Origin of the sequence: Mycobacterium sp. SMC-4 (assembly GCF_050205565.1) — a bacterium.
Taxonomy (GTDB): Bacteria; Actinomycetota; Actinomycetes; order Mycobacteriales; family Mycobacteriaceae; genus Mycobacterium.
This window is the reverse complement of sequence record NZ_JBNMQU010000001.1, coordinates 743,302-973,987: the sequence shown is the minus strand read 5'-3', so window position 1 is coordinate 973,987 and position 230,686 is coordinate 743,302. Positions and strand designations below refer to the sequence as shown.

At 68.8% G+C, this 230,686-nt stretch carries 201 protein-coding genes, 1 tRNA gene and 1 pseudogene (2 of these 203 running past the window's edge); 101 read left to right on the top strand and 102 right to left on the bottom strand.

Features of this window, described 5'->3' with window-relative positions:
* A protein-coding gene (locus ACQI46_RS04660) for a class I SAM-dependent methyltransferase (protein WP_427092742.1) crosses the window boundary here: on the bottom strand, positions 1-60 show its 5' portion. Its footprint begins 708 nt before the window's first position; 60 of the gene's 768 nt are visible here — the first part of the coding sequence; it begins with the start codon at positions 58-60; its stop codon lies beyond the left edge, outside the window.
* A gap of 36 nt (positions 61-96) precedes the next feature.
* On the opposite strand from ACQI46_RS04660, the gene ACQI46_RS04655 reads away from it, so the two are divergent.
* From ACQI46_RS04655 to ACQI46_RS04640, 4 genes are read left to right on the top strand one after another with little or no spacing between them, the layout of a single operon-like run.
* Positions 97-1,272 (top strand): glycosyltransferase family 4 protein, encoded by a 1,176-nt coding sequence (locus ACQI46_RS04655; RefSeq protein WP_427092741.1) that lies wholly within the window; start codon positions 97-99, stop codon positions 1,270-1,272.
* Positions 1,273-1,321: 49 nt separating this feature from the next.
* Positions 1,322-1,540: a hypothetical protein gene (locus ACQI46_RS04650; RefSeq protein WP_427092740.1), complete on the top strand. Its 219-nt coding sequence runs from the start codon at positions 1,322-1,324 to the stop codon at positions 1,538-1,540.
* Positions 1,541-1,542: 2 nt separating this feature from the next.
* Positions 1,543-2,403, top strand: a complete 861-nt coding sequence (locus tag ACQI46_RS04645) for an oxygenase MpaB family protein (RefSeq protein WP_427092739.1) — start codon at positions 1,543-1,545, stop codon at positions 2,401-2,403.
* A gap of 10 nt (positions 2,404-2,413) precedes the next feature.
* Positions 2,414-2,674 carry a hypothetical protein gene (locus ACQI46_RS04640; RefSeq protein ID WP_427092738.1) on the top strand — a complete coding sequence of 87 codons (261 nt, stop codon included), beginning with the start codon at positions 2,414-2,416 and terminating at the stop codon, positions 2,672-2,674.
* Here the strand turns inward: ACQI46_RS04640 and ACQI46_RS04635 are convergent.
* Positions 2,585-4,405: a hypothetical protein gene (locus ACQI46_RS04635; protein WP_427092812.1), complete on the bottom strand. Its 1,821-nt coding sequence runs from the start codon at positions 4,403-4,405 to the stop codon at positions 2,585-2,587. The genes ACQI46_RS04640 and ACQI46_RS04635 overlap by 90 nt on opposite strands.
* A gap of 14 nt (positions 4,406-4,419) precedes the next feature.
* Positions 4,420-5,625 (bottom strand): DUF3068 domain-containing protein, encoded by a 1,206-nt coding sequence (locus ACQI46_RS04630; RefSeq protein WP_427092737.1) that lies wholly within the window; start codon positions 5,623-5,625, stop codon positions 4,420-4,422.
* Between the two features lie 181 nt (positions 5,626-5,806).
* Here ACQI46_RS04630 and ACQI46_RS04625 point away from each other — a divergent pair, with 181 nt between their 5' ends.
* Positions 5,807-6,979: an acyltransferase family protein gene (locus tag ACQI46_RS04625; protein WP_427092736.1), complete on the top strand. Its 1,173-nt coding sequence runs from the start codon at positions 5,807-5,809 to the stop codon at positions 6,977-6,979.
* On the opposite strand, the gene ACQI46_RS04620 is transcribed toward ACQI46_RS04625, so the two are convergent.
* The 3 genes from ACQI46_RS04620 to ACQI46_RS04610 are packed head-to-tail and all read right to left on the bottom strand — an operon-like array spanning position 6,862 to position 11,860.
* Positions 6,862-11,139 (bottom strand): alpha-(1->3)-arabinofuranosyltransferase domain-containing protein, encoded by a 4,278-nt coding sequence (locus ACQI46_RS04620; protein WP_427092811.1) that lies wholly within the window; start codon positions 11,137-11,139, stop codon positions 6,862-6,864. The genes ACQI46_RS04625 and ACQI46_RS04620 overlap by 118 nt on opposite strands.
* Before the next feature lie 4 nt (positions 11,140-11,143).
* On the bottom strand, positions 11,144-11,317 hold the full coding sequence (locus ACQI46_RS04615; RefSeq protein ID WP_370486902.1) for a DUF2613 domain-containing protein: 174 nt from the start codon (positions 11,315-11,317) through the stop codon (positions 11,144-11,146).
* 45 nt (positions 11,318-11,362) lie between these two features.
* The gene (locus ACQI46_RS04610) at positions 11,363-11,860 is read right to left on the bottom strand and encodes a universal stress protein (RefSeq protein WP_427092810.1); all 498 of its coding nucleotides are present in this window, start codon (positions 11,858-11,860) and stop codon (positions 11,363-11,365) included.
* Between the two features lie 102 nt (positions 11,861-11,962).
* On the opposite strand from ACQI46_RS04610, the gene ACQI46_RS04605 reads away from it, so the two are divergent.
* A complete protein-coding gene (locus tag ACQI46_RS04605) occupies positions 11,963-13,162 on the top strand; it encodes a glycoside hydrolase family 3 N-terminal domain-containing protein (RefSeq protein ID WP_427092735.1) in 1,200 nt (399 codons plus the stop codon).
* A 62-nt stretch (positions 13,163-13,224) separates the two neighbouring features.
* Entirely contained in the window at positions 13,225-13,836 is a 612-nt protein-coding gene (locus ACQI46_RS04600) for a TetR/AcrR family transcriptional regulator (protein WP_427092734.1), read from the top strand.
* A gap of 476 nt (positions 13,837-14,312) precedes the next feature.
* On the opposite strand, the gene ACQI46_RS04595 is transcribed toward ACQI46_RS04600, so the two are convergent.
* Together ACQI46_RS04595 and ACQI46_RS04590 are read right to left on the bottom strand one after the other, a co-directional pair.
* The gene (locus ACQI46_RS04595; RefSeq protein ID WP_427092733.1) at positions 14,313-15,164 is read right to left on the bottom strand and encodes a MaoC/PaaZ C-terminal domain-containing protein; all 852 of its coding nucleotides are present in this window, start codon (positions 15,162-15,164) and stop codon (positions 14,313-14,315) included.
* Entirely contained in the window at positions 15,161-16,513 is a 1,353-nt protein-coding gene (locus ACQI46_RS04590) for a 3-oxoacyl-ACP reductase (protein ID WP_427092732.1), read from the bottom strand. The genes ACQI46_RS04595 and ACQI46_RS04590 overlap by 4 nt, the downstream gene beginning before the upstream one ends.
* A gap of 157 nt (positions 16,514-16,670) precedes the next feature.
* Here ACQI46_RS04590 and ACQI46_RS04585 point away from each other — a divergent pair, with 157 nt between their 5' ends.
* Together ACQI46_RS04585 and ACQI46_RS04580 are read left to right on the top strand one after the other, a co-directional pair.
* Positions 16,671-17,972, top strand: a complete 1,302-nt coding sequence (locus ACQI46_RS04585) for an acetyl-CoA C-acetyltransferase (RefSeq protein WP_427092731.1) — start codon at positions 16,671-16,673, stop codon at positions 17,970-17,972.
* Positions 17,973-18,072: 100 nt separating this feature from the next.
* Positions 18,073-18,999 carry a TIGR03564 family F420-dependent LLM class oxidoreductase gene (locus tag ACQI46_RS04580; protein ID WP_427092730.1) on the top strand — a complete coding sequence of 309 codons (927 nt, stop codon included), beginning with the start codon at positions 18,073-18,075 and terminating at the stop codon, positions 18,997-18,999.
* Between the two features lie 180 nt (positions 19,000-19,179).
* Here the strand turns inward: ACQI46_RS04580 and ACQI46_RS04575 are convergent, their stop codons facing one another.
* The 3 genes from ACQI46_RS04575 to ACQI46_RS04565 all read right to left on the bottom strand — a co-directional run bounded on the left by ACQI46_RS04575 (position 19,180) and on the right by ACQI46_RS04565 (position 33,042).
* Positions 19,180-21,015 carry an acyl-CoA dehydrogenase gene (locus tag ACQI46_RS04575; protein ID WP_427092729.1) on the bottom strand — a complete coding sequence of 612 codons (1,836 nt, stop codon included), beginning with the start codon at positions 21,013-21,015 and terminating at the stop codon, positions 19,180-19,182.
* Positions 21,016-21,301: 286 nt separating this feature from the next.
* Positions 21,302-22,093 carry an SDR family oxidoreductase gene (locus ACQI46_RS04570; RefSeq protein ID WP_427092728.1) on the bottom strand — a complete coding sequence of 264 codons (792 nt, stop codon included), beginning with the start codon at positions 22,091-22,093 and terminating at the stop codon, positions 21,302-21,304.
* Positions 22,094-22,101: 8 nt separating this feature from the next.
* Positions 22,102-33,042: an SDR family NAD(P)-dependent oxidoreductase gene (locus ACQI46_RS04565; protein ID WP_427092727.1), complete on the bottom strand. Its 10,941-nt coding sequence runs from the start codon at positions 33,040-33,042 to the stop codon at positions 22,102-22,104.
* A 227-nt stretch (positions 33,043-33,269) separates the two neighbouring features.
* On the opposite strand from ACQI46_RS04565, the gene ACQI46_RS04560 reads away from it, so the two are divergent.
* The 5 genes from ACQI46_RS04560 (at position 33,270) to pe (ending at position 41,502) form a co-directional block, all read left to right on the top strand.
* On the top strand, positions 33,270-34,691 hold the full coding sequence (locus tag ACQI46_RS04560) for a condensation domain-containing protein (protein ID WP_427092726.1): 1,422 nt from the start codon (positions 33,270-33,272) through the stop codon (positions 34,689-34,691).
* A gap of 15 nt (positions 34,692-34,706) precedes the next feature.
* A complete protein-coding gene (locus ACQI46_RS04555) occupies positions 34,707-37,709 on the top strand; it encodes an RND family transporter (RefSeq protein ID WP_427092725.1) in 3,003 nt (1,000 codons plus the stop codon).
* A 31-nt stretch (positions 37,710-37,740) separates the two neighbouring features.
* Positions 37,741-39,456, top strand: a complete 1,716-nt coding sequence (locus ACQI46_RS04550; RefSeq protein WP_427092724.1) for an AMP-binding protein — start codon at positions 37,741-37,743, stop codon at positions 39,454-39,456.
* Between the two features lie 78 nt (positions 39,457-39,534).
* Positions 39,535-40,296 (top strand): MerR family transcriptional regulator, encoded by a 762-nt coding sequence (locus tag ACQI46_RS04545; protein WP_427092723.1) that lies wholly within the window; start codon positions 39,535-39,537, stop codon positions 40,294-40,296.
* 75 nt (positions 40,297-40,371) lie between these two features.
* Positions 40,372-41,502 carry an acyltransferase PE gene (gene pe / locus ACQI46_RS04540; RefSeq protein ID WP_427092722.1) on the top strand — a complete coding sequence of 377 codons (1,131 nt, stop codon included), beginning with the start codon at positions 40,372-40,374 and terminating at the stop codon, positions 41,500-41,502.
* Positions 41,503-41,505: 3 nt separating this feature from the next.
* On the opposite strand, the gene ACQI46_RS04535 is transcribed toward pe, so the two are convergent.
* Complete coding sequence (locus tag ACQI46_RS04535; protein ID WP_427092721.1) at positions 41,506-42,153, bottom strand: GAP family protein; 648 nt, start codon at positions 42,151-42,153, stop codon at positions 41,506-41,508.
* Between the two features lie 47 nt (positions 42,154-42,200).
* On the opposite strand from ACQI46_RS04535, the gene ACQI46_RS04530 reads away from it, so the two are divergent.
* Positions 42,201-42,704, top strand: a complete 504-nt coding sequence (locus ACQI46_RS04530) for a flavin reductase family protein (RefSeq protein WP_427092720.1) — start codon at positions 42,201-42,203, stop codon at positions 42,702-42,704.
* Between the two features lie 6 nt (positions 42,705-42,710).
* Here ACQI46_RS04530 and ACQI46_RS04525 read toward each other — a convergent pair whose 3' ends face one another.
* The 5 genes from ACQI46_RS04525 to ACQI46_RS04505 form a co-directional block, all read right to left on the bottom strand.
* On the bottom strand, positions 42,711-42,872 hold the full coding sequence (locus ACQI46_RS04525) for a hypothetical protein (RefSeq protein WP_427092719.1): 162 nt from the start codon (positions 42,870-42,872) through the stop codon (positions 42,711-42,713).
* A gap of 113 nt (positions 42,873-42,985) precedes the next feature.
* Positions 42,986-43,741 (bottom strand): succinate dehydrogenase/fumarate reductase iron-sulfur subunit, encoded by a 756-nt coding sequence (locus ACQI46_RS04520; protein ID WP_427092718.1) that lies wholly within the window; start codon positions 43,739-43,741, stop codon positions 42,986-42,988.
* A 3-nt stretch (positions 43,742-43,744) separates the two neighbouring features.
* A complete protein-coding gene (locus ACQI46_RS04515) occupies positions 43,745-45,661 on the bottom strand; it encodes a fumarate reductase/succinate dehydrogenase flavoprotein subunit (RefSeq protein WP_427092717.1) in 1,917 nt (638 codons plus the stop codon).
* 71 nt (positions 45,662-45,732) lie between these two features.
* Positions 45,733-46,551, bottom strand: a complete 819-nt coding sequence (locus tag ACQI46_RS04510; protein ID WP_427092716.1) for a hypothetical protein — start codon at positions 46,549-46,551, stop codon at positions 45,733-45,735.
* Between the two features lie 65 nt (positions 46,552-46,616).
* A complete protein-coding gene (locus tag ACQI46_RS04505; protein WP_427092715.1) occupies positions 46,617-46,913 on the bottom strand; it encodes a hypothetical protein in 297 nt (98 codons plus the stop codon).
* Positions 46,914-47,020: 107 nt separating this feature from the next.
* Here ACQI46_RS04505 and ACQI46_RS04500 point away from each other — a divergent pair, with 107 nt between their 5' ends.
* Positions 47,021-47,779 carry an isocitrate lyase/PEP mutase family protein gene (locus tag ACQI46_RS04500; RefSeq protein ID WP_427092714.1) on the top strand — a complete coding sequence of 253 codons (759 nt, stop codon included), beginning with the start codon at positions 47,021-47,023 and terminating at the stop codon, positions 47,777-47,779.
* A gap of 10 nt (positions 47,780-47,789) precedes the next feature.
* On the opposite strand, the gene ACQI46_RS04495 is transcribed toward ACQI46_RS04500, so the two are convergent.
* Together ACQI46_RS04495 and ACQI46_RS04490 are read right to left on the bottom strand one after the other, a co-directional pair.
* On the bottom strand, positions 47,790-48,221 hold the full coding sequence (locus ACQI46_RS04495) for a hypothetical protein (protein ID WP_427092713.1): 432 nt from the start codon (positions 48,219-48,221) through the stop codon (positions 47,790-47,792).
* A 127-nt stretch (positions 48,222-48,348) separates the two neighbouring features.
* The gene (locus ACQI46_RS04490; protein WP_427092815.1) at positions 48,349-48,501 is read right to left on the bottom strand and encodes a hypothetical protein; all 153 of its coding nucleotides are present in this window, start codon (positions 48,499-48,501) and stop codon (positions 48,349-48,351) included.
* Positions 48,502-48,694: 193 nt separating this feature from the next.
* Between ACQI46_RS04490 and ACQI46_RS04485 the strand changes: the two genes are divergently transcribed.
* Positions 48,695-50,113, top strand: coding sequence for a DHA2 family efflux MFS transporter permease subunit (locus ACQI46_RS04485; protein WP_427092712.1), 1,419 nt, complete (start codon positions 48,695-48,697; stop codon positions 50,111-50,113).
* 71 nt (positions 50,114-50,184) lie between these two features.
* Here the strand turns inward: ACQI46_RS04485 and ACQI46_RS04480 are convergent, their stop codons facing one another.
* Positions 50,185-50,616, bottom strand: a complete 432-nt coding sequence (locus tag ACQI46_RS04480) for an Hsp20/alpha crystallin family protein (RefSeq protein WP_427092711.1) — start codon at positions 50,614-50,616, stop codon at positions 50,185-50,187.
* 342 nt (positions 50,617-50,958) lie between these two features.
* Between ACQI46_RS04480 and nirB the strand changes: the two genes are divergently transcribed.
* The 3 genes from nirB (at position 50,959) to fdxA (ending at position 54,344) form a co-directional block, all read left to right on the top strand.
* Positions 50,959-53,520 carry a nitrite reductase large subunit NirB gene (gene nirB / locus ACQI46_RS04475; protein WP_427092710.1) on the top strand — a complete coding sequence of 854 codons (2,562 nt, stop codon included), beginning with the start codon at positions 50,959-50,961 and terminating at the stop codon, positions 53,518-53,520.
* Entirely contained in the window at positions 53,517-53,864 is a 348-nt protein-coding gene (gene nirD, locus ACQI46_RS04470) for a nitrite reductase small subunit NirD (RefSeq protein WP_427092709.1), read from the top strand. The genes nirB and nirD overlap by 4 nt, the downstream gene beginning before the upstream one ends.
* 126 nt (positions 53,865-53,990) lie before the next feature.
* Positions 53,991-54,344 carry a ferredoxin gene (gene fdxA / locus ACQI46_RS04465; RefSeq protein WP_427092708.1) on the top strand — a complete coding sequence of 118 codons (354 nt, stop codon included), beginning with the start codon at positions 53,991-53,993 and terminating at the stop codon, positions 54,342-54,344.
* Here fdxA and ACQI46_RS04460 read toward each other — a convergent pair.
* The 12 genes from ACQI46_RS04460 to ACQI46_RS04405 all read right to left on the bottom strand — a co-directional run bounded on the left by ACQI46_RS04460 (position 54,324) and on the right by ACQI46_RS04405 (position 63,350).
* On the bottom strand, positions 54,324-55,019 hold the full coding sequence (locus ACQI46_RS04460) for a sirohydrochlorin chelatase (RefSeq protein WP_427092707.1): 696 nt from the start codon (positions 55,017-55,019) through the stop codon (positions 54,324-54,326). The genes fdxA and ACQI46_RS04460 overlap by 21 nt on opposite strands.
* On the bottom strand, positions 55,016-56,158 hold the full coding sequence (locus tag ACQI46_RS04455) for a uroporphyrinogen-III synthase (RefSeq protein WP_427092706.1): 1,143 nt from the start codon (positions 56,156-56,158) through the stop codon (positions 55,016-55,018). Before ACQI46_RS04455 ends, ACQI46_RS04460 begins: the two co-directional genes overlap by 4 nt.
* Positions 56,159-56,275: 117 nt before the next feature.
* On the bottom strand, positions 56,276-56,818 hold the full coding sequence (locus ACQI46_RS04450) for a GNAT family N-acetyltransferase (RefSeq protein ID WP_427092705.1): 543 nt from the start codon (positions 56,816-56,818) through the stop codon (positions 56,276-56,278).
* Positions 56,819-56,844: 26 nt separating this feature from the next.
* Positions 56,845-57,747, bottom strand: coding sequence for a biotin-dependent carboxyltransferase family protein (locus ACQI46_RS04445; RefSeq protein WP_427092704.1), 903 nt, complete (start codon positions 57,745-57,747; stop codon positions 56,845-56,847).
* On the bottom strand, positions 57,744-58,397 hold the full coding sequence (locus tag ACQI46_RS04440; RefSeq protein ID WP_427092703.1) for a 5-oxoprolinase subunit B family protein: 654 nt from the start codon (positions 58,395-58,397) through the stop codon (positions 57,744-57,746). Before ACQI46_RS04440 ends, ACQI46_RS04445 begins: the two co-directional genes overlap by 4 nt.
* Positions 58,398-58,455: 58 nt before the next feature.
* On the bottom strand, positions 58,456-59,142 hold the full coding sequence (locus tag ACQI46_RS04435; protein WP_427092702.1) for a queuosine precursor transporter: 687 nt from the start codon (positions 59,140-59,142) through the stop codon (positions 58,456-58,458).
* A gap of 12 nt (positions 59,143-59,154) precedes the next feature.
* Positions 59,155-60,279, bottom strand: coding sequence for a YeiH family protein (locus ACQI46_RS04430; protein ID WP_427092701.1), 1,125 nt, complete (start codon positions 60,277-60,279; stop codon positions 59,155-59,157).
* Entirely contained in the window at positions 60,276-60,401 is a 126-nt protein-coding gene (locus ACQI46_RS04425; RefSeq protein WP_427092700.1) for a hypothetical protein, read from the bottom strand. Before ACQI46_RS04425 ends, ACQI46_RS04430 begins: the two co-directional genes overlap by 4 nt.
* A 75-nt stretch (positions 60,402-60,476) precedes the next feature.
* Positions 60,477-61,040 (bottom strand): hypothetical protein, encoded by a 564-nt coding sequence (locus tag ACQI46_RS04420; RefSeq protein WP_427092699.1) that lies wholly within the window; start codon positions 61,038-61,040, stop codon positions 60,477-60,479.
* Positions 61,040-61,684 carry a TetR family transcriptional regulator gene (locus ACQI46_RS04415; RefSeq protein WP_427092698.1) on the bottom strand — a complete coding sequence of 215 codons (645 nt, stop codon included), beginning with the start codon at positions 61,682-61,684 and terminating at the stop codon, positions 61,040-61,042. The genes ACQI46_RS04420 and ACQI46_RS04415 overlap by 1 nt, the downstream gene beginning before the upstream one ends.
* A 73-nt stretch (positions 61,685-61,757) precedes the next feature.
* Positions 61,758-62,366: a LysE/ArgO family amino acid transporter gene (locus tag ACQI46_RS04410; protein ID WP_427092697.1), complete on the bottom strand. Its 609-nt coding sequence runs from the start codon at positions 62,364-62,366 to the stop codon at positions 61,758-61,760.
* A gap of 54 nt (positions 62,367-62,420) precedes the next feature.
* Positions 62,421-63,350, bottom strand: coding sequence for an NAD(P)/FAD-dependent oxidoreductase (locus tag ACQI46_RS04405; protein WP_427092696.1), 930 nt, complete (start codon positions 63,348-63,350; stop codon positions 62,421-62,423).
* 83 nt (positions 63,351-63,433) lie between these two features.
* On the opposite strand from ACQI46_RS04405, the gene ACQI46_RS04400 reads away from it, so the two are divergent.
* Positions 63,434-64,237, top strand: coding sequence for an alpha/beta fold hydrolase (locus ACQI46_RS04400; protein WP_427092695.1), 804 nt, complete (start codon positions 63,434-63,436; stop codon positions 64,235-64,237).
* The gene (locus ACQI46_RS04395) at positions 64,234-65,382 is read left to right on the top strand and encodes a SpoIIE family protein phosphatase (RefSeq protein WP_427092694.1); all 1,149 of its coding nucleotides are present in this window, start codon (positions 64,234-64,236) and stop codon (positions 65,380-65,382) included. The genes ACQI46_RS04400 and ACQI46_RS04395 overlap by 4 nt, the downstream gene beginning before the upstream one ends.
* Here the strand turns inward: ACQI46_RS04395 and ACQI46_RS04390 are convergent.
* The 4 genes from ACQI46_RS04390 to ACQI46_RS04375 all read right to left on the bottom strand — a co-directional run bounded on the left by ACQI46_RS04390 (position 65,285) and on the right by ACQI46_RS04375 (position 68,833).
* Positions 65,285-66,523 carry a flavin-containing monooxygenase gene (locus ACQI46_RS04390; protein ID WP_427092693.1) on the bottom strand — a complete coding sequence of 413 codons (1,239 nt, stop codon included), beginning with the start codon at positions 66,521-66,523 and terminating at the stop codon, positions 65,285-65,287. The genes ACQI46_RS04395 and ACQI46_RS04390 overlap by 98 nt on opposite strands.
* Positions 66,520-67,596, bottom strand: coding sequence for an NAD-dependent epimerase/dehydratase family protein (locus ACQI46_RS04385; protein ID WP_427092692.1), 1,077 nt, complete (start codon positions 67,594-67,596; stop codon positions 66,520-66,522). Before ACQI46_RS04385 ends, ACQI46_RS04390 begins: the two co-directional genes overlap by 4 nt.
* Before the next feature lie 7 nt (positions 67,597-67,603).
* Positions 67,604-67,786 carry a hypothetical protein gene (locus ACQI46_RS04380; protein ID WP_427092691.1) on the bottom strand — a complete coding sequence of 61 codons (183 nt, stop codon included), beginning with the start codon at positions 67,784-67,786 and terminating at the stop codon, positions 67,604-67,606.
* A 66-nt stretch (positions 67,787-67,852) separates the two neighbouring features.
* Complete coding sequence (locus tag ACQI46_RS04375) at positions 67,853-68,833, bottom strand: YihY/virulence factor BrkB family protein (RefSeq protein WP_427092690.1); 981 nt, start codon at positions 68,831-68,833, stop codon at positions 67,853-67,855.
* Positions 68,834-68,979: 146 nt separating this feature from the next.
* Here ACQI46_RS04375 and ACQI46_RS04370 point away from each other — a divergent pair, with 146 nt between their 5' ends.
* On the top strand, positions 68,980-71,184 hold the full coding sequence (locus ACQI46_RS04370) for an MMPL family transporter (protein ID WP_427092689.1): 2,205 nt from the start codon (positions 68,980-68,982) through the stop codon (positions 71,182-71,184).
* Positions 71,185-71,187: 3 nt separating this feature from the next.
* Here ACQI46_RS04370 and ACQI46_RS04365 read toward each other — a convergent pair whose 3' ends face one another.
* From ACQI46_RS04365 to ACQI46_RS04355, 3 genes are read right to left on the bottom strand one after another with little or no spacing between them, the layout of a single operon-like run.
* Positions 71,188-72,432: a YihY/virulence factor BrkB family protein gene (locus ACQI46_RS04365; protein ID WP_427092688.1), complete on the bottom strand. Its 1,245-nt coding sequence runs from the start codon at positions 72,430-72,432 to the stop codon at positions 71,188-71,190.
* Positions 72,433-72,478: 46 nt separating this feature from the next.
* The gene (locus ACQI46_RS04360) at positions 72,479-73,210 is read right to left on the bottom strand and encodes a ZIP family metal transporter (protein ID WP_427092687.1); all 732 of its coding nucleotides are present in this window, start codon (positions 73,208-73,210) and stop codon (positions 72,479-72,481) included.
* Between the two features lie 39 nt (positions 73,211-73,249).
* Entirely contained in the window at positions 73,250-74,335 is a 1,086-nt protein-coding gene (locus ACQI46_RS04355; RefSeq protein ID WP_427092686.1) for a spore photoproduct lyase family protein, read from the bottom strand.
* 99 nt (positions 74,336-74,434) lie between these two features.
* Between ACQI46_RS04355 and ACQI46_RS04350 the strand changes: the two genes are divergently transcribed.
* Both ACQI46_RS04350 and ACQI46_RS04345 read left to right on the top strand, forming a co-directional pair.
* Positions 74,435-74,860 (top strand): phage holin family protein, encoded by a 426-nt coding sequence (locus ACQI46_RS04350; RefSeq protein ID WP_427092685.1) that lies wholly within the window; start codon positions 74,435-74,437, stop codon positions 74,858-74,860.
* A complete protein-coding gene (locus tag ACQI46_RS04345; protein ID WP_427092684.1) occupies positions 74,847-75,137 on the top strand; it encodes a DUF3618 domain-containing protein in 291 nt (96 codons plus the stop codon). The genes ACQI46_RS04350 and ACQI46_RS04345 overlap by 14 nt, the downstream gene beginning before the upstream one ends.
* 91 nt (positions 75,138-75,228) lie before the next feature.
* Here the strand turns inward: ACQI46_RS04345 and ACQI46_RS04340 are convergent, their stop codons facing one another.
* Both ACQI46_RS04340 and ACQI46_RS04335 read right to left on the bottom strand, forming a co-directional pair.
* Entirely contained in the window at positions 75,229-75,363 is a 135-nt protein-coding gene (locus tag ACQI46_RS04340; protein ID WP_427092683.1) for a hypothetical protein, read from the bottom strand.
* Positions 75,364-75,423: 60 nt separating this feature from the next.
* Positions 75,424-77,937 (bottom strand): DEAD/DEAH box helicase, encoded by a 2,514-nt coding sequence (locus ACQI46_RS04335; protein WP_427092682.1) that lies wholly within the window; start codon positions 77,935-77,937, stop codon positions 75,424-75,426.
* Between the two features lie 92 nt (positions 77,938-78,029).
* Between ACQI46_RS04335 and ACQI46_RS04330 the strand changes: the two genes are divergently transcribed.
* Positions 78,030-79,046, top strand: coding sequence for an NAD-dependent epimerase/dehydratase family protein (locus tag ACQI46_RS04330; protein WP_427092809.1), 1,017 nt, complete (start codon positions 78,030-78,032; stop codon positions 79,044-79,046).
* On the opposite strand, the gene ACQI46_RS04325 is transcribed toward ACQI46_RS04330, so the two are convergent.
* The 3 genes from ACQI46_RS04325 to ACQI46_RS04315 form a co-directional block, all read right to left on the bottom strand.
* Complete coding sequence (locus ACQI46_RS04325) at positions 79,002-79,589, bottom strand: helix-turn-helix domain-containing protein (RefSeq protein ID WP_427092681.1); 588 nt, start codon at positions 79,587-79,589, stop codon at positions 79,002-79,004. The genes ACQI46_RS04330 and ACQI46_RS04325 overlap by 45 nt on opposite strands.
* 18 nt (positions 79,590-79,607) lie before the next feature.
* Positions 79,608-80,447 (bottom strand): SDR family oxidoreductase, encoded by an 840-nt coding sequence (locus ACQI46_RS04320; protein WP_427092680.1) that lies wholly within the window; start codon positions 80,445-80,447, stop codon positions 79,608-79,610.
* Between the two features lie 81 nt (positions 80,448-80,528).
* Positions 80,529-80,804 (bottom strand): hypothetical protein, encoded by a 276-nt coding sequence (locus tag ACQI46_RS04315; RefSeq protein WP_427092679.1) that lies wholly within the window; start codon positions 80,802-80,804, stop codon positions 80,529-80,531.
* A 184-nt stretch (positions 80,805-80,988) separates the two neighbouring features.
* Between ACQI46_RS04315 and ACQI46_RS04310 the strand changes: the two genes are divergently transcribed.
* The 3 genes from ACQI46_RS04310 to ACQI46_RS04300 are packed head-to-tail and all read left to right on the top strand — an operon-like array spanning position 80,989 to position 83,846.
* Positions 80,989-81,948 carry a helix-turn-helix domain-containing protein gene (locus ACQI46_RS04310; RefSeq protein ID WP_427092678.1) on the top strand — a complete coding sequence of 320 codons (960 nt, stop codon included), beginning with the start codon at positions 80,989-80,991 and terminating at the stop codon, positions 81,946-81,948.
* A gap of 28 nt (positions 81,949-81,976) precedes the next feature.
* The gene (locus ACQI46_RS04305) at positions 81,977-82,780 is read left to right on the top strand and encodes a DUF5718 family protein (RefSeq protein WP_427092677.1); all 804 of its coding nucleotides are present in this window, start codon (positions 81,977-81,979) and stop codon (positions 82,778-82,780) included.
* Positions 82,781-82,823: 43 nt separating this feature from the next.
* A complete protein-coding gene (locus ACQI46_RS04300) occupies positions 82,824-83,846 on the top strand; it encodes an NAD-dependent epimerase/dehydratase family protein (protein ID WP_427092676.1) in 1,023 nt (340 codons plus the stop codon).
* Positions 83,847-83,924: 78 nt separating this feature from the next.
* Here ACQI46_RS04300 and ACQI46_RS04295 read toward each other — a convergent pair whose 3' ends face one another.
* Entirely contained in the window at positions 83,925-84,578 is a 654-nt protein-coding gene (locus ACQI46_RS04295) for a TetR/AcrR family transcriptional regulator (protein ID WP_427092675.1), read from the bottom strand.
* A 345-nt stretch (positions 84,579-84,923) separates the two neighbouring features.
* Here ACQI46_RS04295 and ACQI46_RS04290 point away from each other — a divergent pair, with 345 nt between their 5' ends.
* Positions 84,924-86,432 carry an alpha/beta hydrolase gene (locus tag ACQI46_RS04290; RefSeq protein WP_427092674.1) on the top strand — a complete coding sequence of 503 codons (1,509 nt, stop codon included), beginning with the start codon at positions 84,924-84,926 and terminating at the stop codon, positions 86,430-86,432.
* On the opposite strand, the gene ACQI46_RS04285 is transcribed toward ACQI46_RS04290, so the two are convergent.
* Entirely contained in the window at positions 86,360-87,250 is an 891-nt protein-coding gene (locus ACQI46_RS04285) for a LysR substrate-binding domain-containing protein (protein ID WP_427092673.1), read from the bottom strand. The genes ACQI46_RS04290 and ACQI46_RS04285 overlap by 73 nt on opposite strands.
* 73 nt (positions 87,251-87,323) lie before the next feature.
* Here ACQI46_RS04285 and pcaD point away from each other — a divergent pair, with 73 nt between their 5' ends.
* From pcaD to ACQI46_RS04270, 3 genes are read left to right on the top strand one after another with little or no spacing between them, the layout of a single operon-like run.
* Complete coding sequence (gene pcaD / locus ACQI46_RS04280) at positions 87,324-88,106, top strand: 3-oxoadipate enol-lactonase (protein WP_427092672.1); 783 nt, start codon at positions 87,324-87,326, stop codon at positions 88,104-88,106.
* Positions 88,103-88,906 (top strand): CoA transferase subunit A, encoded by an 804-nt coding sequence (locus tag ACQI46_RS04275; RefSeq protein WP_427092671.1) that lies wholly within the window; start codon positions 88,103-88,105, stop codon positions 88,904-88,906. Before pcaD ends, ACQI46_RS04275 begins: the two co-directional genes overlap by 4 nt.
* A complete protein-coding gene (locus ACQI46_RS04270; RefSeq protein WP_427092670.1) occupies positions 88,903-89,589 on the top strand; it encodes a 3-oxoacid CoA-transferase subunit B in 687 nt (228 codons plus the stop codon). The genes ACQI46_RS04275 and ACQI46_RS04270 overlap by 4 nt, the downstream gene beginning before the upstream one ends.
* On the opposite strand, the gene ACQI46_RS04265 is transcribed toward ACQI46_RS04270, so the two are convergent.
* The 4 genes from ACQI46_RS04265 to benA all read right to left on the bottom strand — a co-directional run bounded on the left by ACQI46_RS04265 (position 89,535) and on the right by benA (position 96,715).
* On the bottom strand, positions 89,535-92,174 hold the full coding sequence (locus tag ACQI46_RS04265; protein WP_427092669.1) for a LuxR C-terminal-related transcriptional regulator: 2,640 nt from the start codon (positions 92,172-92,174) through the stop codon (positions 89,535-89,537). The genes ACQI46_RS04270 and ACQI46_RS04265 overlap by 55 nt on opposite strands.
* A gap of 79 nt (positions 92,175-92,253) precedes the next feature.
* A complete protein-coding gene (gene benC / locus ACQI46_RS04260; RefSeq protein WP_427092668.1) occupies positions 92,254-94,803 on the bottom strand; it encodes a benzoate 1,2-dioxygenase electron transfer component BenC in 2,550 nt (849 codons plus the stop codon).
* An 11-nt stretch (positions 94,804-94,814) separates the two neighbouring features.
* Positions 94,815-95,345, bottom strand: a complete 531-nt coding sequence (benB, locus tag ACQI46_RS04255; RefSeq protein ID WP_427092667.1) for a benzoate 1,2-dioxygenase small subunit — start codon at positions 95,343-95,345, stop codon at positions 94,815-94,817.
* A 2-nt stretch (positions 95,346-95,347) separates the two neighbouring features.
* Positions 95,348-96,715: a benzoate 1,2-dioxygenase large subunit gene (gene benA, locus ACQI46_RS04250; RefSeq protein WP_427092666.1), complete on the bottom strand. Its 1,368-nt coding sequence runs from the start codon at positions 96,713-96,715 to the stop codon at positions 95,348-95,350.
* 214 nt (positions 96,716-96,929) lie between these two features.
* Here benA and ACQI46_RS04245 point away from each other — a divergent pair, with 214 nt between their 5' ends.
* The 5 genes from ACQI46_RS04245 to ACQI46_RS04225 all read left to right on the top strand — a co-directional run bounded on the left by ACQI46_RS04245 (position 96,930) and on the right by ACQI46_RS04225 (position 101,523).
* Positions 96,930-97,844: a LysR family transcriptional regulator gene (locus tag ACQI46_RS04245; RefSeq protein ID WP_427092665.1), complete on the top strand. Its 915-nt coding sequence runs from the start codon at positions 96,930-96,932 to the stop codon at positions 97,842-97,844.
* Positions 97,844-98,947 carry a mandelate racemase/muconate lactonizing enzyme family protein gene (locus tag ACQI46_RS04240; protein ID WP_427092664.1) on the top strand — a complete coding sequence of 368 codons (1,104 nt, stop codon included), beginning with the start codon at positions 97,844-97,846 and terminating at the stop codon, positions 98,945-98,947. Before ACQI46_RS04245 ends, ACQI46_RS04240 begins: the two co-directional genes overlap by 1 nt.
* 62 nt (positions 98,948-99,009) lie before the next feature.
* Positions 99,010-99,876 carry a catechol 1,2-dioxygenase gene (catA, locus tag ACQI46_RS04235; RefSeq protein ID WP_427092663.1) on the top strand — a complete coding sequence of 289 codons (867 nt, stop codon included), beginning with the start codon at positions 99,010-99,012 and terminating at the stop codon, positions 99,874-99,876.
* Between the two features lie 5 nt (positions 99,877-99,881).
* Positions 99,882-100,169: a muconolactone Delta-isomerase gene (gene catC, locus ACQI46_RS04230; protein ID WP_427092662.1), complete on the top strand. Its 288-nt coding sequence runs from the start codon at positions 99,882-99,884 to the stop codon at positions 100,167-100,169.
* A gap of 10 nt (positions 100,170-100,179) precedes the next feature.
* Positions 100,180-101,523, top strand: coding sequence for an MFS transporter (locus ACQI46_RS04225; protein ID WP_427092661.1), 1,344 nt, complete (start codon positions 100,180-100,182; stop codon positions 101,521-101,523).
* Positions 101,524-101,637: 114 nt separating this feature from the next.
* Here the strand turns inward: ACQI46_RS04225 and ACQI46_RS04220 are convergent, their stop codons facing one another.
* Positions 101,638-102,513, bottom strand: a complete 876-nt coding sequence (locus ACQI46_RS04220; protein WP_427092660.1) for a diguanylate cyclase — start codon at positions 102,511-102,513, stop codon at positions 101,638-101,640.
* 123 nt (positions 102,514-102,636) lie between these two features.
* Here ACQI46_RS04220 and ACQI46_RS04215 point away from each other — a divergent pair, with 123 nt between their 5' ends.
* Positions 102,637-103,161, top strand: coding sequence for a bifunctional adenosylcobinamide kinase/adenosylcobinamide-phosphate guanylyltransferase (locus tag ACQI46_RS04215; RefSeq protein WP_427092659.1), 525 nt, complete (start codon positions 102,637-102,639; stop codon positions 103,159-103,161).
* Between the two features lie 83 nt (positions 103,162-103,244).
* On the opposite strand, the pseudogene bluB reads toward ACQI46_RS04215, so the two are convergent.
* From bluB to ACQI46_RS04170, 9 genes and pseudogenes are all read right to left on the bottom strand, one after another.
* A pseudogene (gene bluB, locus ACQI46_RS04210) lies at positions 103,245-103,864 on the bottom strand (5,6-dimethylbenzimidazole synthase).
* Between the two features lie 34 nt (positions 103,865-103,898).
* Complete coding sequence (locus tag ACQI46_RS04205) at positions 103,899-104,669, bottom strand: cobalt-precorrin-4/precorrin-4 C(11)-methyltransferase (RefSeq protein ID WP_427092658.1); 771 nt, start codon at positions 104,667-104,669, stop codon at positions 103,899-103,901.
* Between the two features lie 33 nt (positions 104,670-104,702).
* Positions 104,703-105,944 carry an amidohydrolase family protein gene (locus ACQI46_RS04200; protein ID WP_427092657.1) on the bottom strand — a complete coding sequence of 414 codons (1,242 nt, stop codon included), beginning with the start codon at positions 105,942-105,944 and terminating at the stop codon, positions 104,703-104,705.
* A gap of 73 nt (positions 105,945-106,017) precedes the next feature.
* Positions 106,018-107,430 (bottom strand): NCS2 family permease, encoded by a 1,413-nt coding sequence (locus ACQI46_RS04195; RefSeq protein ID WP_427092656.1) that lies wholly within the window; start codon positions 107,428-107,430, stop codon positions 106,018-106,020.
* A gap of 8 nt (positions 107,431-107,438) precedes the next feature.
* Positions 107,439-107,678, bottom strand: coding sequence for a hypothetical protein (locus tag ACQI46_RS04190; RefSeq protein ID WP_427092655.1), 240 nt, complete (start codon positions 107,676-107,678; stop codon positions 107,439-107,441).
* Between the two features lie 10 nt (positions 107,679-107,688).
* On the bottom strand, positions 107,689-108,933 hold the full coding sequence (locus tag ACQI46_RS04185) for an acyl-CoA dehydrogenase family protein (RefSeq protein ID WP_427092654.1): 1,245 nt from the start codon (positions 108,931-108,933) through the stop codon (positions 107,689-107,691).
* Complete coding sequence (locus tag ACQI46_RS04180; protein WP_427092653.1) at positions 108,926-110,113, bottom strand: acyl-CoA dehydrogenase family protein; 1,188 nt, start codon at positions 110,111-110,113, stop codon at positions 108,926-108,928. The genes ACQI46_RS04185 and ACQI46_RS04180 overlap by 8 nt, the downstream gene beginning before the upstream one ends.
* A 159-nt stretch (positions 110,114-110,272) precedes the next feature.
* Positions 110,273-110,683, bottom strand: coding sequence for an STAS domain-containing protein (locus ACQI46_RS04175; RefSeq protein WP_427092652.1), 411 nt, complete (start codon positions 110,681-110,683; stop codon positions 110,273-110,275).
* 148 nt (positions 110,684-110,831) lie between these two features.
* Positions 110,832-112,070, bottom strand: a complete 1,239-nt coding sequence (locus tag ACQI46_RS04170) for a DNA polymerase domain-containing protein (RefSeq protein ID WP_427092651.1) — start codon at positions 112,068-112,070, stop codon at positions 110,832-110,834.
* A gap of 79 nt (positions 112,071-112,149) precedes the next feature.
* On the opposite strand from ACQI46_RS04170, the gene fadD2 reads away from it, so the two are divergent.
* Complete coding sequence (gene fadD2, locus ACQI46_RS04165; protein WP_427092650.1) at positions 112,150-113,841, top strand: long-chain-fatty-acid--CoA ligase FadD2; 1,692 nt, start codon at positions 112,150-112,152, stop codon at positions 113,839-113,841.
* 9 nt (positions 113,842-113,850) lie between these two features.
* Here the strand turns inward: fadD2 and ACQI46_RS04160 are convergent, their stop codons facing one another.
* Positions 113,851-114,180: a hypothetical protein gene (locus tag ACQI46_RS04160; protein WP_427092649.1), complete on the bottom strand. Its 330-nt coding sequence runs from the start codon at positions 114,178-114,180 to the stop codon at positions 113,851-113,853.
* Between the two features lie 157 nt (positions 114,181-114,337).
* Here ACQI46_RS04160 and ACQI46_RS04155 point away from each other — a divergent pair, with 157 nt between their 5' ends.
* From ACQI46_RS04155 to ACQI46_RS04115, 9 genes are all read left to right on the top strand, one after another.
* Entirely contained in the window at positions 114,338-115,525 is a 1,188-nt protein-coding gene (locus ACQI46_RS04155; RefSeq protein WP_427092648.1) for a thiolase family protein, read from the top strand.
* 40 nt (positions 115,526-115,565) lie between these two features.
* Entirely contained in the window at positions 115,566-116,015 is a 450-nt protein-coding gene (locus ACQI46_RS04150; protein ID WP_427092647.1) for a pyridoxamine 5'-phosphate oxidase family protein, read from the top strand.
* Between the two features lie 458 nt (positions 116,016-116,473).
* Positions 116,474-117,628, top strand: a complete 1,155-nt coding sequence (locus tag ACQI46_RS04145; protein ID WP_427092646.1) for an acyl-CoA dehydrogenase family protein — start codon at positions 116,474-116,476, stop codon at positions 117,626-117,628.
* Between the two features lie 8 nt (positions 117,629-117,636).
* Positions 117,637-118,668, top strand: coding sequence for an acyl-CoA dehydrogenase family protein (locus ACQI46_RS04140; protein WP_427092645.1), 1,032 nt, complete (start codon positions 117,637-117,639; stop codon positions 118,666-118,668).
* A gap of 38 nt (positions 118,669-118,706) precedes the next feature.
* Positions 118,707-119,492: an enoyl-CoA hydratase-related protein gene (locus ACQI46_RS04135; protein ID WP_427092644.1), complete on the top strand. Its 786-nt coding sequence runs from the start codon at positions 118,707-118,709 to the stop codon at positions 119,490-119,492.
* Positions 119,492-120,613: a CaiB/BaiF CoA transferase family protein gene (locus tag ACQI46_RS04130; protein ID WP_427092643.1), complete on the top strand. Its 1,122-nt coding sequence runs from the start codon at positions 119,492-119,494 to the stop codon at positions 120,611-120,613. The genes ACQI46_RS04135 and ACQI46_RS04130 overlap by 1 nt, the downstream gene beginning before the upstream one ends.
* A 57-nt stretch (positions 120,614-120,670) precedes the next feature.
* Positions 120,671-121,165 carry a flavin reductase family protein gene (locus tag ACQI46_RS04125; RefSeq protein WP_427092642.1) on the top strand — a complete coding sequence of 165 codons (495 nt, stop codon included), beginning with the start codon at positions 120,671-120,673 and terminating at the stop codon, positions 121,163-121,165.
* 512 nt (positions 121,166-121,677) lie between these two features.
* Positions 121,678-122,115, top strand: coding sequence for a hypothetical protein (locus tag ACQI46_RS04120; RefSeq protein WP_427092641.1), 438 nt, complete (start codon positions 121,678-121,680; stop codon positions 122,113-122,115).
* A gap of 143 nt (positions 122,116-122,258) precedes the next feature.
* Positions 122,259-122,888 (top strand): MspA family porin, encoded by a 630-nt coding sequence (locus ACQI46_RS04115; protein WP_427092808.1) that lies wholly within the window; start codon positions 122,259-122,261, stop codon positions 122,886-122,888.
* A gap of 4 nt (positions 122,889-122,892) precedes the next feature.
* On the opposite strand, the gene ACQI46_RS04110 is transcribed toward ACQI46_RS04115, so the two are convergent.
* The 3 genes from ACQI46_RS04110 to ACQI46_RS04100 are packed head-to-tail and all read right to left on the bottom strand — an operon-like array spanning position 122,893 to position 127,201.
* On the bottom strand, positions 122,893-125,085 hold the full coding sequence (locus ACQI46_RS04110; RefSeq protein WP_427092640.1) for an acyl-CoA dehydrogenase: 2,193 nt from the start codon (positions 125,083-125,085) through the stop codon (positions 122,893-122,895).
* Positions 125,086-125,144: 59 nt separating this feature from the next.
* On the bottom strand, positions 125,145-126,110 hold the full coding sequence (locus ACQI46_RS04105; protein WP_427092639.1) for an NAD(P)-dependent oxidoreductase: 966 nt from the start codon (positions 126,108-126,110) through the stop codon (positions 125,145-125,147).
* A complete protein-coding gene (locus ACQI46_RS04100) occupies positions 126,089-127,201 on the bottom strand; it encodes an alpha/beta hydrolase (protein ID WP_427092638.1) in 1,113 nt (370 codons plus the stop codon). Before ACQI46_RS04100 ends, ACQI46_RS04105 begins: the two co-directional genes overlap by 22 nt.
* 94 nt (positions 127,202-127,295) lie before the next feature.
* Here ACQI46_RS04100 and ACQI46_RS04095 point away from each other — a divergent pair, with 94 nt between their 5' ends.
* Positions 127,296-127,871, top strand: a complete 576-nt coding sequence (locus tag ACQI46_RS04095) for a VOC family protein (protein ID WP_427092637.1) — start codon at positions 127,296-127,298, stop codon at positions 127,869-127,871.
* Here ACQI46_RS04095 and ACQI46_RS04090 read toward each other — a convergent pair.
* Positions 127,868-128,494, bottom strand: a complete 627-nt coding sequence (locus ACQI46_RS04090) for a TetR/AcrR family transcriptional regulator (RefSeq protein ID WP_427092636.1) — start codon at positions 128,492-128,494, stop codon at positions 127,868-127,870. The two genes, ACQI46_RS04095 and ACQI46_RS04090, sit on opposite strands and share 4 nt — an antisense overlap.
* A 177-nt stretch (positions 128,495-128,671) precedes the next feature.
* Here ACQI46_RS04090 and ACQI46_RS04085 point away from each other — a divergent pair, with 177 nt between their 5' ends.
* The 14 genes from ACQI46_RS04085 (at position 128,672) to eccE (ending at position 147,868) form a co-directional block, all read left to right on the top strand.
* Positions 128,672-129,526 carry an oxygenase MpaB family protein gene (locus tag ACQI46_RS04085; RefSeq protein WP_427092635.1) on the top strand — a complete coding sequence of 285 codons (855 nt, stop codon included), beginning with the start codon at positions 128,672-128,674 and terminating at the stop codon, positions 129,524-129,526.
* Positions 129,527-129,581: 55 nt separating this feature from the next.
* A complete protein-coding gene (locus ACQI46_RS04080) occupies positions 129,582-132,359 on the top strand; it encodes a LuxR C-terminal-related transcriptional regulator (protein WP_427092807.1) in 2,778 nt (925 codons plus the stop codon).
* Positions 132,360-132,371: 12 nt separating this feature from the next.
* Positions 132,372-133,253 carry a DUF5995 family protein gene (locus tag ACQI46_RS04075; protein WP_427092634.1) on the top strand — a complete coding sequence of 294 codons (882 nt, stop codon included), beginning with the start codon at positions 132,372-132,374 and terminating at the stop codon, positions 133,251-133,253.
* Between the two features lie 151 nt (positions 133,254-133,404).
* Positions 133,405-135,249: a type VII secretion AAA-ATPase EccA gene (eccA, locus tag ACQI46_RS04070; protein ID WP_427092633.1), complete on the top strand. Its 1,845-nt coding sequence runs from the start codon at positions 133,405-133,407 to the stop codon at positions 135,247-135,249.
* Complete coding sequence (eccB, locus tag ACQI46_RS04065; RefSeq protein ID WP_427092632.1) at positions 135,246-136,781, top strand: type VII secretion protein EccB; 1,536 nt, start codon at positions 135,246-135,248, stop codon at positions 136,779-136,781. The genes eccA and eccB overlap by 4 nt, the downstream gene beginning before the upstream one ends.
* The gene (eccCa, locus tag ACQI46_RS04060) at positions 136,778-140,746 is read left to right on the top strand and encodes a type VII secretion protein EccCa (protein ID WP_427092631.1); all 3,969 of its coding nucleotides are present in this window, start codon (positions 136,778-136,780) and stop codon (positions 140,744-140,746) included. Before eccB ends, eccCa begins: the two co-directional genes overlap by 4 nt.
* A gap of 34 nt (positions 140,747-140,780) precedes the next feature.
* On the top strand, positions 140,781-141,089 hold the full coding sequence (locus ACQI46_RS04055; protein WP_427092630.1) for a PE family protein: 309 nt from the start codon (positions 140,781-140,783) through the stop codon (positions 141,087-141,089).
* Positions 141,089-142,642: a PPE family protein gene (locus tag ACQI46_RS04050; RefSeq protein ID WP_427092629.1), complete on the top strand. Its 1,554-nt coding sequence runs from the start codon at positions 141,089-141,091 to the stop codon at positions 142,640-142,642. Before ACQI46_RS04055 ends, ACQI46_RS04050 begins: the two co-directional genes overlap by 1 nt.
* Positions 142,639-142,938, top strand: a complete 300-nt coding sequence (locus ACQI46_RS04045) for a type VII secretion protein EsxS (RefSeq protein WP_427092628.1) — start codon at positions 142,639-142,641, stop codon at positions 142,936-142,938. The genes ACQI46_RS04050 and ACQI46_RS04045 overlap by 4 nt, the downstream gene beginning before the upstream one ends.
* 29 nt (positions 142,939-142,967) lie before the next feature.
* On the top strand, positions 142,968-143,255 hold the full coding sequence (locus tag ACQI46_RS04040; RefSeq protein WP_427092627.1) for a WXG100 family type VII secretion target: 288 nt from the start codon (positions 142,968-142,970) through the stop codon (positions 143,253-143,255).
* A 9-nt stretch (positions 143,256-143,264) separates the two neighbouring features.
* Positions 143,265-144,146, top strand: coding sequence for an ESX secretion-associated protein EspG (locus ACQI46_RS04035; RefSeq protein ID WP_427092626.1), 882 nt, complete (start codon positions 143,265-143,267; stop codon positions 144,144-144,146).
* Positions 144,128-145,570, top strand: a complete 1,443-nt coding sequence (gene eccD, locus ACQI46_RS04030; RefSeq protein WP_427092625.1) for a type VII secretion integral membrane protein EccD — start codon at positions 144,128-144,130, stop codon at positions 145,568-145,570. Before ACQI46_RS04035 ends, eccD begins: the two co-directional genes overlap by 19 nt.
* The gene (gene mycP, locus ACQI46_RS04025) at positions 145,560-146,957 is read left to right on the top strand and encodes a type VII secretion-associated serine protease mycosin (protein WP_427092624.1); all 1,398 of its coding nucleotides are present in this window, start codon (positions 145,560-145,562) and stop codon (positions 146,955-146,957) included. Before eccD ends, mycP begins: the two co-directional genes overlap by 11 nt.
* A complete protein-coding gene (gene eccE / locus ACQI46_RS04020) occupies positions 146,954-147,868 on the top strand; it encodes a type VII secretion protein EccE (RefSeq protein ID WP_427092623.1) in 915 nt (304 codons plus the stop codon). Before mycP ends, eccE begins: the two co-directional genes overlap by 4 nt.
* Here the strand turns inward: eccE and ACQI46_RS04015 are convergent.
* The 4 genes from ACQI46_RS04015 to ACQI46_RS04000 form a co-directional block, all read right to left on the bottom strand.
* Positions 147,855-149,054, bottom strand: a complete 1,200-nt coding sequence (locus tag ACQI46_RS04015) for an alpha/beta hydrolase family protein (protein WP_427092622.1) — start codon at positions 149,052-149,054, stop codon at positions 147,855-147,857. The two genes, eccE and ACQI46_RS04015, sit on opposite strands and share 14 nt — an antisense overlap.
* Positions 149,051-149,986 carry an amidohydrolase family protein gene (locus tag ACQI46_RS04010; RefSeq protein WP_427092621.1) on the bottom strand — a complete coding sequence of 312 codons (936 nt, stop codon included), beginning with the start codon at positions 149,984-149,986 and terminating at the stop codon, positions 149,051-149,053. The genes ACQI46_RS04015 and ACQI46_RS04010 overlap by 4 nt, the downstream gene beginning before the upstream one ends.
* A gap of 48 nt (positions 149,987-150,034) precedes the next feature.
* Entirely contained in the window at positions 150,035-150,838 is an 804-nt protein-coding gene (stf0, locus tag ACQI46_RS04005) for a trehalose 2-sulfotransferase (protein WP_427092620.1), read from the bottom strand.
* Positions 150,839-150,903: 65 nt separating this feature from the next.
* Complete coding sequence (locus tag ACQI46_RS04000; RefSeq protein WP_427092619.1) at positions 150,904-152,283, bottom strand: sulfatase family protein; 1,380 nt, start codon at positions 152,281-152,283, stop codon at positions 150,904-150,906.
* Between the two features lie 574 nt (positions 152,284-152,857).
* On the opposite strand from ACQI46_RS04000, the gene ACQI46_RS03995 reads away from it, so the two are divergent.
* Positions 152,858-154,123 carry a PE-PPE domain-containing protein gene (locus ACQI46_RS03995; RefSeq protein WP_427092618.1) on the top strand — a complete coding sequence of 422 codons (1,266 nt, stop codon included), beginning with the start codon at positions 152,858-152,860 and terminating at the stop codon, positions 154,121-154,123.
* Positions 154,124-154,207: 84 nt separating this feature from the next.
* Here the strand turns inward: ACQI46_RS03995 and ACQI46_RS03990 are convergent, their stop codons facing one another.
* On the bottom strand, positions 154,208-154,690 hold the full coding sequence (locus ACQI46_RS03990; protein WP_427092617.1) for a hypothetical protein: 483 nt from the start codon (positions 154,688-154,690) through the stop codon (positions 154,208-154,210).
* A gap of 32 nt (positions 154,691-154,722) precedes the next feature.
* Between ACQI46_RS03990 and ACQI46_RS03985 the strand changes: the two genes are divergently transcribed.
* Positions 154,723-155,394: a phosphatase PAP2 family protein gene (locus ACQI46_RS03985; protein ID WP_427092616.1), complete on the top strand. Its 672-nt coding sequence runs from the start codon at positions 154,723-154,725 to the stop codon at positions 155,392-155,394.
* Here ACQI46_RS03985 and ACQI46_RS03980 read toward each other — a convergent pair.
* Positions 155,348-156,841, bottom strand: coding sequence for a bifunctional phosphatase PAP2/diacylglycerol kinase family protein (locus ACQI46_RS03980; RefSeq protein WP_427092615.1), 1,494 nt, complete (start codon positions 156,839-156,841; stop codon positions 155,348-155,350). The genes ACQI46_RS03985 and ACQI46_RS03980 overlap by 47 nt on opposite strands.
* An 87-nt stretch (positions 156,842-156,928) precedes the next feature.
* On the opposite strand from ACQI46_RS03980, the gene ACQI46_RS03975 reads away from it, so the two are divergent.
* Positions 156,929-157,600, top strand: a complete 672-nt coding sequence (locus tag ACQI46_RS03975; protein ID WP_427092614.1) for a L,D-transpeptidase family protein — start codon at positions 156,929-156,931, stop codon at positions 157,598-157,600.
* A 4-nt stretch (positions 157,601-157,604) separates the two neighbouring features.
* Here ACQI46_RS03975 and ACQI46_RS03970 read toward each other — a convergent pair whose 3' ends face one another.
* A complete protein-coding gene (locus tag ACQI46_RS03970; protein WP_427092613.1) occupies positions 157,605-158,063 on the bottom strand; it encodes a nuclear transport factor 2 family protein in 459 nt (152 codons plus the stop codon).
* A 57-nt stretch (positions 158,064-158,120) separates the two neighbouring features.
* On the opposite strand from ACQI46_RS03970, the gene ACQI46_RS03965 reads away from it, so the two are divergent.
* Positions 158,121-159,956, top strand: a complete 1,836-nt coding sequence (locus tag ACQI46_RS03965; RefSeq protein ID WP_427092612.1) for an Hsp70 family protein — start codon at positions 158,121-158,123, stop codon at positions 159,954-159,956.
* A 221-nt stretch (positions 159,957-160,177) separates the two neighbouring features.
* On the opposite strand, the gene ACQI46_RS03960 is transcribed toward ACQI46_RS03965, so the two are convergent.
* From ACQI46_RS03960 to ACQI46_RS03940, 5 genes are all read right to left on the bottom strand, one after another.
* The gene (locus ACQI46_RS03960; protein WP_427092611.1) at positions 160,178-160,963 is read right to left on the bottom strand and encodes an SDR family NAD(P)-dependent oxidoreductase; all 786 of its coding nucleotides are present in this window, start codon (positions 160,961-160,963) and stop codon (positions 160,178-160,180) included.
* A 10-nt stretch (positions 160,964-160,973) separates the two neighbouring features.
* The gene (locus ACQI46_RS03955; protein ID WP_427092610.1) at positions 160,974-162,206 is read right to left on the bottom strand and encodes an FAD-dependent oxidoreductase; all 1,233 of its coding nucleotides are present in this window, start codon (positions 162,204-162,206) and stop codon (positions 160,974-160,976) included.
* Positions 162,207-162,286: 80 nt separating this feature from the next.
* Entirely contained in the window at positions 162,287-163,150 is an 864-nt protein-coding gene (locus tag ACQI46_RS03950; protein ID WP_427092806.1) for a glycoside hydrolase family 16 protein, read from the bottom strand.
* A 140-nt stretch (positions 163,151-163,290) separates the two neighbouring features.
* Positions 163,291-164,640 carry a hypothetical protein gene (locus tag ACQI46_RS03945; RefSeq protein WP_427092609.1) on the bottom strand — a complete coding sequence of 450 codons (1,350 nt, stop codon included), beginning with the start codon at positions 164,638-164,640 and terminating at the stop codon, positions 163,291-163,293.
* A 584-nt stretch (positions 164,641-165,224) separates the two neighbouring features.
* Positions 165,225-165,298, bottom strand: a tRNA-Gly gene (locus tag ACQI46_RS03940).
* Positions 165,299-165,597: 299 nt separating this feature from the next.
* Here ACQI46_RS03940 and ACQI46_RS03935 point away from each other — a divergent pair.
* The 10 genes from ACQI46_RS03935 to rfbA all read left to right on the top strand — a co-directional run bounded on the left by ACQI46_RS03935 (position 165,598) and on the right by rfbA (position 173,654).
* On the top strand, positions 165,598-165,918 hold the full coding sequence (locus ACQI46_RS03935; protein WP_427092608.1) for a hypothetical protein: 321 nt from the start codon (positions 165,598-165,600) through the stop codon (positions 165,916-165,918).
* Between the two features lie 54 nt (positions 165,919-165,972).
* Positions 165,973-166,431, top strand: coding sequence for a cupin domain-containing protein (locus ACQI46_RS03930; protein ID WP_427092607.1), 459 nt, complete (start codon positions 165,973-165,975; stop codon positions 166,429-166,431).
* Positions 166,432-166,459: 28 nt separating this feature from the next.
* Positions 166,460-167,032, top strand: a complete 573-nt coding sequence (gene dcd / locus ACQI46_RS03925) for a dCTP deaminase (protein WP_427092606.1) — start codon at positions 166,460-166,462, stop codon at positions 167,030-167,032.
* 186 nt (positions 167,033-167,218) lie between these two features.
* Positions 167,219-168,586, top strand: coding sequence for a DUF7159 family protein (locus tag ACQI46_RS03920; RefSeq protein ID WP_427092605.1), 1,368 nt, complete (start codon positions 167,219-167,221; stop codon positions 168,584-168,586).
* A gap of 76 nt (positions 168,587-168,662) precedes the next feature.
* Positions 168,663-169,985, top strand: a complete 1,323-nt coding sequence (locus tag ACQI46_RS03915; protein WP_427092604.1) for a UDP-glucose dehydrogenase family protein — start codon at positions 168,663-168,665, stop codon at positions 169,983-169,985.
* Between the two features lie 9 nt (positions 169,986-169,994).
* Entirely contained in the window at positions 169,995-170,318 is a 324-nt protein-coding gene (locus tag ACQI46_RS03910) for a DUF1330 domain-containing protein (RefSeq protein WP_427092603.1), read from the top strand.
* Positions 170,318-171,652, top strand: a complete 1,335-nt coding sequence (locus ACQI46_RS03905; protein ID WP_427092602.1) for a cytochrome P450 — start codon at positions 170,318-170,320, stop codon at positions 171,650-171,652. Before ACQI46_RS03910 ends, ACQI46_RS03905 begins: the two co-directional genes overlap by 1 nt.
* A 1-nt stretch (position 171,653) precedes the next feature.
* Positions 171,654-172,400, top strand: a complete 747-nt coding sequence (locus ACQI46_RS03900; protein WP_427092601.1) for a maleylpyruvate isomerase family mycothiol-dependent enzyme — start codon at positions 171,654-171,656, stop codon at positions 172,398-172,400.
* Between the two features lie 22 nt (positions 172,401-172,422).
* Positions 172,423-172,791 carry a nuclear transport factor 2 family protein gene (locus tag ACQI46_RS03895; protein ID WP_427092600.1) on the top strand — a complete coding sequence of 123 codons (369 nt, stop codon included), beginning with the start codon at positions 172,423-172,425 and terminating at the stop codon, positions 172,789-172,791.
* Positions 172,791-173,654, top strand: a complete 864-nt coding sequence (rfbA, locus tag ACQI46_RS03890; protein WP_427092599.1) for a glucose-1-phosphate thymidylyltransferase RfbA — start codon at positions 172,791-172,793, stop codon at positions 173,652-173,654. The genes ACQI46_RS03895 and rfbA overlap by 1 nt, the downstream gene beginning before the upstream one ends.
* Here rfbA and ACQI46_RS03885 read toward each other — a convergent pair whose 3' ends face one another.
* The 8 genes from ACQI46_RS03885 to ACQI46_RS03850 form a co-directional block, all read right to left on the bottom strand.
* Positions 173,655-175,754 carry a xanthine dehydrogenase family protein molybdopterin-binding subunit gene (locus ACQI46_RS03885; protein WP_427092598.1) on the bottom strand — a complete coding sequence of 700 codons (2,100 nt, stop codon included), beginning with the start codon at positions 175,752-175,754 and terminating at the stop codon, positions 173,655-173,657. It lies immediately after the preceding gene.
* Positions 175,751-176,743, bottom strand: coding sequence for an FAD binding domain-containing protein (locus ACQI46_RS03880; protein WP_427092597.1), 993 nt, complete (start codon positions 176,741-176,743; stop codon positions 175,751-175,753). The genes ACQI46_RS03885 and ACQI46_RS03880 overlap by 4 nt, the downstream gene beginning before the upstream one ends.
* Positions 176,740-177,261 carry a 2Fe-2S iron-sulfur cluster-binding protein gene (locus ACQI46_RS03875; protein WP_427092596.1) on the bottom strand — a complete coding sequence of 174 codons (522 nt, stop codon included), beginning with the start codon at positions 177,259-177,261 and terminating at the stop codon, positions 176,740-176,742. The genes ACQI46_RS03880 and ACQI46_RS03875 overlap by 4 nt, the downstream gene beginning before the upstream one ends.
* A 40-nt stretch (positions 177,262-177,301) precedes the next feature.
* Positions 177,302-178,519 carry a YibE/F family protein gene (locus tag ACQI46_RS03870; RefSeq protein WP_427092595.1) on the bottom strand — a complete coding sequence of 406 codons (1,218 nt, stop codon included), beginning with the start codon at positions 178,517-178,519 and terminating at the stop codon, positions 177,302-177,304.
* A 4-nt stretch (positions 178,520-178,523) separates the two neighbouring features.
* Complete coding sequence (locus tag ACQI46_RS03865; RefSeq protein ID WP_427092594.1) at positions 178,524-179,801, bottom strand: pyridoxal phosphate-dependent aminotransferase; 1,278 nt, start codon at positions 179,799-179,801, stop codon at positions 178,524-178,526.
* Between the two features lie 97 nt (positions 179,802-179,898).
* A complete protein-coding gene (locus tag ACQI46_RS03860) occupies positions 179,899-183,141 on the bottom strand; it encodes a (Fe-S)-binding protein (RefSeq protein ID WP_427092593.1) in 3,243 nt (1,080 codons plus the stop codon).
* Positions 183,142-183,266: 125 nt separating this feature from the next.
* A complete protein-coding gene (gene iniR / locus ACQI46_RS03855; RefSeq protein ID WP_427092592.1) occupies positions 183,267-185,726 on the bottom strand; it encodes an isoniazid response ATPase/transcriptional regulator IniR in 2,460 nt (819 codons plus the stop codon).
* Positions 185,727-185,736: 10 nt separating this feature from the next.
* Positions 185,737-187,566, bottom strand: a complete 1,830-nt coding sequence (locus ACQI46_RS03850; protein WP_427092591.1) for an Hsp70 family protein — start codon at positions 187,564-187,566, stop codon at positions 185,737-185,739.
* A gap of 212 nt (positions 187,567-187,778) precedes the next feature.
* Here ACQI46_RS03850 and ACQI46_RS03845 point away from each other — a divergent pair, with 212 nt between their 5' ends.
* From ACQI46_RS03845 to ACQI46_RS03825, 5 genes are all read left to right on the top strand, one after another.
* On the top strand, positions 187,779-188,303 hold the full coding sequence (locus tag ACQI46_RS03845) for an Rv0340 family IniB-related protein (RefSeq protein ID WP_427092590.1): 525 nt from the start codon (positions 187,779-187,781) through the stop codon (positions 188,301-188,303).
* Positions 188,304-188,536: 233 nt separating this feature from the next.
* Positions 188,537-189,583, top strand: coding sequence for an IniB N-terminal domain-containing protein (locus tag ACQI46_RS03840; RefSeq protein WP_427092589.1), 1,047 nt, complete (start codon positions 188,537-188,539; stop codon positions 189,581-189,583).
* Positions 189,584-189,676: 93 nt separating this feature from the next.
* The gene (locus ACQI46_RS03835) at positions 189,677-191,515 is read left to right on the top strand and encodes a dynamin family protein (RefSeq protein WP_427092588.1); all 1,839 of its coding nucleotides are present in this window, start codon (positions 189,677-189,679) and stop codon (positions 191,513-191,515) included.
* Positions 191,516-191,539: 24 nt separating this feature from the next.
* A complete protein-coding gene (locus ACQI46_RS03830) occupies positions 191,540-193,042 on the top strand; it encodes a dynamin family protein (RefSeq protein WP_427092805.1) in 1,503 nt (500 codons plus the stop codon).
* A 53-nt stretch (positions 193,043-193,095) separates the two neighbouring features.
* Entirely contained in the window at positions 193,096-194,895 is a 1,800-nt protein-coding gene (locus ACQI46_RS03825; protein WP_427092587.1) for an Hsp70 family protein, read from the top strand.
* Here the strand turns inward: ACQI46_RS03825 and ACQI46_RS03820 are convergent, their stop codons facing one another.
* The 5 genes from ACQI46_RS03820 to ACQI46_RS03800 all read right to left on the bottom strand — a co-directional run bounded on the left by ACQI46_RS03820 (position 194,896) and on the right by ACQI46_RS03800 (position 198,111).
* Complete coding sequence (locus ACQI46_RS03820; RefSeq protein WP_427092586.1) at positions 194,896-195,405, bottom strand: hypothetical protein; 510 nt, start codon at positions 195,403-195,405, stop codon at positions 194,896-194,898.
* 25 nt (positions 195,406-195,430) lie between these two features.
* A complete protein-coding gene (locus ACQI46_RS03815; RefSeq protein WP_427092585.1) occupies positions 195,431-195,889 on the bottom strand; it encodes a hypothetical protein in 459 nt (152 codons plus the stop codon).
* 39 nt (positions 195,890-195,928) lie between these two features.
* Positions 195,929-196,864, bottom strand: a complete 936-nt coding sequence (locus tag ACQI46_RS03810; RefSeq protein ID WP_427092584.1) for an LLM class F420-dependent oxidoreductase — start codon at positions 196,862-196,864, stop codon at positions 195,929-195,931.
* Positions 196,865-196,882: 18 nt separating this feature from the next.
* The gene (locus ACQI46_RS03805) at positions 196,883-197,506 is read right to left on the bottom strand and encodes a TIGR03085 family metal-binding protein (RefSeq protein ID WP_427092583.1); all 624 of its coding nucleotides are present in this window, start codon (positions 197,504-197,506) and stop codon (positions 196,883-196,885) included.
* Positions 197,507-197,568: 62 nt separating this feature from the next.
* Positions 197,569-198,111, bottom strand: coding sequence for a hypothetical protein (locus ACQI46_RS03800; protein WP_427092582.1), 543 nt, complete (start codon positions 198,109-198,111; stop codon positions 197,569-197,571).
* 313 nt (positions 198,112-198,424) lie between these two features.
* Here ACQI46_RS03800 and dnaK point away from each other — a divergent pair, with 313 nt between their 5' ends.
* The 4 genes from dnaK to ACQI46_RS03780 are packed head-to-tail and all read left to right on the top strand — an operon-like array spanning position 198,425 to position 202,500.
* Positions 198,425-200,284 (top strand): molecular chaperone DnaK, encoded by a 1,860-nt coding sequence (gene dnaK, locus ACQI46_RS03795; RefSeq protein ID WP_427092581.1) that lies wholly within the window; start codon positions 198,425-198,427, stop codon positions 200,282-200,284.
* Complete coding sequence (grpE, locus tag ACQI46_RS03790) at positions 200,281-200,904, top strand: nucleotide exchange factor GrpE (protein WP_427092580.1); 624 nt, start codon at positions 200,281-200,283, stop codon at positions 200,902-200,904. The genes dnaK and grpE overlap by 4 nt, the downstream gene beginning before the upstream one ends.
* A gap of 40 nt (positions 200,905-200,944) precedes the next feature.
* Positions 200,945-202,123: a molecular chaperone DnaJ gene (dnaJ, locus tag ACQI46_RS03785; protein ID WP_427092579.1), complete on the top strand. Its 1,179-nt coding sequence runs from the start codon at positions 200,945-200,947 to the stop codon at positions 202,121-202,123.
* Complete coding sequence (locus tag ACQI46_RS03780; RefSeq protein ID WP_427092578.1) at positions 202,123-202,500, top strand: heat shock protein transcriptional repressor HspR; 378 nt, start codon at positions 202,123-202,125, stop codon at positions 202,498-202,500. The genes dnaJ and ACQI46_RS03780 overlap by 1 nt, the downstream gene beginning before the upstream one ends.
* Before the next feature lie 86 nt (positions 202,501-202,586).
* On the opposite strand, the gene ACQI46_RS03775 is transcribed toward ACQI46_RS03780, so the two are convergent.
* From ACQI46_RS03775 to ACQI46_RS03765, 3 genes are read right to left on the bottom strand one after another with little or no spacing between them, the layout of a single operon-like run.
* Positions 202,587-203,489: an aldose 1-epimerase gene (locus ACQI46_RS03775; RefSeq protein ID WP_427092577.1), complete on the bottom strand. Its 903-nt coding sequence runs from the start codon at positions 203,487-203,489 to the stop codon at positions 202,587-202,589.
* 28 nt (positions 203,490-203,517) lie between these two features.
* Positions 203,518-204,684, bottom strand: coding sequence for an FAD-binding oxidoreductase (locus tag ACQI46_RS03770; protein ID WP_427092576.1), 1,167 nt, complete (start codon positions 204,682-204,684; stop codon positions 203,518-203,520).
* A gap of 14 nt (positions 204,685-204,698) precedes the next feature.
* Positions 204,699-205,700, bottom strand: coding sequence for an ABC transporter permease (locus tag ACQI46_RS03765; protein ID WP_427092575.1), 1,002 nt, complete (start codon positions 205,698-205,700; stop codon positions 204,699-204,701).
* A 98-nt stretch (positions 205,701-205,798) separates the two neighbouring features.
* Between ACQI46_RS03765 and ACQI46_RS03760 the strand changes: the two genes are divergently transcribed.
* On the top strand, positions 205,799-206,437 hold the full coding sequence (locus tag ACQI46_RS03760; RefSeq protein WP_427092574.1) for a TetR family transcriptional regulator: 639 nt from the start codon (positions 205,799-205,801) through the stop codon (positions 206,435-206,437).
* Here the strand turns inward: ACQI46_RS03760 and ACQI46_RS03755 are convergent.
* The 6 genes from ACQI46_RS03755 to ACQI46_RS03730 all read right to left on the bottom strand — a co-directional run bounded on the left by ACQI46_RS03755 (position 206,432) and on the right by ACQI46_RS03730 (position 212,434).
* Positions 206,432-207,103, bottom strand: a complete 672-nt coding sequence (locus ACQI46_RS03755; RefSeq protein ID WP_427092573.1) for a GAP family protein — start codon at positions 207,101-207,103, stop codon at positions 206,432-206,434. The two genes, ACQI46_RS03760 and ACQI46_RS03755, sit on opposite strands and share 6 nt — an antisense overlap.
* A 31-nt stretch (positions 207,104-207,134) precedes the next feature.
* On the bottom strand, positions 207,135-208,418 hold the full coding sequence (locus ACQI46_RS03750) for an LLM class flavin-dependent oxidoreductase (protein ID WP_427092804.1): 1,284 nt from the start codon (positions 208,416-208,418) through the stop codon (positions 207,135-207,137).
* 49 nt (positions 208,419-208,467) lie between these two features.
* Positions 208,468-209,787, bottom strand: coding sequence for an LLM class flavin-dependent oxidoreductase (locus ACQI46_RS03745; RefSeq protein ID WP_427092803.1), 1,320 nt, complete (start codon positions 209,785-209,787; stop codon positions 208,468-208,470).
* A gap of 5 nt (positions 209,788-209,792) precedes the next feature.
* Positions 209,793-210,119, bottom strand: a complete 327-nt coding sequence (locus ACQI46_RS03740; RefSeq protein WP_427092572.1) for a hypothetical protein — start codon at positions 210,117-210,119, stop codon at positions 209,793-209,795.
* A complete protein-coding gene (locus tag ACQI46_RS03735) occupies positions 210,116-211,624 on the bottom strand; it encodes a sodium:solute symporter family protein (RefSeq protein ID WP_427092571.1) in 1,509 nt (502 codons plus the stop codon). The genes ACQI46_RS03740 and ACQI46_RS03735 overlap by 4 nt, the downstream gene beginning before the upstream one ends.
* 186 nt (positions 211,625-211,810) lie before the next feature.
* A complete protein-coding gene (locus ACQI46_RS03730; protein WP_427092802.1) occupies positions 211,811-212,434 on the bottom strand; it encodes a hypothetical protein in 624 nt (207 codons plus the stop codon).
* Between the two features lie 199 nt (positions 212,435-212,633).
* On the opposite strand from ACQI46_RS03730, the gene clpB reads away from it, so the two are divergent.
* The 5 genes from clpB to ACQI46_RS03705 all read left to right on the top strand — a co-directional run bounded on the left by clpB (position 212,634) and on the right by ACQI46_RS03705 (position 218,526).
* Positions 212,634-215,180, top strand: a complete 2,547-nt coding sequence (clpB, locus tag ACQI46_RS03725) for an ATP-dependent chaperone ClpB (protein ID WP_427092570.1) — start codon at positions 212,634-212,636, stop codon at positions 215,178-215,180.
* Positions 215,181-215,373: 193 nt separating this feature from the next.
* Positions 215,374-216,195, top strand: a complete 822-nt coding sequence (gene ttfA, locus ACQI46_RS03720) for a trehalose monomycolate transport factor TtfA (RefSeq protein ID WP_427092569.1) — start codon at positions 215,374-215,376, stop codon at positions 216,193-216,195.
* Between the two features lie 14 nt (positions 216,196-216,209).
* Positions 216,210-216,986 carry an SDR family NAD(P)-dependent oxidoreductase gene (locus tag ACQI46_RS03715; protein WP_427092568.1) on the top strand — a complete coding sequence of 259 codons (777 nt, stop codon included), beginning with the start codon at positions 216,210-216,212 and terminating at the stop codon, positions 216,984-216,986.
* Between the two features lie 36 nt (positions 216,987-217,022).
* Positions 217,023-217,889 carry a hypothetical protein gene (locus ACQI46_RS03710; RefSeq protein WP_427092801.1) on the top strand — a complete coding sequence of 289 codons (867 nt, stop codon included), beginning with the start codon at positions 217,023-217,025 and terminating at the stop codon, positions 217,887-217,889.
* Positions 217,876-218,526 (top strand): TrmH family RNA methyltransferase, encoded by a 651-nt coding sequence (locus ACQI46_RS03705; RefSeq protein ID WP_427092567.1) that lies wholly within the window; start codon positions 217,876-217,878, stop codon positions 218,524-218,526. The genes ACQI46_RS03710 and ACQI46_RS03705 overlap by 14 nt, the downstream gene beginning before the upstream one ends.
* Here ACQI46_RS03705 and ACQI46_RS03700 read toward each other — a convergent pair.
* Positions 218,410-219,999: an MFS transporter gene (locus ACQI46_RS03700; RefSeq protein ID WP_427092566.1), complete on the bottom strand. Its 1,590-nt coding sequence runs from the start codon at positions 219,997-219,999 to the stop codon at positions 218,410-218,412. The genes ACQI46_RS03705 and ACQI46_RS03700 overlap by 117 nt on opposite strands.
* Positions 219,996-220,538: a TetR/AcrR family transcriptional regulator gene (locus tag ACQI46_RS03695; protein WP_427092565.1), complete on the bottom strand. Its 543-nt coding sequence runs from the start codon at positions 220,536-220,538 to the stop codon at positions 219,996-219,998. Before ACQI46_RS03695 ends, ACQI46_RS03700 begins: the two co-directional genes overlap by 4 nt.
* A gap of 91 nt (positions 220,539-220,629) precedes the next feature.
* On the opposite strand from ACQI46_RS03695, the gene ACQI46_RS03690 reads away from it, so the two are divergent.
* Together ACQI46_RS03690 and nhaA are read left to right on the top strand one after the other, a co-directional pair.
* The gene (locus ACQI46_RS03690; protein WP_427092564.1) at positions 220,630-221,769 is read left to right on the top strand and encodes a glycoside hydrolase family 76 protein; all 1,140 of its coding nucleotides are present in this window, start codon (positions 220,630-220,632) and stop codon (positions 221,767-221,769) included.
* Entirely contained in the window at positions 221,762-223,609 is a 1,848-nt protein-coding gene (gene nhaA / locus ACQI46_RS03685) for a Na+/H+ antiporter NhaA (protein WP_427092563.1), read from the top strand. Before ACQI46_RS03690 ends, nhaA begins: the two co-directional genes overlap by 8 nt.
* On the opposite strand, the gene ACQI46_RS03680 is transcribed toward nhaA, so the two are convergent.
* Positions 223,606-224,271 (bottom strand): DedA family protein, encoded by a 666-nt coding sequence (locus ACQI46_RS03680; protein WP_427092800.1) that lies wholly within the window; start codon positions 224,269-224,271, stop codon positions 223,606-223,608. The genes nhaA and ACQI46_RS03680 overlap by 4 nt on opposite strands.
* 57 nt (positions 224,272-224,328) lie before the next feature.
* Between ACQI46_RS03680 and ACQI46_RS03675 the strand changes: the two genes are divergently transcribed.
* The 6 genes from ACQI46_RS03675 to ACQI46_RS03650 all read left to right on the top strand — a co-directional run.
* Positions 224,329-225,342, top strand: a complete 1,014-nt coding sequence (locus tag ACQI46_RS03675) for an alcohol dehydrogenase catalytic domain-containing protein (RefSeq protein WP_427092562.1) — start codon at positions 224,329-224,331, stop codon at positions 225,340-225,342.
* Between the two features lie 28 nt (positions 225,343-225,370).
* Complete coding sequence (gene fbaA, locus ACQI46_RS03670) at positions 225,371-226,408, top strand: class II fructose-bisphosphate aldolase (protein ID WP_427092561.1); 1,038 nt, start codon at positions 225,371-225,373, stop codon at positions 226,406-226,408.
* Between the two features lie 43 nt (positions 226,409-226,451).
* Positions 226,452-227,435: a LacI family DNA-binding transcriptional regulator gene (locus ACQI46_RS03665; RefSeq protein WP_427092560.1), complete on the top strand. Its 984-nt coding sequence runs from the start codon at positions 226,452-226,454 to the stop codon at positions 227,433-227,435.
* A 174-nt stretch (positions 227,436-227,609) separates the two neighbouring features.
* On the top strand, positions 227,610-228,839 hold the full coding sequence (locus ACQI46_RS03660; protein WP_427092559.1) for a DUF1116 domain-containing protein: 1,230 nt from the start codon (positions 227,610-227,612) through the stop codon (positions 228,837-228,839).
* Positions 228,840-228,940: 101 nt separating this feature from the next.
* Entirely contained in the window at positions 228,941-230,506 is a 1,566-nt protein-coding gene (locus tag ACQI46_RS03655) for a purine-cytosine permease family protein (protein WP_427092558.1), read from the top strand.
* A 71-nt stretch (positions 230,507-230,577) separates the two neighbouring features.
* Positions 230,578-230,686 carry the beginning of a glutamine synthetase family protein gene (locus ACQI46_RS03650; RefSeq protein WP_427092557.1) on the top strand. It continues 1,262 nt past the right edge of the window, so only the first 109 of its 1,371 coding nucleotides appear in the window; the start codon lies at positions 230,578-230,580; its stop codon lies beyond the right edge, outside the window.

Sequence of the window (230,686 nt, the reverse complement as noted above, 5' to 3'; positions counted from 1 at the left end):
CAGCAACCGCGCCGACCGCGCCAGCGTCGCCCGCCGGGCGAACAGATCGGTAGCGAGCACCCGGCCACCTTACGCAGCGGTTTAGGCTGAACACCGATGTCTGACCGCTCCCGCCCGCCTGCGCGCGTCGAGTCCGTGCTGCTGCTGTGCTGGCGAGACACCGGCCACCCGCAGGGCGGCGGCAGCGAGACCTACCTGCAGCGCATCGGCGCGCACCTGGCGGCGACAGGCGTGCGGGTGACGCTGCGGACCGCCCGCTACCGCGGTGCCGCGCGCCGGGAAACGATCGACGGCGTGCACGTGCAGCGCCGCGGCGGCCCGTACACGGTGTACGTGTGGGCCGGCCTGGCGATGGCCGCCGCCAAGGTGGGGCTGGGGCCGATGCGCCGCGTGCGGCCCGACATCGTCGTCGACACGCAGAACGGGCTGCCGTTCCTGTCCCGGCTGGTCCACGGCCGGCGCACGGTGGTGCTGGTCCACCACTGCCACCGGGAGCAGTGGCCGGTCGCCGGGCGCGTGATGAGCCGCATCGGCTGGTTCGTGGAATCGCGTCTGTCGCCGCGACTGCACCGCCACAACCAGTACGTCACCGTCTCGCTGCCCTCGGCGCGCGACCTGGAGCTGCTGGGGGTCACCCCGGACCGCATCGCCATCGTGCGCAACGGCGTCGACGCGGCCCCGACGCACACCGTCACGATCCCGCGCTCGCAGACACCGCGGGCGGTGGTGTTGTCCCGGTTGGTGCCCCACAAGCAGATCGAAGACGCGCTCGACGCCGTGGCGCAGCTGCGCACCAGGATTCCCGATCTGCACCTCGACGTCCTCGGTGACGGCTGGTGGGCGCAACGGCTGGTCGACCATGCGGCGTCCCTGGGCATCACCGACGCGGTGACGTTCCACGGGCACGTCGACGACGCGACCAAACACGCTGTGCTGCAACGTAGTTGGGCGCACATCCTGCCCTCCCGCAAGGAGGGGTGGGGTCTGGCCGTCGTGGAGGCGGCCCAGCACGCGGTGCCGACCATCGGGTACCGCTCGTCGGGCGGGCTGACCGATTCGATCGTCGACGGCGTCACCGGACTTCTCGTCGACGACCTCGCCGGCCTGGTCGACGGGCTCGAACGCCTGCTGACCGACCGGGTGCTGCGCGAGCAGTTGGGCACCAAGGCGCAGGTGCGCAGCGACGAGTTCTCCTGGACCCAGAGCGCCGAGGCGATGCGCGCGGTGCTGGACAGCGTGGCCGCCGGACAAAGCGTCAGCGGCATCGTCTGAGCCTGCGATTTCCAGTACACGGCCGCGAATCGTCATTAACATAGCGGCCATGCAGGATGCGCTGCGTCAACTGCTCGGCTACCGCATGACGCTGGCCGAGTGGCTCGGCACCGCCGCGCTGCTGGGAGCGCCGTACTTCGTGATCGGCGTGGTGTGGGCGGTGTACCAGGCCGACGTCCTCGCCACCTTCGACGGGCTGCAGAGGCCCGTCGCGATCGTCGGCTCCGTGCTGTTCTGGCCCATCCTGATCGTCGCTCAGCTGTGCTAGCCGTGACGAAGACACGCATTCACATCAACCGCCGCACCGCGCGGTGGGATCCCGACGAAACCGTCACCGTCGCCGACGCGATGGACTTCTGGTCGTTCGCCGCGGGCGCGGCCAACGTGATCATGCAGCTGTCGGTGCCCGGCGTCGGTCACGGCGTCGTCGAGAGCAAGGTGGACTCCGGCCACCTGATGAAGCACCCGTGGAAGCGGGCGCGCACCACCTTCCAGTACCTGGCTGTGGCGGTGCTCGGCACCGACGACGACCGCGCCGCGTTCCGGGACGCCGTCAACGAGGCGCACCGGCACGTCAAGTCCGACGCGTCGAGTCCGGTGCGCTACAACGCATTTGACCGCGACCTGCAGATGTGGGTGGCCGCGTGTCTGTTCGTCGGACTCGAGGACACCTACCAACTCCTGCGCGGTGCGATGACCCCGGAGCAGGCCGAGCAGTTCTATCGCTCGGCCTGGCCGCTGGGCACCACCTTGCAGGTCAGCGAGGATCAGTGGCCGCCGACGCGCGCCGACTTCGGCCGGTACTGGGACGAGGCGTGCGAGCGTATCGCCGTCGACGACGTCGTCCGCGGCTTCCTGGCCGACCTGGTGAACCTCAAGATGATCAATCCCGTTCTGGCGCTGCCTTTCCGGCCGTTGTTGAAGTTTCTGACGGTGGGGTTTCTGGCGCCGGTGTTCCGCGATGCGCTCGGGGTGAGGTGGGGCCGGTCGCGGCAGTGGTTGTTCGAGCGGCTGTTCCTGTTCGTCGCGTTCGCCAACCGGTTCCTGCCCGGCTTCATCCGGCAGGGCGGTACCTACGTGCTACTGGCCGACGTGCGCAGACGCGTCCGCAGGCAACGGCGGCTGGTGTGAGAGGACCACGATGACCGGACTGCGCGTGGCGACCCGGCGGCTGCTGAGCCGGCGGCTCAGCATCGCCGACGTCATCGAGATCGGGCTGTGGGCCGCCATCCCGTATCTGATCATCGGGCTGCTGTGGGCGTTCTTCGGTGTCGAAGACGTCCGGCATCTCGAGGGACTGCTGCAGACGCGGCTACCCGCCGGGGCCAATATCGCGGCGTACCTGCTGGTCACCGGGCTGTGGCCGGTGTATGTGATGGTCCCGACGGTGTGCGCGGCGTGACGCGAGCATCACGATCAGTCCTGCGACCAGCTGCGCCAGCCACACGCCGTGCGCGGCGATCATGACGGCCCGGTCCGGGGCCGATCCCGCCGTGTTCGTCGGCGGTGACGGCTGGGCGCGGCCGCCGACGTCGTACAAGGTCAGATCGGCGTCGCGGTAGGCCACCGGCAGGTCCAGTTCCGGGGCTGCGTCCACGTCCGAGCCCGCACCTGAGGACTCGATGATCACCCACCCCACGCCGGCGGCCGCGAGTTCGTCGCGGCCCGCGCCGGAGACCAGCAGCTGCTGGATCTCGCGCGCACGCGTGCCTTCGCCGGAGACCGTCTGCCCGGCGATCGACAGGTCGCCGGTGGTGAGCACCTCGGCGCGTACCCAGCGCGGCAGCGGGTCCAGCACCGGCGCCGGCCCCGCCCAGTCGAATCGGCGCATGCTGTCCACCGGCAACACCGCCACCGGCGCCGGCGCGGCGTTGATCAGCTCGGCGACGGCGGTCCACCCGGGCGGATACTGCACCGGGCTCACCCGTCCGCCGACGCCCCACGCCAGGTCCGGCTGTGTCGCGACCAACGCGGCGCAGCACACCGCCGACGCGGCGACCGCCGGGATGCGGCGCCGCAGCACCAGGACCGTCGCGGCGCCGGCCAGCGCGTAGATCGGCATCGCCAGCGCCACCCACTTCTGCCCGTCGCGGATCACGCCGAGTCCCGGGACCGCGCGGATGACGCCGTCGGCGAACTCCAGCCCCGGGCCGGTGGCCAGCAGCGCCGGCACCACGATCGCCGCGACGCCGACGACCAGCAGCGGAATGCCGATGCGCCGACGCACGAGCAGCGGCAGTCCGATCGCGACCACGGTCAGCAGCACCGCGGTCGCGACAACGGCGAACAGTGTGGTGCGTGAGGCCGGGACGGCCTCGGCGTTCCAGATCCCGCCCAGCCCGGCCAGGCTGCCGAAGGTGCCCAGGCCGGGTTCGGCCCGGGCGGCGAACGCGTCGACGCCGGTGTCGGTGGTCGCGCCCGCCCAGTCAGGTGCCACCACGGACGCGACCAGCCACGGCACCGCAGCGGTAACCGCCGCGGCGGCGCTGACCGCGACGCACCAGAGCCTCGAACGGCCCTCACCGGGACCCAACGCGCAGGCCAGCGCCACCGTCGCGGCGAGCATCAACCCGCTGGGGGTCAGCCCGGCCAGCGCGACCCAGAACAACAGCGCCCCCACCGCGCCGAAATTGCATTCCACGCGTGTCTTTGGCGATTTGACGCGCGTGGAATGCAATTTCGGCGGGGGAAGGGTCGGGGAACCGCGCAGCGACAGCACGGCCACCGCCACCCACGGCAGGCAGCCGTAACCGACCAGCAGGCTCCAGTGGCCCTGCAGCAGCCGCTCGCCGACATACGGATTCCAGATCGCCACCGTGGCCGCCACACATCGGCCCGCGATCCCCGCGTCGGGCAGCAGCAGCGCCACCAGGCGCGCCGCACCCCAGCCGGCCGCCCACAGGCCTGCGACCAGCAGCAGCTTGACCACGATCCCGCCGTCGAGCACGGTCGAGGCCAGCGCGACCGCGAAATCCTGCGGCAGCGCGCGCGGCGCCGCCTGCGACAGCCCCAGCGCCGCATCGGACAGATACGACCGCGGCGTCGACACCGCATCGCGCAGCAGCAGATATCCGGGGGCCGCCAGCGGGGCGGTCACCGCCAGGGTCAGCGCCAGCGCATACGCCGGCACCACCACCGACCGGGCGATCAGACCGGTCGGTCCGGGGGCAGGTCGGACGGTCGCTGCGCGGGCAGCTTCTCGGTCTTGGCCTCGGCGCCCGGCACGGGCTCACCCTCGTCGCCGCGACCGCCGAAGAAACGGTTGCCGGTGTCGTCGAGACCCGGATCCAGCAGCATCGACTCCGCGCGCAGGCTGAACGAGCCCAGCAGCGCGCCGCCGATCAACGCCACCAGGCCCAGCGCGGTGAACGTGATGGGCAGGATGCGGCCCCACAGCGCCACGCGGTCGCGCTCGTCGGACGCGGCGGCCACCTGAGCCTCGACCGTCTCCTCGTCGGAGGTGACGGTGTAGTCGACGAACGTCACCTCGGGCTCGAGCGCCTCACGCGCGTAGTAGTGGTAGCCGCGGTCGGTCTGCTTGACGATGGTGCCCGACACCGGGTCGACCCAGAACGTGCGCTGCGCGGCGTAGTACCGCGTCATCGTGATCATCTCTTCGGGGTCGCCTTCCAGGCCCCACAGCGCGGCACGGGCGCTGACCTGGGCGTCGGCGTCATCGTCGTACAGCGACGCGTACTTGACCGGCTCGACCAGCTTGCCGTCGGAGTCGAAGCCCACGTTCTGGGTGAACTTGTAGGCCGTCAACCCGTTGACGTCCTCTTCGCCGGAGTAGTTGGCGTCGAATGTCTTCTGCGCGATCGGGTCGAAGAACGGATAGGTCTTCTTCTCGGTGTCGAACGGGAAGCGGTAGGTGAGTCCCTCGTGCGGGAGCGCGATGTTCGTCGGCGGGTTCTCGTCTTCCAGGGCGCGCGGCTTCTGCACGGCGCCGCCCGGATTGCTCTCACTGGAGACCGCCTCGGCGGTGCTGCGGTCCAGGGTGACGGTGTCGACCATCGCCAGCAGCAGACCGTTGTCCTGCTGCTGGTCGGTCCGGCGCAACGAGCTGCCGACCTGCAGGGTCACCACGTCGGCGTTGGCCGGAGCCTCGACGCTGACCTGACGCTGCAGAACCAGCGGCACGTCCTCGTCGACGACGAACCGCTCGCCCATGAGCGAAGCCGGGTCGAACGCCGTGCCGGTGCCTTCACTGACCAGCGTGGTGTCGATGTCGAGCGGAATCTTGGAGATCTGGCCCTTGGTATAGGTGCTCAACAGCAGCGCCGCGATGAGCAGGGCGGCGCCGAGGCCCATGATCGCGCACGCGGCGATCCTCAGCGCAACTGCGCGGTTCAATACCGTGTCTCCCTTCGCGCCCGCCATGGGGTCGGGTGATGAATCAGGTGCCTGCGTATGGAAGCAAACCCGTTCGACCCTAACAGCACGAATCCAGGTCGGCGCCGACTACGAGCCGTTGGCCGGCGCAGTGGTATTACCCATTTCCGGGGTCGACGCCCGCGCGGGCACACTGTGAGCCATGACCGCATCCGGCGCCGACGCCGTCGGCGGGACCCGCAGCTTCCTGCCCGCTGTCGAGGGCATGCGCGCGTGCGCGGCCATCGGCGTCGTCGTCACCCACGTCGCGTTCCAGACCGGCTACAGCAGCGGCGTGCTCGGCCGGGTGCTGGGCCGCTTCGATCTGGCGGTCGCGGTGTTCTTCGCGCTGTCGGGATTCCTGCTGTGGCGGGGCCACGCCGCGGCCGCGCGCGGTCTGCGGGAACGGCCGCGGACCGGCCATTACCTGCGGTCGCGGATCGTGCGGATCATGCCCGGTTACCTGGTGGCGGTCGTGGTGATCCTGAACCTGATGCCCGACACCGACGCGGACGCCACGGTGTGGCTGGCCAACCTCACGCTGACGCAGATCTATGTGCCACTGACGCTGACCAACGGGTTGACCCAGATGTGGAGCCTGTCGGTGGAGATGAGCTTCTACCTGGCGCTGCCGCTGCTGGCGCTGTTCGCGCGCCGGATCCCGGTGCCCGCCCGGATCCCGGTGATCATCGCCGTCGCGGTGGCCAGCCTGTTCTGGGTGCGGATCCCGTTCGACGGCGGCGAAGGCCACAACCTCTGGAACTGGCCCCCGGCGTTCTTCTCGTGGTTCGCCGCGGGCATGGTGCTGGCCGAGCTGACCGTCACCCCGGTGGGCTGGGCACACCGGCTGGCCCGCCGGCGGGTCCTGATGGCGGTGCTGGCGGTGACGGCGTTCGGGATCGCGGCGTCGCCGCTGGCCGGGCTGGAGGGCCTGCATCCCGGATCGATCAGTCAGGTCACGTTGAAGACGGCGATGGGCGCGGTGGTGGCGGGCGCGCTGCTGGCTCCGCTGGTGCTGGACCGGCCGGACACCCCGCACCGAATCCTGGGCAGCACCACGATGGTCACGTTGGGCCGCTGGTCCTACGGGCTGTTCGTGTGGCATCTGGCTGCGCTGGCCATGGTCTTCCCGATGATCGGGGCGTTCCCGTTCAACGGGCACTTCACGGTCGTGCTGGTGCTGACGCTGGTGTTCGGGTTCGCGATCGCGGCGGTCAGTTACGGGTTGATCGAGTCGCCCTGCCGCAACGCGTTGCGCCGCTGGGAACTGCGCCACCAACCGACGCCGCTGGACAGCTCGGTCGACGACTCCGTGGCCACCACCGTGCCCCGCTGACGTTGCGGGATCGCCGACGCGGCGACGGCGAGCACCGACACCAACGCCAGGAACTGCACCCCGGCCGAGTGCCCGACATATCCGTCGACGGACCGCCACGGATTCTGGCTCAGGATCGTGCCGGACAGGATCAGTCCGCCGGCGGCCGCGGTGACGGTCACTGCGTCGCGCAGCGCTTCGCGTCGCCGTAGCAGGTGACCTACGCCGAGGACGGCCAGTGCGGTCACCGCGCCGACGGGCCCGGAGATCACCGCGCCGACCGCGGTCACCGCCGCGGCCACCGCCGCCGGTGCGGGCCGCCACACTGTGCCCGGCTCGCCCGGCGTGAGGCGGCGCCTGCTCGGGATGAGCGCCAGCGCAGCCAGGATCGGCAGCAGCGCCAGGCCGGTGATCAGGCCGACCCGATAGCTGGTGTTGGACGTGAAGGTCATCGTCACGGTGGTGTCCGGGCCGGCGGGCAGCACCCAGCCCTGCTGCCAACCGTTGACGGTGATCGGCCGCAGCGCGGAGCCGTCGGCGGCGCGGGCCACCCAGCCAGGGTTGATGCTCTCGGGCACCACCAACAGGCGCTCGGTGTCGGATGCGCCGATGCGGACTTCGCGGTGGTGGTTGTCCCACTGCGCGGCGTCCACGGAACTCATTGTGGCCGTGGTGATTTGGCTGGCTTCCGGGGTCACCAGCCGGACTCCGTCGACGACGAAGGTGGGGCCGGGACTGATCAGCAACTCTTGTTCGCCGGCGGGCAGGGTGATCGGCTCGCTGCGGCACGGCTGCGCGGCGATGGGCCGGTTGTCGAGCAGTTCGGCGACGGTGGCGCTCACCGAGGTCTGCACGAACTGTCCGGCGACACCGATCACCGGACCGCGGCCACACGGGATCGTGACGCGGCGCAGCCGATTCGCCGACGCGTCGGCGGCATCCAGTGCGGCACCGCGCGGATCGAGTGCGACGATCTCAGCGAGCCCGGGTGGTTTCAGTTGGTCGAATCCCAGTGCGGTGCGGTCGATCACGTCGTCCCAGTCCAACAGAGACAGCGTGACGGTGTCGGTGACCCGTGGCTTGAGGCGCAGGGTCTCGGTGCCCGCGGTCAGGCGGCGCACCTGCGGTCCGTCGCCGAGGTCGATGGCGATCATCCGCGGATGTGCCGGCAGCGCCGATTCGCTGGGTGTCACCCGCAGCGCCGCGACGGTGCGGGGCCCGGGCAGGCGCACCGTCAGCGTCGGTGGGGTGCGCGGCTGCACCACCTGCTGCGGTGCCGTCCACGCGGTACCGAGATCGCCGTCGGTGGCGGCATAAGCGGAGCCGAGCACGTCGACCAAATCGGAATCACCTGCGGCGCGGGTGGTTTCGGGTTGTGCGATCAGGTCGGCGAGATTGGGGCCCTGGCGGGCCCGCACCCAGACAGTCGGGGTGACGGTCGTCGATTCGGGCACCGTCAGCGTGCGGCTGAGGTTGACAGGTTCCTCAGAGGCCAGTGCCATCGCCGCCGAGCAGCGGGTGCCGGTCGGGCTGTCCGCGCAGCCGGACCGTCCCAGCAGCCCGGTACCCAGATCCCACTGCGCCACCGTGCTTTCCGGGCGGGGTGCGGGCACGTCCACGGTGTGCCGCAGGCTGACCGGGTGGGCGAACCCGTTGGCGTCGTACTGCGTGACGTGGAGGTCGGTGATGCCGAACTGGACGCCGGGGGAACCGTCGTCGGTGGCGACGGCGGTGATGCGGACCCACGGAGATTCGCCGTAGGGCAGCGCGACGGTGACCGGCTGGCCGGCTTCCTCGAACCGCACGGTGCTGGTGCCGTTGACCGTCGACACCTCCATGCGGCGCACCTGCGCGCCGACCGCCGTCGCGCTGGGCGTCAGAGTCAGGGTGGCGTTGGTCAGCGGGCGGTCGAAGTCGATGTGCAGCCACTGGCCGACAGCGGCCTGCAGCGAGTTCGACACCCAGCTGGTGGCCGCGTCGCCGTCGATGGCAGCGGGCGCCGCCGACGACGGGGACACGTTGGGCAGCGCGGTGGAGTCGCCGGCCGAGCTGGACACGGTGATCCGTCCGCCGGTCCACCGGCCCTCGACGAGTTCAGCGCCGTCGGCGGGATAGTCGGGCACCCGGTTGTAGGTGTTGCGCGGGTCGCCGGGCGCGCGGACCGCCGACGAGTGGTCGTCGACGCGGCCGTAGTCCGTCTCGCGGGCCACCGGGGTGTCGGTCACCGTGGTCAGCGGCGCCGGCAGACCCGCCCGCAGCGCGTCCTGGGTGAGCAGCGCCGGACCCAGCGGTGGCGCGCCATCGAGCCGGCGGCGTTCGTCGAGGCGCAGCAGCGACTCGGGGGCACCGTCGATCCGAGGTAACGCATCGGCGTCGACGACGTACGGCGCCATCGCCGCGTCCGCGCCGTCCACGCGGTAGATCTCCACGGCCGGATACCGCGGCCGCAGCCCGCTGTCGGCGACGAAGCCCTCCAACGTGCCCGGCCCGATCGGGGCGCCGAACTCGGCGACCTTCGTCAGCCCCGGGGAACCGTCGACGGTGCGGTGCACCAGGATCGGCCGCGCCGAGCGCGACGCGTCGGGATCCAGGTCGTTGCGCACCACCACATGGGAGATGCCCTGCCGGATCAGGGTGTCGGCCAGCCCGTCGGAGGGCCGGCCCGCGGCGAACAGGCGCTGCACCGAGTCCAGCGCGCGGATGGTCTCCGGCGGGGTCAACGGAATCGAGTCGCGCACCCCCCATGCGGAATCGCCGAGCACCTGCAGCGGTTCGTCGTGCGAATTGCCCCATGTCTGTGTGGCGAACGGTGCGCCCGGCGCCACCAGCACCCTGCCACCGTCGTTGTGCTCGTCGAGCCACGCCGCCGTGTCGTGCCAGTACTGCGGGATCGCGTCGAACGCCCCGGGCGGGGTCAGGCGCCCGGTCCACGCCAGCGACGTCGCGGCGACCAGCGCCGACATCACGACGAGCGCGACCGCGACCCGCTTGTCCTCCTCCGGGTGGGCGAACGCCTTACGCCACACCGGCCGGGGCGCACTGCCCGGCAGCGGTATGCGGCTCAGCAGATGCGCCAGGCCGAGCACCAGCGGCAGCCGCAGCAGCGGCTCGAGTTTGTGCAGGTTGCGCAACGGGGTGCCGTCGGCGTCGAGGAAGGCCTGCACCTGCAGCGCCACCGGCGAGCCCAACCCGCCGGAGTAACCGGCCGCCAGCAGTACGACACCGACCAGCAGCATCGTGACCAACCGGCCTTTGGCCGGCATGGTCCGCATCGCCAGCCCGGCCAGCCCGGCCGCGGCGACCAACGTCGTCGCCAGCACGGCCACCGTTCCCGTCACCAGCGGCGCCCCGGCGGTGGCGCTCGGCGCGACGTACGGGGTCCAGGCGCCCGTGCCGCGCAGCATCTCGGTCAGCGACATCCACCGGGTCGTCACCCCCGACGACTCGATGAAGTCCAGGAACGGTGGACTGATCCGGCCGAGATGCAGCAGCGCCACCACCCACCACGCGGTCGCCAGCACGACGCACGGCAACCACCAGGCCACGAAACGGCGCCACACCCGGTCGGGGCGGTGACAGCACAGCCACACCACCGCGCACAGGCATGCCGTCAACGTCGCGACCGCGTTGACCGCACCCATCAACGCGACGGCCACCGCCGAGCGGGCCGCCAACTGCCGGATCCTGGGATCGCCCTGCAGGACGAGCACGATCGGCAACAGCACCCACGGCGCGAGCATCATCGGCAACGTCTCCGACGAGATCGCGCCCAGCGTGGTCAGCACCCGCGGAGACAACGCATACGCCAGCGCGGCGATCATCCGCGACGTGCGGCTGCCGATGCCGAGCGCCTCGGCCAGCCGCAGCACCCCCCAGAAGCCGACCACCAACAGCAGCGCCCACCACAGTCGCTGCGTCACCCAGCCCGGGACGCCGAGGATGTCGCCGGCCAGGAAGAACGTGCCGTGCGGGAAGAGGTAGCCGTAGGCCTGGTTCTGCGCCTGCCCGAACGGCAACTCGCTGTTCCAGAGCGTGAACGCACGCGTGAGGAAGCGCAGCGGATTGGCTGTCAGATCCAGTTTGGTGTCGGGTGAGATCTGTCCGGGTGACTGGGCGAAAGTCAGGATCAGAGCCGCCGCAGCGACCACCCACAGCCAGCGCCGCGAAAGCGGCTCGGAGATAGAGCTAGCTTCGGTCGCCGTATTCCACCCTGTTGAGTACCGACGACGCCGGATCGCCCGCCTGCAGCGGAGGCCTGGTGTCCTGCTGCACCATCAGCGTCACCCCGAAGACAGCAGCCGCGCCCAGCAGCAGGCCGACGACGAGGCTGGCGGCGGCGGGCACGAGAAACCGATCCATGGGCCACAAACTAGCACGACGGCCCGGGGTGACCCCGGCCTCGCATCACGGCGCCGGCGGCACGATCAGCACTGGTCGGTGGCCCCGACGCAGCACGTGATCGGCCACGCTGGACTGGATCAGCGAGCGGAAACCCGTGGTCGCGCGGGTCCCGGTGACGATCAGGTCGGCGTCCACCTCGTCGGCGACGTCGATGATCGCCTGCCACACCGTGTAGGTCTGGGCCACGCACAGCGGCTCGACCGGTAGGCCGGCCGCTGTCGCCAACTCGTGGCCCTGCTCGTTGATCCGCTGGGCCTCGGCCAGTGCGATGTCGATCTCGTCGGCGGGCACCGGATCCGGGGGTCCGTCGAGGTCGTAGGACGCCACCGCCTCGGAGCCGCGATCCAGGGGCGACCACACGGTCAGCAGGATGGCACGGTCGGCGGAGAGGAAACGGCCGGCGTAATGCACGGCCCGGCGCGCGGTGGGCGACCCGTCGAAGGCGATGACGATGACGGTCTTCTTCTGTCCGGCGTCCCTGTCGTTGTTCGCCGACGGCATCGTCGCGCCCCCTTCGCTCTCGGTGTTGGGTCCACAATATTGGGCGGCGCGCACCTCGGAGGGCATAGATCGCAGCATCGGTTGCCGCTATGGTCGCAGACGATGGTTGTGCCACCGACGTCGGTCACGATGCCGAAATCCCTGATAGGCGCTCTGAGCGCGGTCGCCCTACTGGCGGGTTGCTCCTCGGGCGTCGATGTCTCGCCCCCGCCGGAGCCGTCTTCGCGGGTGGTCAAGGCCGCCACGGCGGTGCCGCAGGCCCCGCCGCCGATGCCCGCCGCGCCGGTGTGCGGCGACCCGGCCACCGCGGTCGCGGCGATGTCGACGCGGGACAAGCTCGCGCAGCTGCTGATGGTCGGCGTGACCGGGGCCGCCGACGCCCGCGCTGTCGTCGACACCCATCGCGTCGGCGGCGTCATGGTCGGCAGCTGGACCGACCTGTCGATGCTGTCGAACGGCTCGCTGGCCGACATCGCCGCAACCGCCGCGCCTCTCCCGCTGGCCGTCAGCGTCGACGAGGAAGGTGGCCGCGTCTCGCGGCTGTCGTCGATCATCGGCACCCAACCCGCGCCGCGCGTGCTCGCGCAGACCCGCTCGGCCGACGAGGTGTATCAGATCGCCCTGGACCGCGGCCGCAAGATGCGCGGGCTCGGCATCACCGTGGACTTCGCCCCGGTCGTCGACGTCACCGACGCATCGGCCAGTTCGGTGATCGGCGACCGAGCGTTCGGTTCGGACCCCACCACGGTCACCGAGTTCGCCGGCGCCTACGCGCGCGGCCTGCGCGAAGCCGGGGTACTGCCCGTCCTCAAACACTTCCCGGGCCACGGCAGCGCATCCGGCGATTCTCATACGACCGGGGTGACCACCCCGCCGCTCGACCAGCTCAAGGCCGTCGACCTGGTGCCGTACCAATCGCTGACCACCCAGGCGCCGGTCGGCGTCATGGTCGGGCACATGACGGTGCCCGGCCTGACCGGCAGCGAACCGGCCAGCCTGAGCCCCCAGGCCTACGGTCTGCTGCGTTCGGGCGACTACGGCGGCCCCCCGTTCAACGGCCCGATATTCACCGACGACCTGTCGGGCATGCGCGCGATCTCCGACCGGTTCGGTGTGGCCGACGCGGTGCTGCGCAGCCTGCAGGCCGGCGCCGACGTGGCGCTGTGGCTGACCACCGCCGAGGTGCCCGCGGTGCTCGAGCGGCTGGAAAGCGCCGTGGAGTCCGGCGAGCTTTCGATGTCCTACGTCGACGGCGCGGTGATGCGGATCGCGGCCATGAAGGGGCGGTCTCCGAGCTGCTGATTACCCTGTGTGGGGTAGACCGGTCGCCCGCACAGTCGGGACCGCGCAGGGAAGGCACGATCATGGCGGGTGGAACCAAGCGCTTGCCGCGTGCTGTCCGCGAACAGCAGATGCTCGACGCCGCCGTGGAGATCTTCTCGGTCAACGGCTTCCACGAGACGTCCATGGACGCGATCGCGGCCGAAGCGCAGATCAGCAAGCCGATGCTGTACCTCTACTACGGCTCCAAAGAGGAGTTGTTCGGCGCGTGCCTGGACCGTGAGCTGGGCCGGTTCGTCGAGGAGGTCCGCAGCAAGATCGACTTCGACGACCCGCCCAAGGAGCTGTTGCGCAGCGCGGTGCTGGCGTTCCTGAAATACATCGACGAGCACCGGGCGTCCTGGATGGTGCTCTACACGCAGGCGACCAGCTCGCAACGCTTCTCCCACACCGTGCGCGAAGGCCGCGAACGCATCATCGAACTGGTCGGCCGGCTGCTGCGTTCCGGCACGCGCCACCCCGGCCCGGACACCGATTTCGACATGATGGCCGTCGCACTGGTGGGTGCCGGCGAGGCCATCGCCGCGCGCGTCAGCACCGGCGATGCCGACGCCGACGAGGCCGCCGAACTGATGATCAACCTGTTCTGGCGGGGCCTCAAAGGAGCGCCGAGCGAGTCGGGGCCGGTGGCTTAGCGCCGGCTGGCGTGTACCTCCGCGAGAGTGCCCGCACCTCCGCGAAAGTGCCCGCAAGGTAGTGGTGCCGGTCTGTCAGCGACGCTGAGTGCACTTTCGCGTGCCGACTGCAGCGGGGCGCACTCTCGAGGCCGGTGGCTTAGCGCCGGTTGGCTCGCACCTGGCGTGAAAGTGGCGCGAAAGTGCCCGCGCCTCCGCGAAAGTGCCCGCACGGTAGCGGTGCCGGTCTGTCAGCGACGCTGAGTGCACTTTCGCGTGCCGACTGCAGCGGGGCGCACTCTCGGGGCCGGTGGCGTAGCGCCGGTTGGCTCGCACCTGGCGTAAAAGTGGCGTGAAAGTGCCCGCACCTCCGCGAAAGTGCCCGCACGGTAGTGGTGCCGGTCTGTCAGCGACGCTGAGTGCACTTTCGCGCGCCGACCACAGCGGGGCGCACTCTCGCGCGCCGACTACAGCGAGGCGCACTCTCGCGCGCCGAACTAGAGCGGGCTGACGGTGCCCGTCAGGTGCGGGTGTCCCTTGGTCAGGTGCCGCAGCGTCAGCTCCCAACCGTCGCCGCGGCGGTCGACGTACAGGCCGGCGCGCGCGGGCAGGATCACCGGCTTGGCGAACCGCACCGAGTACTTGACCGCATCCGGCAGCTGACCTTCGACGTTGCCGAGTACCGCTGCGGCGCTGAACATTCCGTGCGCGATGACCGTCGGGAACCCGAACAGCTTGGCCGCCAACGCATTCGTATGGATGGGATTGTGGTCCCCGCCCACCGACGCGTACCGGCGGATCTGCCCCGGCGTGACGTGCAGGACCGCGTTGGGCGGGCCCAGCTTCGGCTGCTTCTGCGGCGGCGGCTTGGGCTCGTCGGACAAGCTGGTGCGCTGCTGATGCAGGAACGTGGCGACCTGCTGCCACGCCAGATCATTGCCGACCTTCACGTCGGTCAGAACGTCCACCAGCAGGCCCCGCCGATGCTCGCGCAGGTTCTCCGCGCGCACCGTCGCCGAGACGACGTCGGACACCGCGATCGGGCGGTGCGCGGTGATGTGGTTCTCCAGATGCACCGAACCCATTGCCGCGAACGGGAAGTCGAAGCTCGTGATGAGGGCCATCAGCGTCGGGAAGGTCAGCGCGAACGGATACGTCACCGGCACCGTGTCGCCGAACCGCAGCCCGGTCACATGGCAGTACTCGGCCACCGTCGCCGGGTCGATGCGCAACTCGTCGACGGTCAGGCTGCGGTTGGGCAGTGTGTCGCTGCGCGGGACGAACGGCAGTGCGCCCGCAGCCGCCAGGGCCAGGTTCCGCAGCGCGGAGGGTTGATCGCTGCTGCTCATGCGCCCAACCAGGCCTGTCCACACACCCGAATCGTGTTGCCGGTCACCGCGTTCGACGCCGGGCTGGCGAAGTACGCGATGGTCTCGGCGACGTCGACCGGCTGACCGCCCTGGAACAGCGAGTTCAGACGGCGGCCGACCTCACGGGTGGCCAGCGGAATGGCGTCGGTCATCTTGGTCTCGATGAACCCGGGCGCCACCGCGTTGATGGTGATGTTCTTCTCCGCGAACTGCGGTGCCAGCGCATCGGTCAGGCCGATCATGCCGGCCTTCGTCGCGGCGTAGTTGGTCTGGCCGCGATTGCCGGCGATACCCGCCATCGAGGACAGCCCGATGATGCGGCCGTTGTCGGCCAGCGTGCCGTTGCCCACCAAGCCCTCGGAAAGCCGTAGTGGCGCAAGCAGATTCACCGCCAGCACCGAGTCCCAACGACCTTCGTCCATGTTGGCCAGCAGCTTGTCTCGCGTGATGCCGGCGTTGTTGACCAGGATGTCGAGCCGTCCCCCGTAGTGCTCTTTGACGTGCGCGGTGATCAGATCCACGGCGTCGTCGGCAGTGACATCGAGCGCCAGCGCGGTGCCACCCACCTTCTGGGCCACTTCGTCGAGCGCGTCCTTGGCGCCCTCGATGTCCACCGCGATCACCTTGGCGCCGTCGCGGGCGAACACCTCGGCGATCGTCGCGCCGATACCGCGCGCCGCGCCGGTGACCAACGCGACCTTGCCGTCGAGCGGTTTGTCCCAGTCCGCCGGCGGGGCGGAGTCGGCCGCGCCGACGCGGTAGACCTGCCCGTCCACGTACGCCGACTTGGCCGACAGGATGAACCGCAGCGTGGACTCCAGTCCGGTGGCGGCGGGTTTGGCGTCGGGATGCAGATAGACCAGCGAGACGGTCGACCCGTTGCGCAGCTCTTTGCCCAGCGAGCGGGTGAACCCTTCCAATGCGCGCTGGGTGGTGCGCTCGTGCACGGCGTCGATCTCGTCGGGGGTGGTTCCGATCACGACGACGCGCGCTGAGCGGCCGAGGTTGCGCAGCACGGGGGTGAAGAACTCGTAGAGCGCCTTGAGTCCGGCCGGCTCGGTGATGCCGGTGGCGTCGAACACCAGTCCGGCGAACCGGTCGGCCCACCGGCCGCCGAGGTTGTTGGAGACGACCTCGTAGTCCTCGGCCAGCGCCGCCCGCAACGGTTCGACGACGCGGCCCTCCCCGCCGATCAACACCGACCCCTCGAGCGGCGACTGGCCGGGCTGGTAGCGGCGCAGCGGCTCGGGCTGCGGGACACCGAGTTGCTTGGCCAGGAATGAGCCCGGCCCGGAGTTGACGACCTGCGAGAGGAGATCGGAAGCCACGACGCTGCCTTTCTGATGACCTGGGTGAGATCCGGGTAGTCCTAGTGCGACGGTGACGGGTTACCCAGCACTGTCGCATCCCTCACGAACTTACTCCAGAGTAAGAACGGTGGGTAGTATGACTCTCAACACCCCTTGAGCAAGCCGGGAGGCAGACGTGGCCGACAGCAACTCCACCCGCCGGGTAGCCATCCTCGGAGGAAACCGAATCCCGTTCGCGCGTTCCGACGGCGCGTATGCGAACGCGTCCAACCAGGACATGTTCACCGCGGTCCTCGACGGGCTGGCCGAGCGGTTCAACCTGCAGGGCGAGAAGCTCGACGCGGTGATCGGCGGCGCGGTGCTCAAGCACAGCCGCGACTTCAACCTGATGCGCGAGTGCGTGCTGGGCAGCTCCCTGTCGTCGTACACGCCGGCGTTCGATCTGCAGCAGGCGTGCGGTACCGGTCTGCAGGCCGCGATCTCCGCAGCCGACGGCATCGCCCACGGGAGATATGAAGTGGCGGCGGCAGGAGGTGTTGATACCGCCTCGGACGCACCCATCGCGATCGGCAACGACCTGCGCCGCGTGTTGCTCGGGCTGCGCCGCGCCAAGTCCAACGTCGAGCGCCTCAAGCTCGTCGGCAAACTGCCCGCATCGTTGGGTATCGAGATTCCGGTCAACAGCGAACCCCGCACCGGCATGTCGATGGGCGAGCACGCGGCGGTCACCGCCAAGGAGATGGGCATCAAGCGCATCGACCAGGACGAGCTGGCCGCGGCCAGCCACCGCAACATGGCCGCCGCCTACGACCGCGGGTTCTTCGACGATCTGGTGACGCCGTTCCTCGGCGTCTACCGCGACAACAACCTGCGACCGGACTCGTCGCCGGAAAAGCTGGCCAAGCTCAAGCCGGTGTTCGGCGTGCGCAACGGTGACGCGACGATGACCGCCGGGAACTCGACGCCGCTGACCGACGGCGCGTCGGTGGCGCTGCTGTCGTCGGAGGAGTGGGCCGCCGAGCACTCGATCCCGGTGCTGGCCTACTTCGTCGACAGCCAGACCGCCGCGGTCGACTACGTCAACGGTCGCGACGGCCTGCTGATGGCGCCGACGTACGCGGTGCCGCGGATGCTGGCCCGCAACGGTCTGAAACTGCAGGACTTCGACTTCTACGAGATCCACGAGGCGTTCGCCTCGGTGGTGCTGGCGACCTTGGCGGCCTGGGAGTCCGAGGAGTACTGCAAGGAACGCCTCGGGCTGGACGCCGCGCTCGGCTCCATCGACCGGGCCAAACTCAACGTCAACGGCTCGTCACTGGCGGCCGGGCACCCGTTCGCCGCGACCGGCGGACGCATCGTTGCCCAGATGGCCAAGCAGCTGGCGGAGAAGAAGGCAGAGACCGGCCAGCCTGTCCGCGGCCTGATCTCCGTCTGCGCTGCGGGCGGCCAGGGCGTGACGGCGATTCTCGAAGCCTGACCGTGTAACGCCTGCGGGTAGCCCTTCGATACATGGGATAGCTCCGTGTTGCCGTCTGACCCCCCGACCCGACGGCAACACGGGGCACTACTTTTGGGACATGCAGATCAGCATGTTCGGACAGCTCAGCGGTTTCGATTCGCCCGTTGACGCCACCGTCGACTACCTGGCACAACTGCGTGACGAGGGGTTTCGGCGAGTCTGGTTGAGCCAGCTGCCCTACGAGCCCGACCTGCTGACCGTCCTGGCCGTGGCGCTGCGTGAAGTCGACGGCATCGAGGCCGCCAGCGGTGTGGTGCCCATCCAGAACCAGCATCCGATGCTGATGGCGCAGCGCGCGCTCACGCTCAGCCTGATTTCGGGTGGCCGGTTCACCCTCGGACTGGGTATGACGCACGCGGCGGTCACCGAGGGCATGTGGGGCATCCCGTGGGACAAGCCGGTGCGCCGGCTGGGTGAGTTCCTGGACGGGCTGCTGCCGCTGCTGGCCGGGCAGCCCGCCGACGCGACCGGCGAGACGGTCACCACCCGCGGCGCGCTGATGATCCCCGGCGCCGCCGCCCCGGACGTCTACATCGCCGCGCTCGGCCCGCAGCTGCTGCGGCTGGCGGGTCGGCGCACGGCCGGCACCTGCACGTGGATGACCGGTCCGGCCACCCTGCGCGACCACGTCAACCCGACCTTGCGGCAAGCCGCCGCCGACGCCGGCCGCCCGGCCGGATCGGTGCGCGTCGTCGCGGCGCTGCCCGTGGCGGTCACCGACGACGTCGACGGCGCGCGTCGGCTGGCCGCCCAGCAGTTCGCCGTCTACGGGACGTTGCCGTCCTACCGCGCGATGCTGGACCGGGAGGGCTTCGCCGGTCCCGAGGACGCCGCGATCATCGGCGACGAGGACACCGTGGCCGCGCGGCTCGACGAGCTGGCCGCCGCGGGGGTCGACGAGTTCGTCGGGGCCACGTTCGACAGCTCGCCCGAGGGCCGGGCCCGCACGCGTGCGCTGCTGCGGGCCGCCGAGTCCGCGGGATAGCCGTTCAACACCGTCTCCGCTCGTCACACGCGCCTCAGATATCCACGTTTTTCAGAGGCCTTCTCGCACTTTCTCTGAATTTCGCGGATATGTGAGGCCCATGGGACTCGCCGGACCCACCGCCGAACGCAAGACGCCCCCGGGAAGAGTCCGGGGGCGTCTCGGGTCCGAAGCGGCTGTCTAGAACGCCGCCTCGTCCAGCTCCATGACCTCGTTGTCGAGGTTCTCCAGGATGGACCGCGTGCTGGTGAGCAGCGGCAGGAAGTTCTTCGCGAAGAACGACGCCACCGCGACCTTGCCTTCGTAGAAGGCGCGGTCTTCACCGTCTGCCCCGCCGTCGAGCTTGTCGATCGCGACGGCCGCCTGCTGCTGCAGCAGCCAGCCGATGACCAGATCGCCGACGCTCATCAGGAAGCGCACGGAGCCCAGGCCGACCTTGTAGATCTCGGCCGGGTTCTCCTGCGCCGCAACCAGATAACCGGTCAGCGTGGCCGCCATCGCCTGCACGTCGGCCAGTGCGGTGGCCAGCAGGGCCCGCTCGGCCTTGAGGCGCCCGTTGCCGGACTCGTTCTTGACGAACTGCTCGATCTGGCCGGCGACGTGCCCCAGCGCCACACCCTTGTCGCGGACGATCTTGCGGAAGAAGAAGTCCTGCGCCTGGATGGCGGTGGTGCCCTCGTACAGCGAGTCGATCTTGGCGTCGCGGATGTACTGCTCGATCGGGTAGTCCTGCAGGAAGCCGGAACCGCCGAAGGTCTGCAGCGATTCGGTCAGCTTGGCGTACGCCTGCTCTGAACCCACACCCTTGACGATCGGCAGCAGCAGGTCGTTGACCTTGACGGCCAGTTCGGGCTCGATGCCGTACAGCGTCTTGGCGACCTCGGCGTCCTGATGCGTCGCGGTGAACAGGTACAGGGCGCGCAGACCCTCGGCGTAGGCCTTCTGCGTCATCAGCGAGCGACGGACGTCCGGGTGGTGCGTGATGGTCACGCGCGGCGCGGTCTTGTCGGTCATCTGGGTCAGGTCGGCACCCTGCACGCGCGACTTGGCGTACTCCAGCGCGTTCAGGTAGCCGGTGGACAGCGTCGCGATGGCCTTGGTGCCCACCATCATTCGGGCCTGCTCGATGACGTCGAACATCTGCGCGATGCCCTCGTGCACCTCGCCGACCAGCCAGCCGACGGCCGGTGTCCCGTGCTGGCCCAGCGACAGTTCACACGTGGCGGAGACCTTCAGGCCCATCTTGTGCTCGACGTTGGTGACGAACACACCGTTGCGCTCGCCCGGCTCGCCGGTCTCGGGATCGAAGTGGAACTTCGGCACGAAGAACAGCGACAGACCCTTGGTGCCCGGGCCGGCGCCCTCGGGACGGGCCAGCACCAGGTGCATGATGTTCTCGAACAGGTCATCGGAGTCGGCCGAGGTGATGAACCGCTTCACGCCGTCGATGTGCCAGGTGCCGTCGGGCTGCTGCACCGCCTTGGTGCGACCGGCGCCGACGTCCGAGCCGGCGTCCGGCTCGGTGAGCACCATGGTCGAGCCCCAACCGCGATCGGCGGCGAGCTTGGCCCACTTCTTCTGTTCCTCGGTGCCGAGCTGGTAGAAGATGTCGGCGAATCCGGCGCCCATCGCGTACATGTACACCGCGGGGTTGGCGCCGAGGATGTGTTCCTGCAGGGCCCAGGACAGCGCGCGCGGCATCGGGGTGCCGCCGAGTTCCTCGCTGACCGACAGCTTGTCCCAGCCGCCTTCGACGACGGCGCGCACGGACTTCTTGAACCCCTCGGGCAGGGTCACGGTGTGGGTCTTGGGGTCGAAGACCGGGGGATTGCGGTCGCCCTCTTCGAAGGAGGCGGCCACCGGGCCTTCGGCGAGACGCGCGATCTCGCCCAGCATCTCGCCGGCAGTCTCGACGTCGAGGTCTGCGTAGCTGCCCTGACCGAGCGCCTTGTCGACACCCAAGACCTCGAACAGGTTGAATACCTGGTCACGAACGTTGCTCTTGTAATGGCTCACGGGTTACTCCTCGTCGAGAACTGCCCTATGGTTGGGTACTTCACTTAAGTTACCCACCAGTAACTGGGGCTTAACTATACCGCTCGGTAACCTCAACGCAAGACGCGCGCGGGTAATTCCGTACCGGATCCCAACCGAGCGGTTGGCCGATCGCCCTTCTTGGGCGGAAAAACGCGCCGGGACCTGCGTGAAGGGCTGCCTGTGATGATGGTCACGTTTATGTGATGCGCGCGGCGCGGGCGGCACGATCGAGCAGATCCGCGGATCTGCCAGACGACCGACAGAGTTAGCTGCCGGCCAACCGCTTGTTGACCAGCCGGGTCAGCCAGGCCGGCGAGAACCGGGCCCCGAGGGCCAGCGCCTTGGCCTGCACGCCGACCGGGAAGTGCACCTGGGACACCAGCCGGCGCGTCCAGGGGGCATCGACCGCGGCGAGGATGTCGGTGGCGATGTCCTGGGCGGTCAGCCTGATGCCCAGTGACTGGGTGGTTCCCGTGCTGACGCCCTTGGTCATCGCGGTGTTCACGTACAGCGGCCACATGTCGATCACCCGGATGCCGTAGCGACCCCACTCGAGGTCCAGTGCCTCGGTGAGCGCCCGCACGAAGAACTTGGTGGCGCTGTAATTGGCCAGCTCGGCCTGCCCGTAGATCGCCGACGCCGACGCCAGGTTCACCACCACCGCGCCCGGAGTGTCCTTCAGATACGGGAACGCGGCGTGCAATCCGTGGACCACGCCCTTGACGTTGACCTCGATCTCCCGCTGGTGAACTTCCAGCGGAATCTCCTCGAACCGTCCGGCGTTGAGCAGGCCCGCGTTGTTGATCAACACGTCGAGCCGGCCCCCGGCGGCGTCGACGAACTCGCCCAGTCGCCGAGCCATTTCGTCGGCGTCGGTGACGTTGAGGTGCCCGACCACAGGCGTGCCACCCAGTGCAGTGACATCGGCGGCCAGGACACGCAGTCCGTCCTCGTCGATGTCGTACCCGCCGACGATGTAACCGCGGCGCGCGAACAACAGTGCGGTCGCACGCCCGATGCCGGTGGCGGCTCCGGTGATGAACACCGATTTGGTCATGCCGCAGGCTACCCGGAGGCGGCGGCTTCCTCGGCGGGCCGGCTGTCCGGACTCGGTTCGGCGTCGGGCAGCTGGCCGACGAGGTACTCGGCGAGCCCGCCGATCGTCGGGTAGTCGAACACCGCCGTGGCGTTGATCGTGAACGCACCGCCGAACTGGCTGTGCAACCGGTTGCGCAGTTCGATCGCCATCAGGGAGTCCGTGCCCAGATCCAGGAACCGGCTGCTCGCTGCGGGCGGTTGGGCCAGCCGCAGGAACGTCTGCACCTCGCGCTGCAGGAATTCGGTGACGAACCCTGCCCGCTGCGCCACCGGAATCTCCTGCAGTTGGCGCAGCAGCTCGCTGTCGCCGGTCACCTCGCCCTCGGGCCGCGGCAGCACCAGGTCGAGGATCGGCGGCCGCGAACTACCCAGCACCTTCGCGGCGCGCTGCCAGTTGGCCTTGATCACGGTGGCCTGCCCGGTGCCGTTGGCGACGGCCTCGGCCAGGGCGCCCAGCGCGGCGGACGGCTCCAACGGAATCAGGCCTTGGGCACCGATATTGGCCGTGGCGGCTTCCGACGACGCCATGCCGCCCTGTGCCCACGGACCGAAGTTGATCCCGGTGGCGGGCAGCCCGTGGGCTCGGCGCCGAGCCACCAGCCCGTCGAGGAACGCGTTGGCCGTGGCGTAGTTCGCCTGTCCGGGCGAACCGAACAGGCTCGACACCGACGAGGACACCAGGAAGAAGTCCAGGTCGTCGTCCCGGGTCAGACGGTCCAGGTGCGCCGCGCCGAACGCCTTGGGCGCCAACGTGGTCCGGAACCGTTCGACGCTCTGCTGGGACAGCAGCGCGTCGTCGAGCACCCCGGCCAGGTGGGCGACGCCGGCCAGCGGCGGCAGGGTGGCACGGATGTGCTCGAGCAGCTCGGCGACCTCCGACTCGACGCCGACATCGGCGGTGCACACATGGATGCGGCACTTGTGGCGCTCGATGATCTCGTCGATCACCGAGCGGGCGTCGGCGTCGGGTTCGCGCCGACTGGTCAGCACGATGTCGCCGGCGCCGCGCTGAGCCAGATAAGCCGCGGTGTGCAGGCCGATCGACCCGAGGCCGCCGGTGATCAGATAGGTGCGATCAGCGCGCGGGGCCAGCGGTTCGGGCACCTGACACACGATCTTGCCGATGTGTCGGGCCTGCTGCATGCGCCGGAACGCGGCCCGGGCCTCCGTCAGCGGGTAGATCTCCGCGGGCAGCGGCGTCCACTCACCCTTGCCGAGACCGTTCGACACCTCGGTCAGCAGCGTGCGGATCCGCTCGGGGTCCTGGAAGCTCACTGTGTCGAGGGCGACGATCTCGTAGGCGATGTCCGGGCGCGCCTCCGCCATCTGCTCGACCGACCAGATGTCGCGTTTGGCGATCTCGGCGAACCGGCCGTTCTGTGCGGTCGCCCGCACCGTCGCTTCGATGAAGCCCTCGCTGGTCAGGCTGTTGAGGACCACGTCGACACCGGCGCCGTCGGTGTCGGCCAAGATCTGGTCGGCGAAATCCGTGCTGCGGGAGTCGTACACATACTGGACACCCATCGCGCGCAGCGTGGACCGCTTGAAGGTGCTCGCGGTGGCGAAGACGACGGCGCCGTGCTGTTGGGCCATCTGGATGGCGGCCAGCCCGACGCCGCCGCTGGCGGCATGGATGAGCACGCGGTCACCCGGTCGCAGCTGCGCCCAGTCGAAGGCCAGCCGCACGGTGAGCGCCGCAGCGGGAATGGTCGCCGCCTCCACCGCGGTGATCCCATCGGGAATCGGGGCCAGCAGCTGTGCCGGCACGTTGAACCGGCTGGCGAACGCACCCTGCATGAACCCATACACCCGCTGACCGACCTCGAGCGCGATTCCATCCCGTCGCTCCGCTCGCCCCGAACCAACACCGTCGCCGACCTGCGTGACCACACCGGCGAAGTCGCCGCCGATCGGCCCGGGGTCGCCGGGGTAGAGGCCCAGAACGTTGAGCACGTCGCGGAAGTTCAGGCCCGCAGCCTCGACGCGGACCTGCACGTACCCCTCGGCGGGGGCCGGCACGTCGGTCTCCACCAACCGCAGGTTGTCGATCGCGCCGCGCTCGGTGGGCGCCAGCACGTAATCGGTGGCCCGAGGCACCGTCAGGTGTCCGCTGCGGGCCCACGGAAGCAGCCGGGAGGCCAGCAACTTTCCTTGTCGCACAGCGATTTCAGGCTCGTCGGCCGGCGTCGTGAGGAGGCCGGTGAGCACGCGCACCGCTTCGGGTGATCCGTCGGTGTCGACCAGTCGGCAGCGCAGCGCCGGTTCCTCGTTGATCGTGGTGCGGCCCAGCCCCCACAGCGCTGCCTGTACCGGGTCGACGGTCTCGCCCGATTCGGTGGCGACAGCGCGTTCGGTGACGATCCACAGGCCGCCCGGCAGTTTGACCTGGCCGCCCTGCACGGCATGCACAGCGCTGAGCAGTTCGGCGACCTCGGACTCCAGCCGCGCGGCGGCTTCGGTGTCGGTCTCCTCGAGGCGGCTCGCGGCGGCGCGCCACACCACACCGGAGAACGGCACACCGCGTTCGTGCGCGTCGATCAGCTTCTGCCCCAACGGCTCAACGTCGGCGCCACGGTCGTGCGTCAGGCATCCGCGGACACCGGCGGCCAGTTCGTCGAAGCCGGCGATCAGCCACGTGCCGTTGGTGTCCTCCGTCGGCTCCGGCGCCGGGAGCTCATGCCAGCCCAGTGTGTAGAGCAGCCGGGTGGCGTCGCCGCCCAGACCGCGCAGCAGCGCCTCGCGCGGCGCACGCTTGACGGTGAACTCGCGGATCCCGCCGAGGTGCTGGCCGTCCCGGTCCAGGAAGTCCAGGTCGAACGCCTGCGTCTCGCTGTCGAGCGCGCTGGCGTGCCACTTCGCTCGGCAGTAGAACCGGCGCGGCATCTTCTCGCGCAGCAGCACTTTCCCGTATCGCAGCGGCAGGAACAGGTCACTGACCCCTTGTTCGGCGGCCAGCAGTGCCGGGAACGCCGGGAAGGCCACCCCGGTGCACAGATCCATGAGCACCGGGTGCATGGGCTCACTGCCGAGGTGTTCGGCGAGTTCCTCGCCGACCAGCAGGTCGCCGACGGCCTCACCGTCACCGAGCCACACCGACTTCAGCGATCCCGACCACGTCGGCCCCCATGACAGTTCCATGTCGGCGAACGTCTCGAACAGATCCTGCGGGCGCAGCCGGTTGAGCCGCTCGACGGCTTCGTCCACCGGTTCGGTGTCCTCGGCGGGCCGCTCCTCGTCGACTCCGCTGACGACGGTGCCTTCGGCGTTGAGCGACCATTCGGCGTCCCGCACCCCGTAGGGGCGGCTGTGTACCTGGAACTTCTGCGCACCGTCTGCGAGCGCGTGCAGGGTCAGCTGCACCTCCCGAGAAGCCTTCTCGGGCAGGATGATCGGCTCGTAGAAGAAGACGTCCCTGGCGTGGGCCGGGGTGCCGACCGCGGCCAGGGCCATGGCGGCGTACGTCGCTCCCGGAACCACCACGGTGCCGTAGATGACGTGGTCGGACAGCCAGGGCTGCGATTTCACCGACAGGCGGCTGGTGTACACGCAGTCACCGGACGCCAGATCCTTGGCGCTGCCCAGGATTCCGGACACCGTGGGCCCGTCGACGGTGATCGACGAGGACTTGGGCCAGAACCGGCGCCGCTGGAACGGATAGGTCGGCAACTCCAGACGACGTCCCGGCGTGGAGTGCAGGGCGGCGAAGTCGGGGCGATGCCCACCGACGTAGGCCGAGGCGAGCGCGTCGGCGATCTGGCGACGGTCGGCCACCCCCTTGCGCAGCGACGCGATGGCGCGGGGTGCGGCCAGGTGCTCGGGCCACACCTGCACCGCGGCGCCGGTGAGCACCGGCTGCGGACCGATCTCCATCAACATCGAGCAGCCGAGCGCCGCGACGGTACGCACGCTTTCTGCGAATTGCACCGGCTGGCGGGAGTGCCGTCGCCAGTACTGCGCATCGAGGGGATGCTGCGCGGTGAGCACGGCGCCGGTGCGGTTGCACACCAGCGGCAGCGTCGGCGCGGCGAATTCGATTCCGGCGGCGTAGGACTCGAAGTCGTCGAGTACCGGGTCCAGCAGTTCGGAGTGGAAGGCGTGGCTGGTGTGCAGCCAGGTGCAGCGGATGCCCTCCTCCTCGAATGTCGCGACGATCTGTTCGAGATCCTCGCCGGGCCCGGAGAGCACGGTGTTGGGGCCGTTGTAGGCGCCGACGGAAACCCGCGGGAATCCCGCCGCGACATGTTCGACCTGCTTGGCGTCGCTGAACACCGCCACCATCCGGCCGCCCTCGGGCAGGCTGCCGAACATCCGCCCGCGCTCGGCCATCAGCCGGGCGCCGTCCTCGAGGCTGAACACGCCTGCCACACACGCCGCGGCGTACTGGCCGACGCTGTGGCCCAGCACCACGTCGGGTTCGATGCCCCAGGACTGCCACAGTCGAGCCAGACCCATCTCGACGGCGAACAGCGCCGGCTGCGCGAACGAGGTGTGCCGCAGCAGTTCGGCGTCGGCGCGGTCGGTGGCGAAGAGCACGTCGAGCAGTGGGCGGGTGACGATGTCGGCCACCGCCTCCGCGCAGCGGGTCACGGTTTCGGCGAAAACCGGTTCACTGTCGAACAACTCACGGGCCATGCCGGGATACTGGCTGCCCTGACCGGTGAACAGCCAGGCCGTCGTGGGGTGATGGGTGTGCTCACCGCGGACCACCCCGGGGCGCAGCCGGTTCTCGGCCAGGTCGTTCAGCCCGTGCCGGGCGGCGTCGACCGACTCCACCACCAGCGCGGCACGGTGCTCGAAATGCGTGCGGCCGGTTCCGGCGGTGCGGCACAGGTCGGCCAGGTCGACATCGGGTTGGGTGTCCAGCCAGTTCTGGTAACGCTGCGCCAGGGTGGTCAGCGCCTCGGGCGAGCGCGCCGAGAGCGGCAGCACGTGCACGGGCCGCTGCTCGACGGCGTCCGGGGCCTCGGGCGCGGGCTGCCGGGGTGCTTCCTCGACCAGCACATGGGCGTTGGTTCCGGTGAACCCGAAGGAGCTGACGCCGGCGCGACGCGGCCGGCCGTTGGTCTGCCACGGCAACGGCTTGTCGACCACCTGCACCGGCAGCGAATCCCACGGGATGTGTGGGGACGGCGTGTCGAAGTGCAGGCTCTGCGGCAGCATCTCGTGCTGCAGCGACAGCACCACCTTGATCAATCCCGCGGCGCCGGAGGCTGATTCGAGGTGACCGATGTTCGTCTTGACCGAGCCCATCAGCAACGGCCGATCCCGGTCGGCGCCGTAGGCCGCCGCGGCGGCCTGCACCTCGATCGGATCGCCGAGCGGGGTGCCGGTGCCGTGGGCTTCGAGGTAGTCGACGTCGGCTCCGCGCACCCCGGCACGAGCCAGCGCCGTGCCGATGAGGCGTTGCTGCGCACCGCCGTTGGGCACGGTCAGACCGCTGGAGGCGCCGTCCTGGTTGATGGCTGTTCCAGGGATGACCGCGCAGATCCGGTCACCGTCGCGCTGGGCGTCGCTGAGCCGCTTGAGGACGAGGATGCCGCAGCCCTCGCTGCGCACGTAGCCGTCGGCCGACGCGTCGAAGGTCTTGCACCGTCCGACCGGGGACAGCATCCGGGCCCGCGACGCCGCGACCACGGTGACCGGGCTGAGCAGTACGTTCACCCCGCCGGCCAGCGCCATGTCGCAGTCACCGTTGTGCAGCGCCAGGCAGGCCTGGTGCACGGCCACCAGTGCTGAACTGCACGCCGTGTCGACGGCGACCGCCGGACCCTCGAGGCCGAGCGCGAACGACACCCGGCCGGAGATCGCGTTGAGCGCGTTGCCGGTGATGAAGTGCGGTTCGATCTTGTCGATCGACTCGGCCGACAGCAGGTGGGCGTACTCGTTGGCGGCCACACCGACGAAGACCCCGGTCCGGCTGCCCCGCAACGACTGGGGCGAGTAGCCCGCGCGCTCCAGCCCCTCCCACACGGTCTCGAGCATCAGCCGCTGCTGCGGCTCGATCCACACCGCTTCGCGCGGTGAGATGCCGAAGAACTCGGGGTCGAAACCGTCGATGCCGTCGAGGAATCCGCCGAAGCGGGTGTAGGTCTTGCCGGGGCTGTCGGGGTCGGGGTCGTAGAACTCGTCGATGTCGAACCGATCCTCGGGCACCTCCCGGATGGCGTCGACGCCACCGGCCAGCACCTCCCAGAACGCTTCCGGATTCGGGGCACCGGGGAATCGGCACGACACCGCGACCACCGCGATCGGCTCGTCGGTGCGGGCGGTGACGGTGACCTGCGCCGGCTTGGCGGAGGCGGGGTCGTCGAAGCCGAGTACGTCGGCGAGCAGGTAGTCCGCGACATCCGACAGCCGCGGATGGTCCATGGCCAGGGTGGCCGGAATGTCCTTGCCGACACCCTGTTCGATGCGCCGCCGCAACTCGACCGCCATCAGCGAATCCATGCCGATGTCGAAGAAGCCGGCGTCCTCGCGGATCTCGGCCGCATCCACCCGCGTCACCTCGGCGACAGCGCCGCGCAGATAGTCGATCAGCAGTTTGCGGCGCTGCTGTACCGGTGCGGTGCGGAGCCTATCGACCAGCGGCGTCGTCCCGGTGGGGGTGGCGGTCGGGACGGCGGCGACGGGCAGTTCGCGTTCCAGCGCGGACAGGAAGCCGCGCCGGCCCGCCTGCTGATAGAGCGGAAGGAAGCGCGCCCAGTCGATTCGGGCCACCACCGATTGCGGCGCGGCGGCGGCGACGGCGTCGGTCAGTCCGGCCAGTGCGTCGGCGGCGCCGAGCGTGCGCACGCCCCGCTGTTCGAGCCGCGCACGGGCTTCCGCGTCGGCCATGCCGGCCGACCACGGCCCGAAGTTGACGGCCGTGGCGGGGACGCCCTGGGAGCGCAGCTGCCAGGTCAGGCCGTCGAGGAACGCGTTCGCCGCACCGTAGGCCGTCTGCCCGAATCCGCCCCACACCGAGGCGATCGACGACGTGCTGAGGAAGAAGTCGAGGGACAGTTCGCGCGTCGCCTCGACGAGATTCCAGGCACCCCAGACCTTTCCGGCGAAGACGCGGTCGAGTTCTGCGTCGTCGACCTCGGTGAGCGGCGTCGTGCCGATCTCTCCGGCGGCGTGCACGATACCGGCGAGCGGTGGCAGGTCGGCGCCCACGGCTGTCAGCAGCCGTGCGACGTCGTGCGGGTCGGCGACATCGGCGCAGTGCACCCGGATGTCGCAGCCGGACCGGGCGGCCAGGGCGTCGATCTGCTCCTGCGCGGTCCCGCCGGGCGCGCGGCGGCTGGTCAGTACCAGGTGCCCGGCGCCCTGCTCGGCCAGGTGTGCCGCGGTCGCGAGACCGATCGCCCCCAGCCCACCGGTCACCAGATACGTGGCGTCCTGGCGCAGCGGCAGCGGCGTCGCGCTGGGGGGCCCGGTCCGGCGCACCAATCGGGGCACGTAGGCGTCGGACCCACGCAACGCGACCTGGTCTTCGCGCAGATCTGATTCGTGGTGCAGGGAAACGAGAGTCGCGACCGCAGACCATTCGTCGGGAGTCCCCGCACCCAGGTCGACCAATCCGCCCCACAGGTGCGGAAGTTCCAGTGCGGCGGCCCGCCCGAAACCCCAGAGGGTGCTGTGGTGCGGCGCGACGGTGTCGGAGTCGACGACGCGCTGGGCGCCGCGGGTGACCAGCCAGACCGGAGCGCGCAGCTCGGCGCTCGCCGCAGCGCGGAACAACCGACGCGTGCCACCGAGAATCCGGTGCTGCATCCGCAGCAAGGTGCGCGCCGAGGTCGTCGGGTCGGGCTCCAGTGCGGCGAGGTGCACGATGCGCAACTGCGGATCCTGGTGCGCGGCTGCGCGCAGCGCCTCGGTCAGCTGCGCTTCGTCGTCCGCGGTCACCGGGAGCCCGACCACCTGGTACCGGTCTCCGCGGGCCGACAACACGTCCACCATCGGCTGGATGGCGGCGCTGTCGTCACCGACGAGGATCCAGGAGGCGGCATCCGCGGACCCGAGAGTGGTTTTCTCCCAGGCGATCTCGTATCGGTCCTCGGCGATTGACTGGGTCCCGCGCTGCCGATTGTGCTGGGCGGCGAGCTTGTTCAGCACGTCGCGGGTGTGCGGGTCGGTGTCGTCGAGCAGTGCTGCGAGCTCGTCGATGCGGCCGTCCTCGAGGAGCCCGACCGCCTGGGTGCGTGCGGCGGCGTGCTGTGCGCGGCCGGGTTCGTCGCGGTTGTCCTTGTACCAGTACTGGCGGTGTTCGAACGGGTATGTGGGCAGATCGAGTTTGCGTGCCTGCGGTCGGCGCAACGCCTCGAATCGGGGAAGATGCCCGGACACGTAGGCGTCGGCGAGCGCTTCGGTGATCTGCCGGTGGTCGGCAGTGGTGCGGCGCAGGGAGGCGACGACGCGCGGCGCGGTCGCCGGGTCGGGCCACGCGCTCAACGCCGCCGCGGTGAGCACCGGTCGCGGTCCGATCTCCAGCAGCAGTCTGCAGTTCAGGTCGGCCAGGGTCTGGACGCTCTTGGCGAATTGGACGGGCTGGCGGGCATGCCGCCGCCAGTAGGCGCCGTCGATCTGCACGCTGCGGCCCAGCGCGGTGCCGGTCCGGTTGTCGATCAGGATCCGTTGCGGCGCTTGGAATGTGAACTCATTCGCATACGCCTCGAAATCGTCGAGGATCGGGTCCAGCAGCGCGGAGTGGAACGCGTGGCTGGTGTCGAGCCAGTCGCACCGCACACCATCGGCGACCAGCCGCGCCACCGCCTGCTCCAAATCTGTTGCCGGGCCGGACAGCACGGTGTTCGCACCGTTGTAGGCGGCCACCGACAGCGTCGGGAACTCGTCGGTCAGGCGTTCGACCCGCTCGGCGGCGGTGAATGCCGCCGCCATGCGCCCGCCCTCGGGCAGGCTGCCGAACAGTCTCCCGCGTTCGGCGATCAGCCGCGCCCCGTCGGCGATGCTCATGACTCCGGCCACGCAGGCCGCCGAGTACTGGCCGACGCTGTGTCCGAGCACCACGTCGGGCTCGAAGCCCCAGGACTGCCACAGCCGCGCCAGACCCATCTCGATGGCGAACAGTGCCGGTTGCGCGTACGACGTTTGCCGCAACACCGCGTCCGCCTCGGGGTCTTCGGCACTGTCGACCGCGAAAACCACATCCAACAACGGCTTCTCGAGCACCTCGACGACAGCGTCCGCGCAGCGGCGCACGGTGTCGGCGAACACCGGTTCGGTGTCGAACAATTCACGCGCCATGCCCGGGTACTGGCTGCCCTGGCCGGTGAACAACCACGCCGTCTTGGGTGGTTCGTGGCATTCGCCGCGCACCAGCCCCGGCGCCGGACGGTCATCGGCGAGCGCGCCGAGCAGATCGAGCGCGGACTCCGTCGAGTTCGCCACCAGCGCCGCACGGTGCTCCAGATGTGCGCGCCCGGCGCCGGCGGTGAAACACACGTCATCGAGCGTCGCGTCCGGGTGCGCGTGCCACCAGGAGCGATACCGGTCGGCCAGCGCCACGAGCGCGGCGGGTGTGCGCGCCGACAACGGAAGAACACGGAACATCCGGTCGTCGGAAGGCTCAGACGCCGGCGTCTCCGCGACTTCCGGTGCCTCCTCGAGGATCACGTGCGCGTTGGTTCCGGCGAACCCGAACGAACTGACCCCGGCAATACGGGGACGACCGCCGCGCTCCCACGGGACGGTCTCGCGGAGCACCTCGATCGGCAGCCGGTGCCACGGAATGTGCGGCGACGGGTTCTCGAAGTTCAGGTGCTTGGGCAGCGTCTGATGTTCCAGTGCCAGGATCACCTTGATCACCCCGGCGATACCGGCTGCCGCCTCGAGATGGCCGATGTTCGTCTTGGCCGACCCGACCAGCAGCGGCTGGTCGGCAGCACGCCCCACGCCGAGCACCTCGCCTGCGGCCTGCGCCTCGATCGGGTCGCCCAGCGACGTCCCGGTGCCGTGCGCCTCCAGATACCCCACATCGGCGGGATCGAGCCCGGCGCGCTTCAGCGCGGCGGCGATCACCTGTTGCTGCGCAACACCATTGGGCACCGTCAGCCCGCCGGACGCCCCATCCTGATTGATGGCGCTGCCGCGGATCACCGCGCGGATCCGGTCGCCGTCGGCCAACGCGTCCTCGAGCCGCTTGATCACGATGACGCCGCAACCCTCGCCGCGGACGTAGCCGTCGGCAGCCGCGTCGAAGGTCTTGCACCGACCGTCGGGCGCCAGCATGTGCGCGTTGGAGAACGTGATCATCGTGGCCGGGGTGAGCAGCACGTTCGCGCCGCCGGCGAGTGCGAGGTCGCACTCGCCGAGCTGCAGCGCCTGGCACGCCTGATGGATGGCCACCAGCGAAGAACTGCACGCGGTGTCGACCGCGACCGCCGGGCCCTGCAGGCCGAGCCGATAGCTGATCCGGCCCGCCGCGGCCGCGTTGGACGTCCCGATGGCCATGTAGGCCTCGATTTCGGGATAGGTGAGCTCGTCGGAGGCCATGCCCAGGTAGTCGTGGGTGGCCAGACCGACGAACACGCCGGTGTTGCTGTTGGCCAGGGCCGTGGGCGCGGTGCCGGAATGCTCCACCGCGCGCCACGCCGTCTCCAACAACAGCCGGTGCTGCGGATCCATCAACCGGACCTCGCGCGTCGACATCCCGAAGAACGGCGCATCGAAGCCCGTCGGGTCGTCGACGAACCCCGCCCGGCGGGTCACCACCTTGCCCGGTGTCCCGGGTTCGGGATCGAAGAACTCGTCGGCGTCCCACCGGTCTCGCGGAACCTCGGAGATGGCGTCGCGACCTTCGCGCAGCAATTCCCAGAACGCGTCGGCATCGGGGGCGCCCGGGAAGCGGGCGGCGTAACCGATCACCGCGAAACGCGGCATCTCGCTCGGATGGTCGGCGGAGCCCATGCCGTTGTCCTCCCTGTGCAGCGGCGGTGAGACTGGGAATTCGTGCGACATCGACGGCCCCGATGATCAGCTTCCCGGGGGACACTATGGCATGCCCGACGACGCCCCGGGGGCTGTACCGAAGGGATTTGCCGGAGGCACGGCAACGACGGGCCGCGCCAGAGTATGTTGATGCCGGCAACGGCTGACGCCGGCTCTGTCGGCAGTCATGCGGGGAGGACGAAGTATTGCGCATCGGCAAGATCACGATTGGCGCGCTTGAGGAATGGCAGTTGGAGGCCGGGACGGTCACGTCCTGGCATCCGACACCCGAATCGGCAGATCGGGCGCTGCGCGCACCGGTCAGCGCGGTACCGGTCAGCTACATGCAGGGTCAGCATCTGCGGAACTACTGCGAACGCACCGACGCGGGCCTGACGTTCTCCCGGCAGATCATCGCCAGCTGCGAGGTGCCCGGGCACTGCGACATCACGGCCATGGACCACGCCGTGAACACTTATTTGCGCAGGCATGACACTTTCCGCAGCTGGTTCGAGCGCACCGCGGACGGCGATTTCGTCCGCCACGCGATCGAGGACCCGGCCGACATCGAGTTCGTGCCGGTCGACCACGGTCGGCTCAGCGTCGAGGAGATCCGCGCCCACGTGGTCGGCATCCCCAGCCCTCTGGAGTGGGGCTGCTTCACCTTCGGGATCATCCAGAACGAGGGCCGATTCACGTTCTTCGCCGCCATGGACCATGTGCACGGTGACGCGACCCTGATCGGCACCACGATGCTGGAAGCCAACGGCATGTATTCGGCCTACAGCGGCGGCGGTGAGGCGTTCACCCTTCCCGATGCGGGCAGCTTCGACGACTTCTGCGTCCGCGAACACGCGCACACCGCCCAGTTGACGGCCGATTCGCCCGAGGTGGCAGCCTGGATCGATTTCGCGGACAACAACGACGGGGGCTTCCCTGAATTTCCGCTGCCGCTGGGTAATTCACGCGAGGCGACCACCAGCACGATGTCCTCGGCGACACTGCTCGATCCGGCGCAGACCGAACGCTTCGAGGCGGCCTGCGCAGCGGCCGGTTCACGCTTCGTCGGTGGGCTGTTCGCCTGCCTGGCGCAGCTGGAGCACGAGCTGACCGGTGCGCTGACGTATTACGGCCTGACACCGCGGGATTCGCGCAGCGCCGGAGACAACTTCATGACGCAGGGGTGGTTCACCGGGCTGGTCCCGATCACGGTGCCGATCGGTGCGGCTTCGTTCGCCGAAGCCGCGGGCGCGGCGCAGGCGTCCTTCGACGGCAATCTGGCGATGGCGAAGGTGCCCTACTACCGCGTGCTCGAACTCGTGCCGTCGCTGAAATGGCCGCAGCCCAACTTCCCGGTGTCGAACTTCTTCCACGGTGGTGCGGCGCCGCTCAACGCGATCCTGGCCGCCGCCGACATGGGCCTGGCCGACAACATCGGGATCTTCCCGGACGGCCGGTACTCCTATCAGCTGACCATCTACATTTTCCGCTACGGCGAAGGCACGGTCATGGCGATCATGCACCCGGACAATCCGGTCGCCGCGAAGTCAGTGGCCCGGTACATGACGGCGATGGGGGACGTGTGCGCCCGGGTCGCCGACACTGGGCACTGGGGACGCGTCGCCTAGCGTGAAGCAGTTTGCATGCGCCGGATAGCCGATGTCGTGGTGCGGTGGCCGTGGGCGGTGATCGGGGTCTGGATCGCCCTGGCCGTTGCGTTGCCGCTGTCGTTCCCGTCCCTGGGCCAGCTCGCCGAGAAGAACCCGCTGGTCATCCTGCCCGCCGACGCGCCATCGAGCGTCAGCGCCCGCAAGATGGCCGACGCCTTCGAGGAGTCGGCGTCGGACAACCTTGCCGTCGTCGCGTTCATCAACGAGAACGGTCTGCGCCCGGACGACGAGCGGGTCTACCGCAAGGTCGTCGACGCGCTGCACGACAACGTCACCGACGTGGTGTCGGTGCAGGACTTCGTCGCCACCCCGCAGCTGCGGCAGTTCCTCACCAGCGAGGACAAGACGACGTGGGTGCTGCCCATCAGCCTCGAAGGTGAGCTCGGCACGCCGCGGGCGTTCGACGCGTTCAACCGCACCTCCGACGTCATCAGCCACCACGTCCCGCGCGACGGCCCGCTCGAGGTCTACGTCACCGGGCCCGCGGCCACCGTCGCCGACCTGACCGTCGCCGGTGAACAGGACCGGTTGCCGATCGAGATCGCGATCGCCGTGCTGGTGCTCGGGGTGTTGCTGCTGGTGTACCGCAGCCTGGTCACGATGCTGCTCCCGTTGATCACCATCGGGTCGTCGTTGCTGATCGCCCAGGGTGTGGTGGCCGCCTACTCACACCTGACCGGTGCGGGAGTGTCGAACCAGTCCATCGTGTTCCTGAGCGCGATCATGGCCGGCGCCGGCACCGACTACGCGGTGTTCATGATCAGCCGCTACCACGACTATCTGCGCTCGGGCGCCGAGTTCGACCGAGCCGTCCGCTCGGCGATGATGTCGATCGGGAAGGTCATCACCGCGTCGGCGGCCACCGTCGGCATCACGTTCCTGGTGATGAACTTCGCCGAGATGGGTGTGTTCCGGACCATCGGCGTCTCGGCGGCGATCGGCATCGGCGTCGCATATCTGGCCGGCATGACGCTGCTGCCCGCGATCCTGGTGCTCGCCGGGCCCCGCGGCTGGATCCAGCCGCGCCGCGAGCTGACCGCCACGTTCTGGCGACGGTCGGGTATCCGCATCGTGCGTCGGCCGGTGCCGCACCTGGTGGCCAGCGTGCTCGTGCTGGTCCTGCTGGCCGGTTTCGCCGTCGTCGCCCAGTTCAACTACGACGACCGCAAGACCGTCGCCGCGTCGGCGCCCAGCTCGGTCGGTTACGCCGCGCTGGAACGGCATTTCCCGATCAGCCAGTCCATTCCGCAGTACATCCTCGTGCAGTCCGAACGCGACCTGCGCACCCCGCAGGCGCTGGCCGATCTGGAGCAGATGGCGTCGCGCATCGCGCAGCTACCCGACGTGTCGCTGGTCAGCGGCGTCACCCGGCCGCTCGGGGAGGTCCCGCCGGAATTTCGGGCCACGTTCCAGGCCGGCATCGTCGGGGACCGGCTGGCGGCCGGGTCCGCCCAGATCGGGGAGCGCCGCGGCGATCTGAACACCCTGGCCGACGGAGCCAACACCCTGGCCGACGCGCTCGTCCGCGTGCGTACGCAGATCAACGAGGTCGCCCCGAGTCTGCAGACGCTGCTGACGGCGGTGACCTCGGTGCGCACCGAATACGGCGGCGACCGGCTGGTGCGCGACGTGGAGACCGCGGCGAAGCTGGTGCAGAGCGTCAACGAACTCGGTCTCTCGATGGGCATCAACTTCGCCGCGGTGCGCGACATGTTCGGCTGGATCGGTCCGGTGTTGATGGCGCTCAACGGCAACGCGGTCTGCGACGCGAACCCGTCGTGCGTTAACACGCGCATGCAGTTCCAGAAGGTGATGGAGGCGCGCGACGACGGCCGGTTGGAGCGCATCAACACCCTGGCCGGCGATCTCGAGGGCCTCGACGACCGGCAGTCGCTGAACCAGACCGTCAAGACGCTCAACGCGGCGTTGACCGACATCGTCAAAGCCGTCGACGACCTGGGCCTGGATTCCCCGGCTGGCGCACAGGCAGGTTTGCGCGATGTCCGGCAGAACGCCGATCGCCTGGCCACCGGCAGCCAGCAGGTGGCCGGCGGCGTGGGCGAGCTGGTCGAGCAGATCAAGGTGATGGCGGCCGGGCTGGACCAGGCGTCGGCGTTCCTGCTCACCATGCGCAAGGACGCCGCTGGGTCGACGATGGCCGGCTTCAACATCCCGGCCGAGGTGCTGGGCGCGGTGGAGTTCCAGAAGGCCGCCGAGGCTTTCATCTCACCCGACGGCCACTCGGTGCGCTACCTGGTCCAGACGAAGCTGAACCCGTTCAGCCCGGAGGCCATGGACCAGGTCAACGCGATCAGCGACATCGCGCGCGGCGCCCAACCCAACACCACGCTGGCCGACGCCGAGATCTCGATGGGCGGTTTCCCCGCCGCGCTGCGCGACACCCGCGACTACTACGAGCGCGACATCCGGTTCATCATCGTCGTCACCTTGATCGTGGTCCTGCTGACGCTGATGGTGCTGCTGCGGTCGGTCATCGCGCCGCTGTACCTGGTGGGGTCGGTGGTGTTGTCGTACTTCGCGGCCATCGGTATCGGGGTGCTGGTGTTCCAGCTGATACTGGACCAGCAATTGCATTGGAGCGTCCCGCCGTTGGCCTTCGTGGTGCTGGTCGCGGTCGGCGCCGACTACAACATGCTGTTCGTGTCGCGGATGCGCGACGAGTCCCCGCACAGCGTGCGCTACGGCGTCATCCGGACGCTGGGCTCCACCGGCGGAGTGATCACCGCGGCCGGTCTGATCTTCGCCGCGTCGATGGCCGGCCTGCTGTTCGCCAGCATCGGCATCGTCGTGCAGGGCGGATTCGTCATCGGTGTGGGAATCTTGCTGGACACCTTCGTCGTCCGCACGATCACCGTGCCGGCGATCGCGACGCTGGTGGGCAAGGCCAACTGGTGGCCGTCGCGTCCGCCGCCGCGCAGTCCGGCTCCGCGGGAGCCGGCCGAGGTCGCGCAGTGACACGACGGACACGATGGGATCAGGAGTAGGGATGGGGCAGTCGTCGATCCTGTCGATGCTGCACGGCCGCGCCAGCATGCGGCCTGACGACGTCGCGTTCACGTTCACCCACTACGACCGTGACCCCGATGGGTTCCGCGAGAGTGTGACGTGGGCGCAATTGTCCGGTCGCACACTGAATTTGGCCGGCGAGATCGCGCGGCACGGCTCAGTCGGCGACCGTGCCGTGATCCTGGCTCCGCAGGGGCTGGAGTACATCGTGGCGTTCCTGGCCGCCATGCAGGCCGGGCTGGTGGCGGTGCCACTTCCGTTGCCGCACCGCGGTTCCAGCCACGACCGCGTCACCGCGGTGCTCGCCGACACCACACCCACGGTGGTGCTGACGACCACAGCGGTCGCCGGGGACGTCGGCGACTACGTGGCGCAAGCACCGCTGCCGTTGTCACCCAGGGTCGTCGAGGTCGACGCGCTCGATCTCGACGGCCAGGCCGCCGCAGCGTTGCCTACCGAGCTCCCGAGTATCGCTTACCTGCAATACAGTTCGGGGTCCACGCGCACGCCGACCGGAGTGATGCTGTCGCACCGCAATCTGACGGTGAACTTCGATCAGCTGATGAGCAGCTTCTTCGCCGACGCGCCGCTGCCGGCCGACGCCACACTGGTGTCGTGGCTGCCGTTCTATCACGACATGGGCCTGGTGCTCGGGGTCTGCGCACCCATTCTCTGCGGCCGCCGCGCCGAACTGATGAGCCCGGTCGCGTTCCTGGAGAAGCCGTCACGGTGGGTGCGTGCGCTGGCCGAACATCCGCACGCGTGGTCGTCGGCGCCGAACTTCGCGTTCGACCTGGCCGCCCGCAAGACCCGCGACGCTGATCTCGCAGGGCTGGACCTCGGGGGCGTGGTCGGCATCATCAGCGGCGCCGAACGCGTGGAGCCCGCCACCCTGCACCGCTTCGTGGACCGGTTCGCGCACTTCGACTTTCGCGACCACATGATGCGGCCCGCCTACGGACTGGCCGAGGCAACCGTGTTCGTGGCGACCGGCACCTGGAACGAGTCCTCTCCGGCCGCGTTCTTCGACACCGCCGAACTCGGCGCCGGCCGCGTCCGGCCGTGTCCCGAGGGCACCGGTACCGCGCTGGTGAAATACCGGATCCCGCAGTCACCGTCGGTGCGCATCGTCGACAGCGAGACACGCCGTGAGTGCGCACCGGATGTCGTCGGGGAGATCTGGGTGCACGGGGAGAACGTCTCGCAGGGGTACTGGGGCAAGCCCGCCGACGAGCAGAGTTGTTTCGGGGCAACGCTTCTCGATCCGTCGCCCGGCACGCCCACCGGGCCGTGGCTGCGCACCGGTGACCTCGGTTTCGTCTCGGCCGGCCAGCTGTTCATCGTCGGCCGGATCAAGGATCTCCTCATCATCCGAGGCCGCAACTACTATCCCGACGACATCGAGACGACGGTCGGGGAAGTCACCCGCGGCCGCGTCGCAGCGATCTCGGTGCCGGTGCGGGGCACCGAAACACTGGTCACCGTCATCGAGGTCAAGAACTCGATGGACGCCGACGCGGCGGCGCGGGTCACCGGCGAAGTGACCGCGGCCATCGCGACGGCGCACGGACTGAACGTCGAGGACGTCGTGCTCGTCGAGGCAGGTGCGCTGCCGACGACCACCAGCGGCAAGATCCGCCGCGCGGCATGCGTCGAGCAGTACCGCAACGGGGAATTCGCGCGCGTGGGTGGATGAAGGACCTCGGCCGGCCGGGGGCTTGACCCTCACGTGGCGTGAGGCACCAACCTGGTCGACCTGAGGCAGGAGGTGCAGATGGACGAACTCACCGTGGGTGAAGTCGCGCAGCGATTCGGCATCACGGTCCGGACGCTGCACCACTACGACGAAATCGGGCTGTTGCGCCCGAGCCGGCGGGCCGCTTCGGGCTACCGGGTGTACACGGCGGCGGACCTCACGCGCTTGTCCCACATCATCGTCTACCGCCGGCTCGACCTGCCTCTCGACGAGATCGCGAGCCTGCTGGACGACGGTGACGAGGTCAGCCATCTGCGTCGGCAGCGACAACGCGTGACGTCTCGACTCGACAACATGAAACGCCTCCTCGAGGCGATCGACCAAGCATTGGAGAAGGCGATGAGCAAGACCCCGATGACCGACGATGACATGCGCGAACTCTTCGGTGACGGCTTCGACGACTACCAAGCCGAGGCCGAGCAGAAATGGGGAGAGACCGAGGAGTGGAAGGAGTCGCAGCGCAGAGCCAAGTCCTACAGCAAGGAGGACTGGGTGCAGATCAAAGCCGAGGGCGAAGCGGTCGAGAAGGCGTTGGCCGATGCGTTCCGGTCGGGGTTGCCGCCCGACTCGGAGGAGGCGATGAACGCCGCCGAGCAACATCGGCTCCACGTGAATCGCTGGTTCTACGACTGCCCGCCGGCGTTCCACCGCAACCTGGCCGACATGTACGTCAGCGACCCCAGATACGTCGCCACCTACGACGAATCATTCGGGCTGCCAGGCCTTGCGGCCTACTGCCGCGACGCGATGCACGCGAACGCGGACCGGACGTCGCCGTAGTCGCCGGCAACATGGGCCGACCGGGGTAGAGTCCGAAACGGTGCTGTCGAGCGGGTGGGGGAGTCCGAGGTACACATGAGACGACTACTGGCCTTCGGCACCGCGCTGACCACTCTGGGCGCCGCAGGCTGGCTGGGCTACGGCACCGCCGCCGCACAGGATCCGCCGCCTCCACCGCCGCCCGCGAACACCGACGGGCCGCCGATCGGCACTCCGGGCCGAGGCTATGCGCTCGGCGGGGCACACGTCCTCGGCATCCCGTACGACGAATACATCATGCGTACGGGTGCGGACTGGTTCCCTGGACTGGAGCGCCAGATCGTCGACTATCCCGCCGGTCAGGTCCAGGGACACACCCTGGAACGCCTGTTTCCGGGCATCGGCGCTTTCGGGGACCGCTTCATGCCGGGGCTCGGGCTTGACGGACCCAGCGTCGGAGAGTCCGTCGACATCGGCGCACCCGACACCATCAAAGCGATCCGGGAAGGCGGGCGCGGCACCGCGATCGGTCTCTCCGAAGGCGCGATGGTGCTCAACGACGTGCAGGCCCGCCTGGCTTACGACCCGGCCGCGCCGCCGCCGAGCGAGCTGAGTTTCGCGATGTACGGCGATCCGGTCGCGCGGCACGCGTTCGGCGAGAGCTTCCTGACGCAGAACTTCCCGGTCGGCAGCGTGGTGCCGTCGCTGGACTACCGGATCCCGCCGCCGGTGGAAAGCCAGTACGACACCCACCAGTTCATCTCGGCCTACGACAGCATCGCCGACTGGCCGGACCGGCCGGACAACTGGATCTCGGTGGCCAACGCGATCGTCGGCCTGGCCACCGGGCACACCGCGGTCGCGTTCACCCGGCCCGAAATGGTGCCGCCGCAGAACATCCGCACCACCGTGAACTCGCGCGGCGCGAAGACGACCACCTACATGATCCCCGAAGAGCATCTCCCGCTGGTGCTGCCGTTCAAGTATCTCGGCGTACCCAAAGAGACGCTGATCGAGCTCGACCGGGTGCTCAAGCCCTACGTCGATGCCGGCTACTCACGCCACGACGACCCGCTGACCGCGCCGATCACCGTCGACCCGGTCAACGGCTACGACCCCGCCGAGGTCACCGCACCGGCCACCCAGGCCGCGTTCGGCGGCGACGCGGATCCATTGTCGCAGTTGCTGTCCGGCCTGCAGTACGTGCTGAACAACCCGCCCACGTAGGCGTCACAGCCCGCTCACCCCGACGCCGAGCAGCATGGCGCCGACCGCGGCCAGCAGCACGGCCACCCCGCGCCGGCCCTGAGCCCGCAACCACGCGTACAGCGCCGCCAGTGTGGCGCGGGTGCGGTCGGGCGCGACCAAGTAACACAGCAACGGGATCTCGATGAGTGCGAACGCGACGGCGTTGAACAGCAGCAGCGCACCGAGCTGGACGACGGTCGCGGCGCCGGACGCGACGATGAGCGCCAACGCCGCCAGATAGTCGACGGACGGCAGCGCGATGCCCAGCCCGGCGAGCCCGGCGGTCCACAGCGAACGTCCCTCGAGCAGCCGACGGCCGTGGGTCACCAGCCGGCCCGGCGGCCCGTCACCTCCGCCCAGGACACCCGCGGCCACGAGAGCGGCATTGACCAGGATCACGATCCCCACCACGATCTGCACCCGCGGCAGGGTGAAATGCGCGGAGCCCAACGCGGGACGCAGCACGAACAGCGCCACCACCCCGACAACCGTGCCCATCAGGAAGCCGCCGGCGAGCAGCACCAGCAGCTGCAGCGCGGGGCGGGGACGGTTGATCATCACGACCGTCATCCCGATCCGGAACGGCTCCAGGCTGACCGCCACCGCCATCGCCAGCAGCGGAATCCACATGAAGGGCGACGTTACCGTCGCTCCCGGGCGCGTGGGATGATGCGTCGATGAGCGGCGCACAGAACCCCTCACCGAGCCACTTGGACCCGTCGACGCTGCGCGAAGCGTTCGGGCACTTTCCGTCCGGCGTCATCGCCATCGCCGCCGAGGTCGACGGCGTCCGTGTCGGCCTGGCCGCGAGCACGTTCGTGCCGGTGTCCCTGGACCCGCCACTGGTCGCCTTCTGTGTGCAGAACTCGTCGACCACCTGGCCCAAGCTCAAAGACCTGCCGTTCCTCGGCATCAGCGTGCTCGGTGAGGCCCACGACGCGGCCGCGCGCACGCTGGCCGCCAAGACCGGCGATCGCTTCGCCGGGCTGGAGACCACGTCCTCGGAACGCGGCGCGGTGTTCATCCGCGGCACCAGCGTCTGGCTGGAGAGCAGCATCGATCAGCTGGTGCCCGCCGGGGATCACACCATCGTGGTGCTGCGGGTCAACGACCTGACCGTCCATCCGGACGTGTCACCGATCGTCTTCCACCGCAGCACATTTCGCCGGCTCGGCGCCTGAGGCGTCTCAGGGCCGCGCGGCGAGCTCCTCGCGGTAATGCGTGACGCGCCGGTCCAGTTCGGCGGCGTCGGCGGTGCGGCCCTGCTTGCGGGCCAGCTCGGCACGGGTGCTCAGTTCGCGGATCGCGGTACGAATATCGTTGATGCTCTGAATCGCACGAACAGACATGGCGCTTACTTTCTTCAAGGGTGGCTGCGGGCGCAGTGTGCCCGCGGTGATTGCGGCTGTCCCCGCAGCCTACCCCCGATGGCAAGTCCTCAGGTGTGCATCGGCGCGATGGTCTAGCGGCGGCGAAACAGCTTGTTGCCCAACCACACGACCGGGTCGTACTTGCGGTCGGCGACCCGCTCTTTCATCGGGATCAACGCGTTGTCGGTGATCTTGATGTGCTCGGGGCAGACCTCGGTGCAGCACTTGGTGATGTTGCAGTAGCCCAACCCGTGCACTTCCTGCGCGTCCTCGGCACGACGCGAGTGCACATCGAGCGGATGCATGTCCAGCTCGGCCTGCCGCATCAGGTACCGCGGACCGGCGAAGGCCTTCTTGTTCTCCTCGTGGTCACGGTTGACGTGGCACACGTTCTGACACAGGAAGCACTCGATGCACTTGCGGAACTCCTGTGACCGGTTCACGTCTTCCTGCGCCATCCGGTACTCGCCGGGCTGAAGATCCTTCGGCGGCGTGAACGACGGGATTTCCCGGGCCTTTTCATAGTTGAAGTTCACGTCGCAAACCAGATCCCGCATCACCGGGAACGTACGCAGCGGCGTCACAGTGACCACTTCGTCCTCGCCGAACGTCGACATCCGGGTCATGCACGCCAGCCGCGGGCGGCCGTTGATCTCGACCGAGCAGGACCCGCACTTGCCGGCCTTGCAGTTCCACCGCACTGCCAGATCACCGGTCTGGGTCTGTTGGAGCCGGTGGATGATGTCGAGGACGACCTCGCCCTCGTTGACCTCGACCTTGTAGTCCTTCAGCTCGCCGCCCTCGGCGTTGCCCCGCCACACCCGCATCTTCGCTTCATAGGCACCCATGGTTCAGCCCTTCCGTTGCGGGTGTTCGAGGAGTTCATCGTCGGTGTAGTACTTCTCGAGTTCGGACAGCTCGAAGCAGCCCAGCAGGTCGGGGCGCATCGGCGGCTGCGGCTGCTTCTCGACGTGGACGTCGGGCACCACCGGATCGTCGCCGGAGCTGCTGACCACCAACAGGGTGTTGCGCCACTGGGCGTCCATGTTCGGGTAGTCGTCGCGGGTGTGCCCGCCGCGGCTCTCGGTGCGGGTGATCGCCGATTTCGCCACCGACTCGCTGACCAGCAGCATGTTGCGCAGGTCGAGCGCCAGATGCCAGCCGGGGTTGAACTTACGGTCGCCCTCGACCTTGACGCGCTTGTAGCGCTCCCGCAGCTCGGTCAGCTTGTCGAGCGCCTCCTGCATCTCGTCGGCCTTGCGGATGATGCCCACCAGGTTGTTCATGGTGTCCTGCATGTCCAGCTGCAGCGTGTACGGATTCTCCGGCGAGCCGTCCTCGGGACCGTCGAACACCGCCAGCGCCATGTCGGTCGCCGCGGTGACGGCGTCCTCGGAGACCTTCGGTCGCTCCGACAGCGCGCGCACGTAGTCCGAGGCGCCCAGGCCGGCGCGGCGGCCGAAGACGAGCAGATCCGACAGCGAGTTGCCGCCCAGGCGGTTGCTGCCGTGCATCCCGCCGGCGCATTCGCCGGCGGCGAACAGGCCGGGTGTCCTTGCTGCTCCGGTGTCGGGTTCGACCTCGATCCCGCCCATCACGTAGTGACAGGTGGGCCCGACCTCCATCTCGTCGGTGGTGATGTCGACCTCGGCCAATTCGATGAACTGGTGGTACATCGACGGCAGCCGGCGCTTGATCTCCTCGGCCGACATGCGCGACGCGATGTCGAGGTACACGCCGCCGTGCGGGGTGCCGCGGCCTTCCTTGACCTCGGTGTTGATCGCGCGCGCGACCTCGTCGCGGGGCAGCAGGTCAGGGGTGCGGCGGGCCGAGTCGTTGTCCTTGAGCCACTGGTCGGCTTCTTCCTCGGTCTCGGCGTACTGGCCTTTGAACACGTCCGGGATGTAGTCGAACATGAAGCGCTTGCCCTCGGAGTTCTTCAGCACCCCGCCGTCGCCGCGCACACCCTCGGTGACCAGGATCCCCTTCACCGACAGCGGCCACACCATGCCGGTCGGGTGGAACTGGATGAACTCCATGTTGATCAGCGTCGAGCCGGCGCGCAGCGCCAGGGCGTGCCCGTCGCCGGTGTACTCCCACGAGTTCGACGACACCTTGTAGGACTTACCGATGCCGCCGGTGGCCAGCACCACCGCGGGCGCCTCGAACAGCACGAAGTCGCCGGTCTCGCGGTAGTAGCCGAACGCGCCCGCCACCCGGCCGTCGTCCAGGATCAGCTCGGTGATCGAGCACTCGTGGAAGACCTTGATGCGGGCCTCGTAGTCGCCGAGCTCGTGCTTGTCCTCCTGCTGCAGCGAGACGATCTTCTGCTGCAGGGTGCGGATGATCTCCAGACCGGTGCGGTCGCCGACGTGGGCCAGGCGCGGGTAGGTGTGGCCGCCGAAGTTGCGCTGGCTGATGCGGCCGTCTTTGGTGCGGTCGAACAGTGCGCCGTAGGTCTCCAGCTCCCACACCCGGTCCGGGGCTTCCTGCGCGTGCAACTCGGCCATCCGCCAGTTGTTCAGGAACTTGCCACCGCGCATGGTGTCACCGAAGTGCACCTGCCAGGAGTCCTTGGTGTTGACGTTGCGCATCGCGGCCGCGCAGCCGCCCTCGGCCATCACGGTGTGCGCCTTGCCGAACAACGACTTGGTCACCACGGCGACCTTCAGGCCGCGTTCGCGCGCCTCGATCACCGCTCGTAAGCCTGCGCCGCCGGCACCGATCACGACCACGTCGTAGGAGTGCCGTTCGACCTCGTCAGCCATATGTCCTCGCTTGTTCGATCATCGCTCGTGGGTGGAACTGGGATTTGAAATCGCTTGTCGGAAAGGCTGATTCAGCCGATGAACCGCAGGTCGGAGATGGTGCCGCTGGCGACCAGCATGATGTAGAAGTCCGTCAGCATCAGTGTGGCCAGCGTGATCCACGCGAATTCCATGTGCCGGGTGTTGATCTTCGACACCTGCGTCCAAATCCAGTACCGGACCGGGTGTTTCGAGAAGTGCTTGAGACGGCCGCCGGTGACGTGACGGCACGAGTGACACGACAGCGTGTACGTCCACAGCAACACGATGTTGATCATCAGGATCACGTTGCCCAGACCGAAGCCGAAGCCGGTGGGCGAGCGGAACGCCAGAATCGCGTCGTAGGTGTTGATCAACGAGATCAGCACCGCGATGTAGAAGAAGTAGCGGTGGAAGTTCTGCATGATCAGCGGGAAACGGGTCTCGCCGGTGTATTTGGCGTGCGGCTCGGCCACTGCGCAGGCGGTCGGGGACTGCCACACCGACCGGTAGTAGGCCTTGCGGTAGTAGTAGCAGGTGAGCCGGAACAACAGCAGGAACGGCAGGGAGAACGCGGCGTAGGGCAGCCACCACACGTCGGGCAGGTACTGGCCGAAGTGGCTGGACTCGGGGATGCAGCCGACGCTGACGCACGGTGAGTAGAACGGCGTCAGGTAGTGGTAGTCGGCCACCCAGTACGCGTCCTGCCAGAACGCGCGGACGGTGGCGTAGATGACGAACGCCGCGAGTCCGAGGTTGGTCAGTAAGGGCGCTTGCCACCAGCGATCGGTGCGCAGAGTGCGCTGTGAGATCTGGGCACGGCCGGGGGAGAAGACGCCGGTCGCCTTGCGGTCGGCGGTGGGTGCGCTCACGTTTCCCTCTCGATGAACTTATAGGCCACGAACTCGTGGTGCCCGGAAGCCGGGCACCACCCGGCTCAGCGCGTCCCGCCGAGGCCTTCGTCGTCGACACCGCGCCAGAACTCGGTGTCGTACTGCGTGTCCGGGATCGGAATCCGCTCGGCGATATGACGATGTCCGCTGACGCCGCGGGCGAGCTCGAGCTCTTCGGCGTCGATGTCGAGCCGGTCGATGTCGTTGAGGATCCGTTCGGCGTCGTTGACGATGCGACGGGTGGCTGGGCTGTTCCCGTATCGCGAGGCAAGCGACGTCACGCATCGCCGGAGGCTTCCGATGAGATCGTGAAGCTCGGCGAGTTCGGTGGTGCTGGACAAGTGACCTCCTTGGGCTGAAGGGTGTCATGGATCACATTACGCATCCGATGCTAGCCACATCACCCACTAGATGGGTGAGACAAATCACTTTGACGAGCGGAGAAGAGATGGCCGACGAGGCGCTTGCACGGCGAGCCGAGCAGTTGCTGCAACTACATCAGCCCGGGAATCCGGTGGTTCTGCCGACGGTGTGGGACGCGTGGTCGGCGACGCTGGCTGTCGACGCCGGCTTCGCCGCGCTGACGGTGGGCAGCCACCCGGTGGCCGACTCGATCGGCAAACCGGACAACGAGGGAATGACGTTCGCCGATCTCACCACTCGCGTCGCGCAGATCACCGCAGCGGTCGACGTGCCGGTCTCGGTGGATATCGAGTCCGGCTACGGCGAAGCCCCGACCCGGCTGATCGAGGGACTGCTGGAGGTGGGCGCGGTCGGGCTCAACATCGAGGACACGGTGCACAGCGAAGGCGGTCGCCTGCGGTCGGTCGGTGAGCACGCCGAGCTCGTCGGCGCGCTGCGTGCCGCGGCGGACGCTGCCGGTGTACACGTGGTGGTCAACGCGCGCACAGATCTGTTCCTGCGCAAGGACGGCGACGACGGTGACCGGGTCGAGCGGGCGATCGCGCGGCTGCGGCAGGCTGCCGAGGCCGGCGCGGACGTGCTGTACCCGGTGGGGCGTCACGATCCGGACACGTTGCGGCGGCTGACGTCTGAGCTGCCGCTGCCGGTCAACGCCATCGGGGTGCCGCAGTCCGACGATCCCGCGTCGTTCGGCCCGCTGGGGGTGGCGCGGATCAGCTTCGGGCCGTTCTGGCAGGCCGCGCTGGCTGAGCGTGCGAGGGAGATTCTGGCGCGCTGGCGTTAGCGGTCGTCGGTCAGAAGAATTGACCGACGATGAAACCGCTGAACAGCACCGCGAAACCGCCGATCTCGCCGATGATCAAGGCCGCCATCGCGATCCGCAGCGTGGTGTCGACGTGCTCGAACTGGTTGGTGGTGTCGCGTCGGGCACCGTGCAGGACGTAGGTGGCGACGGCGATCACGAAGAATGCGACCACGACTGCGGCCGCGGTCAGGTTCACCCAGGTGGGCCACACGCTCAGCTCGACGAACACCGCCAACAGCAGAGTGGCAAAGGAGTACAGCAGCGCTGCGCGGTGCGCGATGTCGACATAGGGGTGCGCCAGATGCGTGGGGCTGGTTGCCATCTGCTGGTACTTCCAGATGCCCAGCACCAGGGCCCACAGGAAGATTGCCCCCGCCGCCAAGACGGTGAGAGCGGTGTCGAGCTGCAGTGGTACGTCCATGTTCCGCACACCCTAACCGGCTGTAGGTGGTGTCAAGGCCGTGGGTATGCGTGGGTCGGCATCCGGGATGGTCCGGGGCGGGGCGAACCGGGAACGGGTGCAGTCGATCGAAAATCCGTGGTGCGACTCAGCGCGCCGAGCTGCCGAATTCGTATCGCTGCGCCATGACGATCAGCTCATCGCGGACCGTCGAATCGGGCAGTGCGTTTATCCGGCGATAGAGACGGCGCCGATTGCTGGCACGCTTCCGATCCCGGCGGAATTGCGCGAAGGACATCACGGTTCACTCCTCTGGGTCCCCGGATCGCGGGAACCACTCAAGCTCTGCGGTTGACGACAGCGGGGATCGCCCGCCGTGTGTACCAACGCCGCAGCCCAGGGGGTGTTCCGCCGAAGGCGGGAATATCCGTGTGACGCTGCCTACAGGTGGGACGCGCCTATTCTGTTAGCTCTACGAACAAACAGGGAGATCCATGACCACCGAGGCGACGGAGCCCTCGACGCGCGAGCGCCTGCCATCCAGCGCCAACGTCATCATCGCCATACTCGTCGGGTCGGCGTTCGTCATGATCCTCAACGAGACGATCATGAGCGTCGCGCTGCCCGCCTTGATCGTCGATCTGGACATCACGGCCGGCACGGCTCAGTGGCTGACCAGTGGGTTCCTCCTGACCATGGCCGTCGTGATCCCGATGTGCGGGTCGCTGCTGCAGCGGTTCCCAGTGCGAGGCGTCTATCTCACGTCGATGGCGTTGTTCTGCGCGGGCACTTTCATATCGGCGGTGGCTCCGGGCTTCGCGGTCCTGTTGGCCGGCCGGATCGTGCAGGCGTGCGGCACCGCGGTCATGGTTCCGCTGTTGATGACGACGGTGTTGACCCTGATCCCGCCCGAGCGGCGCGGCCAGACGATGGGAACGATCTCGATCGTCATCGCGGTGGCTCCGGCGATCGGCCCGACGCTTTCCGGCTTCATCCTTGGCGCACTGAGCTGGCGGTGGATGTTCTGGATCGTGCTGCCGATCGCGGCGCTCGCGCTGGCGGCCGGCGCCGCACGGCTGCGGGTGGTCGAGGAACGGCAGCGGCCGACGCCGATCGATCCCGTGTCCATCCCGCTTTCCGCCGTCGGCTTCGCCGGTCTGGTGTTCGGTCTCTCGCTCATCGGTGAATCCGGGAACGGACATCAGGGTGTGCCCGCCTGGGTGCCGATCGTCGTCGGCGCAACGGCGTTGGTGATCTTCGGGATTCGGCAGGTGCGGCTGCAGCGGCGCGACCGGGCGTTTCTGGATCTGCGCCCCTTTGCCTACCAACGCTTCTCACTATCGCTGGCGCTGGTGATCCTCGGATTCATGGCGCTGTTCGGCGCGATCATCATGCTGCCGCTCTACGTCCAGGATGTGTTGGGAGGAAGTGCGTTGGCCGCAGGCCTGGTGAGCCTGCCCGGCGGCATCCTGATGGGAGCGGCCGGCCCACTGGTCGGGCGCATCTACGACCGGCTGGGCGCGCGGCTGCTCGTCATCCCGGGCTCGCTCATGCTCTGCGCGTCGCTGTGGGGATACACGACGCTGTCGGCGACGTCGTCGATGTGGGTGATCATCGGCTTGCAGACGGTCATGATGGTGGGCCTGTCGATGATGTTCACCCCGCTGATGACCGACGCGTTGGGGGTGCTGCCCGAATCGCTCTACACGCACGGCAGCGCGATCTTGACGACGCTGCAACAGGTCGCCGGTGCCGCCGGCACGGCGTTGTTCATCACCGTCATGACCAAAGCGTCGCTGTCGGGCGGAGCGCCCGACCTACCCGGTGTGCGTGCTGCTTTCACCGTCGCCGCGGTGCTCGGCGTGATCGTCGTCATCGTGGGGTTCTTCACGGGACGCCGGCCGGCAGGTTAGACCGATCACACAGTGCCAATCGACCGGTGGGAACGTCGATTCCCACCGGTCGGTAGCCGCTCAGGACGTGCTTACTTGGCTTCGATCGCTATCCGCTGCGCCTGCGCGTTGCGGTGCGCGCCGGCCACTCGGACGGTCAGCACCCCGGCGTCGTAGGTCGCCGATACCGCGTCACCGGTGACGTGGGCCGGCAGCGCGAAGGATCGCCGGAAGGATCCATAACGGACCTCGCTGACGCGTCGCCCGTCTTTTTCTTCCGATCGTTCGTCGCGGCGCTCGCCGCGGATCACCAGGCGGCCGTTGTCGACCTCGACGGTGACGTCCTTCTCGACGTCGACGCCGGGCAGGTCCGCGCGGATGACCGCGTCCTCACCGTCGGCGGTCACCTCGACGGCCGGTGTGATCCCGGCGCTCCACTCGTGCGCGGTCGCGGGTCCGAAGAAGTCCCGGACCCATCGGTCGGCGGTCCAGGCCGGCCGGTTCCACAGGGCAACGTTGCTCATGTCCACTCCTCTTGAGATCGTGACCGGTGCCGTCACCGGTACATCTGACCGATAGAACTTGAGTCAACCACGCTCATGTTCCCGGAGCTGGGTTCGCTGTCGGCGAACGCTCGGAGCGGGACGGCAGAGCGTGCTCGCCGGTCGCTCGCCGAGTGTGCGGTGGCGGCGGCGATCGGGCCGGTTTCCCGCCCTGAGCGCACGCTCGATGGGACGGGTCGCCCTGAATGCACGGTCGCTGTCGGCGAACGCTCACAGACCGGCGCCGGCAAACGTGAGCAGACCGTGATGGGCGCTTCACACGAGGCGACACAGCGGCAATATCGGCTTCCTAACGTGGCCGCCATGGCGTCAACATCGAAAGTCGTGGTCATCGGCCACGGCATGGTCGGACACCGGTTTGTCGAGGCACTGCGCTCCCGCGACACCGAAGGCAAGTGGCGCGTCACCGTTCTGGCGGAAGAACTGGACGCCGCCTACGACCGCGTCGGACTCACCGGCTACACCGAACACTGGGAAAGGCCCCGACTGGCACTGCCCGGCAACGACTACCTCGGCGATGAGCTGGTCGACGTCCGGCTGGGCAGTCGCGTCACTGCCATCGACCGCGCGAACAAGACCGTCACCACCGCCGACGGCGCCACCTTCGACTACGACGCGCTCGTGTTGGCCACCGGTTCGTTCGCGTTCGTCCCGCCGGTGCCGGGCCGCGACCTGCCGTCGTGCCACGTCTACCGCACCCTCGACGATCTCGACGCCATCTACGCCGACGCGCAGCGCACCCTCGCAGGAAACCGCGCGCCGGTCGGCGTCGTGATCGGCGGTGGCCTGCTCGGTCTGGAAGCCGCAAACGCGCTGCGCGGCTTCGGCTTGCAGGCGCACGTGGTGGAGCGGTCATCGCGGCTGATGTCCCAGCAGCTCGACGAAGCCGGTGGCGCGCTGCTGTGCCGGATGATCAGCGACCTCGGGATCACCGTGCACACCGACGTCGGCACCGAGTCGATCGCACCGGCCCAACGCAACCGGCCGCTGCGCCGCTCCGCCGACGACGACTCCGTGCGGGTGATGCTGAGTGACGGCACGTTCGTCGACGCCGGCGTGGTGGTGTTCGCCGCCGGCGTGCGCCCGCGTGACGAGCTGGGCCGCGAGGCCGGCCTGGAGATCGCCGAGCGTGGTGGAGTGCTGACCGACCTATCCTGCGCCACGAGTGATCCCGACATCTACGCCATCGGTGAGGTGGCCGCGATCGAGGGCCGCTGCTACGGGCTGGTGGGTCCCGGTTACACCAGCGCGGAGGTCGTGGCCGATCGGCTGCTCGGCGGGGCCGCCGAGTTTCCCGAGGCCGACATGTCCACCAAGCTCAAACTTCTCGGCGTCGACGTCGCGAGCTTCGGCGACGCGATGGGCACCACACCGGACTGCCTGTCGGTCGTCGTCAACGACGCGGTCAACCAGACGTACGCCAAACTGGTGCTCTCCGACGATGCGAAAACCCTGCTGGGCGGCATCCTGGTCGGCGACGCGTCGGCGTACGGCATCCTGCGCCCGATGGTCGGCGAACCGCTGCCGGGTGACCCGCTGGGGCTCATCTCGCCGTCCGGAACCGAAGGCGGGGCAACAGGTCTGGGCGTCGGCGCGCTGCCGGACGCCGCGCAGATCTGCTCGTGCAACAACGTCACCAAAGGTGATCTGACCGCAGCCATCGGGTCGGGCTGCTGCGACGTCGCCGACCTGAAGAAGTGCACGTTGGCCGGCACCTCGTGCGGCTCCTGCGTGCCGCTGCTCAAGCAGATCCTCGAAGCCGAAGGTGTCGAGCAGTCCAAGGCGCTGTGCGAGCACTTCTCCCATTCGCGCGCCGAGCTGTTCGAGATCGTCACCGCCACCGACATCCGCACCTTCTCCGGACTGATCGAGCGTTTCGGCACCGGAAAAGGTTGCGACATCTGCAAACCCGTGGTCGCCTCGATCCTGGCATCGACCAGCTCCGACCACATCCTCGACGGTGAGCAGGCGTCGCTGCAGGACTCCAACGACCACTTCCTGGCCAACATCCAGCGCAACGGCAGCTACTCGGTCGTCCCGCGGGTCCCCGGCGGCGACATCACCCCGGAACACCTGATCCTGATCGGCGAAATCGCCCGCGACTTCGGGCTGTACACGAAGATCACCGGCGGGCAGCGCATCGACATGTTCGGCGCCCGCGTCGAGCAACTACCCGAGATCTGGCGGCGCCTGGTCGAGGGCGGCATGGAATCCGGTCAGGCCTATGGTAAGTCGCTGCGCACCGTCAAGAGTTGCGTCGGCAGCGACTGGTGCCGCTACGGCCAACAGGATTCGGTGCAGATGGCGATCAACCTGGAGCTGCGCTACCGGGGCCTGCGGGCGCCGCACAAGATCAAGATGGGGGTGTCCGGGTGCGCCCGCGAGTGCGCCGAGGCGCGTGGCAAGGACGTCGGCGTCATCGCCACCGAAACCGGCTGGAACCTCTACGTCGGCGGCAACGGCGGGATGACCCCGAAGCACGCCCAGCTGCTCGCCGGCGACCTCGACGACGAGACGCTGATCCGCTACATCGACCGGTTCCTGATGTTCTACATCCGCACCGCGGATCGCTTGCAGCGCACCGCGCCATGGGTCGAGCAGGTCGGACTGGATCACCTGCGCGAGGTCGTGTGCGAGGACTCGCTGGGGCTGGCCGCGGAGTTCGAGGCAGCCGTCGAGCGTCACGTCGAGGGCTACGCCTGTGAATGGAAGGGCGTGCTGGAGGACCCCGACAAGCTCGCGCGGTTCGTGTCCTTCGTCAACGCCCCTGACGTGCCGGACCCGACCATCGAATTCGTCGAACAGCACGGGCGCAAGGTCCCGGCCCCCGTTTCCATCGGCATGCCGAAGGTGGTGCAGAGATGACAGTTCTCAACGACGTGACGGTGTGGACCACCGCCTGCCGTTACGACTTCCTGATTCCCAACCGCGGCGTGGCCGTGCTGCTCCCCGACGGCGCACAGGCCGCACTGTTCCGCCTCGACGACGGCAGCGTCCACGCCGTCGGCAACATCGACCCCTTCTGCGGAGCCGCGGTGATGTCGCGCGGCATCGTGGGGGACCGGGGCGGACGCGTGACGGTGCAAACGCCGATCAAGAAGCAGGCGTTCGCGCTCGACGACGGCAGCTGCCTCGACGATCCCGATCACTCACTGCCCGTCTTCGCGACCCGGGTCACCGCCGACGGCGACGTCCAGATCGGCTCCTGACCCGCCGAAATTGCATTCCACGCGCGTCAACTGGCGATATCGTCGCGCAGGATGCAATCTCGGCGTGATCGAAGAAGGGACTTTCGGCCCCTGCCGATCGCGCGTCGGCTTCCTAACCTCGAAGCCATGACGTACGTGATCGGCAGCGCGTGTGTGGACATCGTGGACAAGTCCTGCGTGCAGGAGTGCCCGGCGGACTGCATCTACGAAGGCGATCGGGCGATGTACATCAACCCGAACGAGTGCGTCGACTGCGGCGCCTGCCGCATCGCGTGCCGCGTGGACGCCATCTACTACGAATCCGACCTACCCGATGAGGAAGCCGCGTTCTTGGGGGACAACGCCGCGTTCTTCACGATGGTCCTGCCTGGCCGCGACGCCCCACTCGGTGACCCGGGCGGTGCGGCCAGGCTGGGCCGGGTCGGCGCGGACACCCCGTTGGTGGCCGCATTGCCGGCCTCAACGACTCCGCACCCCTGACCGGTCCGCCACTCGGGCGCGCAGGAACCGGCTGACGATCAACCGCGTCACGCCGGGGTGCGTGCCCAGCGGGTCGGTCACCAGATCGGCACCGCTGGCACGTAACCGGTCCTGGAACAAGCCCTCCGAGAGCAGGTAGGACGCGACGACGACGCGCCTACCGGACCGTCGCGCCGCGGCCACCGCGTCGGCGACGCGCGGCTCGCCGGTGGCCGCGAACGCCAACTCCACACGCGACCCGGTCATCGCGGATAACCAGGTCGCGGTGGTGTGCAGATCGCGCATCGCTGCCGGGTCGGATGTCCCGGCGGCCGCCAGGATCACGAAATCTTCGGGGTGCCAACCGGATTCGATGAGCCGATCGAGCAGTGCCCGCACCAGCTGTGGATCGGGGCCCAGTGCTGGGGTGACGGTGACGTCGGGGTGGTCGCTGTCCCGGACGTGGCCCGGAATGTCGACGCTGACGTGGTAGCCGCGCGCCAGGAACGCCGGCACCAGCACGGCCGGCTCGGCGTGCTGGGCGCCGAGCACCTCGGCCGGCGTCGGCCCCAGCACGTCGACGAACGCGACATGCACAGCGCGGTCCAGGTGCGCGGACACCTCGGCGGCGATGTCGGCGATCAGCGACACCCCGCGCTGCTTGCGGGTGCCGTGCGCGACCAGGACACAGCTCACGACGCACACGCCTCGTCGACGGGCAGCCGGTAGCCGCGTTTGACCACGGTGGCCACCATCTTCTTGTCGCCCAACGCATTCCGCAGCCGCAGCACGGCGGTCTCGACGGCGTGGGTGTCGGTGCCGGTGCCGGGCAGGGCGCGCAACAGATCGACGCGCGAAACCACCGCGCCGGGCCGGTGCGCCAGCGCCCGCATGGTGGCCATCGCGGCGGGCGACATCGGCCGTACCGCCCCGTCCACCAGCACGCAGGTGCCACGGATCTCGAGCAGATGCCCGGCCACCCGGATGGTCCGTGACTGCAGCAGGGGCAGCTCGTCGGTGATGTGACGGGCCAACGCGCCCAGGCGCATTCGCTCCGGCGATGAGGTCGGCACCCCGAGCCGCACCAGCGGACGCGCAGTGACCGGACCCACGCACATCGCGTGCACGCTGGTGCGCAGCGCCGACAGCACCGGCGTCTCGAGCCCCATCTCGGTGGCCCGCAGCAACACCGACGCGACTGCCGGCGCGGAGGTGAAGCTCACCGCATCGAATCGCTCCTCGGCGATACCGGCGACCAGCTGGTCGAACTCGCCGTTGCGGGGTGCGGGATGCCAGCGGTACACCCGGATGGGGACGACTTGCGCCCCGGCGGCGCGCAATTCGTCGAGGAACTCGGGAAACGGATCCCACTCGGCGGTCGCGCCGTGCAGCTGCACCGCGATCCGCGTCCCGGCGATGCCGCCCTCCAACAGGTAGTGCAGCACCTCGCGCGAGGACTCCGATTCCGGGGACCATTCCTCGGGCAGACCGGCCGCCCGCAGCGCACCGGTGGCCTTCGGGCCGCGCGAGACGATGCGCGCCCGAGCCAGCGCCGCGGTCAACTCATTGGCCATGCCCCACCCGTCGGCGGCGGCCATCCATCCGCGCAGTCCGATGCCGGTCGTGGCGATGACGATGTCCGGCGGGTCGGCGATCAGCGCGTGGGTGTGCTGGCGCAGTTCGTCGTCATCGGGCAGCGGCACCATCTCGATCGCCGCGGCGCTGGTCACGGTCGCGCCGCGACGGCGCAGCAGCGCTGCCAACTCGTCGGCCCGCCGCGCCGACGTCACCGCGACTCGAAATCCGGTGAGCGGCGCCCACTCCGGCTCACTCATGCCCACCTGTTTATGCAGCGCGTGTTTCGGCCTGATTAACCAGCGATTGCCCGACCGTATCGTCGCCGCTCAGGCAGTGAATTTCCGCTCACTGACACACGTCGGGATCTGTGAGGCTCACCAGACGTCGCCGTTGCGCCAGTCGCACGCCACCGGTCCGGCGGGATCGAGCACCACCCCGTCGGGCAGCGCGCAGGGCAGCACGTACAGCGCGCCGTCGTCGTCCGGGGTACGGACCGGACCGTCCGGGCCGAGCACCGAGGTGGGTCCGGTCCACGGCGTCCACCCGCGCCCCTGGTAGACGGGCTTGCCCAGCTCGGTCGTGCTGAGCGCGCCCAGGTGGTAGGCACCGCGCAGCACCTGCTCGACGCCGTCCATCAGCACGGTAGCCAGGCCCTGGCCGCGGTGGTCCTCGCGGACAGCGAGTCCTTCCACGTAGCCGCACCGCAATGCGACGTCACCGACGTAGAGGCGGCGCTGCACGACGGCGGCGTGGCCGATCAGTGCGCCGTGGCGGAAGATGAGCGCGTGCATGCCCCCCAGCGCGTGCTCCCAGTCCGACTCCAGGAACTCGCCGCCGAACGCCTCGACGACCATCTGTCGGGCACCGTCGAAGGTCTCGGCGTCCAGATCGGACGTATGGACCAGGCGTGCACGCACACCTCAAGGTTCTACCAGCGCGGTCCTCAGCGGTCCACAGCGTCGAACGGCTGCCGGGGCCGGGACCAGTGCAGCCGGATCGTCTGGCCGGGCCGGGCCTGCGCGATCTTGTCGACGTCGTCGTCGGTGACCACTCCGATGACCGGGTAGCCGCCGGTGACAGGATGGTCGGGCCCGAGGATCACCGGAAATCCGTTGGGCGGGACCTGGATCGCGCCGCGCGTGACGCCCTCGCTGGGCAGCTGGCGGTCCGCCCACCGATACTCCAGCGGCATCCCGACCAGGCGCACACCGACGCGGTCGCTGCGGTCGGTGACCTGCCAGTTGGTGCGCACCAGGATGTCCGGGTCGGCGAACCAGTCATCGCGTGGTCCGGGCACCACGTCGACCTCCAGGACGTCGTCGGAGATCGCGGCGACCGGCGCCTGATCGATCTCGGGGAAGTCGTCGCTGGGTGTCCCGACCGGCAGCACGTCGCCGCGGCGCAGCGGAGCCGGCCCGATCGCCGACAGCACGTCGTAACTGCGGGACCCGAGAACCGGTGCGACGTCGAAGCCGCCCCGCACCGCCAGGTAGGACCGCAGACCGGTGCGCGGCGTACCCAGCGAGATCACCTGACCGTCGTGCGCATGGTGAATGCTGTTGGTGCCGAACGGTTTTCCGTCCACGGACGGGTCGGTGTCGGCGCCGGTGACCGCGATCGCGACCCCTTCCCTGCCTGCGCCGTGCACCCGCGCGGCGAAACCGCCGAGGGTCACTTCGACGGTGGCGCGGTCGTCGGGGTTGGCGACCAGCCGGTTGGCCAGTGCGTGCGAGCGTCGGTCGGCCGCGCCGGAGCGCGTGACCCCGAGGTGCGACAGCCCCGGCCGGCCGAGGTCCTCGACGAGCGCCAACGGACCGGTCCGCAGAACCTCCAGCGTGACCGTCATGAGACTCCTGTCGCGTCCGTTGCCCGGAACTGCACCCACAACCCCGGTGTCAACAGAGCGGGCTGCTCGCGCTCGACGTCCCACAGCACGGCGGTGGTGTGGCCGATCAGTTGCCAGCCACCGGGCGATTCGCGCGGATACACACCGCTGAACTGCCCGGCCAGCCCGACGGCGCCGACGGGCACCTTGGTGCGAGGTTCGGCCTTGCGGGGCACGACCAGACGGTCGTCGCCGCCGACCAGGTAGGCGAACCCGGGCGCGAAGCCGCTGAAGCCGACGCGCCAGGGCCGCGCGGTGTGGGCGGCGACGACCTCGTCGCGCGTCAGGCCGGTCAGTTCGGCGACGTCGTCGAGATCTTCTCCGTCGTAACAGACGTCGATGACGACGTCGGCGTTTCCGTCGGGCGGTGCGGCCGCCGCCTCGACCGCGCCGCGGCCCGGGGTCACGCGGGCCAGCCGCTGCCGCGTCGGCGCCACATCCTGGGGCCCGTCGAGCTTGACGAGAATGGTCTGGGCCGCCGGCACGATGTCGATCACCCCGGGCAGCTGGGCCGCGCGGAGTGTTTCGTGGAAGGCCAACACCTCTGCGATATCGGAGAATTCGAGGAGCAGCCCGTGATCGCCGTAGTCGCGGATGGCGGTGGGTCGCATTTTCTTACGTTACCCAGGGACTGCGCCGGGAATGCATCCTGCGTGCGGAAGCCCGGAATCAGGCGGCGCCGGAGTAGCTGGGCTCGCGGCGCTTGATGACGGCGATCACCCGGTAGGTCAGCGGCAGCACCACGATCTCGATGGCGGTCTTGTACAGCCAGCCCAGCGCTGCGTAGGTGACGAAGTCCTCGATGCTGGTGATTCCGATCGCACCCGCGGCGATGGCACAGAACACCAGCGTGTCACCGAGCTGACCGACGAAGGTCGACCCGATCAGGCGCGCCCACAGATGCTTCTCCTTGGTGCGTTGCTTGATCCGCACCACCGTCCACGCGTTGAGGGTCTGGCCGACCAGGAACCCGGCCAGTCCGGCCACGATCAGCTGCGTATAGGCGCCGACGACGTTCTCGAAGTGCTCCTGGTTGACGTAGAAGTCCGCGGCGGGCAGGTACACGGTGACCCAGAAGGCCAGGGCAGCAAGGGCGTTCATGGCGAAGCCGGTGAGGATGGCGCGCCGAGCGGCCCGGAACCCGTAGACCTCGCTGAGCACGTCGCCGATCACGTAGGTCAGCGGGAACACCAGGAACCCGCCGTCGGTGATGATCGGACCGAACGCCACGCCCTTGGTCGCCGTGACGTTGGAGATGATCACCAGCGCGGTGAACACCGCGACCAGCACCGGGTAGTAGGCCGACCCGACGCGCGCGAACGCGATGCGGTCGTCGGTGGCGGTCGTGTCGGTCACGCGCCCATTAGATCAGGACGCGGCGCTGACCTCGAAGTTGCCGAACAGCAGCAGCGCCAGGCCCAGGGCGACGACGATGTTGACCACCGTGGCCGAGGCGAACACCGCGATCGGGCGCCACCCGGCTTCCCGCAGTCCTTTCAGCGAGAACTCCAGGCCGATCGCGACGAACGCGAAGATCAGGAACCAGGTGCGCAGGTCGTTGACCGTCGTGATGGCCGCCTTGTCCCCGCCCCACTGCAGGAACAGCGTCCCGATGACCGACGCGGCGATGAACCCGAGCACGAACTTGGGGAAGCGCTCCCAGAACTGCCCCACCGTGGGCCGCGCGGCCGCGTTGCGTTCCACCTTCAGAGCGAAGTAGGCGGTCAGGGCGATCGCCACGATGCCGATCAGCGCGTTCTGGGTGGTCTTGACGATCGTGGCGATCTGCAGCGCGTCCTCGCCGGCGATCGCGCCCGACGCGGCGACCGCCGCCGTGGTGTCGATGTTGCCGCCGATCCAGGCGCCGGCCACCGCGTCGGAGAGACCGAACACCCCGGCCAGCCACGGCAGCAGGAAGATCGACGGCAACGCGAACACGATCACCAGCGATGCGGCGTAGGCGAGTTGTTCGCGTCGGGCCTGCACCGCGCCGGCGGCCGCGATGGCCGCGCTGACCCCGCAGATCGACACGGCCGAGGCCAGTAGCGCCCGCAGCTTGTCCTCGATGCCGAACCGGCCGCCCAGCCACCAGGTGAATCCGAACACGATGGTGATCAGCAGCAGCGCCTGCACGATCGCCGGCCCGGCCGCGGTCACCAGCACCTTGAGGTTGATCGACGCGCCGAGCAGCACCAGGCCGGTCTTGATGAAGAACTCTGTCCGGAATCCGCCGGACAGCGCGTCGCGCAGCGCGAGCTTGGACAGCACCAGGTTGCCGAGCAACCCCAGCGCGATGGCGTAGACGGGGAATTCGATGGACTTGGCGACGCGCGCGAACCCGGTGCCGTCGGCCCATCGGGGCACCTGGGTTTCCAGGTACCGGGTCAACGCGCCCAGCAGGAGCACGACGACGACACCGGCGACGGCGTAGCCGATGCCTTTCGAGCCCCCGGACCGCGCCGGTGCGTCCGTGTCGGCGGTCTGCTCGGTCACGGGATCACGCCCCCGGGGATGGCGCCGACGAGCACCAGCGCGAGCAGGGTGAGTCCGACGACGACGGCCAGCCAGTCTTCGTTCAGGCGGCGCGGCGGCGTGACGTCTTGCTGATCAGCCATGGGACGCGACCGTACGGCCGGTCGCCTGCGTCGTCACCGATTGCGATCATCGAGAACGCAAACCGGCCGCGGCGACTACGGAATGGGAGCGGGCACCATCCCGGCGGGCGGCCAGATCGGCGGCGGAGCGGAGGCCGGGGCGGGCGGTGCGCCCGGCGGCGGGACGGGCACTGCGCCGGGCGGCAGGACGGGCGCGGCACCCGGCGGCGGGACGGGCGCAGCGCCTGGCGGCGGAGAACCGTAGGGGGTGGGCGGCACCCAGGTCGCCGGGTCCATGGTGCCGGGGCCCATGGATTGGAAGAACTCCGCGGAGTTGCGCATGTTCCACAGTTCCCGCAGGAAGTCGAGCTGACCGGTGTTCCCGAAATTCCCGTTGGGCACCGGCGGGATGTACGGCGCCCCGACCGGGGGCGGCGCGGGCGGCGGCACCTCACCGGGGGCCATCGCGGTGTAGGCGAACACCGGGGGCGCCTCGGGTGCGGGCGCGCCGGGCGCGGGCGGCAGGACAGGATCGACCGGTGGAGCCGGCTGCGCGCCGGCCTGAGCGGCGACGACGAGCGCGGCGCCGACCGCGACAGCGCCGGCCGCGGCGAACTGGGCGACGCGGACGGACGCCGGGATGCGAGGCGAAGTGGCCATCAGGCGAGGCTAGTGGTTTCCGGGTCGGCGCGCCGAGTTTCGTCGTCTTGACCGCAGGGCAGCGGCAGGCCGGCGTCGAGGAAATCCAGGCCTTCGAACAGCGTGACCGGTTCCATCGGGGTGTTGTGCAGCGCCGACATCAGCACTCCGGTCATGGCGCCGGCCGTGATCCGCAGGCGGGGGTCGGTCGCCGGCAAATCCAGCCGGCGGGCGAGCGCGTCGGTGATCAGTTCGATGACGTGGATGTATTCGTTGTAGAGCGCGCCGGCCGCCTCGGGCAACGTGTACAGCAGCCGCTGGCGGCCCATTTCCTCGATCCACTCGCGGCCGGCGATTCCGCTGAACACCTGCTCGAGGGCGTGGCGGTAGGCCGCGATCGGCGGGAGGTGGGCGGGGGCGTCGACGAACACGTCGATGATCGGATCCATCATGTGGTCCGGGATCAGCAGGGCGGCCTTGTTGGGGAAGTAACGGAAGAACGTCCGCGGAGACACGTCGGCCGCCTCGGCGATCTGTTCGACCGTGGTGTTCGGATAGCCGTTGCGTTCGAAGAGCCGGAAGGCCGCCGAGCGGACGGCTTCGCGCGTGCGCCGCTTCTTGCGCTCCCGCAGTCCCATTCCGTCGGGAACCGGTGCATCGGCCATGGCCAGTGATTCTTCCCCAGGAAGCCTGCCGACAACGCACTTATTGACGACGTCGACATTCCTTTTGCGTCGGTCAGTGCAGAATCAGCAAACCGGCCAGCGTCAACATCGTCACCGCGATGACGACGTCGAGCACGCGCCAGGTGGTCGGGGTGGCGAACAGGCCGCGCAGCTTGGTGGCGCCGAACCCCAGCCCGGAGAACCACACCGTGCTCGCGGCGGCGGCCCCGCCGCCGAACAGCCAGCGCTGTGCGCCGTGGTCGTTGGCCAGCGCTCCCAGCAGGATGACAGTGTCCAGGTAGACGTGTGGATTCAGCAACGTCAACGCCAGGCAGGTGGCGAGCACCCCGGTCAGCCGGGCAGGCGCGCTCTCGGCGGGAGTCAGAGTTCCCGGTCGCAGTGCACGCCGCGCGGCGACGACGGCGTAGACGGTCAGGAACGCGGCTCCGCCGTATTCGGCGACCGTGATGACACCCGGGTGAGTGGCGATCAGAGCGCCGAAGCCGGCGATCCCGGCAAAGATCAGCAACACGTCCGTCAGCGCGCAGATCGTGACGACCGCCACCACGTGCTCACCGCGGAGTCCCTGCCTGAGCACGAAGGCGTTCTGCGCACCGATCGCGGCGATCAACGCGATGGCGGTGGCGAACCCAGTGGCCACGGCGAGCAGTTCGGTCGGCACGCGTTCAGGTAAGCAGGTCGGCGCACCGAACAGAAACGAATATCGACCCCGGGCTTACGGCGGGTAGGGCAGCCCGAACTCGTCGGCCAGCAGGCTCTGCACGATGATCATCGCGGCCTGTGCACCGCCGGCCGCCGCCCCGGCGACGTACGGCTGTTCGGTGCACACGTCCCCGGCGGCGAACACCGTCGCGGTGCTGGTGCGGTGCAACGGGTCCACGCCGATCGTGTTGACCGACAACGGACCGGGCGTGCATGCCGCGCCGAGTTCGGTGGCCAGCTGCGACCGCTGCTCCAACGGAGCTTCGACCAGCAGCGCATCGCGGGCGAGGCGTTGCCCGTCGGTGAACACGATCTCGGCGAGTTTGCCATCGCAGCCGACCAGTTCTGCGACGCGGCGCTCGTCGACCGTGACTCCGGCATTGGCCATCAGCCGCTGCTGGTCACCGTCGAGACCGGCTGGCCCGTCGGTCAACAACACGACGTCGTCGGACCAACCGCGCAGCATCAGCGCGGCGTGCACTCCCTCCTCGCCGGCGGACATCGCGGCCAGTCGTGAATCGCGCACCTCCCAGCCGTGGCAGAACGGGCACTGGAACACCGAGGTGCCCCACAGTTCATCCAGGCCCGGCAGGTCGGGTGGGCAGTACTTCATCCCGGTCGCCAGCAGGATCCGGCGGCCGTACACCGTCTGCCCGTCGTCGAGTTCGAGCGCGTACCCGCCGTCGACGACTTCGCCGCGCACGGCGAGGTTCTGGCGAAACTCGACGCTGGGATAGGCGGCGAGCTCCCGTCGGCCCGCTTCGTACAGCTCGGCCGGCGACGTTCCGTCGTGGCCGAGCAGACCACCGATCCCGGCCGCGGCCCGGTTGCTCTGTTGCCCGGCGTCGAGCACCAGGGTGCGCCGTCGGGCCCGCCCCAGGACCAGGGCGCCACTGAGTCCGGCGGCACCTCCGCCGACGACGATGCACTCCCAGTCAGTCATCGCCCTTGCATTTCCCGTCTCGGATGCTCCAAACCCTCGCACTGTCCCCCCGAGCTTTCGAATCGGCCTGTATAAGGAAAGAGGTGGACGTGCGCGCACGCAACAACGTGCAGATTCTCGGCGCCACAGGCGGGCCTACTCTGCTGCTGGCGCACGGATTCGGCTGTGATCAGACACTGTGGCGGCGGGTCACCGGCCCCCTTTCGGACCGCTACCGGCTGGTCCTGTTCGACCACGTCGGCTCCGGCGGTGCGGACCCTCGCTCCTGGGACGCGGCGCGGTACGCCCGGCTCGACGCCTACGCCGAGGACATCCTCGATCTCGTCGACGGGCTGGAGCTGACCGACGTCGTCTTCGTCGGCCATTCGGTCGCCGGGGTGATGGGTGTGCTGGCTGCCAACCGTCGCCCCGACGCGTTCTCCAAGCTGGTGCTGGTCGCACCGTCGCCGTGCTACCTCGACGACGGGGAGTACCGGGGCGGGTTCAGCCGGGAGGAGATCGACGAGCTGCTGGAGTCCCTCGACACCAACTACCTGGGCTGGGCGCGGGCGATGGCGCCCACCGTCATGGGCGCTCCGGAGCAGCCGGAGCTCTCCGCCGAACTCGCCGAGAGTTTCTGCCGTACCGACCCGGCATGCGCGAAAGTCTTTGCGCGCGCGACCTTTCTGTCGGACAACCGTGCCGACCTGGCCACGGTGCGCGTGCCGACGCTCGTCGTCGAGTGCGCCGACGATGCAATCGCGCCGGCCGGGGTCGGCGCATTCGTCGCCGACCAGATCCCGGGTAGCGTTCTGCACACGCTCGACACCAGCGGGCACTGCCCGCATGTCAGCGAGCCCGAGGCGACGGTCGATCTGATCGTCGCGTTCGTCGACGGGTCACCGTGACCGGCGCCTACCCGCCCGGGCACGCCGAGGAGTTCTTCGACCGGGCGCCGTGCGGGCTGCTGAGTGCGACATCGGACCGCCGTATCGTCGCGGTCAACCGCACCCTGGCCGAGTGGTTGCGGTGCCGCCCCGAGGACCTGCTGGGCCGGTCGTTCACCGAATTGTTCAGCGCCGGCGGGCGCATCCACTACGAGACCCACTTCGCACCGCTACTGAAGATCAACGGGCGCGTCTCAGAGTTCGCCGTCGACCTGGTCGCGACGGACCGGTCCCGGTTCGCGGTGTTGATCAGCGCCAACCTGGATCTCACCGCCGGCTCCGCCCCGCTGATCCGGATGGCTCTGCACGATGCCCGCGGTCGGCACTCCTACGAGCGTGAACTGCTGGCCGAGCGGCGCCGCGCCGAAGAGCTGGCCGCGACCCTGCAACGGTCCCTGCTGCCGCCGTCGGTGTCGGCTCCGGCCGGGGTCGAGGCCGTTGCGCACTACCACGCCGCGTCCGACGACGTGACCGGCGACTTCTACGACGTCTACCCGCTGGCCGCGGACCTGTACGGCTTCTTCCTCGGCGACGTCGTCGGCAAAGGCGCGTCGGCGGCCATGCTGACGTCGCTGACGCGGTACACCCTGCGGGCGGCCGCGGTCGTCGACGACGACCCCGCGCTGGTGCTGCACACGTTGAACACGGTGCTGCTGCAGCAAGCCATCGACGAAGGGCTCGTGCTCACGACGGTGATCGTGGGGACGCTGCGGCTGACCGACAACGGGGTGGAGGTGCGGTTGGCCAGCGGCGGGCATCCCCCGGCGCTGCTGCTGCGGGTAGACGGGGAGGTCGTCGAGGTCGACACCCGGGGCGGGCAGGCCGTCGGCATCACCGCGGCGGCATCGTTCGTCGAAGCGCAGCTGGTGCTGCGGCCCGGCGACACCCTGTTGCTCTACACCGACGGGTTGACCGAGGCGCGCACCGGAGCGGGGACGGCCCGATTCGACGACGACGGCGGTCTGCTGCGTTTCGTCGCCGACCACGCTCCGTCGTCGGCCGACGACATCATCGCCGCGTTGGTGCGGTTGCTCGCCGATCTGGGGTCCCTCGTCGACGACGACGTGGCGTTGCTTGCGTTCGGGGTTCCGGCGCCGGCGCCGTGATCGAGGTCAGGTACGCGGCCATCTCCCGGGCCACCGGCCCGGCCTGGTGCCGCAATGCGCGCAGGGGTCCGATCAGCGGCTCGGCATAGCCCAGAAACCACAGACCCGCCGCGGCGCTGCGTGTTCCGTTGCTGACCGGCAGGCCGTGGCCGGTCAGCACACCGAGGTGGCCGACCACCGGTTCGAGTCCCCGTTGATAGCCGGTTGCGGCGATGACGACGTCGGGACGTACCTCGCTGCCGTCGGCGAGCAGGACGCGGGGGCCGTCGAAGCCGGTCACCGCCGCGACGATCTCGACGCGTCCGGTCTTGACCCGAGGTACCAGGCGGTCGCCGATGGTGGGAATGCGGTGCTCGCGCAGCAGCGCGCTGTAGAGGCCTCGGCCGGGGCGCGGCAGGCCGTACCCGCTCAGGTCGCCGAACCACAATCGCTGCATCAGGTCCGCCGCGCGGTCGAGGACCGGGACCGGCAGTCGGCGGAACACCGGGCTCAGCGCGTCGACGGGCAGGCCGGCGGCCGAGCGTGGCACCAGATGTGGCGGTGTGCGCACCGACATCGCGACGCGGCGCGCGACGCCGTCGCTGAGTTGCAGCGCGATCTCGGTGGCCGAGTTGCCCGACCCCACCACCAGCACGTCGCAGCCGGTGAACGCTTCGGCGTTTCGGTACTCCGCCGAGTGCAGCAGATCCCCGGTGAACCCGTCGCTGCCGTCCCACGGCGGCACCCAGGGAGTGTGGTAGTTACCTGTGGCAACCAATACCGCTGACGCGTAACAGGTTTCGGCGTCAGTCTCGAGGCGCCACCGCGCTCCGTCGCGCTCCAGGCGGGTGACGTTCACACCGAGTCGCAGCCGCAACCGCTGACGCCGGACGTAGTCGTCGAAGTACGCGATCATCTCGTCGCGGCCCGGCCATCGACCGTGCCGCACCGGGATCGGCTGTCCCGGCAGGTGCGACCAGAAACCACACGTGTTCAGCCGGAACCCGTCGTATCGGGTGCGCCAGGCCGACGCGGGGGCGTCGGCACGGTCCAGGATCAGCGCGTCGATGCCGTGCTGCCCGAGTTGACGGGCCACCGCCAGACCGGTCGGCCCGGCGCCGATGATCACGACGTCTTCGCCGGCCGCGGCGCTGTCCGTCACGGCAGGTGACGCGTGGTCAGCAGACCGTCGGTGAGGTCGCGGCGCAGCTGTTCGAGCAGGGAGCGACGGCGCAGCGGAGGGCTGTCGGTGTGCGCCTGCTGCGCGACACCGGTCAGCACATCGGACAGCGCTGCCACCGATGACCAGCTGGGATGCCAATCCAGTTCGGCGCGGGCACGCGCACAGTTCAGCAGCGGCACCGTGAACGCCATGTCGAGCCAGCCCCGGTCGATGGGCTGCAGACGGGTCCGCCAGCTGAGGTCCACCAGCGTGCCCAGTACACCGGACGGCACGTGAATCGCCTTGGCGTGCATCAGCTTCGCGACGTCGGCGCGGGTGATCGGCGGGTCGGCAGCGAGGTTGAACGCGCCGGTGGCCTTGCGTTCGATGGCGCTGGCGTAGGCGGCGGCGACGTCGTCGGCGTGGACCAGCGGGATGCACAGGTCGCGGTCCAGCGGCAGCACCGGCAGCAGTGGCACCGCGAGCATCGGCACGTAGCCGGGCAGCGCGTAGCGCATGAGTCCGCTGGCCGCGGCGCGTTGCACGATGAAGCCGGGTCGCATCCGGGTGATCGGCACACCGCTGTCGGCGTGCGCACTCTCGTAGTTGTCCAGAAGCGCCTCGGCGGCGGATTTGTGGCGGCTGTAGGGCGACGACGGGATACCCGAGGTGGGCCAGGACTCGTCGACGGGCGTGCAGTAGCTGCCGGCGGCGTAGGCGCCCACCGACGACATGTGCAGCAGATGACCGACCGAGGTGGCGTGCGCGGCCTCCAGGACCGCCGCGGTGCCGCCCACCCCGATCCGCTCCAGGTAGGCGATGTTGCGGGTCGGCTGGAAACCCCAGGCCAGGTGGACCACGGCGTCGGCGCCGTCGAACACCGGCCGGAGTTGGTCGGCGGCGTTGTCGGCGGCCAGGTCGATGCTGCGCCAGTGCACGTGCTCGTACACGCCGGTCGGCGGAGGCGGACGGCGCACCACGCCCACGACGTCGTGGACGCCGCGCTGCCGGGTCAGCCGGCGCAGCAGGGCGGTGCCGACATTGCCGGACGCGCCGGTGACGACGATGCGCATGGGTGGGTCACCCCACGACGGAGGCTGGGCTGTGCGCGAGGTCGCGTCGTCGTGCCAGCAGCACCCCGGCGCCGACCGCGCCGGCCGCGGTCAGCACGGTGGGCCAGAACAACATCTGGGCCAGCGCGACGCGACGCTGGATCTTCAGCCCCTTGCGGGTCAGGGAACGAGCTCGACCTGTGACGCTCACGGAAGTGGGCTCCTTTCAACGGAATACACCGGCGGTACCCGGGTTCTCCGGCCAGCAAACGCGACCTCAACGGGGACCGGTGTCGGGGTCGTCGTCGGAGTCGTCGAAACTCACGTCCACCTGCTGGAAGCTCTTGGCGCGCTGGGCTTCTGCCTGCCCGGCATAGGCCTTGCGGTCGGCGTCGGTGAGCTCGACGTTGTCGGTGAACGGCGTCAACAGCGCGCGCGGATGCAGCCGGTCGACGCGAACCACGTTGATCTCGGCGCACACCATCAGCGCCGTCGACACCAGGTACAGGAAGGCCAGCATGCCGAGCACGATCGCGAACACACTGTTGGTGACGCTGGCCGACGCGACCACCCGGGCCACGTACGCCGCGCCGAACCACTGCAGCATCTGCCAGACCACCGCGGCCAGCACCGCGCCGGGCAGCACCTGCGCCACCGTCAGCGAACGCACCGTGGTGACCCGGAACGCGACGATGCACACCACCGTGTTCAGGGTGATCGACGCGGCGACCACCGCGGCGGTGCCCAGCACCCCGAGCCCGGACCAGTTGCGGCCCAACGCCGTGAGCATCGTCGTCCCGATCAGCGACGAGCCCAGCGCCATCAGCAGCAGCAGGCTGTGCAGGCGGGCGCGCAGCGGGTCGCGGCGCACGAACCGCGGAACCGACCACACGCTGTCCATCGCGTTCTGCAACGCCTGCCCGACCCCCAGCCCGCCGTACAGTGCGCCGACGATGCCGATGACCACCGCGGTGGTGCCGCCGCTGAGCGCCTCGGGCTGGTTGAGCTGGTCGCCGAGCAACGGGAACTGGCTCAGAGCCGAGTCGAGGATGCTGGCCCGCCACTCGGGCCGGTTCCACAACACCACGCCCAGCAGCGTGGTCAGCAGAAGCAGCAGCGGGAACAGCGACACGAACGCGTAGTAGGTGATCAGCGCGGCGAGGTAATTGGCCTGGTCGTCGACGTACTTGTAGATCACCGCGATGACGAACCCGGCCGCGCGACTGCGCTGCTGCAGCCGGTCCAGCCACTTCAGCATCGCGACCTCCACCCACACGGCCCAGCGCCGCTGCGCTGGGATACCCGCTGTCCAGCGCCGTCACGCCGACCGGCGGCCTGAGGTTTCGACGGTCTCCGCGGGGTGAATCAGCCCGGCAACTCGTGTTCCGAAAGGCTGGTGCGGCGATGTCGGCAGTGCTCTACAGGATCGGGCGGTTCGCGTTCGGTCACCGACTGCTCACGCTCGCGGTGTGGGTGCTGGTGCTGTTCGCCGCCGGGGCCTCGACGCTGCTGGCCAAGCCGTACCAGATGGACTTCTCCCTGCCGGGCACCGAGACCGAGCGCGCGGCCGCGATGCTGGAGGAGCACTTCCCCGGCCAGGGCGACGCCGACCAGATGGCCGCGGCCAAGGTGGTGGTGCAGGCGCCCCCGGGGGAACGGCTGGACAGCCCGGCGTCCACCGCGGCGATGGACGCGCTGGTCGCGCAGCTGCGCGAGCTCGACCACCTCGCGGCGCCGCAGGCCGTCGTCAACCCGGTCACCGCGCCGCCGATGGCGGCCCAGGTCAATCCCGACCGCACGATCGCGTACCTCGACGTGCCGTTCGACCAGGCGTTCACCGACATCGGCGCCGAGACGGTGGACGCGTTCAGCCAGGCACTGCAGGTCGGCCGGGACGGCGGACTGACCGTGGAGGCCACCGGCACACTGTTCAACGGTCAGCCGCCGCAGCAGGGTCTCAGCGAGGCCATGGGTTTCGGTGTCGCGCTGATCGTGATGATCATCGCGTTCGCTTCGGTGGTCGCCGCGACGGTGCCGATCATCACCGCGATCGTCGGGGTGGGCACGTCGGTCGCACTGATCACGGGTGCGACCGCGTTCGTCAACATGGACACCTCCGCGCTGCTGATCGCGTCGATGATCGGCATCGCGGTGTCGATCGACTACTCGTTGTTCATCATGTCGCGCTACCGAAGCGCGCTCGATGACACCGACGACCGCGCCCACGCCGTCGGCATGGCGGTCGGCACCGCCGGGTCGTCGGTGGTGTTCGCGGGGCTGACCGTGGTGATCGCGCTGGTCGCGCTGCGGGTGGTCAACATTCCGTTCCTGTCGGTGATGGGCTACACCGCCGCGGTCACCGTCGTGATCGCCGTGCTGGTGGCGACGACGCTGCTGCCCGCGCTGCTGGGCTGGTTCGGCGGCCGGGTGTTCGCCGTGCGGGTGCCGGGTCTGCATCCCACCGCCGGGGACAACGACACGTCCCGCGGGGCCCGGTGGGCGAAGCTGGTCGTCGCTCACCCGGTCGCGATTCTCGTCGGCGCGGTCGTCGCGCTCGGGGTGGTCGCGCTGCCGGTCACCAAGCTCGAACTCGGGATGGACTTCACGCCGGCCGATCAGAAGCGTGCCGTCGAGCTGATCGGTGAGGGCTTCGGCGAAGGCGTGCTGGGTCCGCTGGTGGTGGTCGTCGACGCCGCCGACGCCTCCGATCCGGCCGCGGCGTACCGCGAGCTGGCCGGCGCCATCGGAGAGCAGGACGACGTCGCGCTCGTCACTCCGCCCCAACCCAACGCCGACGGCTCCGGTGCGCTGATCACGGTGATCCCGCAGAGCGGCCCGACCAGTGTGGCGACGCAGGACCTGGTGCACCAGATCCGGGACCTGGAGGCCGGGTTCACCGAGCGCACGGGCATCGAGTTCGGGGTCACCGGCCAGACCGCGGTGTTGGCCGACCTGTCCGAAGCCCTGCTGAAGTCGCTGTTGCCGTACCTGGCGGTGATCGTGGGCCTGGCCTACCTGGTGCTGATGGTGGTGTTCCGCTCGCTGCTGGTGCCGCTGACCGCGACGCTCGGCTTCCTGCTCTCGATCGGCGCGACCTTCGGCGCCACCGTCGCGGTGTTCCAGCTGGGGTGGTTCGGCATCGTCGACGATCCGGGACCGATCATCAGCTTCCTGCCGGTGTTCCTGATCGGCATCGTGTTCGGCTTGGCGATGGATTACCAGGTGTTCCTGGTGACTCGCATGCGCGAGGCGTACATCCACGGCCCGCAGACCCGGGAGGGTGCGCTGGACGCGGTCCGGGTGGGGTTCCGGCACGGCGCCCGAGTGGTGACCGCGGCCGCGGTGATCATGATCTCGGTGTTCGCGGCGTTCATGCTGTCACCGGAAACCGTGGCCAAGTCGGTCGGCTTTGCGATGGCCGCGGCGGTGCTGTTCGACGCGTTCCTGGTCCGGATGACGGCGATCCCGGCGTTGATGGCGCTGCTCGGTGAGCGGGCGTGGTACCTGCCGAACTGGCTGGACCGCATCCTGCCCGACGTCGACATCGAGGGTCGGCAGATCGAGCAGGTCGCCCACAGCGACTCCGAAACGGTCGGCGCCAGGCGGTGACGGTCAGCCGCGGCGCCCGCGGGACCGCCGCAGCAGCCGGCCGCGCGCGCGGTCCTTGCGGCCCTGTTCTTTGACCTTGTCGATCGCGGTGGTGTCGCGCAGCGGCAGCTGGAGCGTCTCCTCGGCCGGTATGCCGGCCTGCAACTGGCGTCCCCGCTCGAGTTCGGCATCGATCTCCGCGCCGAACAGCAACGCCAGGTTGGTGATCCAGATCCACAGCAGGAACACGATGACACCGGCCAACGCGCCGAACGTGCGGTCGTAGCTGCCGAAGTTCGCGACGTAGAAGCCGAACCCCAGCGACGCGACCACCCACGTCACGATCGCCACGGCCGCCCCGACACTGATCCACCGGAACTTGGGTTGCTTCACGTTGGGGCTGACCCGGTAGAGCATCGCGACACCGAGCACGACCAGGATCAGCACCACCGGCCACCGCGCGATGTTCCACACGGTCAGCCCCGTCGAGCCCAGGCCGATGTAGCCGCCGATCGCCTCGGCCACCGGTCCGCTGACCGCGAGCAGGAACGCGACGGCTGCGACGATGACCAGCCCGGCGAAGGTGATCAGGAGCTGCTGCACACGCAGCTTGACCGCGGGCCGGCCCTCCTCGACCTCGTAGATGCGGTTCATCGCACGGCCGAACGCGCCGACGAACCCGGAAGCTGACCACAGGGCGCCCAGAATGCCGATGATCAACGTCAGCCCGGCTGCGGGCTGGTTGACGATCTGCTCGATCGGCTGGCGCAGGGTGTCGACGGCCGCGCCGGGACTGACGTCGTCGACGATCTGCAGGATCGCGTCCACGGTGCGCTGATCCTGACCGACCACACCGAGCAGCGAGATCACCACGACGAGCGCGGGAAACAGCGACAACACCGTGTAGTACGTCAGCGCAGCCGCCAGATCCATGCACTGGTCGCGGCTGAACTCGCCGACGGTCCGGCGCAGCACGAAGACGGTCGAGGGGCGGGTCAGGTCGGTCGGGGACTGCGGCTTGACCGGGTCGTCCGGCGGCGGCACGGAATCGTTCTTGTCATTCGGATCAGCCGGCTCGTCAGGCTCGATGCGCCCGTCGTCACGGGCCGGCGACGTCGGCGACGTCGGAGGCAACTGTGCTGGTGCGCTGCGGGAGCGGTTGGATTTCGTCAGCGCGCCGGTGGCGAGCCCGGCCAGGAAAGCGCCGATCAGGGCGCCGGGCCGGCGACGTCGGGGCGGGGGGAGCGCGGAAGCCGTCTGGTACTGCATGTCGCGTTGATGCCCCGCGGCACGCGCGGCGAAACCGTCGGGCCGCTCAGCCGGCGAGCACGAAGGACAGGAAGAAGCCGGCGGCAGTGGCGAACGCGTTGAGCGGGCGCCCGTGCTCGAACGCCTCCGGCATCAACGTGTCGGCCAGCGAGGCCAAGACTGCTCCGCCGGCGAAGGACAACGCCAACGCGAGCACCGGATCGCTCATGTCGGCGGCGACCGTCCGGCCGACCACGACCGCCACCGCCAGCAACGCCGCGCAAACGGTCCAGGTCAACATCACGGTGGCGGGCTTGGTGCCCGACTCGCGCATGGACACCGCCCCGACCAGGGACTCGGGCATGTTGGAGAAGAAGATCGCGACGAGCAGCGACAGCGACGCCCCGCCGACCAGAGATACGCCGAGGGCCATGTTCTCCGGTACGCCGTCGAGGGTCACGGCTGCGAGCAGGGCCAGCCCGACTCCGCCCCGGGACCCGGCGGAGGTCACCTCCCGCTCGTCCGGACTGGCCGAGCCGGCGACGTAGCGGTCCAGCAGGCTGTCGGTGATGACGAACGTCGCCGCGCCGGCGATCAGGCCCAGGCCCGAGCGCAGCGCCCCGCCCATGTGATAGGCGTCCTCGAAGAGCTCGAACGCCAACGCCGAGATCAGCGCGCCGCTGGCGAAGGCCAGCAGGATTCCGGTGAGCCACCGAGGTGGACTCCACCGCGCGCCGATGGCGCTGCCGATCAACAACGAACTCGAGGCCGCGGCGCCGAACAGAACAGCAGTCAGCACCCCACTTCGATGCCCGCTGGCAAAGGCGACGAAACTCCTTCAGAACGCGTATCGGATGCGGCAGTCCGGGAGGGTCTCGGCGATGAGGTCGCTGAGCTGCGCCACCCAGCGGCCTTTCCACGACGTCTTGTAGCGGACGTTCCACTGGCCGCTCTGGCTGCGCTTGACCTGCTGCAGATCCGGCCGCCACAGCAACTGTTCGCCGGTCGGGTGCCAGCCGAGGTTGACCTCGTGCAGTGCCTCGTTGTGGGTCAGGAAGATGATCTCGGCCGCCAGCTGACGCCTGGTGCGCGCGGTGGTGCCGTCGGCGATCTGCTGCAGGAGCTCGGCCCAGTCGGCCAGCCAGGTCTCGTGCACCACGACCGGGCTGAAGTTCAGGTGCACCTCGTAGCCGGCCTCGACGAAGTCGTCGAGCGCGGCGATGCGGTCGCTGATCTTCGAGGTACGGACGTCGACGACGCGGGACGTCGGTTCGGGCATCAGGCTGAAGCGCACGCGGGTGCCGCCGCGCGGCTCGTAGTCGAGCAGCGCCGGGTTGACGAGCTTGGTCGCGAAGCTGGCTTTGGCATTGGGCAGGCGGGCGAACAGCGCGACGAGGTCGGCGACGTTGTCACTGACCATCGCGTCGGCCGAGCAGTCGCTGTTCTCCCCGATGTCATAGACCCACGCGGTCGGGTCGCACTGGTTCGGTTCGGGTTTGACGCCTTGGCGCGCGGCGTGGCGTTCCAGGTATCCGGTGATGCGTTCGATGTTCGCGAAGACGGTGATGGGGTTCGCGTAGCCCTTGCGCCGTGGCACGTAGCAGTACGAGCACGCCATCGCGCAGCCGTTGGCCGTCGACGGCGCGATCCAGTCGCTGGAGCGTTCGTTGCGGCGCGCGGACAGGCTCTTCTTCTCGCCGAGCACCAGCACCTCGCGCTTGATCCGCACCCAGTCCTCGACGTTGCCGGCATTGCCGTACAGCCCCGGAATCGCCTGGTGGGACGGCACTTCGATCCGCTCGGCGTCGGGGAACCGCGCGAGCACCTGAGCGCCGCGGCCGAACCGGTCGATGCCCGGCTCGTGGTAGATCCGCTTGATGTCGAGGAGCCGGTCGGCCAGAGCGGTCGGGGTCCGGCGGGTCATGGGGAGTCAACGAGTGGCTCCGTTGGTCGGTTCCGTGGTTTGTCCCAGACCACAACGGGCATCCGACGCGGGTAGACCTGCCGATCAGGAGGCAACGACATGGCGAATGACATGGCGAATCCGACGGCCGACCACAGGGCCGAACCCAGTGTCGGGGAGTTGATGACCCAGCTGTCCGCACAGACGTCGCGCCTGGTCCGCGACGAGATGAAGTTGGCGCAGAAAGAACTGCAGCAGTCGATCAAGCACGCGGGCGTCGGCGCCGGACTCATCGGCGCGGCCGGATTGCTGGCGGTGTTGGGCCTGGCCACGCTGATCGCGGCGGCGGTCGCGGCGTTGTCGCTGGTGCTGCCGGTGTGGGCGGCCGCGGTGATCGTCGCCGCCGTGCTGTTCGTCGCGGCGGGCATCGCCGCGCTGGTGAGCAAGAAGCAGGTGGAGCAGGTGCCGCCGCCGGCCGCCGAGTCCGTGGAGTCCGTCAAGCGTGACGTCACCGAGATCAAGGAGGCCCGCCATGGCCGACGCTGACCAGCGGCCCGAGCCGGGCCCGGACGCGGGCGTCGACGAGATCCAGGCCGACATCGAGCGCACCCGCGAGGAGCTCTCCGACACCGTGAGCGCGCTGTCGGACAAGCTCGACGTCAAAGGCCGCGCCCAGCAGAAGGTCTCCGACACCAAAGAGGCCGTCGCGCAACGGGGCCACGACGCGGTGGTCACCGCCAAGGCCAAACCCGCCATCCCGGTGGGCGCGGTCGTCGCGGCGGTGGCTGCGATCGCCGTGGTGATCTGGCTGCGCCGCCGCTGACCCCAATTCCCGCCGAACTTGCATTCCACGCGCGTCAACCTGCGGTTTGACGCGCGTGGAATGCAATTTCGGCGGTGGTCTGCGGGCGCGATCAGTCCTCGGGTTCGGTGAGTTCCGGGGCCAGCTCGCGGGTGGCCATGCCGCCGTCGCGGCCGTGATCCTCCGGCCCGGGACGGCCGCCCTGCGGCTCTTCGGTCTTCGCGTCGTCGTCTTTCTTGTCGGCCATCGCCACTCCTTCGGTCCCGACCTGGTGGGGTCGTGGCTGGATACCCCGAGCGGGCCCGCGTCAGTCCATCCGGCCGGCGTCGACCATCCGGACCACCGCGACCCCCGCCTCATCGGAGGCCGCGAGGTCGACCTCCACCTCGAAGCCCCAGTCGTGGTCACCGGCCGGGTCGTCCAGGATCTGGCGCACCCGCCACACGTGGTCGCCGCGGTCGAAGATCAGCAGCGCGGGCCCGCGGGCGTCCGGGCCGGTCCCGACGTCGGCATGCTCGGCGAAGTACTCCGCACCCACGTCGTGCCAGCGCTGGGCCGACCAGCCCGCGTCGCCGTCCAGCTCGCCGAGCTCCTCCCACCGCTGCCGGGCGAACAACTCGACCCGGCGGAACAGCGCATTGCGGACCATCGCGGTGAACGCGCGCTCGTTGCCGGTCAGCGGTCGCGGCCGGGTCGGCACGGTGACCGCCGCGACCTCCGGTTGCGGACTGGTCAGCTGTTCCCACTCGTCGAGCAGGCTGGAGTCCACCTGGCGCACCAGTTCGCCGAGCCACTCGACGATGTCGGCCAACTCCTCGGTGCGGGCGGCGGCAGGCACTCCTGAGCGCAACGCCTTGACCGCATCCGACAGATAGCGCAGCACCGCCCCCTCGGAGCGGGTCAACCCGTACAGGCTCACGTACTCCTGGAAAGTGCTTGCCCTCTCCCACATCTCACGCACCACCGACTTCGGTGCCGGGTGCGTGTCACCGGCCCACGGGTTGCTGCGGCGGTACACGTCGAAGGCCTGCTCGAGCAGCTCGGCCAACGGCTGCGGATAGGTGATGTCGTCGAGCAATGCGATGCGTTCGTCGTACTCGATGCCCTCGGCCTTCATCTCGGCCACCGCCTCCCCGCGCGCCTTCTTCAGCTGCGCGGCCAGGATCTGACGCGGGTCCTCCAGCGTCGACTCGATCACCGACACCACGTCGAGCGCATAGCTCTCCGACGAGGGATCCAGCAGCTCGATCGCGGCCAACGCGAACGTCGAAAGGGGTTGGTACAGAGCGAAATCCGGCGGAAGGTCGACGGTCAGCCGATAGGCCCGGCCCGTCGGCCCGTCGACGCGTTCCATCACCCCGGCCTGCAGGAGCGAACGGGCGATGCCCACCGCCTCGCGGATGAGCGCCAATTGGCGCTTGCGGGGTTCATGGTTGTCGGTCAGCAAGCGGCGCATCGCGATGCAGGGGTCACCGTTTGCTTCGTCAGCCCTGGCCACCACATCCAGGATCATCGCCGTCGACACCCGCATTCTGCTGTTCAGCGGCTCCGGCGTGGCGTCCACCAGTTTGGTCATGGTGGCCTCACCCCACGGCACCATGCCTTCGGGGGCCTTGCGCCGCACCAGTTTCCGGCGCTTCTTCGGGTCGTCGGCGACTTTGGCGAACTGCTTGAGGTTCTCCACCTCGTGGTCGGGCGCTTGCACGACCACGGTGCCCGCGGTGTCGAAACCGGCCCGACCCGCTCGGCCGGCGATCTGATGGAACTCGCGTGCGTTGAGCAGCCGCATCCGGGTGCCGTCGTACTTCGACAGGGCCGAGAACACCACGGTGCGGATCGGCACGTTGATGCCGACCCCGAGGGTGTCGGTGCCGCAGATGACCTTGAGCAGACCGGCCTGCGCGAGCTGCTCGACCAGGCGCCGATATTTGGGCAGCATGCCGGCATGGTGCACGCCGATGCCGTGACGGACCAACCGCGACAACGTGTTTCCGAACGCCGACGAGAACCGGAAGTCGCCGATCGTGTCGCGGATCGCGGCCTTGTCCTCCTTGCTGCTGACGTTGACGCTCATCAGCGCCTGCGCGCGTTCCAGTGCAGCGGCCTGGGTGAAGTGCACGACGTAGATCGGAGCCTGCCCGGTGTCGAGCAGATCGCCGATGGTCTCGTGCATCGGGGTGGTGGCGTAGGAGTAGAACAGCGGGACCGGCCGCACCGCGTTGGCCACCAGCGTCGTGGGACGGCCGGTACGCCGGGTCAGGTCCGCGCGCAGTGTCGTGACGTCGCCGAGAGTGGCTGACATCAAAAGGAACTGGGCGCGCGGCAGTTCGAGCAGCGGGACCTGCCATGCCCACCCCCGGTCCGGGTCGCCGTAGAAGTGGAACTCGTCCATCACGACCGTCGCCTCGGCGGTGGTGTCTTCGGCCCCGCGCAGCGCGATGTTGGCCAGCACCTCGGCGGTGCAGGTGATCACGGGGGCGTCGGCGTTGACCGCCGCATCGCCGGTCAGCATCCCGACGTTGTCTGCGCCGAACACGGCGCACAGCGCGAAGAACTTCTCGCTCACCAGCGCCTTGATCGGGGCGGTGTAGTAGCTTCGCCGACCCGCGGCCAGCGCGGCGTAGATGGCGCCGGTGGCGACCAGGGACTTGCCGGAGCCGGTCGGCGTCGCCAGCACCACATGCGAGCCGCTGAGCAGTTCGATCAGCGCTTCTTCCTGCGCCGGATACAGCGTGGTGCCCTGTGCGGCAGCCCAGTCGCTGTAGGTGGCGAACAGTGCGTCCGGGTCGTCGGCCAGGCCGGTCGGCACGCTCAGGTCCACCCGACCCACTAAACCACCGACCGGTCGGCGACTTGTTCCGATGCCAATGGCATCGTAATGTGGGCGCCTCGGAACAGAAGGAGGCGACGGTCGTGCGCATCGCGGTCACCGGCGGCACCGGCTATCTGGGCGCGCATACCGTGCGGGCACTGCTCGAAGCCGGCCATGACGTCAAGTTGTTGGCCCTGCCCCACGAAACGGACAGCCGCGTGGTCACCGAGCTGGGCGCGCTGGGTCGTGTCGACGTCCTCGTCGGCGACGTGCGCGGCGAAGCGACCGTGACAGAGTTGCTGCGCGACGTCGACGCGGTCTTGCACGCGGCCGGCGTCGTCGGCACCAGTGAGCGCCAGGCCGCCCTGATGTGGCAGATCAACGCCCACGCCACCGAAGCGATCCTGACCCGCGCCGTCGAGGCGGGCCTGGACCCCGTGGTCTCGGTCAGCAGCTACAGCGCGCTGTTCCCGCCGCCGGACGGCGTGATCTCCGCCGACAGCCCGACCGCGCCCGGGCGCAGCGCGTACGCCAAGACCAAGGGCTACGCCGACCGTGTGGCCCGCCGCCTGCAGGATGCCGGTGCGCCGGTGGTGGTGACCTACCCGTCCAGCGTCGTCGGGCCGCCGTTCCACACCGTCGTCGGCGTCACCGAACGCGGCTGGGCGCCGATCCTGCGCGCCGGCGTGGCACCGAGCGTGCGCGGCGGCATGCAGATGGTCGACGTGCGCGACGTCGCCGACGTGCACGCCCGGCTGATGCAGCCGGGCCGCGGCCCGCACCGCTACGTCTGCGGCGGCCACCTGCTGACGTTCGACGAGATGATCGACGCGCTCGAGCGCGGTCTGGGACGGCGGGTGCGACGGGTGCGGATCGCACCGGGCGCCCTGCGCACCTTCGGCCGGTTCGCCGACGCCGCCGGCCGCTTCCTGCCGCTGACCGACGGCCTGAGCTACGAGGCGGCGTGGTTGCTCACCTCGGCGACCCCGACCGACGACAAGATCACCACCACCGACCTCGGCATCACCTGGCGGGATCCGCGCGACACCATCGTCGAGTCGGTCCGTTTTCAGCTAGCTCACGGCAGTGGTGAGCAGCTGGGTGATCTTCGCGCGTAACTGCTCGGCCTCTCCGGTTTCGTCGGCGATGGTCGCCGAGAACAGTGCCGCGCCCGCCGCCATCGTCAGCAGCGCCCGCGCCTCGAGCGCGGCACGTCGACGCTGTGCGTCGGTCGTCGCCTCGACATGGGTGACGTAGAGATCCACGGCGGGACCGCTGAAGGTGGCCCACAGCGCTGTGCGCAACTCGCTGCTCTCGGCCAGGGCCAGCATCAGCCCGGGCACCGCGGCACGCACGTCCGGCCGGTCGAACAGTTCGTGGCTGCCGCGGACCACCCACTCGATCCAGCCGCGCACGTCGGTACCCGAGAACGGGCCCATGTCCGGGGATTCGCCGAGGATCGCATGTAACACCAACTCCGCCTTCGACTTCCATCGGCGGCTGAGGCTGGCCCGGCCCACACCGGCGCGGGTGGCGACCAACCGCAGACTCAGCTCGTCCCACCCGACCTCCAGCAGCAACTCGCGGGTGAGCGTCAACACCCGCTCGTCGATCGACGAATCGCGCGGCCGACCGGGGGAGCGCCGGCCGGCGGAGGTCATGTGCGGGCTCCCACCGGTCTAGGGGCGCAGGAAGCGGCGCAGGTAGCCCACCAGCTGCCGGGCCGGGACCGGCCGCGGCCAGTCGTCGGGGCGGAAATACGCATCGGTGCCGCCGTCGACGAAAACAAGGCTGCCGCACAGGAATTCGGCGGCATCGGAGAGCATGAAGCACACCCACTCGGCCAGCTGGTCGGCATCTCCGAAGCCTCCGACGGGAACCGGGAAGCGGCGGACGGCCTTGCTCTGCTGAGGATCGGCCAGTTGCTGTTCCAGGAGCGGCGTCAGGATGGCGCCCGGTGCCAGCGCGTTGAGCCGGATGCCCGCGCCCGCCCAGTCGGATCGGACGGCGTGACGTCGCACCCATCGTGTGAGCGCGATCTTCGACGCCGCGTACATCATCGCCGGGCGTGCGGGTCCGTAGAGGCGCACCGCCCGTTCGGCTCGTGCGACGTCACCGGCGAGGAGCGCGCGCACCGCACGCGCCGGTACCAGCGGGGTGGTGGACGTCGAGTTGCTGGAGATCACCACGACCTTGGCGTTGCCCGCGGCGGCCAGGGCCGGTTGCCACCGCTGCAGCAGCTCCACGGATCCGAGGTAGTTGACCGCTCCGATCCGCCCGACGTTCGGGCCGGGGTTCGGTCCGATTCCGGCGGCCAGCACGGCACCGTCGAGGCGACCTTCAGCCGCGGTGAGCACCCGCAGCGATGCCTCGCGTCGTCCGCTGTCGGTGGACAGGTCGGCAACGACGTCGGCCTCTTTGATGTCGACGCTGATCACGCGGTGGCCGGCGGCCCGTAGCCGTTCCGCCGTCGCCGCGCCCATGCCCGATGCCGCGCCGGTGACGGCGTAGGTGCCCATGGAACGTACCTCCCGGAGTCGTGTGCGCACGCAGCAGCGGCGCTCGCCTCAGCCTAGTTCCGACGCCAGTGGCACCGGAAGTCAGTCGGCGTCGGCCTCGGCAGCGAGGTCGTCGGTGTCGACGAACTCCAGCCCGCCGTCGTCGAGGGCGACCGCCCAGCGGCGGCTGGGATCGACGATGCGCGTCTCGCCGACTTCGACCGGGTACCCCGCGTCGGCCCCGAAGTCCTCGACGATCACGCCCCGTTTCTCGTCCGGGGTGTCTGGTCGCACGCGAACCCGCTGGTCGATCGAGAATTCGGCGCTCAGCCCACTGTCGGGGTCGGCTGCGTCGCCTCCGTCGGTGTTGTCGTCCACACCATAGGTATACAAGACCGCTCGGTGAACTTTGCTGTTGTCCGCGCCCGAAAAGCCGACTTCTGTGCTGTCGCGTCCTCATATACCGCGCGTCAAAATTAGCCGAGCAAACTCCCCAGCAGGCATAATCGACGGCGAAGATCAAGAGTGTCCGTGCCGCGGCCGGAATTTCAGGAGGGTGGTCATGGCCGAAACCGTCCTCGTCGACGCCGATGACGTCGGAGCGGCCGAAGCGGCGCTGAGCACCTTCTACTCGTCGATGCGCCTGATGAAGGCACCCGAGAACGCGCCGTCGCGCACCCGGGTCTTCCGCCGCCAGATCGGTCCCTTGACGATCGACGACGCCGAGTTCACTTTCCGGTTGGCCGCCGACATGGACCCGATCGACGCGGTGATGATCTGCCGGGTGCGTTCCGGGGTGCTCGGCGGGCACCTGCCCGGCCACGACCTCGAATTGCACGGCGCCGGTTCGGTGATCGCCTTCGGCGGCCGGGCCGGGCAACGCATCGCCGGCCACATCGACCGGGCGCGCTACGACGTCGTCATGATCGACCGTGCGCTGCTGTCGGAGGTGTCGGCCCAGGGAACCGAATGCGACGGCGAACCGGTCGCGTTGCTGTCGATGTCACCCGTATCGGCAGAGGCCAACCGGCATCTGGCCGACACGTTGTCCCACGTGCGGATCGGTGTCGGCTCCAATCCGTACGCACTCGAGCAACCACTGGTCACCGGCCCGCTGGCGCGCTATGTCGCCGGCTGCGTGCTGGCCGCGTTCCCGAACACCGCCACCGCCACCGACGACCAGGACATCCGCGACACCGGTCAGGAGTTGCTGGAGCGGGCCATCGCATTCGTCGACGATCATCCCGACACCGACGTCTCCGTGGCCGACATCGCCGCCGCCGCGCGCGTCGCACCGTCGGCCGTGCATGCCATGTTCACCAAGCACCTCAACTGCACGCCGATGGACTACGTGCGCCGGGTCCGGCTGTATCACGCGCACCGCGACCTGGAGCGCAGCGATCCGGGGAAAACCACGGTCGCCGAGGTCGCGGCACGGTGGGGCTTTGGCGTGCTCGAGGCTTTCGAGGTGTCCTACCGCGGCCGGTACGGCGTCGACCCGATTCACACCCTGATCGCCTGACTTCCGCGCTCGACTACCCTGGCTGACTGTGATCGAAATCGCCCTCAGCGAGATGACCGACTGGTTCGGGTTCGGTGTCGCCGGCAACTTCGCCGGGCACCTCGAGCAGGCCGGGGAGGCCGCCGATTTCGTCAACGTGACCAGTCAGGGGGAAGCGCCGAAGGGCATCTTTCCGTGGTACGCCCCGGGCTCGGACACGTTCCTCGGCGAGTTCCCGCTGTCCAACGATGCGATCGTGCTCCCACCCGCGGAGGATTCCGGTCCGCTGAACCTGCAGATCGAGCCCGAGGTCGGACTGGCCTGCGAGGTGGTGTGGGACGGCGACACCGTCGTGACGCTCAAGCCGTTCGCGCTCGGCGCGTTCAACGACTGCTCGATCCGGCGCCCGGGTGCCCCCAAGATCAGTCACAAGAAGAACTGGGGACCGTCCTCGAAGGGTGTGTCGGCGGAATTCTTCGACGTCAGCGATCTGACCCCGGACGGGCCGACCGCGACCATGCGGTTGGTGTGCCACCTGCTCAGTGACGGCGAGGAGCATGAGTACGGCGTCGACAGCCCGCTCATCGGCTACTCGTACTACGGCGAGGTGCTGCTCGACTGGATCGTCGAGCGGTTGGCCAACCAGAAGGGCTCACCGGACACCCCGCTCGAAGATGTCGGCGCGTTGATGGTGGCCGCCGGCCATCCCCGCAACGTGCTCATCGGGATCGGCGCCACCCGCTACACCGAGGTGGGTGCGTCCACCTTCCTCAAGCCCGGCGACCGGGCCGTGGTGCGCGTCTACGACACCGCCTCGGAGTCCGCGGCCGAACTCAACCAGCTGGTCCGCTGAACCGTCGGCATTACCGTAGCAATCTCCGTTACCATCCCTCGACATGGCAGGCGATGAGGACGTGACGGTCTCGGGGCAGCGCGCACTGGTGCTGGGCGCCAGCGGCAACGTCGGGGCGTGCGTCACGCGCCATCTGGCCGCCGGCGGCGCCGACGTCCGCGTCCTGCTGCGGAAGACCAGTTCCACCAAGGGAATCGACGACATCGATGTCGAACGCTGCTACGGAGACCCGTTCGACCCCGCGACGGTCGCCGCGGCGATGGCCGACCGCGACGTCGTCTACTACTGCATCGTCGACACCCGCGCCGAACTGCGCGATCCCGCCCCGCTGTTCGCCACCAACGTCGAGGGCCTGCGGACCGTGCTCGAGGCCGCCGTCAAGGCCGACCTGCACCGCTTCGTCTTCCTCAGCACCATCGGCACGATCGCCGTCGGCGAGAACGGCGAGACGGTCGACGAGGACACCGCTTTCAATTGGGCAGACCGGGCCGGCAACTACATCGCGTCGCGGCGCGCCGCCGAGGATCTGGCGTTGTCGTACGCCACCGACCGCCGTGTGCCGGTCGTCGTGTGCAACGTCTCCAACCCCTACGGCCCGCCGGATTGGCAGCCGCGCCAGGGTGTGTTCGTGCAGATGGCCGCGCTGGGCAAGCTGCCGTTCTATGTCCGCGGGGTGGGTTCGGAGGTCGTCGGTATCGACGACGCGGCCGACGCGATGCTGCGGGCGGCGGTGCGTGGGCGGGTGGGCGAGCGCTACATCATCTCCGAGCGGTTCATGACCCATCGCGAGCTGCTCACCACTGCCGCGGAGGCCGTGGGGGCCCGGGCGCCGCGGTTCGGCGTCCCGATGGCGGTGGTGCGCGGTGTGGCTTGGGTGTCCGAGATCGCGGGATCGATTCTGCGCAAAGACATCCCGATGAGCCGCCAGAGCGCCTTCCTGCTGGAGTTCACCTCGCCGGCCAGCCACGCCAAGGCCACCCACGAACTGGGGTGGCGGCCCGCTCCGACCGAGCACTCGATCGCCCGCGCGGCGGAGAACTACGTGCAGCGCGCCCGAGCCACCTGACCTCATCCCCGCCGAAACCGCAATCCGCGCGCGTCTCTGGCGAATTCAGCACGGCGAACGCGATGTCGGCGGAGTCAGCTAGGGGAACACCGGGCGCGGCTGCGGTGGGTCGGCGAGAATGGCCGGTAGGACGAAGGTCTGCAGATAACGCCGGGCCGTTTCCGGCGCATCACTGCCCGGGATGATGCCCAACAGCATCGTCAGTGCCGTGGTGATCAGGAACTGCCCCACATCGCGCGGACGTAATCCGGGGCGCAGCTGCGCCGCGGCCGCGTCGTCGTGCAGGACCGAGACGAGCTGCTGTACCAACTCGGGCAGGGCCGGATCGCCGGCCACCAGATGTGCGACGGTGCCCTCCTCGCTGTACTCCGACAGTGTCTGCAGCAGCGGGTCATGAATGAGTTCGGTGGCAACGATGACCAGGCTTTCGACCAGCATGTCGGCGAACGCGGCGTGGTCCGGTAGCCGGGCGAGTATCTCGGCCTGGGCGCGGCGGGTCCTGCGGTGCACCGAAGCTTCCAGCAGGTGCCGGCGGGTGGGGAAGTGTCGGTAGACCGCGGCGCGCGAGTACCCGGCTTCGCGGGCGATCACCTCCATCGTGGAAGCCGCGTAGCCACGCTGCAGTATCGAACGCTCCGCAGCGTCCATCAGCGCCGTCCGGGCCTGCTCTGCAGTGTTCCCACCGCCCGGCGGACGCCCGCGGCGTCGAGCGGCCGGTTGGCGTGCGGGCATCGCGCTCCTCTGTCGCGGGTTCGGAGGCCCAAGTATGCCGCAGCGGAACCTTGTGCTCGATGCCGGCGACCGCTATAAAGAGACATCCAATCCTAAATGTCTATTTTAGGTGTCGGCGCGGAGGGGATTCTCATGGCGCGTGGCGTGGCGGTTCTCGTCGGGGCGGGCGTTCTCGCTGCGTCGCTGTCGGGCTTGACGGTCGGGTTGGCTCCCTGTGCCGCAGCGGATTCCGAAGGGGCTTCGAGTGTGTCGGCCGACCGTGGTCAGCCGCGCGCCCGCGCCGAGAACCGCGCTGCGCAGCGCGAACAACGGCGGACCGCTCGCACCGAACGGGAGCAACCCTGAGTGCGCGCGGCGGAGACGGACGACGATCCGCCCGCCGGTGAACTCGTCACCGACCTCGCTGAGGCACTTCCCGAGGCCCGCCGCTCGGTGGCCGTGTCGGTCGAACCGGAGAAGACCGAAAAACCTGACCGGACCGCCGAAAAGCCCGCTGCGGCAACGGACGACGAACCAGCCGAACCGACCGCCGAATCATCCGCCATCGACGTGCCCGCCGGCGCAGCAACGGCTCGGACGACCACGGCCACCGACCGAGCGCCGCGGCGCGCCCGCGCGGAGGCGGCAGCCGAAACCACGACCGCGGTGGCCGCACTGCGGATGACACCGCAGTCCGAGCCGCGCAAACCGGCCACGCTGCTCAACGTCGTCGGCTCCATCGTGCTCAACCTGGTTGGGGGACTGGTCCGGCTGATCGACGGTCCGCCCATGTTGCCCGCCAACAGCACTGTGACGGTACGGACATCGTCGCTGAATCTGCCGATCGGTAAGGGCCGCACCGTCCAGGCGGACTGGTACTTCCCCGACACGGTCGACGACACCACGCGACTGGTCTACCTGCAACACGGGTTCCTGGCCAGCTCGCCGATGTACAGCTACACCGCGGCCGATCTCGCCGAGCGCACCAACAGCATCGTGGTCGCACCCTCGCTGTCGTCGAACTTCTTCGCCCCCGACGCCGCGTGGGTGGGCGGGTCGACCATGCATCGGGCGATGGCCGAACTGTTTGTCGGCGACCGCGCCGCGCTGACCGAAAGTGCCAGCACAGCAGCGGGTTACGACATCACCCTGCCGACCAAGTTCGTCATGGTCGGACACTCCGCGGGCGGCACGATGGTCACCAGCACGGCGGGCTTCATGGTCGACAACGGCGCAATCGACGACCTGGCCGGCATCGTGATGCTCGACGGCGTGGAACCGGCCAATTCCCGCCTGGTGTCCGAGGCACTGGCCAAACTCAGCGGCGATGCGCATGGGCCGCTCTACCTGATCTCATCGCAGCGTTACTTCTGGAGCCGCGGCGGCGACATGGCCGACAAGATGTCGCTGGCTCGGCCGCACGAGTTCACCGGCGTCGGGCTCGAGGGCGGGATGCACATCGACTACATGACCGGCGGCAACCTCCTGCTCCAGATCGCACAGTACGTTGTCGGCGGCTTCAGTCAGCCGCGAAATGTGCACGCCGCCGGCATGATCACCGCCGGTTGGGTCAACGACATGTTCGCCGGGACCACCGAGCACGGCGTCTATGGCGATGCCCACCAGCAGATCCCGGTGCAGACGCCCGCGGGCACCGCCATGGCCGTGGTCCTCCCGCTCGGTAACCCACCGCGTCCGGTCTGGCCGGTGTGGCTCGATGCGGTGCTGACCGCCGTGCTGGACTTCGTGGGCAACCACCTCGCGGTGTACGAACCGCTGCGGGGGTACGACGTGGAAGTCGGTTACCCCCTGGCCACCTCGGCGAGCAGCGCGAGCACCCGCGGCAGCGACGGGAGTGCGTTGGCCGTCGCGTGAGCGGCCAGCAGGTCCACGGTCAGCGACGCCGGGGACAAGGGCACATACCGCACACCGAGGATCTCCAATTCCGCGGTCGGCGCGGGCACGATCGCGACACCGAGGCCGGCGGCGACCAGGGTGACCAGCGTCGAGGTCTCCGCCACCTCGTGCCGGACCGTCGGCGCGAAACCGGCCTCACTGCACAAGCCGGCCACCACCGTGCTCATGGTCGAGCGTCCGTGACCGGCGTGCACGACGAACGGCTCGTCACGGAGGTCCTGGACGCGGACGTGACGACGACGGCCGAGCCGGTGACCGGCCGGGACCGCGACCAGCAGTCGGTCACGACGCACCGTGACCGTCGCGATGCCGGGCTGGTCGACCGGCGGACGCAGCAGCGCCAAGTCGATGTCGCCGGCCGCCAGCGCGGAAAGCTGTGCAGGGGCGAGCATCTCGCCGCGGACATTGACCTCGATACCAGGGAGCGCCTCACCCAGTGCCCGCACCAGCCGCGGCAGCAGCGAGTAGGTGGCTGATCCGACGCAGCCGATGGTCAGTTGCCCTTCCACACCGTCGGAGATCCGGCGGGCCTCCCGACCGGCCGCCTCCACGTCGTCGAGGATCTTGACCGCTCGCCGCAGATACGCCTGCCCGGCGCCGGTCAGCTCGACCGTGCGTGTGGTCCGGATCAGCAGCTGGGCGCCGAGTTCGCGTTCGAGCTGGCGGATCTGCTGCGACAGCGGAGGCTGGGCGATGTGCAGACGGTCCGCGGCGCGCCCGAAGTGCAGCTCCTCGGCGACGGCGCGGAAGTAGCGCAGGTGACGAAGCTCCGGCATTGAAACTCCAAACATCTCAATACATTGAAAATAAGTACTTCACGATATCGGATACCGTCTCTAACCTTGAGTCATGTCTGACAAGTCCACCGCGATCCCGGTCCACGCGATCGACAGCGGCCGCCGGGACGGCCCGGTGGTGGTGCTGTCGAACTCGCTCGGGTCCACTCACCGGATGTGGGACGCGCAGGTTGCGGCCCTCGAGGAGCGGTTCCGGGTGATCCGCTACGACACTCGCGGACACGGCAACTCACCGGTTCCCGACGGTCCGTACACGATCGACGACCTGGCCGACGACCTGTTGGCTCTGCTGGATCGCTTCGAGGTGCCACGTGCGCACCTCATCGGGCTCTCGCTGGGAGGCATGACCGCGATGCAGCTTGCCGCCCGCGAACCGGCCCGCGTCGACCGGATGGCGTTGCTGTGCACCGCGACCCAGTTGCCTCCGGCCAGTGCGTGGCGACAGCGCGCCGCGACGGTGCGCACCGAGGGGACGGCCGCCGTGGCCGAATCGGTGGTGGCGCGCTGGTTCACCACCGCGTACCTGCAGCAGCACCCGGACGACAAGAGCCGCTACGAGCAGATGGTGGCCGCCACGCCCGCGGAAGGTTACGCCGCGTGCTGCGAGGCCATCGCCGAGCTCGACCTGCGCGAGGCGCTGCCGAACGTGAAAGCACCGACGCTCGCGATCGCCGGTGCCGACGACCCGGCCACGCCCGTGGCGAAGCTCGCCGAGATCGTCGACCTGATCCCCGATTCCCGGCTCCGCGTGATCGACCACGCCGCGCATCTGGCCAACGCCGAGCAACCCGTGCAGATCACCGAAGCCCTCATCACCCACCTGGAGCACTCATGACCTGCAACAAAGTGATCGACTCCGCGGCCGACGCGGTCGCCGACATCCCCTCGGGAGCGAGCCTCGCCGTCGGCGGGTTCGGTCTCGCCGGTATCCCGTGGTTCCTCATCGAAGCGCTGCTGGACCAGGGTGCCGACGATCTGACCATCGTCAGCAACAACTGCGGCGTCGACGGCGCCGGTCTGGGTCTACTGCTGGAGGCGCGGCGCATCACCCGCGTCGTCGCGTCCTACGTCGGCGACAACAAGGAGTTCGCCCGCCAGTACCTGGCCGGCGAACTGCACGTCGAACTGACCCCGCAGGGCACCCTGGCCGAACGGCTGCGCGCCGGCGGCAGCGGTATCGGCGCGTTCTTCACCCCGACCGGGGTCGGCACTCTGGTGGCCGAAGGCGGGCTGCCGTGGCGCTACCACTCCGACGGCACGGTCGCGGTCGCCTCACCGGCCAAGGAGGTCCGCACCTTCGGTGGCCGCGAGATGCTGCTCGAGGAGTCCATCGTCACCGACTTCGCCCTGGTCCGCGCCGCGGTGGCCGACCGCGCCGGCAACTGCGTCTTCCACGCCGCGGCCCGCAACTTCAACCCGCCGGCCGCGATGGCCGGCCGGATCACCGTGGTCGAGGCGGAGCGCGTGGTCGACGTCGGTGAGCTTCATCCCGACGAGGTGCACCTGCCGGGCGTCTTCGTCCAGCGGGTCGTCGAGCTGACACCTGAGCAGGCCGCCCGCAAGGGCATCGAGAAACGAACCACGCGGCCGCGAGTGCCGCACCGCGACGAGGCGATGCAGGAGGCGTTGACATGAGCTGGAGTCGACAGGAGATGGCCGCCCGCGCTGCGCTGGAGCTTCGCGCCGGCGACTACGTCAACCTCGGCATCGGGTTGCCGACGCTGATCCCGGACTTCCTTCCCGAGGGCTCGGGGGTGACGCTGCACGCCGAGAACGGCATCCTCGGCGTGGGACCGTTCCCGTACGACGACGAGGTCGACCCCGACCTGATCAATGCCGGCAAGCAGACGGTGTCGGTGGTGGCGGGGGCGTCGTACTTCGATTCGGCGACCAGCTTCGCGATGATCCGCGGCTGCCACATCGACGTCGCAGTTCTGGGCGGGATGCAGGTGGCGGTCAACGGAGACCTGGCCAACTGGATGGTCCCGGGCTCGATGGTCAAGGGAATGGGCGGTGCCATGGACCTCGTCAACGGGGCGCGCCGGGTGATCGTGTTGATGGACCATGTCGCCAAAGACGGCTCCCCGAAACTGGTTTCGCGGTGCGACCTGCCGTTGACCGGTAAGGGGGCGGTGAGCCGCGTCATCACCGACCTGGCGGTGCTCGACGTCGCCGGCACCGACTTCGCGGTCGTCGAACTCGCGCCGGGCGTGAACTACGACGACGTCGTCGCCGCCACCGGCGCGCCCGTCAGGGATCTCCGTCAGCGGCGCAGCGCGGCCAATTCCGATCGGGAGCGCACGCCGAGCTTGGCGTAGATCCGGGTCAGGTGGTACTGCACGGTCTTCTGCGACACGTACAGCTCGGCGGCCACCTCGCGGTTCGAAAGCCCTTGCGCCACCAGAGCGCTCACCGCCTCCTCCTGGGGGGTGAGCTCGGCGTCGTCGCTGCTCTCGCGTTGGGGGTTGAGGCCGCCGGCTTTGAGTTCGCGGTCGCAGCGCGCCACGTAGGTGGCCGCCCCCAGCGACAGATACAGTTCCCGCGCGACGCTGATCACCGCGTCGGCGGCGCGGCGCTTACCCGCCCGGCGCAGCGTCTGCCCGTAGGCGAAGTTGATGCGGGCGGTGTCGTAGCGCAGCGGCAGCCCGTCCAGTTTGTCCAACGCTTCGTCGAATGCCCTTCGCGCAGCGTTGATGTCGCCTTGCGCACCGAGGAGCCGGCCGCGCGCGTAGGCAAGACGCGCTGCCGCACTGCGGTGCCCACGCGCCTTCGCGCGCTGCTCGTGGGGTCGGAGGAACTTGTCGGCACCCTCGAGATCGCCGTCGAGCACCATCGCGTTGGCCAGCAGATCCGGCCACGGCCAGTAACCCGGCTCCTGCAGCGACGTGCCCGACGCCAGCGCCTGCAGCGGCGCCACAATCCGACGGACCGCGGGGTAATCAGCTTGCGCCTCGGCGATCTGGCCGCGCAGCAGCAGTGTCGGCACCCGCATCATCAAGTACTCACCGGGCGCCGAGGATGCCACGCGCAGCGCGGCTTCGGCGCCCGGCCAGTCGCCACGCAGCGCCGCGATCTGACCCGCGGTCCACTCGAGGAGCGGTGTGACCAAGACGATTCCGCTCTCCTCGGCCAGCCTGCGGCCGTGCGTGACGCTGACCAAGGCGTCGTCCCAGTCGCCGGCGACGAACTGGACCCGCGCCAGCCACGCGAAGGACCACAACGTGATCCGCGTCGAGCCACCCAGTGCCGCCGCGGCGACCGCACTCTCCAGGCTGGCGCGCGCGCCGTCGATGTCGTCGCGCACCAGCTGCACCCAGCCGCGACCCATCACCACCCGCTGGGCCTGCGCACCGTGCCGCACCCGTGCCGACAGATCGTCGTACGCCTCTGCCGCTTGTCGGGGATGCCCGGCGGCCAGCAGCCCGAGGCCCCGGATCGCGGCCGCCTCGATCGCGGCGGGGGAGTCCTCGTCCGCCAGGCCCAACGCGCGATCGGCCCAGTGCACCAGTTGTTCTCCCTCGCCACGGACCAGGGTGTGCAGCACGTGCCGCTGGGCGATGAACGCGGCGTCGGCCGGGTTGCGGTCGGTGTTGACGATGTCCCATGCCCGGGCCAGTCGCATCTCGGCTTCAGTGGCGCGGCCGCGCAGGATGGCCAGGTAGGCCAGGACCGCGTTGCGCAACGGGGTTTCCCGCAGGCTTTCGATGGCGGGCACATATGCGGCCGCGCCCAGGCAGTCACCGGCAGCCACCAGCGCGTCGACCGACCGGGTCAGGCGTGCGTCCCGGGCCAACGGGTCGGCGGTCAGTCGGCTCGCGTCGCGGAACAGCGTGGCGGCCCGAGCCCAGGCGCCATCGGCGCCGGATGCCCGCGCCAGCGCGTCGACCGCGTCGGCCAGCGACTCGTCGGGGACCGGGGTGGCCGCGACGTGGTGTCGCAGTCTCTGCGTCGGGTCGGCCACGACCTCGGCGGCGCGCCGGTGCATGGCGGCCACACCGTGTGGCCCGGTGACATCGAGCACCGCCGCGACCGTCAGGCTGTCGCGCAGCCGCGGCGTCGCGGTGTCGCCGGATGCGAGCAGTCCCGCACGCATCGCCGACTCCAGCGCCGCCAGCGGGTCGTCCAGTCCCGCCAGCGCAGCGGCCTCGGCCAGGGTGGCCTCCGCGCCGAGCACTCCGAGGGCCACACACAGTGCCCTCCCGTTCGGTCCGGCACGGTCGAGCGCGTCGGCGACCTGCCGGGTGACGCTGCGCGGAGCGGGCAGCTGGCCGTCATGTCGGCTCCAGACGTCCGGCGCGGCCTCATCGAGCAGTGCCAGGATGTGCCCGGGGTGACCGCCGGTGTGGTCGGTGAGCCGCTCGGCCATCGTGGGATGCAGGACGCGGCCGCGGGCGGAAGCCAACTCGACGACGTCGCTGCGCTGTAGGCCCTTCAGTCGCAGCGGTGCCCCCACGAGATCAGCCAGCGTTGCCGGGATTTCGCCGGAAACGCTGACGATGACAAGTGCCGGGATCCGACGATGGTGGCGCACCAGCGTCGAAAATGCTTGCAGGGATACAGGATCGGCCAGCTCTGCGTCCTCGACCACGAGCAACGTCGGCTGGTCGGCATCGAGCACCTGGGCCAGTTCCGCGGCGGCGGCCACCGGATCCGCTGCGGCGGCCCGCTGCAGCAGTTGTGATACCACCCCGCCGGCCAAGATGGTCTCCCACGCCGTGGCCGTCGCCCATCGCACGTTGTCGATCCGTGCGGCGAACTGACGCAACAGGCTTGTCTTGCCGAGGCCGGGGGCGCCCGTGAGCGCGACGACGTCGACTCCGTTGTGGCGGATCGTCACGAACCGGCGGGTGAGTTCGTCGATCTCGCGCACGCGACCCACGAACGGGACCGGCGCCGGGCTCACGCACCCATGGTACGAGGGCGGGCAATCTAGCCACGTCGCCGGAGGCGGCGAATTTAACCACGTCGCCACAGGCGACAATTCAACCTAAGTCGCCGCCGGCGACCGGCAGGACCGTCCCGGTGATGAACGACGCCTCGTCGGACGCCAGGAAACAGATCGCGGCGGCCTGCTCGTCCAGCGTGGCGTAGCGCTTGAACAACGACGACGCCAGCGTCTGGTCGATGTGCGCGTCGAACCACGCCTGCTCGGTCTCGGTGGCCGGCGTGGGCGTGCCGCGCGAGATGCGTCGCGGCGGCGCAGCCGTCCCTCCGGGAGCGGTGGCGACGACCCGTATCCCGGCGTCGGCGTACTCCATCGCCAGCGAGGCGGTGAGCGCGTTGACGCCACCCTTGGCTGCCGAGTACGGAATCCGGTGGATCCCGCGCGTGGCCACCGAGGACACGTTGACGATGACGCCGTGGCCCTGGTCGACCATGGTCGGCAGCACCGACCGGCACGCATACAGGGTGGTCATCAGCGAACGGTCGATCTCGGCGCGGATCTGCACGGCGGTGAACTCGGTGAACGGTTTGAAGTTGATCGCACCACCGACGTTGTTGACCATCACATCGACCGTCCCGAAGGTCGAGACCGTCTGTCGCAGCAGACTTTCCGCGCCCTCGGGATGCTCCAGGTCCACGGTCACCGCCAGGGCCGGAGGTGTGCCCGGGGACGACAGTTCTTCGGCGAGGTCCTTGACCAGTTCGGAGCGGTCCGCCAGCACCACGGTCCCGCCTTCGGCGTGGATGCGGCGCGCGGTGTGCTCCCCGATCCCTTGCGCCGCGCCGGTGACGATCACGACCTTGCCGCCGAACCGTCCCGGGCTGGTGAACGCGGGAGCGGCATCCGTTGCGGCATCCGCCATTGCGCGCCGCATGGTCTGCATGGACCGTTGCGCATGGGCGGAGATGAGTGTGCGGGCGGTGTCCCGGTCCCCGGCCTCGATGGCGTCGACGATCTCGACGTGGTCGGTGGCGCACCGCGGGTGGCACCACGTCGCGCGACGCAGCACCTCGCTCATCCGGCCTTTCACATCCAGGGCCTGGTAGGCGTGCAGGAGGTGCTCGTTGCCGGTGAGGGTGAACAGGTAGTCGTGGAACGCGGCGTTGGTCTCGGTGTACTGGGCGGGGTCGACGAAGCGGTCGCCGTCGACGTAGGGCAATGTCGATTCGGCGAGCAGGCGGTAGCCGGCCAGTTGTGTGCTGGTCAGCCGCCCCACGGTCAGTTCGAGCGCGCCGAGCTCCAGGGCGGCGCGGGCCTCGAACAACGCGTCGGAGGCGCACATGTCGGGGTGTTCCTCGCCGATCTGGTAGCCGTCGGGGCTGATCACCGGCTCTGGCGGGGCGATTGCCGGCAGCATCACCTGCCCGGCGATACGGCGAGCGGTGTCGTCGGCGTCGGTGGGTGCCGGGTAGGCGGCCAGTGGGGCGATGGGCTGTGCCGGCAGCATGGTCTGCCCGGCCAGTCCTCGTGCGTCGGGCGTGGTGTGGAGGGCCTCTTCGGGTTGTGCCGGGGCCGTGCGGTCGACGGCGGCGCTGCTCGGCTCGACTGCCGTGGCGGCCTTGGCCAGGCCGAACTTCTCGTAGTAGAACCCGCTCGGTTCGATGCCGGCGCCGGCGAGGTGGGTGCGGACCGCCTCGACCATCGGTGGCGGGCCGCACAGGTAGATGGCGACGTCGCCGCCGTGGAGGTGTTCACCGTCGATCAGGCTGGTGACGTAGGCGCGGTCCGGGCCGCGGTTGATCGCCGTGCTGTTCGGGTCGGACACGCAATGGTCCCAGGTGAAGTTACCGAGATCTGCTGCGACGGCGGCGATCTCGTCGAGCGCGACGAGATCGGCGTCGGTGCTGACCCCGTAGATCAGGTGCGTGCGTCGACCGCTGCGCTTCTGTGCCATGGTACGCAGCATCGACAGGACGGGTGCGAGGCCGGTGCCGCCGGCGAGCAGCAGCACCGGGCGGTCGGCGTCGCGCAGGAAGAACGATCCGTTGGGCCCGGTGAAGGTCAGTTTGTCGCCGATGGCCGCCCGCTGCGCGAGGTACTCCGACATCGCACCGCCCGGCGTGAGCTTCACCAGGAACGTCAGGCGCTCCTCGTGCGGTGCGTTGGCGAACGAGTAGGAGCGGCTCTGGTCAGTGCCCGGAACCGCGATGTTGACGTATTGACCTGGAAGAAACGCCAATTCGCCGCGGTTGGGGATGTCGATGCCGACCTTGACCGTGGTCGGTGACAACCGCTCCAACTCGGTCAGGGTGCCCGAGTAATCGGTGGCCTGGGTCTTCGCCGATTCCGACGTGCCCGCGATCTGCAACACCAGATCCGAGCGGGGCCGCATGCTGCACGGCAACACGTAACCGGCGGCGGCTTCGTCGGCGGACAGCGCGTCGTCGATGTAGGTGCCGCCGTCGTAGCTACCGGACTCACACAGCGCCTTACAGGTGCCGCAGGCACCGTCGCGGCAGTCCAGTGGGATGTTGATGCGCGACCGGTAGGAAGCGTCGGCGACGGTCTGGTCGTCACGGCAGGTGACGAAGCGGGTCACTCCGTCTTCGAACGACAGGGCCACGGAATAGGCGGTTTTCGTGGTCACGGCAGTCTCCTCTAGAAGTGGTAGACGTCCACCACGTGGTGGATGTAGTCGTTCTTCAGCACGACGGTCTTGCGTCGGATCAACGGCTGCGGGCCGCCGAAGTCGATGGTGTAGAACGAGGTGCCGTAGTACGGGTCGATGGTGTTGTAGCGGAAATACATGGTGTGCCAGTTGAATCGGACGTCGACCAGGTTGCCGCGCTGTTCGATGACCTCGACGTTGGTGATGTTGTGGCTGGTGCGTGGCTCGGGGATGGACGTCGCCGACGAGCGCTCGGTCCGAATCCGGAACACGCGGTCCTCCAGACCACCCTTGTTGGCGTAGTAGATCAGCGAGATGTCGCGTTGCGGGTCCTCGACCAGGCGGTCGTCGTCGGTCCATGCGGGCATCCAGTACACGACGTCGTCGGCGTAGCACTCCAGCCACTTCTCGAACTCGCGGTCGTCGAGGTAGCGCGCCTCGCGGTAGAGGAACTGCTCGATCGCGTTCTGGGTGATGCCCGACGTTCCTGCGACGGGGTCGCTCACGGTGTTGATGGTCATCGTCACTTCTCCGATTCCGTTGCCAGGGCACGCTTCATCGCTGTCAGCCAGTAGCCGTGCTGGACGGGGTAGAGGCCCTCGTCCTCGTTCTTCAGTCCTGAGGAGATGACGCCGTGCATGCCGAGCGACTCGGCGACCTCGTCGGGGCCGGACAGCCAGTGCTGCGCGCCGCGGCTCATGTCGTTCCACGGCGCGGCCTGCGCCCGGAAGGTCAGTTGGCAGGACCGGAACTCCTCCAGGTCGTCCGGAGTGGCCATCCCGGAGGCGTTGAAGAAGTCCTCGTACTGGCGGATCCGGGCGGCGCGGGCGGCGTCGCTTTCTCCCTTGGGTGCGATGCAGTAGATGGTGACCTCGGTCTTGTCCGGGCTGATCGGCCGGAAATGCCGGATCTGTGTCGAGAACTGGTCCATCACATACACATTCGGGTACAGGCACAGGTTGCGGGAGCCCTTGACCATGAACTCGCCCTTGGCGTCGCCATGGACGGCCTTGAGCTCGTCGAGCTTGTCCCACAGGGGCCGGTCCTGCGGATTGGCCGCCCACGTCCACAGGCACAGATGTCCGTGCGGGAACGACCAGTAGCCGCCGCCGGACTTGCCCCAGCCGCCGGCATCGAGCGCCTTGGTGTCGTTCTTGGACTCTCCGGTGTTGCGCCGGCTGGTGGTGGCCGCGTAGTTCCAGTGGGTCGCCGTGACGTGGTATCCGTCCGCGCCGTTCTCGGCCTGCACCTTCCAGTTGCCGTCGTAGGTGTAGGTCGACGACCCGCGCAGCACCTCCAGACCTTCCGGCGACTGGTCGACCAGCATGTCGATGACTGTGGTCGCGTCGCCCAGATGCTCCGACAGAGGAAGCACGTCGGGGTTCAGACTGCCGAACAGGAACCCGCGGTAGCTGTCGAACCGCGCGACCTTGGTCATGTTGTGTGAGCCGTCGACGTTGAAGGACTCCGGATATCCGGCGCCCTCAGGGTCTTTGACCTTGAGCAGGCTGCCGTCGTTGCGGAACGTCCACCCGTGGAACGGACACGTCAGGGTCTTGCGGTTGTCGGTCTTGCGGCGGCAGATCATCGCGCCGCGATGCGCGCAGGCGTTGATCAGACAGTTGAGGGTGCCGTCGGTGGAGCGGGTGATGACGACCGGTTGACGGCCGATGTAGGTGGTGAAATAGTCGCCGGGGTTGGCGACCTGGCTTTCGTGCGCGAGGTAGATCCAGTTGCCTTCGAACAGGTGCTTCATCTCGAGTTCGAAGATCTCTTCGTCGGTGAAGATGCGCCGGTTGCTCCGGTACACCCCGGCGTCGGGATCATCGATGACCGCGTCGGCCAGCACGGCGGCGACGTGGTTCACAGGGTCGGTCGCAGATGCGGTCACGAGCGTCTCCTTGCGGTGCGATGTGATGTCTCTTTGCACAGTGACACGTAGTGGCCGTCGTCACACTAGGCAAACCCCTAGTCCTGACCTAGGTCGAGATTGAAAACGACCGTCGATCAATAGCGGCAAACTAGGTCTTTGTGGTCTATCTATCTCCGGTCTACCGTCGATCGTGTCGGCCATCACATCCAGCCGGGACATCGGGAGGACTCACATGGAGCTGCGCCACCTGCGCTACTTCGTCGCAGTCGCCGACACCTGCCATTTCGGGCAGGCCGCCGAGCAACTGCACATCGCCCAGCCCGCGCTGTCCTACGCCATTCGTCAGCTGGAGAACGAGCTCGACGCGGTCCTGCTGACCCGCACCACTCGGCAGGTGTCCCTCACGCCGGCCGGTGAGTTCCTCCGCGGCGAGGCCATCCGCATTCTCGACGCCGTCGACGAAGCGCAGCAGGGCGTCCGGCGGATCGCTGCGGGCCACAGCGGACTGGTGCGCCTGGGCCTGACCGGCACCGCCGCGTTCTCCCATCTGCCGCGCATCGCACGGGTACTCGGCCAGGAGTTGCCCGCCGTCGCCCTCGACATCCAGTCCGACATGCTGACCCCGCAACAGTGTGACGGGCTGCGCGTCAACGCGCTCGACGTCGGAGTGCTGCGGCCGCCGGTCGTCGGGGAGGACATCGAGGTCCGCACGATCGACGACGAACCCCTCGTGCTCGCGGTCTCCGCCGACCACCGCCTCGCGGTCGAGCCGGTGGTGTCGCTGACCGACCTGCGCAGCGAGGCGTTCGTCGGCTATGCCAGTCACGATTCCGCGGTCAACCAGGCGGTGTTGCGCAGTTGCCGGCGGGCCGGCTTCGTGCCACACCGTGAGCACACCGCCCCCAACACCGCCGTGCTGCTGGCGCTGGTGGCTGCGGGCATGGGCGTGGCGGTGCTGCCCGCCTCGGTGCGGGCGTTGCCGCTGGGTGGCGTCGTGTTCCGGGACCTGGTCGACGGCGGTTCGATCGAGCTGGCGCTGGCCTGGCGCCGCGGCACCGACAACCCCGTCGTCGACGCCGTGGTCCAGGCGCTGACGGCCGCTCTGGCGCCGCACTCCGGCTACTTGACCACCACCGAGGAACTCTGATGAAGATCACCGCGCTCGAAGCGATCCCGTTCTCCATTCCCTATGCCAAACCATTGAAGTTCGCGTCCGGGGAGGTGCACGTCGCCGACCACGTGCTGGTGCGCGTACACACCGACGAGGGTGTGGTCGGCGTCGCGGAGGCGCCGCCGCGGCCCTACACCTACGGCGAGACCCAGGACGGGATTCTCGCAGTGATCCGGAACATCTTCGCGCCGCAACTGGTCGGGCTCACCCTGACCGAACGCGAGGTGGTGACCGCGCGGCTGTCCCGCACCGTCGGCAACCCGGCCGCGAAAGCCGCTGTGGACATGGCGATCTGGGATGCGCTGGGCCAGACCCTCGGGTTGTCGGTGACCGCGTTGTTGGGCGGCTACACCGATCGGATGCGGGTGAGCCACATGCTCGGCTTCGACACCCCGGAGCGCATGGTGGTCGAAGCCGAACGCATGGTCGACACCTACGGCATCCGGACGTTCAAAGTGAAGGTCGGCCGCCGGCCGGTGAACCTCGACACCGCGGTGGTGCGTGCCCTACGGGAACGGTTCGGCCTCACCGTCGACCTCTACGTCGACGGCAACCGCGGATGGTCGGCCGCCGAGTCGGCACGCGCCATGCGCGAAATGGCCGACCTGGACCTGCTGTTCGCCGAGGAGCTCTGCCCGGCCGACGATGTGCTGGGCCGACGATGGCTGGTTTCGCAGGTCGATGTGCCGTTCATCGCCGACGAGTCGGTGACCACACCGGCCGAGGTGACCCGTGAGGTCCTCGGCGGCTCGGCCACCGCAATCAGCATCAAGACCGCCCGCACCGGGTTCTCCGGGTCGCGGCGGGTGCACCACCTGGCCGAAGGCCTCGGCGTCGAGGTCGTCATGGGCAACCAGATCGACGGTCAGCTCGGCACGGCCTGTTCTGTGTCTTTCGGCGCGGCATACGAATTGACGTCTCGGCGGGCCGGGGAGCTGTCCAACTTCCTCGACATGTCCGACGACCTGCTGACCGTCCCGCTCTGCATCCGCGACGGAGAACTGCAGGTACCTCCCGGTCCGGGCATCGGTGTCGAGATCGACGCCGACAAGCTCGCGCACTACCGCACCGACAACTGAACTCACCCGGGTGCCAGCCACCCCCGGGGCAGTCACATCACCCGCACAGGAAAGAGAACACCATGACCACATTGGAGACCCCGATGGACACCGCTTCGGCAGCGGCGTCGGGCGCATCGGCCACCGCACGCTTCCACACCGACAAGTCCCCGTTCGCGGCTGTCGCCGGGACGCCGCCCGAGCGCGTCAGTACCCTTGCGCGCGAGGTGCTTTCGGCCGTACACGACACGATTCGCCGGCACCGGGTCACCTACGACGAGTACAACGCGCTCAAAGCGTGGCTGATCAGTGTCGGCGAAGACGGTGAATGGCCGTTGTTCCTCGACGTGTGGGTCGAGCACGTCGTCGAGGAGGTCGCCACCGACCACCGCGCCGGCAACAAGGGCACCATCGAAGGGCCGTACTACGTGCCTGATTCCCCGGAGTGCGGGGCCCGCGGCACCATCCCGATGCGCGACGGCGAGGTCGGGACACCGCTGGTGTGGAACGGCACCATCACCTCCACCGACGGCACGCCGCTGGAAGGCAAGGTCGAGCTCTGGCATGCCGACGCGGACGGCTTCTATTCGCAGTTCGCCCCGAACCTGCCCGAGTGGAACCTGCGCGGGACCTTCAGCACGGGATCCGACGGCGCCTTCCAGATCACCACGATCCGGCCCGCGCCGTACCAGATTCCCACCGACGGAGCGTGCGGCAAACTGATCGCCGCCGCCGGGTGGCACGCATGGCGGCCCGCCCACATGCACGTCAAGGTGTCCGCGCCCGGCCACGAGTTGCTCACCGCGCAGCTGTACTTCCCCGGTGATCCGCACAACGACGACGACATCGCCGACGCGGTCAAGCCGGAGTTGGTCCTGGACCCGCAGCCCAACGGTGACGGCAGCCAGTCCATCACCTACAACTTCGTCCTCGACCCCGTAAAGAGCTGAGCTCCATGTTGTTTCACGTACGCATGGACGTCGCGATCCCGCATGACCTCGATCCGCAGCAGCGCACGGAGCTGGTCGCGCGGGAGAAGGAGTACAGCCAGCAGCTGCAACGCGCCGGAAAGTGGCCGCACATCTGGCGGATCGTCGGCGAGTACGCCAATTTCTCGGTCTTCGACGTCGAATCGACCGACGAACTGCACGACCTGCTGGCGGGGCTTCCGTTGTTCCCCTACATGAAGATCCACGTGACACCTCTGGCCACGCACCCGTCGGCCATCTCGGGACAGGACTGAGGAGATTCCGTTGACCACATTCGCCACCCGTACGGTCGACGTCGGCCGACTGGCCGACAGCGCATCGATGACACCGCGACGTTGGGGGGTCATCGCGGTGTGCTTCGTCATCGCGCTCCTCGACGGGTTCGACACCCAGTCGATCGCGTTCATCGGTACGTCGATCAAGAACGACTTCGGGCTGTCCACCGCACAGATGACGTGGGTCATCACCGCGAGCACCATCGGAATGTGTTTGGGGGCAATGAGTCTCGGGGCGCTCAGTGACCGCTTCGGGCGTCGGCCGACCATCCTGTTGGCACTCGTGGTGTTCGGCGGGTTCTCCATCCTGGGCAGCATGGCCCAGACCCCGGAGCAGATCATCGCGCTGCGGTTCCTGATCGGTATCGGGATGGGCGGCGCCACACCGGCGCTGCTGGCGCTGACCGCCGAGTACAGCTCCCGGGAACGTCGCGGCACCTTCATGACGTTGGTGCTGCTCGGTCTGCCGGGCGGCGCGCTGCTCGGCGGTCTGGTCGCTGCGGCGTGGTTGCCGATCGTCGGCTGGCGCGGCATCTTCCTGATCGGCGGACTGCTGCCGATCGTGCTCGCGGTCGTGTGCTACCTGGTGGTGCCCGAGTCGCCGGCGCTGTTGGCGGCCAAGGGAACCGCCGACGGCCAGCGGCGAATCCGGGTGCTGGCCGAACGGTACTTCGGCGCGCGGTTCGACGACACCACCACGTTCGTGATGTCGGAGGTCAAGACCTCCCGCGGCCCGGTCCGCGAGTTGTTCTCCGAGCGGTTCCGCGCCGTGACGACCGCGGTGTTCAGCATCTACTTCCTGAACTGGATCGCGTGGTTCCTGCTGCTGCTGTGGATGCCGACGGCACTGAACATGCTGGGTCTGTCCCCGGCGACGGCCGCGATGGGCACGGTCACGGTCAACGGCGCCTTCATTTTGTTCGCGCTGCCGCTGTCGCTGCTGCTGCCGCGGGTCAACGCCCGCGATCTGCTGCTCGTGATGTTCGGCTGCGGTATCGCCGTGGCGGTGGGGTTGGCCATGGCGGGTTCGTCGTTCGCCATCGTGTTCGTGCTGATCGGTCTGGCCGGCTTCGGCATCGGCGGCCAGCAGCTGGCACTGAACTATCTGATCGCCAACGCCTACCCGACCCAGCTGCGGGCCACGGCGACCGGATGGGGCATCGGGATCGGCCGGATGGGCACCATCGTGGGGTCCGCGCTCGGCGGGGTGCTGTTGAGCGCCCTGGGTGTCAGCGGCTACTTCCTGTTCCTGGCGCTGCCGCTGGTGCTGGCCGCACTGGCCACGCTGTTCGTCAAGAAGAACTACGGTTCGCCGGTGGCCGAGACGGTTTGACGGGCTGTGCCCGGCGGGACCGCTTCCGCTGGTAAAGGTCGCTGTCGGCCGCGGCGAGGATGCCCTCGAAGGCATCGTGGCTGGCCGGTCCGACGGCCACCCCGTAGGTGACTGTCACGGGTGGCCGTCGGCCAGCGTCGCCGCGAGCGACTGCGCCTGCGCCTGGTCGTAACCACGCACCACGACCACGAATTCGTCACCGCCGATCCGCCCGACCACACTCGACCGCGGGGCCCGAGCCCGCCAGCGGCGCGCCAGCTCGCTGAGCACCAGGTCGCCGGCCGCATGCCCGCTCTGATCGTTGACGCCCTTGAAGTCGTCGACATCGAACACCAGCACCGCGATCGACTGACGCCGACGCCGGGCCTGCGCCAACAACCGATGGACCTGCCGTTTGATGCCGGCGCGGTTCCACACCGCGGTGAGCGGATCACGGAACGCCGCTTCGAGCAGAGCGGCATTGGCCAGGCCGAAGACCTCACAGGCTCCGATGATGCTGGCCGCGTACAGAATCAGGTACAGGACCGGCACCGGTGCGGGCGCGAGGTGAAGCGCAGCCACTGCTCCGAGCGTCATCACCGTCGTCGCCGTCCGTGCCGTCGTGGGGTCGTGCCAGGTACGGATGAAGATCGCGACGAAGATCAGCGGCACCACCGACCACACCTGCGCGACCAGATGGTCGTGGAACAACACAGCCACGATCGGAGCCGTGGCCAGACACACCACCGCGGCGGCGTAACGGACGCCGCACAGGGGGGACCGCAGGCACAGCGCCAGACCGACACCGGTCACCAGCGCAGCCAGGACTTCGCCGCGCACGTCGGTGCGCACAAGTTCGAAGACCTCCGCCTGCACCACGGCCGACGAATACAGCGCCAGCAGGATGGCGTGGTAGGAGATCAGCATCCGGCGCCGTAGCGCATCGTCGAGATGCAGGGCCGCACCATCGCCGCTTCGGCTTCGCCAGTCGGCCGACGTGGAACGGTTCATCGAAATCGCTCTGATCCTCTCGGGCCGAATCAGTATGACCGACCGCGGCGGGACAGAATGGCGGAGATGAGCGCGGTCAGGCCGCGGATCCTCAGCCGGCCGTGCACTCCCTACGATGACGACGTGAGAATTCTGGTCACCGGTGGTGTGCGCTCCGGCAAATCCGGCCACGCCGAGGGGCTGCTCGACACCGCCGAACGGGTCACCTACGTGGCCCCCGGCCGGCCCGCCGACGGCACCGACCCGGACTGGGACAGTCGTGTCGCGCAGCACCGGGCGCGCCGGCCCGCGCACTGGCACACCGTGGAGACCGCTGACCTGCCGACCGCGCTGCGCGCCGCCGATGGGGCGGTGCTCGTCGACTGTCTGGGTACCTGGCTCACGGCGCTGCTGGACGGGGACGGGCTGTGGGACGCGCGTTCCGAGGACGCCCGGCAGGTCGTCGACGTGCGCGTCGCCGCGTTGTGCGACGCGCTGGTTGCTGTCCCGCATGCGGTCGTGGTGACCAACGAGGTCGGCCTCGGCGTGGTGCCGTCGCACCGCTCGGGGGTGCTGTTCCGCGATCTGCTCGGTTTCGTCAACCAACGCGTCGCGGCGGTGTGCGACGAGGTGCATCTGGTGATCGCGGGCCGCGTGCTGCGGCTCTGACGGACCCACTGTGCGCCGAGCGTGAACTCAGGGCGGAATCCGGCGTCTTTTTCCGCCACCAGTTCACGCTCGGCGAGGGGTCCTCAACCGCCGTAGCGCTCGGAGTGCAGCACGGTCTCCAGCGACGATCGGGCCCGCCAACCGAAGCGCTCCAAGTCCGGGACCTCGGGCAGGTCGGTGACCGCGCCGACGCACAGCCACGCGACCGGGCGCACATGCTCGGGCATGCCGACCAGCGAGCGCAGGTAGTCCTCCCGGTAGACGACACCCAGCCCACCCCGAGACCTTCGAAAGTGGCTGCCAGCCAGAGGTTCTGGATCGCACACACCACCGAGTACAGACCTGCGTCCGGGATCGCGTGGCGGCCCAGCACCTGCGGACCGCCCCGGGCCGGGTCGTAGCCGACGACGATGCCCAGACCGGATTCGCAGATGCCCTCGACCTTGATGCGCTCGAACGTCTCCGCGCGTTCGCCGGACAGGGCGGCGGCGAAGGTCTCGCGTTCGGCCGCCACGTGATCGCGGAAGGCGCGCAACGTTTCCGGTGAGCGCACCAGGATGAAGTCCCACGGTTGCGACATGCCGACCGACGGCGCCGCGTGCGCGGCCAGCAGCACCCGGTCGAGAACGTCGTCGGCCACCGGTGCGCCGGTGAACTCCCGTCGAGTGTCGCGGCGACGATTGATGACGTCGTAGAGCGTCATGGTCAGACGGGCTCTCTGCTCTTCGCGCAAGCGCTCATCGCCGTCGCTCCCGCGCCGGGTCGTAGAGGAAGCTCTCTCCGGCCTCGGGGTCCGGTCTCCCGGCCAGCGCCCGCCCGACCAGGATGACCGCCGCCTGCCGCAGGCCTGCCGATTCGACGGCGTCGGCGATGTCGGCGACCGTGCCGCGCAGGATGCGTTCTGATGGTTGCGACGCGCGGTAGACGACGACGACGGGGCAGTCCGGCCCGTACTCCGGTTCGATCTCGGCCATCAGCTCACGGGTCCGGGTGATGGCCAGGTGCAGCACCAACGTAGCGCGGGTGGCGGCAAAAGCCTTGAGCGACTCGGTGTCCGGCATCGCGGTCGAACGCTGCTGGGTCCGGGTCAGCACCACCGACTGGGCGACCAGCGGCACCGTCAGTTCACGGCCCACTGCGGCCGCCGCGGCGGCGTAGGCCGGCACGCCCGCGGTCACCTGCCACGGCACACCGGCGCGGTCCAGACGTCGGGTCTGTTCGGACACCGCCGAGTACAGCGACGGGTCACCGGAGACCAGTCGCACCACGCGCCGGCCGGCCTGTTGAGCGGTGACCAGCCGGTCGAGGATCTGGTCCAGGTCCAGGTGCTCGGTGTCGACGAGCTCGGCGGTCGGGGAGCAGTGCGCCAGCACGTCGGGATCCAGGTAGGTCCCCGGGTAGAGCACCACGTCCGCGTCGGCGAGCAGGCCCGCGGCGCGCACGGTGAGCAGGTCGGCGGCACCGGGCCCGGCGCCGACGAACTGGATCGGCGCGCGATCGTCTGCCATCGACGGAGAAGTCTAGGCGGCGCGCCGCGCTGCTCAGGCGGTGGCCAGTGCCGGCGGCTGGGTGGCCGACGGGTCCGGGTTGGCGATCGGCAGCCCCATGAAACGGCGGGCGTTGTCGCCCATGAAGTCGTAGGTGCGGCGTACGTCCATGCCTTCGGCGTACTTCCAGAAGCCCTTCGGCTCGGCCAGACCCTCGGGGTGCGGATAGTCCGACCCGAACAGCACCTTGTCCCATCCGACGGTGTTGACGACGTCGGACACGCAGCCCTCCCAGAACGGGCTGACCCAGATGTTGCGGCGGAACACCTCCAGCGGGTGTTCGGGGAAATTCTGCGGCATCTTCTTGGCCAGCTCTTCGAAGTCGTTGAACAGCGGGAAGATCCACGAGCTGCCGTTCTCGACCGACGCGATCCGCAGCTTCGGGAATCGGGTCAGGGTGCCGTGACAGATCAGGCTGGTGATCATGTCGGCGATCTCGCGGTGGCCGAGCACCATCCAGCGGAAGGCGCTCTGTGCCATGAAGTTCTGGGTGTGCGGTGGTTCCCATTTGTTGACGTAGTCGTCCAGCGGCGGGTAGCTGGCGTGCAGCACGATCGGCAACCCGGCGGCTTCCACGTCGCGCCAGAACGGATCGAATTCGGGCAGCGCGGGGGAGCGCCACCCGCGCAGCCCGTTGACCGGGCCCGGCTTGATCAGCGCGACCTTGGCGCCGTTGTCGAGCAGGTACTCGAGTTCGCGCTGCGCGCCCTCGACCTCGGAGAGGTTGATGATCGGCGTGGAGAACACCCGGCCCTCGTAGTCGTAGGTCCAGTGCTCGAGCATCCATTGGTTCAGCGCGTGGATCACCGCGAGTGTCAGTTCGGGGTCGTCGGCGGTGGCGTGCTCGATGAGGCTGGCCAGAGTCGGGTAGTTCAGCGCCTCGCGCACACCTTGGCGGTCGAGTTCGGCGACCCGATCGGCCGGATTGCGGGTGGCGGCGGGGGCTTCGATGGCCGGGCCCTGCATCTCGCGCAGGGTGAGGCCCTCGGTGTTCTCGCCGGCGAAGAATTTCTCGTGTGCCCCCGGGGCGGCGACGCGTTCGAAGGTCGGGTTCGGGATGAAGTCCGACACCCGGTTGTTGATGACGATGCGGGTGTGCCGGCCGAACTGTGCGTACTGCACCGCCCGGGAGTACCGCTCCGGCAGGTATTTCGTCAGCGCGTCCGCCGTCTCGTACATGTGCTGGTCGGCGTCGAAGATCGGCGCATCCCGGAACTGCCCGGTGCTCTCACTCATGGGCGTTACTGTAATGCCAACGGTTGGGCATGTGAACCCACGCCTGGCGCCGAGACCATCGGTTAGCGCCGGGCTACACGCCGAGCACGGACTCCAGCGGGGTGCGCGCGAAGTAGATCGCGAAGCCGGCGGCGACCACCCACAGCAGCGGGCTGATCTCACGGACCTTGCCGGCCGCGCTGCGCATCACCACCCACGCGATGAATCCGACGCCGATGCCGTTGGCGATCGAGTAACTGAACGGCATCACCGCCACGGTCAGCACCACCGGCAGCGCGATGGAGAACTCGGTCAACTCGATGTAGCGCAGCTGCGACGCCATCAACGCGCCGACGACCACCAGCGCGGCGGCCGCGACCTCGGTGGGCACGATAGAGGCCAGCGGCGAAATGAACATCGCCGCAAGGAACAGCACGCCGGTGACCAGGTTGGCCAGACCCGTCCGGGCGCCCTCCTCGATGCCGGCTCCGGACTCGATGAACACCGTGTTCGACGACGACGAGGTGGCACCACCGACGACGGCGCCGGCGCCTTCGACGATCAGCGCCGACTTCAGCCGAGGGAAGGTGCCTTTGTCGTCGGACAGATTGGCCTCACGCGACAGCCCGGTCATGGTGCCCATCGCGTCGAAGAAGTTCGCGAACACCAATGTGAAGACCAGCATCACCGCGGCCACGATGCCGATCCGGCTGAAGCTGTTCAGGCTGAACTCGCCGACCAGCGACAGGTCCGGCAGCGCGAACGGCGACCCCGACAGCGCCGGCACCGAAAGGCTCCAGCCGTCGGGGTTCTCCTGAGCCGATCCCAGGTGCCAGATCGCCTCGATCACCACGGCCGCGACCGTGCCGACGGCCAGCCCGATCAGGATGCCGCCGCGCACCTTCCGCACTACCAGAATCCCGGTGAGCAGCAGCGTGCCCACGAACACCAGCGTCGGTACGGTGCTGATCGAACCGCTGCCTTCACCGCCCAGACCGACCGGCGGGGATGCCACCCCGGTGGAGCCGATGAACCCGGCATCGACCAGACCGATGAACAGGATGAACAGCCCGATACCGGCGGTGATCGCGAGCTTGAGCTGCATCGGCACGGCGTCGAACACCAGCCGGCGCAGACCGGTGGCGGCGAGCAGCACGATGATCAGGCCGTTGATCACCACCAGGCCCATCGCCTCGGCCCACGTCAGCTCCACGACGACGGTGGTGGCCAGGAACGAGTTGATGCCCAGACCCGCGGCGAACGCGAACGGCAGCCGGGCGATGAACCCGAACAGGATGGTCATCACGCCGGCGGCCAGCGCGGTGGTCGCCGAGACCTGCGCGAAATCCAGTCGTCCGCCGGTCACGTCCGCCGACCCCGACAGGATGATCGGATTCAACACGATGATGTAGGCCATCGCGATGAAGGTGACGACGCCGCCGCGGATCTCGGTGCCCACGGTGGACTGGCGGGCCGAGATCTCGAAAAAACGGTCCACGAAGTTCATGTGTGGCCTCAGACCCGCGGTGCGGGCGGTGGCGGCGGCGCCGCGACGGGCATGCACAGACCGGTCTGCGTATCGAGGAACTTGCCTGGGACACAGAACGGCGAGCAGCCGTAGATCACGCCGGTCTCACCGGGCGGGCACTGGGCGACGGCGCTGGGCGCAGAGGATCCGGCCAGCGCGGCCAGCGGCGCTGCCACCAGCGCCGCGGCAGCCAGATATCGCGCGAGGCGCTGGTTCGATCGGGCCACGTCTTCCCTCTCAGCTCGACAATCCGGTGGCGACGCGCGGAGCGTCCTTCTCCGGCGCGGCGTCGAGGATGAACTCGGCGATCCGCGCGCGGTGCTGTTCGGCGCTGCCCAGCAGGGCGGCATCGGTGTAGGCGCGCTTGTAGTACAGGTGGGCTTGGTGTTCCCAGGTGAAACCGATTCCACCGTGGACCTGAATGGTGTCGCCCGCAACTCGAACGAACGCCGCCGAGCACGTCGCCTGCGCGATGCTGACCGCCAGCGCCGGATCGTCGGATCCGTCGGTCAGCGCCCACACCGCGTGGAAGGCCGTCGATCGGGCGTGTTCGACGGCGACCAGGTCGTCGGCGAGCCGGTGCTTGACGGCCTGGAAGGAGCCGATCGGCCGGCCGAACTGCAGTCGGGTCCTGGCGTATTCGGTGCTCAGATCCAGCAGATGTTGCGCGGCGCCGACCTGTTCGACGGCCAGTAGCGCGCCGCCGACGTGCAGCGCGTGGGTGATGACGCGCTCGGCCTCGTCGGCACCGGCGATCAGCTGTGCGGCCGCACCGGAGAACGTGACGGTCGCCTGTGGCCGGGTGAGGTCCAAGGTGCCCAACGAATCACGTTGTACCTCAGCAGAATCCGCATCGACGGCGAACAGTCCGATGCCGTCGGCGGTTTTGGCGGCCACCAGCAGCACGTCGGCTGCGGCCGCGTCCACGACCCGCTCCACCGTGCCGGTGACCGTCCAGGACTGGCCGTCCCCGGTCGCGTCGACGGTGACGGCCGATGGGTCGAAGGCGCCCGCGGTGTCGTTGACGGCGAACGCCGCGGTGCGGCTGCCGTCCATCAACGGTTCCAGCAGCGGGCTGGTCTGCGTCGCCGCGACCAACGCGGGGATGGCCAGATAGACCGTGCCGAACAGCGGCCCGAACGCCAGTGCCGCACCGAGCTGTTCGACCGCGACCGCCTGGTCGATCAGCGTGCCGCCCACCCCGCCGGCCGACTCGGGCACCGACAGCCCGAGCACACCCAACTCGGAGCCCAGCCGCTGCCAGACCTTGCGGTCGAACGGCGGATCGGACTCCATCGCCGCGCGTACCGCGCTCTCGCCGATGTGGTCGGCGCAGAACTTGCGCACCGCCGAGCGCAGCGCGCCCTGTTCCTCGGTGAACACGAACTCCCGCTGATCCGCAAGCTCCTCAGCTGTGCCCTTGGGCTGATCCGCAAGCTCCTCAGCTGTGCCCTTGGGCTGATCCGCAAGCTCCTCAGCCACGCGGGATCTCCTTCCACGCCATGCCCGCATCCGCGCGCAGATCCGCCGGCAGCCCGAGCACCCGCTCACCGAGGATGTTGCGCATCACCTCGGACGTGCCGCCTTCGATGGTGTTGGCGCGGCTGCGCAGGAACCGCTGCTGAATGGGCCCGCGATAATCCTCGGGATCGCCCTCGGTCATGCCGTAGCCGTCGTAGAGGATGCCCTCCGGGCCGAGCAGGTCCATGCAGAACTCGTAGATGTGCTGGTTGAGTTCGGCGCCGACGAGCTTGCCGACCGACGCCTCCGGGCCGGGCCCACCGGTGGTGGTGGCCGCGGCGCGCGACCGCTCCGCGGTCAGGCGTTGCGCCTCGGATCGCAGCCACAGCGAGGTCAGCCGGTCGCGCAGCACCGGGGTGTGCAGATCCGGGCGGGACGCCCACAGCGCGACCGCATCGGAGATGGTGCCCGCGCCGCGCCGGCTGCCGGAACCTCCGAGCGCGCTGCGCTCGTTCATCAGCGTCGTCATGGCCACGCGCCACCCGTCGCCGACGCCTCCGAGCCGGAACGCGTCGGGGATGCGCGCGTCGGTCATGTAGACCTCGTTGAACTCCGCATGCCCGGTCAGTTGGCGCAGCGGCCGGGTCTGGACGCCTTCGCCGTGCATGTCGATGACGAAGTAGGTCAGCCCTTTGTGCTTGGGCGCGTCGGGATCGGTGCGCGCCAGCAGCAGACCCCACTTGGCGCGGTGAGCCAGGCTGGTCCACACCTTCTGGCCGTTGATCACCCAGGAGTCGCCGTCGAGGACCGCCGAGGTCGCCAGCCCGGCGAGGTCGGAACCGGCGCCCGGCTCGGAGAACAGCTGGCACCAGATGTGCTCGGTGGTGGCCAGCGGCCGCAGCAATTGCCGCCGCACGTCGTCTGTCTGGGCGTGCTCCCGCACGGTCGGGGCGGCCATGCCGTACCCCATCGGGTTCAGGCCGAGCGGGACGGGACCACCGGCACCTTGCAGGATGCGGTCGGCGACTGCCTGCAGTCCGCGGGAAACACCCAGCCCGCCGAAACCTTCGGGGAAATGCACCCACGACAGGCCCGCGTCGAAGCAGGCACCGAGGAACTCGTGAACGGGAACGGTCTTCGGATCGTGCTCGGCGACCACGCGGCGCGCGGCATCGGCGACCCTGTCGGCGTCAGTGCCCATAGCTGCACACTAAATCAGAGTGTGCGCACACCGCGGGGGCAGTCTTCCGACGGTGGCGGCGACCTAGCCTGCGGTCAGCGCCAGCCTCTCGGCATGGGACCGATGACGGCGCTGCAGCAGGTACCGGAGCCAACGAACATCAAGTAACACGTCTGATCCTTACGCAGTCTTGGTGAGGATGGGAAGCAGTTGACGACGGGCGACCATCGCGTCGGCGAATTCGTTGAGCGCCTCCGGAACAGAGCCGGCCGAATCGAATTCGATACCCAGGTCGCGCAGCGTCTGCTCGACGGCGCGACTGGCCACCAGGGACCACTGCACATCGGCGAGAGCGCAGACGTCGTCGATCACGAAGAGCAGGAAAACCGCATCCTCGGCAAAGGAGGTCACATCGCTGAGATCCAGCACGAAGGCCTTTTCCGCGATGACGAAACGCCGCGTATAAGCGGTAGCGCGTTCGACGTTGCACGCGTCGAGCTCGCCGCTGATTCGCACCACCGTGGCCAATTGACGACAGTGTGCGCGGATATCGGCACCACCACCACAGTCGAACGTCGGATTGCCGTACATGGCGACCTCCTCGAGTCCAGTCCTGACGTGGCCCACCTTCGGGCGATACAAGACTCAAGGTAATGAGCCAATTTAAGGCCCTAGGGAGTAACGACTAATACTTCGGTAAGAACTGTGCCGAATGTCGGCAGCAAACTTGTCGGCGATTTCAATTGCGAAACGGCTGCTGCGCGCCGGTGTAGTTGCGCCAAGGGCTGTAGTCGGCCAGCAACTCTTCCTGCGGTGGCCGCTGTTCTTCGGGGACGTGCTGCAGGTTGATCCGGATCCGGTACCAGATCGAACTGGGCCCCCGCATACCGTCGACGAGAACATCTGCGGGCTCGAGCTTTTCGGATGCCGCGGGATATTTGGTGCGCCACTGCTGCAACGCGTCCAGCGCTTCGTCCTTGGTCTTCGTCCGGGCGATCTCGATCAACGGCATGGTCGATTGACGTCGCCCGTCGGTCGAGCGGCGCGCACCCTTGGGCGCCTTCTCGGCCGGTCCCAACCGGTCGGCGAGGTCGAGCAACGCGTCGAGCGCACCCGGATGGTCGTCCATGCTCTCCCATGGATCACCGAGTAGCTCGAGGCGCCGCGGCACGGTGGCGATGGTGAACTCCTCGGGCCGGCAGTCGGCCACCTCCGACCACAGCAGCGGAGTCGAGACCCGCGCGTCCGGCGTCGCGCGCACCGAGTACGCGGACGCGACCGTGCGGTCCTTCGCGTTCTGGTTGAAGTCGACGAAAACGCCGTGCCGCTCCTCCTTCCACCAGCGCGCAGTGGCCGACTCCGGAGCACGCCGCTCGACCTCGCGGGCCACAGCCTCGGCGGCCAGCCGGACGGCCTTGAACGGCCAGCGGCGGTGGATGCGCGCATAGATATGGAAGCCGCGGGACCCGGAGGTCTTCGGCCATGCCGTCAGGCCGTGGTCCTCCAGGACCTCGCGAGCCACGAACGCGACATCGAGGATCTGGCGCCACCCCACCCCGGGCATCGGATCCAGATCGACCCGCAACTCGTCGGGATGGTCGAGGTCGTCGGCGCGCACCGGATGCGGGTTGAGGTCCACGCAGCCGAGGTTCACCGCCCACACCAGACCCGCGGCGTCGCGCAGCACCGCTTCTTTGGCCGACGTTCCAGAGGCGTACTTCAGTTCGGCCACGTCGACGAAGTCGGGACGGTTCTCGGGTGCACGCTTCTGGAAGACCGCCTCGACCTCGATGCCTTTGACGAAGCGTTTGAGGATCATCGGACGGTCGCGGACGCCGCGCAGCGCACCGTCGGCGACAGCGGTGTAATAGCGGATCAAGTCCAGCTTGGTGAGGCCGAGTTCGCCGAAGACCACCTTGTCGGGATTGGTGATCGGCACAGGGGTGCCGCCGACGTCGAACTCCTGCCGGGCGGCCATGCCTTCGATGGTAGGGGCCGGTCGCCGGCTGTCGCCGGTTCCGGGAATGACAGCAACCGTTGTCCCCTAAAGTTGTCGCATGTCAAAGCTCGCTGATCTCTCCACGCAGACTGCAGCCAAGCTTGCCCAGTCGGTGAGTACCTACGTTGATCGTGGTTCAGCCGAGCTGCACTACGCGCGCAAGATGTTCGAGGCCGGCGCGTTGAGACTCGAAGCGCCGCAGGACATGGCAGCCCTGTTCGCCGACATCCGGCGCTGGGGTGAGTTCGGCATGATCCCGGCCCTCAACGCGCGTCGCTGGCCGCACCGCACCGCCGTCATCGACGAGGAAGGCGAGATGACGTTCGGTGAACTCAACGACGCCGCCCACGCGGTGGCCAACGGTCTGCTCGCCAAAGGCGTCAAGGGTGGCGACGGCGTGGCGATCCTCGCCCGCAACCATCGGTGGTTTCTGGTCGCGCTGTACGGCGCCGCGCGGGTGGGCGCCCGCATCATCCTTCTCAACAGCGAGTTCTCCGGCCCGCAGATCAAAGAGGTCAACGAGCGCGAGGGCGGCAAGCTGGTCATCTACGACGACGAGTACTGCGCGGCGGTCTCCCAGGCCGAACCCGAGTTGGGCAAGCTGCGCGCGTTGGGCGTCAACCCCGACAAGTCGGAGCCGTCGGGCAGCACCGACGAGACGCTCGCCGAACTGATCGCCCGCACCAATGCCGGGCCCGCGCCGAAGGCCACCAAACACGCATCGATCATCATCCTCACCAGCGGAACCACCGGCACCCCGAAAGGCGCCAACCGCAGCGCGCCACCGTCGCTCGCGCCGATCGGCGGCATCTTGTCCGCGGTCCCGTTCAAGGCCAACGAGATCACGTCGCTGCCGGCGCCGATGTTCCACGCGCTGGGTTTCCTGCACGCCACCATCGCGATGATGCTGGGCACCACCCTGGTGTTGCGGCGCAGGTTCAAAGCCGCCCACGTGCTGGCCGACATCGAGAAGCACAAGGTCACCGCCATCGTGGTGGTCCCGGTGATGCTGTCGCGCATGCTCGACGAACTGGAGAAGGCCAGCCCGAAGCCGGACCTGTCGTCGCTGCGCATCGTTTTCGTGTCGGGTTCGCAGCTGGGCGCCGAACTGGCCACCCGCGCGCTGAAAGACCTCGGACCGGTGGTGTACAACCTGTACGGCTCCACCGAGGTCGCCTATGCGACCATCGCCGGCCCACAGCACCTTTCGATCAACCCGGCGACGGTCGGGCCGGTCGTCAAGGGCATGAAGGTCAAGATCCTCGACGACAACGGCAACGAGCTGCCGCGCGGTGAGGTCGGCCGCATCTTCGTCGGCAACTTCTTCCCGTTCGAGGGCTACACCGGCGGCGGTCACAAGCAGATCGTCGACGGCCTGATGTCCTCCGGCGACGTCGGCTACTTCGACGAGAACGATCTGCTCTACGTCAGCGGGCGCGACGACGAGATGATCGTCTCGGGTGGCGAAAACGTGTTCCCCGCCGAGATCGAGGACTGCATCAGCGGCCACCCCGAGGTCGTGGAAGCCACCGCCCTGGGTGTGGAGGACAGGGAGTGGGGTCATCGGCTGCGGGCGTTCGTCGTCAAGGTCGAGGGCGCATCGATCACCGAGGACGACGTCAAGGCCTACGTGCGCGAGAACCTGGCCCGCTACAAGGTGCCGCGCGAGGTCGTCTTCCTCGACGAGCTGCCGCGCAACCCGACCGGCAAGATCCTCAAGCGCGAGCTGCGCGAGATCGAGGTGGAGTAGGGGAGCGGACTACGCGACGCCGCCCGCCAGCGTCGCCATTCCGGGGACGGCCAGCGTCACCAGAACCATCAGCAGCAGGAACCACCCCGCGCCCTGCCAGGCCGCCCAGCCGCGGTCGGCCCGCCACTCGCGGTAGGTCTTCACGAAGGCCCCGATGCCGCCGGCCAGGAACACGGCGGGCACCAGCCACGCGGTGAACTCCGAGTCGCGCGCTGCGACGAGGAAGTAGACGAACACCACCCCGGCCACGGCGACAACGGCGCCGACGTAGGTGATCGCCGCGCGCGCCACTCCCGGCTTCGAGAGCCGCTTCTCGACAAAGTCACGGTCGTTGGTCACTCGGGGAGGGTTCCCCGTTTCCGGCAACGTATGCCTGGCGACTGCGGGCACGTACTTGACCACGGTGTCACCCGGCGTCTACCTTACATACCGACCGGTTCGTTTGAGCCCGTATGCGGACAGCCGCGCGCGACCGAAGTGAAAGGTGCTGCCACCCATGGATTCAGCAGTGGTCGTCGAAGCCGTTCGGTCGCCGATGGGACGCGCACGCGTCGGCGGCGTCTTCGCCGATCTGCACCCGGTGGAACTGCTCTCGCAGATCCTGTCCGGCCTCGTCGAGCGCACCGGCATCGACCCGGGACAGGTCGACGACGTGATCGTCGGGTGCGTCACCCAGTCGGCGGAACAGTCGGGCACGGTCGGCCGCATGGCATGGTTGGCGGCGGGCTTCCCCGAACACGTCCCCTCTGTGACGGTCGAGCGGAAGTGCGGTTCCGGTCAGCAAGCCATCCACTTCGCAGTGCAGGGCGTCATGTCAGGCCAGTACGACCTCGTGATCGCCGCCGGCGTCGAGTCCATGAGCCGGGTGCCGATGGGGTCGAACAGACAGGGAGCCGACTTCATCGGACCGTCGGTGAACGACCGCTACGCACCTGGCCTGGTCTCGCAGGGGGTAGCTGCCGAGCTCATCGCCGCCCAGTGGAATCTGACGCGAGAACAGTTGGACGCCTTCGCGGTTCGCTCACACCGGCTGGCCGCCGCCGCGGCTGAGGCCGGCTGTTTCGACCGCGAGATCGTCCCGGTGCGCACGGGCGAGGGAACCTCTGTCACGCGCGACGAGACGATCAGGGCCGGCACCACCGCCGAGGCGATCAGCGCCCTGCCGACCGTCTTCCGTAGTGACGAGTACGCCGAGCGGTTCCCCCATCTGCAGTGGCGGATCACTCCGGCGAGCTCCTCTCAGCTCACCGACGGTGCATCCGCGGTGCTCATCGCCAGTGAGCGCGCGGCTGCGCGGCTCGGCCTGCGGCCGCGCGCGACCATCACCGGCATGTACGCATGCGGCGACGATCCACTGATGATGCTCACCGCGCCGATCCCCGCCACCGAGTCGTTGTTGAAACGATCGGGTATCACCATCGACGAGATCGACCACTACGAGGTCAACGAGGCGTTCGCTTCAGTGCCGTTGGCCTGGCTCGCGCAGATCGGGGCCGATCCGGACAAACTCAACCCGCGGGGTGGCGCGATCGCTCTCGGACATCCCCTCGGCGCCTCCGGATGCCGGTTGTTCACCACGATGTTGCACGCACTGGAGGACTCCGGCGGGCGCCGAGGCCTGCAAACCATCTGCGAAGCAGGCGGAATGGCCAACGCGCTCCTTCTCGAGCGCGTGGGCGACTGACACCGGATTCTCCAGACCGAAAGACACTGAAAGGGATGCGATGACGACGATGCCGGATGAGCGCAGAAAGACGTTCCTCGCCGAGCCGCGGGTCGGAGTCGTCGCGGTGGAGTGGGAAAACCGCGCCCCCCTGAACGTGCCGGTCTGGTACCGCTACGACGTGGACGGTGACGTGTCCGTCTGGACCTACGCCGACTCGGTCAAACTACGGTTGATGCGTGCTGCCGGCCGTTTCTCCCTGTCGTCCCAATCGCAGGACCTGCCCTACCGGTACGTGACCGTCGAGGGACCGGTGACCTCCGTCGAGCCGGCGACACAGGAGTGGGTGCACCAACTCGCGGTGCACTACCTGGGCCCGACACGCGGCGCCCACTACGCCGCGAACGACTTCAAGCCGGAATCCGTGATCGTCCGTATGCGCCCGCAGCGGTGGTTCAGCGGTGAATTCCTGACCGACGACGTCTACATCTCGCCCGGGGCAGGCAGCTGATCCTTCTGCCGCGGAGCGGCAGAAGGCACTCAATGGCATTGCGGTGCAGCGGCTTAGGAAGAAAGAGGTCGTGCAAGGGACCCGACGGTGCAGGATGGCGCGGGGCCGGTTTTCCTATGCGCAGGGCCGGTACGGCGGCATCGACGTCTCGACCGTAGTGTCCGTCTCGCATGGTCGGTGAGCCTGGTGGTCGGTGCTGTGCTCTATGTCGGTGCAAGGCGCGGCCCACTCATCGGGAGAGCGCGAAGAGGTTGCCAAGACTCTCTGATAGACCGCTGGGAGCACTGGTTTTGCGGGTGCGGCCGCCGACTGCGCCCGCGTCATCGGTGCCTTGACCCAAGCGGGTCGTGTGCTAGGTTCGTCGCATACCGACCGGTATGTAGGTGGTCCGCGGTGAGCCCACGACTCAGGTCGGTGTCACCGCCGTCGTGTTCCCGACACAGGGCGGCTCACGTCGCATGCTCGACCAGAGAGGACTTCACGTGCGAACGACATTGGTGCCTGCATCGGTGGACACGCAGGAGTTGCGCGCGCTCCGTGCCGAGGTTCGTGAGTTCCTGCGCGAGTCCATTGACAATGGTGACTTCGTGCCGAAAGCCGATGCCTGGCAGTCGAGCATCGACACAGAGTTCAGCCGTCGATTGGGCGAGCGGGGTTGGTTGGGCATGACGCTGCCGGTCGAGTACGGAGGACACGGACGCAGCGCGCTCGAGCGGTTCGTCGTCACCGAGGAGCTCCTCGCGCACGGCGCGCCGGTCGCGGCGCACTGGATCGCAGATCGGCAGATGGGCCCCTCGATCCTCAGCCATGGCACCGAGGAGCAGAAGCACAAGTATCTGCCCGGTATCGCCCGCGGCGAGCGCTTTTTCGGTATCGGGATGAGCGAGCCGGACTCCGGGTCGGACCTCGCGTCGGTACGCACCCGGGCAGTGCAGGACGGAACCCGTTGGCGCATCACCGGAACCAAACTGTGGACGACGTCGGCGCACGTCGCAACCAACATGATCCTTCTTGCCCGCACCGACGACGGGGAACGGCACCAGGGTTTGTCACAGTTCCTGATCGACCTGCCCAACGATGGTGTGTCCGTCAATCCGATCATCACCGTCGACGGCGAGCACCATTTCAACGAGGTGGTGTTCGACGATGCGGTCTTCGAGGCCGACGCGCTGCTCGGTACCCGTGGCGCGGGATGGCAGCAGGTCACCGGAGAGTTGGCCAACGAGCGCTCCGGTCCGGAACGCTTCCTGAGTCCCTTCCCGTTGCTGGCGGCGTGGAGCAGCACCATCGACACCGACGATGCGCCGGCGACGCTGGAACTCGGCCGGGTGGTATCCCGGCTGCTCGTGTTGCGCCAGATGTCGCTCGGCGTTGCGCGCCAACTGGCCACCGGTAAACAGCCTGCCGTCGAGGCGGCATTGGTCAAAGACCTCGGCACCACGTTCGAAGGCGACCTCGTCGACACGGTACGCCGCATGGCGATGACCGAACCTGGCTCGGCGGCAACAACGTTCGATGACCTCCTGGTCGACGGTATTCGGCACACGCCCGCCTTCACCCTGCGCGGAGGCACGAACGAAGTCCTCCGCTCCATCATCGCGAAGGGACTGTGAGCGCACCGATGACTGATATGCACGAGCACCTCGACGACCTCCGCGATACCGCGCGGGCGGTGTCCACGACCCACCTGGCGGTCGATGCTCGCCCCTATCCGACGTTGGACCGGGGCTTGTGGGACGAGCTGGACAAGCTCGGGTTCATCGGGCTCTGCGCGCCGGAATCGGTGGGCGGAGCAGGCGGCGATCTGCTGGACGCCGCCACTGTCCTCAACGAACTCACCACCGCCCGTGTCCCGTACGCCGAGGCGGCGCTCATCGCCGCACCAGCGCTGGCCCACGCGGGGCTGAATCTGCCTGACGGGCCGTTCACCGCCGCTCACGGCGAGCTCACCGTCGATTCCCAATCGGTCAGCGGCCGGTTGGACCGTGTTCCCTTCGCCCGGGACTGCGAGTCGGTTGTGGTGCTGGTGCCGGGCTCGACCGCGATGCTGTACGTGATCGCACTGAATGGCCCTGGCGTCACGGTCACGACAGGGGAGAACCTCGCCGGCGAGCCGCGCGACTCGGTTGTCCTGCACCAGGTCCTGCCTGCTGCCGGCGCACAGGTCGAAGACGGCGCGCTCCGCGGGTGGCAGCTTCGCGGGGCGCTCGCCCGTGCCATCTCGTCGGCGGGTGTCGCCGCGGCCATCGTGGACCAGACGGCGCAGTACGTCGCTGAGCGGGTCCAGTTCGGTCGGCCGTTGATGAAGTTCCAAGTCGTGCAGCACGCTGTCGCGCGGATGGCGGCTGATGCCACCGCGATGCAGGTGGCAGCGACAGCGGCGACCATGGCGATGCTGGACGACCCGGATTCCGCCGAGATGCTGGTGGCCGCAGCCAAAGCCGAGACCGCGATCCTGACCCGGACCGTGACCGCCGCCGCGCACCAGAGCCACGGAGCCATCGGCTTCACACAGGAGCATGTGCTCGGAGCGTTGACGACCCGGTTGTGGGCGTGGCGCGACGAATACGGCAACGAGCGGTACTGGCACCAGTGTCTCGGCGAGTTGGCACGCGGGCAGAACCTGTGGCAACTGATCACCGGACAGCACTGACCGGCACGTGGCCGGCACAACGAAGAAGGAGCACCGCCATGAGTGACGAGGCACGCGTCGACGTCAGCATCGAGAACGGAATCGCACGGCTGACCCTGGTCAACCCGAAGCGTAAGAACGCCATCACGATTCCGATGACCGAGCAGATTGCCGAGTTCTGCCATCGGGTCGAGTCGGACACCTCGATCGGAGCGGTGATCGTCGATTCGGCGGGCACCTACTTCTGCAGTGGGGCCGACACGCGGGATCTGGCGGCGAACTCCGATGCTCCCGCCTCACCCGAGGCGGTTGCCCGCACATCTGCGGTCTACGGCTCTTTCGTCCGCGTAGGGATGCTGCCGGTGCCCACCATCGCTCTGGTCAAGGGCGGTGCCGTCGGCGCCGGGCTGAACCTCGCGATGGCCGCTGACATCATGCTGGTGACACCGGATGCCGTGCTGGACAGTGGATTCTTGGCGCGTCGGATCCACCCGGGCGGCGGCCACCTGCGCATGCTGGGCCGGTCGATGGGATACCAGCAGTCCGTCGCCATGGCGGTCTGTGGCGCTGCCCTGTCAGGTGAAGAGGCGGTGGCGCGCGGGTTCGCGTGGGCTGCGGTTCCCGAAGATGAACTGCTCGACACCGCGCTGGGCCTGTGCCGTCTACCTGCGGCCGATCCGGAGTTGGCACGCCGCATAAAGCTCTCGGCGACGGTCGAATTGGACCGGGGCCTGTCCTGGGCGGCGGCCGTCGAGGTCGAACGCGGTGTTCAGATGTGGTCGCTGGGCCGAAAAGGGTCGCAGGCCTGGGAGCAGAAGCCGGGCATCCCCACAACCGGGCGATAGTGTCGGGGCCGCTGGCCGGAGCCAAGGTGCTGGACCTGTCCACCACCTTCTCCGGCCCCTACTGCACGCTGCAGCTGGCCGACCTCGGGGCCGAAGTCATCAAGATCGAGGCGCCGGGGGGAGACATCACCCGCAGTCTCGGGGTGAGCCGGGAATCGGGTATGGGGTCGGTGTTCGTCGCGTGCAACCGCGGAAAGTCCACCCGCGTACTGAATCTCAAGGAAGAGTCCGGGCGCGTCGCGGTCGATGAGCTCATCGGTGAGGTCGACGCCCTCGTGCACAACATGAGACCGTCGGCGGCCGCGCGACTCGGCATCTCCCCCGAGCGGGTCCGTGAACTCAATCCCCGCATCGTTCACCTGGCCATCACCGGCTACGGAAGCACTGGGCCATACGGCGGTCGCCCGGCATATGACGACACCATCCAGGCGATGAGCGGCTTGGCGTGGTTGCAGGGTCTGCACAGCGAACCCACCTATGTCGCAACGGCGATCGCAGACAAGGTGGTCGGACTGACCGCGGCGATGGCAGTGGTCGCCGCACTCTTCTCGGCTGCGCGGTCCGGGATCGGACAGGCAGTCGAGGTGCCCATGTTCGAGACCATGGCGGCCTTCAACCTGATGGAACAGTGGGGTGGCCGCGCGTTCATCCCCGCCGAGGGCGACACCGGGTACGCGCGGATGCGCTCGCCATATCGGCGTCCCTACCGCACCGCGGACGGGTACATCTCCGTGGTTGTCTACCACGAGGGTCATTGGCGCCGCTTCCTCGGCGCGGTCGGCAAGGGACATCTGCTCGAACTCGACGAGTACCGGACCGTGGAGGCACGTAACCGCAACATCGATGCTCTCTATGCGTTGCTGGCCGAGGAACTGACGTCTCGCAGCACAGCGGCGTGGTTGGAACTCTTCGAGCAGATCGACGTACCCGTGTCCCGCGTCCAGACGCTCGATGAGCTCTTCGACGACGAGCACCTTCGCGCGGTCGACTTCTTCCGGGAGTTCGGACAGGGTGCCGATCGGTATCTCGGAGCTCGACCGGCCGTCCGGTTCAGCGACACACCTGTGGACGGGCCCGATCGCACGCTGCGGCCGCCGGACCGCCTCGATCCAGGCTTGTGACGGAGCGATCAGGCCATTAACATACCAATCAGTCGGTATTTAGAGCTGAGGAGCGATATGACCGAGTCGAGAGCGTCTGATCCCCTGTGGTACCGCAAGGTGTTGGGGCAGTATCCGACCGGGGTCTGTGCCGTTACCGCCACCGATGCGGACGGCCACCGTGCCGGCTTCGTGGTGGGGTCGTTCACCTCGGTCTCGCTGGATCCGCCGCTCATCGCCTTCTTTCCGGACAAGGGATCGACGAGTTGGCCTCGGATCAAGGCGGCCGGCCGGTTCTGCGTCAACGTCCTCAGCGCGGACCAGGAGTTCGTCTGTCGCCAGTTCGCCGCCAAGGGGATCGACAAGTTCGCCGGCATCACGGTGCGAGACAGTGACTTCGGCTCTCCGATCATCGACGGTGCGGTCGCATGGATCGACTGCGAGCTCGGCGATGTCTACGAAGCCGGGGACCACTACGTGGCGTACGGAAAGGTCCTCGATCTCGACGTTGCGGGCGGTGGACAACCCTTGCTCTTCTTCCAGGGGGGATACGGCAGGTTCTCCCCGCTGTAGGCGAGCGCCGTGGCGGCCAGGTCCGCGGTGCTCGTTCGGCGAACATGTTGCCGATAGCCCGCGGCGACACCACCCGTCCGGCTCGAGCCGCGTATGGTTTCCGGGACACATGCGAACGATGCCGAAGGAATCGGCGCATCCATATCAGCCGGCATGAGGTCAGGACCTACCCAGGCACGGCATGACGATGTGAGGCGGCCGAGGTGGCGGGTTCCTCGTTTTCGGCGAACGCAGCCCGTGTATTTCACGCATTGAGCAATTCCCAGGTGTGTGACAGCCCACTAAATTCAGCGTAAGAGACGGTCGGCACCGTGAGCGGGCCGACCTGATCCGCCCGCGTCACCCGCGAATGCGATCACCGCACATCCCTCTGTACAGGACGAAACTTTATGCGCTACAACGCGACAACGCCACAACGGCGCCACGTACCAGACGGGTCCCTGCCGCGCGTGCGGAATCGGAATGCGGATCGGAAGAGGTGTGACACGCCGTCAAAGCTCTTCTCACCCAACATGGTTGAGGACAAGGCGCAAACGGATGCGTGGATATCGGACCACGATCTGGCATGGGGCCTTGCCGGCGAGTTGCAGTCGTCTCTCGCCGACACTCAGATCCTTTGGCTGTATGTCGACCTCGGAGCCGGCGAACACATCGCCGCGGTCGAAAACATGCTCAAGTGCGCTCTGGAACAAGGCATCCCGCTGCGAAACGCAACCATCGTGCAACTCCGCCAATGGACGCAGCGGTACGCCGGGTTCGATGACGTGGCGCGGATCGTCGAGCTTCTGCCCGCCTTGACCCGATGTGAAGGACCGGCCGGACACCCCGCGCGCGGGCGGTGGCGCAGGTACGCCGACGAAGCGCGCGGCGCCGGCACAGCGCGACGCTCAGTTCCCCAGTCGGACAACCAGTCTGGGATCGTGCCGCCCCTGGTGGCGCCTCGGCACTGAACCGACCTTTCGTCGCACTCACCCGTTTCGGAACATCACCTGCTTCCAGACGGCGACCCGGCATGGGTCCCCTCGCCGGAGGTGCGCACACGCGTTCCGCTCGATACATCGTCGTGACCGATCAACCTGATCCGGAGGAAAAGTTGAAACTCAAAGCCGTTGGCTTCATCGGGGCACTGTGCCTGATCCTCGGCCTCGTCACCGGTACCGGCGTCGCTCACGCCGGGCTGGACGACGAACTGTCCATCATCGATTCCCAGGGGCGGACCTTGACAGTCCAACAGTGGGACACTTTCCTCAATGGCGTTGCGCCGCTGGACCGCAACAGGCTGACACGGGAATGGTTCCACAACGGCCGGATCAAGTACGAGGTCAGTGGCCCGGGCGCGGAAGACTTCAACGGCACCATGCAACTCGGCTACCAGCTCTATGCACCCTGGGCGATGAGCGTCGGACTGAACTTCAGTTACACCACGCCCAACTATCAGGAGTGGAACTGGGCCGGCAGCGACTTCCCCATCGGAGCTGCGGTGACACCCCCGCTTCTGCCGGGTGGATCGATCGCTGTCGACCTGAGTAACGGTCCAGGTGTCGGCGACGTCACCACCATGGAATCGGCGGTGAGCGGCCCGTCGGGAGTCGCTGCTGTGGCGAACGCGCACGGGACACTCACCGGAGTCGCGGGGGGAGTCACATTGCGGCCCTTCGCCAGACTGGTCTCCGACACCGGTGATTCCGTCACGACCTACGGTCGTGCATGGAACATGAACTGACCGCCTACGGGTCGCGGGGCAGGCCGAGCAGACGTTCGGCGATGATGTTGAGCTGCACTTCCGAGGTGCCGCCGTAGATCGTGGTGGCGCGACTGGCCAGTAGGTAGTCGGCCCAGACCCCGGTGGCCTGCCCCGAGTCGCCGATGACGGCGTCCGTGCCGAACGACGACACCGCGAACTCCGCATAGCCCTGCCCGGTCTTCATCGACAGCAGCTTCGAGATCGCGGCGGCCGGCATCGGGTCGCCACCGGCCAGGGTCAGCAGCGTGGAGCGCATGTTGAGCACCTTCGCGGCGTGCCCCTCGGCGATCAGGATGCCTGCCTGGTGGTGACCCACCTGATCGAAGTGGCCCTCGGCGACGAACTCCACGAACTTGTCGAGGCTGGGCAAGAACGGCGGTTCGCTGCTGCCGATGGAGACCCGCTCGTTGGTCAGCGTGTTGCGGCTGACCTCCCAGCCGCGGTCGACCTCGCCGAGCACCATGCTGTCGGGCACGAACACATCGTCGATGAACACGGTGTTGAACATCGCGTTGCCGGTCAGCTCGCGCAGCGGCTTGACCTCCACGCCCTCGCTGGCCATGTCGAGCAGGAAGTAGGTGATGCCCGCATGCTTCGGCGCCGCCGGGTTCGTGCGGGCCAGCAGCGCACCCCACTGTGAGTACTGCGCCCCGGTGGTCCAGATCTTCTGCCCGGTGATGCGCCAGCCACCCTCGACCTTGGTGGCCTTGGTGGTCAGGCTGGCCAGGTCGGAACCGGCCCCGGGCTCGGAAAACAGCTGGCACCAGATCATCTCGCCGCGGAATGTGGGCGGCAGGAAACGCTCCTTCTGTTCGTCGGTTCCGAAAGCCACGATCGAGGGGATGATCCATGCCGCGATGCCCATCTGCGGACGCTTGACCCGACCCGTCGTGAACTCCTGGGCGATGATGATCTGCTCGACCGGGTTGGCCGCCCGCCCCCACGGCGCCGGCAGATGCGGCTGCACCCAACCGCCTTCGGCGATCGCGGCGTTGCGCTGCTCGCGTGGGATCTCCTTCAGCGCAGCGACTTCCGCGCGGATCTCGTCACGCAGTTTCTCGGTGTCGGGATCAAGGTCGATCGTCAGCGTGCGCATGCCACGGGTGGTGGCCAGGTCGACGACGCGTTGCGCGTGCTCGGACGCGCGGCCGAACGACGCGACCAGTACCAGTGCGCGGCGGTAGTAGACGTTGGTGTCGTGCTCCCAGGTGAACCCGATGCCGCCGTGGACCTGGATGCAGTCCTGAGCACAGTGCTGGGCGGCCACCGGGGCCAGCGTGGCGGCGACGGCGGCCGCGAACTCGTAGGCGCTGTCGGCGTCACGGTCGGCCAGGTGCTCGTCGATGGCGCGCGCGGCGTCCCACACCGCGGACGTGGCTCGCTCGGTCTCGGCGATCATCCCTGCGCACTTGTGCTTGATGGCCTGGAACTGGCCGATCGGCCGCCCGAACTGTTCACGGATCTTGGCGTAGCCGGCCGCGGTGTCGGTGGCCCAGCGGGCCACGCCGATCGCCTCGGCCGACAGCAGAGTGGTGATCAACGCCCGCGCCAGCTCACGGTTCAACCGGCCCAGCGCGCGGTCCTCGGCGACCTCGACGGCGTTGGCCCGAACATGAGCGACGGGGCGCAGCGGGTCGACGCTGGGAACCGGCTCGATCTCGAGCGCCTCGGCGTCGAGGACGATCCATTCCTCGCCCGACTCGATCGCGACGGGCAGCACCAGCAGCGACGCCTGCGCCGCGGCGGGCACCGCGCGCACCTCGCCGCGGATGACGAGTCCGTCGCCATGGCGGGTGGCGGTCAGCCCGGAATCGATGGCGTAGGCGGCGATGACCTCACCGGAGGCCAGCCCGTTCAGCAGTGCCGATTCCGGATCGTGCGCGGAGATCAGCGCGCTGGCGATCATCGACGGCACGAACGGTCCGGGAACCGCACCGTAACCGAATTCTGCTGCGACAATGGCGGATTCGAGAATGCCGAAGCCCTGGCCGCCGACAGCCTCGGACAGGTGGACGCCCGGCAGACCCTGTTCGGCCGCGGCCTTCCAGAACGGGGGTGGGTTCGGGATCGGGTTCTCGAGGGCGTCGTGCAGAACTTCCGACGGCGCCACCCGCTCCACGAACGAGCGGACCGAGTCGGCGAGGTCGTTGTGCTCCTCGAGGATCGCGATGGGCATAGCTACTGCACCTTTCCACTTCGTCGTGGCTGGTCCCAACCGGTTGGTTGGTGCCGAGATTACCCCGCCGGCCCGTTCACGAGGTGGATCAGTGCACGGCCGTCGCGCAATCGCGCACAGTTGTCGACCGCGAGCTCGAGATAGCGGCGCATGGTGTCGGCGGTGTACCAGGTCACGTGCGGGGTCAGCACCACGTTGTCCAGTCCCAGCAGCGGATTGTCGGCCGGCACGGGCTCGGTGGCGAAGACGTCGAGGCCGGCCGCAGCCAGATGCCCGCGGCGCAGCGCATCGGCCAGGGCGGTCTCGTCGACGATGGGTCCGCGCGCGGTGTTGACCAGGACCGCGCCGGGCTTCATCGCCGCCAGCGCGGCGCCGTCCAGGAGTGCGTGCGTGTTCCGGGTCAGCGGCACGTGAATCGACACGATGTCGCTGGCGGCCAGCAGGGCCGGCAGGCTGCGCCAGCCGGGATGGCCATCGTCGCCGGTGCTGGTGTGCAGCACCTCGGCGCCCATCGCCGCCACGATCTGCTCGACCCGGCGGGCGATGTTGCCGTAGCCGATCAGCCCGACCGTGCAGCCGCCGATGTCGCGGACGGTCTCACCCAGGGTGGGATCCGACGGCCACCCTCGGCCGGCGCGGGTCGCTCGGTCCAGTTCGGGCAGACGGCGCAGCGCGGCCAGCATGAGCAGCACCGTCCCTTCGGCGACCGACGGGGCGTTCGCACCGGGCATGTTGGCCACCGCGATGCCGGCTGCGGTGGCCGCTTCGACGTCGATGGTGTTGACCCCGGCGCCGAGCTTGTGCACCAGCTTCAGATGCCGCGCCTGTGCCAGGTCGTCGCCGGAGAGCGGCCGCAGTACGTGCCAGATCACCTCGGCGGCCGGCAGTTCGGCGTCGAAGGCCTCGTCGTCGTTTTCGGCGCAGAACCGAACATCGAGCCAATCAGTGTGCGGTGCAAGGAATTCGGTGACCTTCGGGGTCGGCACGAAGTGGGCCAGGACGTTCACCACCGAGACGTGATCCATTCGGCGATCAGGTCGGCCTTCTCGGCGCGGGCGCCCGGAGTGGTGAAGTAATGGTCGGTGTCGATGGTGCGCAACGTCTTGTCCGCGCCGGCCAGCGCGTCGTAGATGCGTTGCGCATCCGACGGGTACACGCCGGTGTCCTGCTCGGCATTGACCGCCAGCGCGGGGCAGTCGATTCGGGACAAATGCGGTTCGGCGCGGGTCTGGGCGTGGCGCAGGCTCCACATCCCCAGCCAGTTGCGCAGCGTGGTCGCCGCGGCGATGCCATAGGTGGATCGGTTGGCCTTGACCGGCTCGCCGGCGTAGCACGCGTTGGCCGGCCTTTTCGTCGGCTCCAGGGTCGGGTCCACCATGCGGGGATCTGCCCAGGTGCGCATCACCGTGAACGGCCGATCCGAGAACCCGGCCGCACGTACCCGGGCGAGCTCCGCCTCCGCCCATTCGGTGATCGCGTCGTTGCGCGCCACCTGCGCGGCGCGGTAGCGCGCCACGAACTCGGCGTCGTACGGTGGACCGTTGCGCTCGTTGAACAGGTCGAGGTCCGAATCTGTTGCCGCCGCGTCATTTTCGTCGACCACCGAGGCGTCCATCCACGCGGTCAGCACGTCGGGCCGGCCGGGATGGGCGGCGGTCGCGACGTACCCGTCAGCCGGGGGCAGGTCGTCGAGCCCGGCGGCCGGCCGCATGCCGGCCAGGGGTGTGACGTGACTGTGCAGCGCGTTGGCCTGGTAGGCGGCCATCAACGAGCCGCCGCCCGAATTGCCGAGCAGCACCACGGTTTCCACGCCCTCGATTTCTCGCAGCCAGCGCACGCCGACGCCGATGTCCACCAGCGCGTGGTCGAGGAGGAAGCTGCTCTCGAAGCCGCGGTAGCGGGTGTTCCAGCCGAGGAATCCGATGCCGCGCTCGGCCATGTACTCGGCGAGGTAGTGCTCGGAGAAATCGATCTGGTAATGCGCGGCGATCATCGCGATCCTCGGCTTGCTGCCGGCCGGGCGGTGGTAGAGGCCCTGGCAGGGGTGCCCGCCTGAACCGGCCCGATGCGCGGTGGTCGAATCCAGACCGATGAACTCCCGGTCGATGTCGGTCATGGAGGTCCGGCCTCCTCGTCGGTGGGTCGTTCGTTTCACGCTCTGATGGGCAACCCCGATGTTAGATTCAGTCCCCAGTGAGGGAGGCGGGATCGTGATCAAGCCGCACAACACCAACACTGAGTTCGAGCTCGGCGGAATCAACCACGTCGCGCTGGTGTGCTCGGATATGCGCGCGACCGTCGAGTTCTACAGCGGGATCCTGGGCATGCCGCTGGTCAAGTCGCTGGATCTGCCCGCGGGCATGGGGCAGCACTTCTTCTTCGACGCCGGCAACGGGGACTGTGTGGCGTTCTTCTGGTTCGCCGACGCACCCGACCGGGTGCCGGGCATCTCGTCACCGGAGGCGATTCCCGGCATCGGCGACATCGTCAGCGCGGTGAGCACGATGAACCACCTGGCGTTCCACGTCCCGGCCGACAAATTCGACGAATACCGGCAGCGGCTCAAGGACAAGGGTGTGCGCGTCGGTCCGGTGCTCAACCACGACGAGAGCAAGATGCAGGTCTCGCCGACGGTGCACCCGGGCGTCTACGTCCGGTCGTTCTACTTTCTCGATCCCGACGGCATCACGCTCGAATTCGCGTGCTGGACCAAGGAATTCAGCGAGATCGACACCGTCACCACGCCGAAGACGGCGGCCGACCGCAGGGTGCCGGCCAGTAGCTAGCCCCGCGGCACGTACAGCGACGGATCGGCCAGCCGGTCGATCAGCGCGCCGAGGTGCGTGGCGAGTTGTTCGGGGGTGAACGTCACCTCGCCGGCCAGCCAGGCGCTGAGTGTCTGGCCGACCCCGCCCACGACGAAATGCGCGGCGGCTTTGATCTGCTCGCTGGGGCTCACCTGCAGTGCCTTGCCGGCGTGCTGACCCGACAGCAGCGCGAACAGGGCGCCCGACTCGGCACGTTTGCGCACCACCACGGGATTGGTGAGGTGGATGCTGAACAGCAGCCGTCCGACCCGCGCGTCTTCGGAGATCGTTCGCACGATGTTGGCCATGCCCTGGTGGCTCTGTTCGCGGGCCGGTGCGGCGGCCACCGCAGCCTGGGTGGTGGCGGCGATGTCGGCGACCACCCAGTCGAACACTGCGCTGACGAACTCGTCCTTGTCGACGAAGCTCTCGTAGAAGTAGCGCGCTGCCAGTCCGGCCTGGGAGCAGATCGCCCGCACGGTCAGGTCCGCCGGGGCCGGCTGCCCGCCGAGGAGGTCCAATCCGGCTTCGAGCAGCTTGTGCCTGCGCTCGGCGATGCGCTGGACAGCGTCGACGCCGCGGTACGGACGGACCTGGGCCATGAACCCATATTGACAGCTGTGCCAACGCGGAGCAATATCAGGAAACAAGCGTTCGCACAATTGGTGCGTCGGGTTCTGAGAGGAGTGGCCGTGACGGTCAACGAGGCAGCGCAGCCTGAGGCTCACCGCGAGAGTCGGCCGGCCGTCCGGAGCGATCTCCCCGTGGTGGAGCGGCCGATGAGCGACCTGACGGGCCAGGTGCGGCCCAGCAAGCGGAGTCTGGCTCGCGCCGACGGCATGCTCGGCCTCGGATTGCTGGCCGGCCCCGCGAACGTCATCATGCAGCTCGCCCGCCCCGGCGTGGGATACGGCGTCGCCGAGAGCCGGGTGGAAAGCGGACGCATCGATCGGCACCCGGTCAAGCGGGCCCGCACCACGTTCACCTACCTGGCCGTGTCCACCAGTGGCACCGACGCGCAGAAGCTCGCGTTCCGCCGCGCCGTCAACGGCGCTCACGCCCAGGTCTATTCGACCGAGACCAGCCCGGTGAAGTACCACGCGTTCGACAAGGATCTGCAGCTGTGGGTCGGCGCCTGCCTCTACAAGGGTGTCGTCGACGTGAACCGGCTGTTCGTCGGCGACCTCGACGAGGCTCGGGCCGACCACCTCTACGAGCAGGGCCGTGCGCTGGCCACCATGCTCCAGGTCGACGACGAGATGTGGCCGGCCGACCGCGAAGCCTTCGACGAGTACTGGCAGGAACAGCTCGAGAAGGTGCACATCGACGACACCGTGCGGGAGTTCCTGTATCCGATCGCGGTCACCCGGCTGCGGGGTCTGACCCTGCCCAGGTCGCTGCAACGGCGAACCGAGTCGCTGGCGCTGCTGATCACCACCGGGTTCCTGCCGCAACGCTTCCGCGACGAGATGCGACTGCCCTGGGATGCCAAGCGTCAGAAACGGTTCGACAGGCTCATGGCAGCCCTGCGGTTCGTCAACAACATCTCGCCGAAGTTCGTCCGCGAATTCCCGTTCAACGTCCTGCTCAAAGATCTGGACTGGCGCATCCGCACCGGCCGCCCGCTGGTCTGACGACTTCTGCGTTCAGACTCCGTAGCGAGTTTGCCGATGCGACCATGGTCGGGTGATGGAAGCCGTGGTCACCCGGATCGGCGAAGAGCGAGCCGTTGCTGATTTGCTCCAGTGCGCGCTCGAACGCCCCGCGGCCCTGCTGCTCGAAGGCGAAGCCGGTATCGGAAAGACCACGCAGTGGTTGAGCGGGCTCGAGCAGGCCCGCCGTCGCGGGTTCGAGGTGTTCTCGGCGCGGGTCGGGCAGGCCGAGTCGATGCTCGCGTACGCCGCCGTTGCCGACCTGCTGAGTGACATCGAGTCCGACGACTACACCGCGTTGCCCGAGATGCAGCGACTGGCTCTGGACCGCGTGCTGTTCCGGGCCGGCAACGATGGGCCCCCCACCGATCAGTGGGTGGTGACCGCCGGCCTGGTCACGGTGATGGAAGCGGTGGCGATGCGGACACCGGTGCTGATCGCCCTCGACGATGCGCAGTGGCTCGATCCGTCCAGCGCCGCGGTGCTGACCTTCGCGGTGCGACGGCTGAGGGGCCGCATCGGGTTCCTCGTCACCGAACGCTGCGAACCGGGCGCGGGCACCACGCAGTCATGGCTGCAGCTCGGCGGTCGCCTCACACGAATCCGGTTGGGCCCGTTGCCGGTCGGCGCCCTGCGCACGCTGATCTCGGACCGTCTGGGTCGGGTTCCGCCGGCGCCCAGCATGGCGCGCATCGCCGCGGTGTCCGCCGGTAACCCGCTGTTCGCCCTGGAACTCGCGCGGGCGATGGACGAACGCCCGCACGACACCGAACCGCGCCTGCCCGGCACGCTGTCCGACCTGGTCCGGTTGCGTACCGACGGCCTCGACGACGACGTGCGCGAGGTACTGCTGGCGGCGGCCAGCGTCGCGCAGCCGACCGTGGATCTGCTGGCGCGAGCTTGTGGCCGTACCCCCGACGAACTTGCCGTCCGCCTGGCCTCAGCCCAGCGCGACGGTGTCGTGCACGTCGAGGACGGCCGGGTCCGGTTCACCCATCCGCTGTTGGCGCACGGTGTCTACGCCGAGGCGGCCCCGGCGCGGCGTCGCCAGATGCACCGTGTCCTGGCCGGCCTCGAGGAGCGTCCGGAACTGCAGGCGCGCCATCTGGCACTGGCGACCACCACCGCCGACGACGCGACCCTGGCGGTGCTCGACGCGGCGGCCGAGTCCGCGCGGGCACGCGGAGCGCCGGCGGCCGCAGCCGAGTTGGCCGAGTTGGCGATCGGGCTCGGCGGCGACAAGCCGTGGCGTCGGGTGCGCGCGGCGGGGGACCACTTCCAGGCCGGTGCCACCACCCGGGCGCTGACACTGCTGCAGGACACCGTCGGCGGACTGCGACCGGGGATGCTGCGGGCCATAGCGCTGAACCTGCTGGCCGGAATCCTGATGTACGCCAACCGATTCAGCGAGGCGCGCGACGCACTCAAGAGCGCCGCCGAGGATGCCGAGGCCGCACCGGCGGTGTTCGTCCAGACCCTGATGAGCCTGTCCTTCGCCCAGGGCATGGGTTCGTTCGCCGAGGGCACCTCCGAAGTCGGTCTGTTCGACGATTCACTGCGCAACGCGCGCCGCGCCGCCGACATCGCCGAAGAACTCGGCGTGCCCGGCGTGATCAGCAAGGCGCTCGCGTTGTGGGTGCATGCGAACTTCCTGTTCGGCAACGGCGTCGACGAAGACGCACTGCGGCGTGCCCTGGAGCTCGAGGACTACGACGACGACGTGCCGATCCCGTTCCGCGCCTCCGCGGTGCAGGCCCTGGTCCGCGCCTGGACCGGCCACCTCGGTGACGCGCGCCGGCAGATGGCGGCGGTCCGGACCCGGTGTCTGGAGCGCGGCTCTGAGCGCAACATGATGGCGGTCGCGTCCTACGGGGCCCTGATCGAGTTGTGGGACGGAGAACTGGCCACGGCGCGGGCGCTGGCCGACGAAGCGGTCGAACGCGCGGCGCAGCTCGGCGGGGACAACGTGGCGCTCATTCCGCTCAGCGTGCGCGCCTCCGTCCTGGCCCACCTCGGACAGGTCGAATCCGCGCGCGCCGACGCGATGACCGCGCTGGAAGCAGCGCGACGAGCCGGTTCACCCCGGATGGAGGAGTGGCCGATCAAGACACTGGGATTCCTCGAACTGTCCCGTGGCGACCCCAACGCGGCCTACACCAGGTTCGCGCCGCTGATCGAGCGTCTGCAGCTGCTGCCCGAGATCGAGATCATGGGCGCGGGCTACCTCCCCGACGCCGCCGAGGCGATGATCGCGATCGGCCGGCTCGACGAGGCCGAACCGCTGATCAAGATGCTGGAGAACAACGGCCGCCGGTTGGACCGCAGCTGGATGGTGGCCGCGAGCCTGCGCTGCCGCGCCATGCTGTTGGCCGCCCAGGGACATCTCGACGCCGCGCAGGCCGCCGTCGATGAGGCACTGGTCCACCACGAGCGGTTGCCGATGCCGTTCGAACGTGCTCGCACGCGGCTGCTGGCCGGTCAGGTGCAGCGGCGTCAGCGCCGCAAGGAGGCCGCGGTCACCTTGCTCGACGAGGCGCGCGCCGAATTCGACCGGATGGGCGCGGTGCTGTGGGTGCAGCGAGCCCATGCCGAGCTGGCCAGGGACGCCGGTCCCGGCGGACACACGCTGACCCCGGCCGAACAGCGGGTCGCCGAGCTCGCAGCGGCTGGGACACCCAACAAGGAGATCGCCGCCAAACTGTTCATCAGCGCGAAAACGGTCGAGCACCATCTGGGCAGGGTCTACCGCAAGCTCGGTATCCGCTCCCGCGTCGAACTCGGGCGGCGTCTCGACGAACTCGACACGGCGCGCTGAAGGGAGTTCGCGATGCCGGTGTTCTTCCAGCCGCCGACGGCACGGATCGACCCGATCGGGCGGCTCGAGACGATCGGCGACGTGCTGGCAGCTTTCGAGAAGACGATCGACTGGGCCGAACGCAGTCAGACGCCGATCGGGTACTTCGCCGTGATCTACCGTCAGGCCACCCTCGCGATTCACCAGGCCATCGAGGCCGGCGACTGCTTCGAGCACGACGAGTGGATGCGGACCTTCCAGCTGACCTTCGCCCGCCGGTACTTCGAGGCGCTCGACCTCTACAACGGTCACGACGGCGGTGTGCTGTTCCCCTTCCGAAGCCTGCTGTGGCAGAAGGCGTTCCATTCCGAGACTCCGGACGATCCCATCATCTTCCAGCACCTGCTGACCGCGCTGAACGCCCACATGAACCTCGACCTGGGGGTCGCGGCCGTGCAGGCCGCACGGGCCCACGAGCTGCCGATCGAACCGTTGCGTTCAGACTTCGATCTGGTCAACGCAGTACTGGGCAGCCAGGTCGACGCGGTTCTCGACGTCGTCGAACAGGTCTCCCCGCGCATCAAGACGATCCGGCGGTGGCTGTTCGGCGCCGACGTCGAGATCTTCGAGTGGCTCATCATCCAGTTCCGGGACATGGCCTGGGCCTTCGCGCTGAGGTGCGCGGCCCAGCCCGACATGGACCCGGCGATCGAGCGCTGCGACCTGAATTACCTGCGGTTGACCGAGCAGTATCTGTATCCGCCACCGGTGGCCGACGACTGCGTTCGACAGATCGCCGCGGAGGAGTCCCGCGACGTCGTGGGCAACATCGCGGCGCTGCGCGCGGTGCGCCCACCGCAGTGGGAGACGGTGGTCGACTACCGAGCCAAGCTCGACGCTCTCACCAGCGCGTAAGCACGCGGTCAGGGTGCGTCTCGACAGTTTGCTCTCACGGTGCTAATTTCAGCGCGAGTTAGCTTAGCCATACATAACAGATGTCGAGGGAGTTGGGCGGGAATCCGGGATTCTGGCAAATGTGCCGGATTTCCCGCACCGCGACTATTTCATGGAAACGCGATCTGACACGCTGACGTCCCGCGCGAGCGCGGCGACCCGGGTGGACCCCGACATCGTCAGCAGGTTCGCCACCTGCTGCCGCACGCTCGGGCTGTCCGTCTACGACCGACGCCGACCGGCCGACCCCGCCTCCGCGCGCGCGGGTTTCGCCGCGCTGACCCGCGTGGCACACGACCAGTGCGACGCGTGGACCGGACTGGCCGCCGCCGGGGACGTCACCCCGGCCGTCGTCGAGGCCATCTGGCAAACTTCTGCCACTGCCGGTGTCCTCCAGCGCGAGATCGAGCTGGCACCGGATGCGCTGGGCTTCCTATACGACACCGGTTTGTATCTGCAGTTCCGCGCCACGCAACCGGACGACTTCGCGTTGGCCTACGCCGTCTCCCGCTGCGACGCGGCGAACGGCCCGACCTCGTGGGGCGCGGCCGACCGCCTCGTCGGCGAACTTCTCGACCGGCGGCCCGGGTGGCTGGAGGCGCGCTGGGTGCGTGCCGCCATCCACTACCGGGCGGGTCGATGGTCGGATGTGGTGCGGATGCTGACGCCCGTCGTCGCCGACGAGTCCCTCGACCCCGCCTACGCGCACGCCGCGCGCATCACGCTGGGCGTCGCGCTGGCGCGGCTGGGCATGTTCGCCCCGGCGCTGTCGCACCTGGAGAAGCCCGAGGGCCCCGTCGCGGTGGCGGCCGTCGACGGCGCGCTGGCCAAGGCGCTGGCGTTGCGGGCTCAGGGTGAGGACGAAGACGCGCAGGAACTGCTCCAGGAGCTCTACGCCGCCAACCCGGAGAGCGCCCAGATCGAGGAGGCGTTGTCGGACACCAGCTTCGGCATCCCCACCACCACAGCCGCGCGCATCGACGCCCGGTCGGATCCGTGGGATCCGCAGACCGAGCCCGGCGAGGCCGACTTCGTCGACCCCGGCGCCAAGGACCGCAAGGCCCACCTGCTCATCGAGGCCGAGGCCGAACTCGCCGAGTTCATCGGCCTGGAAGAGGTCAAATACCAGGTCGCGCGACTGAAGAGCTCGGTCGCGATGGCAATCCGCCGCCAGGAGCGGGGCCTGACGGTCGCCCAACGCACCAACCATCTGGTCTTCGCGGGGCCTCCCGGCACCGGTAAGACCACCATCGCCCGCGTGGTCGCCAAGATCTACTGCGGCCTGGGGCTGTTGAAGAAGGAGACGGTGCGCGAAGTGCACCGCGCCGACCTGATCGGTCAGCACATCGGTGAGACCGAGGCCAAGACCAACGCGATCATCGACAGTGCGCTCGATGGTGTGCTGTTCCTCGACGAGGCCTACGCGCTGGTGTCCACCGGCGCCAAGAACGACTTCGGTCTGGTCGCCATCGACACCCTGCTGGCCCGCATGGAGAACGACCGCGACCGCCTCGTGGTCATCGTCGCGGGCTATCGCAAGGACCTCGACACGTTCCTCGACACCAACGAGGGCCTGCGTTCGCGGTTCACCCGCAGCATCGACTTCCCGTCGTATTCAGGTAAGGAGCTCGTCGAAATCGCCATCCGCATGGCCGAGAAGCGTGACTCGCGCTTCGAGGACGCTGCCCGCCAGGACATGGAGCGGCTGTTCGAGTATCTGGCCCAAGCCACCACCCCCGATGTCAACGGCGTCGAGCGACGCAGTCTGGACATCGCCGGCAACGGTCGTTTCGTCCGTAACCTCGTGGAGCGTTCGGAAGAGGAGCGGGAGTACCGCCTCGACCACTCGGACGCCGAGGACTTCACCGACGACGAACTGATGACCATCACGGCCACTGACGTCGCGAACTCCGCCGGGCCGCTGCTGCGCGGGCTCGGCCTGTCGGTGCCGCAATGACCACCCCCGACGACGACCGGCGCTCCTTCCAGTCCCGCACGCCGGCCAACGAGAATCCCGAGCGGGTCAGCTACCGGCGGGGCTTCGTGACCCGGCACCAGGTCACCGGATGGCGATTCATGCGGCGTCGCATCGCATCCGGTGTCGCGCTGCACGACACCAGGATGCTGGTAGATCCGCTGCGCACCCAGTCGCGGGCCGTGCTGGTCGGCGCGCTGATCCTGGTCACCGGTGTGATCGGTTGCTTCCTGTTCTCGTTGATCCGTCCGGGCGGAGTCGCCGGCACCGACTCGGTGCTCGCCGACCGGGAGACCGCCGCGCTCTACGTCAGGCTCGGCGACCAGGTCCATCCGGTGCTGAACCTGACCTCCGCGCGACTGATCACCGGCCGCCCCGACAACCCGTCGTTGGTCAAGACCGCCGAGATCGACCAGTTCGCGCGCGGCAACATGCTCGGAATCCCGGGCGCACCGGAACGTATGGTGCCCAACCCGACCGCCGACGCCCACTGGTCGGTGTGCGACGCGGCGACCGGCTCGGTCACCGGCGTCACCGTGATCACGGGACCCCTGGGCGAGGGCGGCGAGAAGGCCGCGCCGCTGCCCGACGGGCAGGCCCTGCTCGTCGAAAACGACGGCAGGACATGGCTGTTGTGGGACGGCAAGCGCAGCCCCGTCGACGTCAACGACCGCGCGGTCATCGACGCCCTGGGGCTGGGCGGTGCACCGCTGCACATCCAGCCGATCGCCACGGGACTGTTCAACACCATCCCCGAGGCGCCGGCTTTGACCGCGCCGGCGATCCCCGGAGCGGGCACCCCCTCGTCGGTGCCGCTGCCGATCCCGGCGCCCATCGGCGCGGTCGTCGTCGCCTACGAGGCCGACAACACGCTGCGCCACTACGCTGTCCACGCCGACGGACTGCAACCGATCTCACCGGTGGTGGCGTCGATCCTGCGCAACACCAACTCGTTCGGACTGGACCAGCCGCCGCGGCTCGGCGCCGACACCGTCGCCCAGTTGCCGACGGTCGGGGGCATCGACACCGCGGCCTACCCCGCCGAACCGGTCACCCTCGTCGACACCGCGGCCGACCCGGTGATCTGCGCAGCGTGGGACAAACCCGAAGGCGCACAGGTCGAGTCGCTGACGCTGCTGTCGGGTGCGGCGCTGCCGATCCCCGACGGCGTGAAGACCGTCGATCTGATCACCGCCGGTGCGCCCGGCGGCCCCGCCGCGCGCGTGGCCACCGCCCCCGGCACCGGCTACTTCGTCGACAGCGGCAGCGGACTGTTCTGGCTCAGCGACACCGGAGTCCGCTACGGCATCGAAACCGGCTCGAACGACGGCACCGATACCGTCGAGGCACTGGGACTGACCTCCGCGCCGCTGCCGATCCCGTGGTCGGTGCTGTCCCAATTCGCCGCCGGGCCGACCCTTTCGCGCACCGATGCGCTGCTGGCCCATGACACGCTGGCGCCCAACCCGTCACCGGCACGGCTGCAGACCGCGCCCCGTTTGGAGAACCCGTGAGCAGGCTGATCTTCGAGCACCGCAAGCGGATACCGCCGCCGGTGTCCCGTAAAGGCACCATCGCCATCGAACCGCCGCCGGAGCTGCCGCGGGTGGTCCCGCCGTCGCTGCTGCGGCGGGCGTTGCCCTACCTCATCGTCATCCTGATCGTCGGCATGATCGTGGCCCTGGTGGCCACGGGTCTGCGGCTCATCTCACCGACGACGCTGTTCTTCCCGTTCGTGCTGCTGCTCGCGGCCACGGCGCTGTACCGCGGTTCGGACAACAAGATGCGCACCGAGGAGGTCGACGCCGAGCGCGCCGACTACCTGCGCTACCTGTCGGTGGTCCGTGACAACGTCCGCGCGCACGCCGACGAACAGCGTGCCGCACTCGAGTGGTCGCATCCCGAACCGCTTGCGCTGACCGGTGTTCCGGGCACCCAGCGGCAGTGGGAGCGCGATCCCCACGATGCGGACTTCCTGGTGCTGCGCGCCGGTCTGCACGATCGTGCGCTGGATGCGACCCTGCGGGTCAAGGAGATCGCCGACGAGATCGACCTGGAACCGGTGTCACACACCACGCTGCGCGGCCTGCTCGACACCCAGCGCACCCTGCACGACGCGCCCGTGGGACTGGAGTTGACCCGGCTGGCGCGGATCACCGTGCTCGGCGAGGACACCGAGGTCGACGGCGCGCTGCGCGCCTGGCTGGCCCAGGCGGCGGCCTGGCACGACCCGTCAGTGCTCGGGATTGCTTATGCGGGAGCGGATCTGGAGTCACCTCGGTGGTCGTGGCTGAAGTGGTTGCCGCACGTGGACGTGCCCAACGCCGTCGACGGCGTCGGCCCGGCACGGTATCTGGCCACCACGGCCGCCGATCTGCGTGACCGTCTGGCACGGGAACTGGCCGATCGCGGCCCGTTCACCGGGACCGGCGGCGCCGACGCCAAGCACCTGGTGATCGTGCTCGACGACCCCGAGGCCGATCCGGCGGAGTTCGTCGGTCGCGGTCTGTCCGGTGTCACCGTGATCCACCGCGGTGCACAGGAACCCAATCGCGACCAGTACGCCGATCCCGAGCGTCCCGTCCTGCGCATCGCCGACGGCCGGATCGGCCGCTGGCAGAACGGCGACTGGGCCCCGTTCATCGACCACGCCGACACCCTCGATGTCGCCGACGCCGCTCATCTGGCCCGGCGCCTGGCCCGCTGGGACTCCAACCCCGACCACGGACGCTCGGCCACCACCGGTGGCGCGACCTTCACCACGCTGCTGGGTATCCCGGACGCTTCGGCACTCGACGTCGCCGCGTTGTGGGCGCCCCGCAACCGTGACGAAGAGCTCCGGGTTCCGATCGGTGTCACGGCCACCGGCGAGCCGCTGATCTTCGACCTGAAAGACGAAGCCGAAGGCGGCATGGGGCCGCACGGCCTCATGATCGGTATGACCGGCTCCGGCAAGTCGCAGACCCTGATGTCGATCCTGTTGTCGCTGTTGACCACGCATCCGGCCGACCGGCTCATCGTCATCTACGCGGACTTCAAGGGCGAAGCCGGCGCCGACATCTTCCGCCACTTCCCGCAGGTGGTGGCCGTGATCTCCAACATGGCCGAAAAGCGTTCGCTGGCCGACCGGTTCGCCGACACCCTGCGCGGTGAGGTGGCCCGGCGCGAGCAGTTGCTCAAAGAGGCCGGCCGCCGGGTGCAGGGCAGCGCGTTCAACTCGGTGACCGAGTACGAGGCGGCTCGCAACACCGAGGCCGGAGCGGACCTGCCCCCGATCCCGACGCTGTTCGTGGTCGCCGACGAGTTCACCCTGATGTTGGCCGACCACCCCGAGTACGCCGAGCTGTTCGACTACGTCGCCCGAAAGGGCCGCTCGTTCCGGATCCACCTGCTGTTCGCGTCGCAGACGTTGGACGTCGGCCGGATCAAGGACATCGACAAGAACACCTCCTACCGGATCGGCCTGAAGGTGGCCAGCCCGAGCGTGTCGCGCCAGATCATCGGCGTCGAGGACGCCTACCACATCGAGTCCGGCCGGGAACACAAAGGCGTGGGCTTCCTGGTGCCTGCTCCGGGTGCCCGCCCGATCAAATTCCGCAGCACCTATGTCGACGGCATCTACGAACCGCCGCGAGTGGACAAATCCATTGTGGTGCACGCGATTCCGCGTCCGCAGCTGTTCAGCGCGGGATGGGTGGAGCCGGAGCCCGACACCGTCATCGTCGACGACGGTGCCGATGTGGAGGTGCTGCCGCCGCGCAAGCTGATCGCCACGATCGGCGATCAGCTCGCGCAGTACGGTCCCCGCGCACCGCAGCTGTGGCTGCCGCCGCTCGACGAGGAGATCCCGCTGGCGGAGTTGCTGCGCCGCGCCAATATCGGGGAGCGCCAATGGCGTTGGCCGCTCGGCGAGATCGACCGCCCCTTCGAGATGCGGCGCGACCCGCTGGTGTTCGACGCGGCGTCGTCGGCGGCCAACATGGTCATCCACGGCGGACCGAAGTCCGGAAAGTCCACCGCGGTGCAGACATTCATCATGTCGGCGGCGGCGCTGCACGCCCCGGGCGATGTGTCGTTCTACTGCCTCGACTACGGCGGCGGCCGGCTGCGCGAACTCGAGCAGCTTGCCCACGTCGGCAGTGTCGCCTCACCGCTGGAGCCCGAGAAGATCCGGCGCACGTTCGGTGAACTCGAGCAACTGCTGCGGGCCCGTCAGCAGCGCGGGGCCTCGGCCAGCGGGGCTTACCAGGACGGCTACGGCGAGGTGTTCCTCGTCATCGACAACCTGTACGCGTTCAGCCGCGACAACACCGACACGTTCAACACCCGTAACCCGTTGCTGGCCCGCGTCACCGAGCTCGTCAACACCGGTCTGTCCTACGGCATCCACGTGGTGCTCACGACGCCGAACTGGCTGGAGGTGCCGCTGGCGATGCGCGAGGGTCTCGGGTTGCGCCTGGAGTTGCGCCTGCACGACCCGCAGGACAGCAATGTGCGGGTCGCGGGCGCGCTGCGCCGGCCCGCCGAAAGCGTGCCGGCCGACCAGCCCGGCCGCGGTCTGACGATGGCGGCCGAGCACTTCCTGTTCGCCCGCCCGGCGCTGGAATCCATCCCGGCACTCAACGCGCGTCATCCGGATCGGCAGGCACCGCCGGTGCGGCTGCTGCCCACCAACCTGGCGCCGTCTGCACTGCCGGTGCTCTACCCGGCACCCGAGCAGGTCGTCATCGGTCAGCGCGAGGAGGACCTGGCCGGGGTCACGGTGGACTTCGCCGACAACCCGTTGATGATGGTGTTCGGCGACGCCAAGACCGGCAAGAGCACGCTGCTGCGGCACCTGATCCGGACCATCCGGGAGAACTCGCGTCCCGACGAGGTGGCCTTCACGGTCATCGACCGCCGGCTCCAACTGGTCGACGAGCCGCTCTTCCCCGACAACGAGTACACGCCCAACATCGACCGGGTGCTGCCGGCGATGCTCGGCTTGTCGGCCCTACTGGAGAAGCGTCGTCCACCGGCCGGTCTGACGCCGCAGCAGCTGTCCGGTTGGTCCTACCGCAACGGCCAGGACAACCACCTGCACTACCTGATCATCGACGACGTCGACCAGATCCCGGACGGCCCCGCGGTCAGCGGACCGTTCGTCGGACAGCGGCCGTGGACGGCGTTGATCGGACTGCTGGCACAGGCAGCCGATCTCGGCTTGCGGGTCATCGTGACCGCACGGGCCTCGGGCGCGGCGCACGCGGTCATGACCGCGCCGCTGCTGCGCAGGCTCAACGAACTGCAGGCGACCACGCTGATGATGTCGGGTAACCCGCAGGACAGCGGAAAGATCCGTGGGCACCGGTTCAGCCGGCTGCCGGTGGGTCGGGCGATGCTGCTCGACGAACGGGACACCGCCACCTACGTCCAACTCGTCAATCCGCTGGCCGGCGAGACCGCCGGCAGCCGGGCGGGCGGAAGCGAACATCGATGAGCTGTAACGGTTCACAACGAGGAGGGGAGCAACGATGACACTTCGTGTCGTGCCCGAGGGACTGACCGCGGCCAGCGCAGCCGTGGAGGCGCTAGCGGCCCGGATGGCCGCCGTCCACGCCGCCGCCGCGCCGGCCGTCACCGCCGTGATCCCGCCGGCCGCCGATGCGGTCTCGCTGCAGACCGCGGCCGGATTCAGTGCCGCCGGAGCCGAACACCAGACGGTGGCCACCCAGGGCGTGACCGAACTGGGGCGCGCCGGAGTGGGAGTCGGCGAGTCCGCGGCCAGCTACGCCAGCGGTGACGCGATGGCCGCGTCGTCGTACATGATCGCGCGCGGCTGATGACCGCCCCTGTCTGGATGGCGCTTCCGCCGGAGGTGCACTCGACGCTGCTCAGCAGCGGTCCCGGACCGGGTTCACTGCTCGCCGCGGCAGCGGCCTGGCAGTCGCTGAGCACCGAATATGCCGCCGCGGCAGCCGAATTGACCAACGTGCTGGCCGGTGTGCAGGCCGGCGCCTGGGAGGGGCCGAGCTCGCAGCAGTACGTCGCGGCCCACACGCCGTTCCTGGCGTGGCTGTCGCAGCAGAGCGCGCACAGCGCCGCTGCGGCCGCCCAGCACGAGACCGCCGCCGCCGCCTATTCGACCGCGCTGGCGACCATGCCGACGCTGCCGGAGCTCGCGCTCAACAAGACGACGCACGCCGTGCTGATCGCGACGAACTTCCTGGGCATCAACACGATTCCGATCGCGCTCAACGAAGCCGACTACGTCCGGATGTGGATCCAGGCGGCCACCACGATGAGCACCTACCAGGCGGTGTCGGGTGCGGCGCTGGCCGCGACACCGACCTCGGTGCCGCCACCGATGCTTCTGGCACCCGGGGTGGGTGAAGCAGGCCGGGCAGCCGCCGACATGATGAACAACGCCGCGCAGGCCCAAGCCGCCGAGGCCGGTTCGTCGTTCAACATCATCGACTTCTACATCGATTTCCTGCGGATGCTGTTCGAGCCGATCATCGACTTCCTGCGCGACCCGATCGGCAACTTCACCCAGCTGATCAACGACTTCCTCACCGACCCGGCCGGGGCGCTGGTGACCTGGTTCCCGCTGTTGTTCGCGGTGGGCTACCAGGCCATCTTCCAGCCCGTCGGCTGGACCACCTGGACCCTCATCGCGACCGCGCCGTTCCTGATCCCGCTGATCATCACGCTCGGTGTGGTCGGGTTGCACGTGCTGACCCAGAACCCGCCGGTAGCGCCCGAACAGGCCCCCCAGGAAAGCCCGCAACCGGCTGCGCCCGCACGACCCGAGCAGCAGTCGTTCCCCGTGGCCGCAGGTGCACCCGCCGGTGTGCCCGCCGGCGCGCCGGCCTCGGCGGCCACCGTCGTCAGCGGCTCGGCGGCGAGCGTCGCCGCACCGGCCGGAGCCGCACCGGCATTCCCCTATGTGGTGGCCAGTCGTGATCCGGGCGAAGGGTTTTCGCCGACGGTGCGCGACTCGACCAGCGCCAAGGCGCCGTCGTCGGGCATCCCGGCCGCGGCCTCGGGCATCGCGGCGTCCGCGGCCGAGCGGCGCAAGCGTCGCCGTCGTCAGAAGGACGACATGGGCGGCCGGCAGTACGCCGACATCTCCGTCGACTACGAGGACGAGCCCGACCGCGACGCCCCGCCCGCGCCCGAGCCACGGGTCAGCGCGTCGCAGCGCGGCGCCGGGCCGATGGGCTTCGCGGGGACGGTCACCAAGGGTGACGCCGACGCCGCTGGGCTGACCACGCTGGAAGGCGACTCCTTCGGCGGCGGGCCCAAGAGCCCGATGCTGCCGTCGACGTGGGGGTCCGACCCGGCACAGACTTCAACCGAAGAACACCACCACAACCGAAAGGAAAACCCATGAGCCTCTTGGATGCTCACATCCCACAGCTCGTCGCGTCGGAGAGCGCGTTCGGCGCCAAGGCCGCCTTGATGCGCAGCACGCTTGCGCAGGCCGAGCAGGCCGCGCAGTCGTCGCAGGCCTTCCACATGGGTGAGTCGTCGGTGGCGTTCCAGGGCGCACACGCCCGCTTCCTCGAAGCCTCGGCGAAGATCAACGCATTGCTCGATCTGGCACAGGCCAACATCGGTGACGCCGCAGCGTCCTACGTCGCCGAGGACGCCGCCGCCGCGAGCACCTACACCGCCACCGCCATCTGACCCGGCACCACCACGAAGGGAAGACCTCGATGTCTCAGATCATGTACAACTACCCGGCGATGCTCGCTCACGCCGGTGAAATGTCCGCGTACGCAGGCGCTCTGCACGCCGTCGGTGCCGACATCGCCAGCGAGCAGGCCGCCTTGCAGGCCGCCTGGCAGGGCGAGACGGGCATGACCTACCAGGCCTGGCAGGCGCAGTGGAACGGTGCGCTCGAGGAGTTGGTGCGTGCCTACCGCGCGATGGCCAGCACCCACGAGATGAACACCACCTCGATGGCGGCCCGCGACCAGGCCGAAGGCGCCAAGTGGGGCTGACCGGGTCCCGTGCGGGCTAACGCCGTCGAGCTCGGCGCGGAGGCCGCCTGGTTCCTCGCCGAGACCCTCGGTGCCGGATCGTTCCCGTGGGTGCTGGCCATCACGCCGCCCTACACCGACTACGCGCAACGCGCGGAGTTCGAGGCTGGGCAGGTCGAACGCCTCACCCGGATGGGAATCCTGGATGCCGACGGTGTCGTCGACGCCTCGGTGGCCGGGTGGATCCGATCGGTGTGCCGGCCGGCCCAGTGGCTGGAGCTGCGGTTCATCGGGCCGGACGGTTCGATGCTGCGGGGACTGGTCGCCCGCGACGCGACCGGGACCGTGGTGGCGCTGCGCAGCGCCGACCTGGTCACTCTGACCGCGATGGACATCGACCATCCACAGGCGCTGGTGCCGGTGCTGACGGTCGGCCTGTCCGGTCGTGCACCGGCCCGGTTCGACGAGTTCGCGCTGCCTGCTCACACCGGCGCGAAAGCCGACGAACAGATCCGCAGTGGAGCGTCCGTCCGCGACATGCTCGACTACCTCGGAGTCCCCTCGAACGCGCGCCCTGTGGTGGTGGCCGCGTTCGAGGAACCGCGCACGTATGTCGAGATCGTCGCCGGACAACACCGTGACGGGCACCGGGTCAGCACCGACGTCGGGGTCAGCGTCGTCGACACGACGGTCGGGCGGGTGCTGGTCAGCCCGACCAAAGCGTTTGACGGCGAATGGATCTCCACGTTCGCCCCGGGTACCACCCTGGCCATCGCCGCAGCTGTCGAGCGCCTCTGCGCCGCGTTGCCCGACGGGCCGTGGTTCCCCGACCAGGCAGTCACCAAAGACTTCGACGAGTACACCGCCGAGAGAAGACGGCAGAAAGAAGAACAATGTCAGAGCACGCTGTAGCCACCAACAACGCGGTGATGCCGATCGTGCGCGTCGCCGTGCTCACCGCCGCGGTGGGTGACGGGGATGCGGGCCGGTTGACCGAGATCGCGTTGCCGGCCGAACTGCCGCTGCGCGAGATCATCCCGGCGATCCAGGGCATCGTGGCGCCGAGCGACGTGGTGGCCGACACCGCCGGACTCGTCAGCCTCGCGCCGATCGGCGGTGCGCCGTTCAGCCTGGACGCGACGCTGGCCACCGTCGGCGTGGTCGACGGCGATCTGCTTGTGCTGCAGCCCGTTCCGGTGGGACCGCCTGCCCCGCGCATCGTCGAGGACATCGCCGATGCGGCGATGATCTTCTCCCAGTCGCGGGACAGGCCGTGGGGCATGGTCCAGATCCGGCGCGGTGCAACGCTGGCCGTGCTCGGGTTGATTCTCGTGGCCACCGCGCTGTCGGTGGCGCACCGCGTCATCACCGGCGACACGCTCGGTCTGGTCGTGGTCTCGGCCACCGCAGTCCTGAGCGTGCTCGGCGCCCTGCTCACCAGGCCGGCTTCGGCCCGCCTGGCCACCGCGCTGGCAGTGACGGCCCTGGTGCCGGTGGCGGGTGCGTTCGCACTCGCCGTGCCCGGCGATTTCGGTGCGTCCCACATCGTGTTGTCGGCCGCCGGCGTCGCCGCCTGGTCGATCATCAGCATCATCGTCGGTGAGCGCGCCATCGCGCTGTTCACCACCACCGCCACCACCGCGCTCGGTGTGCTGCTCGCCGCCGGTGCCGCGGCGCTGTGGACGGTGTCGCCGCTGGCGCTGGGCTGCGGTCTGGTTCTGGTCGGCCTCCTGGTCACCGTTGCCGCGGCCCAGCTTTCGGCGATGTGCGCGCGTCTTCCCGTCCCGGTGATCCCCGCCCCCGGCGACCCGGCTCCGGCGGCGCAGCCGCTGCGTGTCCTCGAGGACCTGCCTCGCCGGGTCCGTGCGACCGACTCGCATCAGACCGGATTCATCGCCGCCGGCGTGCTGCTGGGAGTCCTCGGTTCTGTGGCTCTGCTGTGGCCCGCTTTCGGCGACGACACCACGGCGTCCCCGTGGGCCTGGTATCTGGTCGTGGCCGTCGCGCTCGGCGCGGCACTGCGCGCCCGGGTCTGGGATTCGGCGTCCTGCAAGGCGTGGCTGCTGGGCCACTCCGTGTTGGTGACCATTGTGGTGCTGGCCGGTTTCGCGTTCAGCGGCCACTACGACGCGGCCTGGGCTGCGCTCGGCGTCCTGGCGATCGTGACCGCGGCCTGGGTGGTCGTCGCGCTCAACCCGCGCATCGCAGAGCCGGAGAGCTACTCGCTGCCGGCGCGCCGCATGCTGAGCTTCGTGGCCTCGGCGCTCGATGCGTCGATCATCCCGGTGATGGCGTACCTGATCGGCCTCTTCTCCTGGGTCCTCAATGGATTCTGAGGGCCTGGCCACCGGGCGGCGCGCCGCGGCGGCTGCCGCGGTCGCCGTGCTGGCTCTGGCCTTCACCGGCTCGGCCGCAGGGGCGATCACCCCGCCCCAGGTCGATCCGGCCGTGTCGCCGCCGAGTGGCAGCGCCGGCCCCGCCGCGACGATGAGTCAGCGCAGCCCGTGCGTCACCAGCGGCGTCGTCGCGGGGACCGATCCCGCGGCGGCAGAACCGAACTCGTCGGCTCTGAAGCTGCCGGAGGCGTGGCGGCACAGCCGCGGCGAAGGGCAGCTGGTGGCCGTTCTCGACACCGGGGTGACCCCGGGTCCGCGCCTGCCCAACGTCGAGGCCGGCGGCGACTTCGTCGAGTCCACCGACGGGACGACCGACTGCGACGGACACGGCACCCTGGTGGCCGGGCTCATCGCCGGGCAACCCGGCGACGACGCCTTCTCCGGCGTGGCGCCGGCCGCGCGGATCCTCGCGATCCGCCAAACCTCTGAACGCTTTTCGCCGCGCAGCCCCGGTGAGGATCCGGAGTTGGCGCGCGCCACCGTCGAGGTCCAGACCTTGGCGCGAGCGGTGGTCCGTGCCGCCGACGCAGGCGCACGGGTGATCGCGATCCCCAGCGCGATCTGCCTGCCCGCCAACCGCGCCATCGACCAGGATGCACTCGGGGCAGCGTTGCGCTACGCCGCGGTCGACAAGGACGCGGTGATCGTGGCGGCCGCCGGCGACACCGGTGCCGGTTCGACGAGCGGGGCGTCCTGTCAATCCAATCCGCTGACCGATCCGGCGCGCCCCTCCGATCCCCGCAACTGGGACGGTGCGACCACGGTGTCGATGCCATCGGTCTGGCAGCCCTACGTGCTGTCGGTCGGGTCGTTGGCCGCTTCGGGGCGGCCGTCGCCCTCGACCATGGCAGGTCCGTGGGTCGGCATCGCCGCACCCGGGGACCGCATCACCTCGATCAGCAACGACCCGTCCGGTGGTCTGGCCAACGGGCTGCCCGACAACGACAACGGGTTCGCGCCGGTCAGCGGCACCAGTTATGCGGCGGCATATGTCGCGGGAGTCGCGGCGTTGGTACGCAGTCGTTTTCCCGAACTGACCGCCGGCGAGGTCGTCGACCGGCTCACCGGCACCGCCAACGGTGCCGCGCGCTCGCCGTCGAACCTCGTCGGCACCGGCCGCGTGGATCCGGTCGCGGCGTTGACCTGGGACGTGCCCGAACGCGCCGAAACCGACAGTGCCGCAGTGCGTCCGGTGGCAGCACCGCCGGCACCGCCGGCGCAGGACCCGACCCCCCGCATCGTCGCCTTCGCCGGTGTGGGCGTGCTGGCGCTGCTCGTGCTCACCGCCGTGGTGGTGCGCAACCGACGGAAGGACCCGACGTCATGATCGTCCGAATCACTTTGGCGCTGCTGTTCGTCATTCCCGCCGCCATGGCCTACCCCTGGGATACGCCCGCCTCTCGGTGGCTGCTCGGGATCGCGGTAGCCGTCGTGGTCGTGCTCTTCGCATGGTGGCGGGGCATGTTCGTCACGGACATGATCGGGCGACGGATCGCGATGCTGCGGCGGCGCGGTCGCGTCGCGGGCAGCCATCGCTCCACCGAGTACGCGACGGTGGCCTTGCGTGTCGAGCCGCGGGAAGCCGACGACCTCCCCCTGGAGGTGCCGGCCGGTTACGTCGACCGCTACGGGATCCGCTTCGACAAGGTGCGGGTCACCAGCCGTGACGTGGCGGGCGAACGGACGACCTGGGTGAGTCTGACCCTCGGCGCGGCCGACAACCTGGCCGCGCTTACCGCCCGGTCGCCGCGAATCCCGTTGCAGGACACCGTCGAGCTGGCGGGGCGGCGATTGGCCGACCAGCTTCGTGAGATGGGCTGGGAGGTTTCGCCCGACCCGGAGCCGGCCGTGGTGCTGCCCGAGCCGGTCAAGGAGTCCTGGCGCGCGGTGGCCGACTCGCGCGGACACGTCGCGGCCTACCGCATCGCCGTGGACGACCATCTGGCCGACACGCTGGAGGCGGTACGCGGTCTGGACGCCACCGAGGTGTGGAGCGCGGTCGAGATCACCGGCACCAGAACGTCTCACCAACTGGCCGCGGCGTGCGCGGTCCGGACCCAGGACCGGCCGTCTGCCGGCGCTCCGATCAGTGGCCTGACGCCGGAACGCGGCAACCACGGCCCGGCGCTCACCGCGATGCATCCCAGGTCGGACAAGCGGCTGGCCGCACCGGCCACCAGTAGCCACGGTGGCGTCGACCTGGATTGGTCGACCGGGGCAGCGCTCAGTCGAACATGAACGGCGCCATGAACCGGGTCATGCGGCGCAGGTAGTCCGGCTGGCTGATGTGGAGCACATGGTTGCCGGGGAACCAGTGGAAATCGCAGCGGTCCCAGTGCTTCCAGAGGATCTCGGCCTGTTCGGGAGGGGCCAGACGGTCACCCAGACCGGCGATGATCAGCCGTCGCTCTCTGGCCGGTAGCGGTGTGTAGTTCAGCGGCGAGGAGTACATGGTCGCCGCGTCGGTCAGCGCGGTGTCGGTGCCGGCGATCCATTCGCGTAGCGCCACGATCTTGTTGGCGGGGAACCACTCGTCGACGGTCCGGTCGGGAGTCACCACCGGGACGTTCGGGATGACGGCGTCGATCCGGTCGTCGACGCCGGCGATCAGCGCCGACGTGTAGCCACCCAGCGACATGCCCGTCAACGCGATGCGGTCCACGCCGGTGAACTCGAGATAGTCCAGCAGCGAACGGAAATCGTGCACCGCCTGGGCCATGGCTTCACAGAACCCCGCGAACCCGTGGGCGAAGTAGCCGTGGCCGGAGAACGGCGAGTACTTCTCCGCTCGCCGGCCGTGGAACGGCAGCGTGTAGAGCATGACGTCGTAGCCGGACCGGTAGAACCAGGGCAGCGAGAAGAACAGCCCGTTGAACAGGTACGCCGAGCCCATGAAGCCGTGGATGAGACACAACGTGGGACGAGGACCGTCGTCGTGGCGCCAGTGCTGGGCGTGGACGACGTTGTTGCGGGCGAAACCGGCGCACTGATCCCGCAGCGCGGGGTTGACCGCTTCGAAGCTGCTCTCGAACCGGATGTTGTTGACGTTGCCGTGGGCCACCCACTCGGCGACCGGGTTGGCCGGACGGGAGAACACGCGCGGCGGCCGGGTCGGGGCGGGAAACGCTCGCTGCGGATCCTGGGCGGCGGCCAGGCCGGCGTAGAACTTCAGGTGTTCGTGCTCGGCGCGGGTTTCCGAGCGGCGCAATGCCGTGAGGACCGACGGCACCATCGTGGCACTGAGCAGCGAGGCGATCGAGGTGCGCAGCGCCAGGTCTGCCATTGCCGAGGAATCCACGATCGCGCGCTGGCGCCAGGTCAGATCGGCCCGGCGGGGTAGGCCACCCGGACCTGCCTCGGCGCCCGGCACATCCGGAACGGGGATCGGCGGATCGGGCTCGCCGGGCACCTGCGGTTCGGTCACGGAACTGCCTTTCCTCGTGCGGTGCGGTCGGCCGTTGGCGGCCCGGAGAAGGTACGCAGGGCGCCGAACAAGCGAGCGCCGTTGTCGTGTAACACGTTGCGTAACCAGGTGTCGTCGATGCCCGGCAGCTCGGTGAGGACCCCCATCGCGTGGGCGTAACCGTACGGAATGTTCGGGAAATCGCTGCCGAACAGGATGCGGTGTCCCATGTCGCGCAGCCGGACGTACTCGCTGGGCGGGAACGGCATCGTCTCTTCGGTGAACCCCGTGAACGCCATCGTGGTGTCGAGATGCAGATTGTCGAAATCCGCGCACAGATCGAGGAATTCGCTGTATTCGGGCGCGCCCATGTGGGCGACGACGAGCCGCAACCGTGGATGCCGCTGCAGCACCGACCGGATCGGTTCCGGTCCGGTGTACGCGCCGGGGGTCGGCCCTGAACCGCAATGGATCACGACGGGCGTGCCCGCGTCGGAGATCGAACCCCACACCTCGTCGAGCAGCGGGTCGGTCGGGTCGTAGCCGCCGACCTGGAGGTGTGCCTTGAACACCTGCGTACCGGTCTCCAGCGCGGTGACGACGTACCGGGCGGCACCGGGCTCCGGGTAGAAGGTCGCGGTCTTCAGACAGTCCGGTGTGGAAGCGGCGAAGCCCGCGGCCCACTGGTTGAGCCATGCGGCCATATCGGGCTTGTGCGGGTAGATCAGGGACGTGAACGCCAGCACGCCGAACGACCGCAGCGTGCGCAGCCGGTCCTGCTCATCGCTGCGGTAGGTGATGGGCCACGGCCTGCCGATCAGCGGACCGGCGCTGTCGAAGTACTTCCACACTTTGTCCATCACGTTCTTCGGCATGAAATGTGTGTGCACGTCGATGACACCGGGCAGGGACAGCGCCTGCCAGATCCGGCGCACTGATTCGGAGTCGTCCATCGACTCGATGATGGCATCCGCGCAGCCGTCCGTCGCGCACGCACGCCGTCAGGTGGGTAGGCCCGCTCTCGCGGCGTCGGCGCGGTAGCGGTCCACCCACTCGTCGGACCGCCGATCGGCCTGACGCTCCAGCACCGGCGCCGGCGCCAGCCGGGGGTCCTGACCGAGTGTCTCGAGAATGGTCGCGACGATCTCGGTGAGGTTGCGCCACAGCGTCGGGTACGGCACGTCCATCGGCGTGACATTCTCTTCGGCGAACCAGTTGCGCCACCCGTCTTCCTGCGCGCGCAGCATGCAGACCACGTGGGCGATGGCACCGGCGTGGTACTCGGCGCGGGCGTCGCGCGTCGGGTCGGGACGGCCACGCCACACTCGCGTCTGCACCGCGCGCCAGAACGAAACCGCTTGGGAGACCACGTCGGGACGGTAGACGTGGATCAGCAGCGGGTCGCTGCCGACGACATCGCGGATCGCGCAGAGAAGTCCTTCTCCGGAGCGCTCGGGCAGCCCGCCGGCGCGTTGCAACAGCAACGGTGTCTGGTTCCACATGAGCTTGCCGCCCCAGATGCCGTTCGGGGTGCGCCCCACGGTACGGATGTAGTCACGCCACACCTCGGGAGGCGCCAGATCCGGCCTGCCCTCGTCGAGCGGATCGAGCAGCCGCAGAATCGATTCGTCGCCGACCTCTGCGAACCACTGCCGAGGCTGCGGTGCCTGGCTGGTCGTCGGTAGGTACTGGAAGAACTCGCCCGGCTCGCCGGCGACGCCGGTGGCGCGCAGCGATTCGACCAGCAGGGTGCTTCCGCTGCGCTGCGACGCAAGCACGAGATACGCCGTCGGGCTGGCTGACATGCGCGAGAGCCTAACCGCAGATCGTCAGCCCGGCAGCCCGGCATTTCCGTTCACGCTGAGCGGAATCATTGTGGGGCGCTTCGATCTTGATGGAGTCCGCGTTCGGCGGCGCCGGCTTTGCGGCTGGGCAATTCGATGCCCTGGATGTGTCGGTACGTCTCGGTGTACCGTTCGGCGATCCGTGTGCCGGCGAACTCCGACGGGATGACGTCGTTGGTCTTCTGGCGCCAGCTGTCGAGCAGCAAGGCCAGTTCGTTGCCGATCGCCTGCGCTTCCTCGCCGGCATCGGGCCCGAGCAGATTGCGGGTCTCGGTGGGGTCGGCGATCAGGTCGTAGAGCTCACGCTGCGGTCGACGGTCGTGCACCAGCGGTGCGAGCGCCCTCCCCGGGGCGCTGTCGGCGATATCCCAGGGCAGGTCCAGCAGCGGCCGGGTCGCATAGTTTTCGATGTAGCTGTACCTCGTGGTGCGGACCGCCCGGATCGGGTCGAATGAATCGTGGTACGTCTTCATCGAATACACCGCATCTCGAACCGGGCGCCCCTCAGGGGTGTTGCTTCGCAATCGGTTTGCGTGGGACAACCCTTCGATGTCGTCGGGAACGGCCACCCCCAGCAACTCCAACAGGGTGGGCACGAGGTCGACGCCGCTGAACAGGTCGTCGTAGCGCTGCGGCGAGACCAGGGAACCGCGGGGCGGTCGCACGATGACGGAGATTCCGGTACCGGCGTCGTACAGCGTCGATTTGGCGCGCGGCAGGGCCGGTCCGTGGTCGGTGACGAACACCACCCAGGTGGTGCGGTCCAGTCCGGTGGCAGTCAGGGTGTCGAGCAACTGGCCGACGGCGGCGTCGGCGACCGAGATGGCACCGTAGAAGTCGGCGAGATCCTGACGGATGTCGTCGGTGTCGGGCAGATAGTCCGGCAGCGCAACGGTTTCCGGGTCGGCAGGTTCGTACCGGTCGTGCGGATAGGGGCGGTGGGTCTCGAAGAAGCCGGCGGTGAGGAAGAACGGCGTCCGGGGAGCATCGGCGAGCCACCCGATGGCTCGGTCGACCACGTAATCGCAGTACGAGTTGGACACGTCGAATTCGTCGAACCCGAGCCGCGAGGGATACGACGTCTCGTGCTGCATGCCGAAAAGCGCGGTATACCAACCATTGTCGGACAGGATGTGGGGCAGGGTGCGCACGCCGGCGCGGTACTCCCAGCCGTGGTGGGCCAGCCCGACCAGGCCGTTGCTCTGCGGGTAGCGCCCGGTGAACAACGATCCCCGCGACGGCGAACACAGCGGTGCGGTGGCGTGCGCGGCGGTGAACAGGACGCCTTCGGCGGCCAACCGGTCCATCCGCGGGCTGAATACATCGGTGTGGCCATACGCGCCGAGGTGGCGGCCGAGGTCATGCCAGTGCACGAGAAGGACGTTGTCGCGCTGCCGGTCGGTCACTGCGTCAGTCCCCTTCGGTTGAGGTGTACCGAACCTAGCCGGTAAGTCTCGTCGACACCGTGTTCCCGTAACGGGCTCTCCATCGACCGTTTGCTGGACGTTCAGTCGATCTCACGCGCGCCGTGGCGTACGTCGGGTGGGTACGTGCCGTGGCCTACGTGCGGACCGAACCTGAACCGCTACGGAAGGGACTTTATTCCCTAAGTTTGCACAGCGACTTCTGAGATCGGCACCATGAGCTTATTAAAAATTGCTGGGCCGGATTACGAGCAAAACACATCACGATCACGGCGATGTCACTGCCTGCACCGGCGCGATCATCGTTGCAGGCTCAAAGATAGTCTTGAACTGGAATAAGGCTGCGCTGACGAGTCTGAAACTGCGCGCCGGCCTTGTGCGGCACCGAACCATCGCGCACTGATCCGCGCGTGACAGTTACGCAAAGGGCGTTCGCTGTAAATAGAAATAAGAGAACAATAAAAAAGTTGCTATACAGCCGTGGATGGCGGCCTTAATCTGGGATCACACCGCGAACACGCGGACTCATCACCACAGAAAATCCTGGAGAAAACCCGTGCACACCACCCTGCGCAACGCCGGCATCACCGCCGCCACCACCGTAGCCGCAGCCGCTGTCGCTCTGTCGACGGCCACCGGCGCCGGGGCCGCCAGCTCGGCGGTCATCATCGGCGGAATCAGCGTGCCCAAGATGTCGGATCTGCTGATGGCCCCCTTGCTCGGTGGTGCGTTCAAAAACCAAGAACGCATCAACGTCCAATGGCCCGCTGAGGCCGGCCCCTTCACCGGACGCGGCGACCTGACCCTGGGCGCCTCGATCGCCGTCGGTAAAGAGAACATGCACGCCGCGATCAAAGACGCGCTGGCCAACCTCGACCGCGACGCGGCCGGCAACATCGTCGCCGGCCAGAAAGTCACGGTCGTGGGCCTGTCGGCCGGTGCACTGGTCGTCGACGAGGTCATGCGGGATCTGGCCGGTACGCCCGGAGCGCCCTCGGCCGAGCACCTGACCTTCGTGGTGGCCGCTGACTCCAGCCGCCAGAACATGATCAACAAGTCCAGCCGCAACGACCGCTACGACTACACCTACCAGCCCGCCCCGGCCACCGGTTACGACGTCGTCGTGGTCACCGGCGAATACGACGGCATGGCCGACTTCCCCGACCGCCCGTGGAACCTGCTGGCCATGGTGAACGCCATCGCCGGGGGCATCGTGGTCCACGTACCGTCGACCTACGCCGACCTGACCAAGGTCCCGACCTCCAACATCACCGTCGAGACCAACGCCCAGGGCGGCACCACCACCCACTACCTGGTCCCGACCAAGAAGCTGCCGATCGTCACCCTGCTGCCGTTCCTGGCCCCGCGCGAAGCCGAGCTCAAAGCCAAGATCGACAAGGCCTACATCCGCAACGACGTCAAGACCACCACCACGGCGGCGAAGACCGCCGACGCGCGCACCGCGATCAGCTCCGTCCCGGCCACCGTGGCCCGCACCCTGGCCGTAGACACCGAGGCCACCGCGGTTCAGTCGGAGGCGAACGTCGAGAGCAAGGCTGAGGTTGCCGCCAAGGCCAAGGCCAAGGCCGAAGTCGAGGTCGACACCAAGGCGCAGGCCAAGGCCGAGGCCAAGCAGTCCCGCGCCGAGGCCAAGCAGGCTCGCGCCGAAGCCCGTCAGGCCAAGGCCGACGCTCGCGCCGAGGCCAAGAAGGCCAAGGCCGACGCCCGCGCCGAGGCCAAGAAGGCCAAGGCCGACGCCAAGCAGGCCACGGCCGGCACCAAGAACGTCGGGTCGTCTGACTCCACGGACTCCTCGGAATAACTCTCCAGGTTTACTCCGCGACGGCCCGAAAAGACGGACCACCCGAACCCGAAACCCCGGCACACCACCGGGGTTTCGTGGTGTCTACGGGTTGTACGGCACCCCGACGGTGCGGAACACGAACTCCGGGGGCACGTCGTAGGCCAGCGACCGACGCGGCAACCGCGCCAGTACGTCGGCCGGGATGGGGTGCTTGTAATGCAGGGACAGCTCGCCCTCGCAGCGCGCGTCGATTTCGGCGATGTCGGCGGTCAGCGTCAGCCCGTCTTCGGACAGCTCGGCCTTCACCGCACCCGTCTGGGGTGCGTCCCAACGCAAGTCGATCGTGCGGCCGGCCAGTTTGGGTACCGACGAGAGCGTCCCCATCACGCGTTGATTGGTCACCACCAGCGATCCGACATAACTGGCGATGCTGCCGCTCGAACGCAGCCCCGGCACCGTGCCGCGGAACCTGCGGGTGACGGCGACGTACTCGGCGAACACCAGGATGCCTTCGGCTTCGACTTCATTGCGCAGCTCACGCGGGAGCTTGCCGATCCGGAAGAGCTTCCGAAGGAAGACGGCCATCCCGAAACGGTAACTCAGGTACTGGTGGAGGGGTGAAGACGCATGGCCGTAGTGCGGCGGTGACCGCGGGGATCGCCGTCGGCATCTACGTGACGATGTGGCTCGGCTACCGCAACGGCTGGCCGGCGGTGACGTCCGTCGACAACTGGGCGCTCGCGGCGATGCACCGGATCGGCGACGCGCACCCGGCCTGGGTCACGGCGTGGGACGTCTTCTGCACCATTTTCGGCCCGACGGCGTTCCGCATCGTCGCGCTGGTGGTGATCGTCGCGGCGTTGGCCCGACGGAACCTGACCGTGGCGATGTTCCTCGTGATCAGTGTCGAACTGAGCGGGCTGATCACCCAGATCGGAAAGTACCTGGCGGACCGGCCGCGTCCGGAGACTGCGTTCGTGGCGGAGCACTCGACGGCGTTTCCGTCCGGTCATGCGGTGGGCGTGATGGTTTCGGTGTGCGCGCTGTTGACCGTGGTGCTGCCACTGGTGGGCGGCCGGATGCGAGGCGGTCTGATCGCGGCCGGCGCGATGCTCGTCGTCGCGATCGGCGTGGGCCGGGTGGTGCTCAATGTGCATCACCCCTCCGACGTGGTGGCGGGTTGGGCGCTGGGCTACGCGTACTTCCTGCTGTGCCTACGTCTGGTCCCGCCGCGCCGTCCCGTCACGGAAGCGGACGAAAGACCGACAGTGCCCGATACTTCACACTGAAGCTGGCCTCTTCGATCTCGGTGCCCACCTCGCCGTCGAGCGCGAGCACGGTGGGGCCGTCGACCGCGCGGAACGAGAACTCCGGCACGCGCATCTCGTGGTACAGCGGGCTGCGCTGGAGTCGACCCAGCGCGACCGCGGTCATGATGCGCAGCCGGGCCAGCCTGCGGCCGGTCTCCAGGATCCGCACGTCGATCAGGCCGTCGTCCATCCGGGTGCGCCGCGACGGTGCGAAGCCCGACGGCAGGTAGGCGGAGTTGCCGAGAAAGAACAGCGAGGTCTGCAAGGTCTGGTTGTCGTAGCTGATCCGGACCGGTTCGCTGCGACGCAACGTGTGGAACATCGCGTACACACCGGCCAGTGGCTTGCCGATCTTGTGCTCGAGTTTTTCCCGGGTCTGCACGAACCGCGGGTACGCACCGATGCTGGCGGTGTTGACCAGCATCTGCTTCTCGTTCATGCACACCATGTCCACCTTCGACAGCCAGCCCCGCTGGATGGCGGTGATGGTCTTGTCCGGGGTGTCGCAGCCGATGTCCTTGGCGAAGTGGTTGAAGGTGCCGGCGGGGAACACCGCCAGCGGTACGCCGGCGTTCAGCGCGATGGAGGCCGCAGAGGCCACGGTGCCGTCACCGCCTCCGACCGCGAGCACCTCCGCACGTCCGGCGGCTGCGCGCATGACGTCGGTGACGTCGTCGTTCTCGGCGAGTTCGACGATCTCGGCGCGCGGCAGCGCCGCACGGACCTCCTCGACGACCTGGGCGCCGGTGCCGCTGCCGGAAGCCGGATTGATCACCAGCACGACGCCCGCACCGTCAGGCCGCGCCGGGGTCTCGACACGCAGTGGGGCGGCACCCGGCAACTCGGGTTCCACGACCGGGGGCACCACCCGCGCACCGAGCACCGCGATGCCCGCACCGAGACCGAGACCCGCCAATACGTCACCCGGGTAGTGCGCGCCCGTGGCAACCCGGGAGATGCCGACCAGTCCGGCCAACAAGGACAAGCCCAGACCGAGCGTCGGCTTCTCGAATCCGACGCCGATCGCGAAGGCCGCCGCGCTGGCCGAGTGTCCCGACGGCAGCGAGTTCGACGTCGGGTGCCGGCGCGTCTGCCGGGCCAGGGGGACGAGCACCCAGTTCGGACGTTCCCGCCGCCAGATCCGTTTGGCACCCTGGTTGGTCACCAGGCTGGTCACCGCCAACGTCGCCACGCCCCGCGCGGCGCCGCGCCTGGTCGGCCCGTCGCCGAACGCGACCAGCGCGGCGGCGATGGCGAACCACAGCTTGGAATGGTCGGCGGCGCGGGTCAGTCGCGGCATGACCGCGTCGAACAGTGGGCTGGGTGAATTCGCGATGGCCTGGAACACCTCGCGGTCCAGCGTGCCCAGGCCTTTTCCGATCTGACGGATTCCTCGGCGGCGTGGTCGCACAGGGAGTAGGTCCATGGCGTCCAACCTAACTGTCGGCACTGCGATCGGATCGAAACCGAATCTTTACAGCTTGTGGTGCGCGGCCCGGCAACCATGGACGACATGCGCCGACTGCTGACCCTGCTGTGCGCGGCGACGGTCGGTGCGGCGACGGCGATCGCCGGTGCGCCCACGGCGGCCGCGGGCTTCACCCCGTGGTTCGCCCGCTCGGCGGGAACCGCCACCCAGGTGCTGTCGGTGACCGGCACCGGCGGGTCCGACGCCAAACTCGATGTGTGGCAACGCACCGGTGCGGGCTGGCAACCAGTGACCGGTGGCGTCGGGGTACCCGCCAAGATCGGCGCAAAAGGCATGTCCGCCAACCACTTCGACGGTTCCATGATGACGCCCAAAGGTATCTACACGTTGGACTTCGCCTTCGGGACCGAGCCGAACCCGGGCGGCGGTCTGCGCTACGTGCAGGTCGGCCCCGACCACTGGTGGGACGGCGACATGAAGAGCCCGACCTACAACACCATGCAGGTCTGCAAGAAGGAGCAGTGCCGGTTCAACACCTCGCTGAGCGCGGGCACCGAGAACCTCGACATCCCGCAGTACGCGCACGCGGTGGTGATGGGCGTCAACAAGCAACGGATCCCCGGCAAGGGCGGCGCGTTCTTCGTGCACAGCACCGACGGCGGGCCCACCGCGGGATGCGTGGCGATCGACGACGCCACACTGGTCAAGATCATGCAGTGGTTGCGCCCCGGCGCGCTGATCGCGATCACCGAGTAGTCGGTCAGATGTTGAGCGCGCGTCCCGGCTTGACCTTGAAGTTCAAGGCTTCCAACGACATCGACGCGTCATAGGTGCGGTCGTATCCGGTTTCACTGATCTTCCAGCCGTTTTCGGTGCGGCGGTACCGGTCGTGATAGAAGCCGGCGCCGATCAGCATGAAATTGAAGTCGGGGGCGATGACGCGATCCTGCAGATACCACGTCGCGGTCGCCTCGTCGCCGTCGACGGTGATCTCCGGATGGTTGACGCGGTGCTCGGTGATGATCTCCGGTCCCAACGAGTTGCGCATGAAGCCGACGAGTTCGTCGCGGGTGCTGAAGTGGTGCTCCTCGCCGATCGACTCGCCGTATCGGCCGACCACATCCTCGGTCAGGGTGTCGGCGAACTCTTCCCAGTTCTTGGTGTCGAGTGCGCGTAGATACCGGTACTTGACCTGCTTGATCTCGTCGATGTCGCCCATGGCGCATGAGTGTCTCATGCGCTTCGCGGGGCCAGACGGATTATGGTGGCCCACGTCATGAGCGATGCGTTGGGATTGTCCGTCGGGACCACCAACCTCGTCGCCGCCGGTGTGGGTCGCGCTCCGGTGATCCGGCGTGCGGTGGTCACCTTGTACGGTCATGCGCCGCCGCAGGTCGGCCTGCCGAGCGAACCTGGTGGTCTGACGCTGTCCGGGTTCGTCGAACGTGTGGGGGACCGGGTGCCGCTGGTGGCCGCCGACGGGTCCACCTATCCCGCCGAACAATTGCTGGTCGAAGCGCTGGAGACGATGGCCGGGCTCGCCCTGCCGGCTCGCGCCGACTCGCCGGCACCGCCGGCCGACGTCGCCATCGCGGTGCCCTCCTATTGGCCCGCCGCGACGACGGCCGCTCTGCGCAGCGCTCTGAGCGCCAGCGCGTTGCTCGCGCCCGACGGGGCGCCTCCGCGCCTGGTGCCCGATGCCCTGGCGGCGTTGACGTCGCTGAACGCGAACCCCGGGCTGAACCGCACCGGCGTGGTCGCCCTGATCGATGCCGGCGGCAGCGGCACCAGCATCTCGCTGGCCGACGCGGCGTCGACGTTCACGCAGATCGGGGACGCCGTCCGCTTCGGTGACCTCGCCGGTGACCAGATCGACCAGGACCTGCTGGCCATGGTCTTGGACAAGGCCGGGGCGGCGGATGCCGAGCAGACCGCGGCGGTCGCGTCGCTGGCGCGGTTGCGCGACGAATGCCGGGCGGCCAAGGAACGGCTGTCCGCCGAACCCGTCACGACGGTGACCGTCGAAAGAGGCGGGCAGTCTGCCGAGATCGAGATCACCCGCGCGGAGTTGGAGAGCCTGATCGCTCCCGCACTGGACGGGCTGTTCGTCGCGCTGGGCAGGACCCTGGCGCAAGCCGGTGTCAGCGAGAACCAGCTGTCGGGCCTCGTCCTGGCCGGTGGCGGCGCCGCGATCCCGATGCTGAGCCGGGAACTCGGCCGACGGTCGTCGGCGCCGGTCCTGACGTCCCCGCGGCCCGGCCTCGACGGCGCGGTCGGGGCCGCCCTGTTCGCGGCCTACGGCCGCAGCGCCGACACCTCCACGATGCTGGCGCCCGCCGTCGACGGCACCTCCACGATGCTGGCGCCCGCCGTCGACGGCACCCAGGCCATGCCCCCGGCTGCCGGCAGCACCGAAGCACTGGCCTGGTCTGCTGCCGACCCGGGAACCGACGACATCATCCCGTACCAGGGGGAGGACCCGTACGACACCGCGGACACCTACGAGGTGTCCAACCCCTATTACGCTCCGCACCTGCACGAACCTCAGCCTGCCGAGACCGACGTCAAGCCATGGCAGCGGCTGCCGCTGGCACTGATGGGGCTCATCGCGGTCATCGCGCTGGTGGCCGTCGGCGGCGTCGCGGTGGCGTTGACCGCGGTGGACACCTCCGGTGAGGAGCCGCCGAGGCCGGGCACCGACCCGCTGAGCCGGGAACTGCCTCCTGCCGAACAGACCGTGACCGTCACCAACGAGCCACCCCCGATTGCGCCGACGGAGCGTCCTGCCGCACCGCCACCTCCGGTCGAGACGCAGTCCCCGGCCGCGGTGCCGACCACCACCACGACGACGCCGACCACCACCACGACCACCACAACGACGACGACGACCACCACGACGACCACCACCACGACGACGACCACCCCGACCACGACCACGACCGTGCCGACCACCACCACGACCGTGCCGACCACCACCACAACCGTGCCGACCACGACGGTCCCGACCACGGTGGCGCCCACGACCGTGACTTCCCGGCCTGCGATCACCACCACGTACCTGGACGTACCGTTCCTGCCGGACATCCCGATTCTGGTACCCGACGGCTCCTGAACCCGCTCAGGTTTAGGGATTTCCCCGATTCCTCCGCAGCGGCGGCCCGCCTATGTTTGCAGCGTCGGGTCGATCGGCTGCGGAGGGGACAGCCGATCGAACGGCGCTGACTGGCCCACAACGGAGTGGCGCCGGTACAGCGCAACACCGAAGGCTCGATCGTCGGCATGGGCAGCGCCGCCGCCAAGCAGGAACCCGGGCGGAGTGAGTCGCTGGGACTCTTAGAACTTCAGATAGCCGCCGTCGAGACGCAGTACGTCGCCGGTGTGGTAGCGACTCGCCGGGGAGGCGAGGTACACCGCGACGCCGGCCATGTCCTCAGGGGCGCCCCAGCGGCGCAACGGTACGCGCGGCAGCACTCGTTCGCGGAAGCGTTCGTCGGCCAGACCCGCGGAGGTCATCTCGGTGTCGAACCAGCCGGGGGCCACGGTGTTGGCCCGGATGCCGTGACGGGCCAGTTCGACGGCCATGCTGTCGATCAGCGAGGTGACGCCGGCCTTGGACGCGGCGTAAGCGGGTTGCCGCGGCATGCCCTGGAACGCACCGAGACTCGACACCGCCACCAGGCTGCCCCCGCGGCCGGCCTCGATCATCTGCCGCGCCGCTTCACGCAGTGTGAGGAACACGCCGTCGAGATCCACGCGCGTCACCTCGCGGAACTCGGCCAGCGACGTTTTCAGCACCGGAGTGAACACGCCGCGCACGCCGGCATTGGCGAAACATGAATCCAGCCAACCGAATTCACCCCGGATCCGCGCCATCGCGGCGGTGACCGCGTCCTCGTCGGCGACATCGCACACCACCGGCAGGACCGGTCGGCCATGGGCACGCAGTCCTTCGGCGGCGGTCTCGAGGCGGGCTTCGTTGCGCCCGAGGATCGCGACCGTGGCGCCCGCCCGGGCCAGCCCGTCGGCGATGCCGAGGCCGATACCCGACCCCCCACCGGTGATGACGGAGACGTGGCCGGTCAGGTCGAACGGGTTGTCCGGGGTGGGTGCGTCGGTCACGATCCCGACCTTACGCAGCGCCCCGGCGCGCGAACTCGGGAGCCCGCTCGGGCCGAACACCGACGCCGACGAGGTAGGCCGGGACCACCGACAGCCACGGCAGCGCCTCGATGAGGCGGATCAGGGCAGCCGGGGGACCTGCGTCGCGTTCGCCGCGCACGATCGGGCCGAGGAGTCGTCTGTCGATCTGGCGTTGCAGGGCCTGTGTCACCGCGGTGGGAACGAGGCGGCGGCGTCGCACCGCGGCGAGTTCGCGGCCGGTCACCGCGCCGTCACGCAACGCAGTGGCCAGCAGCCGTGCGGCGGCCACCCCGTCCTGGACAGCGAGGTTGATGCCGACACCGCCGGCGGGCGTCATCGCATGCGCGGCGTCACCGATGCACAGCAACCCCTCGGCGTGCCAGCGCCGCAACCGATTCATTCGCACGTCGAGATGCTTGACATCGTCGAGGGTGGTGATCGCGGTGACGGTGTCGGCGGCCTCGGGGAACAGCCCCCGCACGTCGGAGTGGAACGCGGCCAACCCGCGGGCGCGCAGCTCGGCGTCGGCACCCTTCGGGATGAGCAGGGCCACCTGGAAATAGCCTTCGCGCGGGATGACGATCATCGCCCGGCCGGGGGCGATGCGCGGGAACAGGTTGTAGCTGGTGTCGTCGGGATGTCGGGGCAACCGGAACCACCACACGTCGAAACCGGCGGGCCACTCCCGCATCGGCAGCCCGGCGTCGCGGCGCACCACCGACCAACGACCGTCGCAGGCCACCGTGAGGTCGGCATGCAATTCCCCTGTGCCGTTGCTTGTTTCGTAGCGGACACCGGTCACGCGAGTCCCCTCGCGCAGCAGGCCGATGACCTCGGTGTTCATCTGCAGCGTGAAGCTCGGCTCGGCTCGGCCGGCCTCGGCCAGCAGGTTGAGCAGATCCCACTGCGGCACCATCGCGATGTACGGGTGCGGCTGGCGACGCAGCCGGGTGAAGTCGACGAACGTGACCGGGCGGCCCGCGACGTCGAACGTGGCCTGCTGCAGCCGACTGTGCGGGACAGCGGTGAACTGCTGCCAGAGACCCAACTCGTCGAGCAGGCGCAGTGTAGTGGGATGCACTGTGTCGCCGCGGAAATCGCGCAGGAAGTCCGCGTGCTTCTCCAGCACCGTGACCTCGACACCGGCGCGGGCCAGCAGCAGCCCGAGCACCATTCCGGCCGGCCCGCCTCCGACGATCGCGCACGTGGTCTTCGTGCTCACGTTGCTCACGCTAGTTGCGGTGGTCGCCGGCGTACAGGGCAATCGGCGAGAGTGCCGTCAGGGCACTGTCGCGACGCGCGTCAAAAGACGCGGATCCAGTCGATCAGCATCTCGGCCGGATACGTGCCACCGGCGGGTTCGCGACCGCCGGATCCGCCGATCGCGATGTTGAACACCGGCGCCATCGTGAAGCCCGGGTCGTTGAACGGCCACTCCGGCAACGAGTTCGACAGCACGGTCCAGAACGGCTCCATACCGGGCTGATAGTCCTGCCAGAAGTACATCCCGGACGGCAACCACGTCATGCGCCAGGTGTGCCATTCGCCGTCGACGGGACGCTTGAGGGTTTGGAACATCGTGCCGTCCAGCTTGGCGTGCACGGTTGAACCTGACGGCCAGTCGCGGTTGCCGTACCACTCGAAGATGTCGACTTCGCCTCCGCGGACCGGGTTTTCGTTGACCAGCCAGAACGCGGGCCAGGCGCCGTCGGTCAGGCAGTTCAGTTTCACCCGCGCTTCCCACGTGGTTCCCACGCCGCCGCGCCAATTGCCGACGATTTTCGCGCTGGCGTACTTCTCCTGGATGTTGGCGCCCTCACCTCGGGTCGCGCGGATGACCAGGTTGCCCGTCCCGTCGTGGAACACGTGGTCGGTGTCAGTGACGTAACGGCCCATGTTGTAGGGCTTGTCCCATTCGACCGGATTCCGGATGGTCTCGCGTTGCGGAACGATGAACCACGACGCCGGATTCGGCGGGGTGCCGGCCGGCGCATCGAACTCGTCGGAGAACAGCAACGGGGGTGTCGCCGCGGTCGGCACGCCCGGCGCGCCGGGGCCGGGTGCGGGTGCGTCACCGAAGATCGGTTGGGCACCGGCCCGGGGCAGCGGCAGTGCGGCAGCGGCTGCGCCGAACCCGAGCATCATCATTGCGCGGCGACGATCCATGCTTGGCATTCCTGAACCGTAAAGGCAACTACGGCGATTGTGCGGGCAAACCCGCAGGTGTCGTTGAAAGGCCCAGACGACAGACGACGGCCCCCTCGTGGTGGAGGGGGCCGTCGCTGCAGATCACGCGGTGTTACTCGTTACCGAGACTGCCGCTTCGAGGACCGCTCGGACTTCGCCGAGCTGCCGCCGCTGGACTCGCCGGCGGCCGCTTCGTCATCACCGGTGGATTCCTCGACGGTCTCCTCCTCGGCTTCGGTGGCGCCTTCCTCGACGACGACCTCGGCCTCTTCTTCCGTGGCCGGCTCGGTCTCGGTGGCCGGCTCGGTCTCGGTTTCGGTGGTCGGGTCGGTCTCGGTGGCCGGCTCGGTCTCGGTCTCGGTGACCGGTGCGGTCTCGGAGGCCGGCTCGGTCTCGGTCTCGGTCGCCGAGTCGGACTCAGCGGCCTTGCGTGCCGAGGACTCGACGTCCAGCGTCACGACGTTGCTGGCGAGCAGCGCGGTGGCGGTCGAGTTCGCCGCGTCGGGGGCCGTGGTCGGCGGGGTCCAGGGGGCGCCCTCCACCGGGTCCGGCTTGAGCGCCTCGGCGATCGCCTTCGGGATCGTCGAGAAGATGCTGACCAGAGCGCTGGTGGCGTTGATCAGGCCGGGGAACTGCTCGCAGTCGCTGCCTTCACACTCGGGGTTGACGTAGCCGTTGAGGAACGAGTTCAGCATGACACCGGGAGCGTTGATCAACGCCCGCACGACGCCCTCGCCGTCACCCTCCTTGAGAGCGCCGGTGATCGCGTCGGCCAGCAGCGCGAACTCGAAGCCCATGGCCAGGACGGGCCCGAACAGGTTCTTGGTGATGTCGTTGACGATCGAGTTCCGGTCGAAGATCGCCTGCACGACCTGCGTGAAGTTGATCGCAACCTGCTCCGGAATACCCATGTTGCCCTCGGGATTCCGCTGGCTGGGTGCCTGCGACCAGAACGCCGCGTACAGCGGCGAACCGATGTTCAGCGCGTAGACGAACGAGCGGTTGAGCCGGTCCCAGCCGTCCGCGAACTCACCGGCGCGGAAGTGAGCGGAAGCCGCCTCGAGCAGGGGCTTGCCATTGTTGCCGTTGTACCAGGACTCGAAGGCCGCAGGAATGCCGAAGAAGCCGTCGAGGACCTTCTTGCCGTAGGCGAACTGGTTGGCCAGCAGCTGGTTCAGCACCGGGAAGGGATCCGACACGAACGTGTCGAAGAGCATCCCGAAGTTGGCGGACGTCTGGCTGAACAGGTTCTCGTAGACGGCGGACGTGTCGCTGCCGTACGTCGGGTTGGCCGACGCGGTCAGCGCGACCGCGTGGTTCTGCGCCTGGATGTCGACGACCGGCGACACCGGGGTGACGGCGATGGCGCCGGCTCCGACGACGGCGACGCCGGCAGCAAGGAACTTGCTGACGCGGGACGTCGAGGGGGCGAATTCCGGGCCCGACGCGAGGGCTGGGGCAGGGTGCACTGGTTCTCCTGAGCTAAGTAACTAAAGGGCTGCCGTGTTCGGCAGCGCGACGTTAACTGAAGAGAACCTGAGGAACAATGCCTTCCTCTCAGCTGCGAGGATGCCCGGACATCCGCGACCGTTCCATCGAACCTGAGATTTCACTTAAAAAATATCGCCGTAGCTGACCGCGGTGAGCGCTGCGAAATTGACGGGCGAATTGCCTGGATATGCGGCGACGAGAAAGGTAGCGCCCCGACAGGGCGCTTTGTTTGAAATAGTTAGCAAACCTCGCGACGCCCGGCTTTTCGCAACATGCCTGGTAATAGGGTTGCCTACCCTAATTAGGCTAACCTAATTTCCGCCCCTGTCGGCAGCGACAATTTGCACGTCATGGTTCGCGCAGCGGCCACCCCGCGTGCTCGGCGCGCGTTTGCCTACGTCGAATATCGCTGCGAATTGCTGCTTCTCCTTTGCCGGTCGCAGGGGTGTTGCGGGGACCGACCTGTGATGCTTGTCACACCCCACGGGCGTGTCGCGCACGCGACGAAAAGTCCTGTGGATGTGGGAGTGAGCGCCGTAGACGCACGCGGATGTCGAATTCGTGGAGCCGGTGACGGGAATCGAACCCGCGTATTCAGCTTGGGAAGCTGATGTTCTGCCATTGAACTACACCGGCACTGGTCTGAGAGGCTATCACCACCGCCTCACCCGCCGACCCCTGCAAGCCGTTCGGGCTGCCGTGGTGGGCGTCCGGGCCGGGGCTCCTTGTCCTTCGTTGGACTACAACCTCAACCTCGAGGGTGAGGCGCAAGCCCTCGTCGGCAACGGAGCGTCGACCGCGCCCCGGGGTCCCTACAGCGGAAGCGCCGTGGAGTCAGAGGCTTTCGGCGATCCCAGTTCGGACGCGACCAGCCGATTGATCGCCAAGAACCGCGGCGCGATAATGGATTGCAATTACGGGATTTCGGTGTCGGGATGAAACGCACCGCCAATGACGAGAACGGTTGGGTCAGCGTCGTACTCGGCGCGCCGCGGGCGCCCGCGCCGACACCCACCGTCACCAACACGTCAACTTTGGTGGGGGAGTGCGACTGCGACGCAGCGCCCACGAACAACCGCTTGCTGCCGCCGGTCCACCGCAATTCAGCATTGCCGCCCAACGGATCCCATGAACTCGGCCTCGCCGCACCGCCGCTGGGCGTGACTTGCGGCTACACCGTCGTGTGCCGCGGCGACTTCAACGGCCAGAACGTCGAGTTCGGACGCGTCGCTGGCGGGGTGACGGGCAGTCTCTGATTCGGTGTCCGCCCATCGCCCGCCCGGTTACGCTTCCCCTGGAAGGGGGCGGAGATGGAAGTGACGGTCACGGGTAAGCGCATCGCTGCGGTGAGCGCAGTGATCGTGGGCGCCGTGCTTCCGCACCCACCGGCCGGCGCCACACCGCCCGACGGAGACATCGAACGCACCGATCTCGCCAACGGCACCACCGGCGCGCCCGTCGTCATCGTCTCGGTCGGCCAGCCCACCACCCTCTACGTCCAGGACCTCGTGCTGCACGGTCCGGCCAGCAGCGGCTGGCACACCCACCCGGGGCCCGAACACACCGTCATCGCCGACGGAGCCGTCGTCGTGCAGACCGCGCCCGACTGCCGGCCCGTCACCTACCCGGCCGGCCAGGCGGTGTTCATCCCCGCCGGGGTGCCGCACGTCGTGCGCAACGAGAGCGGCGACGACGCGCACGCCGTGGTCACCTACACCCTGCCCGTCGACCGCCCGGTGCGCGACGACGCGCCCGCCGCCTGCCCCTGAGAACGGGCCGCGCCGTTACGCTCGTCCGGTGCTGCTCTCCGACCGCGACATTCGCGCCGAGCTCGATACCGGAAGACTGGGGCTCGACCCGTTCGACGACAGCCTGATCCAGCCGTCCTCGGTCGACGTCCGACTCGACAGTCTGTTCCGGGTGTTCAACAACACCCGCTACACCCACATCGACCCGGCCAAACGCCAGGACGATCTGACGACACTGGTCGAACCGAAAGAAGGCGAACCGTTCGTCCTGCACCCGGGGGAGTTCGTCCTCGGCGCGACGCTGGAGCGGTGCACACTGCCCGACGACCTCGCCGGGCGGCTCGAAGGCAAGTCCTCGCTCGGCCGGCTGGGGCTCCTCACGCACTCCACGGCCGGGTTCATCGACCCCGGGTTCTCCGGCCACATCACCCTCGAGCTGTCCAACGTCGCGAACCTGCCCATCACGCTGTGGCCCGGAATGAAGATCGGGCAGCTGTGCCTGCTGCGCCTCACCAGCCCGGCCGAGCACCCCTACGGCAGCGCCGGCACAGGCTCGAAATACCAGGGTCAGCGGGGCCCGACGCCGTCGCGCTCCTACCAGAATTTCCCGCAGTCGAGCTGACCGAAAACGTCACTGACGGAACAGTCGTCTCGCGAGTAGTGTCGAAAGCGCCTTCACCGCGCCAGCTAACAGCGTCGTTGTAACGCCACAGCGCCAGGCGCCGATGAAGTATCAAGGTGTCGGCTCGCCAGGCGGCTTCCCGGCGCGCATAACGCAACAGCGCAGCAAATGGTTGGGAGGAATCGAGTGGACATCGTTCTGGGTGTGTCGATGACACCTACGACGGTCCGCATGGTGCTGGTCGAGGGCAAGTCGGCCGACGGTGTCACCGTCGACCACGACGCCTTCGACGTCACGTCGCTCGATGCGTCGGCAAACGTCGCCGACCACGTCGTGGCGGCCGTGCTGGGGACCCGAGAGAGCGCCGAGACCGGAGGGCATCACCTCCACTCCGTCGGTGTCGCATGGAGCGACCACTCCGAAGCCGCGATCCTGCGCGACAAGCTCGCCGCCCATGGCATCGACGACGTCATGCTGGTGTCCGAAGGGCACGCCGCCGCCTCGCTCGCGCAGGCCGCCGGCCGCGCCGTCGGCTACGACACCACCGCGCTGCTGTTCATCGACCGCGACACCGCGACGCTGTCGGTGGTGCAGACCGGTGACGGCTCGGTGGTCAAGGTGCTCAGCCGCACCCTGCACAGCGCCGACGCATTGGCGGTGCTCACCGAGATGGCCGAAGCGGTCGCCACCCACGCGACTCCGCCGCAAGGCTTGTTCGTCGTCGGTTCGGGCGTCGACGTCACCTCCGTCAAAGCGCACCTCGAACACCTCGTGGCCCTGCCGGTCAACGCACCCGAAGACGCCGAGCTGGCGCTGGCCCGCGGTGCGGCCCTGGCGTCGGCCGCCGCGCCGGCCTTCGAGGCCAGCACCGTCGGCCTGGCCTACTCCCAGGATCCCGACGACGGGCCCACCGCCGGCTCGCTCTATCCCGGTCTCGCCGGAGCCGAGACGCAGCTGGCGTCGGTCGCGGCCACCCCGGTGGTCGACGAGTACGCCTTCCCCGAGGCGCCTGCCGCAGAGCAGGAGCGCAAGCCGTTCCTGCTCGTCGGCAGCGCGCTGTCCTCGATCTTCGTGATCGGTGTTGTGGCGCTGGTGATTTCGCTTGCCGTCAGCATCCGTCCCACTGCCGATCAGCGACCCAGCCCGGCCCAGAGTGCAATCGTGCCCAACAGCCAGGTCGCACCGCCCAAGCCGGCCCCGGTCCAGCAGGAGGCGGCCGTGCAACCGGTCGCTCCGCCGCGCGCCACCCGCACCGTCGAACCCACCAGGCCGCAGTGGCCGGGTCGCGACGACGACGACGCGCCGAGCCGACCGACCAAGCCGACGCTGCCCACGCTGCCGACGCAGACCGTGCAGCCCACCCGTACGCAGGTCCCGACGGTTCCCCAGGTGCCGCAGCGACCCAGCTGGCCGGGTTCGGGTTCCGGCCGCGGCGACGGCGATTCCGGTCGCGGATCGTCGTCGCGCCCCGACTCGGGCAGTCGAGTGCCCGGTGATGTCAACGGCGACGGCTGCTTCCTGATCTTCTGCGCGCCCGGCGGCGGCCGCGGCTGAGGACCGTCACCTGCCGTTGGCCTGGCGGCCGATGTCGCGTTGCGGATAGGTCATCCCGGCCGCTTACAGAAGCGGTATGCGATGCACCGTCTTCGGCACCGGATACCTCGGCGCCACCCACGCGGCCGGCATGGCCGAGCTCGGCCACCACGTCCTCGGCGTCGACATCGACCCGGCCAAGATCGCCAAGCTGACCGCCGGCGAGGTGCCGTTCTACGAGCCAGGTCTTCCAGAAGTGTTGCGCCGCAACATCGAAGCCGGCCGGCTCGCCTTCACCACGGACTACGCCGAAGCGGCCGAGTTCGCCGACGTGCACTTCCTGGGCGTCGGCACGCCGCAGAAGAAGGGCGACTACGGCGCCGATCTGAGCCACGTGTACGCCGTCGTCGACACCCTGGCTCCGCTGCTGCAACGGCCTTCGGTGATCGTCGGGAAGTCGACCGTCCCGGTGGGCACCGCCGCCGAACTGGCGGCACGGGCCCGCGCGCTGGCCACCGTCGACGTCGAGGTGGCGTGGAATCCGGAGTTCCTGCGCGAAGGCTTCGCCGTGCAGGACACGCTGCACCCGGACCGCATCGTTCTCGGCGTCGCCCCGGATTCCGACCTCGCCGAACCTGCTGTTCGCCAACTGTATTCGACACACCTCGACGACGGTGTTCCGTTCCTGGTGACCGACTGGCAGACCGCCGAGCTGGTGAAAGTGTCGGCGAATGCCTTTCTGGCGACCAAGATCTCGTTCATCAACGCGATATCGGAGGTGTGCGAGGCCGCCGACGCGGACGTCACCCTGCTGGCCGACGCGCTCGGCTACGACGCACGCATCGGACGGCGCTTCCTCAACGCCGGGCTGGGGTTCGGTGGCGGCTGCCTGCCCAAGGACATCCGCGGATTCATGGCCCGCGCCGGCGAACTCGGCGCCAACGAGGCGCTCACGTTCCTGCGTGAGGTCGACAGCATCAACATGCGTCGCCGCACCCGGATGGTGGAACTGACCGCCACCGCATGCGGTGGGTCGCTGCTCGGCGCCACGGTCGCTGTCCTCGGCGCCGCATTCAAACCGAACTCCGACGACGTGCGCGACTCACCTGCCCTCAATGTCGCGGGCCTGCTGCAGCTGCACGGCGCCGCCGTCTCCGTCTACGACCCCAGAGCAATGGAGAATTCGCGGCGCCTGTTCCCGACGCTGAACTACGCGACGTCGGTGCACGAGGCGTGCGAACGCGCCGACGCCGTGCTGGTGGCGACAGAATGGGCCGAGTTCGTCGACCTGGACCCGGCTGCGTTGGCGCCTGCGGTGCGCACCAAAGTGGTTGTGGACGGCCGTAATTGCCTTGACCTGTCCGCCTGGCGACAGGCAGGTTGGCGGACTTACGCGCTGGGCCGTAACGTCGGGCAGTAGCGTCGGGATGTGACCGTCTACGCGTTGAACCTGTTCGACATCGCCGACCGCGACGAATACCTCGCCTACGCGAGACGTTCGCCGGCCGAAGTCGCCAGACACGGCGGACGGGTGGTCGCGCTCGGGAAGTACCGCGAATCGGTCACCGGCGACATCGAACCCCGCAAGGTGCTGATTCTCGTCGAGTGGGACTCGCTGGAGGCGTTCAACAGCTACCGCGACGACCCTGCCCTGGCCGACCTGCACGCCCACCGGGAGAACGGCTCCTCGTCCTACATCTGGCACCTGTTCGACCGGTTGGACGATCTGCGCCCGCTGCTTAAGCTCGAGTGATGGCAGGCGATCGGCTTCGGCACCGGGTGCGCTGGTTGTCGATGCACGGGGTGATCCGCGGCTTGTCGACGATCGCCGCGCGCCGTAGCGGGGACCCGCAGGCCCGGCTCATCGCTGATCCGTCCGTACGCGACGACCCGGCGGCCTTCGCCGACGAACTGCGCGCGCAAGGCCCGGTCGTCCGCTGCCGCGCCGTACTGATCACCGTCGACCACCAGGTGGCCGGCGACCTGCTGCGCTCCGACGACTTCCGGGTCTCCGCGCTGGGCGCCGGATTGCCCGCACCGCTGCGGTGGATCAACGAGAAGACCCACCCTGGGCTGCTGCACCCCATCGAGCCGCCGTCGCTGCTGAGCATCGAGCCGCCGGATCACACCCGGTGCCGCAAGCTGGTGTCCTCGGTCTTCACACCGCGCGCGGTGGCGGCGTTGCGTGACCGTGTGCAGGACACCGCCGACCGCCTGCTCGACGAACTCGAAGGCCGGACCGGTCCCGTCGACATCGTCGCCGAGTACTGCTCGCAGCTGCCGGTCGCGGTGATCAGCGACATCCTCGGTGTGCCCGAGGCGGACCGCCAGCACATCCTGCGGTTCGGTGAACTCGGCGCTCCGAGCCTGGACATCGGACTGTCCTGGCCGCAGTACATGCAGGTGCACGAGGGCCTCGTCGGGTTCAACGAATGGCTCACCGGCCACCTGGATCACCTGCGCAGACATCCCGGCGACGACCTGATGAGCCAGCTCATCCGGGCCAGCCAGGACGCCGAGGAGTCCGCGCGGCTCTCCGAACGCGAACTGCAGGCCACGGCCGGGCTGGTGCTGGCCGCCGGCTTCGAGACCACGGTGAACCTGCTCGGCAACGGCATCCGCGTGCTGCTGCAGAGCCCCGAGCACCTCGACACGCTGTCCCGGCGACCGGAGTTGTGGCCGACCGCGGTCGAGGAGATCCTGCGGCTGGACTCGCCGGTGCAGATGAGCGCGCGCATCGCCCGCCGCGATGTCGAGGTGGCCGGCACCGACATCCGCCGCGGCGAACTGGTGATCATCCATCTCGCCGGAGCCAACCGCGACCCCGACGTGTTCACCGACCCGCACCGGATGGACCTGGAACGCGACAACGCCGGCCGGCACCTGTCGTTCTCGGGCGGGCGACACTTCTGTCTGGGTGCCGCGCTCGCCCGCGCCGAGGGTGAAGTCGGGCTGCGGACGTTCTTCGAACGCTTCCCCGACGCCCGGCTGGCCGGAGCGGGCAGCCGGCGGGACACCCGCGTCTTACGGGGGTGGGCAACATTGCCGATCACGCTTGGGACGGCGCGCGCCGCGATAGGTTCGTGACGTGGACTTCCGAGCAGCCCTGCTCGAGCAGACTCGAGCCTTCGGTGACCTGATCCGGTCCGGAGACCCCGCCACGCCCGTGCCGACCTGCGGCGAGTGGAACCTCAAACAGCTGTTCCGGCACGTGGGGCGCGGAAACCGCTGGGCCGCACAGATCATCACGCAACGCCGCAACGAACCGTTGGACCCGCGCGACGTGCTCGACGGCCGACCGCCAGACGACCTCGACGGCGCCATCGCGTGGCTGCAGCAGGGCGCACAGTTGGTCATCGACGCCGTCGACCACACCAGCAGCGAGACCCGGGTGTGGACGTTCGTCGGTCCCCGGCCCGCCGGGTGGTGGCTGCGCCGCCGACTGCACGAGACCGCCGTGCACCGAGCCGACGCCGCACAGGCGCTGGGCGTGGACTTCGCCCTGGATGCAGATCTGGCGGCCGACTGTCTGTCCGAATGGATCGAGCTGGCCTGCGTGGACCGTCGCCACCCGCCGGCGCTGAACCGCGGAGAGTCCATCCACCTGCACGCCACCGACGACCAGCTGGGGCCGACGGGCGAGTGGACCATCGTCTGTGACGACGACGGCGTCTGGTGGTCGCACAACCACGGCAAGGGCAGCGTTGCGCTGCGCGGCCCCGCGAAAGAACTTCTGCTGGCGACCGTGCGCCGCAAGTCGATCGCCGACAGCGGCCTGGAGCTGTTCGGTGACGAAGCGGTGTGGGACGGCTGGCTCGAACGCACCCCGTTCTGAGGTGTCCAGTACCTTCGCGATCATGACCACATCGGAGATGGCCACCGTTCTTGCCTGGCATGACGCGCTCAACGCGGGCGACACCGACACGCTGCTGCGCCTGTCGAGCCCCGACATCGAGATCGGCGATGCGCACGGCGCCGCGCAGGGGCACGCGGCACTGCAGGACTGGGCTCGGTCGGTCGACGGCACCATCGAACCCGGCCGCACCTACGTGCGAGACGGCGTGGTCGTCGTCGAGCAGCGGATCACCTCGGTCACCGGGGAGACCGGTTCGGCCGCTTCGGCGTTCCGCGTGGTGCGCGACCACGTCACGTCGGTGTTCCGGCACGCCACCCTGGACGATGCGCTCGCGGCGACCGCGCTGACCGAGGACGACCTGACCGGCTGATGCGCGGAATCATCCTGGCCGGCGGATCGGGCACTCGGCTGTATCCCATCACGATGGGGACCAGCAAGCAGCTGCTGCCGGTGTACGACAAGCCGCTGATCTACTACCCGCTGTCCACGCTGATCATGGCGGGGATTCGCGACATCCAGGTGATCACCACCGCTCACGAGGCCGGCGCGTTCCACCGGCTGCTCGGCGACGGCTCGGCGTTCGGGATCGACCTGAGTTACGCGGTGCAGCCCGAACCCGAAGGACTGGCTCAGGCGTTCGTCATCGGCGCGGACCACATCGGAAACGATTCGGTGGCACTGGTGCTGGGCGACAACGTCTTCTACGGCCCCGGGTTGGGCACCAGTCTGTCGCGGTTTCAAAACGTCAGTGGCGGCGCGATTTTCGCGTACTGGGTGGCCGATCCGAGCGCCTATGGGGTGGTGGAGTTCGCCGACGACGGCACGGCGCTGTCGCTCGAGGAGAAGCCGGTCACCCCGAAATCGCACTACGCCGTGCCGGGCCTGTACTTCTACGACAACGACGTCGTCGAGATCGCGCGGTCACTGCGCAAGTCCGCACGTGGGGAGTACGAGATCACCGAGATCAACCAGACCTACCTGAACCAGGGCAGGCTGCGCGTCGAGGTACTCGCCCGCGGCACCGCGTGGCTGGACACCGGGACGTTCGATTCCCTGTTGGACGCCAGCGATTTCGTCCGCACCATCGAACGCCGGCAGGGCCTCAAGATCAGCGTGCCCGAGGAAGCTGCGTGGCGCGTCGGCTTCATCGACGACGAGCAACTCGCGGCGCGGGCGCAGACCCTGGTGAAATCCGGCTACGGCGCGTACCTGCTGGAACTGTTGCAGCGCTAGTCATTTCAGCCCGGCGAGCACCTTGTCGAGTGTGACCGGCAGTTCTCGTACCCGCACCCCGGTGGCGTGGTAGACGGCGTTGACGACCGCGGCGGCGGCGCCGACGATCCCGATCTCGCCGGCGCCACGCGAACCCATCGGGTTGAAGTGTTCGTCGGCTTCGTCCAGCCAGATCGCGTCGATGTCAGCCACATCGGCGTGCGCGCTGATGTGGTAGGTCGCCAGATCCTGAGTCACCACGTGACCGAAGCGGGGGTCGCGGACACCGTCCTCGTGCAGCGCCATCGACAAGCCCATCGTCATGCCCCCGATCAGCTGCGACCGCAGCGTGCGCGGGTTGATCGCCCGGCCGATGGAGAACACGCCCAGCATCCGCGGGACACGGACCTCGCCGGTGAAGCGATTCACGTGCGCCTCGACGAAGTGCGCACCGAACGACTGCACGGTGACATCGTCGGTCTCGGGATCGGGAGCCTTGGCCAGCGTGCTCGCCCCGACCGCGGGAGGGTCCCCGTGGTCGGCGCGGAACTGGCGCACCGCTGCGACGATCGCCGAACCCCACGACGCAATGCCCGAGGAGCCGCCCTCCACCGAGGCGTCAGGCAGGTCGGTGTCACCGATCTGCAGGTCCACCGCGGTCACCGCGCATCCGAGCGCGTCGGCGGCGATCTGCGTCAGCGCCGTCCACGTCCCGGTCCCGATGTCGGCCGCGCCGATCTGAACCGTGTATCGGCCTTCGGCGCTGTAGGTGATGCGCGCGGCGTTGCCAGGCATCGCCATGCCCGGGTACGTCGCCGACGCCACCCCCGTGCCGACGAGCCACTCGCCCTGCTCTCGCGCACCCGGTCGCGGATCGCGCTGCGCCCAGCCGAAACGCTCGGCACCCAGTCGCAGACACTCCACCAGGTGGCGACCCGACCACGGCTTGCCCGATTCCGGATCGACCTCGGGATCGTTGCGGACCCGCAACTCGATCGGATCGATGCCGGCCGCCACCGCCAGCTCGTCCATCGCGACCTCGGCCGCGTAGGTGCCCGGACATTCCCCCGGGGCGCGCATCCAGAACGGCACCGGAACATCCAGGGTGGCCAGCCGGTGGGCGGTCCGTCGGTTCGGCGCGGCGTACATCTTGCGCGACGTCACCGCGGTCTGCTCGGCGAACTCCTTGACCGAAGAGGTCTGGCTGATCGCCTCGTGCACCAACGCGGTCAGTCGGCCGTCCCGGTCGGCGCCCAGCCGCACCCGCTGGATGGTCGGCGTCCGGTAGCCGGTCAGCGAGAACATCTGCTGGCGGGTGACCGCGAGCTTGACCGGACGGCCCGGGTTACGTTGCGCGGCCAGCAGTGCCAACACGTTGTGGGAGTGCGGCGCGCCCTTCGAGCCGAAACCGCCACCGACGTGCGGTGCGATGACCCGCAACTGCTCAGGTTCCAGCCCCAGCATCGGGGCCAGTTCCTTGCGGACTGCATGCACGCCCTGCGTCGAGTCGTACAGCGTCACCGCCGGCTGCCCGTCGCGCTCGGCCCACAGCGCGATGCACGCGTGCGGCTCCATCGGGTTGTTGTGTTCGTGGGGCGTGACGTAGGTCTGATCGACCGTGTACTCGGCGGCGGCCAGCCCGGCCTCGACGTCGCCCTCCTCGGTGTCGGGCGGGTAGGACGGGTTGACCGACTCCGGTGTGTACAGGCCGGGATGATCGGCCCGCAACTCGACGTCGTGGTGCTCGACGCTGTACTCGGGACGGACCAGAGATGCGGCGTGGCGGGCTGATTCGGCGGTCTCGGCGACGACTCCTCCGATCACCTGACCGCGGTAGTGCACGTCGGCGTCCTGCAGTATCGCCAGGTCACCGTCCGAGGCGTCGGCCAGGCTCGGTGCGTCGAACACCGTCAGCACGTCCAGCACGCCATCGATCTCTCGCGCCGCCGCGGTGTCCATCACCGTGACCCGCCCCCGGGCGATCGTCGACTGGACCGGATGCACGTACACCGGATGTTCGACGCCGTGCTCGAACGCGTACGGCGCGGTACCGGTGACCTTCGCGCGACCCTCGCGCCGCTTCAGCGGTGTCCCGATGGTGTGGGGTTCGAGCAGTGTCATCGCCGCCCCCGCTCGGTCAGCATGCGCAGCTGCGCCATCAACGTGCGGCGGGTGAGCTCGACCTTGAATTCGTTGCCGGGCTGCGGATCTGCATCGGCCAGTTCGGCGTCCGCGGCGGCGCGGAACGTCTCGTCGGATGCCGGTGCACCGACGAGGACCTGTTCGGCGCGGCGGGCCCGCCACGGCTTGTGCGCGATACCGCCCAGCGCGATACGTGCGGTCGCGATCTGGTCACCGCGGAACCCGAGTTCAGCGGCCACGGACGTCAGCGCGAACGCGAACGACGCGCGGTCACGCACCTTGCGGTAGTCCGACACCACCCCTGCGGCAGGTGCGGGCACTTCGACCGCGGTGATCAGTTCACCGTGACGCAGTTCGGTGTCGCGATGCGGTTGGTCTCCCGGCAGCCGGTAGAACTCGTCGATCGGGATGCGTCGTTGTCCGTCCGTGCCTTCGACGAGCACCACCGCGTCGAGAGCGGCCATCGCGACCGCCATGTCGGACGGGTGCACGGCGATGCAGTCCGGCGACGCCCCCAGGATCGCGTGGTAGCGGACGTAGCCCCCGACCGCCGAGCAGCCGCTGCCCGGTTCACGCTTGTTGCACGGCGTGGTGACGTCCTGAAAGTACACACATCGAGTGCGCTGCAACAGGTTTCCGGCCGTGGTGGCGGAGTTGCGCAGCTGTCCCGAGGCCGCGGACAGCAGTGCGCGGGCCAGGACCGGATAATGCGAGCGGATCACCGGGTGCGCCGCGAGATCACTGTTGCGCACGTTGGCGCCGATGCGCACCCCGCCGTCGTCGGTCAACTCGACCTCGGTCATGTCCAGCCGGCTCACATCGACAAGCAGATCCGGTTGCGCCACACCGAGTTTCATGTGGTCGACGAGATTGGTGCCACCCGCCAGGTAAGCAGCGTCGGGATGTCCGGTCAGGGTTGCCACCGCGTCGGCGGGGCTGGTGGCCACGTGGTACGCGAACGGCTTCACTGGCCGGCCGCCTTGCTGATCGCCGCGACGATGTTCGGATACGCCGCGCAGCGACACAGATTGCCGCTCATGCGTTCCCGGATCTCGTCGGCCGTCAGCTCCGGTGAGGCCTCCAGATCATCGGCGATGAAGCTGGGCGAGCCCGACTTGGCCTCGTCCAACATCCCTACCGCAGAACAGATCTGGCCGGGTGTGCAATAGCCGCACTGGAACGCGTCTTCGTCATGGAACGCTTGCGCGACCGGATGGAGATGGTCTCCGTCGCCGAGACCGGACGCGGTGGTGACATCGGCGCCGTCGACCGCGACCACGAATGTCAGGCAACTGATGGCGCGACGGCCGTCGACCAGGACGGTGCAGGACCCGCACTGGCCGTGGTCGCACCCCTTCTTCGGGGCGGTCACACCGATCTTCTCCCGGAGGGCGTCGAGAAGAGTGACGCGGTTGTCGACTGTCAGGTGGTGGGATCGGCCGTCGACGGCCAACGTCACCTCGGACGTGTGATTGGGCTGGCTCACCGTGCCCGAATACCCTGGGCCTTGCTCCCCAAACGCCGTGTCAGCGCCGCGGCGTCGCGAGCACGGCGGCGATTCCCGTCGTCAAGGGGACCGACAGCGCCAACGCGATGCCGCCGACCGCGGACCGCGCGATCTCGATGGCCACGCTCTCGCTGGTGAGCACATCGCCCAGGGAGCGGTTGGCGACGCTGAACAACAGCAGCAGCGGCAGTGCGCTGCCGGCGTAGGCCAGCACCAGCGTGTACACCGTGCTGGCGATGTGGTCCCGTCCGACCCGCATCGCACCGACGAACACCCGCCGTCGGCTCGCGCCCTCCAGTTCGGCGAGTTCGAACACCGTCGAGGCCTGGGTGACCGTGACGTCGTTGAGCACACCGAGCGAGCCGATGATGAACCCGGCCAGCAGCAACCCGGTGATCGACACGTTCCCCAGATACGCGGCCACCTGGTTGTTTTGGTCCTCCGACAGTCCGGTCAGATGCGCCAATTCGATTGCCGCCCACGACAGTCCTGCCGCCAGCAGCAGCGATGAGAGCGTGCCCAGCAGCGCGGCGCTGGTGCGCAGACTCACCCCGTGCGCCAGATACAGCACCGCGTAGAGAATGGCCGCCGAGGCCACCAGCGCGACCGGGACCGCGGGTGCGCCGTCACGCAGCGCCGGCAGCAGGAACACCACCAGCACCCCGAACGCGACCACGATGCCGACCAGTGCGCGCAGGCCGCGCCACCGCGCGACCGCCACCACCACGATCGCGAAAGCCGCCGCAAGCGCCACCAGCGGCCACGTCCGCTGGTAGTCGTAGAACGAATAGGTGGTGGTGCCGGTGCTGTCGACCTGCCGCGTGACGCGGACGTCGTCCCCGGCCACCAAACGCGGTTGGCCACCGCCGCCACTGAACTCCAACAGAGTGCGCGCGCCCTGGTTCGGGCCGGACTCGATCGCGACCAGCGTCTGCACACACTCGGTGGCGCCCTCGCGCGCCGGGAGCGGATCCGCGGTCAGGACCGCGCCGACCGACGGGCTGCCGCAGGTCGCCGTCGTCGTGGACAGCACCCGCCCCGCCTCGGTGGTCACCGCACCGCCGGCGGCGTTCTGGAACGGCAGCGGAATCTCGGCCTGCCGGCCGCTGGGCCACAGCCACGCCGCCCCGGCGAGCACGGCGACACCGCACGCCACCAGAAGCCCGACGACGATCTTGGCGGCCAGCGGCCCCAGCGGAGACGGCCCGCTCAGCGAGTGGGAGTGACTGTGGGCCACGGCCTCACTGCCGGTAGCTGACCAGGAAGTTGCCCAGCCGTTCGATCGCAGCGGACAGATCCCGCGCCCACGGCAGCGTCACGATGCGCAGGTGATCCGGGGTCGGCCAGTTGAAGCCGGTGCCCTGCACCACCAGGATCTTCTCCTGCAGCAGCAGATCGAGCACCAGTTGCTCGTCGTCGACGATGTCGTAGACCTCGGGATCCAGCCGCGGGAAGGCGTACAGCGCGCCGCGCGGCTTCACGCACGACACCCCCGGAATCTCGTTGAGCTTCTCCCACGCGACGTCGCGCTGCTCGAGCAGCCGCCCGCCCGGCAGAACCAGATCCTCGATGCTCTGATGCCCGCCGAGCGCCACCTGAATCGCGTGCTGCGCAGGCACATTCGGGCACAGACGCATGTTGGCCAGCAGGCTGATGCCCTCGATGAAACTGGTCGCGTGCTCCTTGGGCCCGGTGATCACCAGCCACCCCGACCGGTAGCCGGCCACGCGGTAGGCCTTCGACAGCCCGTTGAACGTCAACGTCAACACGTCCGGCGCGACCGACGCCATCGAGATGTGCTCGGCGTCGTCGTAGAGGATCTTGTCGTAGATCTCGTCGGCCAGCAGCAGCAGCTCGTGCTTGCGCGCCAGATCGGCGATCTTCTCCAACGTTTCGCGGCTGTACACCGCGCCGGTCGGGTTGTTCGGGTTGATCACCACGATCGCCTTGGTGCGGTCGGTGATCTTGGACTCTATGTCGGCAACGTCGGGATTCCAGTCCTGGGTCTCGTCACACAGGTAGTGCACCGGGGTGCCGCCGGCCAGCGACGTGCACGCCGTCCACAGCGGATAATCCGGCGCGGGGATGAGCACCTGGTCGCCGTTGTCGAGCAGCGCCTGCAGCACCATCTGGATCAGTTCGGAGGCGCCGTTGCCGAGGTACACGTCGTCGATGTCGAAACGTGGGAAACCCTCGACCAATTCATAGCGGGTGAACACCGCGCGCCGCGCGCTGACGATGCCCTTGGAGTCGGAGTAACCCTGCGCGTACGGCAGCGCGGCGATGATGTCGCGCATGATCACATCGGGCGCCTCGAAGCCGAACGGGGCCGGGTTGCCGATGTTGAGCTTCAGGATGCGGTGGCCTTCGGCCTCCAACCGCGAGGCATGTTCGTGTACGGGACCACGGATCTCGTACAGCACGTCCTGCAACTTCGAGGACTGCGCGAACTCGCGTGGGCGCGTGTGCTGGCCGCTGGCCGCCTGCCACGGCACCTGATGGGTACTCACGTCACCCATGATCGCACCGCCGTCCAATCAAATAACGAGCGAGAGTGCATCCACGGTCGTCGATCAACGTGGATCGCGACCGTGGATGCACTCTCGGTGAGCTGGATTACCGTCGACCCGGCCGGCGAGCACCCCTGGCGATGCCCAGGCCCTTGACCGGGGGTTCGTCTCCCACGACGCGGTCGCCATCCGACGACGACTTCGGTGCGGGTTCCGCCTGGGGCGCGGCCCCGGAATCGGACTCGGCAGCAGGCTCCGAGGCCGGCTCGGCGGCCGGTTCGGGAGCAGGCTCGGCGGCCGGTTCAGCCTTGGGCTGGGCCGGCTTTGCGGGGCCCTTCTTGGCGCCCGGACGACGCGCACCCGGCGCGATGCCGAGGCCCTTGACTTCCGGCTCGGGCTTGGCCGTCTCGAGCCCACGGTCGGAATCGGCGGTGTCGGCCGATTCGGTGCCGGCAGCAGCTTCGTCCGGATCGACGTTGGGCGGCTGCACCACGGTGCCCGCACCCTCATTCGGCGACGCGGTCTTGGCTCCACTCGCCGGGGCCTTCTTCGCCCCCGGGCGACGCGCACCCGCAGCGATGCCCAGACCCTTGACCTCGGGCTCCGGCTTGGCTTCCGCGGCCGGAGCGGATGCCTCGGCGGCCGGAGCCGATGCCTCGGCCTTGGGGGCCTCGGCCGGCGCGGCGGTCTTCTTCTTCGCGCCGGGACGCTTGGCGCCGCCGGCGATACCCAGACCCTTGACCTCGGGCTCCGCCTTCGCCGGCTCGGCCTTCGCGGGCTCGGCGGCAGCCGGTGCGCTCTCGGCGGCCGGTGCGGCCTTCTTGGCACCCGGACGCTTGGCGCCGCCGGCGATGCCCAGACCCTTCGCGGGCGCCGCGGCCGGCTTGGCCTCGCCGTCGGTTGCGGGCTTCTTGGCACCCGGACGCTTGGCGCCACCGGCCAGACCCAGTCCGGTCGTCGGCTTCGCCTCGGTCGCGGTGTCGGCCTTGGCCTCCGCCGGCTCGGGTGCTGCCTCCTCCTCGACCTCGGGCTCGTCGACCTTGGCCGGCGCCTCGGCGGCCAGCCGCGCGGCGCGCTCCTCGGCTTCCTTTGCCGCCGTGCCCTTTTCGGGCAGCGAGATGGCGCTCTTGTCCAGCGCACCCAGCAGCAGCTGGGCCACGTCGAGCACCTCGGCCTTCTCCACCTCGCGTGCGGCGGAGACCTCGTCGACACCGTCGGTGATCATCACCCGGCAGAACGGGCAGCCGGTGGCGATGGTGTTCGCGGTGTCCATGGCCTCTTCGGTGCGCTCGGTGTTGACGCGCTTGCCGATGTGTTCTTCCATCCACATCCGGGCACCACCGGCGCCGCAGCACAGGCCGCGGTCGGCGTGGCGCGGCATCTCGGTCAGCTTCGCACCGGACGCGCCGATCAGCTCACGCGGAGCGGTGTACTCCTTGTTGTGCCGGCCCAGGTAGCAGGGGTCGTGGTAGGTCACGTCCGGTCCGCCCACCGACTTGACCGGGACCAGCTTCTTGTCGCGCACCAGACGGTTGAGCAGCTGGGTGTGGTGCAGCACCGTGTAGTTGCCGCCCACCTGCGGGTACTCGCGGCCCAGCGTGTTGAAGCAGTGCGGGCAGGTGACCACGACCTTGCGGTCGACGCGCTCGACACCCTCGAACAACTCGTTGAGCGTCTCGACGTTCTGGGCGGCCAGCTGCTGGAACAGGAACTCGTTGCCCGAGCGGCGCGCCGAGTCGCCGTTGCAGGTCTCGCCCTCGCCGAGCACCAGGTACTTCACGCCGGCGGCGGCCAGCAGCTCCGCGACGGCCTTGGTGGTCTTCTTGGCGCGGTCCTCGTAGGCGCCGGCGCAGCCGACCCAGAACAGGTACTCGTAGCCGTCGAAGCTCTCGACGTCCTTGCCGTAGACCGGGACGTCGAAGTCGACCTCGTCGATCCAGTTGGTGCGGTCCTTGGCGTTCTGGCCCCAGGGGTTGCCCTTGGTCTCCAGGTTCTTGAACAGCACACCGAGCTCACCGGGGAACTCGGACTCCATCATCACCTGGTAGCGGCGCATGTCGACGATGTGGTCGATGTGCTCGATGTCCACCGGGCACTGCTCGACGCACGCACCGCAGGTGGTGCAGGACCACAGCACGTCGGGGTCGATGACACCGCCCTGCTCCTCGGTGCCGACCAGCGGCCGGGTGGCCTGCAACGGCGAGTCGGCCGGGACGCGCTCGAAGCCCGACTCCGGGACGTGCTCGTGGGAGTGCTTCTCGCTCTTCTTCTCCCCGCGAACTTCCTCGCCGAGACCACCCTCGGGGGTGTTCTCCAGCGGCGATTCCTTGCCGTCGAGGATGTAGGGCGCCTTGGCGAACAGATGATCGCGCAGGTTCATGATCACGAGCTTGGGCGACAGCGGCTTGCCGGTGTTCCAGGCCGGGCACTGCGACTGGCAACGACCGCACTCCGTGCAGGTCGTCATGTCGAGGTAGCCCTTCCAGGTGAAGTCCTCGATCTTGCCGCGACCCAGCACCGCGTCCTCAGCGGGATCCTCGAAGTCGACCACCTCGCCGTTGGACTCCACGGGCAGCAGCGGGCCCAGGCCGTTGGGCATCCGCTTGAAGGTGACGTTGATCGGCGCCAGACCGATGTGCAGGTGCTTGGAGTGCAGCACGATCAGCAGGAACACCAGCATGACCGCGATGTGGCCGATCAGAGCGATGGTCTCGATCCACTCGTTGGCGGTGTGGCCGAGCGGGCGCATGATCCAGCCCATGAACTGGGAGAAGAACGCGCCGTTGCCGTAGGGCAGGTTGCCGACGACCGCAGCGGCGCCCCGGACGAGGGCGTAGGTCCAGATGACGTTGAAGATCATGAACAGGATCAGCCAGGCACCGCCGGTGTGCGATCCGTAGAAGCGGGAGTCGCGGCCGTGCTGCTTGGGCTCCTGCATGACGCGGATGATCGCGAACGTGATGATGCCGAGCAGCACCGCGACGGCGAAGAAGTCCTGCAGGAAGCCGAGCGCGTCCCACTTGCCGATGATCGGGATGTGGAAGTCGTGGTCGAAGATCAGGCCGTAGGCCTCGAGATACACCGACGCCAGGATGAAGAAGCCCCACATCGTGAAGAAGTGCGCGATACCCGGGATGGACCAGCGCAGCAGGCGGGTCTGCCCGAACACTTCTTCGAACTGTGTGGTGATGCGTTTACGCAGGTTGTCTTTGCGGTTGTTGCCTTCGCTCATCGGTTGGCCGGAGCGGATGAGTTTCGTCAGCCACAGCACGCGTTTGACAGCGAGCGCCCCGACGACAGCGGTCATCAGCACACCGACGATGAGTCTGATCAACATCTGCGTATCCACGCGGGCCTCCGGTCTTCTAGTTACCGGTCGGTAACTTAGACTTGGTTACTGGCGAGTAACTTTTGCTCTTGGCCTGCTCATAGTTGCACCCGGTAGGGAACTGGCGCTACGAAGGCTGACCTAACTCACTCGTCCGGCGTTCCGGAAGGGGCCAGCATGGCCCGCAGCATCGACAGCAATTCCGTTCGGGACCCGGCTCCGAGGCGCCGGCGGATCCGCGCCACGTGGTGCTCGACCGTCTTCGCCGAGATGAAGAGTTGCGCGCCGATCTCGCGGTAGGGCAGCCCCTGCAAAAGCAGTTCGGCGACCTCGCGCTCGCGCTCGGACAACACCGCGCGCCCGCGCGGCGAGCCGGACACCACCTCGGGTGCGGCCACCGCTGCGTCCGGCGGCAGTTCGCCGCCGGCCGTCGCCTGCTTCAGGTCGCGCGCGAGCTGAAGCATGGCCTGGGATACGCGCGGGTCGGTCGTGTGCAGCGCCGCCTGTCCGGCCAGCCGGGTGGCGTCCCAGGTGTGGCCGAACTGCGCCAACCCTCGCGCGGCCGCAGCCACGTCGCCCGGGTCGACATGGTGGGCCAGCACCCGCAGCCACGTCCGCCCCGCGGTGGCCAGTGTCTTGGCGAACGCCGAGTGCGGCGCGGCCGCGGTCAGCGCCTGTCCATGCGGGGCGACGGCCTCGGGGGAGTTGGCGAGGATGCCCGCGTGCACGCCCGACCAGTGCAAAGGCACCGCCCACAGGATCGGGTCACCGAGCTGGGTCAGCAACGCGAACGCCTCGTCGAGCACATGTTGCAATCGGTCGACCTGGCGCAGCCGCGCTGCGGCGACCCACAACTCTCCGAGCGGCAACAGCGTGAACAGATCGACCGAGTACTCGGCGAGCACCTCCATCGCGGAATACCAGTGCAGCTGCATTGCGCCGGCGTCGCCGTTGCGGCGGGCGATCGCGGTCTGCAGCGCCGCCGTCCACAACGCATCCCGCCGATCCGGCGCGGAACCGACCGTCGCTGCGGCCCCCTGCAGCTGACCGTCCAGCATCAGCGCCCAGCCGAGCAGAACCCGGTGCCGGGCGTCGTGCCCGGCCCGTCCCAGAACACTGCGGGCGCGCACCGGATCGCCGCCGTGCAGCGCGGTCAACGCCACCAGCGCCGCCGGCGTGTCGGGGAACGCGCCGAATTGCGCGTGGTCGGCGACCAGCCCCTGGCTCAGCCGGGCCACCGCGACCGGATACGGCTCGTCGAGGGTCAGCAGCAGGCCGTCGGTGATGCTGCGCGCGGCCCGGGCTGTCGAGGTGGGCGGACCGGCCGTCGGCGCGGCCGCTGCGGCCCGCAGCGCGTCGGCATCCCCGGCGGCCAGTGCGGCGAGGGCCGCGGCTGCGGTCACCACCGCATCCGGTGCGGGCCCGAGCCACGTGAACAGCTCATTGGCCTGACCGGCGCTGCCGTCCTGCAGCGCCAGGCTGGCCGCGATCCGCACCGCGGCGGCCCGCTCCGCGGGGTCCGGGGAATCCAGCAGACCGTCGGCCAGGCGGCTCGCGGTCGCGGTGTCCCCGGTCAGCGCCAGCGCATCGGCGAGGTGGGTGCTCGGCGCGGTGGCTCCGGCGTCGGCGGCGGCACGGTACAGGCGCGCGGCCCGGCCGGGTTGGCCGTGACTGCGGGCCGCGAAACCGGTCAGCGCGGCGGCAAGCCGTTCGTCACGCAGGCCGTGCTCGGCCAGGCGCAACGCCAATTCGTCTGTGAGCGTGTGCAATTCGAGTTGCGAGGACAGGAGCGCGAGCTCGACGTCATGGTGGCGCGCGGCGCCGACGAGCTGCGAAATCGCGTCGTGCACCGAATGCAGGAACTCCGGTGGGTGAGACGGCTCGAGCAGGCCGCTGGCGCGGCCGTGATCGACGGCCGACAGCGCGGCATCGGGCGACAGCTGCAGCGCCGCGGCGATGTCGTCGGGACCCAGACCCGAACTCAGCGACGACACCAGCAGCGTGTCCAGCAGCCGTCCGTCGACGCGGCGCAGCCGGTCGATCAGCCCGAAACGAGCCGCCTGCCGGACCGCAGTCGGGCCGTCCCCGGCGGCTGCGAGCGCTGCGCGAAGCAGAAACGGCAGCCCGGCCGTCGCCGACACCAGCAGCCGCACCAGGTCCGGAGCGGCCGGCGCGCCCAACACCGCGGTCGCGACCCGACCCACCTCCGCAGGCGGCAGCGGACCGAGCACGACGGGCGGGTTCTCGCGCTCCAACGCGGTCATCACGGTCCGCAGCCGCGCGTGGTGGGCCAGCGGCTCGGCCGCCACGACCACGGTCGCTGCCGGCTCGGCGGCCAACTCCGCAAGTGCATCGAGGTCGACGTCGTCGAGCAGGTGGGCGTCGTCGATGACGACGGCGGTGTTCCCGCTGTTGGTCGGACGCGCGACCACCTGGCGTCCGGCGGCCCGCAACGATGCCCGCAACATCGCGAGCACCGTCGACTTCCCCGTACCGAAACCGCCGGTGACCAGCAGCTTGACGACGCCCTGCGGATCGGCCTCCACGGCGGCGACGGCTTCCCGCGACGCCGGAGGAAGAGCCGTCGGCCGCGCCGGACTCGTCATCGTCGCAGGATCAGGCGCCGTCGTCGGGAACGATCGTGGTGATCACCGGGTCGGGCGGGTCGACCGTCGGCGGCGGCGCGGCGGTCGTGGTGGGCGGTGGGACCGTCGTCGTCGGTGGCGGCTGCGTGGTGGTGGGCCGCGTCGTCGTGGGCCGCGTCGTGGTGGTGGTCGGCGGCGTGGTGGTCGTCGTCGTTGTGGTCGTGGTCGTCGTAGTGGTGGTCGGCGACGTCGTGGTGGTGGTCGTGACCGGATCTGTGGTCGTCGGCGGAGGCGGTGGCGGGGGTTGGCTCACCGTCGTGGTGGCAACCCCGTCCGGGCCGACGGTCACGGTGGTCACCGGCGGCGGAAGCGGCGCGGGTTCGTCGTTCGGCGGGGTCGGAGTGGCGGTCTCGGTGACGGGCGTCTGGTCGGCGTCCGAGCTGGTCAATGTCACCGCCAGGCCGCCCATCGCGAGCAGCGCCGCCGCCGCGGCCGCGCCGAACAGCACGGTGGGCCGCTTGTACCAGGGCAGCGGGGCCGGCTCGTCGGGGTAGCCCTCGTCCCCGGCGAACGCGACAGGTGGACGGGCGCCGGTGGCGCTCGCATCGGCATAGGCGCCCGCCGAGGTGTAGTCGTCCCCGGTGTACGGCACCACCCCGTCAGCCGCGTCGTCGTCCTGCGACCACGCCAGCGCGCGGAAGGTCGCCGAGGCCGCGCCGTCGTCGGCGGTCGCGCCGGCCGCCAGCCCCGCGGCGCCTGCGGCCCACGCGGCGGGAGCCATCGCCGTCGGGATGTCCGCCGCCGGTGCCAGGCCGGTCGCGGCGTCCGCCTCGATGCTCCGGTTGGCCACCAGCGCGGCGCCCGCGGCGATGTTGAGGTGCGATTCCGGGGTGGTGACCACCGGTGCGCGCAGTCGCTCCGAGAGCCGTTGGGTGACCAGCGGAATGCCGGCTCCGCCACCCACCGTCGCTATGGCCGAGACCTGTGCGGGCGCGATGTTGTTGCGCTGCAACGTGTCTTCGATCGTGGTGAGCAGCCCGGCCAGCGGTTCGGCGATCAGCTGCTCGAGCTCGGGCCGGGTGACCCGGACGTCGGAGCGGAAGCCGGGCAGATCGGCGGCGACGACCGTGACGGTCTCCGCGGAGAGCTTCTCCTTGGCCTCACGGCACTGGTCGCGCAACCGCAGCAGCGGCCCGACCGCGGCCGTGCCGGCGGTGTCGGCCGTCGCGGGGTCGCTGATGCCGGTCAAGACGTGGTCGAGCAGGGCCCGGTCGACGGCCTCGCCGGAGAACTCGGAATAGCGCACGGTCTGGCCGACGGCGTCGAGATTGGCGCCGGCGTCGGCAAGGGAGATGCTGGTGCCGCTGCCGCCGAGATCGACGAGTACCACCACGCCGTCGCCGGGCAGGCCCGGTGCGGCCTGTAGTGCTGCCAGGGCTGCGGTCGAGTCAGGGATCAATGCGGCGGGCACGCCGTCGGGGGACAGGTCCGGCCGGGTGCGCAGTGCGCCGCGCAGGGCACCGACCGTCGCCGGTCCCCAATGCGACGGCACGGCCACAGCCACCGGGGATCCGCCGTCGACGGTGCGCGCCATGGCCGACAGTGCCTCGGCGAGCAGCTGTTCGGCGCGGTGGGCCGATCCGTCGGTCGCGACCAGGGGAACGGGGTCACCGACGCGCTCGACAAAGCCGGTCAGCGTGACTCCGGAGCCGTCGGCGTCGGGCAGCTGCGTGCGGTCACCGACCTCGGGCACCCGGTCGGCGTACAGGTGCAGAATTGATCGCCGGGTCACCGGTGGCCGACCCACGCGGGCCGCTACCAGGTTGGTCGTCCCGATCGACAACCCCAAAGGTTCGGTCATGACGACGCCTCTCGTGTCTGGGCCGTGGACCACGATAGCGGCTGCCTCCGTCACGACGCCGGATATGCCCCTAGCGTGGCGAATCCCCTATAGGGCAACCCCCTAATGCCTCTGCATCGGTGGTGGGCTGCGCACCGATCCGCAACGGCGGCCGGGTCAATACGATCGACGACAAGCACATCCGACTCTGCACCGAGAGGCGACCGACGACCATGGCGAACTCACTGCTCGACTTCGTGATGTCGCTGGTCCGCGACCCCGAGGCGGCGTCCCGGTATGCCGCCGACCCTGCCGGCACCCTTGCCGCGGCCCAACTGGACGGCGTGACCAGCGCGGACGTCGACAACCTGATCCCGGTGGTGTCGGAGTCGCTGTCGGTGAACCCGTCGACGTCCGGATGGGAGGGATTCGGCGCGGCACCGGCCGGCAATGTGTGGGCCAGCGGAGCCGCGGCCGGGGCTTTCGAGGCTTTCGGCGCCTTCGACGAACAGTTGCCGGATCCGCTCGGCGCGCCCCTGGCGGAACGGATCGGCGTCGACGCGTTCGACATGGAGCCGGACGTGCCGGCCCGTACCGGGCTCGACGACGTGGATGTCGCGGTGTACTCGCCGGAACCGCTGGTCGACGAGGTGGCCTCCGCAGATCCCGGGGTGCTCGACGACGTGTTGCCCACGCGGGGTGCCGACGACCTCCCCGACTACACCGACCAGGCATCGTCGTTCGACGTCTTCGACTGATCCCTCGCCTGTCGCACACCCGCACGGAAGCCTCCGTGCGGGTGTTTTTGTGCTGTCAGCTGGGAGAACTCGCGCCCCCGGGATTTCCCCTATCCCCCTAACGGCAGGCGTGGGCAACCCCTAGGTGGGGCCATGCGGGGATAGGCCCCAACCCCGTTTTCGCGCCGTCGCGAACTCCATACCGTGGTCTGCAGATCGCCGGAGACAGCCGGCGGGACCAGAAAGGAACTGCCATGCAGACTCTCATCGACTTCATCCTCGACCTGTTCCGCAGCCCCGCGGCCGCGACGTCCTTCGTCGCCGATCCGGACGGCGCGCTGCGTGACGCCGGCCTGCCGAACGTCACCGCCGCGCAGCTCGCTTCCGTGGCCGCCACCGCCGCCCCGGCCGGCTACGCGCTCGGCGGCGGCGACCCGATCGTGGGGCTGCAGCGGGCGGTCGCCGACCATCACCAGCTGGCGTCGAACTTCGCCTCGCCGTTCTCGCCGCAGACCTCGTGGGCGCCGACGTTTGCCCCGGAGACCAACACCGACCTGCTCAGCGGCAACAACGTGCCGGTCGCCAGCCCGGTCCAGGACGCCGGCGCCAACGCGCAGAACGGCGGCTTCAACCTCGGGTTCGGTGACATCACCTTTGGCGACAAGACCAGCAACACCGCCACCAACGGTGCGGTGGTCGTCGACGGGGACAGCGACGGCGACATCGTCAGCGGTGACGGCGCGGTGCTCGGCGACGGCAACACCATGAACAACGGCGACATCCTGGCCGGCTCCGGCTCCAACGTCGTCGTCGGCAAGGACAACGAGGTCGAGGACAACTCCAAGACCGCCGGCGGTGACCTGATCACCGACAACGAGGCACCCGTCCTCAACGACGTCGACACCAGCGGCGGCAACGGCGGCAGCGCCGACGGCGGCGGAAGCCTGATCGGCATCGGCAGCGGCGACGCGGTCGGTGGTTCCGGCGGCAACGGCGGCGGCATCGTCATCACCGACACCGACGTCAACACCGGGACGCGCATCGACGGCGACTACGGCAGCAACAACGGAGGCAGCCGCAACGTCGAGGACAACTCGGTGCGCACCGAGGTGGAGACCGACATCTCGTCCGAGACGAACACCGTGGTGGAGGACAACTCGTCGACCTTCGAGTCCAACATCGGCTCCGGCAACGTGACCGAGACGGATCTGTTCTCGGGCAACAGCACCGGTGTCGAGACCGGGTTCGACACCGACATCGCGTCGAACAACGCGGCCCTGGCCGGACTCGACGCGTTCTGATCGACACCACCGCACGCCACTGGCGGGGATCGTCATGGTCCCCGCCAGTCGGCGCGCCTACCGTTGAAGCACCCGACGCCGGAGGCGACACCGATGACACAGGCCCACGACCAGCGCACCCCGCGCGCGCTCGTCGAGCTGATCGACCACACCCGCGCCATCGCCGAAGCCCAGTCGCGCAGCGACCTGGTGGCGCGGCTCGCGCGTGCCCGGCAGCGCCTCGACGATCCGCAGATCCGGGTGGTGATCGCCGGCCAGCTCAAACAGGGCAAGAGCATGCTGCTCAACTCGCTGCTCAACATGCCGGTGGCCCGCGTCGGCGACGACGAATCAACGGTGCTGGCGACCGTGGTGTCCTACGGAGAGCAACCCTGCGCGCGTCTGGTGGTCGCGCGCCCCGACGGGCAGGAACCCGAACTCGTCGACATCCCGGTGACCGATCTGGGCAGTGACCTGCGCCGCGCCCCGCAGGCCGGCGGCCGCGAGGTGCTGCGCGTCGAGGTGACCGCCCCGAGCCCGCTGCTCAAAGGCGGGCTGGCGTTCGTCGACACCCCCGGCGTCGGCGGACACGGGCAACCGCACCTGTCGGCGACCCTGGGCTTGTTGCCCGACGCCGACGCCATGCTGATGATCAGCGACACCAGCGCTGAGTTCACCGAACCCGAAATGACCTTCCTGCGGCAGGCTCTGGAGATCTGCCCGGTGGCCGCGATCGTCGCCACCAAAACCGACCTGTACCCGCAGTGGCGTCGGATCGTCGACGCCAACACCGCCCACCTGCGCCGCAACGGCATCGACGTGCCCGTCATCGCCGCGTCCTCGACGCTGCGCGCGCATGCGGTCGCGCACAACGACAAGGAACTCAACGAGGAATCCAACTTCCCGGCCGTGGTGCGGTTCCTCTCCGAGCAGGTCCTGACCCGGCAGAAGGACCGGGTGGCCGAGTTCGTGCTGGGTGAGATCCGCACTGCGGCAGAGCATCTGAGGCTCTCCGTCGATTCCGAACACTCGGCACTGACCGACCCGCGCACCCGGGAACGGTTGACCGCGGAGCTCGAGCGCCGCAAGCGCGACGCCCAGGAGGCGCTGCAACAGACCGCACTGTGGCAGCAGGTGCTCAGTGACGGCATCGCCGACCTGACCGCCGACGTCGACCACGACCTGCGACAACGCTTTCGCACCATCACTTTTCACACCGAGCAGGTCATCGACACCGGCGATCCCACGCTGCACTGGGCCGAGATCGCCGCCGAGCTCGAGGATGCGATCGCCACCGCGGTCGGCGACAACTTCGTGTGGGCGTACCAACGCGCCGAAGCCCTCGCCGCGGAAGTGGCCCGCACGTTCCACGAAGCGGGGATCGACGCCGTGCGGGCGCCCACGCTCGACGCCCGCGAGATGGGCGCCGACCTCGGCGAATTCCGGGCGGTGTCGCACCTGGACGCCAAACCGCTCAAGCTCGGCCACAAGATCGTCACCGGAATGCGCGGCTCCTACGGCGGCGTGCTGATGTTCGGCATGCTGACGTCGTTCGCGGGACTGGGCATGTTCAACCCGGTGTCGCTGGGCGCCGGATTCATCCTGGGCCGCAAGGCTTATCAGGAAGACATGGAGAACCGGATGCTGCGGGTGCGCAACGAAGCCAAGGCCAACGTCCGCAGATTCGTCGACGACGTCGCGTTCACCGTCAGCAAGGAGTCCCGCGACCGGCTCAAGGGGATCCAGCGGCAACTGCGCGACCACTACCGCGGCATCGCCGATCAGACGTCCCGCTCGCTCAACGAATCGCTGCAGGCCGCGCTGGCCGCCGCCAAGCTCGAGGAGACCGAGCACAACGCGCGGATCAAGGAACTCGACCGGCAGCGCAACATCCTGCGGCAGGTTCTCGACCATGCCGGGGCGGCCCCGTCACTAAGCTCGACGGGTCAGTAGTCCCCGACCCAGGGGGTCCCCACCCTGAGCACCAGCGACCGAGTGCGCGCGATCCTCGGCGGCACCGCCGCCGCCTACCGCGCCGACCCCGCCTACGCTGCGCGTCCCGACGTGCACCACGAGCTCGAACGCATCGGCCGCCGCCTCAACGAGCCGATCCGCATCGCGTTGGCCGGCACTCTCAAGGCGGGCAAGTCGACGTTGGTCAACGCGCTGGTCGGGGAGAACATCGCACCCACCGACGCCACCGAGGCCACCCGCATCGTGACCTGGTTCCGCCGCGGACCGACCCCGAAAGTCACGGCCAACCACCGCGGCGGGCGACGGTCCAACGTGCCCATCACACGCGACCCGCACTCAGGCGGGCTGACGTTCGACTTCGCGACCCTGAACCCCGACGACGTCGTGGACCTCGACGTCGAGTGGCCCGCAGCCGAACTCGCCGACACCACGATCATCGACACCCCGGGCACGTCGTCGCTGTCCCGCGACGTCTCGGCGCGGACTCTGCAGCTGCTGGTGCCCGACGACGGCGTTCCCCGCGTGGACGCGGTGGTGTTCCTGCTGCGCACCCTCAACGCCGCCGACATCGCGCTGCTCAAACAGATCGGGGAGCTGGTCGGTGGCGCGACCGGCGCGCTGGGGGTGATCGGGGTGGCATCGCGGGCCGACGAGATCGGCGCAGGCCGGATCGACGCGATGATGTCGGCCCAGGACGTCGCGCAGCGGTTCACCGCCGAGATGGAGCGCACCGGCATCTGTCAGGCTGTCGTGCCGGTGTCGGGGCTGCTCGCCTTCACCGCCCGCACGCTGCGGCAGAGCGAGTTCGTGGCCCTGGAGCGGCTCGCCGGGGTCGACGCCGCCGAACTGGCCAAAGCGATGCTGTCGGTGGACCGGTTCGTGCGCGAAGACGCCGCCCTGCCGGTCGACGCGGCCACCCGTGCCGCCCTGCTGGACCGGTTCGGCGTGTTCGGGATCCGCATCTCGATCGCCCTGTTGCGTGCGGGCGTCTCGGATTCGGTCGCGCTGGCCGACGAACTGCTCGAGCGCAGCGGGCTGGTGGCACTGCGCGAAGTCATCGACCAGCACTTCGCGCAGCGTTCGGATCTGCTGAAAGCCCACACCGCGCTGTTGGCGCTGCGCCAGTTCGTGCAGCAGAACCCGATCCACGCGACGCCCCGCATCCTCGCCGACGTCGAGCCGCTACTGGCCGACACGCACGCGTTCGAGGAACTGCGCCTGCTCAGCCAGCTCCGATCACGGCCGACAACGCTCAATGACGACGAGATGGCGTCGCTGCGGAGGCTCATCGGGGGCTCGGGTACCGACGCGGCCAGCCGCCTCGGGCTGCGTCCCGACGCGTTGTCCGACGGGCCGCGGGCCGCGTTCGCCGCCGCTCAGCGCTGGCGCCGTCGCGCGGACCATCCGCTCAACGATCCGTTCACCGCGCGGGCGTGCCGCGCCGCGGTCCGCAGTGCGGAGGCCCTGGTCGCCGACTACGCCCGCAGCGGGCACGACCCGATGTGACCCACCGGCAGGGCCCGGTTTAACGTTTCGGGTCCGCCCGGCGACATAGAGGTATGCGCGCTTCTCTGGGCCTCTCGCTGGGCGCAGCCAGTCTGGTGGCCGTCGCCGACGGCCGGCCGACCGTGCGCCCCGCGGAGGTGACGCTCAGGCCGGGCCTGACGGTCAACGGATTCGTCGAACGGGTCGGGGACCCGGTTCCGCTGGTGGCCGCCGATGGCTCGATGCACCGCGCCGACGAGCTCGCCGCGGCGGGACTGGAGGTGCTGACGCGGGCCGCCTGCCCGCAGCGTCGCCCGGACAGCGTGACGGTCGCAGTGCCGGCGCACTGGTCGGGGGCGGCGGTGGCCGCGTTGCGGTCGCGCGCCCCGCACCTGGCGGTGGTGTCCGACGCGGTCGCGGCGGTGACTGCGCTGCAGTGCAATCCCGGTCTGCCCGGTCAGGGCGTGGTGGTGTTGTGCGACTTCGGCGCGACCGGCAGCAGCATCACGCTGGTCGACGCCGCCCGCGGGCTCGCGGTCATGGGCCCGACGCTGCGCGATGCCGAGTTCTCCGGCGACCTGATCGACCAGGCGCTGCTGCGGCACGTGCTGTCCGGGCTGGACCGGGACCCGGCGGCGACCGCGGAGGTCGCGTCGCTGGTCGACCTGCGGGGCCGGTGCCGCGCCGCCAAGGAACGACTGTCCGGCCAGACCGCGACGAGCGTGTTCGCGGCCGGGACGACGACCCGGGTGACCCGCGCCGAACTCGAGTCGCTGATCGCCGGCCCGCTGGACCGCTTCGTCGCCCTGCTGCAGGATGCGCTGTCCCGCAACGGGATCGCCCCGGCGCAGGTGTGCGCGCTCGCAACCGTGGGTGGCGGTGCGCGCATTCCCCTTGTGACGGAACGGCTCTCACAAGCGGTGCGCGCGCCGGTGGTCACGGTCCCCGCGGCTCAGGTCGTCGCGGCCGCCGGTGCCGAACTGATCGCCCGCCGCGCGCTCGCACAGGAGCCGCCGACCGTCCTGGCGCCGACGTCCGCGTCCGACGACACGATGGCGGCGCCGCCGCTGGCGTGGTCGGACGAGATCGTCGGTACCGACGGGCCTGCGATCGACGACACCGCCTATGCGCGGCCGGCGGTGTACTTCGACGAATCAGACTCTGTCGAACCGGATTTGGCGCCCTTGGCCTGGTATCGCCGGCCAGGTGTGCTGTTCGCCGGTGCGGCATGCCTGGCCGCTCTCGCGGCGACCGGTCTGGTGTTGACCTCGCAGGCCGAACCCATCGACGGTGTGGCTGCCGGGACCGCGAAGATCGAGGCACCGGTTGTCACGCAACCCGCGGAAGTGCCCGTCGCACCGGCGCCGCAGACGGTCACCGAGACGGTCGCGGCCCCGGATCCCCGGCCGGTCCCAGTGGCGGCTGCGGCACCGCAGCCTCAGGTGATCGCGAAACAAGCTGCGCCGCAGCCAGTTCCAGCAGCGCCCGGCCCTGCGCCCGCGCCAGTTCCGGCTCCTGCGCCGGCTCCTGCTCCTGCTCCGGTGCCGGTGGTCGTGGTCCCGGTGGCCCCTGCCCCGACGACTACCTCCGCGCCGAAACCGACTCCGACATCGACTCCGGCGCCGACATCCACTCCGAAGCCGTCGCCGACCCAGGCCCCGGCGCCCACCTCGTCGCCGAGTCCGACTCCCACCCAGTCTCCGACGCCCAGTCCGACGTCGGCGCCGACCCCGACTGTCGAACCGACACCGGAACCGACACCGGAACCGACGCCCGAGCCGACCGCCGAACCGACGCCGGCGGCCACCGCGACCGCCGAACCGGAACCCGCGCCGGTCAGCGAGTGCGTCGCGCTACCCGAAGCGCCCTGCTGATCAGGGCTCCTCGGCGGGCGGCGGGGTCTCCGTCACGGTCTGCGTCTCGGTTTCGGTCTGCGTCACCACGCTCGTGCTGGTGCTCGTCTCGACCGTGGTGGTCGGCGACGGAGTGGTCGTGGTGGTCGTTGTGGTGGTCGGCGCTGTGGTCGTCGTGGTCACCGGGTCGGTGGTCGTGGTGGTCGCGGCCGGCGGGGAGGTTTCGGTCACCGTGGCCGGCGGCGCGACGGCGGGGGCGGGCGTCGTGGTCACCGGGGTCAACGACGTCGTCGTCGTGGTCTCCGACGTCGAATCGCCGGTGATGGCCTTGGCCAGTCCATAGACCACCAGCGCGATCAGCACCGCGCCCACCGCGCCGAATGCCACCAGTGCGACCGGTTTGCGGTACCAGGGAGTCGGGGCCACCTCGGATGCGACCGGTTCACCGTAGTCCCCGTAGGCGTACTCGCTCATCTGAGTCGGGTCGTCGTCGCGGTAGTAGTTCTGGTCGTCGTCTCCGTAGCGGGCCACGGATCCCGATAGTAGGCGCTGGACCCTACTGACCCGGTGACGCTGTGCGTGTCACGTTGAGTCGTGGCCGATTGCGCGTCGTCGTGGTTGTGTCCTCGGACTCTTCGGCATCCTCGTCGTCTTCGCGTGTTCGCGGAGCCCGCGTCCGCGGCGTGGTGGTCGAGGTCGTCTCCGATTCCGACGTCGTGGTGGGCAGTGCCGGGTCGATGTCGGTGGTCGCGGGGGGACTGGTGCTGGTGACGCTCGAGGACGTCGGGGTGCGCGACGTCGACCGGGACGTCTTGCTCGGCGTGGCGGAGCGGCTGGTCTCGGTGAAGTACATCGGTGTCTGGGTCGGCTCGGACTGACGGGTCACGTACATCACTGCGGAGACCACCACTGCGATCGCCGCCAACGCGGCGACACTGACGCCCAGCAATGTCGATGTGCGGTTGTGCCACGCGACGGGTTGCTGTCCGTCGTCGTCACGCTCCCGGCTGGCCACGGCTGCCGATAGTAGCTGCGGCACTCGACCGCGGCGCGCTCAGCGGAGCTGTGGGAGCACCTGCTCGGCGAAGAACTCGACGTGCTCGAGGTCGGACATGTCGAGAACCTGCAGATAGATCCGTTGCACACCGGCTTGCAGGAACGGGCCGAGCTTGTCGACGATCTCGGCCGGGGTGCCGACGACCGGGGAATTCGACCGCAGCTCGTCGACCTCACGTCCGATCGCGGCCGCGCGTCGGGCGACCTCGTCGTCGTCGCGGCCGGCGCACAGCACGAACGCCGCCGAGTAGGTCAGGGAATCCGCGGGCCGCCCGGCCTTCTCGACTGCCGCGGCCACCCGCCCGAACTGGGTGGTCAGCGTGTCGAGGTCGACGAACGGGATGTTGAACTCCGCAGCGAACTGGGCCGCCAGCGCCGGCGTCCGCTTCGCGCCGCCACCGCCGATGATGATCGGCGGATGCGGAGACTGCAGCGGTTTGGGCAGTCCGGGGGAGTCGGTGACGGTGTAGTGCTCCCCGCGGTAGTCGAATTTCTCACCCGAGGGTGTCGTCCACAGGCCGGTGATGATCTCCAGCTGCTCGGTCAAGCGGTCGAACCGCTCCCGTAGCGGCGGGAACGGGATCGCGTAGGCCTGGTGCTCGGCTTCGAACCAGCCGGCGCCGAGCCCGAATTCCACGCGCCCGCCGCTCATCTCGTCGACCTGGGCCACCGAGATCGCCAACGGCCCGGGATGCCGGAACGTGGCCGAGGTGACCATGGTGCCCAGCCGGATGGTCGAGGTTTCCCGGGCGATGCCGGCGAGGGTCACCCATGAGTCGGTGGGGCCGGGCAGACCGTCGCCGCTCATCGCCAGGTAGTGGTCCGAGCGGAAGAACGCCGAGTAGCCGGCGCTCTCGGCGGTCCGGGCGACCGCGAGCTGATCGGCGTAGGTGCCGCCCTGCTGGGGTTCGACGAAAACGCGGAAATCCACCATCTGGTCAGTCCTCCGAGGTCACAGTCCGGCGCGGGCGCGCTTCACCCGCTCCACCACATCAGATGGGCCGTCGATGTCGACTCGGGCTTCGTCGCGTCCCGCCACGAACATCAGCAACTCACCGGGTTCTCCGGTGACGACGATCTCCGGCCCGCGTCCGACCGTACCGAGGGTGTCACCGGCTGGTGTGGTGAGCACGATCGTGGCCGGCGCCTTGCGCAACGTCATGCGCGCCATCATGGCCACCGGGCGACGCAGCGCCGCAGTGGTCTGGTCGTCGAGCGGGCGGGGTTCCCATCCGGGCCGCGCGCGGCGGATGTCCTCGTGGTGGATGAAGAACTCGGCGACGTTGGCCACCGCGTCCAACGGCTTGAGCGGGGAGTACAGCGGAGGTCCCGACGCTGTCTGATCGACCAGCCGGTCCCACTGCGCCGACGACGCCACCCGGTTCTGCACCCGCTCGGTGTATCCGGCCAGGAACGGCACGAGAATCCCTGGTGCAGCGTCGAGGCGGCGCTCACGGACCACGAGATGAGCCGCCAAGTCCCGGGTGGACCACCCTTCGCACAGGGTGGGCGCGTCGGGGCCGACGTCGCGGAGTGAGGACACTAGGGCGGCGCGTTCGCGCTGTGCGACGGTCATGGGTTCGGGGGTTCCCTCCTGCGCGACCGGAGAATCACTCGAGTTTCGCGGACGTCGGCACGTCAGAAGGTCTCGACGCCCTCGATGCTGATCATCATGCCGCGGCCGGTGCGGTCGTTGGTGAAGGTCGTCCCGTCCTCGCGCGCGTCGACGGTCCAGCCCTGCGCGGAGTAGGTGCGGTAATCGAGGGTGACGGCCGGGATCGCGCCGATGTTGCCCAGGACCCACGCGAGCTGACCGTCGGCGGTGAAACGGACGCCGTTGGCCGGCATGCCCTCGATCTCGGGCGCATCGGTGAACGCCGACTCGCAGCCGATTTCCGCTGTGTTGATCTGGCAGCGGGTTTTGCCGGACTTGGTCTCGATGAAGACATAGCCGTTCTGCGGTCGCAGCACCTCGCCGCTCGGCGGGCGCGTCGGTTCCGGCGACGGCGTGGGGGCGGGGGTGGGCGGGGGTGACGGGGTGCGGGTGGGCCGGGGTATCGGGAACGCCGGCTCGCTGTGCTGCTCGCCGGCGCGGGTCGCGGTGCCCTCGACCGTGGACTGGCAGCCCGCCAGGGCGGCGACGAGCGCCAGACCGCCTGCGACCGCCGCTGCACTCCTCATCGCTTCGAGCCTACGCACGATGTGACGCCTGTGACGGACGTGACTCGCCGTGAGGGGTCGGCCGGTGCGTGATCACGGTCGCGGTCCGGCGGTTCGGCGCCGCCGGGAACGCTGTTCCGCGCCAGAAAATCTGGCCGGACAGTCGGGAACAAAGTTGCCAGCGGGCCCGTTGAAGACCACAGTTGAGTGAACCAGACTCAAGTATGAGTTGACAGGGGACCCCCCCGAGGAGCAGGCTTGAGCGCGGTGCACTCAGACTGAACAGAGTGTTCGCACTCGTGACCCCAAGAACGTCTATCAGGAGGCAGCAACTATGGCTCGTGCGGTCGGCATCGACCTCGGGACCACCAACTCCGTCGTCTCGGTGCTCGAAGGTGGCGACCCCGTCGTCGTCGCCAACTCCGAGGGGGCGCGGACCACGCCCTCGGTCGTCGCGTTCGCGCGCAACGGCGAGGTACTGGTCGGCCAGCCCGCCAAGAACCAGGCGGTGACCAACGTCGATCGGACCATCCGCTCGGTCAAGCGCCATGTCGGCACGGACTGGTCCATCGAGATCGACGGCAAGAAGTACACGCCGCAGGAAATCAGCGCGCGCGTGTTGATGAAGCTCAAGCGGGACGCCGAGAGCTACCTCGGCGAGGACATCACCGACGCGGTGATCACCGTCCCGGCCTACTTCAACGACGCCCAGCGTCAGGCCACCAAGGAAGCCGGCCAGATCGCCGGCATGAACGTGCTGCGCATCGTCAACGAACCGACCGCAGCCGCCCTGGCCTACGGCCTGGACAAGGGCGAGAAGGAACAGACCATCCTGGTCTTCGACCTCGGTGGCGGCACCTTCGACGTGTCGCTGCTGGAGATCGGCGACGGTGTCGTCGAGGTCCGCGCCACCAGCGGCGACAACCACCTCGGCGGCGACGACTGGGACGACCGGATCGTCGAGTGGCTCGTCGACAAGTTCAAGGCCAGCTCGGGCATCGACCTGACCAAGGACAAGATGGCCATGCAGCGGCTCCGCGAAGCCGCCGAGAAGGCCAAGATCGAGCTGAGCTCCAGCCAGAGCACCTCGATCAACCTGCCCTACATCACCGTCGACGCGGACAAGAACCCGCTGTTCCTCGACGAGCAGCTGACCCGGGCGGAGTTCCAGCGCATCACGCAGGATCTGCTCGACCGCACCCGCAAGCCGTTCCAGCAGGTCGTCAAGGACGCCGGCATCGCCGTCGGCGACATCGACCACGTCGTGCTGGTGGGTGGTTCCACCCGCATGCCCGCGGTCACCGACCTGGTCAAGGAGATGACCGGCGGCAAGGAGCCCAACAAGGGCGTCAACCCCGACGAGGTCGTCGCCGTGGGCGCCGCGCTGCAGGCCGGCGTGCTCAAGGGTGAGGTCAAGGACGTTCTGCTGCTGGACGTCACCCCGCTGAGCCTCGGCATCGAGACCAAGGGCGGCGTGATGACCAAGCTGATCGAGCGCAACACCACCATCCCGACCAAGCGCAGCGAGACCTTCACCACGGCCGACGACAACCAGCCGTCGGTGCAGATCCAGGTCTATCAGGGTGAGCGCGAGATCGCGGCGCACAACAAGCTGCTCGGCAGCTTCGAGCTGACCGGTATCCCGCCGGCTCCGCGCGGCGTGCCCCAGATCGAGGTGACCTTCGACATCGACGCCAACGGCATCGTGCACGTCACCGCGAAGGACAAGGGCACCGGCAAGGAGAACACGATCAAGATCCAGGAGGGCTCCGGCCTGTCCAAGGAAGAGATCGACCGGATGATCAAGGACGCCGAGGCGCACGCCGAGGAGGACCGCAAGCGTCGCGAAGAGGCTGACGTCCGCAACCAGGCCGAGTCGCTGGTCTACCAGACCGAGAAGTTCGTCAAGGACCAGCGCGAAGCCGAAGGTGGATCGAAGGTCCCCGAGGATGTGCTGACCAAGGTCGACGGCGCGATCGCCGACGCCAAGAAGGCGCTCGAGGGCACCGACATCGCCGCGATCAAGGCCGCGATGGAGAAGCTCGGCGAGGAGAGCCAGGCCCTGGGCCAGGCGATCTACGAGGCCACCCAGGCCGAACAGGGCGCTGCCGGCGGCGACGCCGCGGGTGCCGCCCCGGGCAATGACGATGTCGTTGACGCCGAAGTTGTTGAGGACGACCAGGAGCGCAAGTGAGTAACGCAGCTGACCACGAGGAACCGATCACCGTCACCGACAAGCGGCGCATCGATCCCGAGACCGGTCAGGTGCGCGACACCCCGCCTGCCGGGCCGGCCCCCTCGGGGCCGGCGCCGGAGGCGTCCGACAAGCCGGCCGGTGAGAACACCGCTGAGGTCGACGAACTCAAGGCGACCCTGCAGCGCGTCAAGGCGGAGTACGACAACTACCGCAAGCGCGCGCTGCGCGACCAGCAGCTGATCGCCGACCGCGCGAAGGCGGCGGCGCTGGCCGAACTGTTGCCCGTGCTCGACGACCTCGACCGGGCCCGTAGCCACGGCGACCTGGAGACCGGGCCGCTCAAGGCGGTCGCGGACAAGCTGACCGGCGTGTTGGAGGGGCTCGGCCTGGCGGCCTTCGGCGAGGAGGGCGACCCGTTCGACCCGGCGTTGCACGAGGCCGTACAGCACGAGGGTGACGGCACCTATCCGGTGGTCGGCACCGTGATGCGGCGCGGCTACCGGGTCGGCGAGCATGTGGTGCGCCACGCGATGGTCGGGGTGATCGACACCGTCCCCGACGCAGCCGGAACCGACAATGCAGCAAATGTGCCTGAACAGGCCGCAGAATCGAATTGACGACCCACGTCACGACAGGAAGGTGAGGAGGTGACCCGATATGGCCCAGCGGGAGTGGGTTGAGAAGGACTTCTACAAGGAGCTCGGCGTCGCCTCTGACGCCAGCCAAGACGAGATCAAGCGGGCAGCCCGCAAGATCCTCGCCGAGAATCACCCGGACCGTAACCCGGGCAACACCGTGGCCGAGGAACGCTACAAGGCGGCCTCGGAAGCCAAAGAGGTGCTGACCGATCCGGCCAAGCGCAAGGAGTACGACGAGACCCGCCGCCTGTTCGCCGGCGGCGGGTTCGGTCGGGGCCGGTTCGGCGGTGGGGGCAATTTCGGCGGGTTCGGGGCGGCGAACGGCCAGGAGTTCAACCTCAACGATCTGTTCGACGCAGCCGGCCAGACCGGCGGCGCGAACATCGGGGATCTGTTCGGTGGGCTGTTCGGTCGCGGCGCCCAACAGCCGCGGCCGAGCCGGCCGCGGCGGGGCAACGACCTCGAGACCGAGACCGAGCTGAGCTTCCTCGAGGCCACCAAGGGCGTGGCGATGCCGCTGCGGCTCACCAGCCCGGCGCCGTGTACCAACTGTCACGGCAGCGGTGCGCGCCCGGGTACCAGCCCGAAGGTGTGCCCGAACTGCAACGGCGCCGGCGTCGTCAGCCGCAACCAGGGCGCGTTCGGGTTCTCCGAACCGTGCACCGAGTGCCGGGGCAGCGGCTCGATCATCGAGAACCCCTGCGACGAGTGCAAAGGCACCGGTGTGACCACCCGGACCCGCACCATCAACGTGCGGATACCGCCGGGCGTCGAGGACGGTCAGCGCATCCGGCTGGCCGGACAGGGCGAGGCCGGGCTCCGCGGGGCTCCGTCGGGTGACCTGTATGTCACCGTGCACGTGCGCCCGGACAAGGTCTTCGGCCGCAACGGCGACGATCTGACCGTCACCGTGCCGGTCAGTTTCCACGAGTTGGCTTTGGGCACAACGCTTTCGGTGCCCACGCTGGAGGGCAAGGTCGGTGTGCGGGTGCCCAAGGGCACCTCCGACGGCCGCATCCTCCGGGTCCGTGGACGGGGCGTGCCGAAGCGCTCGGGCGGCCATGGCGACCTGCTGGTCACCGTGAAGGTCGCGGTGCCGCCGAATCTCGAGGGCGAGGCGGCCGAAGCGCTGGAGGCCTACGCCAAGGCCGAACGAGCGAGTGGGTTCGACCCGCGGGCCGGATGGGTCGGTGCGTGATGAGCGTCGATCGCGGGTCCGATCGGGCGGATGACGCTCGGACGTTCCTGATCTCGGTGGCCGCCGAGTTGGCCGGTATGCACGCGCAGACGCTGCGCACATACGACCGGCTCGGTCTGGTCAGCCCGCAGCGCAGTTCCGGTGGGGGACGGCGGTATTCGAAACGCGACGTCGAACTGCTGCGCGAGGTGCAGCGGTTGTCGCAGGACGAAGGCGTCAACCTCGCCGGCATCAAGCGCATCATCGAGCTGACCAACCAGGTCGAGGCGCTGCAGTCGCGGGTCCGGGAGCTCACCGAGGAGGTCGAGCACCTGCGCGCTCAGCCGCGCGCCAAGAGCACCGCCCTGGTGGTGTGGCAGCCGCGCAACAAACGTTGAAGCACGGCGCCGAAATTGCATTCCACGCGCGTCAAGTCGCGATTTGACGCGCGTGGAATGCAATTTCGGCGGGAGGGGGAGAGAGGTCAGGCGACCTTGATGCGGAACTGCGCCACCGCGGATTCACCCGGCGCGACCTCGCGGTAACCGCCGCGCCGCAGCGCATCCGTCGCGGCAGCCATCGGCTCGAAGCACACGACGTCGTCGTCACCGGGGGCGTAGACCTGCGCCGCGGTGAAGCCCTCGTCGAAGTGGACGTCGATACGGCGGCCACCACCGGAGAGCGAGAAGACCGAACCGGGCGCGACCTCGTCGTAGCCGTCGTCGATGAACTTGTCGCCCAACACTTCTGTGGACGCGGGCCGCTGCTCGACCCGGCCGGTGGGGATGCCCCAGGCGTTCACCGGCTGGTAGCGCATCGCCGGTGTCTCGATCTGCCACTGCGCGCGCGGCACCCCCGGCAGTTGGAAGTACGGGTGGAATCCGAAGCACAACGGCACCCGGGACCCGGTGGTCGCGGTGACCGTGGTCTTGACCGTGAGCGTGCGGTCGCTCAGCGTGATCTCCAGCCGCAGCAGGTGCGGGAATGGGAACGTCGCCAGCAGCGCCGGCCGAGCCGCGAAGTCCAGTTCGGCGCACAGCTTCGACTCCGTCTGCTCGGTGACCGTCCAGTCGCGGTAGCCGCCCAACGTGCCGTGGATCGGCACCCCGTGCTGATCGGTGCGCACTCCGCCGGTGCCGGGCGTCAGCGTCACCACCGCGCCGTCGACGCCGTAACCGTTGCTGCTCAGCCGGTTGGCCCACGGGTAGAGGATCGGGATGCCCATGGTCTTGTGGTTCGAGACGTACGCCTGCAGTCCGCGTCGCTGGCCGAGCAGCTCGACCCCGTCGTCGGACAGCGAGGTGGCCACCATGCCGGCGACCGGAACGTAGGTCGCCGTCAACGGAGATGACGGGTCGCGCAGCGTGACGGTCTCGAACTCGTCCATGACGTCCGATCCTGCCACGGAACGGCCCTCAGTTGGCCAGCGGATCGTGGCGGATGCGTTCGGCAGGCGCACCTTTGGCCACCAGCGCCGCCTTGGTGCTCGTCACCATCTGTGGTCCGCCGCAGATCAGGATCTGCCGGTCGCCCCAGCTGCCGTACTGCGTGACCACCTCGGGCAGCGTCCCGATCTGGCGGACGTGCAGCCCCCGCGGCGGGGTGACGTCGGGGTACTCGCGAGCCCAGGGCGGGTCGAAGTTCAGCTCACTGACGGGCGTGACCGACAGCCACGGGTTGGTCGACGCGATCTCCCACAGCGTGCACAGGTCATAGAGCTCGCACGGGTATTTGGCGCCGAAGAACAGGTGCACCCGCGGGTTCTCGGTGTACCGGGTCATGTCCATGATGAGCGCGCGCAGTGGCGCGAGGCCGGTGCGTCCGGCGACCATCAGCACGTCGCCGTCGTCGCGGTCGACGTCCAAGGCTCCGTGCGGGTTGGCCAGGCGCCACCGATCGCCCGGCTGGGTTTCGCCGACGATGGCCGTACTGACCATTCCGCCCGGCACCGAGCGGACGTGGAACTCGACGTAGCCCGCCGGATCGGCGGGGATCGACGGGCTCAGATAGCGCCACCGTCGCGGCCACTGCGGAACCTGCACCGGCACGTACTGGCCGGCGTGATAGTTCAGCGGGTGGTCCATCTTCAGTCGGATCACCGAGACGTCCCGGCTCACCCGCAGATGCTCGAGGACCGTCCCGTCGCAGAACGGCGGCGTGGTCTCCGCGTCCGCGGCGCCGCTCATCACCCCGGTGATCAGTGTGACGACGTCGGTGACGGCTTCGGCGAGGCGGCGGTCCCAGTACTCGGCGAGCGCCGAACGCAGGCTGCCCAGCATGGCGTCCTGCAGGGTGGCGTAGTGCTGCTGCGTCACACCGTATTTGCGATGGTCGCGGCCGAGTTGCGCGAGGAAACCGACGGGTTCCTCGGCGCGCTGGGCGATCAGTTCGTCACACAGCCACGACAGCGCGTGGGCGAAGGCCTTGCGCTGGGTGGCCATGTCCGGTGGGAAGAGGTCCCGCGCAGACAGGTCCGCGGCGAACCAGCGGGTGTACATGTCGGCGATCAGCGTGTCAGCTCCCGATGCGGGGTCGAGCGCATCGCGCAGGATGCGCATCGACTCCTTGTCTTCGAGACCCACGCGCAGATACTAGGTCACCGCGAGCGGGAGTCGGCGGTTCGAAGGGCGGCGACTCCGATCAATGCGATGCCGGCCACAGCCCAGCAGCTCAACACGAGGATCGACGTCGGGGCACCGAGGCCGCCGAATGCGGCCGCAGACCGCAGCAGCGTGGCGGTCGCACCTTGGGGCAGCAGCTGGCCGAGGTCACCCCAACCGGCGGGCAGCATCTCCGGTGCGCTGGTCAGGCCGGACAGCGGGTTGCCGACCAGGACCGCCAGCAGCGCCCCTGCGGCGAGCCCGAGACGCCCGAACACCGCACCGAGTCCCAGCAGGAACAACAGCGCCGCAGCGATGCCGAGCGCCAGTGCCGCCGTCACGGCCCAGAAGTTCTGGTCGAACGAGCCCAACACGAAACGCAGCAGCGCAGCCAGGGTGACGGCGCCGACGACGGCGAAGGCGACCGCGCTGCCCAGCTGCAGGACGTGCCGCCCCGGCAGGGCCAGCAGGAGGGCGACGGCCGGCAGGATGCCGGCGAGTGTGATCGGCAGCGCCGAGGCGGCCAGCCCGGCGCCGCGCGGATCGTCGGCGGTCGGCGGGGCGACGTCCTCGATGGGCACCGGGGCGCCGAGCTCGGCGCCGATCCTGGTGCCGAGCTGTGTGAGGAGCTGAGCCACGGCGGGGCTGGCGCCCGTGGCGATCAGCATCGTCGGCGTCGCACCCGGACGGTCGGGCAGCACGAGGCCGCCGTAGGCCTCGCGGTCGGCGATGGCGTCGCGCAGCGCTTCCTCGCCGGGGAAATAGGACAGCGCGAACGCGCCGGGCGCCTTCTGCTCGAGCATCTGCGCGACCTGACCCCCGGCAGCCTGCGGGCCGGCCGCGCCGATGGGCACGTCGTGCGGGCCGGATCGGGCGGCGGGCAGTGCGAACGCAATCGCGACCAGCGCGATCAGCACGGTCAGGACGCCGACGACGGCGGCGGCGCGCACCCCGGGCGCGTGTGCCGCGGCGGGAGTGCGGTGTTGGGTGGCGGTCATGGCGACCTCTTTTCATTGGGCGTTGAATTAACGGCTGAACTGAGAGTAAGCCGTCACGTGGAAGTTTTCAACGACTATTGAAATGTTAGGGTCAGCGTATGCCGTCAGCAGGGAAAACGGAGAAGCGTCGGGGGCGCCGGCAGGGGGTACCGGTGTCCCGCGAGGCGGTGCTGGCCGCGGCGCAGAAGCGCTTCGCGCAGGACGGATACGACAAGACCACGCTGCGGGCGATCGCCCGCGACGCGCACGTCGACCCGTCGATGGTGCTCTACCTGTTCGGCTCCAAGGAGCAGCTGTTCCGCGACTCGCTGAGCCTGATCATCAACCCCGAGGTGCTGGTCGCCGCACTGACCGGTGCCGACGGGGACGAGCCCGACATCGGGACCCGCATGGTGCGCACCTACCTCGGCATCTGGGAGGCGTCCGAGAGCGCGGCCACCATGCGCGCGATGCTCGCCTCGGCGACGTCGAACGACCATGCCCGCGACGCGTTTCGCAGCTTCATGCGCAACTACGTGCTGACCGCGGTGTCCGGTGTGCTCGGCGGCGACGAGCAGGCCCGGCTGCGGGCGACGCTGGCGGCCAGCAGCCTGGTGGGTACCGCGATGCTGCGCTACCTGATCGGGGTGCCGCCGTTGTCGGAGTTGGCGACCGAGGATGTCGTGCGGCTGGTGGCGCCGACGGTCACCCGCTACCTGACCGCCGACGCGGCCGAGCTCGGCCTGCCTGACCTATAGCGCGTGAATTCCCTTGTACAACACCAACAAGCCGATGACCACGAGGATGGCGGCGACCAGCGCGGCGTGCTGACGCTCCATCCACGCGCGGAGCCGGTCGAGGACGTCATCGAGACGACCGCGCGACAGCGCGGCCGCCAGGATCGGCACGGCGACAGTGCAACCCGCGACCGCCACGAACCACGCCACCGCGCCCCAGATCGCCGGTGAGGTGATGCCGGCCGAACCGATCGCCAGACCCGCTGCCGTGCAGAGGAACAACACCTTCGGGTTGACCACCGTCAGCGCGGCGGCGGTCACGGCCGCCTTGGCCGGTGTGAGCCTGCTCATCCGGGACATCCAGGCCGGCATGTGCTCGGAACTCTTGCGCTTGACCCAGCGGTAGATCCCCAGCGCGATCAGCGCGGAACCGACCACTATCCGCAGCCAGGACGCCCAGCCGGGCGGGTGCTCGCCGACGCCGCCGATGAGGTTGGACGCCGCGAGGAACGCGCTGGTCAACGCGGTCAGTCCCACCAGCCAGCCGAAGAGGAACGCCAGACCCGTCGGTGCCGGGCGCGGACTGTGCAACACCAGCACCGCAGGAATGATCGTCAGCGGCGACAACGCGATGACCAATCCCAGCGGTATCAGCTCGGTCAGAATCGATCCCCAGGTACCCGACACGCGGAAAACCTAGCAGGGGGACCGGTTTCAGTCAGTCATTGCGGATGTTCTCGCGAAGCGTCCGGCCGGGATAGGCCGTGCGGTAACGTCCGCGGCGCTGCAACTCAGGGACGACGAGATCGACGAACTCCTCGAAACATCCTGGCGTGTAGGTGGCCAGCAGCATGAAACCGTCGGCACCCCCGTCGTCGAGGAACACCTCCAGCTGATCGGCCACCGTCGACGGGGTCCCGATCACCTGGGGCATCGAGAACCGGAACGCGTAGGTGTCCGCCGCCTCGGCCACCGTGACCTGTCCGCCGGCGCCGCTGGCGACCAGCGCATCCTTGACCCCCTGAATGCCCGGAACGGCAACCTCGTCGAGCGGCGTGGCCGGATCGACGGTCGAGAAGTCCACCCCCAACTGCCCCGACAACATCGCCAGCGACGCTTCCGGTCGTAACAGCGATCGCAGGAACTCGGCCTTCTCGTGGGCCTGGCCCTCGGTCTCGCCGATGATGACCTGCGCGCCGTAGTAGAGCTTGACCGACTCCGGGTCGCGTCCGGCCGCTGTCACCCGCGCCCGCATGTCGTCGGAATAGGCGCGCATCGTGGTCACCGTGGGTTGTATCGCGAAGATCGCCTCCGCTGTGGACGCGGCGAACTGTCGGCCGGGCTCGCTGGCGCCGGCCTGCCACAGGACTGGACGACCCTGCGGGGACGGAGCGACGAAATGCCGCGCCCGACAACGGAAGTACCTGCCCTCGAAGACGACCTCGCCGATCTTCTCGGGATGAGCGTAGATTCCGGTCTCGCGGTCGGCGACCACCGCGTCGGGCTGCCACGAGTCCCACAGTTGGCAGCACAGGTCCACGTACTCCGCGATGCGCTCATACCGTACGGCGCGGTCCGGCATCTCCTGCCCGTACGCTGCGAACTCCGACGGCGAGTACGAGCCGACGATGTTCCACGCGACCCGCCCGCCGGAGAGGTGGTCGAAGGTCGAGAGCCGCCGCGCCATCGAGTACGGATGCTCGAATGCCGTGGACAGTGTCAGTCCCACTCCGAGATGCGTTGTGGCCCCGGTGATGATCGGCGTCAGCGCCGCCGGCTCGTGCGTCGGCGCCTGCACCGCATACCGCACAGTGGCATCGGAGCTGTCCTCGAATGAGTTGTACGGGGCCAGCTCGTCAGCCAGGAACACCGCGTCGAACAGGCCGCGCTCCAGAGTGCGGGCCAGATGCTCCCAGTAGGGCGGGGACGCGTAGTCCCAACCGATCTTGTCCTGCGGGTGTCGCCACATGCCCACGGAATGACTGCTCACCCCGTGCTGCATGAACGCCAGGAAATGGGCTGCGCGGCGGGTCTTTCGGTGCGCCAAGAGCTCAGTACTCCTGCAGGCTTTCGCGCAGGGTGGTGCCGGGGTAGCGGGTGCGGAAGCGGCCGCGGCGTTGCAGTTCGGGGACCAGCAGTTCGGTCATGTCGTTGAAGCATCCCGGGGTGTCGGTGGCCAGCATCATGAAGCCGTTGCAGCCGCCCTCGTCGAGGTACTGCTCCATCTGGTCGGCCACATCGGCGGGGGTGCCCACGGCCACGGGTGCGCCCATGGACACGCCGTAGATTTGTGCGGCTTCGCGCACGGTGACCGGGGCGCCGTCCTTGGCTTCCAGGATGGCGTCGAACAGGCCGCGGATGCCTTGGACGTCGGCGTCGACGACGTTGTCGTCGAGTCCGAGGGTGGAGAAGTCGAAACCGGTGTGCCCCGAAAGGATTCCGAGGGCGCTTTCGATCTGGACGTTCTCGACGAACTCGGCGTAGCGGTCGTTGGCGCGGGACTTGTCGCGGTCGATGACGGTCTGCAGGCCGTAGATGAGTTTGACCGATTCGGGGTCGCGGCCGTGGTCGTCGGCGCGGGTGCGGATGTCCTCGGCGTAGGCGCGCATGCTCTTGGGAGTGGGGAAGATGCCGAACACCGATTCGGCGTGTTTGGAAGCGAAGTCACGGCCCTGTTCGGAGGACCCGGCCTGCCAGAACACGGGGCGTTTCTGCGGGGAGGGAGCCACGAAGTGGCGGCCTTTGGATTTGAAGAACTCGCCCTGGAAGTCGATCTCGCGGACTTTGGTCGGGTCGGCGAAGACGCCGTTCTCCCGGTCGTAGACGATGGCGTCGTCGTCCCAGGAGTCCCAGAGCTGGTAGAGGATCTGCATGTATTCCTCGACCACTTCGTAGCGTTTGTCGCGCGGGGTCAGGTTGTCTTTGCCCATCGCCTGGAACTCGCTCTTGGAGTACGAGGTGACGATGTTCCAGCCCACCCGGCCGTTGGTGAGGTGATCGAGCGTCGAGAGGTGCCGGGCCATCATGTACGGCGGCACGAACGACGTCGACAACGTGATGCCGATGCCGAGATGCTTGGTGAACGCCCCGATGATCGGCACCAACGTGGCCGGTTCGTGCACCGGGCACTGCCCGGCGTACTTGACCACCGGATCCGAGCTGCCCTTGTAGGTGGTGTACGGCGCCAGCTCGTCGGCGATGAACATCGCATCGAACAGGCCGCGTTCCATGGTGCGGCCCAGATCGCGCCAGAACTCCGGGCGCGACCAGTGATAGCCGACCTTGTCGCGCGGGTGCGCCCACATCGTCGACGCATGGTTCATCACACCGTGCTGGACAAACCCCAGCAGATGAGCTTTCTTCTTCACGATCTTGGTCACGCTTGCACTTTCCGGTCGATGAGGAACGCCGATACCACCGCTACTGCCGAGCCGACCGCGAGAACCGCGGGCAGATACCAGAACACCGGGCTCACCCCCAGCAGCACGATCACCGTCGTCGAGGTCACCACCGCACCGAGCGCCTTCCAGGTGAACGAACGGGTGTCGTCCTCGAGGCCGGTGATGTCGATCTCCCCGGCCGCTTCGGATTCGTTCGGCGTCAACAGATCTCGTCGCACCCGGAAGAACGCCTGCACGCCCAGGGTCACGTAGGCCGCGGCGACCACGACGCCGGCCACGACGGCGAGCCAGAACGCGGTCATCGGACCGGATCCGGTTCCGCAGTCGGGGCGACGAGAGGAACGTCGCGTCCGGTCAGTACTTCGCCCCGGCTCTTGAGCGAGCCGTAGTCGAAGCGCTGGTTGGACAGCAGACTGATACCGACTGCAGCCACGAGAGAAATCGCCTCCAAGGTGATGATGCCGGGGAGTTCGCCGACGAACTCACGGACGGGATAGCCGATGGCGATGGCCAGCACGAGGCTCGCCACGAACGCCGTCGAGGTCATTCGTTTCCAGAAGATGGCCAGGCCCAACGGGATGATCAACGCAGCCTTGAGGAAGTACACGGTGTTCACCAGATCGACATAGTCGATGCCGGAGCTGACCACGATGCCACCGACCACCCCGGCGACCAGGATCGAGGCTTTGGTGTAGCGGAACAACGACTTCGGTGCGATGTCGCGCTTCGCGCGCTTGAGGATGTCGACAGCCACAACCGACGACAGCGCCGAGAACGCACCGTCGATCGACGAGTAGCAGGCGTTGAGGATGATCAGTACGTAAAGCGCGATCAAGACGATCGGCAGACCGAGGTGGCTGATGACGTACGGTCCGATACCTCCGGGCCCTGCAGCCCCGAGATCGCCGACCGTGACCCCGAATCCGAGACCGATCAGGCCGAGCAGACCCAGCACGATCGGGATCGGATAGAACCACATGCCGGCCCAGACGAAGGTGCGGCCCGCGGTCGCCGGCTTGAGCGCCCACGCCTTCTGCCAGAACGTCTGGTCGGCCATCGTCGAGGCCAGCAGGCCCAGTGCCAGCGAGATCCCGAACGCCGCCGCGGCCTGACCGTCGAACGCGTCGAGCGTATTCACCCCTGCTGCATCGACTTTCTGGAAGACCAGGGCCGGTCCACCGACCTTCTGCAGCACGTAGAGCACCACGATTGCCGCGGGCACCGTGATGAGCAGGGTGTTGAACGTCGCGGTGATCGCCGACGTCCACAACCCGCCGAAGTAGGAGTAGACGGTGACGGTCGCCAGCGTCACGATCAGCACCACCGTGGGGTTGATGCCGAAGATCACGCCCATCACCAGGACCACACCGAACAGGTTGATGAAGATCTCGGCGAGCAGGCCGAGCAGCATCGCGACCAGCATCACCGTGGTGGCGGGCTTGTTCTGGAAGCGCTCGCGGATGAACTCGACGATCGTGTAGCCGGCCGGCATCTGGCGGCGCAGGCGCAGCGCGAACGGCACCATCACCATGACCGCAAGGCCATTGGGCACCACGAACCAGAGCAAGCCCGACGTGCCGAACGTGAAGGCCTGTGCCGAGGACATCATCACCGCCATCGACCACGTCCACACCGCGATCACCGAGCCGACCCCGAAGCCGAAACCGATGCGCCTGTCGGCGATGACGAAATCGTGGGTGTTCTTCACCATCGAGCGGACGGTGAAAGCGACCACGAACATGAATGCGCCCAACCCCAACATCAGGGCGAACCCGAGGCCGGGCGACAGATCCGACGGGTGGAACACGAGTACTCCTCGGCGAGGGAAAGCGCCATGACGGGCCGGGGCAGCGGCCCGGCCGGGCGGGTGGAGGGAGGGGCGCGCGCGAAAGCAGCGCTCCCGCCACAGGGCGTGGCTACGTCATCTTGTGCGGACTGATTGCGCACGCAAAGGGTTCAGCTCAGCCTGAGTGCAACTCTCCCGGCGCGGCGGCTAGGTTCCGTCGAACCGGTTCTGGCCCAGACTCTCGACGAATCGCGGGCCGGCGAGGTCGAGTTCGCGGCGGTAGTCGTCGGCCCACGTGCCGAACGGGTGGTACGCCAGGTACTCGTTGCGGAAACGGTCGTCCTCGGACACCTCGGTGCGGCAGAACGACGGGATCGGCAGGTCGACCACCGGCCCGTTGCGTTCCACCTCGGCCAACACCAGCGGCGCGTTGCCGGCCAGGAAGCGATCGATGATCCAGCCGTCCTCGCCGAGCCAGACCGACGAACGGACCTTGAGTACGACGTGCTCGGCGCGCGCGACGATCTGTCCGGCCACGAGCGGATCGATCTCGCGTTCGGCCTCGTAGCGGGTGCCGCCGGCGGCCGGACCTTTCGCCGTCATGGTGCCGATGGTGTCGTCGCCGAGTGCGGCGACCAGCTCAGCGGGGCTGCCTTGGAGGTCGGCAGGGGCCGGGCCCTGCAGCCGCACCCGGACGGCGTAGCCGTCGGCGGCGAACAGATAGGCCTGCGCGATCAGGGACGGGCTGGGGTCGGACGCGGCGACGGCGGGCATGTCGCCGACGAAGAACTTTCGTTCGAACTCGAAGTCGCCGAAGCCGGAATCGGACATGCCGGGGTCGGACATAGGAGGACGTTAACCCGGTTACCCATGGAAATACGGTCATGGCGTTCGTGTCCGCCCGGCGTGGTCTGGTAAAAATGACCAGACTTGAGCGGAACACACTCAACCTTGACTGCGTTGAGTAAGGCGACAAGCATTTTTCGAAGGGCGGCTCAGCGTCCTTCGGCAAGAACGAAAGGAAGCTGTCGTGGACTCGTTCAACCCGACGACCAAGACTCAGGCGGCATTGACGTCGGCGCTGCAGGCCGCGGCGGCCGCGGGCAACCCGCAAATCACCCCCGCGCATCTGTTGATGGCCCTGCTGACGCAGAACGACGGCATCGCCGCGCCGCTGCTCGAGGCCGTCGGCGTCGACCCCTCGACCATTCGCGGCGAGACCCAACGGCTGCTCGACCGGCTGCCCAGCGCCACCGGCGCCAGCACGCAGCCGCAGCTGTCGCGGGAGGCGCTGTCGGCCATGACCGCGGCCCAGCACCTGGCCACCGAGATGGACGACGAATACGTCTCCACCGAACACGTAATGGTGGGCTTGGCCAGCAATGACACCGACGTCGCCAAGGTCCTGACCGGCCACGGAGCGTCACCGCAGGCGCTGCGCGAGGCCTTCGTGAAGGTGCGCGGCAGCGCGCGCGTCACCAGCCCCGACCCCGAAGGCAGCTACCAGGCGCTGGAGAAGTACTCCACCGATCTGACCGCGCGGGCCCGCGAGGGCAAGCTCGACCCGGTCATCGGTCGCGACACCGAGATCCGCCGCGTGGTGCAGGTGTTGAGTCGTCGCACCAAGAACAACCCGGTGCTCATCGGTGAGCCCGGCGTCGGCAAGACCGCGATCGTCGAGGGCCTGGCCCAGCGCATCGTCGCCGGCGACGTGCCGGAAAGCCTGCGCGACAAGACGGTCGTGTCCCTGGACCTCGGGTCGATGGTCGCCGGCGCCAAGTACCGCGGCGAGTTCGAAGAACGCCTCAAGGCCGTGCTGGACGACATCAAGAACTCAGCCGGCCAGATCATCACGTTCATCGACGAGTTGCACACCATCGTCGGCGCCGGCGCGACCGGTGAGTCGGCGATGGACGCGGGCAACATGATCAAGCCGATGCTGGCCCGCGGTGAGCTGCGGCTGGTCGGTGCGACCACGCTCGACGAATACCGCAAGTACATCGAGAAGGACGCCGCCCTGGAGCGCCGCTTCCAGCAGGTGCTCGTCGGTGAGCCCTCGGTCGAGGACACCGTCGGCATCCTGCGTGGCCTCAAGGAGCGCTACGAGGTGCACCACGGTGTGCGGATCACCGACTCCGCGCTGGTCTCCGCGGCGACGCTGTCCGACCGCTACATCACCTCCCGGTTCCTGCCGGACAAGGCGATCGACCTGGTCGACGAGGCCGCGTCACGGCTGCGCATGGAGATCGACTCCCGGCCCGTCGAGATCGACGAGGTCGAGCGGCTGGTCCGCCGTCTCGAGATCGAGGAGATGGCGCTGTCCAAGGAAGAGGACGAGGCCTCCAAGGAGCGGCTGGACAAGCTGCGCGGCGAGCTGGCCGACTACAAGGAGAAACTCTCGGAGCTCACGACCCGGTGGCAGAACGAGAAGAGCGCCATCGAAAGTGTGCGTGAGCTCAAGGAACAGCTCGAGTCGCTGCGCGGCGAGGCCGATCGCGCCGAACGCGACGGCAACTACGAACGCGTGGCCGAGCTGCGGTACGGGCGCATTCCCGAGGTGGAGAAGAAGCTCGAGGCCGCGCTGCCGCACGCTGAGGCGCGTGAGGACGTGATGCTCAAGGAAGAGGTCGGTCCCGACGACATCGCCGAGGTGGTGTCGGCGTGGACCGGGATCCCCGCCGGTCGCATGCTCGAAGGCGAGACCGCCAAGCTGCTCCGCATGGAGGACGAGCTGGGCAAGCGCGTCGTCGGGCAGCGGCGCGCGGTGACCGCGGTCTCCGACGCCGTCCGCCGCAGCCGCGCCGGGGTGGCCGACCCGAACCGGCCCACGGGCTCGTTCATGTTCCTGGGCCCGACGGGTGTCGGTAAGACCGAGCTGGCCAAGGCGCTGGCGGAGTTCCTGTTCGACGACGAGCGCGCGATGGTGCGCATCGACATGAGCGAGTACGGCGAGAAGCACTCGGTGGCTCGCCTGGTCGGTGCTCCTCCGGGCTACATCGGTTATGACCAGGGCGGTCAGCTGACCGAGGCGGTGCGGCGGCGTCCGTACACGGTGATCCTGTTCGACGAGATCGAGAAGGCCCACCCGGACGTGTTCGACGTGCTGCTGCAGGTCCTCGACGAGGGCCGGCTGACCGACGGTCAGGGCCGCACGGTGGACTTCCGCAACACCATCTTGATCTTGACCTCGAACCTCGGTGCCGGTGGCAGCGAGGAACAGGTGATGGCGGCGGTGCGCTCGGCGTTCAAGCCCGAGTTCATCAACCGGCTCGACGACGTCATCATCTTCGACGGCCTGAACCCCGAGGAGCTGGTGTCGATCGTCGACATCCAGCTCGAGCAGCTGGCCAAGCGCCTGGCGCAGCGCCGACTGACCTTGGAGGTGTCGTTGCCGGCGAAGAAGTGGCTGGGTCAGCGCGGGTTCGACCCGCTCTACGGCGCGCGTCCGCTGCGCCGGTTGATCCAGCAGGCCATCGGCGACCAGCTGGCCAAGATGCTGCTGGCCGGAGACGTGCACGACGGTGACATCGTGCCTGTCAATTTGAGTGCGGACGGCGACTCGCTGGTGCTGGGATGAGCGCTTGCTGATCAGCCCCGCCGAGCCCCGCCGAGCAGACGCGGAGGCCCCCATTCTCTGGCGAGATTGGGGGCTTTCGCGGACTGTCCCCAGCTTCGCGAGGGCCCCACGCGCCTGGGAGTGGAGCTAGATACCGTCTTGTGACCGGCTCGAGTTCTGGAGATTGCCGTACCTGCAAGTAGGCTAGGGCGCAATGGTTCCGCTTTGGTTCACGCTGTCCGCACTCTGCTTCGTGGGTGCGGCGGTGTTGTTGTACGTCGACCACGACCGTCGGCGAGGTCTCGGCCGTCGCCGCAAGTCGTGGGCCAAGTCGCACGGTTTCGACTACGAGCAGGAGTCCACCGACATCCTCAAGCGCTGGAAGCGCGGCGTGATGTCCACCGTGGGCGACGTGACGGCACGCAACGTCGTGCTCGGCCAGATCCGTGGCGAAGCGGTCTTCATCTTCGACCTCGACGACGTGGCCACCGTCATTGCCCTGCACCGCAAGGTCGGCACCAACGTCGTGGTGGACATGCGGCTCAAAGGCATCAAGGAGCCCCGCGAGAGCGACATCTGGCTGCTGGGTGCGATCGGCCCGCGCATGGTCTACTCCACCAACCTCGACGCCGCCCGCCGGGCCTGCGACCGCCGCATGGTGACGTTCGCCCACACCGCGCCCGACTGCGCCGAGATCATGTGGAACGAGCAGAACTGGACGCTGGTCAGCATGCCGATCACCAGCACCCGCGCGCAGTGGGACGAAGGTCTGCGCACGGTCCGCCAGTTCAACGACCTGCTGCGGGTACTGCCCCCGGTGCCGTCCAGCGCCGCGGCGCCCGTCGCCCGCCGCAGCGGATCGCCCAGCCGTCCGCTGACAGGCGCGCCGGCCATGCCGGCCGGTCGCGGCGAGGGACCTCCGCCGGGGCCCCCTCCTCCCCCTCCGCCCCCGAACTACGGGCCGCCGCGTCCTGATCCCGGCCGCCGCGCGCCGCAGCCGCCCGGTGGGCGGCAGTCCCCTAACTATCAGCGATAGATATCCTGACGGGCATGTCCCGCCCCGTCGCCCTGATCACCGGACCGACGTCCGGGCTGGGTGAGGGGTTCGCGCGCCGCTACGCCGCCGACGGCCACGACCTGGTGCTCGTTGCCCGTGACGCCGACCGTCTCGACCGCCTGGCCACCGAACTGCGCACGCGCCATGGCGTGGCCGCCGAGGTGCTGGCCGCCGACCTCGCGGTGGACGCCGACCGGCAGACGGTGGCCGACCGGCTGCGCGACGGCGTGAGCGTCCTGGTCAACAACGCCGGCTTCGGCACCTCCGGTGAATTCTGGTCCGCCGACTATGCGCTGCTGCAGAAGCAGCTCGACGTCAACGTCACCGCGGTCATGCAGCTGACCCACGCGGCGCTGCCCGCGATGCTGGCCGCGGGGAGGGGCACCGTGCTGAACGTGGCCAGCGTGGCGGGTCTGCTGCCCGGCCGCGGGTCGACCTACTCGGCGTCCAAGGCGTGGGTGGTGGCCTTCTCGGAGGGGCTGGCCAACGGTCTGACCGGTACCGGCGTCGGGATCCACGCGCTGTGCCCGGGTTTCGTGCACACCGAGTTCCACCAGCGCGCCGGCATCGACATGGCCGGAACGCCGTCGGTGCTGTGGCTCGAAGTCGACGACGTGGTCCGCGAGACGATGGCCGGTGTGGCCGGCGGCAAGGTCGTCATCATCCCGGGTGTGCAGTACAAGGTGTTGACCACCGCCGGACGTATGGTGCCGCGAAACCTGGTGCGCGCGTTGACCAAAGTCGTGGGCAAGGGCCGTGACCGAACCTGAGATCCGGTGCGGGTAATCGCGATCCTGGCGACGGTCATGCTGGTGGCCGCCGCCTGCTCGGGTGACGACGCGCCGTCCGACGTCTACGGCGCTGCGCGCGCGACAGTCGGGGAGGCGTTGGCGATTCTCGGCTGGAACATGTCGGTGGCCAACCTGCGATTCGACGCCGACCACGTCCTCGTCGACGTGGATGCCGCGCCGGCACAGGAGGATTCGACCCCCACCAAGCCCGAGGACGTCCGCTTCGGTCTCTACGGCGCGCTGGCGCATCCCATCGAGGCGCCGGCGGTGGGCAGCTGCGAGGACGTGACCGACCTGGGCGTGCAGCCGGTGACGGCGACGCCCGACCGGATCACCGGCACCGTGTGCCTCGGCCCGCTGCGCGACCAGTCCCAGGTGCGCGGTGTGTACGCGTATTCGCCACGCGAGCGGATTCCCGGCAGCACCGTGGCCTACCCGGCGGCGTTTCCCGTCGGACTGCTGCCGACCGGCGACAACGACACCGGCCTGAACCTGCGCACCACCAGCCTGGACGCGTTCCGCGCCGACGGAGCCCGGATCGAGCCGCCCGCGCTGGGGGATCCGACCGCGTTCGAAGGGCAGGGCTACATGCTGATGGGTCTGCAGGCTGAGGGGGTGGCCGAACGCTACCGCGACGAGTCCGCTTCCCGTGGTGGACCGTTGATGATTCTGGTCGGCCCCACTCTGCCCGGGCGTGGACTCAGCCGCGCGTGCAGCACCTACGGATCGTCGGTGCTGGTGCTGCCGGAGGCCTCTCGAGATGCTGTGCAACTCAATGCTTCTCTGTGTACCCAGGGGGAGATCAATCAGGCGCTGCTGTACGCCACCGTGTCGGTGGTCGGCACCCGCGCCGGGCTGTGGACGCTCGATGAGCGACGCTGATCTTCCCGGTCCCACCGAGTGGGGCGAGGGCAACGGTGTCGGGCCTTGGCAAGGCGCGTTACCCGACGATCCGCGCCTTGATCCGGATCTGTTGCGCGACGGGGACTCCCGCAACGTCGTCGACGCCTACCGGTACTGGACACGCGAGGCGATCGTCGCCGACATCGACACCAGACGGCACCCACTCCACATCGCGATCGAGAACTTCGGCAACGACGCGAACATCGGTGCGGTGGTGCGCACCGCCAACGCGTTCGCCGTGGACACCGTCCACATCGTGGGGCGTCGCCGCTGGAACCGCCGGGGCGCCATGGTCACCGACCGCTATCAACGGCTGCGTCACCACGACACCACCGCTGAGCTCCTGGCCTACGCTCAGCAGGAGGGGTTGACGGTGGTCGCTGTGGACAACGTCCCGGGTGCGGCCCGGATCGAGCGGACCGCCCTGCCGCGGGCCTGTCTGATGATCTTCGGCCAGGAGGGCCCCGGTATCACCGAGGACGCGAAAATCGGTGCGGCGTCAACGGTTTCGATCGCGCAGTTCGGTTCCACCCGTAGCATCAATGCCGCCGTCGCCGCCGGCATCGCCATGCACGCCTGGATCGCTCAGCACGCCGACCTCGGCGCCGCCTGGTAACCGGTTGTCGCGCAACAACACCCACACCGCCACCGCCGACACGAGCATCAACGCCGCCCCGGCGCCCGCGGCGATCGACAACCCGCTGGTGAATGCTTCCCGGGCCGCGGCCAGCAGCGGTTCTGCCTGCACCTCAGGCAGTTTAGCGGCCTCCTGCGTCGCGGCTGCCAACGATTCCCGGGCGTGGGCGGCGACGTCGGCCGGGACGCCGGCAGGCATCGTGAGCCCGCGGTAGACGGCGGTGACGATGGAGCCGAGGGTGGCGATCCCGAGCGCCATCCCGAGTTCGTACGCGGTCTCCGACACCGCGGCAGCAGCTCCGGCGCGCTCTTTCGGCACGCTGGCGAGGATGGCGTCGCTGGCGACGGTGAACGCCAGGCCCAGTCCGACACCGACGAAGAACAAGGCCACGCCCAGGGGCAGGTAGGAGGTGTCGGGGCGGATCAGTGCCAGCGTGGCCATCGCCACTGCGACCATCGCCAGCCCGGAGGTCAGCACCGCGCGGGGAGTGAACCAACGCAGCGCCAGGCCGGCCAGCACGCCGAAGACCGTGGCGGTCACCGCGGCAGGCAGCTCGGCCAGGCCGGCCTGCAGCGGGCCGTATCCCTTGACCAGTTGGAAGAACTGGGACAGGAAGAACACCAGGCCCGAAAGCCCCAGCACCGTGAGCAGATTCGCGCCCACCACCCCGGAGAACGCGCGATTGGCGAACAGCCGGACATCGATCAGCGGACTGGGCAGGTGCAGCTGGCGCCGTACGAACCAGACCAGGGCCCCGACACCGACGACAGCGGCAGCCGCCACTTCTGCGCTCAGACCGTGCGCGGCGACCTCTTTGACTGCGTAGACCACCGCGAGGATGCCGACCATCGACAACCCCACCGACGGCAGGTCCCACGGCCCTGGTTGAGGATCCCGGTGCTCGGGCACCAGGATCAGGCCGCCGATCAGCAGCACCAGCATCACGGGCACGTTGATCAGGAACACCGAGCCCCACCAGAAGTGTTCGAGCAGCACCCCGCCCACGACCGGACCCAGGGCGGCACCGGCGGAGAAGGCCGCGGCCCAGATTCCCACGGCCAGGGAGCGTTCCCGGGGGTCGCTGAAGATGCCGCGGAGCAGGGCCAGCGTGGCCGGAGCCAGTGTCGCCCCCGCGACGCCCTGCAGGGCGCGGCCGGCGATCAGCAGTTCGGCGCTCGGTGCGTAGGCGGTCAGCGCGGACACGCCGGCGAATCCGACTGCCCCACACAGCAGGAGCCGTCGGTGGCCGATCCGGTCGCCCAGGCTGCCCATGCTGATCAACATGCTCGCGAGCACGAACGAATAGATGTCGCCGATCCAGAGGATCTCGGTGCCCGTGGCGTCCAGGTCGCGACTGATGAACGGGGTCGCCAAGGCCAGCACGGTGCCATCGATGCCGATGAGCAGGACTGCCAGCGTGAGGACGCTCAACGCGGCCCATCGGCGGGTCATGCGGTGTGCACTCCGTTCAGCAGTAGCTCGACGATCATGTGGTGGAAGTCGCGGGCGGCCACCCGGCCGTTCTGGATGGCCCACCCGGCTCCGGCCACCAGGTTGTAGAACGCCTCGGTCAGCCAGGCCGCCGACATGTCGGGGCGGAACTCGCCGCTGCGCTGACCGCGCTCGAAGAGAGCGCTGACGGCGGCGTCGGCCTCGGCCCAGCCCTGCAGCCAATCCTCGACGTCGAGCTCCTGAGCCTGGCTGTACAGCAGGGCCAGGAACGGTGCCACCGGTTCACAGGCCGCAACGAGTCGGCGCAATGCGTCGGTGGCCGAGCCACTGTGCAGGTCCGCGCTGTCTAGTGCGCGGCGCATCTCGGCGATCGCGAACTCGTCGAGCGCGGCCAGCAGCGCCGGCTTGCCCGCGAAGTGGCGGTGCAGGGTGGCTCGGCTGACCCCGACGGCGGTGGCGATCTCGTCCAGCGTGGCGTTGGGGCGGCGGCCCAGGAAGTCCGCCGCAGCCCGCAACAGGTGTTCACGCCCGACGGCCATGAGACGAGAATAGACCGAATGAGACAAAAACGTCTCATCCGGACCGCGTGACCAGCCACCGAACCAGCGTCAAGTGCGGCAGGATCAGACGATGGAGCAGATGTGGGCCAACCGTGCGGCCAGCGCCGAGGCCGCGATCACCGACCGCCACCTGCGGCACCTCTGGTACCTCCCCGGCACCCAGCTGGGCGTCGTCGCCTGGCCACCCGCCGGCGGGCACCGCCGGTTCGGAAAGTGGCACTACTGGTGGCAGGCCCATCTGCTGGACAACCTCATCGACGCGCAGTTGCGCGACCCCACGCCGGAACGGCTGAAATCCATCACCCGCCAGATCCGCGGGCACCGCCTCCGCAACCTCGGCCGGTGGACCAACAGCTACTACGACGACATGGCGTGGCTGGCACTGGCGCTCGAACGAAGCGACCGACTGGTGGGAGTGCGCCGCCCGAAGGCGCTCAACACACTGGCCGACCAGTTCCTCACCGCGTGGGTGCCCGAAGACGGCGGCGGTATCCCGTGGCGCAAGCAGGACCAGTTCTTCAACGCCCCCGCCAACGGACCGGCCGGCATCTTCCTGGCCCGCCACGGAGACCGGCTGCGCCGCGCGCAGCAGATGGCCGACTGGATCGACGAGACGCTGATCGATCCCGACACCAAGCTGGTGTTCGACGGCATCCAGGCCGGGTCGCTGGTGCGCGCGCAGTACACCTACTGCCAGGGCGTGGTGCTGGGGCTGGAAACCGAGCTCGCCGTGCGGACCTCCGACCCGCGGCACCGGCAGCGGGTGCACCGACTGGTCGCCGCCGTCGCCGAGCACATGGCGCCCGACGGGGTGATCCGCGGCGCGGGCGGCGGCGACGGCGGCCTGTTCCACGGCATCCTGGCCCGCTACCTCGCGCTGGTGGCCACGGCGCTTCCGGTGGCCGGCCCCGAGGACGACGACGCCCGCGAGACCGCGCGCGCCCTGGTCACGACGTCGGCACGGGCAGTGTGGGACAACCGCCAGACCGTCGAAGGCGCACCGCTGTTCGGCGCGTTCTGGGACCGACCCGCTGCGCTCCCGACGGCCGCGGCGCGCGACGCCGAATCGGTCGACGGTGCGGTGAACTCGTCGGAGATTCCCGAACGCGATCTGTCGGTGCAGCTGTCGGGGTGGATGGTTCTGGAAGCGGCGCACGCCGTCGCAGACGGCACGTCCGGCCCGAGTGTGACCGCAGGTGAGCGTGACTGACCGACCCGCCCAGCGGGGTTTCCCGCTGCTGCCGTCCCGTCTCAACCGGGGAAGCAAGGCCACCAGGACCACCGATAACACCGCCGCAGCGCTGCTGCTGGCCAGCACCGTGGTGGCCATCGCGTGGGCCAACTCGCCGTGGGCCGCGAGCTACTGGGCGCTGCTGGACACCCACGTCAGCGTCGCGGTCGGAGACCAGCACTTCGACATGTCGGTCAAACACCTGGTCAACGACGCGCTGATGGCGTTCTTCTTCTTCATCGTCGGCCTGGAGGTGACGCGCGAGTTCACCATCGGCGAGCTGACCGACCGGTCCCGCGCCGCGGTCCCCGTGGTCGCGGCAGCCGCCGGACTGATCGTCCCCGCGATGGTGTTCCTGGCGTTCAACCCCTCCGGTGAGAACGCCCACGCCTGGGGCGTGGTGATCTCGACCGACACCGCGTTCCTGGTCGGTGCGCTGGCGATCATCAAACCGATGTTCCCGGCGCGGGTGCGGTTGTTCCTGCTCACCCTGGCGGTCGTCGACGACGTGGGCGCGCTGTGTGCCATCGCGCTCTTCTACTCCGACAATCTGCGGGTCGGTCCGCTGCTGGTGTCGGTCGGGTTGATCGTCGCGCTGGTGTTGGTGCGCAAACTGCCCGGAGTGCGTGGGCCCGCGTATGCCGTCCTCGGCGTCGCGCTGTGGATTGCCTTGTACCTGGCCGGCATTCACCCGACGTTGGCCGGCGTCGCGGTGGCGTTGTCGATTCCGGTCTTCACTCCTGAGCGTCGCCCGGTGGAGCGCGCCGTCGAGCAGATCCGCGCCTTCAGCCAGTCCCCGAACTCGCACTACGCCCGTGCGGCGAGCCGGTCGCTGCGGGAGTCGATCTCGATCAACGAGCGGTTGCAGATCTCGGTCGGGCCGGTGGTCTCGTTCGTGATCCTGCCCCTGTTCGCGTTGGTCAACGCCGGCGTCCGGCTCGACGCGCAGACCCTGGCTGCGGCGTTCCGATCTCCGCTGACCTGGGGTGTGATCGCCGGGCTGGTCGTCGGCAAGTTCGTCGGCATCACGGGCGCCACCTGGCTGATGCGGCGCACCGGACTCGGTGTGCTGGCTCCGGGCCTGTCCCTACGCCGGGTGGCCGGCGGCGCGGCGCTGTCGGGCATCGGGTTCACCATCTCACTGTTCATCGTCGACATCGCGATCGCCGATCCCGAGCGCCAGGACGAGGCCCGCATCGGTGTGCTTGCCGCCTCCGCGCTGGCGTTCGGGTTGGGCTGGTTGATCTTCCGGATCACCGACCGGCTCAGTCCGCCGGAACCGGTGGGGCTCAAGCTCCTGCGGCCGGTGGACCCGGAGCGCGACCATGTGCGCGGCAGGGCGGACGCACCGCTGGTGCTGGTCGAGTACGGCGACTTCGAGTGCCCGTTCTGCAGTCGGGCCACCGGCATGATCGACGAGGTGCGCGCCCACTTCGGCGACGACCTGCTCTACGTGTGGCGGCATTTTCCGCTCGAACGCGCGCATCCACGCGCCTTCGACGCGGCCCGCGCCTGCGAAGCCGCCGCGTTGCAGGGCCGGTTCTGGGAGATGGCGCGCGAGCTGTTCGGCCACCAGGAGGACCTGGAGTGGTCGGACATGTACCGCTACGCGGTGGCCGTCGGCTGCGACATCGAGCGCTTCGACCACGACGTGCGGGTGCACTCGTCGAAGGTGCTGCACCGGGTGACCGACGATGCCGACGATGCCGAGGAGATGGATTTACACGCCACGCCCACGCTGTTCGTCAACGGGGTGCGGCACCGGGGGCCCTGGGATGCGGCCAGCCTGATCGGGGCGCTGGAGGCCGCGCGACGTTAGGCGGTCGGTTCGGCGGCTTCACCCGCCGCGCGAGCGGTCTTGCGCCGCTTGTACCACTCGAAGGCCATCGGCAGCACCGACAGGATCACGATGCCGATGACGATCGGCTCGAGGAGTTTCTGCACCATTTCGAAGCGTCCGAGCCAGTAGCCGAGGACCGTCAGGCCCACACCCCAGACCACGGCGCCGACGGCGTTGTACACCGTGAACACCGCATAGTTCATCTTGGCGGCGCCGGCGGTGATCGGTGCCAGGGTGCGCACGATGGGGACGAAGCGGGCGATGACGATCGCGAACGGGCCGCGCTGCTCGAAGAACAGGTGGGCCTCGTCGAGGTACTTCTGTTTGAGGAACCGCGCGTCGGGCTTGAACATGGTGGTGCCGATGTTGCGGCCGATCCAGTAGCCGACCTGCGCGCCCAGAACCGCCGCGATCGGGATGAACACCAGCAACTGCCACAGTTCGAAACTGGCGGGCACGGTGCCGTCCTGAGCGGCGGCGGCGGTGCCCGCGGCCAGCATCCCGGCGACGAACAGCAGCGAGTCGCCGGGCAGGATCGGGAACAGCACGCCGGATTCGACGAAGACCACGAGCAGGAGGCCGATCAACGCCCAGGTGCCGAAGTAACCGAGAAGGTTGATCGGGTCCAGAAAGTCCGGCATCAGGGCGAGGGTGTCGACGACCACGGCTCCCAAGGGTACCGGCGCTTACAGTGAATTATGTCGATGCACCGAGCCGTCCATGTCGCCTCTGCCAACGCGCCGCTGAGTCTGGTCGAGGTCGCGACCGAGTCACCGCAGCCCGGCCACGTGCGCGTCGCCGTCGCCGCGTGCGGTGTCTGCGGCACCGACCGGGAGTTCTACGCGGGGCACTTCCCGGGTCTGCAGTGGCCGATCACGCTGGGCCACGAGATCGCCGGCACGGTGGCCGAGCTGGGGGAGGGTGTCTCGGATTTCGCGGTCGGTGACCGGGTGGCGGTCGGTTGGTTCGGCGGCAACTGCAACCGCTGCGTGCCGTGCCGACGCGGCTTCTTCATGCAGTGCGAGAACCTGCAGGTGCCCAGCTGGCACTATCCGGGCGGGTACGCCGAGTCGGTCACGGTGCCGGTGACCGCGCTGGCGCGGATCCCGGACGGGTTGTCGTTCGTCGAGGCCGCGCCGATGGGGTGTGCGGGTGTGACTACGTTCAACGGGTTGCGGCAGACACGCGCGAAGGCCGGCGACGTGGTCGCTGTGCTCGGTGTCGGTGGGCTCGGCCACCTCGGCGTGCAGTTCTCCCGTGCGATGGGCTTCGAGACGGTCGCGATCGCCCGGGGGTCGGGCAAGGCCGAAGAGGCCGCGCAGCTCGGGGCGCACCACTACATCGATTCGACCGCGCAGGACGTCGCAGCGGAGCTGAAGAAGCTCGGGGGTGCCGCGGTGGTGCTGGCCACGGCCAACAATGCCGCCGCGATGGCGCAGACGGTCGCGGGGCTGGGGCCGGCCGGTGAACTGGTCGTCGTCGGGGTCACCGCCGAGAACCTGCCGATCAGCCCGCTGGATCTGATCACCTCCGGACTGTCGGTGACCGGTCATCCGTCGGGCACGTCGCGCGACGTCGAGGAGACGCTGCACTTCGCGCTGCAGACCGGGGTGCGGGCCATGGTCGAGGAGCGCCCGCTGGCGCAGGCCGCCGAAGCGTTCGCCGCCATGGACGAGAGCCGCGCGCGCTACCGCATGGTTCTCACCATGTGAGGTCGCCGGTTTCCTGGGATACTTCGGTATGCCGATCGCGACACCCGAGGTCTACGCCGAAATGCTGGGCCGTGCCAAAGAAGGCGGGTTCGCGTTCCCCGCGATCAACTGTGTGGGGTCGGAATCGGTGAACGCCGCGATCAAAGGCTTCGCCGACGCCGGTTCGGACGGCATCATCCAATTCTCCACCGGTGGTGCGGAATTCGCGTCCGGTCTGGGAGTGAAGGACATGGTGACCGGGGCGGTGGCACTGGCCGAGTTCGCCCACGTGGTCGCGGAGAAGTATCCGGTCACCGTGGCGCTGCACACCGACCACTGTCCCAAGGACAAGCTCGACAGCTACGTGCGCCCGTTGCTGGCCCTGTCGGCCGAGCGGGTCGCCCATGGCGGCGACCCGCTGTTCCAGTCGCACATGTGGGACGGCTCGGCGGTGCCGATCGACGAAAACCTCTCCATCGCAAGGGAACTACTCGACCAGGCAGCCGCGGCGAAGATCATCCTGGAGGTCGAGATCGGCGTGGTCGGCGGGGAGGAAGACGGCGTGGAGGCCGAAATCAACGACAAGCTCTACACCACGCCCGAGGACTTCGAGAAGACCATCGACGCCCTCGGCGCCGGTGAACACGGCAAGTACCTCCTGGCAGCCACATTCGGCAATGTCCACGGCGTCTACAAGCCGGGCAATGTGGTGTTGCGCCCGGAAGTCCTGGCCCAGGGACAGCAGGTCGCCGCCGCCAAACTCGGGCTGCCGTCGGACGCAAAGCCCTTCGACTTCGTCTTCCACGGGGGCTCCGGATCGCTGAAATCCGAGATCGAGGACGCGCTGCGCTACGGCGTGGTCAAAATGAACGTCGACACCGACACGCAGTACGCGTTCACCCGGCCCATCGCCGGGCACATGTTCGCGAACTACGACGGGGTGCTCAAGATCGACGGGGAGGTCGGCAACAAGAAGGTCTACGACCCGCGCAGCTATCTTAAGAAGGCCGAGAGTTCGATGAGCGAGCGAGTGGTCGAGGCATGCAGGGATCTACACAGCGCAGGCAGGAGTGTGACGGCCGGCTGAGCTGGCCGGGGGCCCGGTTCGTCCGGGGGACACGAGGGGTGATGTGGCAGGGATCGTAGACGTCGCCGCGGCGGCCGGAGTGTCGCCCACGACCGTTTCCCATGTCTTGAACAACCGCGGACGAATCGCGGAACAGACCCGCGCGAAGGTCCTCAAGGCTGCGCGACAGCTGGGCTACCAGGCCAATGTCCACGCCCAGCAGTTGGTGACGCGCCGAAGCCGCATCATCGCGATCCAGATGCCGCATCTGGGCCAAACCGGTGGTCCGTCGCTGCCGCACTCCGCGTACTTCCTCGATGTCATCAACGGTGCCGCGGCCGCAGCCGACCACCTGGGCTACGCCCTGGTGGTGTCTCCATCCGGCGGACGGGCCGGCATTCTCAACGGGTTCTCCATCGACGGGGCGATCATCGTCGACCCGCAAGCCGACGAGCCGGCGTTCGAGGCCAGTGTCCCGGTGGTGGTGATCGGGGCGTCCGAGGAGACCGGCGACGTCCTCTGGGTGGACAACGACCATGTCGCCGCTGCGCGGGTAGCGCTGGACCATTTCGCCGGCGCCGGGCGGCGCCGGCCGGCGTTGCTGACCGACCGCACGCGACGGCCCTATGTCAACGATGTGGTGACGGGATATCGGACGTGGGTGGCTGAGCACGATATCGCGGAAACGATTGTGGCCGTAGGTTCGCCGGAGGATTCCGCGTGGTATGACGAGTTGGCGCGGTTGTTGGCCGCGCCGATCGACGCGGTGTACACCAGTTCCGACGACTTGGCTCTGGCATTGCTCGACGCCGCATCGCGGTCCGGTGTGCGAGTGCCCGACGACCTCGCGATCGCATCCGCGGTCGACGGTAGGCCCTTGACGTTGACGAGCCCGCAGATCTCGGCCACCAATCTGTTCCCGTTCCGGACCGGGGAGACGGCCGCAACCCTGCTGATCGAGCACCTCGAGGTCGAGTCCGAATCCCTGCCGGGCAAGTTGATCCCGACGGAGTTCCTGGTCCGGGCGTCGTCGTCGCCGACAAGCTGACGCCGCCATAAGTCTTTTTATGTGATGTGCTTGACAGCGTGAACGGTTCGTGACTACGGTCACAACCAGCACAGCCAAAACCATTTGGCAGCTGGCGGAGATGTCCGCAACTCCTCGACGACTCGCAGGTCAACGCATGCAGACACATGCCAAAACGTTTTGTATCGGAGGGTGATGTCCACAAAGCGCGAACGCGCCAACCGCGCGGCGATCGATGCGCTGCTGGCGGCAGATCCAGTTCTCGTCGGTGTCGAGAGTGCGCAGACGGCGATGGGCTTGCCGCCGTCGACGGTGCTCACGTCTGGCCCCACCATGCCTTTCGGCTCGTACACGGGCGGTCAGCGGGCCGCGATCATCGGCGGCGCACTGTACGAAGGCATGGCTGCCGACGAGGCGGCGGCAGTAGCCGCGTTCGAGCGCGGTGAGTTGACCGTGCGCGGTTGCCAGGAGTTCGGATGTGTCGGGTCGCTGGCCGGCGTCACCACCGCGTCGATGCCCGTTGCGGTGGTGGTCGATGACAACACCGGCGACCGGGCGTACTGCACACTTTATGAAGGCGACAGCGCGGACCGCCTGAACTACGGCACCTATTCGACCGCCACGCGCGACAACCTCGAAGCACTGCGGTTGCGGGTGGCGCCGGCGCTGCACGCCCTGGTCGCCGCGCAGACCGAACCGTTGCGGCTCAAGCCGATCATGTCCCGGGCGCTCACCATGGGCGACGAACTGCACAGTCGCAATGCGGCAGCCACACTCCTGTTCCTGCGGCGATTGCTCAGTGGGGCAAAGCAGCTCGGTCAGGAACTCGAGCACGCACTCGATGTGCTCTGCGACGACTACTTCTTCCTGAGGTTGTCGATGGCGGCGAGCAAAGTGATGGCCAATGCCATGCGCGGCTACGAGGGTTCCAGCGTGGTCACCGCAATGGCATTCTCGTGCAGGGAATTCGGCGTGCAGACCTCGGGGACGGGCGACACCTGGTTCACCGGACCTCTTCCGGTGTTCGAGGATTACCGCATCGATTCCGGCTACAACGTCGACGACATCGAGTTCATGGGCGGAGAGAGCATCATCACCGAGGTCGTCGGACTGGGTGGCCTCGCGCAGGCAGCCGGCCTCCCCCTGCAGCGTTCGAGTGGCGGCGACGTCGCGCTGATGATCTCGAGAACCACCGCGATGTACGACATCACGGTCACCGAGAGTCCGGACTTCCTGATTCCGGTATTGAACTACCGTGGCGCCCCGCTGGGGTTGGACGTCGAGAAGATCGCCCACGCAGAAGGCGTCACACCGTACCTGGACATCGGGATAGCGGGTCGGTCGCGTCGTCAGATCGGCGGGGGAGTGGCGAGGGCGCCCGTGGAGCCGTTCCGGCACGCATGGGAGGCGCTGAGAGCCGGGTAGGCCACCGACACCGAAGAACCCCGTGGTGCAGGGATCCGCACCGAAGTGATCAGAACCTTTGAGTAACTCCATGTATTCCGTTGACCTTGAAGGAAATCCGTATGCACGAAGAAATAACCCAGCGCAGGGCTGAGCCGTCGGCGCCGATGCTGGACGTCGTCGGGAAGGTCGAGAGTTTCGGGATCGAGTACATCCCCGAAGAACATCGGCATTCCCGGCCGAGAAACCTGTTGTGGATCCTGTTCGGCGGGAGCATGACGTTCGGCATCATCGTCATCGGCTGGGTGCCGGTGTCCCTCGGCCTGGGGTGGTGGGCATCCGCGAGCGCCATCGTCGTGGGATCGGCGATCGGAGCCACCCTGATGGCCCCGATGGGGCTGCTCGGGCTCCGCAGCGGAAGCAACAACCCGGTCGCCAGCGGCGCACACTTCGGAGCCCTGGGGCGGATGATCGGGTCGGCCCTCGGCATCACCGCCGATATCGTCTTCGCCGCACTGTGCATCTGGGCTGCGGGCGAAGTGCTCGCCCGCAGCGTGGTCCGCATCTTCGGCGTCGAAAGCCAAGCTGTCACAGTGGCATTGCTGGTCATTGCCTACGCGCTGGTTGCGATCGTCATGACCGTCATCGCGGTGATGGGACACGCCAACATGGTGACGTTCACGAAGTGGATGGTGCCCACTGCCGGGTCCATCATGATCCTGTACATCTTCGTCGCCTCGGAGAACTTCGACCCCAGTTATGCAGGCGGCGACTACGCATTGGGCAGCTTCTGGCCCACGTGGATCCTGGGCATGCTGGCCTGTGCGGGCACCGTCAACTCGTACGGCCCTTACGTCGGTGACTGGACGCGGCACATCTCGACGAAGAAGTACCCGCCTCGGAAATCTGTGACAGCAGCCTGGCTGGGTGGCTTCTTCGGCATGGGCGGGGCGTTCATGTTCGGGGCGTACACCGCGGTCACGTTCAAGGACCCACTCAACGCCTACGCCACCGAGTTCGCCAACAACGTCCCCTACTGGTTCCTCTTCTTCGCGTTGTATCTGGCCTTCATCCCGGGGACCGCGCAGGCCGTCATCAACATCTACAACATGGGACTGGACTTCTCGTCGATCGTCCCGGGGCTGAGCCGGGTGAGGGCGACGATCTACCTGTCGATGCTGTCGACCGTACTGGTGTTCATCGGCGCCTTCTATCAACAACTCTCGGCGATCGTGAGTTCGTACCTGGCCATCCTGATCGTGCTGGGCGCACCGTGGAGCGTCATCAACCTGATCGGCTATTTCAACAACCGCGGCTTCTACGATCCCGACTCTCTGCAGGTCTACAACCGCGGCGAGATGGGCGGGCGCTACTGGTCCTCGATGGGCATCAACCACCGCGCCGTGCTGGCATGGGCTTCGGCGGTGACGATCGGCCTGTTGTTCGTCAACACCGGCTGGTATGTCGGCCCCGGTGCTCGACTGTTCGACGGTGCGGACTTCGGCTTCATCGTCTCCACCACGGTGGCCGCAGTGGTGTACTTCGCGTTCCTGAAGTGGAATCCCGAGCCGGCCTACACCTTCGGTCCCAAGGGCGCGCGAATCGCGAGCGCTCCGCCGTCGAAATATGGCGACTTCATGCCGATCCAGCCGATGGACATGACCAAGGTCCGGTTCCGGATCGGCTGACACGCAAGGGGTGGCCGTCACCCCATCAAACCCAGTTATCCGCGTAACAAGAGAGAAGGAAACGAAGAAACATGGACACACTCAACGCAATCGACTCGTCGCACAGGGACAAGGCCAAGGAACTCGCTGATGCCGGTGTCCGCTACGTGACGGCATCCTGGGTCGACGTCTTCGGTCGGA

What these genes read in the sequence shown, in the direction of transcription:
- ACQI46_RS04655 (WP_427092741.1), top strand. Translation starts at nt 97, where the DNA reads ATGTCTGACCGCTCCCGCCCGCCTGCGCGCGTCGAGTCCGTGCTGCTG.
- ACQI46_RS04650 (WP_427092740.1), top strand. Translation starts at nt 1,322, where the DNA reads ATGCAGGATGCGCTGCGTCAACTGCTCGGCTACCGCATGACGCTGGCC.
- ACQI46_RS04640 (WP_427092738.1), top strand. Translation starts at nt 2,414, where the DNA reads ATGACCGGACTGCGCGTGGCGACCCGGCGGCTGCTGAGCCGGCGGCTC.
- ACQI46_RS04625 (WP_427092736.1), top strand. Translation starts at nt 5,807, where the DNA reads ATGACCGCATCCGGCGCCGACGCCGTCGGCGGGACCCGCAGCTTCCTG.
- ACQI46_RS04615 (WP_370486902.1), bottom strand. Translation starts at nt 11,317, where the DNA reads ATGGATCGGTTTCTCGTGCCCGCCGCCGCCAGCCTCGTCGTCGGCCTG.
- ACQI46_RS04610 (WP_427092810.1), bottom strand. Translation starts at nt 11,860, where the DNA reads ATGCCGTCGGCGAACAACGACAGGGACGCCGGACAGAAGAAGACCGTC.
- ACQI46_RS04605 (WP_427092735.1), top strand. Translation starts at nt 11,963, where the DNA reads ATGGTTGTGCCACCGACGTCGGTCACGATGCCGAAATCCCTGATAGGC.
- ACQI46_RS04600 (WP_427092734.1), top strand. Translation starts at nt 13,225, where the DNA reads ATGGCGGGTGGAACCAAGCGCTTGCCGCGTGCTGTCCGCGAACAGCAG.
- ACQI46_RS04595 (WP_427092733.1), bottom strand. Translation starts at nt 15,164, where the DNA reads ATGAGCAGCAGCGATCAACCCTCCGCGCTGCGGAACCTGGCCCTGGCG.
- ACQI46_RS04580 (WP_427092730.1), top strand. Translation starts at nt 18,073, where the DNA reads ATGCAGATCAGCATGTTCGGACAGCTCAGCGGTTTCGATTCGCCCGTT.
- ACQI46_RS04570 (WP_427092728.1), bottom strand. Translation starts at nt 22,093, where the DNA reads ATGACCAAATCGGTGTTCATCACCGGAGCCGCCACCGGCATCGGGCGT.
- ACQI46_RS04565 (WP_427092727.1), bottom strand. Translation starts at nt 33,042, where the DNA reads ATGGGCTCCGCCGACCATCCGAGCGAGATGCCGCGTTTCGCGGTGATC.
- ACQI46_RS04555 (WP_427092725.1), top strand. Translation starts at nt 34,707, where the DNA reads ATGCGCCGGATAGCCGATGTCGTGGTGCGGTGGCCGTGGGCGGTGATC.
- ACQI46_RS04550 (WP_427092724.1), top strand. Translation starts at nt 37,741, where the DNA reads ATGGGGCAGTCGTCGATCCTGTCGATGCTGCACGGCCGCGCCAGCATG.
- ACQI46_RS04545 (WP_427092723.1), top strand. Translation starts at nt 39,535, where the DNA reads ATGGACGAACTCACCGTGGGTGAAGTCGCGCAGCGATTCGGCATCACG.
- pe (WP_427092722.1), top strand. Translation starts at nt 40,372, where the DNA reads ATGAGACGACTACTGGCCTTCGGCACCGCGCTGACCACTCTGGGCGCC.
- ACQI46_RS04535 (WP_427092721.1), bottom strand. Translation starts at nt 42,153, where the DNA reads ATGTGGATTCCGCTGCTGGCGATGGCGGTGGCGGTCAGCCTGGAGCCG.
- ACQI46_RS04530 (WP_427092720.1), top strand. Translation starts at nt 42,201, where the DNA reads ATGAGCGGCGCACAGAACCCCTCACCGAGCCACTTGGACCCGTCGACG.
- ACQI46_RS04525 (WP_427092719.1), bottom strand. Translation starts at nt 42,872, where the DNA reads ATGTCTGTTCGTGCGATTCAGAGCATCAACGATATTCGTACCGCGATC.
- ACQI46_RS04520 (WP_427092718.1), bottom strand. Translation starts at nt 43,741, where the DNA reads ATGGGTGCCTATGAAGCGAAGATGCGGGTGTGGCGGGGCAACGCCGAG.
- ACQI46_RS04515 (WP_427092717.1), bottom strand. Translation starts at nt 45,661, where the DNA reads ATGGCTGACGAGGTCGAACGGCACTCCTACGACGTGGTCGTGATCGGT.
- ACQI46_RS04500 (WP_427092714.1), top strand. Translation starts at nt 47,021, where the DNA reads ATGGCCGACGAGGCGCTTGCACGGCGAGCCGAGCAGTTGCTGCAACTA.
- ACQI46_RS04495 (WP_427092713.1), bottom strand. Translation starts at nt 48,221, where the DNA reads ATGGACGTACCACTGCAGCTCGACACCGCTCTCACCGTCTTGGCGGCG.
- ACQI46_RS04485 (WP_427092712.1), top strand. Translation starts at nt 48,695, where the DNA reads ATGACCACCGAGGCGACGGAGCCCTCGACGCGCGAGCGCCTGCCATCC.
- ACQI46_RS04480 (WP_427092711.1), bottom strand. Translation starts at nt 50,616, where the DNA reads ATGAGCAACGTTGCCCTGTGGAACCGGCCGGCCTGGACCGCCGACCGA.
- nirB (WP_427092710.1), top strand. Translation starts at nt 50,959, where the DNA reads ATGGCGTCAACATCGAAAGTCGTGGTCATCGGCCACGGCATGGTCGGA.
- nirD (WP_427092709.1), top strand. Translation starts at nt 53,517, where the DNA reads ATGACAGTTCTCAACGACGTGACGGTGTGGACCACCGCCTGCCGTTAC.
- fdxA (WP_427092708.1), top strand. Translation starts at nt 53,991, where the DNA reads ATGACGTACGTGATCGGCAGCGCGTGTGTGGACATCGTGGACAAGTCC.
- ACQI46_RS04455 (WP_427092706.1), bottom strand. Translation starts at nt 56,158, where the DNA reads ATGAGTGAGCCGGAGTGGGCGCCGCTCACCGGATTTCGAGTCGCGGTG.
- ACQI46_RS04445 (WP_427092704.1), bottom strand. Translation starts at nt 57,747, where the DNA reads ATGACGGTCACGCTGGAGGTTCTGCGGACCGGTCCGTTGGCGCTCGTC.
- ACQI46_RS04440 (WP_427092703.1), bottom strand. Translation starts at nt 58,397, where the DNA reads ATGCGACCCACCGCCATCCGCGACTACGGCGATCACGGGCTGCTCCTC.
- ACQI46_RS04425 (WP_427092700.1), bottom strand. Translation starts at nt 60,401, where the DNA reads ATGGCTGATCAGCAAGACGTCACGCCGCCGCGCCGCCTGAACGAAGAC.
- ACQI46_RS04420 (WP_427092699.1), bottom strand. Translation starts at nt 61,040, where the DNA reads ATGGCCACTTCGCCTCGCATCCCGGCGTCCGTCCGCGTCGCCCAGTTC.
- ACQI46_RS04415 (WP_427092698.1), bottom strand. Translation starts at nt 61,684, where the DNA reads ATGGCCGATGCACCGGTTCCCGACGGAATGGGACTGCGGGAGCGCAAG.
- ACQI46_RS04405 (WP_427092696.1), bottom strand. Translation starts at nt 63,350, where the DNA reads ATGACTGACTGGGAGTGCATCGTCGTCGGCGGAGGTGCCGCCGGACTC.
- ACQI46_RS04385 (WP_427092692.1), bottom strand. Translation starts at nt 67,596, where the DNA reads ATGCGCATCGTCGTCACCGGCGCGTCCGGCAATGTCGGCACCGCCCTG.
- ACQI46_RS04375 (WP_427092690.1), bottom strand. Translation starts at nt 68,833, where the DNA reads ATGCTGAAGTGGCTGGACCGGCTGCAGCAGCGCAGTCGCGCGGCCGGG.
- ACQI46_RS04370 (WP_427092689.1), top strand. Translation starts at nt 68,980, where the DNA reads ATGTCGGCAGTGCTCTACAGGATCGGGCGGTTCGCGTTCGGTCACCGA.
- ACQI46_RS04365 (WP_427092688.1), bottom strand. Translation starts at nt 72,432, where the DNA reads ATGCAGTACCAGACGGCTTCCGCGCTCCCCCCGCCCCGACGTCGCCGG.
- ACQI46_RS04355 (WP_427092686.1), bottom strand. Translation starts at nt 74,335, where the DNA reads ATGACCCGCCGGACCCCGACCGCTCTGGCCGACCGGCTCCTCGACATC.
- ACQI46_RS04350 (WP_427092685.1), top strand. Translation starts at nt 74,435, where the DNA reads ATGGCGAATGACATGGCGAATCCGACGGCCGACCACAGGGCCGAACCC.
- ACQI46_RS04345 (WP_427092684.1), top strand. Translation starts at nt 74,847, where the DNA reads ATGGCCGACGCTGACCAGCGGCCCGAGCCGGGCCCGGACGCGGGCGTC.
- ACQI46_RS04340 (WP_427092683.1), bottom strand. Translation starts at nt 75,363, where the DNA reads ATGGCCGACAAGAAAGACGACGACGCGAAGACCGAAGAGCCGCAGGGC.
- ACQI46_RS04325 (WP_427092681.1), bottom strand. Translation starts at nt 79,589, where the DNA reads ATGACCTCCGCCGGCCGGCGCTCCCCCGGTCGGCCGCGCGATTCGTCG.
- ACQI46_RS04320 (WP_427092680.1), bottom strand. Translation starts at nt 80,447, where the DNA reads ATGGGCACCTACGCCGTCACCGGCGCGGCATCGGGCATGGGCGCGGCG.
- ACQI46_RS04310 (WP_427092678.1), top strand. Translation starts at nt 80,989, where the DNA reads ATGGCCGAAACCGTCCTCGTCGACGCCGATGACGTCGGAGCGGCCGAA.
- ACQI46_RS04300 (WP_427092676.1), top strand. Translation starts at nt 82,824, where the DNA reads ATGGCAGGCGATGAGGACGTGACGGTCTCGGGGCAGCGCGCACTGGTG.
- ACQI46_RS04295 (WP_427092675.1), bottom strand. Translation starts at nt 84,578, where the DNA reads ATGCCCGCACGCCAACCGGCCGCTCGACGCCGCGGGCGTCCGCCGGGC.
- ACQI46_RS04285 (WP_427092673.1), bottom strand. Translation starts at nt 87,250, where the DNA reads ATGCCGGAGCTTCGTCACCTGCGCTACTTCCGCGCCGTCGCCGAGGAG.
- pcaD (WP_427092672.1), top strand. Translation starts at nt 87,324, where the DNA reads ATGTCTGACAAGTCCACCGCGATCCCGGTCCACGCGATCGACAGCGGC.
- ACQI46_RS04275 (WP_427092671.1), top strand. Translation starts at nt 88,103, where the DNA reads ATGACCTGCAACAAAGTGATCGACTCCGCGGCCGACGCGGTCGCCGAC.
- ACQI46_RS04270 (WP_427092670.1), top strand. Translation starts at nt 88,903, where the DNA reads ATGAGCTGGAGTCGACAGGAGATGGCCGCCCGCGCTGCGCTGGAGCTT.
- benB (WP_427092667.1), bottom strand. Translation starts at nt 95,345, where the DNA reads ATGACCATCAACACCGTGAGCGACCCCGTCGCAGGAACGTCGGGCATC.
- ACQI46_RS04245 (WP_427092665.1), top strand. Translation starts at nt 96,930, where the DNA reads ATGGAGCTGCGCCACCTGCGCTACTTCGTCGCAGTCGCCGACACCTGC.
- ACQI46_RS04240 (WP_427092664.1), top strand. Translation starts at nt 97,844, where the DNA reads ATGAAGATCACCGCGCTCGAAGCGATCCCGTTCTCCATTCCCTATGCC.
- catA (WP_427092663.1), top strand. Translation starts at nt 99,010, where the DNA reads ATGACCACATTGGAGACCCCGATGGACACCGCTTCGGCAGCGGCGTCG.
- catC (WP_427092662.1), top strand. Translation starts at nt 99,882, where the DNA reads ATGTTGTTTCACGTACGCATGGACGTCGCGATCCCGCATGACCTCGAT.
- ACQI46_RS04220 (WP_427092660.1), bottom strand. Translation starts at nt 102,513, where the DNA reads ATGAACCGTTCCACGTCGGCCGACTGGCGAAGCCGAAGCGGCGATGGT.
- ACQI46_RS04205 (WP_427092658.1), bottom strand. Translation starts at nt 104,669, where the DNA reads ATGGCAGACGATCGCGCGCCGATCCAGTTCGTCGGCGCCGGGCCCGGT.
- ACQI46_RS04200 (WP_427092657.1), bottom strand. Translation starts at nt 105,944, where the DNA reads ATGAGTGAGAGCACCGGGCAGTTCCGGGATGCGCCGATCTTCGACGCC.
- ACQI46_RS04195 (WP_427092656.1), bottom strand. Translation starts at nt 107,430, where the DNA reads ATGAACTTCGTGGACCGTTTTTTCGAGATCTCGGCCCGCCAGTCCACC.
- ACQI46_RS04180 (WP_427092653.1), bottom strand. Translation starts at nt 110,113, where the DNA reads ATGGGCACTGACGCCGACAGGGTCGCCGATGCCGCGCGCCGCGTGGTC.
- ACQI46_RS04175 (WP_427092652.1), bottom strand. Translation starts at nt 110,683, where the DNA reads ATGTACGGCAATCCGACGTTCGACTGTGGTGGTGGTGCCGATATCCGC.
- ACQI46_RS04170 (WP_427092651.1), bottom strand. Translation starts at nt 112,070, where the DNA reads ATGGCCGCCCGGCAGGAGTTCGACGTCGGCGGCACCCCTGTGCCGATC.
- fadD2 (WP_427092650.1), top strand. Translation starts at nt 112,150, where the DNA reads ATGTCAAAGCTCGCTGATCTCTCCACGCAGACTGCAGCCAAGCTTGCC.
- ACQI46_RS04155 (WP_427092648.1), top strand. Translation starts at nt 114,338, where the DNA reads ATGGATTCAGCAGTGGTCGTCGAAGCCGTTCGGTCGCCGATGGGACGC.
- ACQI46_RS04150 (WP_427092647.1), top strand. Translation starts at nt 115,566, where the DNA reads ATGACGACGATGCCGGATGAGCGCAGAAAGACGTTCCTCGCCGAGCCG.
- ACQI46_RS04145 (WP_427092646.1), top strand. Translation starts at nt 116,474, where the DNA reads ATGCTCGACCAGAGAGGACTTCACGTGCGAACGACATTGGTGCCTGCA.
- ACQI46_RS04140 (WP_427092645.1), top strand. Translation starts at nt 117,637, where the DNA reads ATGACTGATATGCACGAGCACCTCGACGACCTCCGCGATACCGCGCGG.
- ACQI46_RS04135 (WP_427092644.1), top strand. Translation starts at nt 118,707, where the DNA reads ATGAGTGACGAGGCACGCGTCGACGTCAGCATCGAGAACGGAATCGCA.
- ACQI46_RS04125 (WP_427092642.1), top strand. Translation starts at nt 120,671, where the DNA reads ATGACCGAGTCGAGAGCGTCTGATCCCCTGTGGTACCGCAAGGTGTTG.
- ACQI46_RS04120 (WP_427092641.1), top strand. Translation starts at nt 121,678, where the DNA reads ATGGTTGAGGACAAGGCGCAAACGGATGCGTGGATATCGGACCACGAT.
- ACQI46_RS04110 (WP_427092640.1), bottom strand. Translation starts at nt 125,085, where the DNA reads ATGCCCATCGCGATCCTCGAGGAGCACAACGACCTCGCCGACTCGGTC.
- ACQI46_RS04105 (WP_427092639.1), bottom strand. Translation starts at nt 126,110, where the DNA reads ATGGATCACGTCTCGGTGGTGAACGTCCTGGCCCACTTCGTGCCGACC.
- ACQI46_RS04100 (WP_427092638.1), bottom strand. Translation starts at nt 127,201, where the DNA reads ATGACCGACATCGACCGGGAGTTCATCGGTCTGGATTCGACCACCGCG.
- ACQI46_RS04090 (WP_427092636.1), bottom strand. Translation starts at nt 128,494, where the DNA reads ATGGCCCAGGTCCGTCCGTACCGCGGCGTCGACGCTGTCCAGCGCATC.
- ACQI46_RS04085 (WP_427092635.1), top strand. Translation starts at nt 128,672, where the DNA reads ATGAGCGACCTGACGGGCCAGGTGCGGCCCAGCAAGCGGAGTCTGGCT.
- ACQI46_RS04080 (WP_427092807.1), top strand. Translation starts at nt 129,582, where the DNA reads ATGGAAGCCGTGGTCACCCGGATCGGCGAAGAGCGAGCCGTTGCTGAT.
- ACQI46_RS04075 (WP_427092634.1), top strand. Translation starts at nt 132,372, where the DNA reads ATGCCGGTGTTCTTCCAGCCGCCGACGGCACGGATCGACCCGATCGGG.
- eccA (WP_427092633.1), top strand. Translation starts at nt 133,405, where the DNA reads ATGGAAACGCGATCTGACACGCTGACGTCCCGCGCGAGCGCGGCGACC.
- eccB (WP_427092632.1), top strand. Translation starts at nt 135,246, where the DNA reads ATGACCACCCCCGACGACGACCGGCGCTCCTTCCAGTCCCGCACGCCG.
- ACQI46_RS04055 (WP_427092630.1), top strand. Translation starts at nt 140,781, where the DNA reads ATGACACTTCGTGTCGTGCCCGAGGGACTGACCGCGGCCAGCGCAGCC.
- ACQI46_RS04050 (WP_427092629.1), top strand. Translation starts at nt 141,089, where the DNA reads ATGACCGCCCCTGTCTGGATGGCGCTTCCGCCGGAGGTGCACTCGACG.
- ACQI46_RS04045 (WP_427092628.1), top strand. Translation starts at nt 142,639, where the DNA reads ATGAGCCTCTTGGATGCTCACATCCCACAGCTCGTCGCGTCGGAGAGC.
- ACQI46_RS04040 (WP_427092627.1), top strand. Translation starts at nt 142,968, where the DNA reads ATGTCTCAGATCATGTACAACTACCCGGCGATGCTCGCTCACGCCGGT.
- eccD (WP_427092625.1), top strand. Translation starts at nt 144,128, where the DNA reads ATGTCAGAGCACGCTGTAGCCACCAACAACGCGGTGATGCCGATCGTG.
- mycP (WP_427092624.1), top strand. Translation starts at nt 145,560, where the DNA reads ATGGATTCTGAGGGCCTGGCCACCGGGCGGCGCGCCGCGGCGGCTGCC.
- eccE (WP_427092623.1), top strand. Translation starts at nt 146,954, where the DNA reads ATGATCGTCCGAATCACTTTGGCGCTGCTGTTCGTCATTCCCGCCGCC.
- ACQI46_RS04010 (WP_427092621.1), bottom strand. Translation starts at nt 149,986, where the DNA reads ATGGACGACTCCGAATCAGTGCGCCGGATCTGGCAGGCGCTGTCCCTG.
- stf0 (WP_427092620.1), bottom strand. Translation starts at nt 150,838, where the DNA reads ATGTCAGCCAGCCCGACGGCGTATCTCGTGCTTGCGTCGCAGCGCAGC.
- ACQI46_RS03990 (WP_427092617.1), bottom strand. Translation starts at nt 154,690, where the DNA reads ATGGCCGTCTTCCTTCGGAAGCTCTTCCGGATCGGCAAGCTCCCGCGT.
- ACQI46_RS03980 (WP_427092615.1), bottom strand. Translation starts at nt 156,841, where the DNA reads ATGGACCTACTCCCTGTGCGACCACGCCGCCGAGGAATCCGTCAGATC.
- ACQI46_RS03975 (WP_427092614.1), top strand. Translation starts at nt 156,929, where the DNA reads ATGCGCCGACTGCTGACCCTGCTGTGCGCGGCGACGGTCGGTGCGGCG.
- ACQI46_RS03970 (WP_427092613.1), bottom strand. Translation starts at nt 158,063, where the DNA reads ATGGGCGACATCGACGAGATCAAGCAGGTCAAGTACCGGTATCTACGC.
- ACQI46_RS03965 (WP_427092612.1), top strand. Translation starts at nt 158,121, where the DNA reads ATGAGCGATGCGTTGGGATTGTCCGTCGGGACCACCAACCTCGTCGCC.
- ACQI46_RS03950 (WP_427092806.1), bottom strand. Translation starts at nt 163,150, where the DNA reads ATGGATCGTCGCCGCGCAATGATGATGCTCGGGTTCGGCGCAGCCGCT.
- ACQI46_RS03935 (WP_427092608.1), top strand. Translation starts at nt 165,598, where the DNA reads ATGAAACGCACCGCCAATGACGAGAACGGTTGGGTCAGCGTCGTACTC.
- ACQI46_RS03930 (WP_427092607.1), top strand. Translation starts at nt 165,973, where the DNA reads ATGGAAGTGACGGTCACGGGTAAGCGCATCGCTGCGGTGAGCGCAGTG.
- ACQI46_RS03915 (WP_427092604.1), top strand. Translation starts at nt 168,663, where the DNA reads ATGCGATGCACCGTCTTCGGCACCGGATACCTCGGCGCCACCCACGCG.
- ACQI46_RS03905 (WP_427092602.1), top strand. Translation starts at nt 170,318, where the DNA reads ATGGCAGGCGATCGGCTTCGGCACCGGGTGCGCTGGTTGTCGATGCAC.
- ACQI46_RS03895 (WP_427092600.1), top strand. Translation starts at nt 172,423, where the DNA reads ATGACCACATCGGAGATGGCCACCGTTCTTGCCTGGCATGACGCGCTC.
- rfbA (WP_427092599.1), top strand. Translation starts at nt 172,791, where the DNA reads ATGCGCGGAATCATCCTGGCCGGCGGATCGGGCACTCGGCTGTATCCC.
- ACQI46_RS03885 (WP_427092598.1), bottom strand. Translation starts at nt 175,754, where the DNA reads ATGACACTGCTCGAACCCCACACCATCGGGACACCGCTGAAGCGGCGC.
- ACQI46_RS03865 (WP_427092594.1), bottom strand. Translation starts at nt 179,801, where the DNA reads ATGGGTGACGTGAGTACCCATCAGGTGCCGTGGCAGGCGGCCAGCGGC.
- iniR (WP_427092592.1), bottom strand. Translation starts at nt 185,726, where the DNA reads ATGACGAGTCCGGCGCGGCCGACGGCTCTTCCTCCGGCGTCGCGGGAA.
- ACQI46_RS03850 (WP_427092591.1), bottom strand. Translation starts at nt 187,566, where the DNA reads ATGACCGAACCTTTGGGGTTGTCGATCGGGACGACCAACCTGGTAGCG.
- ACQI46_RS03845 (WP_427092590.1), top strand. Translation starts at nt 187,779, where the DNA reads ATGGCGAACTCACTGCTCGACTTCGTGATGTCGCTGGTCCGCGACCCC.
- ACQI46_RS03840 (WP_427092589.1), top strand. Translation starts at nt 188,537, where the DNA reads ATGCAGACTCTCATCGACTTCATCCTCGACCTGTTCCGCAGCCCCGCG.
- ACQI46_RS03835 (WP_427092588.1), top strand. Translation starts at nt 189,677, where the DNA reads ATGACACAGGCCCACGACCAGCGCACCCCGCGCGCGCTCGTCGAGCTG.
- ACQI46_RS03825 (WP_427092587.1), top strand. Translation starts at nt 193,096, where the DNA reads ATGCGCGCTTCTCTGGGCCTCTCGCTGGGCGCAGCCAGTCTGGTGGCC.
- ACQI46_RS03810 (WP_427092584.1), bottom strand. Translation starts at nt 196,864, where the DNA reads ATGGTGGATTTCCGCGTTTTCGTCGAACCCCAGCAGGGCGGCACCTAC.
- ACQI46_RS03805 (WP_427092583.1), bottom strand. Translation starts at nt 197,506, where the DNA reads ATGACCGTCGCACAGCGCGAACGCGCCGCCCTAGTGTCCTCACTCCGC.
- ACQI46_RS03800 (WP_427092582.1), bottom strand. Translation starts at nt 198,111, where the DNA reads ATGAGGAGTGCAGCGGCGGTCGCAGGCGGTCTGGCGCTCGTCGCCGCC.
- dnaK (WP_427092581.1), top strand. Translation starts at nt 198,425, where the DNA reads ATGGCTCGTGCGGTCGGCATCGACCTCGGGACCACCAACTCCGTCGTC.
- dnaJ (WP_427092579.1), top strand. Translation starts at nt 200,945, where the DNA reads ATGGCCCAGCGGGAGTGGGTTGAGAAGGACTTCTACAAGGAGCTCGGC.
- ACQI46_RS03780 (WP_427092578.1), top strand. Translation starts at nt 202,123, where the DNA reads ATGAGCGTCGATCGCGGGTCCGATCGGGCGGATGACGCTCGGACGTTC.
- ACQI46_RS03775 (WP_427092577.1), bottom strand. Translation starts at nt 203,489, where the DNA reads ATGGACGAGTTCGAGACCGTCACGCTGCGCGACCCGTCATCTCCGTTG.
- ACQI46_RS03765 (WP_427092575.1), bottom strand. Translation starts at nt 205,700, where the DNA reads ATGACCGCCACCCAACACCGCACTCCCGCCGCGGCACACGCGCCCGGG.
- ACQI46_RS03760 (WP_427092574.1), top strand. Translation starts at nt 205,799, where the DNA reads ATGCCGTCAGCAGGGAAAACGGAGAAGCGTCGGGGGCGCCGGCAGGGG.
- ACQI46_RS03750 (WP_427092804.1), bottom strand. Translation starts at nt 208,418, where the DNA reads ATGCAGCACGGGGTGAGCAGTCATTCCGTGGGCATGTGGCGACACCCG.
- ACQI46_RS03740 (WP_427092572.1), bottom strand. Translation starts at nt 210,119, where the DNA reads ATGACCGCGTTCTGGCTCGCCGTCGTGGCCGGCGTCGTGGTCGCCGCG.
- ACQI46_RS03730 (WP_427092802.1), bottom strand. Translation starts at nt 212,434, where the DNA reads ATGTCCGATTCCGGCTTCGGCGACTTCGAGTTCGAACGAAAGTTCTTC.
- ttfA (WP_427092569.1), top strand. Translation starts at nt 215,374, where the DNA reads ATGGTTCCGCTTTGGTTCACGCTGTCCGCACTCTGCTTCGTGGGTGCG.
- ACQI46_RS03715 (WP_427092568.1), top strand. Translation starts at nt 216,210, where the DNA reads ATGTCCCGCCCCGTCGCCCTGATCACCGGACCGACGTCCGGGCTGGGT.
- ACQI46_RS03710 (WP_427092801.1), top strand. Translation starts at nt 217,023, where the DNA reads ATGCTGGTGGCCGCCGCCTGCTCGGGTGACGACGCGCCGTCCGACGTC.
- ACQI46_RS03705 (WP_427092567.1), top strand. Translation starts at nt 217,876, where the DNA reads ATGAGCGACGCTGATCTTCCCGGTCCCACCGAGTGGGGCGAGGGCAAC.
- ACQI46_RS03700 (WP_427092566.1), bottom strand. Translation starts at nt 219,999, where the DNA reads ATGACCCGCCGATGGGCCGCGTTGAGCGTCCTCACGCTGGCAGTCCTG.
- ACQI46_RS03695 (WP_427092565.1), bottom strand. Translation starts at nt 220,538, where the DNA reads ATGGCCGTCGGGCGTGAACACCTGTTGCGGGCTGCGGCGGACTTCCTG.
- ACQI46_RS03690 (WP_427092564.1), top strand. Translation starts at nt 220,630, where the DNA reads ATGGAGCAGATGTGGGCCAACCGTGCGGCCAGCGCCGAGGCCGCGATC.
- ACQI46_RS03680 (WP_427092800.1), bottom strand. Translation starts at nt 224,271, where the DNA reads ATGCCGGACTTTCTGGACCCGATCAACCTTCTCGGTTACTTCGGCACC.
- ACQI46_RS03675 (WP_427092562.1), top strand. Translation starts at nt 224,329, where the DNA reads ATGTCGATGCACCGAGCCGTCCATGTCGCCTCTGCCAACGCGCCGCTG.
- fbaA (WP_427092561.1), top strand. Translation starts at nt 225,371, where the DNA reads ATGCCGATCGCGACACCCGAGGTCTACGCCGAAATGCTGGGCCGTGCC.
- ACQI46_RS03660 (WP_427092559.1), top strand. Translation starts at nt 227,610, where the DNA reads ATGTCCACAAAGCGCGAACGCGCCAACCGCGCGGCGATCGATGCGCTG.
- ACQI46_RS03655 (WP_427092558.1), top strand. Translation starts at nt 228,941, where the DNA reads ATGCACGAAGAAATAACCCAGCGCAGGGCTGAGCCGTCGGCGCCGATG.